This is a genomic window from Bifidobacterium sp. B4079, assembly GCF_026537385.1.
Classification (GTDB): domain Bacteria; phylum Actinomycetota; class Actinomycetes; order Actinomycetales; family Bifidobacteriaceae; genus Bombiscardovia; species Bombiscardovia asteroides_I.
The window spans coordinates 173,015-400,755 of the sequence record NZ_JAFNMH010000002.1 but is presented as its reverse complement, the minus strand read 5'-3'; the positions used below and the strand labels follow the sequence as shown (position 1 = coordinate 400,755).

Sequence of the window (227,741 nt, the reverse complement as noted above, 5' to 3'; positions counted from 1 at the left end):
TCCAGAACCAGGAGCAGAAGGTCCCGACCGCATAGAGGCAGCCCATCAGGATCAGGGTCCTCATCAGCGGTCCCCAGTCAGGGTCGGCGGCCCCGACCAGCGGCAGGATGTAGTGGTCGATCAGCGGCTGGAGGAAGAAGGCCGACGCCGCCTGGGCCCCGGCGCTGATGATGATGCAGACCACGATCACCGCCAGCTGCCAGCGGTAGGCCAACAAGTAGCTCAGGATGCGACGGGTTGTTCCCGGCGCGGCCTTGTCCAGGCGGGGCTTGCGGTCCTTGAATGATCCGTCACTCATGGTCCTCGTCCTCCTCGCTCCGATTCCTGGTCTGTGATTCGTAAATAGACCGATACTCCTGACATGTTCGCAGGAGCTCTTGGTGGGTGCCCTTGTCGAGAATCCTGCCCTCTTCCAAAACCATGATCATGTCGGCGTCCTCCACAGAGGCCAGGCGCTGGGAGATGATGATCTTGGTGGTATCGGGAATTTCTTGACTGAAGGCGCGGCGGATCAGCTGGTCGGTTTTGGTGTCCACAGCGCTGGTTGAGTCATCCAGAATCAGGATGTCAGGCTTCTTCAGAAGGGCCCGTGCTATGCACAGACGTTGTCGCTGGCCGCCGGAGAGGTTGGTGCCGCCCTCGTCCAGGTAGGTCTGATACCCATCGGGAAACTCCCGCACGAAACCGTCAGCCTGGGCCAGGGTGCAGGCGCGCACCAGCTCTTCGTCCGTGGCCTCAGGGTTGCCCCAGCGCAGGTTTTCGGCGATGGTCCCGGTGAAGAGGACGTTCTTCTGCAACACCATGGCCACATGGTCGCGCAGGACGGTCAGATCGTACTGACGCACATCCACTCCGCCCACCTGGAGGGACCCTTCGGTCACGTCGTAGAGACGGGGAATGAGCTGGACCAGGCTGGATTTGGAGGAGCCAGTCCCGCCCACGATGCCCAGGGTGGAACCCGAAGGAACGTCCAGGTTGATGTGGCTCAAAACGGGACGTTCGGACCGGCCCGAGTAGCGGAAGGTCACATCCTGGAAGCTGATGGACCCGTCGGCCACCCTCATGACCGGCTTGGCGGGATCGTGCACGGTGCTGACCTCCTTCAGTACCTGGCAGATGCGCTCGGCCGAGGCCTGGGAGATGACGACCATGACCACGATCATAGAGACCATGTTCATGGCCATCATGATCTGAATAGCATAGGTGACCAAGGCGGTCAGATCGCCCGTGGTCAGCCCCAGAGCGGCATTGTTCCCGGAGGCCACAATCTGGGAGGCGCCCATCCAGGATATAACCAGCATAGAAGCGTAGATACAGAAGTTCAACAACGCCGGATTCAAGCTCATAATCCGCTCGGCCTTGCAGAAGGCACGGTAGATAGCCAAAGAAATACGGTTGAATTTACGCTCCTCGTAGTCCTCCCGGTTGTAGGACTTGACAACCCTGATGCCCTGAAGATTCTCGTCCACGACGTTGTTGAGGTGGTCGTAGGTGTGGAAGACCCGCTCAAAAATGGGGTGAACCAGCAGGGACAGGCCTATCAGCCCGAAGCCCAGGATGGGAATGGCGATCAGGAAGACCAGCGATATGGGCCTGGAGATCTTATAAGAAAAGAGCCAGGCCACGATGACCATGATCGGCGCCCTGACCCCGACCCTGATGACCATCTGATAGGCGTTCTGCAGATTGGTCACATCGGTGGTAAGCCTGGTAATGATGGATCCGGTGGAGAAACGGTCGATGTTTGTGAAGCTGAAGGACTGCACTTTGGCGAACAGATCACTGCGGACATTCTTGGCCAGGCCGGAAGACGCGATGGCCGCATACCGTCCGGACATGAACCCGGAGAACAGGGAGACGGCCGAACAAGCCAGCAGGATCAGCCCGAATTTGAAGATGGCCGGCATGGACCTCCCCGAAACGCCTTGGTCGATCAGGGAGGCCATGATGGTCGGAATCACAATCTCTAGAAGGCTTTCAAGAAAGACGAAAGCCGGAGCCAGAAAGCTGGCCTTTCGGTATTCCCGCAGGGAGCGCAGGATGGTTCGGATGGTGTGCCGCGGACGCGCTGGTTCCTGTTTATCCGATCTGACCACGGATGCCCTAGACCCCTTCAAATGGACCTCTTCTGTTTCTGTACTGGTTTCTCTATCTTTTACGGCCAATCACCGACATGCAAGACCCTCGAAAGAGAGTCCGAATGCACCTAGGCTATCATCCTGTCCGCCAGGCTTGGGCGGACGCGCTCGGATTTCCGCCCTCTACAAAAAGAAGCTGTCACGCCCCTCGGGGTCATGCAGCTTCTAAGCTTCAGTGAGTCCTGTCAGCAAGTCTTACCTGTGTGTCCTGAACATGGCATTCATACAGCTGATTCAGCTGACGACAGGACTCTCGCTTGACAGGCTATGAATTAGCGCTTGTCCAGCTGGGCGATAATCTCCTTGGAGATCTGGTCGACCTCGCCCTGGCCATCCACCGCGACCAGAAGGCTGCGGGACTTATAGGTATTCAACAGGGGGGCTGTCTCCTTGGCATAGATATCCAGACGCTTGGCAATGGCCTCGGGAGTATCATCCGCTCGCCCTTCTTCCTTGGCCCGCTTGGCGATGCGCTGCATGAGCACATCATGGTCGGCATCCAGGGCCACCACAGCCGTCAGCGGAGTGCCCAGCTCGTTAAGCATCTTGTCCAGGGCCTCGACCTGGGAGGCCGAACGAGGGTAGCCGTCCAGAATCCAGCCATGGGCAGCATCGTCCATGCCCAGACGGTCCTTGACAATCTTGTTGGTCAGCTCGTCTGGAACCAGCTCACCCTTGTCAGTGTAGGCCTTGGCCTGCTTGCCCAGTTCGGTTCCGTTCTTGAGGTTGTAGCGGAAAATGTCGCCGGTGGAGATGGCCGGAATCCCGTAATGCTTGCTGAGCAAGGCCGCTTGCGTGCCCTTGCCAACACCTTGAGGTCCCATGATCAACAGTCGCTGTACCATTCCCTATCCTTTGCTCGATGTTCTATTGCTCTTAGCCTTACGGCCCCGGACGGTATTAACAGTCTAAGCCGCGCAGGACCCTCATTTACGTATGCTAGCGGCTGCCTGGCCCGACGCAGGTTCCACTCGCCAAACCCATGCAAACAGTCTTCCAAATATTACAGGGTCCGGCCCCAGGCCACCAAGGGCCAGGGCCGGACCTTCATCCGTTTTGGCTTGACACCGCTTGCAAGCGTCTGACCGGAAGGTCAGCCCTCCTTGTGTTCGCCCTCCAGCAGGAAGCCGGTGTACTGGAACTGCTCGGTCTGAGCCCTTGCTTGTCGCAGAGTGTCCAGGCCGACACCGGCGATGATCAGGATGGTGGTGCCGCCGAAGGGCAGCTTGGAGTTGATCTTCAGCAGCATGATCAGCACCGTGGGGATCAAAGCCACGAAGAGCAGATAGACGGCGCCCACCGTGTTCAGCCGATTCATCACGTATGAAAGGTACCGGCTGGTGGCCCGTCCGGCCCTGATGCCCGGAATGAAGCCGCCGTATTCTTTCATGTTGTCGGCTGTCTCGTCAGGATTGAAGGTGATGGAAGTGTAGAAGAAGCAGAAGAAGACAATCATGACCGAGTAGAGCACGATGTACCAGACCGAAGTCGTGTTGGCCATGTTGGCATCGATCCACTTGACCCAGCTCTGATCGGATTTGCCGAACTGGGCAACAAGGGTCGGAATGGCCAAAATGGAGGATGCAAAGATTGGGGGAATCACGCCTGACATATTGATCTTGAGCGGCAGATAGGTGGAAGATCCGCCGTACATCTTGCGGCCAATCATCCTGCGGGTGTACTGGACGGGAATACGGCGTTGGGCCAGCTCGACGTAGTCGACCAGAATCAGAATGACCAACAGAACGGTAACAACTATGCCGAACTTGACCCAGTCGCCGTTCTTGCCATTGGTCCCCCATCCGATGTTCCAGAGCTGGGGCAGGAAGCCAGAGCAGATGGAGATGAAGATCAGGACGGACATGCCGTTACCGATTCCCTTGTCGGTGATCAGTTCGGCCATCCACATAATCAGACCGGTGCCGCCGGTCATGATCAGAACCATGACCCCCATATTCCACCAAGAGCTGTCAGGGATGACTTGCTGTTGGCAGGCACCACCGAAGAGCGCACCCTTGTTGGCCGTAACCAGAATGGTCGTGGATTGCAGCACCGCCAGGCCGATGGTCAGATACCTGGTGTACTCAGTCAGCTTGGCCTCGCCTGACTGGCCCTCCTTGTGCAGCGCCTCGAAGCGGGGAATGACCACGCGCAGCAACTGCACCACAATGGATGCAGTGATGTAGGGCATGATGCCCAGTGCGAAGATGGACAACTGCAGCAGGGCTCCGCCCGAGAACAGGTTCACCAGGCCGATGAAGTCCTCATTGCCAGCCGTGGAGATGCACTTCTGCACGGCGGGATAATCCACGCCTGGAGTAGGTATAAACGACCCGATGCGATAGATGATGATGATGCCAAGAACGAAGAAGATTTTCTTCCTCAACTCCTTGGTCTTGAAGGCCTGGATTAACGTCCTCACCTAAGTTCCCTCCCTACGCGCCCGCGCGCTGGTCCCGGTGCATCGCACCCTCTTGCTCCGACCAGCTTAGCCGATGGCTCCGTCAAACCCGACGGCAACCAGGCCGGAACGAGTTCCGGCCCCCGCCCGCTTGGAGCGGGGAGGGCCGGAAACATCTGCCTTGCGGTCTGTCCCCTGTGAGTATCAGTCCTCGGAGACGGATCCGCCTGCGGCTTCTATCTTGCTTTTGGCCGAGGCCGAAGCCTTGACGCCTTTGAGGGTGAAAGCTGCCTTGACATCACCATCACCCAGGACCTTGACGGGGTGGCCCTTGCGGACCGCTCCCTTGTCGACCAGATCCTCGACGGTGACTTCGCCGCCCTTGGGGAAGAGCTCTTCCAGAGCACCCAGGTTGACCACCTGGTACTCCTTCTTGAAGGGGCTCCTGAACCCGCGCAGCTTTGGCAACCGCATGTACAGGGGCAGCTGGCCGCCTTCAAAGCCCGGGCGGACCTGGTAGCGGGCCTTGGTGCCCTTGGTGCCACGACCAGAGGTCTTGCCCTTTGATCCCTCACCACGACCCACACGAATGCGGTCGCGCTTGGCGCCCGGAGCCGGACGCAAGTCATGCATCTGCAGGATGGTGGGCTCTTGCTTGTCGCTGGCCATAATCAGTCTGCCTCCTCTACGCTCACCAGGTGGCGGACCTTGTCGGCCATCCCCCGGTAGACGGGGGTGTCCTCACGCAGGACTGACTGGCCGATCTTGTGAAGGCCCAGAGACCTGACGTTCTCCTTCTGGCGGTCAGTGGCATGAGCCACGCCCTTGACCAGGGTGATCTTGATCTGCTTGGTCATCACTCACCTGCCTTCGACTGCTCGTCAGCCTTGGCCTTAGCCTCTTCACGCTCTTTGCGCTCGTCGGCGATGCCGGCGGCACGTGCACGCAGGAGGGAGTCGGGGGCGACCTCCTCCAGGGGCAGACCGCGGCGTGCCGCGATCTCCTCGGGCTCCTCCAGCTGCTTCAAAGCGGCTACAGTGGCCCGCACCATGTTGACAGCAGTGGCCGATCCCATGGACTTGCTCAGGATGTCGGTGATGCCGGCGCACTCCAGGACGGCGCGGACCGGGCCGCCAGCGATAACGCCGGTTCCAGGGGCTGCTGGCCGCAGGAGAACCGTACCGGCCGCATCGTGGCCAATCACCGGGTGGGTGACAGTGCCACGGATGCGGGGGACGGTGAACATGTGCTTCTTGGCATCCAGCTGACCCTTGGAGATGGCTGCGGGGACCTCACGGGACTTGCCATAGCCAACGCCCACGGTGCCCTTGCCGTCGCCCACGACCACCAGAGCCGCGAAGCTGAAGGTACGGCCTCCCTTGTGGACCTTGGAGACGCGATTGATGGTCACGACTCTGTCGAGCATGTCGTCACGCTCGTCGCGATCGCGACGGCCACGACGGCCATCCCTGCGGCCATCACGGGAACCTCCCCGACGACCGCCGCGGCGATCATCGTTCCGATCCCTTCTGCCACCCTGGCTGGACTGAGCGTTTGTGGAATCTTCAGTCACCTGGGTTGTTTCCTTTGTCGTTTCGTTGTCGCTCACAGTGCCAATCCTCCCTCACGGGCGCCTTCCGCAACCGCTGCGACCCTTCCGTGGTACTTGTTGCCGCCGCGGTCGAAGACCACGGCAGTAATGCCAGCCTTCTTGGCCTTGGCTGCAATCTGCTCGCCCACCTTGCGGGCGGCCTCGGTCTTGGTGCCCTTGAAGGAGCCGTAGTCCGAAGCCATAGTCGACTCGCTGACCAGGGTGACGCCCTTGGTGTCGTCGACAATCTGGGCAATCATGTTGCGATTGGTCCGTGTGACCACCAGACGGGGGCGCTCTGCCGTGCCGGAGACGTGCTTGCGAAGACGGGCATGGCGGCGCAGACGGGCGATCTTCTTGCCTTTGCCTAGTATCGAGACCGTCATATCACTTACCAGCCTTTCCAGCTTTGCGCAGGATGTGCTCGTCGGCGTACTTGATGCCCTTGCCCTTGTAAGGCTCAGGCGCACGCAGGGCGCGGATGTTGGCCGCAGCCTGGCCGACGGCCTGCTTGTCGATGCCGGAGACGACCACTTCGTTGGCGTTCGGCGTCTCGAAGGTGATGCCCTCCGGGGGGTCGACAGTGATGGTGTGCGAATAGCCCAGCGAGAACTCCAGGGACTTGCCCTTTGCGACCACGCGGTAGCCGGTGCCGACGATCTGCAGGTGCTTGCTGTAGCCCTTGGAGACGCCTTCAACCATGGAAGCCACGATGGAGCGGCTCAGTCCGTGCTTGGCCTTGGTGGTGCGGTCCTCGTCGGCGGGGGTCATGATGATTTCATTGCCCTCGACCTTGCCGGTGATGCCCTCGGGCAGCGTGCATCCGTCCGAGCCCTTGGGACCCTTGGCGGTGAATTCCTGGCCCTTGAAGGCCACCTCCACACCTGCCGGAACGGCGATGGGGAGCTTACCAATATGCGATGCCATGTTCAGCTCTCCTTTCTCACCATACGTAGGCGACTATTTCGCCGCCGATGCCCCTGTCGAGGCATTCTTTCTGGGTCATCAGTCCCGAGCTGGTCGAGATGATGGCGATTCCCAGCCCGCCCAAGGGCATAGGCAGGGAATCCGACTTGGTGTACCGACGCAGACCGGGCTTGGAGACACGCTTGATTCCCTGAATGGACTGGCGCCCATCGGGACCGTACTTGAGCGTGATCTCCAGATCCTGCCCGACGCGCGCCTCCTTGGCACGGTAATCGGCGATGAAGCCTTCGCGCTTGAGGATCTGCGCGATGTTCGCCTTGAACTTGGAGTACGGCATATCGACTGTTTCATGCTTGGCCGCACTCGCATTACGCAGACGTGTCAGCATGTCTGCGATGGGATCTGTCATTGTCATGTGGGCTTATGCCCTTCCTCGCCGTGGTTTCCACCGCCGGGCAGCAATCTGCCGCGACCGCGGACCTTCAGCGTCGATCTTTACCAACTGGACTTCGTCACACCCGGCAGCTCGCCGCGATGAGCCTTCTCACGAAGGCAGATGCGGCACAGGCCGAACTTGCGATAGACGGAATGAGGACGACCGCAGACCTGGCAGCGCGTGTATCCACGCACCTTGAACTTCGGCTTGCGTGCCGCCTTGTTTCTCAGAGCGGTTTTTGCCATATCAGTTCTCCTTGAAGGGGAAGCCCAGCTGCTTGAGGAGCGCCCGGGCTTCCTGATCGTTCTTGGTGGAGGTCACCACGGTGATATCCATACCACGCTGGTGATCGATCTGATCAGGATCGATCTCGTGGAACATAGACTGCTCCGTGAGACCGAAGTTGTAGTTGCCCTGGCCGTCGAACTGACGGTCGCTGATGCCGCGGAAGTCACGGATGCGGGGCAGAGCCAGGGTCAGCAGACGATCCAGGAACTCCCACATGCGCACGCCGCGCAGGGTGGCGAAGGCACCGATGGCTTGTCCCTCACGCAGGTGGAACTGCGCCACGGACTTCTTAGCCTTGGTGATCTTGGGCTTCTGGCCGGTGATGGCCGTCAGATCCTTGATCGCGCCCTCGATCAGCTTGGAGTCGCGTGCCGCGGCACCCACACCCATAGAGACCACGACCTTCTCGATCCTGGGCACCTGCATGGGGTTGGAGAACTTGAATTCCTTCTCCAGCTCGGGCACAATGCTCTCGCGGTACTGCTGCAGCAAACGAGGGACTGCCGGTGCTTCAACGGTGGTATCGCTCATGACAGCTCCTTGCCTGACTTCTTGGCGAAGCGGGTGCGCACGACCTTGACCTTGCCGTCACGCGCCTCCTCCTTGATGTTCACGCCGATGCGAGTCGGCTTCTTGGTCTCCGGGTCAATGACCATCACGTTGGAGCGATGGATGGGCGCCTCGGTCGGGACGATGCCCGACTCCTGACCCTGCTGGGTGGCCCGCACATGCTTCTTGACGATCTGAATACCCTCGACGATCAGGCGGTCATTGGGCAGAATCCGCAGAACCTTGCCCTCCTTGCCGCGATCCTTGCCGCGGATGACCTTGACCTGGTCGCCTGTCTTGATCTTGGCTACCACTTCAGATCACCTCCGGTGCCAGGGACACGATCTTCATGAAGCGCTTGTCGCGCAGCTCACGACCGACCGGTCCGAAGATACGAGTGCCGCGGGGTTCACGGCCGGTGCCGAGGATGACTGCCGCGTTCTCGTCGAACTTGATGTAGGAGCCGTCGTGACGACGATGCTCCTTGACCGTACGGACGACGACCGCCTTCACGACCTCGCCCTTCTTGACCGACCCGCCGGGAATGGCATCCTTGACGGTGGCGACGATCACATCGCCAATGCCGGCATAGCGTCGCTTCGACCCGCCGAGCACGCGGATGGCCAGGATCTCCTTGGCACCCGTGTTGTCGGCGACCTGAAGCCGCGATTCCTGCTGAATCATTGATTCTCCTTAGCCGCGCTGGTTCTCCGCAGACACCCCGTACCAGGGCGGGATGAGATGCGGAGCCTGGCCGAACTTGTTACTTGGCGCGCTCGACGATGGAGTCGAGACGCCAGCGCTTGGTCTTGCTCAGAGGACGGGTCTCCATGATACTCACGAAGTCGCCCACATGGGCCTCATTCTTCTCATCATGGGCCTTGACCTTGCGGTTGCTGCGGACGACCTTGCCGTACAGGGGGTGGGTCGAACGCTGCTCCAGCTCAACGGTGATGGTCTTGTCCATCTTGTCGGACACGACGTAGCCGCTGCGAACCTTGCGGAAGTTGCGCTCCTGCTTGTCAGCCATGCTTACTTCTCCTCAGCTTTGCTCTCGGCCTTTGCTTCGGCGGGCTCCTGGCTGATGCCCAGCTCGCGCTCGCGCAGGACGGTGTACATCCTGGCGATGTCGTGCTTGACGGCCTTGAGGCGGGAGGTGTTCTCCAGCTGACCGGTGGCCGACTGGAAGCGCAGGTTGAACAGCTCTTCCTTGGACTTCTTCAGGAAATCCTCGATCTCCGCATTGGTCTTTTCATTCAGATTCTTGATGGAATACTCGGCTGTTCCGACTGACATCAGATGTCACCGCCTTCACGTGCAATAATCCGGCACTTCATGGGAAGCTTGTCAGTAGCGCGGCGAAGTGCCTCGCGGGCCACATCCTCGCTCACGCCGCCGATCTCGAAAAGCACCCGACCAGGACGGACGTTGGCCACCCAGAACTCAGGTGCCCCCTTGCCGGAACCCATTCGGGATCCCAGGGCATGCTTGGTCAGGGGACGATCCGGGAAGACCGTGATCCAGACGCGGCCACCACGCTTGATATACCGGGTCATGGCGATACGGGCCGCCTCGATCTGCCGGTTGGTCAGGTAGGCCGGAGCCAGGGCCTGAATGCCGTAATCGCCAAAAGCGATCTCGTTGCCGCCCTTGGACATGCCCGAACGACCCGGACGATGCTGCTTGCGGTATTTAGTCCTCTTTGGGATAAGCACGGCTCACTCCTTTGCTTCGGTTGCGACGGGGGCCGAAGCGGTATGCTCCTGAGCCGACGCCGGCGGCGCGGCCACACCGCTGTTCTGCTTGGCTGCATCCTGCTCGCGGCGGGTGCGCCCCTCGGAGGGACGGACGCCACGACGGGGACGACGATCCCCGCGCCGACCGGGGCGGTTGTTCTGCTGAGCCTGCTGCTCCTCGAACTGACGCTCGGTCATGTCGCCCTTGTAGATCCAAACCTTGACGCCAATGCGGCCGTAGGTCGTCCTGGCCTCGAAGAAGCCGTAGTCAATCAGGGCGCGCAGAGTCTGCAGGGGCACACGGCCCTCGCGGTAGAACTCCGAACGGCTCATCTCAGCTCCGCCCAGTCGGCCGGACAGCTTGATCCTGATGCCCTTGGCGCCGGCCCGCATGGCATCCTGCTGAGCCTTGCGCATGGCCCGGCGGAAGGTGACGCGGTTGGTCAGCTGCTCAGCGATTCCCTGAGCCACCAGCTGAGCATCGATGGAGGCGTTCTTGACCTCGAAGATGTTCAGCTGGACCTGCTTGCCGGTGATCTTCTCCAGCTTGGCGCGCACACGCTCAGCCTCGGCTCCGCGACGGCCGATGACGATGCCCGGCCGAGCGGTGTGAATGTCGACGCGCACACGGTCACGGGTCCGCTCGATAACGATCTTGGAAACGCCTGCGCGCTCCAGATCCTTGTTCATCTCCTTGCGGATCTTGTCGTCCTCAAGAACGAAGTCGCTGTAACGCTCCCCCGTCTTGTTGGAGTCGGAGTACCACTTGCTGCGGTGCTCCTCGGTGATGCCGAGTCGGTACCCAAACGGGTTGATCTTCTGCCCCATTATCGGGCTCCTTCCTTGTCGGCCACCACGACAGTGATGTGGCTGGTCCGCTTGTTGATGCGGGCCGCACGACCCTGAGCGCGGGCGCGGAACCGCTTCAGGGTGGTGCCCTCGTCCACGTAGGTCTCCCGAACCATCAGTTCGTTCTCGCGGAAGGGCTGGTTGGCCTTGTCCGCCTTGACACGCGCGTTGGCGATGGCGCTCTCCAGGCATTTGCGGACCGGAACGGCCGCGTCCTGGGGGGCAAACTTCAGTATGGTCACGGCCTCGGTCGCCTGCTTGCCTCGGATGAGGTCGACGACGCGGCGAGCCTTGCGAGGCGTCACGCGAACGTGACGTGCAATTGCCTTAGCTTCCATGTGTCTCTACTCTCCCTCGCCTCAGCGGCGTGCTTTCTTGTCGTCCTTCACATGACCCCTGAAGGTCCGGGTGGGGGCGAATTCGCCGAGCTTGTGGCCGACCATGGCCTCGGTGACGAAGACCGGGACATGCTTGCGGCCATCGTGCACAGCAAAAGTGTGCCCGATGAAGTCCGGGGTGATCATGGAACGACGGGACCAGGTCTTGATGACGTTCTTGGTGCCCTTTTCGTTCTGCTCGTCGACTTTCTTCTGCAAGTGGGCGTCGACGAATGGGCCCTTCTTGATGCTACGAGTCATCTTTCCGACACTCCCTTACTTGCGGTTCTTACCATTTGGACGACGACGCACAATCATCTTGTTGGAGGCCTTCTTGGGCCTGCGGGTGCGGACCTCGCCCTTGCCCCAGGGAGACACTGGCGGCTTGCCGCCACGAGTGCGTCCGCCATGCGGGTGGTCGACCGGGTTCATGGATTCACCGCGGGTGATGGGCCTGCGTCCCATCCAGCGTGCACGTCCCGCCTTGCCTAGCTGGACATTGGCGTGGTCGTTGTTGCCGACCTCGCCCACTGTTGCGCGGCAACGGGAATCGACATTGCGGATTTCGCCGGAGGGCATACGCAGCTGGGCGTAGGCACCGTCCTTGGCCACCAACTGGACGGCAGCACCGGCCGAGCGTGCGATCTTGGCGCCGCCCAGGGGCCGCAGCTCAATGGCGTGGACGATGGTGCCGGTGGGGATATTGCGCAGGGGCAGGTTGTTGCCGGGCTTGATGTCGGCCTGGGGACCGGTCTCGATGACGTCACCCTGCTTGATGCCCTGCGGGGCGATGATGTAGCGCTTCTCACCGTCTGCGAAGTGCAGAAGGGCGATGCGGGCCGAGCGGTTGGGATCGTATTCGATCTCAGCCACCTTGGCGGGCACACCGTCCTTGTCCCAGCGACGGAAGTCAATGAGGCGGTACTGGCGCTTGTGTCCGCCGCCCCGATGGCGACTGGTGACACGGCCGTAGGAGTTGCGCCCGCCGGTCTTGCTCAGCTTGCGAACCAGCGACTTCTCGGGCTTGGAGCGCGTGATTTCGGCGAAGTCCGAAACCGAGGCGTTGCGACGGCCCGCGGTCGTCGGCTTGTATGTACGGATAGCCATAATCTAGTTCTTCCTTAACTTTTCTCGGCTAGCCTTCAGTTTTTGGTACCGAAGACATCGATCGACTGGCCCTCGGCCACCTTGACGATGGCGCGTTTCTCGGCGGCACGACGACCCCAGCCCGTACGGGTCCGGGTCCTCTTACCCTGCCGGTTGAGGGTGTTGACCGATGTGACCTTCACGTTGAAGATCTGCTCGATGGCCTGCTTGATGGCGACCTTGTTGGCTTCAGGGTCCACCACGAATGTGTACTGGCCTCGGTCCGAGTTGGCGTAGCTCTTCTCGGAGACGACCGGGCGCAGAATGATGTCGTGTGCTGGCTTGTGAATAGCTGCCATGAAAATCAGGCCTCCTTGACGGTCTTGGACTTGGCGCCGCCCTTGACAGCCAGGAAGGCATCGAAGCCGTCCTTGCTGAAGACGACATCCTCGGCCGTGACCACATCGTAGGTGTTGAGCTGATCGGCGAAGAGGACATGGACGGTGGGCAGGTTCCTGACGGAGAGCCACTCGTTGATGTTCTCACGGGACAGCACGACGGTGGTGAATCTACTGTCGACCAGGGGCAACAGGGCTGCCTTGGCTGCCTTGGTGGACGGAGTCTCGCCAATGCCGAAGTCGACCACGTGCACGCGTCCGGCGTTGACCCGGTCGGACAGGACGTAGCGCAAAGCTGCGGCCTTCATCTTCTTGGGGGTGCGCTGGGAGTAGTCGCGCGGCTGCGGGCCGTGGACAATGGCGCCACCGGTCCACTGGGGAGCGCGAATGGAGCCCTGACGAGCACGTCCAGTGCCCTTCTGCTTCCAAGGCTTGCGGCCGCCACCTGAGACGGTGGACCGGGTCTTGACCGAGTGTGTCCCCTGACGGGCTGCAGCCAGCTGGGCGACAACCACCTGATGGATCAGCGGCACGTGTGAGCGAATATCCTCTTCTGCAATGCCGAAGATCTGCTCGGGTGCATCCACAGTTCCGGTGTTCTTGCCCTGGGCGTCGGTGATGTTCAGAGTCAACTTAGCCATGGTTTCAGGCTCCCTTCACTGCCGAACGAACCAGGACGATGGCGCCGCGGGGCCCGGGCAGGGCACCCTTGATGGCGATGACGCCCTTCTCGGCATCTGCGGAGACAATGGTCAGATTCTGGACGGTCGAGGTGTCGTGACCCATGCGGCCGGCCATCCGCTTGCCCTTGAGGATGCGGCTAGGCGTGGCGCAGGCGCCCACTGAACCAGGACGGCGCTCGTTCTTGTGCGAACCGTGGGTGCGGCGGTAGGACTTGAAGCCCCAGCGCTTGATGGTGCCGGCGAAGCCCTTGCCCTTGGTTGTTCCGGTCACGTCGACCTCGCTGCCCTCGGGCAGCAGGTCCAGGCCCAGCTCCTGGCCGGGCTGATAGCTGTCGGCATCAGCGGTGCGGACCTCGACCAAGTGGCGACGCGGGGTCACTCCAGCCTTGGCGAAGTGGCCAGCCAGCGGCTTGGTCACCTTGGTGGGATCGATCTGCCCGTAGCCGATCTGGATGGCCTGATAGCCGTCCTTCTCCTGGTTCTTGACCGCGGTCACCACGTTGGTGGACACGTCCACCAGGGTCACCGGGACGAAGAAGCCGTTCTCGTCCCAGACCTGGGACATGCCCAGCTTGCGGCCCAGGAGAGCCTTGCGGTTCCTCTGCTCTTCAGCCATGCGGTTTCCTCCTCCCCTACAGCTTGATCTCGATGTTGACGTCCGCCGGCAGATCGATGTGCATCAACGAATCCACCGCCTTGGGCGTGGGATCCACGATGTCGATCAGGCGCTTGTGGGTGCGCATCTCGAAGTGCTCGCGGGAGTCCTTGTACTTATGAGGAGAACGGATGACGACATACACGTTCTTCTCAGTCGGCAGCGGAACGGGGCCAACCACAGTTGCGCCCGCGTTCGTCACCGTCTCGACGATCTTCTTCGCCGATTGGTCGATGACCTCATGGTCATAGGACTTTAGCCTGATGCGGATTTTCTGTCCCGCCATTGCCGTCCGCCCTTTCTAGCGATCTATGAACTGATTACCCAGTCTGTTTCGAGGGCACGAAACGACGGCCGCAAGGAGACATTCCTCCCGACAGGCCTCAGCCGGATCCATGCGCAGCCGTGGAGAACCGTGGGGATGGGACTCCTCGCTGCACCCGCTATTGTGATTGACAAAATGCGAGCCCAAAACAGGCAACTTTCTTATTAAAGCACGAGGGTCCCCCTAGAAGAATCCGGGCGTGTCGCGCCGCTTCCAGGGGGATCCTCGACTGGATTCCGGCCTTGTCAGGCCCGCTGGGAGGCCTCTTGCACCTCATCCTCGCCCTGGCGGGCAACCCGCATCCGATGGCCCTCCCCCTGGCTGACCCCATAGTAGGCGGCCACAGCGATGTCTTTCATGTCCTCAATCATCGGAATGCGAGGATTGGCCGGCGTGCATTGGTCCTCGTAGGCGCGCATGCCGATCTGATCCAAGGACTGCCAGTAGAGGTCCTCGTCCACTCCGGCAGCCTGGAAGGAGGCATCCATGCCCAGACGCTCGTCCCTGTAGGATTCCACAGCACGGGCCAAGAGCTCCACGCCCTCCTCGGCAGTAGCGGATTCGATGCCCAGCACATGGGCCATCTGCCTGTAGCGCTCCGGGGCCACATACTCGCTGTATTTGGGCCAGCTGGTCGGCTCGTCCGGGATGCATCCGTTGTAGCGGATCACATAGGGCAAAAGGATGGAATTGGCACGCCCATGGGCCACATGGCAGAGGGCTCCGATGGTATGTGCCATGCCGTGGCACATGCCCAGGAAGGCCGAGCCGAAGGCCATGCCTGCCATGGTCGCCGCATTGTGCATCTTCTCCTGGGCGCGTACCTTGGCCTCACCGCCGGCAGTGCTCACAGCAGGCTCCAGGTTGTCCCAGATCAGTTTGGCCGCATGCAGGGCCATGGCGTCGGTGTAGTCATTGGCATAGACCGAGACAAAAGCCTCCATGCAGTGGGTCAGGGCATCGAAGCCCGAGTCGCAGGCCAGCCTCTTGGGCTGGGTACGGGCCAGGACCGGATCCACGATGGCCACGCTGGGGGTCAGGGCGTAATCGGTGATGGGGTACTTGTATCCGGTCTTATGGTCGGTGATGACCGCGAATGGGGTGACCTCCGAACCCGTGCCCGATGACGTGGGAATACAGACCAGCCTGGCCTTGGTGCCCAGGGGCGGAATCTTGAAGGCGCGCTTGCGGATATCGAAGAACTTCTCACGGACATCAGCGAAGGAGATCTCCGGGTGCTCATAGAGAAGCCACATGATCTTGGCAGCGTCCATGGGGCTGCCCCCGCCTACGGCGATGATGGTGTCGGGGCCGAACTCGTTGCGCATCATGGCCGCCCCCCGCTGCACCGTCTCCACGCTGGGTTCAGGCTCGACATAGTCGATGATGCGGAAGGTGACCGGCTCGGAACGGGCCCGCAGCTGATCGATGATCTTGTCGATGACCCCCAGCTGCTCCATGACCTTGTCACAGACGATCACGGCCCGGCGAATGCCGAACATGTCGCGCAGATAGCGCACGGAATTGGGCTCGAAGTAGGTCTTGGGCGGCACCTTGAACCACTGCATGTTGTTGTTCCTCCGGGCTATCCTCTTGACATTGATCAGATTGACCGCCTGAACGTTGCCCGAGACCGAATTGCCGCCGTAGGAGCCGCAACCCAGCGTCAGGGAGGGGGCTATGGCATTGTAGATGTCGCCGATGCCGCCCAGTGAGCTGGGCTGGTTCCAGACGATCCTGCAGGCGTGCATGCGCTGGCCATACTCCCGCACCAACTTCTCGTTGTCCGTGTGTATGGCCGCCGTATGTCCGGCCCCGTAGCGCAGCATCTGCTCGCAGAGGGCGAAGCCCTCCTCCTTGTTCCGGGCCTTGAGCACAGCTTGGACCGGAGCCAGCTTTTCCATGGTCAGTGGCTCCATGGGGCCGACTTGGTCGCATTCGGCAGCCAGGATGGTTGCATCCTCGGGAATCTCAAAACCAGCCTGACGGGCGATGAACTGCGGGGACTTGCCGGGAACCACCGAATTGAGCCTGGGCTGGGGGGCGTCTGCTCCGGCATGGGACCTCACCCCGAACATGTACTCCTCCAGCTTGGCCTTCTCCTCGGCATTGACGAAGTACGCCTTGCGCCGCTTCATCTCCTTGATCATTCGGTCGTACACATCCTGATGGGCGATGACGGCCTGCTCCGTGGCGCAGATCATGCCATAGTCGAAGTGCTTGGACAAGATCAGATCGTTGACGGCCCGAGCAACGTTGACCTTGCAGTCCACATAGGCCGGGGCATTGCCGGCGCCCACCCCCAGGGCCGGCTTACCCGAGGAGTATGCGGCCTTGACCATGCCCGGGCCGCCGGTGGCCAGGATGGTGGCTACGCCTGGGTGCCGCATCAGCGCGCCCGTGGCCTCAACAGAGGGGTGTTCGATCCACTGGATGCAATCCTGCGGAGCGCCTGCTTCAATAGCGGCGTCACGGACGATCCGGGCCGCCTCTACCGAGCAGCGCTGGGCATAGGGATGGAAGCCGAAGACGATGGGGCAACGGGTCTTCAAGGCCAGCAGGGACTTGAATATGGCGGTCGAAGTGGGGTTGGTCACTGGGGTCACGCCGGCCACGACCCCCACCGGCTCGGCAACCTCGATGATGCCGTCCACCTCGTTCTCGCTGATGATGCCCACGGTGCGCTGTTTAGCCAGGTAGTTGGTCACGTGCTCGCAGGCGAAGATGTTCTTGGTGGCCTTGTCCTCCACCAGTCCGCGTCCTGTCTCCTGAACGGCCATCTGGGCCAGGGCCAGATGCTTGTTCAGGGCCGCGATGGAGGCCTTGGCCACGATCCTGTCCACCTGCTCCTGGTTGAGCTCCTCGAAGGTCCTCAGAGCGGTCTGCGCTCTGGCGACCAGGGCATCCACCTCCTTGCGGGCCAGCTCGGTTCGATCCTGCTCCGCTCTTTTGCTTCCGGCGGCTGATCCTGTCGCCCGATTCCTGTGTCCTTGCGTACGCGTTTCAGCCAAGATCCCGGTCCTCCTTGTGTGCTTGCTCGGACTCCGCCGAGGACCGGGAGGCAGTACTGGACCGCGCCAGCCCTCGAAAGGCAAAGGCCATAAGGTGACGAATATCACAATATAACCGGTCACAATATAACCGAGGAGAAGAACCATTGAGCCCCAGGCGGAGCGAACGTTCACTTGCAGCGTGTCGTGTGGGAATCCGTAGGTTTCCTGGTCACTTGTCAAACAGAAAAGTGCTCTTTGCCGTTCGTTTTTCGGCAGAGGCGGTCCAAGCATGAAAAATCCCCGAGGTTCATGAACCTCGGGGATGGAAGGACTGCGAACGTCAACGCTTGGAGAACTGCGGCGCGCGACGGGCCTTGTGCAGACCCGCCTTCTTGCGCTCCACCACGCGGGCGTCGCGGGTCAGGAACCCGGCCTTCTTCAGGGCAGGACGGTTGGCGTCCCGATCGATGGCGTTCAGGGCGCGTGCGACGCCCAGACGGACTGCGCCGGCCTGGCCGGTCACGCCGCCGCCCTCGACGCGCACAACCACGTCGAACTTGTTCTCGAGCTTGAGCAACACGATGGGCGAGTTGACCTCCCGCTGGTGCAGCTTGCTCGGGAAGTACTCCTCCAAGGTGTGCCCATTGATGCTCCACTTGCCGGAGCCCGGGATCAGACGGACGCGGGCGACTGCCTCCTTACGGCGACCGGTGCCGTAGCCTGGCTCGATGGCGGAGGTGCCGGTGCCCGCACCGGCATTAGTCTCGGAAGTGTAGGAAGCGCTGGTCTCCTCGGCCTCAAGAACCGCGGAGCTGTTGTTGTTGTCAGCCATGGTGATTATCTCCTCTGGTCCTACTTGGCCTGCTGGGCGACCTGGTGGATCTTGTACTCAATGGGCTGCTGTGAGGTGTGAGGATGCTCCTCGCCTGCGAAGACCCGCAGCCTGGTCAGCTGGACCTTGGCCAGCTTGTTCTTGGGCAACATGCCCTTGACCGCCGTCATGATGATGCGCTCGGGATTGTGCTCCATCAACTGCCCGTAGGAGTCGCGACGCAGACCGCCGGGACGACCGGAGTGGGTGTAGAGCACCTTGTCGTTCTTGTTGCCCGTGAGCACCATCTTGGAGGCGTTGATGACGATGACGTTGTTGCCAGAGTCGGCGTAGGGCGCATAGGTGGGCTTGTTCTTGCCACGCAGCAGATCGGCCACCTGGGCTGCCAGACGCCCCAGCACCACACCGGAGGCGTCGACGATATACCAGTCATGTGTCAGATCGGCTGGTTTCGGGGTGAAAGTCTTCACGATTCAACCTTTTCCTTGCATTGTGTTTCGGGCTCCCCGCGCCACATGCTGCCATGCTGGCCGAAAGCCGTGTATTCCGTGGGCTCCCTGAAAGTCCTAGACGGCGAGTGGGAAAAGCGCTTTGAGGACCCCTTAGGGAAACACAACAATCCATTATTGTAACGCCTGAGCGCCGTTCGTCAAAATTCGCGTCGGCCCCAGTCTCATTGGGAGGCCGCCGCCCGTGCCACCTGCCCGTCCAGGTCCTTGCGCAGGGCATCAAGGGTGGCCTGCCCGGTGTTGGGATTCAGGGCCACGGCTCGGCGCACCATGGCGGCCAGCACATGTGGGGCATCCTGCTCATCGCGAGTGCCGAGAGCTCCTAGAAAGTCCAGGGTGTCAGCGTCGGTGCGCTCGTCCTGTGCACCTTCCAGTCGCATCTTCCAGGATGTCATGGGGTTGGTCAGCGCTGCAGCCCTGACTCCGGCGTCCTCGTCCTTGGTGAGCAGACCGGCCAGCCAGTTTTTGTCGTCCTTGTTGGCGGCCACCGCCCGACGGACCTCTGCGTTGGAATCCTGGGAGAGCTTAACCAAAATATTGGGGAAGGGCATGGTCTGCGCCAGGTAGACCCTGTCCTCCACCGGCGTGTGCTCGTTACCGGCCACAGCCTCCAGCAGTGCCGTAAAGCGGGAGAAGGCGGCCTGGTCGGACCTGTCGGGCAGGGGGCTGCGGGCGAATTCGTGCAGCTCAGCTGTATCCGTAGAGTGCCTGAGCCGTTCATAGAAAACGGTCAGAGCCTCGTAGGGCTTGCCGGCTGACGATGATTCGGTTTCCGGTTGGTCCTGGGGATTGGTCATGCGGCCAGCTTAGGCCGCCTCCCCGATTTCAGACTAGGCCCGGCATCCCCTCTAGCATGGAGATAGCGCGGAAATTGAGGAGACGATAGTCATAGGAGGCAAGCCGATTTGCTCACCATACTGGATACGCCGCAGAAACCAGCCACAGGCTCACTGACCGAGCGCAAGTCCGAGTTCATCGGTCAGGCCTGCCATGTGGAGGACCAGGAGGCGGCCATTGCCTTCGTCCAGGAGGTCCGCTCGCAACACCCCAAGGCCCGGCACATCTGTCACTGCGCCATCTGGGGACCCGAGGGCCGCACCAGCGAGCGTATGAGCGATGACGGGGAGCCCTCCGGAACAGCCGGCAAGCCCATACTTGAAGTCATGCGGCGGCAGGGGCTGACCGACTGCGTCCTGACGGTGACCCGATACTTCGGGGGGATCCTTCTCGGGTCAGGGGGGTTGATCCGGGCCTATTCCTCAGCAGCCTCCCTGGCGCTCAAGGCGGCGAGATCAGCACGCGTACTCCCGACGCAACGCTTCACGATCACTCTGGGCTATCCAGAGTACGACTCCCTCCGCCGTCTGATCCGCGCCTCTGGTGGGCACGTGGAGACCGAGGACTTCACTGATCGGGTCCGATTGACCTACGACTTGGAGCCCGCAGCCGTGCCGGCCTTTCACGGCCGACTGGACGACCTTCTGCAGGGCCGGGCCCAGCCCATTGCGCTTGGCGAAGGCCGAAGCCTGATACCCCTGTCCGGGAGCCAGGCTTCGCCTGCCTCATGACAGCCAAGGCAAGCCATACTGCCAGTGCCTGGCTGCGGTCTGCCTGCCAGACAGACAGGCTCATGCCAAGCACCACCGGTCCTCTGCCGCGCAAACTAGGACTCTGCCAGGCCGAGGCTTGAAAAAGAATATAGGCGAATAAAGCCCGTGGGAAATGGATAAGACCGGCAATCGTGCACAATCAGCGATCACCGGTCATCAGGCGGAGACGAGGAGATTCGAACTCCTGGACCGCTTGCGCAGTCAACACCTTAGCAGGGTGCCCCTTTCGGCCACTCAGGCACGTCTCCATGCAAGCTCCCGAGCCAGGACCTGAGCCCCAAAGTTTCGAGAACAAGACAATAGAATACCATGATTGACAGACCTGACTCGCCGGGGCGACAAGAAGCAATGCGGCAGAGAACAGATTCACTCGGTTTCATAGATAAAAACATGAAAGTGAATCTTTTCCAGGCATCTTGGTTTGAGAATAATTTATCGCACATTCCTCCGAGACCCCCTTCTATCATGGAGCCATGAGCACCGCACCAAGGCTTGCAGCCGCCAAGAAGGACTGGGGACATGACGAGACCGGCTGCACGGTGCTGCACATAGACATGGATGCCTTCTACGCCTCCTGCGAAGTCGCTCGACACCCGCAATTGCAAGGCCGACCGGTCATCATCGGCACCGGACGTCGTTCGGTGGTCTCCGCAGCCAGCTACGAGGCCAGGGCCTTCGGCATCAATTCGGCCATGCCCCTGGCGCGCGCCAGGCGACTGTGCCCGCAGGGGATCTTCCTCCCGGTTGACATGGCCTATTACCGGGGCATTTCACGACGGATATTTGATACGGTTTTCTCACGAATCACCGATCAGATCGAACAGGTCTCTGTGGACGAATGCTACTTGGACGCCTCCGGGGCGCTCATGCGCTGGGGCATGCCCACGGCCATCGCCCAATGGATCCGAGCCAGCGTGGCCCGCCAATTCCATGTGACCTGCTCGGTAGGCATCGCCACCAACAAGCTAGTGGCCAAGATGGCCTCCACCAACGCCAAACCTGACGGGATGCTGCTGATCCCCAAGGCCCGGCAGGCCGAATTCGTCCAGTTGATGCCCCTGCGTGGCATTCCCGGAATCGGACCGGCCTTGGAGAAGCGGCTCAACGCCTGGGCCATCAAGGATGTGGCCGACCTGGCCACCATGAGCGAGCAGGATCTGGCTCGGGCCACAGGCTCGAGCCTTACAGCCAGGAAGCTGGCACAGGCCTCCCACGGACTGGACGACGATCCAGTCCAGCCACGAGCGCCGGAGAAGTCCCTGGGCGCGGAACGCACCTTTCTGCACGACACCACCAGCATGAAGCAGGTCTGTGACCTCCTGCGCATCTGCAGCAACGAGGTCGCCACCGGACTGCGATCGCACGGCCTGATCGCCCGGACCATCACTGTCAAACTGCGCTTTGATGATCTGCGCTATATGACCAAGGCCCACACCCTGGAAACCCCGGTCAACTCAGCCAACCGCATCTATCCGCAAGCAGTCGGCCTGCTCAAGGCCATGCTGGGGCTGCCCGATGGCGCGCCCATGGACACACCCCTTCCCCGTCTGATCCGTCTGGCCGGTGTCAGCGCATCCGGCCTGAGCCGGGTGGAGGACACTCCCATCCAGCCTTCCTTGGACGACATTCTCCACGAGAGCCAACGCAGCGCCGGCAGCGAGGCCCAGCGCCTGGATCAGGCAGAGGCCACCATGGACTCCATCAGGAGCCGCTATGGCAAGGGTTCAGTCAGTATGGGCCTCTAAGCAGCACTCCGCAGACGCGCCGAGGCCAGCTCCAGCTGCCCGTCAGTTATGGTTGACGAGAACCGCAGATGATGGCCATCCCCGTAGAACTCCCCGGGACTGGCCAGAATGCCCAGACGGGACAGGTCTGCCATATCGGCCCAACAGTCTCCCGAGCGGGCTCGTGCCCAGATATAAAGACCTCCCTGAGGCATGAAGGCATCGTATCCGTAGGATCTAAGAGCTTCAGCCAGGGCTTGCAGGCGACGGGCGTACACCTCGCGCTGAGCCTTCACACCCTCGCTGTCCTCCAGAGCGGCCCGCATGGCCCGCTGCACCGGACCTGGCACAATCAGTCCCACCTGCTTGCGGTAGGCGGTCATGGCCTCCACCAGATGAGCATCTCCGGCCACCAGCGCCGCCCTGTACCCAGCCATATTGGACTGCTTGCTCATTGAGTACAGGCAGAGTATCCCTCTGGCATCGCCGTCACAAACTTGGGGCTCCAGGATACAGGGCGAGGCGGGGATCGGCGCATCCTGCCCGGCTTGGGCGGGCCCTGACCAATCCAGCAGGGCATAGCACTCGTCACTCAGGACCGTCACCCCTATCGAACGGGCCGCCCGCACGATCTTAGCCAGCCCGGCTTGGCCGATGACCCGCCCACTGGGGTTGCCTGGCGAATTGATCCATATTGCTCGCACATCGGGCAGATTCACCCATGAATCCGTATCAGTCGGATCGTCCACGGTCGTCACCTGGGCCCCGGCCAGCTGGGTTCCGATGGCGTAGGTGGGATAGGATATCGTCGGCTGCACCACCCGGTCCCCCGGTCCCAGATGCAGAAGGGAGGCCATGAGCGCCACCGCCTCCTTGGACCCAACCGTGGGCACCAGATCCGCGCCTAGGGCATTCAGGTCTACCCCGCGGCGACGACGGAACCAGTCGGCCGCGGCCTGCCTCAGGGAACCATCACCGGCAGTTTTGGGATAGCCTCGCGCTTGGCCATCATCCGCAGCCGCAGCCAAGGCGTCCCTGACCGATCTGGGTACAGGATCCACCGGCGAACCTACCGACAGGTCGACCAGACCGCCGGGACACTGCTCAGCACGCCGCCGGTAAGAGTCAATCCTTGACCAGTCGTAGGGAGATTCGAAAGGATGAAAACCCATGGCCCGCCTTTCTTTTATGAATAAGCCGCGGAGGGATGGCTCCCATCCGCGGCTTGTCAGCCTTAATCGACTACTTGTTGGGTGGCAAGGCTGCCACACCCTCCGGATCGTGATCGTAGGGGCCGACCGCAGCAGCACCGCCGGCATCCCCCACCTGGGCGAAGAAATCAGTCGCCGCGTCCTTGTACCAGGTCCACTCCTCGGGCAGGTCGTCCTCGTAGAAGATGGCCTCCACCGGGCAGACCGGTTCGCAAGCGCCGCAGTCCACGCACTCGTTGGGGTTGATATAGAGCGAACGGACGCCCTCGTAGATGCAGTCCACCGGGCATTCGTCCACACAGGCCTTGTCCTTGACGTCCACGCAGGGCTGAGCGATGACGTAGGTCATGGGTTACCTCCTGAGTATGCGAGCATTCACTCTACACTGCAGCGCCGACGCTCCAGGTCAGTCCAGACCGGCCTGGGTGGCCTGGGATATCTTCTCGCTGAGCTGATGACGACCGAGCAGGGAGTGCCGGTAGGAATAGCAGAAATAGATGGCCAGGCCTGCAGCCAGCCAGACCACGAATCGAATCCAGGTCAGCACGGTCAGGTTGAGCATGAGCCAGAGGCAGGCCAGGGCTATCAGAATGGGCACCCAGGGATTGCCTGGCATCTTGAAGGACCGGGGCAGATCCGGCCGGCGCTTGCGCATGATGGGCAGTGAAATGGCCACCAGCAGGAAGGCTGAAAGCGTGCCGATGTTGACCATGTCGGACAAGACGTCTATAGGGAAGCAAGAGGCGACCACGGCCACCACGATGCCGCCCAGAATCTGAATGCGGGCCGGCGTGCCATAACGGCCAGTGCGAGACAGGCCACGTGGAAGAAGCCCGTCGCGGCTCATGGCGAAGACGATGCGGGTCAGCCCCAGCAGGAGCACCATGACCACGGTGGTCAGCCCCACCACGATGCCGAAGGAGATGATCTTGGCGGCCCAAGGAGCCCCCACCATCTCGAAGCCGGTAGCCAGAGAGGGGTTCTTGGCCTTTGCCAGATCCTTGTAGGAGACCATGCCGGTGGTAACGATGGCGACCAGGATGTACAAAGTGATGACGATCAGCATGCCCAGGCCGATTCCACGGGGAATGGTCTTGTGGGGCTCCTTGGCCTCCTCGGAGGTGGTGGCGACGATGTCGAAGCCCACGAAAGCGAAGAAGACCAGGGCAGCGCCTGAGAGGATGCCGGGAATGCCGTAGATGGTGGGCTGCATGCCTGAGACCCACTGCCAGAGCGGCTGGCCCATGATTCCCTGCACACTGGCTCCCGGAACGGCCGAGGCAGGTTCGGAAGGCGGAATGAAGGGCCGGTAGTTGTCCAACTTGACGTAGAAGAAGCCCACCACGATGACGAAGACCACGATGCCGATCTTGAGGACGGTCAGGGCGCCGTCGAACCGGGCGGAAAGCTTGGTGCCCAGGACCAGAAGGACCGTGAAGAGGGCGACGACCGCCAGCGGGGCCAGGTCCACATCTAGGCCGCCCATATGGAAGCTGGAACTGAAGGAGGTGCCGCCCATCAGATGGATGAAGTCATTCAGGTAGACGCCCCAGTACTTGGAGATGACCGAAGCGGCCATGAGCATCTCCAGAATCAGGTCCCAGCCGATGATCCAAGCCACCAGTTCGCCCATGGTGTTGTAGGTGAAGGTGTAGGCCGAGCCTGAAACCGGGATCATGGAGGCGAACTCCGCGTAGCACATGACGGCCGCCGCACAGACGATGCCTGCTATGACGAAGGAGATGATGACGGCCGGGCCCGCATGGAAGGCCGCCGCCTGGGCACCCACCGAGAAGATGCCGGCGCCCACGGCCACTGCAACGGCCATGATGGCCAGGTCCCAGGTGGTCAGCGTCCGCTTGAGCGACCTGCCCTCCTCCCCGGTCTCTGCCAGGGTCTGTTCAACCGATTTCTTCCTGAATAATTCCATCCTGCTCCCAATCGAGACGCATTGTGTCACAAACCTATCCGGCCCACAACTATAGAGGATGGGGACACGCAACTCCGGACTGTGTTCATTTCGGAATATTACCTGTTGGGAGATCTTCCGGACACGGCAACTCGAACAGGGCGCACCAATCCGCCAATGCACAGCAAAGCGCCCCAGATGCTCCGACCAGGATGCCCATAGGGTGCAGCCCGCACTCTATTCAGTCGGGCCATCCTTGAATATGGCAATGTCCTGCATGCCGTTACGCTCATTGCAGGTCTGCTCACCGTTGACCACGGCAAGGACTTTCTTACGAAAATCGTTGAAAACCTGATCTCCGGGCTCATCCAGAAGACGTCCGGCGTCGAAGTCGATCCAACGGTGTTTCTTGGTGGCCAGGGGCGTGTTGGTAGCTACTTTCACCGTAGGCACGAAAGTTCCGAAAGGAGTACCCCGGCCAGTAGTGAAGAGGACCACTTGCGCTCCTGCTGCAGCCATTCCCGTACTGGAGACGAGGTCGTTGCCTGGCGTCTGCAGCAGAGAGAGCCCGGGTCTGGAGATATGGTCGCCATAGTTGAGCACATCCTCGACCTCGCAACGGCCGCCTTTGCGGATGCAGCCCAAGGATTTATCCTCCAGAGTCGTGATTCCGCCCTTCTTGTTGCCTGGAGAGGGATTGTCGGATATGACTTCGCCGTATTTACGGAAGAATCCCTTGAAATTATTGATAAGATTGACGACATCATGGAAGACCTGCTCGTCGCGTGCCTGGCTCATCAGGACCTGTTCTGCCCCGAACATTTCAGGGACCTCGGCCAGGACCACGGACCCGCCCTGGGCGACCACCCATTCAGCGAACCGGCCGACCAGCGGATTGGCCGTGATGCCTGACATTCCGTCGGACCCACCGCACTTGACGCTGACCTTGAGTTCGGACAGGGGCGTCTCTTCACGACGGTCATCGTTTGCAGCCTCGTTGATCTGATCCAGGAGGGCATCGGCCTCATCCAGCTCGTCCTCCACTTCCTGGCATATAATCCAACGAATTCGGTTCGTGTCATACTCGCCCAGGGTGCTCAGCATGTCCTCCATCTGATTGTTTTCACACCCCAGGCCAACGAGAAGAACACCCCCGGCGTTAGGATGGGTGGCGATGTCCTGAAGGCAACGCCTGGTGTAGACCAGATCGCCTCCGAGTTGGGAGCATCCATAAGGGTGGCGCGCCACAACCACCGAGTCAAAAGATCCGTTGCCAGGATGGCGGGCTGAGAAAGACCGCGCCATGGCGTCGCACAGACTGTTGATGCAACCTACGGTCGGGACGATGTAGAGATCGTTGCGGATGCCTACCTTGCCCGTCGAGCGCCTGTACCCTTGGAAAGTCCCGGTCGGGCTGCCCGGCTTGACCGTGTCGGCAACCGGCTGATAACGGTAGTTCAGGTCGGCGCCCAGGTTGGTGGCCAGATTGTGCGTGTGGACCCATTGCCCCCTACTGATAGCCTCCTTGGCGTGGCCGATGGCATAGCCATACTTGATGACGTCCTCGCCCTTGGAAATGTTCTGAAGCGCGAGTTTGTGCCCTCGGGGAACTCGTCCGAGCACCGTCACCTCGCCACGACCCTCGACCATGACTCTTTCGCCGGGCTCCAGATTCCTGGCAGCGACAGCCACCATATCCGCCGGATTGAGCAGAATCGTGTCCTGGCCGGTCCGAGCCGGTATGTCCTCAAGATAATCGTGATCCAAACCGACGGCTTGGCCCCCACCACAGGTGGGGACGAATCCTGTGGAACCGCCTTCTGGGATCATGCAATGCCTCTTCGCCTCACTCATGCTTCCAAGCTAACGGGCGCTCCAGGATCCATCTCACTTTGTTGCCAGTCTTTGCGCGGGAAAAGGCCCGGGCCCCAAATCTTCGAGGAGGGGCCCGCGGCCATAACGGACTAGCGGCCCGACCGGGGATGCCAAGCAATCCCGATGAGGGCGACAAGACCCATGAGGATTCCCGCAGCCGAAGCCAGAACCAGCTGGACCACACCAGAACCGGTATTGGCGAGGGAGGACCCGGCATCCCTCGACTCTGCGGGGAGCCTGCCCAACCTTCCGCCATCCGCCTTCCCGAGCGGCTGGCCGGGCACGGGCTCGCCCCCTGCAGCTGCGCCGGCACTGATTGCGCCCGGGTGAGCCGAGCCGGAATCGGCCGCCCCCGTCCCGTTGGCTCCGTTGGCGTCGTCCGTCCCGGCAGAACCGGAATCTGAACCAGGCCTGACCGTGATCGCATAGGTGGATACATTGGAAGCAACAGCCCCGTTGAAGGCCTGGAAGGTGAACCGATCGCTCCCGCTGAATCCTGGCTGAGGGGTATAGGAGAAGGCGCCGTCCTCACGCATGGTAAGCAGCCCGTGCTGAGGCTGATCCTTGACCTTGAAGGAGAGATTGGCCTCATCCTCGCTCTGGGCATAAGGCGCCAGAGTCGCGTTCAGCGTAACGCCTTGGTCAGTGGAACCCTGAGCAGCCACAGTGATCGGCGTGGCCGGCGATGGGGTGGGCGAGACCATCTTCGTGGGGTCCCAGTCATCGACTGCATTGATGCCTGCAGAGCGCGCGAGGACCCGTTGAATCGTATAGTCGGAGACCTCTTGCTCCGATAGGGTTTTCGCCCACGGGACGCGACTGGGTTTGACGTCGTTCTCATAGGTGGATCCATATTCGGAGAATCTCGCAGTTGACTGGTTGGATGTCTTCCCCCAATCATTCCATCCTTCAGACAGGATGTGCCGCGCCATACTGGTATCGATGAAAGCCACGCTTGCATACGGTCTCCAAGGACGGCCCAGGTAGGTTTTGAGGGAACCGCTGTAGGGGTTCTCGGCAGTCAGCTTGCTATGCAGGAAGACGAAGCCGTATTTCTGTTCCTTCGGCGTGCTGGCAGCAGTCACATAGCCATTCAGAACGGAATGCAAATCGCAATGATCGAAAACCGCGATGGCTGATCCGAAAACGAAGTCCACCGACCCCGCAATAGTCGAATTCCTGAAATACATTCTGTTGGTCTGCACAGTTGGCTGATCCGGAGGATTGCTGCTGGCGGTCTCATCCGTACGGTTCTGCAAGTACAGGGTGTCCTGGTAACCCAGGATCCGGCAATTGTCGAAGGAGGCATGATCCGCGTTCACATCCAGGGCAACTGCCTGGCCGACAGTAGAACCAGCCAGCGTCTGTATGGCAATGTCCCTGGCCACGAAATCCCCGCCGGTAATTTTGACGGCATAGTCGCCATAAGTACCCAGGGGATTGCCGTCAGGGCCCCGATCATTGGGCTTGTCATCGTAAGTCAGGACGGTACCATCTGGATCCTGACCCTGGATGGTCACATAGGGACGGTCGATAAGCAGCTTCTCCCGATAGATCCCATGCTTGATGAAAATCACCCTTCGCTGGGCGTTCCTCTCCGGAATCGAAGCTAGGGCCTCCCCAACGGATCGGAAGTCACCACGCCCATCAGCCGAAACCACGGTGGGGGTGACCCCCTCCTTGTTGGCCGGAAGGACCAGGACCCTGGCCACGGCTTTGACGCCAGTGCCGGAAACAGTCCCCCGCACATCGAAGCCATCAATATTCTGGCTGGCATAGCGAGAAGGCTCGACCGTATCCCAGTCAACCGGCAGTATCCTTCTGCTTCCGTCATTGAGGACGGCCTTGACCGCGATGGGCATGACCAGTCTGCCAGGGGTGGTTTTGACGATGCTGTCGTCGATCGAAGCTATCGCCACCTTGGAAACGCGAACAGAGGCCGTGACCCTGTCGCCCCCGGAACTTCCGGCAACCTGGAAGTCGCCCTCGCGGCTATAGGAGTCAGCGCTGATAGCCCCCCATGTAGCCTTGGCAGGTATGGCGCTTCCGTCGTCCAATGTGCGATAGATGGTCGTCGGCATGACCGGAGCCACGCCCACCGTAGTCATCACTTCAATCGGGACATATCCGGTTTGCACCTGCTGATTGGTGATCAGCACCGGCAGTATGCCTTGAATGCCCGAGCCATCCGTGGCTGTAGCCGTAACGAGCACAGTGCCGTTGGACTCGGCCTGGAGGAGACCGTTCTGATCAATCACAGCAGCACTGGTCTGTCCCAAATCAGGACGAAGGACCTGCCAGGTCACAGCATCCGAACGGTCGGGGCCGATCAGTCGTGCAGCGACCTGGAGGGATCCGCCTCTGCGATTGATAACGCCAGCCGGAGCTGTCAGCTCTATGCCTTGGAGACCGGCACCTGCGGCGGCATCGGACTCGACGACCAGATCATCCAAGGCCATGCAGGCCTCCTGGGTGTTGGAATTGGCCATGTGCACTTCGAGCGCAGCCACCCCGGCGGCCTTGGTGTCGCTCAACGGCGCCTGAGTGACCGAACCTTGTCCGGCGACAGAGGCATCGATCTTCTTGGCATCGGTGTCCATGTGAATGTCAAGGGTGTACCAGGTGCCAGCCTCCAACTCATTGACGAGGGTCCGATCGCCTGATTTTCCAGTCAGAACCAACTTGGACCGCCGGAGGACGAAAGAAGCCGCAGCCTTGCCATTGCTGTCCTTGTAGGCGAGAACGGCATTGGAAGCCTTGGCAGGATCATCGGGAAACATAAACGAGAGGGAGGATTTGACCCGCCCCTGCTGCTGGCTGAAGACACGCTCAATGGTCTCATAGCCAGGGCCCTTGTCGTCCAGGAGGAGGTATCCCCTCCCGTCCTCGTGGCGTACAACCGCACCGCCGCCGGTCTGGGAATCCTTGGTCTTCCAACCCTTGGGCAAGGATGCGCCCTCGGCCTCGAAATCGTCATGGATCGGGAACCCGTCATCCTTGTAGACCTTGCCGTCGCGGGTAACATTGACGGAGCGGGAAGCCGAGAGGCCATCGGTCAGGCTGGAATCGGCAAAGGACACATTCTGGGTTGTGTCCAGGAAGGCGCCATGGAATCGGCAATCGTCGAAACGGATGTCCTTGAGGTACTTGACCAGTCCGTGCCCGAAGTTGGAGCCGCTGATATCGATGACGTTGTCCTTGCCGGCAGGCTTGTCCCAGTTGGGCGCCGTGATATGGGAGAACTTGAAATTCTCGGTCTGCGGCAGGGGGGTCCGTGAATCCAGATCATCGACCGAAGTCCGGTCATAGTTGGTGATGACGCTGATCTTGTTGATCACACTGTCGCGCACCTGGATATTGCGCACGTATCCGCCTCGCTTGGGGCTGACCTTTACTCTGATACCGGGGTTGACCGCACCCGAAGTAAGGTCGACCGGGACGATGGTAGAATCCTCCACGAAGACGTTGCGGACTCCTCCTGACATCTCGCTGCCGATGGTCACACCGCCATGGCCGGAGTTGAAAACGTCACCGCGGAAATAGATGTTTTCAGATGGGCGAGCTATGGCAATGCCTTCGGCATCCTTCCCGGACTTGATGGCACTGCAATCATCGCCGGTAGAGAAGGATGCGCCAAGGATCCAGACGTTCGATGAGGAGTTGGGATCGAAACCGTCGCCATTATGGACCGAGGTGACCAATTGGAGGCCATACGCCGTAATGTCCTGGCTGTAGATGGGAACCACGGTCCACATCATCCCGTTGCGGATATGAATGCCATCCAGGTAGATGCCACCCACGTTCTTCATGCTGATCAGGCTGCCGCCGCCCACATGCTGGCCAGGCTGGTAGATATTTGAAGGTATATCCAGATTCCCGCCATTGCCGTTGTGGGTGAAGTCATCGTAGGCCTTGCGCAGGAGCATGCCATTGGCCTCATCGCCGATAGTCCCCGGACCCATGATTTTGATGTTCCTGGTGGTCACTCCCGCCTTGCTGTCCATCTCACCGGCGTTGAGAAGACTGGAATAGGCGGGGTTGCGACCCATCACGTCCTCGATGTCGTGCCGTGCGGAGGTAAACGGATAGTCAGCCAGTTCCGCACTGGGCTTGAGCTGGGCGCCAGCATCAACAAAGAAGCTCATGTCGCTGTGCAGGTTCAGCGCCCCGGAAAGGTAGGTGCCGGCAGGCAGATACACCTGGCAGTTCTTCTCTTTGCAGGCATCAATGGCCTTTTGGATGGCTGCCGTATCCTTCGTGCTGCCGTCGCCCAAGGCGCCGAAATCACGCACGTTATAGCGCTTTGGAGTAGCCATCGTGGTCAGGTGAAGCTTGGCTGACTGGTACGACAGCGTACCGTCAGCGCCAACCGCTCGAACCGTGAAGTCGTAGCCATGCTCTGGCTGCAAACCCAGGACCTTGAAATAAGTCATGGAGGTGATCCCCACCTCCTTGCCGTCACGGTAAATCCGGTACCCGGTGATCTTGTCGTACCCGGCAGGCTTGCTCCAGGTGAGCACCACCGACTGGTCGGTCAGCGATGCCGGCGCCTGAGCCAGGGCCGATGGCGTCTCAACTGCGATCGGATCGGTCTCACCCGCCCAGGCGTTCTGGGCTCCGGCAATCCCCGTGGATTCCACGCCCACCAACATAGCCACTGCGGCTATGCCGGCCCAAACGGCTGCAATTCGCTTTCGAATCATCAGTTTTCCTCCTTGAAAACCGTTGTTGGCCCCCGGGCAATGTTCAACGCATGGCGGGCACAGGGAACCGCAAGCCTTGCGAACCGTGCGCTTCCCGCCGATCCAGCGTGCCGCCTAAGCCGAATGGCCTTGCGGCACCTCTCCATCGCATGCCCGGTGGGCCTATTTATCGCTGGTGATCTTGTTGATCTTTTGCCACCTCCTGATAGTCGAAACCATTGAAGTCTGCATATGAACGGTGGGCATCCATATCCTGAGCACAGATGCCGACCATGGCTCCGGAGAAGACGGTCTTCCCCCGGAGCGCTCCTACGTGGTCATCGCTGAGATGATTGGCTGGCAGAGTGCCCCCCAAAGGCCGGAGATTGTCGCGTTCACCTCGGAGGCTGTCCTGGTCCTGGCTGAAATAGAAGCGGGCCCTCGATCCCCGAACCTTCACTGCAAGGCCCACGCCCATGCCAGCCTGAAGAGGCAGCAAGTCGCTCCCGAAACTGAAGCGATCCCCTTCGTTGATGAGGATGCGGGCCACCGGGCAGTCGCGCTCTTCCTCCTGTGCTGTGACGTAAGCGTACATCCAGTTGGCAGTATCGTAGAAGAGGACCAGGCCGGCGGTCTGCTGGAAGTTGGCGGGTTCGAACTCCATCCAGGTAAAGGCATCAAAGTTGAAGGCCTGCCAGCGACGGGCCAGCAGGGTTTGCCTGTGCAGGCTGGACAGGCTCTGGCCGCCATGGAGCCGCAGCCATCCCGGACGCTCCTTCAGGGAGTAATCAACCTCAGGACGCAAGGGACCACGAAGAGTCTTGAAGGAGGCAGGCAGGTCGCTGGTCGGCGTAAATCGGACGGATTCGGAACGATCCACAACCTGTTTGGCCGTACTTTCCCTGACCTCCACATGAAGAGACGGATTATGGCCGCCATTGGCCAGGAGCGGCCAGTCGTCCTGATCCCAGACGATGGGATCCAGGCTGGTCTCCCTGCCCAGAACGCAATCCCCCCTATGGCCCAGAGGACGTGAGCAGAGATAGGCTATGTACCATTGGCCTTTGTATTCCAAAAGGCTGCAGTGCCCTGCTTTCTGGATGGGCCCGTCCGGATCGTCCTTGGAAGTGATCAAAGGCGTATGGGGGGATTCCTCCCAAGGTCCTGTCAGCTTGCGTGAACGCACCACCGTGGCTGCATGATTCCACTCGGTCCCACCAGCTGCGCATACCAGATAGTAGTAGCCGTGACGGCGATAGATCTGCGGTCCCTCACAGACCCCCAGGCTCGTGCCTCGAAAGATGTGGCGGCGAGGTCCGACCAGACGCTTGGCGCCGGCATCAAACTCCTGGATGACCACGCCAGCGAAACGCTCATGGTCCATTCGCCAGTCATAGAGCATATTGACGAACCATGAACGCCCATCCTCATCATGGAAGAGGGAGGGGTCGAAGCCGGAAGCCGTTACAAAAACAGGATCGGACCAAGGTCCGGTAATGGAAGGGGCAGTGACGATGTAGTTCAGCGTGTCCTTGTATATGGTCGCGGTCTTCACATCGGTGAAGACGAGCCAGTACAACCCCTTGGCATAGGAGAGGTGAGGCGCCCAGATAGCTCCGGCATTCGGATCCCCCATCAGGTCGGCCTGGCTGGTCCGGGTCAGGGGCGAGCACACCCACTCCCAGTTCACCAGATCTGTCGAGTGATAGATGTCGACCCCTGGCCACCATTCGAAAGTGGAGTTGGCTATGTAATAGTCCTCCCCCACTTGAAGGGCGGACGGGTCGGGATGGAATCCCGGGATGATGGGATTGGTCAGACTGCTCATAACGTTCCTCACTGCTTGACCGCGCCGGCCGAAAGACCGGATTGCCAGTACCGCTGCAGGAAGAGGAAGGCGATAATCAACGGCACGATGGCTATCAGCGACCCGGTCAGAATCATATTGTTGGGCACCACATGGTAGGTAGCGTCGCCTCCCATCTTCATCCAGACGTTCAGGCCCACAGTAAGCGGGTAGTCTTTGACGTCGGAGAGCATGATCAAAGGCAGGAAGTAGTTGTTCCAGACACTGACCAAGGCGAAGAGGAGCGTGGTGACGAAACCTGGAGCAAGCAGAGGCATGGCGATCTTCCAGAATATGGTCCAGGTGTTGGCGCCATCGATCCTTGCAGCCTCCACCAGTGATATAGGGATGGAAGTCTGGGCATAGATGATCATCAAGTACAGACCAAAGGGGTTGGACAGCTGAGGAATGATGACGGCCCATGGTGTATTGGTCATGCCTATCTTCGAGTACAGGAGGAAGAGGGGAACCGTGATGACCGTGGAAGGTATCGACATGAAGATCAGCGTGACCCAAAGCAGCGCTTTACGTCCGTGGAACTTCATTGTGGCAATGGCATACCCGGCGAAAGTGGCGAAGAGCGTGGCTCCCAAGCCGGCTACGATTGCATAGACCAGGGTGTTGATCAGCCAACGGCCGTAAGTTCCATTCTGAAAAACGAACACGTCATGGATGTTCTGGAAGAAAGCGTTTTGGTCAGAGAACCAAAGCCCGGGGGAACTGTAGAGTCCCTCATTGGTCTTAGTCGAAGAGAAGACCAGCCAGATCAGGGGAATCAGACAGTAAATGACCATGATCAGCATGATCAGGTGCAGGAGGATATCCATGACCTTCTGCGCTGGGGTCAGACGGACCGGGACGCCACTGCCGCCAGAGGCCTTTCGCAGCCTTATGGCATGATCTTTCCGCGCTAATTGAGCATCGCGCCTGCTCAGTGATGCAGGACGCTTTGGGGCCTGTATGGGTTGGGATTCGGTTTGCGCACTGGACATGGTTTACCTCCCCTCCCAGCGGTTGCCCAGGGTCTTGACAACAGTGATGATGATCATGGTGAAGAGGCCGACAACCAGAGAGACGGCAGCCGCGTAATTCAGATCATTGCCACTGAAAGCCAAGGAATAGGTGTACAGGTTTGGCGTGTAGTAGCTGGTCACGACCTCAGGCGCAATGGTCTGCATCATGCTGGGGGTGTTGAACAGCTGCAGCGCATAGATGATGTTGAAGAGCAGGGTCATGACCACCGAGGAACGAATCTGCGGAATCTTGACTGACCAAGCGATTCTGAACTCGGATGCTCCATCCACCCTGGCCGATTCATAGAGCTCCTCGGGCAGGGCCTTTAAGGACGAATAGTAAATCAGGGTGTTGTACCCCATGGATACCCAGATGCTGATGTTGATCATGGCGAAGATCATCAGTTCCTTGGACATCATGTTGGGTGCATGCGCGTTGAAGAGTCTGAAGAACTGCCCAATCAGGCCATAGTCGGTGCCATAGATGTAGCTCCACATCAGAGCGGCGATGACATTGGGAACAGCATAGGGCAGGAAGAGCAGGATGCGCGGGATGGCCACATGCCGGATCCTCTGGGAATCCAGCATCAAGGCCGCCAGGAGGGCGAGGAAGGTCATGAGCGGCACTTCAATGATCGCAAATACGGCAACCCGCTTGAAACCGTCCCAAAGCAGGGGGTCCTTCAGGGCCCTGATGTAATTGGCGAAGCCTGTGAACTGCTCGCCGCCTATCATCTGCTGCTTGAACAGGCCCAGATAAAACGCATAGACCATCGGGATTATCGTCCCGCCGAGAAAGACGATCACGTAGGGCAGGCACCACAACATTCCAATGTGCTGGAGCCGCTCCTTGCGCGATTCCGCCCGGGATCCGGGCCCGGCGGATACACTCACTGCGCTCATGGCGCTTTCCTTTCTTGAAAATCTAAAGTGGAAGCCCCGAGGCCATGCCGGCCTGCGGGGCGATATCCGCTGCTACTTGACGGTGATCTTGAAGCCCTGCCCATCGGCATAGGTCTTCAAGGAAGACTGCCACTTGGAGAAGGAGCCAAACAGGTCTCCGCCTTTCTTCATTTGAGGCACGACGATATCCTTGAAGTCCGTGGCGTACTGTGAGTTGAAGGGAAGAACCGACCAGTTGGCATTGAGAGCATCAGCCGACTTGAAATAGACCGAATTGACCTTTTGACCGCCAAAGTAGTCGTTGGGCGCATTGGCAGCGTCCTTGTCCGTTTGGAAGGATTTGGCCGCGTTGAAGAAGCTTCCCGTCTTCTGGAAAAGGTCGATGGACTGCTTATCCGAACCCATCCAGTTGATGAAGGCGACGGCTGCGGCCTGTTTCTCCTTGGCGCACTTTGAAGTTACGGAGAGCAGCGATCCGCCTATCTCGCTGGTCTTGAGACCAGCGGATCCATCGCCCCAGGCCGGCGGGAGGGCCACTTCAAACTTCCCCTTGAGGGAGGGCTGCTGCTGGACGAAAGAGGTGCCCTTCCAGCAACCATCAAACTGGATGCCCCAACGGCCCTGGGCGAATCCGCGGTTGTACTGATCGCTCTTATTGGCTACCGGCTCAAGCACATCCTCATCAATCAGCTTTTGAATGAAATCGGCGGCCTCCTTGACCTTGGCATTGGTCATGTCAAGAGTCACATCCTGAACACCCTTGACGGTCCAGGGTTTGGCGCCGGACTGACGGACAATGGAAGCCATGTAGCGAACATCAGTGGTGTCGACGAAGCTCATGTACCTGTTGGGGTCAGCCTTGTGCAGGGCGATGCCCTCTTCCTCGAATTCCTTCCAGGTGGTGGGCACCTTCAGACCGAACTGATCCAAAACGTCGTGACGGACAAACATGACCTCGGGTCCCTGATCCAACGGGGTGCCATACAGTCCGTCAGCTACATGGACATTTTTCCAGGCTGCGTCATTATATAGTTTGCCCATGTCGGACTCAATGCTCTTGTCCGCGAAGTTCAGGAGCGAATTCGTCACTGCGAACTGGGGCAGGTAGTCGTACTCCAGCTGGACGATGTCAGGAACATCCTTGCCTGACTTCAATATGTTCTGAAACTTCGTGTAGTGATCGGATGAAGCACCCGTTTGAGTCACATTGACCTTGATGTTGGGGTACTTGGCCTGGAAGGCATCGATGTTGGCCTGCTCGATGTCATAACGCCAGGTCCAGAAGTTCAGCGTCACCTTCTTGTCGGACTTGAGCGCCTGGTTCACGTCGCTCATCGTCATGCCGTCGCTGTCCTTGCCGGCCTTCGGCGAGGATGAATCGCCGCTGCCTCCGCAGGCCGTCAACCCGATGATCATAGCCAGCCCGGCACATACGCTCAGGGCCTGTCTTCCCTTTGTTCTCCAGCTCATACCAGTTGCCTTTCGATAATCTTCATTGATTTTGCGATTATTATTATCGCTGTTTTCGATAGTAGTTGTGATGTCAATCACAGTCAAATCGTCTAACTATTACTATTTTATACGCGATTGCCGCGATACTTTCATGTCTTTTGCCTGTATATCCCAAAACCGATGTCACCGATTTTACGAATACGTCACATTTTCAGACCATAATTATCGAAACATTTCGGTATACTGATCCTATTCAAACATGAGATGCTAGGGGGAACCATGAGTTCAAGCTCGTCGTCCAGCAATGGCAAGAATCCAACCTTAGCCGACGTCGCATGCCGGGCCGGGGTCTCCATCGCCACCGTATCCAAGGTGATAAACGGAAAGAGCGATGTGGCCGAAAAGACTCGCGAACGGGTCGAACAGGCCATCGATCAGCTCGGATACTTCAGGTCAGGCAGGACCGGAGCCTCTTCCAACCTGATCGAATTGGCCCTGCAACATCTGGACAATCCATGGACCCTGAATCTTCTGGACGGGGCTGCCGAAGTAACTTCCAGCCGCGGAATCCGGCTGGTTCTGAGCGAAATCAACGATCCCCGTCTTCTGGCCACGAGGTGGCTGGACGAGGTTTTGGCCCGCCGGCCCCTGGGTGCCATCCTGATCTTCTCCAACCCATCGGCCGATCTGGCCAGACGGTTCGCGTCACGCCGCATACCAGCGGTCTTCGTTGACCCGTGGGGGAACCCGATTCTGGGAACCATGTCGGTTCAATCCGACAACTGGTCCGGCGGGCTCTTCGCCACCCGCCATTTAGTCGAACTGGGCCATCAGCGTATTGGCACCATCACAGGACCCGATGGGGTCATGTGCTCCATAGCCCGCCTAGACGGCTACCGAACCGCCTTGCACGAGGCTGGCCTGGGATTTGACCCGAGACTGATCCGCCAAGGGCGATTCAGCGTGGCGGACGGCGAACGATTCGCCATGGAGTTGCTGAACCTCGACGATCGCCCCACCGCCATCTTCGCCCAGAGCGACTTTCTGGCCATGGGAGTCTACAAAGCTGCCAAACGCCTAGGCATCCGCATTCCTGAGGAACTCTCGGTAGTCGGCTTTGACGACATACAGACAGCAGGATTCATGGGACCCGCGCTGACCACCATCCATCAGCCCCTGATGGAAATGGCAGCCAGGGCGGCGACGATGATCCTGGATGCCAGATCGGGCAAGACCGTCGACCCCAGAGCCATCCTGCCCAACACCCTTGTCGTCCGGGAATCGACCTGCCCGCCGCCGAAACACGCGGACCACAGGCAGGCAGGAGCCCTATAAGGCGCCACTCTTCGATTGACTGCGCATCAGCTGCTTGCAAAAAGAGACAGCGCGTTCTCATAGGAGACCGCACGCACCAGAGGAGCAAGATGCTCCTTGTCATCAGGGATGATGCCCTGAGCGGCCCAGTCGCCCAAGAGCCCGCAGAGCACCCTGCGGAAGAGCTCGTGTCTGGGGAAAGACAGGAAACTGCGGGAGTCCGTAGTCATTCCCACCGCATTGCCCAGGAGTGAGGTTTCAGCCAAAACTTCGAGCTGCCGACGCATCCCGGAGACGGTGTCGTTGAACCACCAGGCGTTGCCCAACTGAAGCTGGCCCTGATCATCGCCTCCGAAGCAGCCCAAATCAGTGGCTATGGCCATATAGTCGTTGGGGTTGAGGGAATAGACAATGGTTCTGGGCAAGATATTCGAGCTCTGCGCCTGGTCAAGGAGGGCGGCGAGAGGGGCAGCAACCGAATTGTCAGCCATGGAATCGTAACCCGTGTCGGCTCCAAGCTTCCCAAAAGCCGTCGAGTTGTTGTTGCGTCTGGCCTGGAGGTGAAGCTGCATGGTCCAGCCCCTATCCTTGTAGATTCGCATCAGCTCAAGAAGGAGGGCCGCACGATATTGGGCCTGTTCCTGCCTATCAAGACCTAGACCTGCCCTGGCCTTGCTGAAAATGGCATCCAGATTTTCGACAGTCGACGGAGCGAACTCGACCACATCGACAGCATGGTCGGAGAGTCTGGAGCCATGCTGGTGGAAGTAATCAACCCGATCGCGCAGAGCGTCAACCAGTTCGCTGAAGTCATTGATCGGCTTGCCGCAGACCGACTCCATTGTGCCGATCCAATCGCCATATCCATTAGCGGTCGGATTCAGGGCGACATCGGGGCGGAAGGCGGGAACCATCCTAAAGGGCTCCCCCTCCTTGGCGAATTGATCGTGATACTCCAGATTATCCTCAGGGGAATCCGTGGTGCAGACGATCTTGACGTTCATGCGACGCAGAAGCGCTCTTCGCGAGAAGTCCGGGGTGGCCAGCTGCTCATTCGTCTGATCAAAGATGGACTTGGCGGTCTTGGTGGTCAGGGGTTCGCAAATGCCGAAGTATCTCCGCAGCTCCATGTGCGTCCACAGATAGACCGGACTGCCTACAGCCTGTTCCATGGTCTGGGCGTAAGCCATAAATTTCTCCCAAGGGCCCCCGTCTCCGGTGATCAGCCGTTCCGGAATGCCATTGGCCCTCTCCAGCCGCCATTTATAGTGATCTCCATAATTGCGGCCATCTGTCAGCCAGGCATCGACAATATTATCGAAGTTGGGATCCTCGTAGATCTCCTTGGCGTGCAAATGGCAATGATAATCCACCAGAGGAAGATTCTCAGCTACGTCATGGAACAAGTCCCGAGACAACTGCGTCCCGAGGAGAAAATCGTCATCCAGGAAAGCCACTACAAACTCCTTAGTCGAAAACAGCAAGTCCAGCATTCGAATTTCCGCAATGCCCAAAATTCTTCTGTACAGACCAACGGACAGGCGAAACAGTCACGCGATCGGAACTCGCATATGCTATTGGTCAGCCTATGCGCGCCTGAAGAGGCAGAGCATGATGTTGCCATGATTTGTCGGAACCTCCCCTGATCAGGAACCCGACGCAGCCTTCCCCGTGCTCTCCCGGACGATCAGGCGGGAAGGGATCATGATGCTCTGAGGCAGATCAGTTCGGCCATTCAGCCGATCCAAAAGGATGCAGGCTGCTGTCTTGCCCAGTTTCGGCGGGGTGTTGCCCACGCTGGACAATGGCGGATCACTGACCTGCGCCATAGTGTCATTGTCGAATCCGATGATCACGTAGTCGTCCGGACAACGAATCCCCTGACGACGCACAGCCGCCATGAAGCCCAGGGCCATCAGGTCGTTGTGAGCAATGACGGCGCCTGTGGGATCATTCAGATACTGCTTCGCCAGGGCATACCCCCCGACGAAGGTGGGAAGACCCGGCCAAATTCGTCGAACAGTCACCCCACGCTTGCGGAACTCTTCGTAAGTGTGATTCCACCTGACTCCCACCGACCATGAGGAAGAAGGTCCATCGAGATAGGTCACTCGTGAGTAACCCATGGAAACCAGTAGTTCAGCGGCCTGACGGATACCAGTCCCAATATCGATGGCCACGCTGGGCACCCCACGCACGGTCCGGTTAACCACGACGATGGGCCTGGTCTGGGCGCACTTGCGGATCATGGCATCAGGCATTCTCGATGAGGTCAGAATTACCCCGTCCACATAGGCGGCGATCTTGTTGAAGGCCTCCCGCTCTCTGGTGGCGCTTTCCTCGGATTCAGCGACGATAAGGGCAAATCCAGCCAGGTTGAACTCGTGCTGTACGGAACGAATGATGTCAGAAAAGAACTGGTTGGCGATATCCGGAACGATGATGGCGATCATGCCCCGCAGCGTCCTGGACGGAACCGTATCGACCGGCTCCGTATAGTACCCCAGTGCGTCGGCTACAGCGAATATCCGCTTGGTTGTAGCCGCACTGACCCTGTCAGGCCGGGAGAATGCTCTTGATACCGTGGAGGGGGAGACGCCGGCCTTGTCAGCCACCTCTCTGATCGTCACGCGCCTGGAACGGTTATGACAGCTCATGACCGAAATTCCTTCTCTGCCCCGTTTCGATCCAAGGGCTTGCTCGGCCTGGCACCCGTGCTCTGCCTGATGATCAGACGGGCCGGAACCGTCGGGGCTACAGACAGGTTGGCTCCGGAAAGACGCTGCATAAGTAGATCGGCAGCCCCCTGCCCAAGGGCTGAAAGGGACATATGAATGGTGGTCAGAGGCGGACTGCTCACCATGGACATGGTGTCGTTGTCGAACCCGATGACGGAGATATCACGAGGGCACTCGCAGCCGAGCCGTCTGAGGGCCACGATCAGGCCGATCGCCATCAGATCGTTGTGGGCGATGACCGCTCCTGTGGGGTCGTCCATATACTTCTCTGCGAAGGAATAGCCCCCGTAAAAGGTAGGAGCGCAAGGCAGCGAGCGCTTGACGCTTATCCCCTTGGCGTCGCATTCATTGAAGATATGCCGCCACCGGATGCCTCCTGACCATGAGGCAGCCGGACCATCCAAATACGTCAGGCTCCGGCAGCCCAATGCGTACAGGTAATCGACGGCCTGGCACGCCCCCTTGGACACATCGATGCTGATGCTGGAGACGCCCCGGACATCACGGTTGACGCTGACCAGGGGGCGCAGCTGGGCGCACTTGCGGATCATGGCATCGGGCATCCTAGGGGAAACCAGGATGATTCCCGAGACCACAGGAGCGACAGTATCCACGATCCGGCGCTCCCTGGCGATGGACTCCCTAGTATCAAGAATCAGAGTCTCGAAGCGTGAGCGCTCGCACTCGTCCTGGACACTGCGAACGACACCAGTGAAAAACTGATTGCCCAGGTCGGGCACAATGACCGCAACCAGTCCCCTGCCCTGCGAACTTGACCGGCTATCGACAATATCGCTGTGGTATCCCAGTGCATCAGCGACCCGTTGAACCATTCGAGCCGTCGAAATACTGACCCGATCCGGACGCGAGAAGGTACGCGAGACCGTTGAAGGGGACACTCCGGCCTGGCGAGCCACATCATATATGGTGATACGGCGGTTGTCCGTAGAGGAATCGCCACCCGAACCTGCTCCGGTCTTCATCTATTCGTATCAGCCTTCCTCGTCTGCCCCATATCGCATGAAATACACGCCAACGGCGCCGAGCACTTCTAGCTTTTAGCTTCTAGCTTCCAAGTATATGCGGCTTCCCGGTCCCATAGCAGCCGACAGCAGCCTGATGAGAAACAAACGGCAACTCCGGAAGCACATGGGCACCGACTTGGTAGGTTCGGAGTCAGGATGGGCAAGCGGGTACGCCTGGTCTCCGCGATATGGTTCTCTTGGTAAAGGAAGACACTGATGCTTCACCTTAGCGGCGATATACATAATGAGGCTGCAGCCTGGCAGAAGGCCGGCGTGACTCTGCCAACCTACGACATCAAGGCCATGCGCCAGGCCACCAAGCGCTTGCCTGCCTGGGTCCACTTTGGGGCCGGCAATCTCTTCAGAGCAGTTCACGCCCCCATTGCCCAAAAACTTCTGGATTCAGGCGCCACCGACCAAGGCATATTGGTGACCGAATCCTACGATCCAGCCATCATCGACCAGGCCTACACTCCCTTTGACGACCGCTATCTTCAGGCCATCCTGAAAGCGGACGGATCTATGAAGACCTCGTTGGTCGCCTCAGTTGCAGGCACCTACCCTCTGGGTGAAGATCCGAAGCCCCTGCATGATCTGAAGCTGGTCTTCCGCAATCCCGGCCTGCAGATGGTCACCACGACCATCACCGAGAAAGGCTATGCCTTGGTCGACTCCCAAGGGCGGCCGCTGCCATGGATCGCTCCGGAATTCGGGGGCGGACCTGATAAAGCCAAGAGCGCCATCGCAGTCATCACGGCCCTCCTGCTGGAGCGCTTCCAGGCCGGTGCCCTCCCCCTGGCCCTGGTCAGCACCGACAACTTCTCACAAAACGGGAAGCGGTTCGGCCAAGCCGTCAGGCAGATGGCTGACGAGTGGATAGGGAGGGGCCTGGCAGAAAAAGGCTTCGGCGACTACCTCAGAGACAAGAGCAAGATCACCTTCCCGCTGACCATGATTGACAGAATCACTCCCAACCCTGACAAGGAGGTGGGTCGCCGCCTCAAGGCTCTGGGCATCGCTGACGCGGAACCCTTCCGGACCAGGGGCGGAACCACTATGGCCCCATACGCCAATACTGAGGAAACCTGGTATTGGGTGGTTGAGGACGACTTCCCTGCAGGCCGCCCGCCTCTGGAGAAAGCAGGGGTCTACATGGCCGACAAGGATACGGTCAACGCCGCCGACCAGATGAAGGTCACCACCTGCCTGAACCCCCTGCACACGGCTCTGGCTGTCTTCGGGATGCTCCTAGGGTATCCGACCATGTCAAGGACCATCGCTGACCCAGACCTCAAGGCCTTGGTCACCCGCCTGGGGTATGCGGAAGGACTGCCTGTGGTCGAGGACCCGGGCATCTTCTCCCCAAAGGAGTTCCTCCGCCAAGTCATCGAGATCAGGATTCCCAATCCTGGTCTGCCCGATACACCGGCGCGCATCTGCACCGACACCTCACAGAAAATCCCAGTCAGGTACGGAATCACCATCAGCAGGTACATCCGATCCCAGGATCTTGACACAGCCGATCTGGAAGCCATCCCGCTGATCATTGCCGCATGGCTGCGGCTGCTGATCGGTTCGGATGGCCATGGAACCGACGACGCCGGACGGCTGGTCAAGCTGAGCCCGGACCCGCGTCTGGAGGAGCTTCAAAGGATTCTGGCCGACATCCCACTCAATGGGTCAGCCAAGAAGGAGACTCTGGCGGCGACCATCAAATCCATCCTGGCCGATGCCTCCATCTTCGGAACCGATCTGAACGCCACACCACTGGCCGACAGAATCGAGACCTCACTGGCCGCCATGTGCCAGGGCAATGGCTCCGTCGCGAACACCCTTCACAAAGCTGCAAGCGCCTGGTGACGTCGGCCGTCTGCTGACTGGACAAGGCACGAAATAACCGGGCCCGCCCGATTCGAATGTAAGGAGAGAGCATCATGCACATGGGATTCCGCTGGTATGGAGAGGGCAACGACACCGTCAGCCTGGATGATATTCGTCAGATTCCGGGGGTGGAGACCATTGTCTGGTCCCTCCACCATAAACAGGCCGGCGAGGTTTGGCAGCCGGACGAAATCGAAGATGCCATGGCGGCAATCACCGAGTTGTCCGCCAGGGATCGGGCGGCAGGCATAACCAAAACCTTCAACGCCGACGTGGTTGAGTCGGTCAACGTTCACGAATCCATCAAGACCGGTTCGACAGTCCTCAGGATGAGCCGCGATCAGGCCATTGACGCCTATATCGAGACCGTAGCCAACCTGGGCAAGGCCGGTGTCAAAGTCGTCACCTACAACTTCATGCCGGTCTTCGACTGGCTGCGTACGGAGATGTTCCACCCCTGCCCAGATGGGTCCACCGCTCTCTACTACAACCAGCACCAAGTGGACCAGCTCAGCCCACAGGGCATCATCGACGAAACCTTGAAAGGGGCCGGATCCCTGACTGTGCCCGGCTGGGAACCCCAACGGCTTGCTCATCTGCCTGAACTGATGGATGCCTATCAGGGAATGGGCCACGAGCAGATGTACGCCAACTACAAGTACTTCCTGGATGCCGTGATCCCCACCTGCGAGCGCTACGGGGTCAAGTTGGCCGTCCACCCCGACGACCCTGCCTTCGACTTGTTCGGCTGGCCGCGCGTGGTCTCCAGCAAGGAGGGGATTCAACGGGTGCTGGATCTGAATCCCAGCCCCTGCAACGGACTGTGCCTGTGTCTGGGATCCTTCTCATCCAGAAGAGGCAACGACGCAGTGGATGCAGTCAAGACCTTCATGGGCAGGATCTACTTCAGCCACGTGCGCAACATCCGATTCACCGACGAGCAGGGCTCATTCTACGAGGTAGGTCACCGCGCCAACGAGGGGGACGTGGACACCGTCGGCATCATGAAGGCCTACGCCGAGGCCGATTACCAGGGCTACATCCGCCCCGACCACGGACGGCATTTATGGAGCGAAAACACGGAAGCCGGCAGACCGCGGCCAGGCTACGGCCTTTATGACCGCGCCATGGGCATCCAATATCTGCTTGGAGCCTGGGACGCTTACCGCTACAACCGTCGATACTGATTCCTCGTTCGCACTGTTGGCTCATGCCAATCGGTCTATCAGGGGCTGGACACCCTGGTCGGCCAAATCGTCCAAGTCCTTCTGGACAGCCTCCGCTAGCCCTGCGATCCTGGTCAGGTCATGGCCCCAAACGGAGGCATCAGAAAGAATCCGGTTGACGAAATCATCCTGACCAGCAGCCTTGTGGAAGGCATCGATAACCTTCTGATCATCCTGAATCTTCACAGCATCACCGGCCTTGCCGCCATAATTCCACAACAGGCAGGACAGCGTCAGGACGATGCGTTCCGGAAGCCCACACCCCTGCTCCGCGTTGGCCGTAACCAGCGGGAGAAGGCGTGAGACGAATTTGGAGACCGAGTTCAACCCTATGGAATCCAAAGAATGCTGGACAAAGGGGTTGCCGAACCGCTCGCGAACCGCAGCAGCGAAGCTCTCCAGCTCCTCCTTGGGCAGTGTCTGGACGGGGATGATCTCCTCTTCCATCTCACGGGTAATGAAAGAACGCATGGTCCTATCGCCCATGACCTGTCCTACAGTCTTGAATCCGGCCAACCGGGCCACTTGGGCCATAGTGGTATGAGGACCGTTGAGCAGATAAACCTTGCGCTCACGGTAGGGCTGTACAGCATCGCAGGTCACCAGGTCGATTCCGGCCTTCCGCGCGGGAAGCAGCTCATCGACCTTGCGCTGGGCGGTCTGGTCGCCAGCTACGACCCAGAGCAGGAAGGGCTCGGCCTTGACCATGTTCTGGTCCTCGTAACCCAGCTTCTCCCAAAGCTCCTGGGCATCTTCGCGCGGGTAGCCAGGAACTATGCGATCCACGAGAGTGGATACGAAGGTGTTCTCCCGATCAAGCCAGTCGATGAAATCCTTACCCCATCCAAACCGTTCAGCGACATTTATCAGAGCATGATGCAGGGCCGGACCGTTGTCGGCGATAAGCTCGCAAGGCATAATCAGGAAGCCTGGCATGGACCTGTCGAACCTACGCTTGAGCAGATGAGCCAACTTCGCCGGATATCCCGCTGGCGGACGGTCTGTGACCTTATCCCCATCATTGACGGCAATGCCCGCTTCGGTGGTATTGGAGATGATGATCTGCGTATCAGGATCATCAGCTAGAGCCAGAAACCCATCCCAGTCCTGGTAGGGGTCGACTGTCTTGCCGATAGAGTCAATCAGCTCATGGCTGCGGACGGGCTTTCCATCCTTGAGACCTTCCAGAATGACTGTATAAAGCCGCTCCTGGTCCTCCAAGACTTGGACTCTGCCCTTTTCAAGGGGCTGAACAACTGCTGCGTTCCCCCCGAACAAGCCCTTATTGTTGAGCTGCTGGACTATCCAATCAACGAATGCTCTGAGAAAATTTCCCTCACCGAACTGGATGATCCTGATGGGTCGTTGAGCTGCCTCTGTACTAGTCAGCCCCAGATGCACGGCCACTGCTTCCCGTAATCTTTCCACAATGCTTCCTTTCCGTCCGCTCGCATCCCGCCCATACGGGGGATCCGACCAGATCATCGGACCTGGCGACCGATGACCAGCCCGGGACTCTGGCGCTCAGCCTTGCACCACCTGCCTGGCCTTCGCGCAGGCATCAGCAACGGCTTTCCAATCGCCTCGGCGCTGGGCCTGGGACGGTACAGGGAAACTCCCGCCCACAGCAAAGACGTTGGGCAGGTCGATGTATTCGCGAGCGTTCCCGAACCCAACTCCTCCGGTGGGCAAGAAGCTCATCTCTGCAAAGGGGCCGGAGAGTGCCTTCAAGGTCTTGATGCCACCGTAAGCCTCGGCTGGGAAGAACTTAGTAAAACGCAGACCAAGATCATAGGCTTTCTCAATGTCGCTGGGAGTCGCCGTTCCAGGCAAGACCGGGATCCGGGAGCCCGTGCACCAGTCGACCACAGCATCGTTGAAGGCCGGGGAGACGATACCCTTGCAACCTGCCTGCACTGCCTGGCGTGCCTGGTCGACCGTGTGCACAGTTCCTGCCACCAGGGTCACCTCAGGCACCTGGTCATAAATAGCCCGCATCCCGTCCAGGGCGGCAGCCGATCGGAAGGTGACCTCCGCGATGGGCACTCCACCGGAAGCCAGGGCCCTAGCCAGAGGAACCGCTTCCTCGGGTGAATGCAGGGTCACCAGGGGGACCACTTTGATTGTTCTGATCAGATCAATCAATCCGATCCGCTCCTCCGGTACGTCCGTCTTGCCAAACTCGCTCATGCCTGCTTCCTTCTCTTGTGGAATTGAACTTGTTGAATCGAATCCATCGCCTGTCTATGGAGGGCTTCTGATCGTCGCCCGGATAAACCGGCTCAGCCAACCTGTCTGACCGCAGCCCGCTGGCGTCCGGCAATAAAGTCATTCAACCGGGCCTTTGTGGGCAAGCCTTCGTTGTCGGATACCACCTGGGTCTGCATGGCACCGACGGCACACCCACGCTCCAACGCTTCGGACATGGGCCGACCCTCAAGCAGAGCCGACAACACGCCGGCCGCGAAACCGTCGCCGGCGCCGACTGTGTCCACCACCGCATCAACCTTGAAACCCGGAACGTAGACACCATCATGACCGTCCGTCGCGTAGGCTCCATCGGGCCCGTCCTTGACCACCGCATAACGGGCGCCATTGTCAATGAAGGCCTGACCGATATCGTGGACGCTGTCCAGCCCGAACAGATGCCTGCCCTCGGAAATGCCTGGAAGGACCAGATCAGCCTCGGCGCTTAAGGACAGGAGCGTCTGCTTCATATGTCTGTCGCTCTTCCAGAGAGCGGGACGTTCGTTGGGATCAAAGGAAACGAAGACCTGATTGGCCCGTGACAGCTCAACCAGCGCTTTGCTGGCTTCCAGGGTGCTTGCCGAAAGCGCCGGGAGGATTCCGGTCATATGCATCAGCGAGATTCCGCTGCAGTCGATGGCCTTGACATCGGCCGGGCCCAGGGCCGAAGCCGCCGATCCTTTGCGAAAGTAGTAAGTCTTGGGGTCTCCCTGCTCTACCTTGGACTTCATCATAAAGCCAGTGGAACGAGTGGCATCCTCGACGACCAAGGAGGTGTCCAGGTTGTTCTGCCGCATGAAGCACAGGATTCGTTCGCCTATCGGATCCTGGCCTATGCGAGTCATATAGACCGGATGTTGGCCAAGCCGCTCCAGGCCGATGGCTACGTTGAGCTCCGCACCTGCCACCGAGGCACTGAAGGACCCGACCTCACTGCAGGGTCCCTCCTCGCCAGCCGCGAAGAGCCCCATACCCTCGCCAACCAGGAGAACGCTGCCAGGACGGATGCCGCTGACCGCTATGTCGTGGGAAACCGCCATACCTTTCCTTCCATAACCAGGACTGATGGATCCGACAGGTTTGTTTCAACCCGCGTCAACGCGGGTGACGGTCCGATTCGTCCTCTGATGTTTTCAAGCTATGTGATAGAGGGATGGCGGAGGAATATGTTGCCAGCTGTTGCTTGTACCAGCATTTTTGATATGCACTTTGTAAAAAACAGACCCTCAGACCTTTGAATCGATCTGAGGGTCAGAAGAAACGGATCCTTGAGCAGGGGCTACCAGGCCAAGTCGATGCCCGGGGTGACAGGTTCGGGAATCAGATGGATGCCAAAGGTGGAATCCACGCCTTTCTGTATGGCATGTGCCAGGGCCGCCATGTCGTCTGAGCCGGCGCCTCCCCGGTTGGTCAAGGCCAGTGTGTGCACATCGGACAGGGCGGCTGCCGACCCTTGCTTTAAAGCGAAGCCCTTGTGAAAGCCCGAATGATCGATCAGCCAAGCCGCTGAGGTCTTGACCAATGCCGAGCCCTCGACAGGATAACGTGGGGCATCCGATGGCAGGGCATCCGCGGCCTTACGACTGATGATCGGATTGGTGAAGAAACTCCCGCAGCTGTGGCGGTCAAGCAGCACTCGTTCGCCCCTGGGGCCGTGAAGATCATCCTGGACTGCCTCCAGAGCCTCTTCCAGGTCGGAGGTTCGACGGCATGATCCCATCCAATCGGTCAGGTACCGGTAGGGATCCTCCAGCATCCCCTTGCCCGCTCTGACGGTCAGAACCGCCTGTCGAATCCGATCCAGGGGAAGCGTTGCTCCCGGTTCCACGCCCAGGGCCTTGGCAAGCTGGGCCGAACCCACCTGAACTTCAGACCCATGTCGCAGAACCAGGGTGACCGAAAGCACCACGTAGCGGGGCGTAGGGAAGAACCGTGCTTCGGGCACAGCCGGCGCCTGGTACATGGTCTGCTTGAGCAGGGAGGTCCTGTATCCGAAATCGAGGTCAGAGGCCCGCAGATAGGCTGTGACCTTGTCCTGACGGTCCCATACCTCGACCGAATCGACAAGGTGCCCGACCTCCTGGCCGTAGGCGCCGATGTTCTGGACCACCGAGGCCCCGACAGTCCCGGGGATGCCGGATAGGCCCTCTATTCCGATCAGGTGCATGCGCACGCAGTAGGAGACCAGATCATCCCAGTTGGTCCCAGCCGTAGCGTTGATGTGAACGACGGGAAAGCCGCTCTCGGGCGGAGCCACCTCGTCAGGCACGCTGATGTCCTGACGGGTGTCGCGCACGACTACGCCAGGAAAGTCCTGGTCAGAGGCGAGCAGGTTGGATCCCCCGCCAATCAGGCAGAGGGGCAGCCCCTTGGAATCCGCCCCCTCCACAGCCTCGATCAGCCCGACCCTGTCATGTGGCTGGACAAAGGCCGCAATACGTCCTCCCACGCCCATGGTGGTGATATCAGCAAATGTCGGAGTTGAGATGTTGACCGTGGCTGCTTCTGACATGTCTTTCACTGTATCATCGCAGGTGACAGGGCTGATCTAGAGCCCTTCTAGCCTACCGGCCCTCTGATCTGCTGTCTTGATCCGCCTTCTCGACCCACTGGCTCGATTCGATGAATTACGGCAGGCAAACGCAAAATACAGAGCCACACATGGGCAGGTTCTCTTGATTTAGCCCCGGTCAGCCGTAGCACCGACAAGGACGGCAGGGGGGTGAATAACCCCTTATAAGGAACGCCTATAGAGGCACTGTTGTCTCAGCATCTGAAAAAGGGTTTGATGATCCGTGAAGCACGCGAGCATCTAGGCCACATTCAGAGGAGCGGGCCGTCATGAGCAAAGGATTCGCGACAAAAGCCGTCCATAACGGCTATGACTGTCAAGGACAGGGCGGAGGCGCGGCCAGCGTCCCCATCTACCAGTCGGCCGCCTTTGACATGGTCACCGCCGACCGGGGAGACGCCCTGGCCGCCGGCGAAATTCAAGGGTTCTCTTACTCACGCTTGGCCAACCCCACGGTCAAGGTCCTGGAGGACCGCCTTGCTGGCCTGGAGAGGGGCAAGGGGGCCGTGGCCATGGCCTCAGGGATGGCCGCTGTATCGTCAGCTCTCATGTGTGCCGCCGAGGGCGGTGGGAGACTAATTTCCCCGGTCGATCTTTATGGAACCACGGTGGACGCCATGAAGACTTTCTTCCCCAACTTTGGCATCGAAACGGATTTCGTGGACGACATCAACGACCTTGATGCAGTGGAACCCCTGATCCAGGACAACACCAGGGCCATCTTCGCCGAATCCGTGGCCAATCCGTCCACAGCCATCGCCGACATCCCCGGCCTGGCCGACTTGGCCCACCGGCATGGGCTGGCCCTGATCATCGACAATACGGTGCCCACGCCGTACCTGCTCAACCCGATCGACTTCGGTGCCGACATCGTCGTCCATTCGACCACCAAGGGGATCAGCGGCCATGGCAACGCCCTGGGCGGGGTCATCGTGGATGCAGGCCGATTCGACTGGGGCAACGGCCGCTTCCCGCAGATGAGCCAGCCCGAACTGATCATCAGCGACGAGCGGCACGGATCCATGGTCAGCTTTCTGGATGCCTTCGGCAAGATGGCCTTCCTCCACAGGGTCCACACCAAGTACCTGCACACCTTCGGGGCGGTCATGAGCCCCTTCGCAGCCTACCTGCAGCTGACAGGCCTTGAGACCCTGCCACAGCGGGTCGCCACCGAGGTGAAGACTGCAGCAATCCTGGCCCGCCACCTGCTGACCATTCCCCAGGTGGAGCAGGTCAACTACTCGGGAATTCGCGAGAGTCACCACCAGGGCTATGCGGACCAGCAGGACCGCCTGGCATCGACCCTGCTGCCCAAGGGCGTCGGCACGATCCTCTCCTTCAAGGTCCAAGGGGACTATGAGCAGGTCAAGCGCATCGTAGACTCGGTGCATCTCATGAGCTACATGCCCAACATCGGCGACTGCCGCACTCTGATTGTCGACCCGGCCAGGATCACCCACAGGGAGGTTCCAGGCCCCTACCGCCTCAGCGCCGGTGTAGGCGACGATCTGATTCGAATCTCCGTGGGCCTGGAGGACCCGGGGGACCTGATCGCCGATCTGGATCAGGCCTTTGAGGCCGCCTACCAGGTCAATCTCTGAAGGCTGAGCCCCCACTATCGCAAAACCCGTATGCACGGCAGGCATATAGGCAGATCTGCGTGAGGAAGCGCCTGCGTATAAAAAGAACCCGGCCGAATGGTCGGGTTCCGATGAAGCCAAAGGACGGGAAGAACTCAGCGGGTCTCCCGGTGCAGGGTATGCTTGCCGCAACGGGGGCAGAACTTCTTGAGCTCCAGACGGTCAGGAGTGTTACGACGGTTCTTGGTCGTAATGTAATTACGCTCCTTGCACACGGTGCACGCCAGCGTAATGCCAGGACGGATATCTGCGGCTTTTGCCATGGTTCACCTCTATAGTCGTTGCACGACCGACGTATGTCGGCCACAGTAGCGAGGAAGAGACTCGAACTCTTGACCTTACGATTATGAGTCGTACGCTCTAGCCAGCTGAGCTACCCCGCCAGAGAGCCTCGGGTGAGAATCGGACTCACGACCTCTTCCTTACCAAGGAAGTGCTCTGCCACTGAGCTACCGAGGCGTGGCGGATAGAGGATTCGAACCTCTGAAGCATTACGCGGCTGATTTACAGTCAGCTCCCTTTGACCGCTTGGGAAATCCGCCATGCCGCACTAGAACCGAAGCTCTGTACGGCAACTTGCCTATAATGACATGTTTTTCCATTTTCCGCAAGTCACGCTCCAACGTCGTGTCTTCCACGTCAGAGCGGGACGGACGGGTCAGAAATCCCAGTCGTCGTCGTCCGTCTCCACGGCCTTGCCCATGACGTAGGAGGAGCCCGAGCCGGAGAAGAAATCGTGGTTCTCGTCGGCGTTGGGGCTCAGCGATGCGATGATGGCCGGATTCACGTCGGTGGTGTCCGAGGGGAAGAGGGCCGGATAACCCAGGTTCATCAGCGCCTTGTTGCCGTTGTAACGCAGGAACTTGGTGACATCCTCCACCAGGCCCACCCCCGAGTACAGGCTCTCGGTGTATTCCACCTCGTTGTCGTACAGGTCGCCCAGGAGCTCGTAGGTGTAGTCGCTCATGGCCTGACGCTCGGAGTCGGAGACCCTGGCCAGCCCCTTCTGGTACTTGTAGCCGATGTAGTAGCCATGCACGGCCTCGTCACGGATGATCAGGCGGATCAGATCGGCTGTGTTGGTCAGCTTGGCATGGCTGGAGAAGTACATGGGCAGGTAGAAGCCCGAGTAGAAGAGGAAGGACTCCAGCAGGGTGGAGGCCACCTTGCGCTTCAGGGGGTTGTCGCCCTCGTAGTAGTCCAGGACGATCTGGGCCTTGCGCTGGAGGAACTCATTGTGTTCGCTCCACTCGAAGGCAGCGTCGATCTGAGGGGTGGAAGCCAGGGTGGAGAAGATGGAGGAGTAGGACTTGGCATGGACCGACTCCATGAAGGCGATATTGGTGTAAACAGCCTCCTCATGGGGGGTCAGCGCATCCGGAATCAGGCTGACGGCGCCCACGGTCCCCTGGATGGTGTCCAGAAGGGTCAGCCCGGTGAAGACCCGCATGGTCAGGGTGTGCTCCTCCTCGCTCATGGCCTGCCAGGAGGGCAGGTCATTGCTGACGGGAACTTTCTCGGGCAGCCAGAAGTTGCCAGTCAGACGGTCCCAGACCTCAAGGTCCTTCTCGTCCTCCAGACGGTTCCAGTTGATGGCGGAGACCCGGTCAATCAGCTTCAGCGGCTGCCGGGGAATGGAAATGGGTGGGACCATGGTTGATTGCTCCTTGTTGGATAAGTGTTCGACAGTGCGACGCGGATCACGACAGGACCGTCAGTCTACCGCATGGACGGACCTGACCCGTGGACGTGGCGACCGGTGACTGCATATGACTCTTAGGACAGGTGCCTTAAAGCATGCAGCTGACGCAGCCCTCGACCTCGGTGCCCTCCAGGGCCTGTTGGCGGATCCTGATGTAGTAGAGGGTCTTGATCCCCTTGCGCCAGGCGTAAATCTGAGCCTTGTTGAGGTCGCGGGTGGTGGCCGTGTCAGGGAAGAAGAGGGTCAGCGAGAGCCCCTGATCCACATGCTGAGTGGCCTCGGCGTAGGTGTCCACGATCTTCTTCCAGCCGATCTCGTAGGCGTCCTCAAAGTAATCCAGGTTCTCGTTGGTCATGTAGGGAGCCGGGTAGTAGACGCGCCCGATCTTGCCCTCCTTGCGGATCTCGATCTTGGAGGCAATCGGATGGATGGAGCTGGTGGAGTGGTTGATGTAGGAGATGGACCCGGTCGGTGGGACAGCCTGAAGGTTCTGGTTGTAGATGCCCTCCTTGAGGATGGCCGCCTGGAGTTCCTTCCAATCCTCCACAGTGGGGATATGGACCCGGTACTGGTCGAAGAGGTCCTTGATCCACTGGGTCCTAGGCTCCAAGGAACGGCTGCCCTCGGTGTACTTGTCGAAGTAGTTCCCCTGCCCTGCCGGCTTGGCATAATCGGACTTGGCGAAGGAGGCGAAGGCCTTCCCCCGCTCCACGGCCAGGGCATGAGAGGCCCTGTAGGCGTGGTAGGCCACGGTCATGAAGTACATGTCGGTGAAGTCCAGCCCCTCCTCGGATCCGTAGTGGATGCCCTCGCGGGCCAGGAAACCGTGGAGGTTCATCTGACCCAGGCCGATGGCATGGCCCTCGTCGTTGCCCCGCTTGATGGAGGGGACGGCCTCGATGTTGGTATGGTCAGAGACGGAGGTCAGGGCCCGCACCGAGGTTTCGACCGTGTCGGCCAGGCCGCCGTCCATGGCCTTGGCGATGTTGAGGGACCCCAGGTTGCATGAGATGTCACGGCCGATATGGTCGTAGTTCAGGTTCTCGGAGTAGGTGCTGGGCTCCTGGACCTGCAGGATCTCCGAGCAGAGGTTGGACATGGTGATCCGGCCGTCGATGGGGTTGGCCTTGTTGACCGTGTCCTCGAAGAGGATGTAGGGGTAGCCGGACTCGAACTGAATCTCGGCCAGGGTCATGAAGAAGTCACGGGCATCGATGTACTTCTTGTGAATCCGCTTGTCCTTGACCATCTCCTCGTAGTGCTCAGTGATGGGAATGTCAGCGAAGGGCTTGCCGTAGACCCGCTCCACATCATAAGGCGAGAAGAGGGCCATGGGCTCCTTGCGTTTGGCCAGCTCGAAGGTGATGTCAGGGATGACCACGCCCAGGGCCAGGGACTTGATGCGGATCTTCTCATCCGCGTTCTCCCGCTTGGTGTCCAGGAAGCGCATGATGTCAGGGTGGTGGGCCGACAGGTAGACGGCGCCGGCACCCTGGCGGGCGCCCAGCTGGTTGGCGTAGGAGAAGGAATCCTCCAGGAGCTTCATGACCGGGACCACGCCGCTGGACTGGTTCTCGATGTGCTTGATGGGTGCGCCCATTTCGCGCAGATTGCTGAGCAGCAGGGCCACGCCGCCGCCCCTCTTGGACAGCTGCAGGGCCGCGTTGACCCCTCGGGAGATGGACTCCATGTTGTCTTCTATGCGCACCAGGAAGCAGGAGACCGGCTCGCCGCGCTGGGCCTTGCCCAGGTTCAGGAAGGTGGGGGTGGCGGGTTGGAAGCGGCCGGAGATGATCTCATCCGCGTACTTCATGGCGGCCTGCTCGTCCCCGTCGGCCAGCTCCAAGGCCACGGCTACACAACGCTGGGGGAAGTCCTCCAGGTAGCGCTTGCCGTCGAAGGTTTTCAGCGCATAAGAGGTGTAGAACTTGAAGGCACCCAGGAAGGTCTCGAATTCGAAGCCGCTTTCGGCCGCATGCTTATAGATCTTGTCCAGAAACTCCGGGGCGTAGCGTTCAAAGACCTTCCGGTCGTAGTACTCCTGATCCAGGAGGTAGGCGATCCGCTCGGCCGTGGAGGGGAAGGTCATGGTGTTGGGCCCTACGTGCCGGTCCATGTACTGGCGCTCGGCCTCGTGGTCCTTGTCGAATTGAATCCTTCCGTCCTTGTCGTACAGGTTCAGCATGGCATTCAGGGCATGGTAGTCGTGAGCCGGATCGAAGGTCTCCTCATCCTCGGATGCGGTCCTGTCCAGGCCCAGGGATGTATCCTCGTTTGCTCCCATCGGGTGTCCTTTCATGAGTATGGCGGTGATGATATGCGTAATGAAATTGGCTCAGGGCTCGGGGTTGTTGCGGAAGAAATCCACGACCCCGCGGCGGACCTTGTTTTGGTCCTCTTTGGTGCCCATGAGCTCGAAATAGTAGAGGAATGGCACATTGCACTTGCGGGAGATGATGTCTCCCGCCATGCAGAAGGCCTCCCCGAAGTTGGTGTTGCCCGAGGCGATGACCCCGCGGATGCCGGCCCGGTTGGCTGGGTCGTTCAAGAAACGCTTGATCTGCGGCATGACCGCCTTCTTGGCTGATCCGCCCCCATAGGTGGGGACGATCAGGATGTAGGGCTGGCGAATGTTGAGCGGCGGGTCCTTGGGCCTCAAGGGGATGCGGAAGACGTCGATCCCCTCGTCATCCAAATGGCAGTTGGCGATGAACCGGGCGGTATTGCGCGAGGCCGACGAGAAGTAGACCACGGCCCCCAGACGCTGACCCTGGGCGGCGAACTCGGGAGCGCTGAGCTCCGAATCAATTCCGGCGGTCTGCTGTTGCTCCATGCTTCCTCCTGATCAGGCCACCAGAGCCTGTCTTGACGGTGATGCCCGCCCTGAGGACGGGCCGATCAGTACCCGCCCAGCGCGAGCCTGAATTACTATATGTGCTATCGATATCGAAAACGGTGAGCATATATAGGGTTTTCTGTGCCTAATATCACACCGGTTCCGACTGGCCTAGAAGTCCCAGTCGTCGTCGTCCGTGGACTCGGAGTGCCCCATGACGTAGGAGGAGCCCGAGCCCGAGAAGAAATCATGGTTCTCGTTGGCAGAGGGCGACAGGGCCGCCAGGATCTCCGAGCTGACATCGGTCTGGCCGGCCACGAACCGGGCCGGGTAGCCCAGGTTCATCAGCGCCTTGTTGGCATTGTAGCGAACGAAGGCGAAGACATCCTCGACAAAGGGGAATCCCTCATAGATCTGCCCTGAATAGACCATCTCCAGGTCGTAGAGCTTATCCAGCAAATCATTGGTGAACTTCTCCAGCATGGCCTGGTCAGCCTGGGTCCTCTCCTCCAGACCCCGCTGATACTTGTAGCCCGAGTAATAGCCGTGGATGGCCTTGTCGCGCAGGATCAGCCGAATCATGTCAGCCGTGTTCATCAGCCTGGCATGGCTGGAGAAGTAGAGGGGCAGGTAGAAGCCAGCATAGAGCATGAGAGAGGAGAGCATGGTGGAGGCCACCTTGCGCTTGAGGGGATCCTCGCTGACATACTCGTGCAGGACCGTGTGGACGCGCTCCTGGAGGATGTCGTTGGCCACAGCCCACCGGTAGGCCCTGTCGATCTCCTCGCTGGAGCAAAGGGTGGAGAAAACCGAAGAATAGGAGCGAGCGTGGACCGACTGCATGAAGGCGATGTTGGTATAGATGGCCTGCTCCTGCTCGGTACGGGCGTGATCGATCTGCACCAGCTCGCCGATGGTGGCCTGGGTGGTGTCCAGCATGGTCAGTCCGGTGAAGACGCGGACCGTGGTCTGGCGCTCATGATCGGTCAGCGTGTTCCAGGATGGGATGTCGTTGGACAGGGGCACCTTCTCAGGCAGCCAGAAGTTGGAGACCAGCCGGTTCCAGACCTCCAGATCCTTCTCGTCGGTGACGTTGTTCCAGTTGACCGGGCGAATCCTGGCCTCAGGGGTGACTCGGTACTGGGGCGGGGTGATGGATTGGCGCATCATCTCGTCGTCGGCGTAGACGCCGACCTCTGACTTAGCGCTTTCTTGCGTGCCTTCCTGCCGGCTCATGACAAAACCGACTTTCGTGAATCAGTCGACTGCTGTTGGAGCCGCACTCCCATTCCGGCCAGAATGGCCCTTACCGCCCGGACGTCCGCCGCAGTGCCCAGGAGCTCGAAGCGATAGAGCTCAGGGACGCCGCACCGAAGGGCAATCTGCGGTCCGGCTGCACAATAGGCGCTGCCGAAGTTCCTGTTGCCCGAGGTGACCACCCCGCGGATTAGTCCGCGGTTGACCGGATTGTTCAGGAAGTGGATGACCTGCTTGGGCACGGCTCCCCTGGCTGACCCGCCGCCATAGGTGGGCACCAGCAGAAGGTAGGGCGTATCCATGACGAGCATGGGCTGTCGCCGCTCGTACAGGGGGATACGGAGAGGCTCCTCCACGCCCAACCGCTGCACAAAGCGGTGGGTGTTGTTGGAGACACTGGAGAAATACACCAGCCTGGAGGCATCACCCAGAGGATCATGCCGATCTACATCTACTAAGGGCATAGGGACCGCTGCTCCTTGATAAACACTATATATTGGATTAACTTGGCTAGCTGACCACAATATATAGGTTCATCCAAGACGACACAAGTTCATAGGAGCAAAATTGGCCCCGCTGTGACATTCCATACAAGAACTGAGACGTCAAGCATTTACATTTACGCTCGCGTTACAGCGACCTTAGTCAGGAATCGGATCCTGCGGCAAACCCTGTCGACGCAGGTCGGCGCATACCTCCAGAACCCGGTCGTTGGCCTCCCGCTCCCCCACAGTGATGCGAATGCCCTCGCCAGGGAAGGTTCTGACCGACAGGCCTACGTCACGGAAACGCTGATCAGCCTGCGCGGCGGCCTGGCCCAGAGGCAGCCAGTAGTAGTTGGCGCGAGGTTCAGGGATCCTCCACCCTTGCTCTTGCAAACCAGCCAGGATTCTGGCCCGTTCCTGCTTGAGTGCCTGGACCCGTTCGGCCAGGCGATCCTGTGCGTCCAGGCTGGCCATTGCCGCCGTCTGGGCCACATCGGTGACGCCGAAGGGCAGGGCCACCTTGTTCATGCCGGCAATGATCGGCTCGGCAGCCACGGCGTATCCGATCCGCAGACCGGCCAGTCCATAGGCCTTGGAGAAAGTCCGGGCCGCTATCACATTGGGATGCTCACGCATGAGCGACAAACCGTCGGCTCTATCAGGGTCGTCATTGAACTGTACATACGCCTCGTCAAAGAGCACCGGCAGATCGGCGGGCAGGGCTTGTAAAAGCCGTTCGGCCTGGTCGCGATCGACGCTGGTCGCAGTCGGATTGTTGGGGTTGTTGACAATGACCAATCTGGTGTAGTCGTTGACCGCGGCGATCATGGCCTCGATGTCATGGCGTCCCTGCCTATCCAGAGGCACGGGCACCCCGGTGGCGCCGGCCATGGTGATGATGATGGGATAGGCCTCGAAACTGCGCCAGGGGTAGACCACCTGATCGCCATGACCAGCCACCAGATCAACCAGCTGGGTGATGACCTCCGTGGACCCGCATCCCAGCTGAATGCATGCTGGCTCCACCCCGTGCAGCTTAGCCAGCCGCTCCACCAGACGGGTGCCATGCATGTCCGGATAGCGGTTCAGGTGGCCCAGGGCCTGCTCGGAGATGGTCTGGAGCACGCCTGGCAGGGGCGGGTATGGGTTCTCATTGCTGGAGATCTTGTAGCTGGTCAACCCGGGAACGGCTGGTGCAGGGCTGCCCTGCCGGTATCCGGGCAGGGAATCAATGCTGACGCGATGACGATAGTACATGGGCACCATGCTAGTGGCCGCCATATGTCCCTGGGGCATCTGTTCCGCTGCACGGTCCCGACAAGACGCGAATGGCCCCTGGTCCTTGCGCAGGACCAGGGGCCACTATCACCGCCTCTTTACTTGAGGATGGCCAGAACGTCGCGCGCGGACACGATCAGGTAGTCCTCGCCGCCATAGTTGACCTCGGTGCCGCCGTACTTGGAGTACAGAACCTTGTCGCCAACCTTGACATCCATGGGGATGCGCTCGCCCTTGTCGTCGCGACGGCCGGGGCCTGCAGCCAGCACCTCGCCCTGCTGGGGCTTCTCCTTGGCGGTATCGGGGATGACCAACCCGGAAGCGGTCTTGGTCTCCGCCTCAGCCTGCTTGATGACGATCTTGTCTTCCAACGGTGTGAGTGAAATCGACACTGTGGACCTCCTACATCTTGTGAGAACAGCCAATGAACCCACGCCGGAACGTCGATGAGAGGCTGACGAACACTCACCACGCATTCCTTTGCGCTACAAGTCATAGTAGCGCGAAATTAGCACTCTGCCAACTTGAGTGCTAACGCTAGTGGTGAAAGAAGGTTCGCCGATTTGTCCTCAGGACTTGGCTGTCGGACGACGCCGGGCCAATATAGCCTCCACGCCGATGGACAGGGAGTCCTCGCTGCGATCGGGCGCCTCGACCTGGGCCTGCATCTCCCGCTTGTGGAAGTCGTCGGGTCGGCCATCGGCCTTCTTATGAGCCTTCTTCTGACCTGGCTGCTTCTTTTCGGGAGGACGGGCCACGGAGACCTGACGGGTGGACTTGATCTCCAGGCTGTGAGGAGCCTCGTCTTCGCTGTTCTTGCCGTCCTTGCCTGATCCCTCGTCACGGGCCGATCCCAAGGAGAAGGAGATCAGATCCTGTCCAGCCGCCGTGCCGAAGGCATCCAAGGCCGGAGAAGGGCTGATGCGCTCGAGCTCATTGGTGGCGTCGTCCTGGGCCTTAGCCAAAGACGACGAAGATGGACGCTTTTTGCCAGCAGACGCAGAGGCCGATCCGGACTTGTCTGTATGGGCAATGGCGGATTGAGCAGGCGTCGACTGCGGGGAAGCCGAGTGGATTGCAGGCTTGGAGGCAGTCTTTTGGGCCTTTGAAGACTTGGTGGTTGCCGGTTTGGAAGCCGTCGGCCCAGAAGCTGCTTGTTTGGCCGGGGTCCGTTCAGAGGCCTTCTCGGCGACGGATGGCCTGTTCGACGTATGCCCGGTCTTGGCAGCGGCCTTCTCGGTCGACGTGAGGGACCCGGCCGAACCCTTGGCCTTGCTGCTGTCGGCAGCCGGCTTGACAGGCTTGGCAGCATTGTGCCGTCTGGCCTTGAGGGCTGCCTGTTGATCAGCCTTAGCCTGGGTCAACGTCCGACGAATCTCATCCTGGTCAAGCACATCCGTAGCAGTTTCCGTGCGACCCTCATTCTTGGTCTGCACGGGCTTGCTGGCGGTCTTGCTCTTAGTCAGACTGGCCACCTGCTGACGACGCTGCCGGGCACGCCGCTGGGCTAAATTTCGCTCCCAGGCACGAGCCTGGGCTGAAGCATGCGCGCCGGCGGCCAACACCACTATCACCAACGCCAGAGGAATCAAAGTGAACCATGGGCTGTAGCCCAAGGAGAAAGAGAGCCCAGCCACCAGCAGGGTGACAGCCAAGAGGACAAGGACCAGGATGCGACGACGGCGTATGGCCGCGCGGCGCAACTGTCTGATCTGCTTGATGCGCTGGGCCTGACTGCGCCGGTTGCCATCCTGCTGCCCTTGCTGCATGACCAACCCTTTCACCGTCCTCGACTGCCTGTCGCAGAACCTCATGCCGTCTTCCCGCCCCACCATGTGCAGGGAGGTGGAAAGCCTGTCCTGGCGATGCTCCGAGGCCCGCTTCATACCCTTGACGGTGCGAAACGGCAGCCAACCCAGCACCAGAATCACCGCAATCACCAAAACCACGATGCTGCTGAGTGATTCATAAACCATAAGTACTACGTTAGTTGACGGTATGCCCCAAACAGCAAGTCAAACCCAGCGTGTCGACCATGTCCGCCCCAGAGTCTCATAGACGAGCCGGCAGATCGGGATCGAATTGGTCGCCAATCCAGGCAAAGGTCAGGTGGTCCCGCCACTGCCCGTTTACGTACATGTAGCTGCGGCGCAGCCCCTCCGGCTCCATGCCCAGCTTTTGGACTACACGCAGGGATCGCTGGTTCTCAGGCAGAATTGCCACCTCCAGACGGTGCAGATGGGGTCCCCTCCCGTCTCTGAAAGCCCAGTTCGCCAGCATGGCCAGGGCCAGGGGCGCGAATCCGTGACCGATCCAATCCTGGTCCACCCAGTAGCCCACTGTCGCTGTGCGCATGGACCCATAGCGGATGGCGCCTAGAGAAATCTGCCCAACGATGCTCTGATGAAACTCCATAAGAAAGACCGCTGAAGTGCCCTCCTGCCGGGAACGATCCAACTCCTGCATCCACTGGGCATAGGTCATGCCGGGTCCGTGGCTGGGATCCCCTGATTCCCACGGGGCTAGCCAATCGCGATTCCTCCATCGGACCGCGTTCCAGGCTGCCTGGTCACCCTCGCGGATGGGCCTCAGCAGGAAGTCCCCATGTCCTGGGGGCGAAGTCAGACGATCAGGCAGATCCAGGGCATGGTCCGAACGGGCTCGGGAACCCTGCCAGACTTGGCGGAAGGTGTGCAGAACCGACATGACTCCATGTTCTCACCAAACGGCCATGGAGGCAGGCATGCGTCCATTAGGGAGAGCCCATGCTGGTAGAACTGAGGGCATGAACGAGCAGGAACGCATCGATAAGGACAAGCAGGATTGGCGCGGCCGGCTGCTTGAAGCCCGACGGCGCATCGACCCAGCCCAATGCCGTGACGCAGGCCACAAGCTGGCTGGTCTGCTGACCGGCCGACTGCTTGCCAAGGTCGAGCGCTCCCGCAGCGACCAGAGCCTGACCGTGGCTGCTTTTTCCTCCATTCGGGGGGAGATAGCCATGGACCCAAGCCTGAACCTCCTGCTGGGCCGGGGCTACCAAGTGCTCGTCCCCATGCTTGGCACGGGCACCCAAATAGGTTGGGGACGCCTGCAATCAGAGCAGGATCTGAATGACATGAAGCGGATTCCCGGCTGGCGGCCGGACGAACCCGATATGCCAGCCCTGCCAGCGCAGGCCTTGAATCAGGCCGATCTGATCCTGGTGCCTGCACTGGCCATCGACCATGCCGGCATTCGTCTGGGTCGGGGCGGAGGCTGGTATGACAGGGCTTTGGAGCTGCGAGCAGAACAAACTCCAGTGGTGGGCATCTGCTGGCCCGGCGAATTCGTGGAAGTCCCTTTGCCCCATCTGAACCATGATCTTCCTGTGGATGCCGTCCTGACACCCGAAGGTTTCACGCCCACAGCCGCAGGTCTGTCACGAAGGCCCAGAGGGGACCATAATGGTGACGAACAAGATTGACGAGAGGCCCGGTGCCGATTCTTCTGGTCGAAGCCACCACTAGGATATTGGGTGTTGAACCAATCGTCGCGCGAACCGACCATCAGCGGAGGGAAAGAACGGTGCCCACCTATCATTATCGTTGCAAGAACTGCGGATACGACTTTACCAAGGAGCAGTCTTTCGACGACGAGTCAATCACCATCTGCCCCAAGTGCGGGCAGCAGCAGGTCCGCAAGGTCTTCTCCGCAGTGCCCATCGAGTTCAAGGGCCATGGTTTCTACCGGACCGACGGAGTCTCATCTTCCTCCTCTACAAGCTCCACAAGCGGCAAGTAAGTAGACCGAAAGGCACATTCGACCACATCGACCATGTGGACCCATGGGTCGGCCAAGATTCTGGCAGGCTGGGGGCATGGTCGATTTTTCTATCTTTACCAATAAGGACAAGCCCTCGGCTGCCGCTGGTCCCCTGACCCGCCGACGGCGGCTTTTTAAGCTGCGACGTGTGGGAGCTGCCCTGGCATTGGGGCTGGCAGTCTTCTGCGCCCTGCAGATCCTGGTCCAGGCCCAGGGCCGCCTGTCTATACTGGTCGCCTCGCGGCCTATTGCACGGGGATCAGCCATCGAGCCTGGCATGGTTGAAACGCGAATCCTGCATGGCAGGGAACGGCTGCCCGGCCTGATGTCCTCCTTTGGGCAAGTACGTGGGCGGCGGCTGATGATCAGCCTCCACACGGGGCAACCGCTGACCACGGCCATGATCAGCGTCAGACCGTCACAGCCACCCGGGACCACTCCGGTGACCATCCGCCTGGCCGACGATCCAGGGGACCTGCAGGCTGGCGACAAGGTGAATTTACTGGCCTCGGGAGACTGCCCAGCCGGTGCCGGCACGCATTCTGCGCAGCCGAGTTCTCTGCCGCCCTCCTCCGCGCGAGATCAGCCTGGCGCTGACAGGGAATCTGAGTTTCCCCATGTCCAGCAAGTCAACGGCCTGCAGACACCGACTCCCGGGCAGGCCCCAGGCGGCGGACGCTGCATGATAGCCGAGCACGCACTGGCTCTACAACCGGCACAGACCATCGCCAGGGATCGATCCGATCTTGAAGGACGGGAGGGCAGCCAGGTCCGGCAAGGGTCCCAGGCCGTCTTCGCCCTGGATGCCAGTCAGGCTCTGCTCTTGTTATCTCTGGATCCATCCACCCCGGTCATTGCCATCCGACCCGACAGAACTTCTGCATCGACACCCTCCAGCCATGTCGGAAAACCGAAACAATCCTGGGCCCGCGATAATGGAGGTGGAAGCAGCAGGCATGGGCGCTCTATGCCTCATATCAACCACGGAAGGATGCAGAATGGCCTCGATCAACCAGGTGGCGGCCAAGGATACCGCCGAAGCAGTCCACAAAATCTCGCAGATCAGCAACAAGGGCGTGCTGGGCGAATTCAAGCAGTTCATCTCGCGTGGATCCATGGTGGATATGGCCGTGGGCGTGGTTATGGGTTCAGCGGTGACCAGCGTGGTCAACGCCATCGTCAACAATCTGATCAGCCCCCTGATCGCCATGATCTTCGGCAAACCAGACCTGTCCGGACTCCTGACCATCACCTATCGGAACGCTACCATCTCCTTCGGCGCCATTCTGACGGCACTGCTCAACTTCCTCTTGATCGCCATCGCCGTCTACTTCTGCATCATCATGCCCATCAACAAGCTGCGGCAGCTGAGCCGGGCGGCCTCGGGCATCAAGGACCAGCCCAACGCTCCCAGCCCCCAGGACCAGAGCCTGCAGCTGCTACGCCAGATCGCCGATGACATCCACCAGTCAACGAGCGCAGACAACCAACAGGCTGGAACCGGACTGCCCAAGAGTCAGGACTAGGACCGACAGTCAGTCGCCGCGCTCATTAGGGAAGAGCCCCCAGTGAGGCGGCAGCTCGCCCAGAATCCTTCGATCTTCCTCGTCAAGGCGATCCTGTTTGCAGACCCGGTCCTGGGGATCCTCCTCTGTGCCATCAACATCGAACCGTTCCTTGCCCGGACGAACCACCCGCCGATGGCGACGCCGACGCGGAGCTGCAGGCCCACCGGACTGATTTCCGCAGTCCAGCTGATCGTCTTCCATCAACGCGCCTGCTGGTAGATATCGGCAAGACGGGCGACGATCCTGTCGGCTTCCTTGTCGGGGTTGACAAAGGCCGAAACGCTCCAGACGGTCATGACCGACCAGCCCAGATACTGCAAGTCCTCGGTGGTGAACCGGTGGCGCTCCCGGGTGGACTGGGTGTGCATGAACTCGGCATCGTCGGTCAGCACGGCCAGAGCATAGGGCTTGTTCTTGAGCCCCACCACCAGAGGAATTCTGGGCGCCTGGTCGTACCCATAATCCAAGGCCACATCCAGTCCCCGTGTCCGCAGCCGCTGGGCCAGATCCCTGAAGAGCACATTGGCGGACTGTTCGGCTTGCTCGGGCCGGGCAGATTCAGCGTCGGGATGCTCAACCCAGGTCAACAGATCCTTGAGCAGACGCGGCCCGGGCTGGTGAATGCGATCGTCCTCCAGGTCATCAGCCGAGAATGCCGCGACGATGTCCAGATTCCGATCCGGCAGGACCAGAGCATCCAACAGCATGCCCTTGCCCCCTTCGCCCTCCAGATCACCGAACTGCTGCAGAAGACGGCCGTGGGTGGTCTTGGCAAAGCCAAGAGTAAGGATCACGTCTGTAGCCCGGGCGCCGCAGACCTCATCAATGCCGACTATCCGTACATGCCGCAGGAATCTGGCGAAAACCCTGTCCTTGGCCGCTGCCGACTTGAGCTCGGCGCCCAGCCTGGAGCGGTGGGCTGCCGACAGGGTGACTACAGTCAGCAGATAACTGTTCGGCACCAGGGAGAAGGATCCGGCCTTGCGCTTGAGCATATCGACAACGGCAGCCACCTCCTGTTGACTGGACTCGACCAGCCCAGTGGCCATGACAGGGACGCCAGCGCCCTCTACCCTGGTCAGGGTTACCCTGCCAGGCTCCAGGCAATCGGGGACAGGCGCCGACAGATCCCCATAGCCATGATCCTTCAGGAAGGCATCCAACCGAATCGAACGTCGCGAGGGCCGGGCTTTGACGGTGACCGGGACCAGGTGGTCCACCAGCTGCAAGAGGCCATCCGAGGTGATGGTAGGCCGGTGGGCGATGACTGCCACCTGCCGGGCACGAGCCAGCACGGTCAGCACCTGGATGGAAGGCATGTGGGCTCCAGCATCAATGATGACCGTGTCGGCCAGCTGTGTCGGATTAGTCCTGGTCGCCAGCGTGGCCGGAGTCGCGATGATGATGGGCTTGGCCGCCGACAGGATGCCGGGGTGAGCCTGCTGGAAGACCGCAAGGGAGGCACCAGGGTTGCCGGCCAGCATGGTGTGCAGCTGATTGGCCTCCTGGGTGCGGGAGAAGAGCAGCTCAGACAGGCGCTTTTCGCTCTCCTGGGCAACCATGGGCCCAACGCTGGCCACGTGCTGGGCATCCACTTGACTGAAGCGGTCGGCCGCGTTGGACAGGGCGGAACCGTCCTGGTTGGAGATGATCTGCGAGGAGCGCATGATGTCGTCGAAGACCGTGGTCCACCAGGCCAGCTGCAGCTCGGCCCGCACCGCCTTGCCCTCGACCTGGCGGTTGCGCAGGTCCTGGACCAGGTCCTGCAGCCCTGCCTTGTTGAATTCGCCCTCCAGGGCGCAGCGCTCAGGCAAGGTATCCAGGGCTGTATGGTCGTCAAAGAGCGCCTTGAGCCGCTCCTCTACCTTGTTCAAGTCCATGGTCTCCAGATCGCCTCCAGCCGGAGTCGAAGCCAGGACGGTGTCCAGAGCCGTCATGTCGCGGATCAGGGATTCCTGAGTGTCGATGATGACGTCCAGCTTCGGTGGCAGGACCGGCCAGCCGCCGTGGGGGACGAAGGTCCGCCATTGCTCAGCCTGCTTGGAGACCACCACCAGCGACTCATGCAGATCCTCGACCTGGGCACCGGGCCTGAGCAGGCTCTTGGCCTCCTTGACCAGACGTCGGCGTTCCCAGAATCCCAGATTAGTGCCATTGGCCTTGCGATCAGCCTTGGACTTGGTGGCCTCGATCATGGCAGGAATGTCACGCTCGAAGATGGAAGGCTGGAAGACGTCCAGAACCCGGCGCAGGTTCTTGAGGACCACCACCTGCCGTCCCCAATCCTTGACGGTGGCCGGCACGGGGAATCCGCAGGTCTCCACAGTGGATTTGACTTGTTCGCGGGTGTCCGGCAGAAGCCGCTGCAGGAGGCGAACCACACGGGAGTATGCGTCCACGGCCTCGTTCTCGTTGACCAGGGTGGCCCCGAACCAAGGCGTGTCCTGGGGGCCAATGACGAATTCGCCCAGCTCGGCAGCCCTCTCCAGCTTGTCTGCCCAGGCATCCAGCTCGGGCTGCAGGTTGTGGGCCGTGGCCGCGCCCAGACGGACACGGGTGGCAGGGTGCGTAGGCATATTGGCGATGTTGGCCAGATTCTGAATGGTCTGGTAGGCCGAAACCCCCCAGCTGGAATCCACCCCATGCAGATCACCCAGGTAACGGGTCAGCCGGGAGCGGACGCCTACAAGCTCGTCAGCCACCTGATCGAAGTGTTCGCTGGCCTTGCCGGGTTTGAACCCCACTGCATCGATCAGCCGCTGGTCCAGGATCCGGCCAAGCTGATCGTCAGTCAGGTCAAGAGCCATGTCCGCCATCCCGGCGGCATCCAGACGATGCTGGAAGCGTCGCTTCTCCTCCACCACGCAGGGCACATAGAGCACGGTTCTTCCAGCAGTGACACAGCGCGAGGCAACGGCCAAGGCATCGTCGGCGCTGTGGCGGCCGGTCTGTTCATCCACAAGCACACTGTGCCCGGTCGCCACCAGCTGGGCGGCATAACGGACCCGGTTGTCCACATCCCCGGCCTCGAACTCGCTGTGAGGGTCTGCATCGAAGGGGCTGTAGTCGGGCACAGGTCCGCCCTTGAGCCGCTCGGAAGCTGCCTGGTCGCCAGCCAAGGCATCCAGCAGATCGTTGCCGGTGGACCCGGCGGCCATCCGGTCCAGAATCCGAAGGCTTTCGCCCAGCAACTGGGCCGATGGCTCGATGAAGCATCCCAGAACGATTTTCCGTTCAATAGCGAAGTCGCTGATATGCGGCGTGATCAGGGCCGTCATGTCCTTGAACAGGGACGAAGTTTCGGGGGTGCCGCCCTGATAGTGGGAGGCAGAAAACAGACGGTCCGGATCCAGGGTGATGCCCCGCTCACGCATGGCCGAGATCAAGGCAGGATTAAGGTCCACTTTGCCTGTGAATCTGATGGATGCCCTGGAAACCCCCTGCGTGCTCTCGTCGATACGCACGGGATAGAGCAGTACGGGCATGTCGCGCCCCTGCCAGGCAGCCACCCCCACCACCATGGAGAGCTGGGCGAAACCGCTGGCACGCTCCTTGGCAGCCTGATCGTCCAGAACCCGCTCCATTCGCCGGTGGGCCGCACGCAGCATGCCGCGGTCGCGGAAGAGCGCATCCAGATGGACCTGGCCGCTGGCGAAGAGCTGGGCGATGCCTGAAGGATGCGCATGCGTCAGATCCATCTGCGCCGCCAGTTGCGACACATTCTCCAAGGGGGTCAGACCCACCTGGTTCTGATAGTCCTGGCGCCATCCCCGGATTCGCTCCAGTGGAGTCAACGGGGCCTTGACCTCTTCTGCCGTGCGGTCGGAGGAAGAGCCAGCCGTTGACGCCTGTGCATCTTCAGCCCGTTTGTCCTCTTCCGATCCCCCGGTGCTCATTACCGTCTCGCTCATCCGTCCACTCACTTCCGCACGGCGTTCAGATATTCGTGATACCCGTCATTGTTGCGCAGGGCCGCATCGATGTCCTGGTCGCCCTGAGCCTCCAACCAGGCGTACAGATCATCATAGAGGGCCGGGTTCATCGCCAGAAAAGGCAGCAGCTGCCGATGCTTGGCCATGGCGAACTGCAGGGCGAAATCCTCGGTACGCTTGGCATCGTCGGAGCTCATCCCATCCACCACAATGGCCTCCTGACCACGGTCATAGTCACCCTTGGAGACCCGCTCAAAGACGGATCCGGGCTCGAAGGCCGGCTGATAACGCTGGCCATCACCCTGCTCATCTGCTGGCTGGGGACGCCGGGCTTGATCCGATTCCTTCTTAGACAGGCGGGCCAGCTCTACAGCTCCCAGCGGAGTGAACCCTTGGGCCGAGTCCGCTTCGCCCCTGCGGACGGAAGCTGGGCGATCGTCACGATGACCACGGGCGTCACGGGCATCGCCAGCATCCTGGTCGTAGCGATTCTGATCAGAAGCGGATTCAGCGAAACGGGAACGGCGAGCATCTGCGAAAAGGTCGCGGTCGACAGGCTGGCTGTCCTCCTCCTGGGTGCCGACCAGCGGCAGACCCTGCTCAGATTCGTGCTCCTGCCATGGCAGAGGCCGACGTGCTTCGCCACGAGCGCTCTGGGCCTGGAAGCCATCTGCGCGCCGGTCACCCTGGTCGGCATAAAACCTGCGACGGTCCGATTCCTGACCATCTGCTGAGCCTGCGTCGGCCGGCCCCCTGTTAGCCTGGCCACGCTCGGCTGAACCAGAATCGTCGGAGTACCGAGCTCGTGAGCCTCGCGAATCTGCGGACGCGGCTCCATCGGAGAAAGGCTGCGACGGATTGTCCTGCGAGTCACGAGCGACAGGGGCAGACCTGGGACGATCTTGTGAAACGCTGTCGGCCTCTTGGGAGGAATCGGCTGTTTTGGCGGCGCCCAGGGCCATATCGTGAAGGGCAGTGACTCGGTTGCGGACCCCGTCGGCCTTGAATATGCCAGTGGGCTCGCCGGCGCGCATGTCCAGAATGTCATCGACGGACATCTCAGCTGCATCAGGCTCCACCATGCCTCGGGGCTGTGTGGAGTATGAGAAGAGGTCGGGCACACGGGTCGAAGGTTCAGTCTTATCCTCTTCAGGATTGCTGATGCGCACAAAGTCGACGGGGACATCGCCGAATTGGAAACGAGCTGAGCTGCTGGACAGGGGGAAGGCGGCATCCACAGGCAGCCTGACCAGCGATCCGTCGGACTGGATCAGATAGGACCCGTTGGTGGAGCCCATGTCGCGCAGGGTTGCCAGACCGTCCTGGTCGACGGCGAAAATGGCATGTCGTTTGGACATGGATTTAGTTTGATCGGGCACCTCCAGACGACGCCGACCGTCATCGGCCAACGGACGCAGAGGCTTGCGGCCGATCTCGACGGTCTCGCCAGGCTTGAGCCGGGTCTCTTCCGCCCCATTGAACTTGATTATCCACACCTGCCCCGGTCGCCGATCGTCACTCACGTTTTCGACCTCCCAAATCTGCAGCCGCCTTCACTCGGTACTACCGCCTATTCTGTCATGAAACCCAGAGATAGGATTGATTGCGTGCCGAATTAACTGATAAAGGACACATGAAAGACTGACAGGCATGCCAGTGCAGCGAACCTCCCCTGCAGACAGGGCTTTGACAACGAAGCGATTGACCCGATCGACACGAAACGGCTGTCGCTCTTGCTCTGGATGCAACCGTCAGAGTCAATCAGCGGCCGCCGTCATCGGATCAGTCCTGGCCGTCCTCTCGCTCGTCGTGGTCGTCGGCGGGGTGTGGAGTCATATGGACGATGAATCGGTCATCCTCGGGCACCATGCTGCGGTTGAGGCGGTCGGAGTCTGACATGTGGCAGGAGACCGTCCCGAAAGCCGGTACGCTCACCGGTCGCCAGCAGGCGCCCCAACCGTTGACAGTCATGGCCGCCCGGATGGGCTCTCCTGTCGGATTATAGAGGATGGCGCTGAGCTCACCGTCGTCGCGAACGAAGGCGACCGAGCCCATACCGCCGGTCCGGCCGTCACATGTATGGCTAGTGGAGGCCACCCTGTGAGCGCCTACCGGCACGTCCTGCCCGAAATTGCGGAGCATGAAATATTCCAGATTGCGTTTGACCCCGCCAGTTCGGGAATCGACGGTGATGACCCCACGCCGGCCCATGGTTCGTGCCCAGCTGGGCAGACCCTGCTCATCCAGGGCCAGATTCCACAGATCGATCATGCCCACGCCCTGGCGGACCAGTCCGATGCCGATCTCTCCGAACATGACATGGCTGGCCTCGTCCACCCGCTCGTCCAGCATGCAGCGGCGCTCACTCATGACCGAACGCCATCCGGGGAACTGCCTGGTGGCGTTCACGACCCACTTGGGCAGGCCGGAATATGTGTGCATGGCCGTCCCGGCGAAGCTCAGGGCCTCGACAGGGGTCATGTAATCGCTGACTGGGCGGCTGAAGAACCTCAGGCCGTCATCGCCGAAGAAGATCTCCACCTCGGGAAAGCTGCGGTCCAGTGCCGGACGCAAATAGTCTACGCCCCAGCGCGCCAGCTCCTCGGGGGTCCAGGTCGTCATGGGCCAGGGCGGAGTGTTGGAGGGTTCGTTCTGCATGGTCACTGCTGCGATGGGAATCCCCAGCTTCTGGTAGGCCTCGATGAACCGCACGAAATAGCGGGCATAGGCCGCATCGACCGTGTCACGTGAACGGTAGCCGTTGCCGCAGTATTGCCCCAGCCGCAGACGCCCAGCCCCGTCCAGCCGACCGCTGTCCTTCATCCAGGCGGGCGCGCTCCAAGGCGAGGCCAGAATCCGCACGCCCGGGTTGACGGCCATGATCTCCTGAAGGACGGGGACCACGTACTTCATGTCCCTGGTGGCTTCGGGCGAGCCCGGCTTCCCCTGCCCAATGGAGAAGTAGGCCATATCCGGATCAGACAGCACCCCCTCGGGAAGATCATCATAAGAGTAGTAGCGCTGACTGGAGAAGTCGCAGGACCCCATGGAGATCCTCAAGGCGGAAAAGCCCGCCTGGGCCGGATCGAAGAGCTCGCTCAGAATCCGATGACGTTGGTCGGCATCCATGGCTGTCATGAACAGGTAGGCACTGGAGTCCGTCAGGGCAGCTCCGGCCCCCTCCCAGTACTGGTAGCGTCTGGTTGGATCAATGACAATGGGGACGGCTGCGCCGGGGCCATTCGTCGTCCCCGGAATTGTTATCGGCTCTCGCCGCTGGGACAGATCCCCTGCCGTCGCGGTCCAGATCTCCTTCATGTCCGTGCGTCTCCTTCCGCCGGCTTCCTTCCCGGCATCACCAATCCGGCCTTCAGTCCTGCCCGGGAGCCTTGTCATCCACAGTGTGCTCAGGCAGCTGCAGGGCGAAGTCCTCATCATCGGGCACGGCAGAATCGTTGATCCGCTCGCCCGTCGTCGCGTGCATGGTCACGGTCCCCCAGGCGGGCACGGTCACACACTGCCAGCGGTCCCCCCAGCCGTTGATGGTGACAGCCGCCTTGACTGGCTTGCCCGTGGGGTTGTAGATATGAGCAGCGATGGATCCGTCCGGCGCCAGGAAGGCCACGGATCCCAGAGAGCCGCTCCAGCCGTCCGGGGTGTAGTTGCTGGAGTCGATCACCACCGAACCGGGCTCCACGTCCTGGCCGAAGCTGCGGAGCATGAAATACTCCAGATTCCTACGGACCTTGCCGCTGCCATGATCGATGGTGACCACCCCGCGTCTGCCGTCGGCGCCGATCTGGTTGGGCAGTCCCCGCTCGTCCAGGGCCATGTTCCACAGGGCGATAAAGGAAGAGCCATGGCGGACCAGCCAGTTGCCGATGACACCGGACATGATGTGAGCAGCATCCTCAGGGGTCTGGTCCAGCATGCAGCGGCGCTCGGTCATGCCGTAGATCCACTGTGGATAGACCCGGTTGGCATAGTCCAGATTCGGATAGTCGTTGTCATAGGTATGCAGGGTCAGACCGTCGATGGAGCGGGCCTGCTCGGCGGTGACATCCTTGTCGACCGGTCCGGTCAGGCAGTGCCCCGAGTCATCGTTGATGAAAATGCGCACCTGGGAGTGCCGCCGATCAAGCGCAGGCCGCAGGAAGCGGTGCGCAAAGTCGGCCTGCTGGGCCAGAGTCCAGGTCATGGCTGGCCAGGGGGCGGCGTTTGAGGGTTCGTTCTGCACAGTTACCGCCCAGATAGGGATGCCTATGGCTTCCATCTCATCGATGTAGCGGGCGAAGTAACGGGCATAGACCCCCTCTATGGAGTCCTCGAGCGGATCATAGCCGTTGCCGGTCCAATCCCCGAAACGCAGGTGACCACCCATGCACAGGTGGCCGGTGTTCTTCATCCAGGCCGGGGCGCTCCAGGGCGAAGCGATGATCTTCAGCGCAGGATTGATGGACAGGATTTCCTGGACGACAGGGATGATGTACTTGTAGTCCTTGGTGGCGCCCGGAGCACCCGGCTCGCCCTCGCCCAGGGAGAACCTGACAAGGTCCCTGTCATGCTCGCCGCAGGGAATGTCGTCGTAGGTGTAGTAGGGCTGGGAAGACGGCTCGCAGGAGCCCAGCGGGATGCGGATGACCGAAAAACCGCCCCTGCCGGGGTTGAACATATCGTCCAGAAGGGCATGTCTTTGCTGCGCGGATTGGCTGCCCCAGATCAATGAGGCCGCGGCATCGGTGATGGCGGCTCCAGCCCCGATCCAGGGCTGATGGCGCTGGCAGGGATCAATGACGATGGGCTTGGCGTCCCTAGGCTTCTCCCCTATTGGAGGGGCTTGCAGAGGCCTGCGTCGATCGGTCAGATCTCCGGAGGTCACGGTCCAGAACTGGTTGGTGAAGGTGGTGGTCATGATTGCTCTCTCATTGTCATATCTGGGCATCGGCGTCACGGTCGATAGGACAGGGTCCAGTCTAGCAGCGAATCCAATCATGAACAAACCATTTCGATCAACTTCGATCATTGCGATTGCGAGTTCATACTAGGGCCACGACTGCAGAGCGCATGTGCCGACACATAGCGCAATCACCCCGCGCGCACGGTCGACAAGATGCATAAGGAAAAGCCCCGCACCGTAATTAACGGTTTGGGGCTTTTCAGCATACAAAGGCTCAGAAGAGCCGATGACTACTTGAGCTCGACGGTCGCGCCGGCCTCTTCCAGCTGGGCCTTGGCCTTGTCGGCATCCTCCTTCTTGGCACCTTCCAGAACGGTCTTGGGGGCGCCGTCGACCAGAGCCTTGGCGTCGGCCAGGCCCAGGTTGGTGATGGCCTTGACAGCCTTGATGACCTGGATCTTCTTGTCGCCGATGGCGGAGAGCACGACGTCGAACTCGGTCTTCTCCTCCTCGGCCGGAGCAGCAGCACCGGGGGCAGCAGCGGCCACAGCCACAGGGGCGGAGGCCTCGACGTCGAACTCGTCCTCGAACTTCTTGACGAAGTCGGACAGCTCGACCAGAGTCATTTCCTTGAACGCGTCGATGAGCTCGTCAGCGGAGAGCTTGGCCATAATGGCTTCCTTTCATTTGTGGCGACCGGCATTCTGGTAGACCGATCACCGAACATCTTTTTATGCTTACCGTATGAATCCGGGCCAATGGCCGTGGACTCAGGCGGCCTTTTCCTGCTTCTCGCGCAGGGCGTCGAACGTGCGCACGGCCTTGGTAGGCACAGCGACGAACAGGTTGGCGGCCTTGGACATGGTGCCCTTGAGCGCGCCGGCCATCCGGGAGAGCAGAACATCGCGGGATTCCAGATCCGCGATTTTCTCCATGGCATCCGCGTCAGCGACAGCTCCATCAATGAAGCCGCCCTTGACAATCAGTGCCGGGTTGTCCTTGGCGAAATCACGCAACGTCTTGGCGGCATCGACGTAATCACCTTTGACGAAGGTGATGGCGCAGGGGCCGGCAAGCATCTCATCGAGACCCTTGATTCCAGCCTCTTTGGCCGCAATCCGGGCTAGCGTGTTCTTCGCCACGTTGTAGGAAGTATCGCGGCCTAGCTTGTTTCGCAGATCGGCGACCTGCGGAACACTGAGCCCGCGGTACTCGGTGAGGATGATGGCATCGGCGTCACGGAACTTGTCCGTCAGCCTGGCGACAGCCTCTTCCTTTTCGGGCCTTTTCATGGCGTTCCTTCCTAGACAGACCTCTGGAGGGAGCCGGACGACTGAGCATGACAGGCAAATAGAAAGCCCTGCCGACAGGCAGAGCAGAAAACAAGTCATAAGGACCGATTTGAAACTCAACCTGTGCTGGCTCGATCAACCGAACTTAGGAGACCCAAGGGTCCCGACCAACGGTCTTTGGTATGCAACGGCTAACACTACACAGATCAGAAAAGACTGTCAAGCTTGCGCTCGCGGCAGCACCAGATGGTGATGGCCGCAGGGCAGCGCATCCGCAAGCAACGATCCCGCTCTGCAACGAATGCCGGCCACCCGACTGTCGGCATCCAGGGCCTTCAGCATGGTTGGCGACCCGTCCAGTAAGGCCTCGATCTGACCCCCTGGTCTGACACCACCCATAGGCGGAAGGACCAAATGACCCCGACAGCCCTGTGGCACCACCAAGTCCAGATCGATATCCGGCAGGAGGACAAACCCTGGCCTGCTATCCGCTTTTCCTGTGATCTTATAGGAGATATGGATGTCCCCAGTGGGCACGGGCACGGTCAGCTCAGCCCTGCCCATACCTCCAGGCTGAAGCGCGGCAACGAATTCTCGGTACCCGGGCTTCAAAGGCCGCAGCCCCATCAGCCCGCTGGAAATCAGCCAGACAGGCGAGGCCCCCCAAGGGTGCGAATAAGTGGTGTTGGATTTGATCGATGGGTCCCAAGCCTCCATGGTGCCTCCAGCGCCCTGGTCCAGCATGTGCTTCCAGGTGCGCATGCCCTCCCCTGCCGACAGAAGAGCCAGAGCATCAGCCCCTAGACCTGATCGATAAAGTCCATCCAGAAGCACGGCGGCCGAGTAGGCGCTGCAGGCCATCCCCTTACGACGCAGATAGGTACCAATTGCTTCCAGACGTGCAGGATCCGAAGGAGGCGCAAAAGCCAGCACGAAGGCCGAGGCATGTATGGCGCAGTGATTGATGGCCGGGCCGTCAGGACCGTCTAGCAGACCATCCCGGTAGGCGCCGACCTCTGGATTGTAGAGCCGCTCATCCAAGGCCTCTTGCATTTTTCGGGACACCCCTGCCAGACGGGCAGCTCTGCTACGACGGCCCAACGCCCGTGACAGACGAGCCATGGCTTTATAGGCGGCACTGGCCAGTGCGTTGATAACCGTGTTGACACGACCGAAGACATACCCATCGCGTTCAACAGGCGGCCAGTCGACCAGGTCGCCATCCATCTGGCTGGAAGTGCCGGGGTCCTTGACGATCAACCCGCTGTCCTGGTCCAGATATCTGTCCGGCAGCAGTCCCATCAGCCGGTCGTACTGGGCCGCCGCCTGAGTCAGATCTCCGGTGTGCATCCAGGCATCGTGCACAGCCAGAATGCTGTAGAGAGGCCACTCAGTGGGCCAGGTCCTGTTGGCGATCAGATAGTCCACACTATAACGGCCCAGGGCAGGCGCATCATCCAGCACCATATGAGCCCGCTGCTGGATCCAGGCATCAGCCTCATAGGGGGCTCGCTCCCTGGTCCAGGAATCGACGTAGATGTCAGCGTTGAGCCCTCTGATAGTGTTCCGCCCCAGCTGCCAGATCCGCTCCAGCAGAGGCTTGTCGCAATGAAACCTGGCGTGGTCGTCATATATGGGAGCCTCAAGGCACTCCGCCCACAGGCCCCCGCCAGACAGGCTCGCCAGCAGCTCTTCAGGGCCAGATTCCGCAGACCATGTCAGCTCCAGATATCGAAAGACCCGGATCCCCCAAGTCTGGGCCCGGTTGCTGCCAGCCTGCAGCTGCCAGCGATCCTGATAGACGTTGGAGGTGGCCAAACGGTAGCGAACGCATCCTTGGCCGTCCAGGACCTCCCCGTAGCGGACGGTCAAGTCCAAATGTTGCGACAGATTCACCCGCAGCCCGATGCCGCCCAACCGCACGGAGCCGAAGTCCAGCAGAAGATGGCCAGGAGCAGCCTCCAAAACCCGATGAATATCCACCCGGCTCAGTCTGGTGCCGTCTGCCGGAGCCGCCAGACACTTGGAGAATGAAGGCCGAATCCGAACCTTGGGCCAGGCAGAGTCGTCAAAGCCCAGGCTGGGAAACCCCCAAGGATATCGGGACAGGTCGATGTCCTCAGCTGGAGCCTGATAGTAGGTTGTACCGATGGATGCGCTGTCAGGAAAGATCTCAGCACCATTGATGGCTCTCCATTCGGCATCCGTGCCGTAGTGCTCCACACTGCCATCAGGCCGGCCAACATCCATCTGAGCCTGGAATCGTCGGCCTTCCATGGCATAGGCCACCACACCCAGAACATTATCCGCCCCTGGACGCAAGAGGCCGGTGACCTCGTAGCCCCTGTAACGATCCTCTCCGTCCAAGGGGAATACCGGTCCGCAGCCCAAAAAGCGCCCATTGAGCCATAGTCGGTAAACAAACTGCCGCGCAGGTACAGTGCTGTCAGCAGTTGCGTACAGACTAGCCCAGAGAATCGGACCCGGGGGCAACCGGACCACACCACGCATCAGCGCCCATCCCTGGGCATTGCCCTGGGATCCTGAGGAGTTTTTTCCCTCCTCTGCGGACCAAATGGCTTGAACGTGCCAGACCAGACCAGGCCCCGTACCAAAGGTGATGGGTTCAGACCCTATCAGCCGACGGCCCTGTGCATCCAGCAGAACAACGGTCAGCCAATACCGTTGTGAAGGATCCATGTCAGGTCCAGGCAGACGGCTGCCATTGAGTTCGTCCGCAGGTTGGATGCCGGTGTCTGCAAGTATCCGCCCCTTAGGCTGTTCCCAAACTCGCACCCTGGCCAAACGGACCCTACCCGCCCAAGATGGCAAAGGGTCCAGCCTCCACCTGACCGCGGGTCTGGTTCCTGGTTCGATATCCACAGGACGATCCCGGTCCTCGATCAACACCTGCAAAGGTCCACAGCCCATTCCAGCAAATCCTCCTTGAGTCTGCTCTTAAATACGGCTCCTCTTTATGAACCGCTACTGCCGGTAGTCCCGCAGGGCGGTGAAGGAGGAGCCTTTGGCTCCAGTATCAGGCAGTCCATACATGGCCTGGACACCTGGGTCCCTGCTTTCACGGGCCATCTGCCGGAAGAAGGGATCGGCCTGCCACCGCACAGCTGCCCAGACCAGATACCAAATCAGACCAGTGGCCAGAAGGGCCACCAGGATGGGCGAGCGCATCAGCCCCCAGGCATACCCAGCCAGGACCGCCAGTGACAGAACCAGCATGTACCAACGGCGCACCGACAGGAGGAGGCCATTGACCAGCACCTTGCGGATGCGCGCCCGAGGGTATTCCACCAGTAGCACCAGAGAAGCCAAGGCGGTCTGCGCCAGAAGCAGCAGACATACCAGGATGGGAAAGAACATGATCCAGCCCCATGAGAGCTGCGATGCAATCTGCAGGTCATAAATCAGCGCGAAGGCGACAATCCCCAGGGGCAGCCAAGTCGCCCATGACCTCAGGGCCAGAACCTTGTAGGCCCGCCAGTATGCGCAGAAGAATCCATAGACCGTCCCCGAATCCACATAGGATTTCGCTATCCAATCCGGCAGAGACTGCCCACGCTCTGTCATGGAATCCACAGCTTGCCGCCTGGCACGGGCAGAAGCCGAGGACAGGCCTGGATGATCCCGATAGATAGCGAAGAGGGCCGCCAGACCAGGTGCAGACAGCACAGCTGCCAGCAGATAGGTTGGGAAGTACTGCGGATCCCGCAGAAAGATAAGTACAGCAACCAAAGGCAGCATCCCTAACAGGGAGCAACATCCAGCCCCCAGCACCACAGCAATGGAGTTGGCAATCCCCAAGAGGGCCCGCATGGCGTAGCCCTTGGCGGGATGCCCCTGGTCGTCCTCGCTTCCAGCCACGATTCAGCCCTTCATGCCGGATGTCGCAATGCCAGCGATGAACTGCTTCTGACCGATGAGGAAGACAATCAGAATGGGCAGGACCGAAAGAACAGAGCCGGTCATGATCATGGCAAAATCAGCATTGTACTGGGAAATAAATAGCTTGAGGCCCAGCTGAATCGTGTAGAGCTTCTGGGAACGCAGATAGATCAGCGGACCCATGTAGTCGTTCCACGTATTAGTGAAGGTGATGATGGCCAAGGCCGCCAAAGATGGCCCAGACAGGGGTAGCATGATGCGCCAGTAGATGCCGAACTCGCTCAGGCCATCCAATCGGCCCGCCTCGGACAGATCCTCAGGTATGGTGTCGTAGAACTGTTTCATCATGAAAACACCGAAGGCCCCAAAAGCCTGCAGGAGGATGATGGACCACCTGGTATCGGAGAGGCCGACGGCGGAGACCAGCTTGAACTGCGGAATCATGTAGGCCTGCCAGGGAACGGCCATGGTGGCGATGTAGATCAGGAAGAGGGTGGTACGCCCCCTGAAGGGGATCTTCGAGAAGCCATAGGCGGCGAAGGACCCGGTGAAGACCTGCAGGAGGGTCACAATCACAGCGAAGAAAATGGTGTTGAGCAGCCATGTCGTCATATCCGACTTGGTCCAGATGGCAATGTAGTTCTCCCAATGCCAGACCGATGGGAGCCACTTGATAGGGATGGCGTAGACCTCGTTGTTGGGTTTCAGAGAAGAGAGAAACATCCAGAAGAAGGGCAGGAGCACGAACGCGGAGACGGCAATCATGGCCAGATACCCGATGACAGTACCGACGATCTTGGCCGGGGAGACCTGCTTCTTGTTCCAGGGGATGTCTGCAGAGACTGTATTGGTGGACATGATCTCAGTCCTCCTTCAGGTTGTTGTACCAGAACTGGAAGAGCGTGACTACCATGCATATGGCCAAAAGAACCAGGGAGACGGTCGAAGCATAGCCGAAGTCACCACGCTCGAAAGCCACACGGTAGATGTACTGCGCCAGAACCAAGGTGCTGGTGCCGGGTCCGCCATCGGTCATGACCAGTGTCAGATCAAGAACCTTGAAGGATCCGATGGTCAGGGTGACCATGACGAAGAAAAGCGTGGGGCGCATCATGGGAACGGTCACATGCCAGAAGCGCTGCCATCCGTTTGTGCCATCGAGCTCAGCGGCCTCATAGAGCTCGGAGGGGATGGTCTGCAGACCTGCCAGGAGCAGGATCATATAGTAGCCGACCTCACGCCAGGTACCCACGACGATGACCGCAGGCATGGCCCAGGCCGTCGAGCCCAGCCACCCGGGGGGATTACTGATAAAAAGCCGCAGGAAAGAGTTTATAGGGCCGGACTTGGGGTCGAAGAGCATGCCCCAAACCTGGGCTGCAGCCACTATGGATGTGATGTAAGGGAAGAAGGCCACCGTCCTGAAGAAAGCGCGTCCGCGCAGCTTGGAATTGAGCAGGACAGCCAGGGCGAAGGCCAGGACCAGGGTGAGGGGGATGTGGACTATCGAGTAGTATATGGTGTTCCACACCGAGGTCATGAAGATCCTGTCATGGGATAGCCTGACCCAGTTCTTCACGCCGTTCAAGACGGGGTTGCCAAAGGCCGACCACTTGGTAAAAGCTATATAAAAGAGCGTCAGCGTGGGCAGAAGAGTCAGGCAGATAAAACCTATGAAATTCGGCGATATGAATATCAAACCATTGCGCAGGTTCCTTCGCGAAATCGCCTTGGCATTGAACTTGCCCTGCTTAGTCCTCGGAGCTCGCCGCCCGCCGCCGGGCCCATGAGACCCCGTTTTGCGATCAGCGGCCGGCTGTAGGTCGTCGATCACGCCGATTTCTTCTGACATCTGTGCCTCTCCTTACTTCCATCGCGTGTCATGGGTTTGGGAAGTCCCCTGTCGCCCTTGTCCCGACTAGCTCAGCGGGAGGTTTCAGGACATATATGCGTCCTGAAACCTTCCGTCATAGCCGGGAACTGCTACTCGTCCAGCACACCCTGGTCTTTGACGTTCTGGGTCGCTTCCTTGAGCGCATCGGATGGAGACTTGGCGCCGGTCATGATCGAAGAGTGAGCGTCCTTAAGAATGGAATTAATGGTATCCGTAGCTTTGGCCACAGGAGCTTCCATCTTCATGTCGTGCTTGCTCCAGGCATCCTTGGAGGCCTGGTCGGAGGCCATGCCTTCCGGGGAGAAGAAAGTCTCGGTCACCTTGTCGTCGATGTAGGCGGGAGTGGTGGAGAGCTTGGCCAGCTCGATGGCGCCGCCTTGGCCGACGGCCCACTTGACGAACTCCTTGGCTGCGGCCAGCTTCTGGCCGGAGGACTTGGAGGAGATTGCCAGGCTGGTGGGGCTGCCGAAGGTGATCGGGGTCTTAGGCAGCTTCTTGTCGGGATTCTGTGGAGCCGGAGCCATGCCCCAGCTGAACTTCTGGGCCTCGCCTGTTTGCTGCTGGTTCAGAAGGGCCGCAGCAAACCAAGTGCCCATGGGCATCATTGCGGTCTTCTGGGTGCCGAACTGCGCCTGGTACTGAACCTTGTTGGTGAATGAGGTATTCCAGTCGATTGTATACTTGTCTTTCTGCCACTCCAAGGCCCTCTTATAGAAGGGCTCCATGTATGAGAAGTCGGCCTTGAGGAAGGTGCTGTCGGCCGGCTTGCCGGACTGCGCCAGCGCGAAGGACTGCACCACGGACTGCCAGTTGTGCATGTACATGGGGTAGACGCTGTTGGCATCGTAACCCGCTGCCGGCAGCTTCTCTTTGAGTTCCTTGGCGGCCTTGGTGTAGTCATCCCATGTCCACTTGGCGTTCGGCTCTTCAACACCGGCCTTCTTGAACATGTCCTTGTTGTAGAAAAGCACCCAGGTATCGCTGCGATAGGGCAAAGCGAAATACTTGCCGTCGTGTTCATAGCCGTTCAGATCAATGTGCTTGTTGCCCTGGAAACCCTTGGCGATGTCGGAGATATCCGCCAGCCCCTGCGAGTCCGCATAGGTGATGTACTTGATCATGTTCTTGACGGGAAAGACATCGGGCTGGGCGCCAGAGGAGATGTCCGCCGTCAGCTGCTTGTCATAGTCATCAGCGGAATACTGCTTGACGCTGACAGTCACATTGGGGTGGGTTTTATGGAAGCCGTCAGCCAGAGTCTTGAACTCGGGGGTCATGTCCAAAGACCACCCTGCCAAGGTGATGGTTGTTTTGGCTTTGCTGTCAAAGCCGTCACTGCCTGAGGAGGCCTGCTTGCTTGAGCCACCGCCGCAGCCAGCCAGCAGCAAGATGCCCGCAGTAGTCACCGCCAGAGCCTTGGTTACAGTTTTCACGTTCATGATCATCCCTTTCCTTCGGCGACAATGCCAGGGAAGAGGCCGGATATAGCCGACCCCTCTCTCGCTCCAGATTCATCACAGTCCCTAGGCGAACCCCTGTTGGCTTACCTGCCCATGATGATTCCGAACGAACAAATCCAGACTAATTGGTCGGAAAATGACCTGAAGAGTTTGTTGCAGTCTGTTTCCATCGCTTTTAAGCTGTAACTCTGGTATACACTTTGAAAGCTAGGGATGTTGGCCGTCGTTACTGCCCTCATCAGCATAGTTGTAATAAAGCATCGAGGCCGGAGCATGAGTCAAAGAGCATCAGGGACAAGAAGCAAAAGACAAGACCCCGCTGATGGGTCCTTCCCAAAGCCCCCAACGGCAGGATGGCTCCCGGCTCAGAGACGAGAGCTGATCCTCAACGCGCTTCTCAGAGAGAGCGTAGTCAGAGTGCCTTACCTGGCCCGGATGATGGGCACCACTGAAATAACAGTACGAAGAGATTTGAATAATTTGGCCAGAGCTGGTCTCGTCAGACGGGTGCGTGGGGGCGCCCTGGCAGTCAAATCCTTGGATTCCCAAGGCCAATCTGTTGAATCGTCCTCAGTCTCTTCCCCCAACAGCTCTGATCCAACCTTGGCTAAGATACCAAGGGCATCGGTGAGAACGAATGCTTCCTCGGAAAAGAAGGCCGGAAGAAAGGGCAACCTGGATCGAGCCAGCAGCGGCGGAGACACCCACTCCAGAACTAGTTCTGGAGTGTCAAGCCCCGCCATGGATAAAGCCTCCAGCCAGGATAGGGCAGCTGTCGTTCGTAGAAACCGAATCGGGGTAGCTCTGCCCGAGCCCAGCTTCATCTGGCCCTCAGTGACCGAAGCCATCAGACGCATGGCGGCCGAACAATTCGGCCTGGATATTGTGGCCGAGGAAACCTCCTATGAGACCTTTCCTGAGGTAGATATCCTTGAAGATCTGGCCACTGATCCACAGATGCTTGGACTGATCGTGGCCCCAAGCATTGAACCGGATGTCGCATCGGAAACCTGGCAATGGCTGACCGAGTGTCAACTGCCAGTAACCATTCTGGAACGTCATCCGCCACAGTGGCTGCCCGGATTCTTCGACTCGGTTCATACCGACCATCCAGCCGGAGTCCGCCGGGGACTGCAACACTTCCGTCAGCACGGCCACCATCGGGTGGGACTGGCTCTGGGAAGCACCCCCACCGCGGGCGATATCGAGCTGGGCTGGCAGCTGATGATGCGAGAAGGGGACGGGCTTGAACAGACCTTCCTGCTCAAGGACAAGCAGCCGTATGCGGCCGAGGATGTCGAGCAGGTCGTCCAGACGATTCTGGAGACGCACACCACTGCTGTCCTGGTCCATCCAGACTATCTGTCCATCGCTCTGGTCCAGGCCCTGGAAAGACGGGGGTGCCGCATTCCCAACGATCTATCCATGATCACCATCGACGGTTACACCAAGCGCCTGACCGTCATGCGATCCTCGGCCCAGGACCTGGCGTCCGCCGCCCTGCGCCTCCAGGTGCGGCGGATACAAGACCCGGACCAGCGCATCGAGCACGTCTGCATAGAGCCCGCACTCATTGACAGAGGTTCTGTTGCCGATATGGCTGAGAAGTAGACTGCCTCTATCTAGGGCCTGCATGGAGCAACTGACAACCAGCTGGTCCAGAAACCGGTCAAGGCCAGAGTGGCTGCAACAACCATTCAGTTGATGAATAATTAGCCAATGAATACGCAAGCGAAGGCTTCCAACCGGCAAAATGCACTCAAGCGGGAAATCCTTCCCGGTCAGCGGTCAGAGCTCGCGCACGATGCCCAGCACCAGCCTGGCGGCCGTGTCGGCATATTCGGAGATGTCGAACTCGCGGAAGACCTCATAGTCTGTATCGGCGTTGTCGCTCAGAGCACGGATGACCAGGGCCGGAACCTTGTTGCGGGCCGCCACGTGGCAGACGGCTGCCCCTTCCATCTCGACCGCATCGGCCCTGGTCTGCTCCTTGACCTGGGCGATCTTCTCCGGGCTGTCCACAAAGTAGTTGCCTGTGGCAATGGTGCCGACGATGTGCTTGATTCCCATGGAGTCCAAGGTCCGGCTTGCCAGATCCAGCAGGTGAGGGTCCGAATGGAACTCCTCGGTGCCGGGGGCCGACTGGGCCACCAATCGCATGTCGGTGTCCAAATAACGCAGGGTGCCTCCAAGGACCACGTCGTTGATATGCAGATCCTTGTTCAGGTTGCCGGCAATGCCGGAGAAGATGACGGCCTTGGGATGGAAGGCATCGATCAGATACTGTGTGGTGGCGGCGATGTTGACAGTGCCCATGCCGCCCACGGTGGCGGCCAGCCGAACCGGGCCCTGCGACCCATCAAGAGTGCCGCATATGACTTTCAGCCCGGCATCACTGGCGCGGGGATCCTGATCCGCCTGCTTCAGACCTTGGCCGATCAGGGCCACCTCCTCGTCCATGGCTCCTATGACGACAACCGGCTGTCGATCTTCGCCCTCCTGGGAACCGTCTGTTTCGCACATGCCTGACTCCTTATCTATGATTTCACCCGCGACTGCGGCCCGACCAGCCTACTGCAGGCCATATGTCAACGAGCCGTGCTGCGACGACGGTCCACTGCCTGTGCCAGCTCCTCCAGCAGATCCTGAGTATCGGGCCAGGAGATACAGCGGTCAGTAATCGAACATCCATAAACCAGTTGGTCCAGCGGGGCCGGCTTCTGATTGCCGCCACGTATGAAACTCTCCATCATCAGCCCGGTAAAGCCCTCCTCGCCCTCGCCTATCCGCTGGGCCAACTCATGGACGACCTGGATCTGACGCCGCTCGTCCTTGCCGGAATTCCCGTGGGAGGCATCGATGAGCAGCCCGTGGGCAGCCGCGCTGTCCTTGTGCATGCGCTGGCGAAGCACGGCAAGGGCCGCCCGCACCGAGTCCTGATCGTAGTTGGGGCCGGACTTGGAGCCACGAAGCACCAGATGGCAGTCGGGATTGCCCATGGTAGCGACAGCTGCGGCCTGGCCCTCGTGGTCTATGCCGAAGAAGGTGTGACGTTGAGAGGCCGCGTAGCAGGAGTCAATGGCCACATCCACGCTGCCGTCCGTGGCGTTCTTGAAGCCGATGGGCATGGACATGCCGCTGGCCAGCTGCCGATGGACCTGGCTCTCCGTGTTCCGAGCGCCAATGGCCCCCCAGCTGACCGCATCAGAAATGTACTGGGGCGATGTGGGCTCAAGGAATTCCGTGGCCGCTGGAAGCCCGGCCTCCAGCACACCCAGCAGAATGCGCCGTGCCAGAACCAGACCTTTCTGGATGTTGTGGCTGCCGTCCAGGTCGGGGTCGTTGATCAGGCCCTTCCAGCCGACCGTGGTCCTGGGCTTTTCGAAGTAGACCCGCATGACAATCAGCAGCCGATCCTTCAACCGCTCATTGACGGCCGACAGACGACGGGCATAGTCCAGAGCAGCCTCCGGGTCATGGATGGAACAGGGGCCCACAATGACCAGCAGCCTGTCGTCCCGCCCATGCAGGCAGTCCACGACTTCCTGCCGGGAGCGGATGACCAGATCCTTGGCCGGTCCATCCAAGGGGTATCGGGTCAGCATCTGCGCAGGGGAAGGCAGGCGGTCAAGCTCAAAGACCCGCCTGTTGACGATCCGTCCTACGCCTACCTCGTCCTCCCACCTGGGCAGGTTCCCCGACTGCAGGGGGTTGACACCGGCAGCCAGCGCCTTGTGCACCAGTTCAACCTCGTAGGCCTTGCTGGGTCGGGGCAGGCGCTCCTGTGGCTCATCCATCCCACTCATGCCTTCATCCTTTCCCGACGGGCTTGTACGGCTTCGGCCAGGATCTGCAGCAGCTCCTCGGTCCTGTCCCAGGCAATGCAGGCATCAGTGACGGACCGGCCGAAGACCAGCTGATCCAGTGGGGCCGGCTTCTGGTGACCGCCCTTAAGGAAACTCTCCATCATGATGCCCGACAGGCCCTGCTCGCCCTTGGCGAGACGGTCTGCCAACTCCTCGACCACCTGGGCCTCACGTACGGGGTCCTTGCCGCAGTTGCCATGGGCTGCGTCCACAATCAGACCTCGGCAGGCACCAGGACCCAGCGGCGCCTGATGCATGAACTTCAGGGCGGACCGGACGGATTCCGGATCGTAATTGGGACCATGACTGGAACCGCGCAGAATAATATGGCAATCAGGGTTGCCCTTGGTCTCGGCAGCGATGACATGGCCATCCAGGTTGATGGACAGGAAGTGATGCTCGGATGCCGCTGCCAAGCAGGAATCAACTGCAGCCTCTACGCTGCCCTCGGTCGAGTTCTTGAAGCCCATGGGCATGGACATGCCGCTGGCCAGCTCTCTATGGACCTGGCTCTCCGTGTTCCGAGCGCCTATGGCCCCCCAGCTGACTTCATCAGAAAGATACTGCGGGGTGATGGGATCCAGCCATTCTGTGGCAGCCGGAATCCCCTGACCCAAGACCTGCCAGAGGATCTGACGGGCCAGGCGAATCCCCTTGCGAATGTTGAATGTTCCATCCAGGTCAGGGTCGTTGATCAGGCCCTTCCAGCCGACCGTGGTCCTGGGCTTTTCGAAGTAGACCCGCATGACAATCAGCAGCCGATCCTTCAACCGCTCATTGACGGCCGACAGACGACGGGCGTACTCCAGAGCAGCCTCCGGATCATGGATGGAGCAGGGGCCGGCGATGACCAGCAGCCTGTCGTCCCGCCCATGCAATACATCGCGAATGGCCTGGCGGGAGTCCCGAACCAGCTCCATACGCTTCGAATCCAGCGGCCGCGAGCGCAGAAAGACCCTGGGTGCCGGGATGGGATCCAGCTGACGAATGTTGACGTCCACTGTTTCGGGAAAGACGGCCGTATCGGCAAAATACTGCCGCTCCTCTTCCGGGATGATATCCGGTTCCTTGACGAATGCCACGGTCGCTCTCCTCTCTGTCGCGCTACGACGATCATGCCCGAATTGCTTATGACCGCCCACACCCGGGCCAATGTGAACAGTCCGTCCCGAGACCCTCATAGACCACGGGAACGAACAGTTAGGTAAGCTCAGGCCAAGGCGCCCATGGGGTCCCAAGCGGGCAGCATGACGGCCTCCTGATCGAAGGCCTGGCGATACTCCTCGGACAGCATGGACTTAGGCACGGCCACCTCATAGACATACTGGCTGAACCAGTCGTCGCTCATGGTGAAGTAGCCCTTGTTGGCAATGTCCCCGCCCCAGGAGTTCTCCACCCGCCAGCGGTTGGTGGTCCGGCCGTCATCGGCCACATCCACACCCACGAATGCCATGGCATGGTTCTGGGCGGAATCGCCGAAGCGCACCCGCTGCTCCTTGTCCATGTCAAAGTCCACACCGTAAACCCGGCCATACTCGAACAGGTCGGTGGCCCACTGACCGGCCTTGCGGTCCATCATGGGGTGGCAGTCGGCGCCGAACCAGACCGGCAGACCCTGCTCGCTCATCAGACGACGAGCACAGTCCTTCATGACCTCCACCGGGACGTTCAGATACTCGGTGGGATCGCCGCCAGCCACGTTGCCCAGGTGCTCAATGCCGATCTTGCGGCCCTTGGGGTGCTCGGGGCGCGGATCGTCGACCAGGCAGACATAGTCCTCAAGCCCGGCATTCACGTAGCGCTTCCAGAACTCCTGCGGGGTGATCCGCCCATCCCGGTGGAAGACGCCGTCCTTGTCGGTCCACTCCCAGTCAAAGCTGGTGGGCGGAGTGCCCAGATGAATGGTCAGGATACGGTGACCGGCCTCCAGGGTCCGATCGATGATCTCGTCGATCCCCTCCGGGTTGGCCACCATGTGAGCCGTGGCCTGATGGAGCAGGCGACGCAGCTGATCGTTCATCTGGCTTGTGTTCTGGGAGGAGGCTGTCTCGGGATAGAACTGCTTGGGCACTGCGCCATACTTCTTATAGATGTTCATGGCCATGATCCACTGGCCGCCATCGCCCATGACATCGCCCATCAGGAAGCGCATGAGCTGGGAGTCGACAGGCTCGCCGGCACGCAACAGAGCCGCCACGTCGCGCAGGAAGTAGTTGACGCGCTCAAGCTTGTCATAGTACATGGCGTAGTTCTGGGACAGCTCGAAGTCGCCCATGGGGTTGGCGGTGCTTTCGCCATCAATGTTCAGAGCCTTGCGGGCCACGAACCGGGCTACATTCAGCGAGCTGAAAAGCCAGCAACGACCGGAGTGCGCCTGCGAGGTGACCGTGCCATTGTCGATGCTGACCGAAAATCGGTGCTGGAGCAGGCGGGAGCGATTATAGTTGTGGGCCACCTCGTCAATGCCTACCTGAGTGACGGCGTTCATGGCGACGTGGTTGGCCTCACGCTCATCGAAGGCGTTGCGCAGGCCCTCCAAGCGGGTCTGATCCAATGGTGTCAGTGCTGATGTCATACGGTCTGTCCTTGTTTCCTTTCATGCGGATGTATCTGCATCCCTGCATCCAGCATAGCGGGAATCGGTCATCGAGGGTTCGTCCGGGGGAGGATGTGGGCAACTGCACTGTCAAGCCAGGGAGAAGCGCTGGGCTGCATTGACCACTGCCAGGACTACCAGGACAGCCAGCCCCAGGGAGATCCAGCCCTTGTAGGTTCCGGGGCGTGAACGATAGGCGCGCAGACGGTCCGCCAGCTGTCCACGAATCAGCCAGAGGACGACCAGCCCCCCAACCAGGCCCAGAAGAACCATACCCTGGTTGATCATCATGCCGGTGCGGGCCGGCACCTTCTGGGTCAGCCACATCATGGCGTCAGCCAGGACCAAGTTGTTGAAAATATGCAGAGCCATGGACCAGATGATGGAGTATTTCATGGCGATGAAACCCAAGACCAGACCCAGCAGGAAGGTGAACAGGCTCTGGGTGATGTCTCCGTGCAGACAGGCGAAGATAAAGGAGGAGGTGACGATGGCGAAGGTCCGTCCATAGGGTCTGAGCCTGCCCATGACCACGCCGCGCAACAGGAACTCCTCGACGACGGGGACCAGGATAGCCGTGTCCAGGGGCGACAGGAACCCGTGCTGGCCCGCCGCAATCTGGGATGTGGTGGAACGGTAGACCAGTCCCAGGGCCTGGGATCCCTGATTGACCACCCAGGTGAAGCCCGTCTCGATGCTGCTGGCCAGCATGATCAGCAGGATGGCCCCAATCAGCACGGCCGGGCCGGGATTGGTCCGAGCCTTGTACTGTACAGGGTTGGATCCGCGGCCGAGAAGATCCTGGCCGCGGGTGCCGAAAAGGAAGACCAGCATGACCAGATCGCCCAGCAGATCGGCCAGCCCCGGCTGGCGTGCAATGCCCAGGGTTGTGGCCACCGAGGGCAGATTCAGAACTCCCGCAATCAGGTTGGCCACCACCAAATACACCAGGGCGTAGAGGGATTGCAGGTCCACTCCACGACGAACCTGGGCGCTCCATGAGCGTGCAGGTCCTGGAGATGCGCCCGGTTCTCCATGTCTGCCCGCATCCGCCTTGATCGAATCCGTCGCGGACGAATCTGATGATGAATGATTCGGTAGCTGCATGATGCTCTCCCAACCCTGTGACCCTCGGCATGCACCTCTTCACCATCGACTCTAGGCCAGAGCAAGGGTTGGAATCGAGATTGACGCCCACGCCGGTTTCGGCATGCGGCCAGGCAACCTCCAGGCAGAATAGAGGCCGGATTGCAGACCATGCCTGCAATCCAGCCCTGATGAATACTGACCTTCCCTGATCAGTCCCGATCAGTCGGGGTCATGTCATCGTTGATGGGTGGAATGACCGTAGTCTCCTGGTCAGCGACCACCTTCTCCGCCTGTCCATCCTCGGCCTGGGCTGGCGCATCATCGGACTGGACGGAAGCACCGGGCAGGACCTGAGTCGGCATATTGGCCGAGGACCGGACAGCCACGGCCGCGCTGGCATCGTCCCCTGAATCGTTGGCGGAATCAGCTGCCGCGTCATCAGCTACCAGATCATCGGCCGGCTGGCTCGCTGCGACCGGATCGATCGAAGTCTGAGCGGCTTCCTCCTGGGTATCGGTGACGGACTGGCCGGCACCTTCATCCTCGTCTTCGGCCTTCTGCGCTGGAGCCGGCAGCGGGTCTGCGGCAGGCACGGCGTTGACCACGGGCACGCTGGGAGCCTGCCCCTCGTCCTGGTCATTGACCACAGCCTCATCGTGGAAACCATCGAAGTTGCCGAAGGACTTGGAGAAGATGTTCCGCAACTCGTCGACCCGGGAGGTGATGGTGGCTTCCCGGTGCTGCAGCTTGGTGATGTGGTCCTTGAGCCCGTCAAGCTCAGCCTGGGCGGCCTTGCGATGGGCCTCGACTTCGTCCTTGGCGCGCTGCTTGGCCTCCTCCAGCAGCTGGCTGGCCTTGCGCTCGGACTCCTCACGCTTGAAGGAGGCGAACGAGTCAGCATCCTTGCGGGTGGCCTTGGCCTGATCAATCAGTTCCTGGGTCTCCTTTTCGGTCTTGACCCGCCGTTCCTCCAGGCTCTTGAGCAGCTCGCTCACCTTCTTGGTGGCATCCTCCTGCTGGGCTGCGATATCGGAGCGGACCTGTTCGGCCTCAGCATTGACCTTGGCCATGGTCTCGGCGCTGGTGACCTTGGACTCGTCCACAATCTGCTGGGCCTCGGACTTGGCCTTGTCGGTGATCTCCGAAGCCTGCCTGCGGGCGTCATTCAGGCTCTTGGAGACCTGCTCGCGCACGTCGGCCAGCTTCTTGTTGGCCTCAGCCAGGGCCTTCTGAATCTGATCGTTGGCATCCTTCTTGAGCTTGGCGATCTCCTCGTCGCTCTTGCGCCGCTTGTCGGCGATCTCCTTGGCGGCCTTGGCCTTCTGCTCGGACAGCTCCTTGTCCTGGGTGGCCTTGCTGGTGGCCAGCCGCTTCTCGTGCTCCTCGCGGGAGTTCTGAAGCTCCAGGTCCAGGGCCTGGCGACGTTCGGCCACAACCTTGTCAGCTGCGGACTTGCTCTGCTCGCTCTGCTGCTTGGCGGTGGTGGTGACGGTCCTGGCTTCGTCGTTGGCGGCCTCGACGATGGACTTGGCCTTGGCGTTGGCCTCGTCCACGATGTGCTTGGCTTCAAGCTGGGCCTCGTTGACCAGGGTCGTCGCCTTCTCCTGGGCGGAAGTCTTAGTGGATGCCGCATCCTGCTTGGCGCGGTTGAGCAGCTCGGTGCTGGTCTGCTCGGCCGAGGCCAGCAGCTGCTGGGCGTTGGCTCCCAGGGAGGCGAATGAGTTGCGCGGCTGTTCGACCTTGCGTGACTTGGCCTCCTGGAGTTCCGCCTCCAGCTTCAGAATGCGATCGTCATCGGCCTTGATCTGCTGACGCAACCGGGCCAGATTGCTCCGCGAGGCCGCCAGGGCCTGGTCGACCCGCTCCTTGTCATAGCCTCGAAGGACAACGGGAAACTGATCTTCGGCCATGGAAACACTCCTCTTCGCCACCAGGACATGCCGGCCCGTGACAAAGATGTCTTCGGTCCGGTGGATTTACCTCGACTCTACCCCATGACAGGCCGAAATTTGCCGTCTGACAAGCTGCCGACACATTGACCTTACATACGGGGGCTCAGGCAATGAGAATGGGGCTGGAGGAGGGCCTCCGATAGTAGCGAATGGTCTCATTGACCACCTCGCGTACAGCCTGTATCTGCTGATCCAGGGGCAGGCCGCACTCCTGTCCGCCGCTTTCGTTGACCAGGGGAAGGCTGACGAACCCGGCCAGGACATCCTTGTGTCCTGCAGCCCATGCCAACAGGTTGTAGAAAAGCGCGTTGCAGACATAGGTGCCCGCGTCCGAGCTGAGTGTGGCCGGAATGCCGCAGGTGCCAAAGTCGTGCAGGATGGCTCTCAGCGGCAGCCGGGTCCAGTAGGCAGCCGGACCTTGGGGATCTATGGGCTGGCTACTGGTCTTGCGGACGGGATTGCGAGGCTCCTGCTCCCCTGAGTTTTCATGGTCGTCAGCGTCGTCCTCCTTGAGGTTGACGGCGCAGCGCTCCATGGCGATGCCACGAGCCCGACGCTTAAGCCCCGTGGCGATGATGATATCGGGGTGCACCCGCTCTATGGCCTCATGCAGCATAGGCCAGGCCTTGGCGAAGCTGACAGGCATGGTGACGGATGAAATAGCCAGATCCACGCCCTCCAAAGGATCCTCCTCAGTGGGACCGGCAGGGCGCATGCCCTCCATGCCATGCTCGGCCAGGGCCCGGGAAACCTGGCTTGAGGGGTTGACGTCAACACCCTTGTAATGGTCGTATCCGGCGACGATGACCTTGATCTGCTCCATGTGCCCCATGGTACACAGGACTTCACCCGGCCAGGGAGCGCGCTATCCATTCAGCCATGGGCACGTCCGATGGCAGGGTGATCTTCATGTTGGTCACGCTGCCGGCCACAATGGCCACCGGCTCCTCAGGCAGACGGTCCACCACGACCCTGGTGTCATCAGTGGGATGGAAATCGGGGTCCGCAGCGGCCAGTTCGTAGGCCTTGCGGAGGGTGCCGAAGCGGAAGGCCTGCGGGGTCTGAGCCCGGAACATGTTGTCACGATTGGGCACCTGGCGCACCACCTTGCGCTCGCCCAGGTCGCCGGCCATCAGCATGGTGTCGGTCGAGGCCACGGCCACAGTTGCGGCGTTGAATGCATCCAAGGCATCGATGCAGCCATCGATCGATTCCTGGCTGACGAAAGGGCGTACCGCATCGTGGATGAGCAGCTTGGCATCCTGGGGGATCTCCGCATCAGCCAGGGTCTGCAGGGCAGCCTCGGTGCTGTCCATGCGCTCGATGCCGCCCTGGATGACCGTGCGGACCTTGTCATAGGTGTCATCGCCCACGATAGCCTCGACAGCCTCCCGCACGCGATCATTGACCACGACCAGGATGTCGGTGACGCGGGCATTGAGCTGGAAGGCGTCAATTGACCAAGTGATAATGGGTTTGCCGCCCACCTGCACCAGCTGCTTAGGGTTGTTCTCGTCGAATCGAACGCCCAGCCCAGCCGCCAGAATCACCGCCACAACTGGCTGAATCTGCTCCTCCGGCTCTGCGCTATCCTGACTGGCCTCGGACGGGGCTGCTGATGCTCTGCTCTCACTCATAGATTCAACGGTACTCATACGAAAACAGAGAAAGATACAGACCCGGCGCTATCTGCACCGAACATCTGCACCCGAGGCCTGCTCCAGCTGCTGGAGCAGGGTCAATCAACCTACAGCTTCAGTTATCAGCCAGAATAAGGGCCAGCATGCGCCCCTCCCCAACCTTGTTGGAGAGCGAAGCCCGGCGGTGGGAATACCAGAGCGGATTCTCCAGCGTGCACAGCGGTCGGCGCAGATCCTCAAGACGCTTCAATAGGGAAGGACCTTCACTGTCCTGACTGCACAGCTCTTCCAGGTCTGGGTCCTGACGCAGGTAGCTGGTGGCGGCACCGACCCGGGGAGCGGAGTCTGCGATATTGGTCACTCCTGCCGCCTTCAGTTCCATTCTGGCTGCAGCGGCGATATCGATGGCGGTTCCGCCGAATCGGCATGGTCCGGATGCGCCGGGGAAACGCTTCTCGAAGTCATCGGCCAGGTCCGAACCCACCTGATAGCAGTCTGCGCAGATACGAGGTCCCAGGGTTGCCACGATCCTGGACGGGTTGGCGCCCTTGTCGACCATGGCCTGAACTGTGGCCGAAATGACTCCGGCAACCAGACCACGGCGGCCGCAGTGGGCCGCCCCCATCACGCCGGCCTGAGGGTCGGCCAGAAGCACGGGAAGGCAATCCGCGGCGAAAATGCCTAGGGCCAAGTCACGACGGGTGGTCACCTGAGCATCAGCCTCGCAACGTCCCTGGGGCTGGCCCTGGTCGGCATCCCAGACCTGGGCTGAGTGAACCTGGTCGACTAGGATCACAGGACGGTTCAGCTGGCGACCCAGAGCCTGACGGTTGGCAGCAACTGCCTGCGGGTCATCGCCTCCCTTGCCGCCTAGATTCAGCTGGGCATAATCGCCTGAGGAGACCCCGCCCAGCCTGGTGGTGTAGGCCACCCTGACCCCTGGCACCAAGGCTATGGGAATAGTGACTGGTATCGGCCGACCTTGATTGTCCACTGACGACAGGGGGCTGCTGTCTAGCAGGGTCCGTTCCCGATCCCAAGCTTCTCTTTGAACGCTCTGGGCATCCTGCTCGTTTGGTTGAGGCTTGAGACTCATGCAGTCGCCGCCCGGTTCAGGCGGTCCATCTCCTCTTCGCTCAGCTCCATGTCGGCCGCCTGCAAGGAGTCCAGAATGGTGGCCGCCCTGTGAGCCCCGGGAACCACGAAGACATTGCGGTTCTGGGACAGCTCCCAGGCCAGGACCACGCGCTGGTGGGAAACACCGCGCTCCTGAGCCACCTGCCGGAAGGGGTCATAACGGGTTTCGTCCTTGGGCTGACGGAAACCTCCCAAGGGGCTCCAGCAGACGAAGGCCAGACCCAGTTCGGCCGCATGATCCAACTCCTGGCGGGAACTGGTGAAAGTGGGCGAGAACTGGTTCTGCACGGCCACGAGGTTATCACCCAGAATCTCACGAGCCAGGTCCATCCGCTCAATATCTACATTGGAGACGCCTAAGGTCCGGGCCACGCCCTGCTTGGCCAACTCGGCCATGGCCTCCAGGGACTCCTGGTAGGGCACCTGCGGATCAGGCCGGTGCATGTAGAGCAGATCGATGGTGTCCACGCCCAAGGCCTGAGCGGACTCCTTGGCATGCCGGATCAGGCTCTCCGGCCGACCGTCCACAGCCCAGGTGGGCCGCCCGTCGGTGAAGTTGCGATAGTGCCCAACCTTTGTGGCCACCAGCACATCCTGACGGGGTCCCTGCCAGGAGTCCAAAGCCTGGCGGACCAGTCGCTCGTTGGTCTGTTCGGGACCGCCCGATTCGTAGTAGGACCAGGCGGTATCCAGATGTCGACAACCGGCATCCAAGGCCTGGTGGATGACGTCGAGGGCCCTTGCCTGGTCCGGCTTGCCCTCAATGGACAATCCCATACAGCCCAGTCCGACCGCTGTCGTAGTAAAGGGCCCCAAGGCCCGCATCGACGATGTCATGCATGTACTCCCGTCTTGTAGATTCAGCCCGGCTTCTACCGGGCGGCTTCCCATCGAGCTTAGCTGGCGGCCCGGTCTCAGCGGCCGCCGAAGGAACCACCACCGGAACCACCACCGGAACCGCCAAAGGAACCGCCACCGCTGCCAAACCCACCAACGCTACTGCCAGGACCATTACCGCTGACCTGGCCGATCATGCTGCCGATCTGTTCGAGTCCCTGGGTCAACTGAGTACCCAGATCAATCACCCCGCCTTGGTCAAACATTGCATTGGCGGCGAACTGTCCCGTGCCGTCCGGGGAGGAAGCCGCCGGAACATTCTGGCTGTAAGGCAGGAAGGTCCAGTAGAGCAGGCTGCCGCGCGCATTGTCATTCAACCAGCCGGAGTCGGTCAGTTCAGGGCTGTCCTGTGCCAGCTGAGCGACGACCCGGTCACTTATGCCGAAGGCCGTGGCGTAAACCAGGTAGCGGTCCCAGAGCACCAGATCCTCCACGCCCCGGTGGCTAAAATCGCTGAAGTCCAGCAGATAGCGCCGAAGCCCTGACACCTGGCCGGCCATGATTTGTCCATTGCTGCTGAGCACTTGCGAACTACCATAGCGCATGGAGAATGCTGCCACAGCCACCAGAAGAACGGCCAAGGGCGCACGTACCAGCACGGTGCCCGGCAGGAATCCAGCCAGTAGGATGAAAGCGGCCAAGAGCAGGGCCAAGAAGGCCAATACCCCTAGACCATGGCGATAGGCGCGGAGGTCGGCATTGTTGGTCTCATACTTGACGGCCTTGTCGAAAGCCTCCAGATAGACCTTGCCATGATTGGCTTCGGTGCTGGAAAAGAGAGCAATCATCTCATTCAGGTCGAAACGTTTATCCTCAGAGCCCATCATAGCGGGGGCACCTTCCAGCATGGCCAGGCAGGCTTCCTCGCTGAAGGACAGGGCCAGGGAGGCTCGATCCTGACTGCAGACCGGATTGATGACCACCTCCATGGACTGCTGTCTGCCTCTATGGAGCAACGAGCGCATCACCTTGGTCGCTGATCCTCCGCCGGAATTCGCCCGTCCCTCATACTTGACCGGAATCAGAGCGATGGCCCGCTTGGAGGCCAAGGAGAGAATGGTGGCTGACAATTGTCTGCCAATGGAGGATTCCCGGGTCAGCATCAGATCGTTGATAACGGCGGCCACGGCAGGTGACAGATCAGGAGGCTCACGGTAGTAGATAATATCGCCCCGGTACTGGGAGTCCCCATAGGTGCGGAAGGCCTGCCAAAGCATCACTGCAATCAGCGCGATAGCAGCAAAGACGGCCAGTACGCCAGCTAAAAGTCCGATCCGCGCCCATCTGGTCTGCTCGGCGTGCCAGTGCTCATACTGCTGGCGTTCCTGCTCGACGATACGGACACGCGCCGGTCGGGAATCGGTCCTGACCACCGAGGAAACCCTCCCCGCATCGAAGAGAACCACCAAATCCAGATGCTGACCCGGCTCAATACGGTCAGCAGAGAATCGGATACGGCTGTCATCCCCCACCTGGTAGGAACCTCTGCCAGCGAAGTGCAGCCAGGCCTTGGCATCCTTGTCTTTCTCTGTCCCTACCCACTTGGGAAGCTTAACTTCAGCGCTCATATGCTCAACGGGAATCTGGTTGGTGTCGCCCACGGGCTCCCATTGGAATTCGGCCACATCGGGATGGGCAGTGGTCACCCCGTGGAAGGTCATGTCAATGCGGAAGCGCCGTCCTGAATCCTTGGCAGTCTGCGGAATGTTCCAGCCCAGTTCCACCTGGCACTGGTTCCCTTGATCGCCGCAGGCGAACCCCTGGTTCGAGCCGCCCGGCTTGTAGAATTGCAGTCCTGAGTCCGAGACCGTGCCCATATACCAGGTGCCAGCCATGGTCTTGTCCCAGTCGGGAATCTGATCGAGGTTATCAGGATCCTTCGGCGGGTCGGCTTGCCTATATCTGGAGCCATTAGTCAGGTCAGTCACGCTTATGTCGCTTATGCCGGTCAGCCGGTCAGGCTTGATCTGATAGCGCTGGTAGAGCTCCCGCCAAGGGCGTTTGTTGCCGTTGTCGTCCTCGCGGGAATTCATAGTGATGGTCAGGTTCTGACTGATATGCAAATCGCCATTATCCAGGACCTGGACATCGTAATCGACTGAATCGTATACCAGGTCAGGCCGATTCCTATTGAAGACAAGCAGTGCAGTGACTAAGCACGTCACCAAGGCTGCCACCAGGGCCAGCGCCAGTGCTCGGAAAAAGCGGGAGGTGCTCCAGGAGGAATGGCCTGAGACCGACTTTCCGGAGGATGCCGCTGGGGCGTTCACTGTCCGAAGTCCACTACGGGCGCCTGTCGGCTGCCCTCGTCAGCCTGGAAATACTGGGCCTGACGGAAGTGGAAGAGGGATGCGATGATGTTGGAGGGAACCGTCTCGATGCGGGTGTTGAACTTCTGGACCACGTCGTTGTAGAACTGCCTGGCATAGGCAATCTTGTCCTCCAGGTCCTTGAGCTGACGCTGCAAGTCCAAGAAGTTCTGGTTGGCCTTGAGCTCGGGGTAGGCCTCCGCCCGAGCCATCAGGGTGACCAGGGATTGGCCCAGCCGCTGCTCGGCATCGGCACGGGCCTGCATCTGATCCCCTCCAGCCGTCTGGACCTGGGCCACATCGGCGCGGGCTTTGGTGACCTCCTCCAGGACGGTGGACTCGTGTGAGGCGTAGCCCTTAACCGTCTGGACCAGGTTGGGCACCAGGTCGGCACGCTGCTTGAGCTGAACGTCGATCTGCGCCCAGCCATTGGCCACTCGGTTACGCAGACCGACCAGGCCGTTATAAGCCCTGATGCCCCAGATGACCAGCAACACGACCAGCAGGACAATGACGATAAGCACGATCAGTGATACGGACATGTTTCCCATTCTCTCACGGGAGGGTCTGCAGACAAAACAGGACCCCGTCCAACAGACGGGGTCCTGTCATCAGCGGGAATCAGTCCTCACTGTCGAAGGGATCGAAGTCCCTGCGCACCCGACGACGGGGACGCTCGGAACGCTCCTCCCGGTCAGCACGGTACTCGTCGTAGTGCTCGTCGGCCGCATAGCGCGGGTTCTCCCTGCGGCCACGATAGCCGCCACGTCCGGAGGAGCGACGCTCATGACGACCGCCACGATCACTGCGGCCATCACGCTCGGAACGGCTGCTGCGGCCGCGACGCTCGCCACGGCCCCGGCCGCCACGATCCTCGTCATCATCGCGGGAGACTCGACGGCGAGCACGACGGGAGCCACGGTCTTCATCCTCGAACCAGTCACCGTCATCCTCATAGTCGCGGTCGCGGCTCTGACGATGGTGCCGGGGACGGTCCTCCTGGTCCTCGTCATCGTAGTAGCGATCATCACGCTCGGAACGGGAGCGACGCGGGGCCTCATACCGATCCTCGCGCTCGGAGGAACGGCTGCGGCGATCACGACGATCGCGGTCACCACGGCCGCCGCGCTCGTGACGGTCTCCACGGCCGCCACGGTCACGGCCTCCTGCAGACTCCTGGTCCTCGAAGCCTGGGATTGCCAAGGAGATTTTGCCTCGGTCATCCACACCCTGGACGATGACCTCGACGGTGTCGCCCTCCTTGAGAACATCCTCCACGGAGTCAATGCGCTCGCCGTTGGCCAGGTTGCGAATCTGCGAGATGTGCAGAAGTCCGTCGGTGCCCGGTGTCAGGTTGACGAAGGCGCCAAAGCTGGTGATCTTGACCACCTTGCCGTTGAAGGTCTCCCCCGCCTCGGGCACGTGCGGGTTGGCGATCTGGTCGATGACCTCCTTGGCCTTGGCCGCTGCCTCGCCGCCCTCGGAGGCGATGTAGACCGTGCCGTCGTCCTCGATGGAGACGTCGGCGCCGGTGTCCTCCTGGATCTGGTTGATCATCTTGCCCTTGGGACCGATGACCTCGCCGATCTTGTCAACCGGGACCTGGGTGGTGATGATGCGCGGCGCATAGGGGCTCATCTCGGCAGGCCCGTCGATGCACTCGTTGATCACGTCGAGGATGGTGGCCCGGGCCTCCTTGGCCTGCTGCAGGGCGGCAGCCAGGATGTCGGCGGGGATGCCGTCCAGCTTGGTGTCCAGCTGCAGGGAAGTGATGAACTCGGAGGTGCCAGCCACTTTGAAGTCCATGTCGCCGAAGGCATCCTCGGCGCCCAGAATGTCGGTCAGGGTCTTGTAGGTGGGCCGACCGTCGACCTCGCCTGTGACCAGGCCCATGGCGATGCCCGCCACAGGAGCCCTCAGGGGCACGCCGGCAGCCAGCAGGGACAGGGTGGAGGCGCAGACGGAGCCCATGGAGGTGGACCCGTTGGAGCCGATGGCCTCAGAGACCTGACGGATGGCGTATGGGAACTCTTCGCGGCTGGGCAGAACCGGGATCAGGGCGCGCTCGGCCAGGTTGCCATGACCCACCTCGCGACGCTTGGGCGAACCCACACGGCCGGTCTCGCCGGTCGAATAGGGTGGCATCTCGTAGTTGTGCATGTAGCGCTTGGTGGTGGGGCCAGACAGGGCGTCGATGGTCTGCTCCATCTTCAGCATATTCAGGGTCGTGATGCCCAGCACCTGGGTCTCACCACGCTGGAAGAGGGCGGAACCGTGCACTCGGGGCACCACGTCCACCTCAGCGGACAGGGTGCGGATGTCGCGCAGGCCACGGCCATCGATGCGGTAGTCCTGGGTCAGGATGCGGCGGCGGACGATCTGGCGCTGGAGCTCCTTGAAGGCATTGCCCAGCTCCTTGTCCTTCTCGGCCTCGTCCATGTCGGTGAACTCGTCAGCCAGAGCCTCGCGGACCTTCTCCTTGATCTCGTGAATGCGATCCTGGCGGGGCAACTTCTCCGCGATGGACAGGGCCTGGTCCAGGTCGGCATGAGCCACCTGGTCGATGCGAGCATAAAGCTCGTCGGTGTACTCAGGGAAGAGCTGGAAGTCCTTGGTGGGCTTGGCGGCCTTGGCCTTGAGCTCGCTCTGGGCCTCGCACAGCACCTTGATGAAGGGCTTGGCAGCCTCAAGGCCCTGGGCGACCACCTCTTCGTCGGGCTTGATCTGGCCCTCGTCATAGATCAGGCTCCAGGCGTTCTTGCCGGCGCCTGCCTCGATCATGGCGATGGCGACATCCCCGCCATCGACCACACGACCGGCTACGACCAGCTCGAAGACGGCACGCTCGCGCTCGCTCCAGCGCGGGAAGGCCACCCACTGACCATCGATCAGGGCAAGGCGCAGACCCGAAACCGGACCCTCGAAGGGCAGACCTGAAATCAGGGTAGAGGCGGATGCCGCGTTCAGAGCTAGCACGTCGTAGGCATCCTCGGGGTTGACAGCCAGGATGGTCTCCACGACCTGAACCTCGTTGCGCAGAGTGTGCGGGAAGAGGGGGCGCAGGGGGCGGTCAATCAGCCGGCAGGCCAGAATGGCCTCGTTTGAGGGTCGGCCCTCGCGGCGGAAGAAGGACCCGGGGATCTTGCCCGCGGCGTACATCTTCTCTTCCACATCGACGGTCAGCGGGAAGAAGTCGTAGTTCTCCTTGGGGCTGGACCCGGCGGTGGTGGTGGACAGCACCATGGAATCGTCATCAAGATAGGCGGCTACTGCCCCATCCGCCTGCTGGGCGAGACGACCCGTCTCGAAGCGCACCGTGCGCTTGCCATATGATCCGTTATCGATCGTGGCTTCTACAGCCGTGATTTCGGGACCCTCCATAGGGTTCCTCCTTTTGTTTACTGCTTGTTTACTACCTGATGTCAGGATGCTCGGCATCACTTAACTGCCGGAGATCCGTGTACTTCGGCCTGGCCCTGCCGAACCCCGTGTCCGGCTATCTTCATGCCTTGCGAACCAGCCTTGCATTTCAATTCGGCACCATCTTCTGTAACCCCATCCCGGGGTCGACGGCGCCTGGTTCAGTCATGCAAAAGCGCCCGAGCGCTAGGCCCGGGCGAAAGCATGCATATTAGTGGCGCAGTCCAAGACGCTCCACCAAGGAACGGTAGCGGTTGATATCCACCTTCTTAAGGTAGTCCAGCAACCGGCGACGATGGCCGACCATGAGCAGGAGGCCGCGGCGCGAATGATGGTCGTGCTGGTGCTCCTTGAGGTGCTCAGTCAGGTCGGAGATGCGCTTGCTCAGCAAGGCCACCTGGACCTCGGGGGAACCCGTATCGCCCTCGTGCGTCGCATATTCCTTGACGATTGCCTGCTTCTGCTCAGTCGTAAGAGCCACGGCTCCTCCTCTGTTTCTTTCCGTTACGCGGTGCACCGGCCCAATGCCGAAGCGCTCTGGTTCCGCGGGCGAAACACGCCAAAGAACTATTATACACATTTTGCGGACCAAGCAAACAGTGACGGAATCAGCAAAATGGAGGAAGTCAGTACTACGTGAATACACATGTGCCACTCCGCCAATTTCCCTGCTCGACCATGACGAATCAACACAATCGATTCCTTTCCCCAACTATGGCACCGCTGCCTTGAACGTGGTTATTGCTTGCACCGTAGCGAAGATGTTGTATTGTGTTACATGAGTCGACCGTGATGTACTGCGTAGTACCGCCATAGGTTGTTAGAGAAGTTGAAGGAATGTACCTTCATCCATCCATCAAAATCCATCAAAGAAGAGCACCCAATGAAACAATCCGATCAGAACTCCATCAAATCAGAAGATACCATTCTTCCTTTGGGATCCGTGGTTAGGACCAAAAGAGACCCGGGTACCCTGCTGGTTATCATCGCCCGCGCTCCGTTAACAGTCATGAATGGAACAACGGGTTACTTTGATTATGGTGCCGTACAATTTCCGTATGGCATGACCGATCCGGCCAAGACGATTTTCTTCAACCGTCCAGACGTGACGGAAATAGTGTTCATGGGATACATCAACGCCGAGGAACAATCCTATGAACGAACATTTGATGAAGTCACCAAATCAACCGACTACCCCCACCTTCATCTCTGATTTAGTTACCGGCCGCATAGGACATACTTGATAAAAGGGAGAGACGGGAGAAGACCATGGCGGACTTTTCCGTGGATTACGGTCAGCTTGCCGACATGAGCAGAACCTTGAATCAAGCCGACAAAAATTGGGAGTACGAAGTAAACACCATTAACGTCGACAGCGTTCAGGGTGAAGACGGATTAGGGGACGACTCAGTAGCCGACAGCACGAATCGGGTCAATGACAACCTAAAACAGCGTATGTTGAACCTTCAGCAATCTGTTCACGTTCTTAATCAGTTCATTGAATCGGTAACCATGCAGACAAGCAATGTCGATGACAAGCTGAGCGTTGAAGTCAAAAAGCGCAAATAAAAAAATCACAACTTTTGATATTTGCATTGAACGGGATGACACTACTTAAGGATACGACATCATGGGCGCTTCAGATTTGGATTGGTCGGCTCTAGACGTATCAAAAAACCCTGTACCAGGAGGAAAGAGCACAATCGACGCACTGGCCTCGCAGTTTTCCGAGAACGGTAAACGTTGCCAGGAAGTGAGTAACTCCATAACCAGCGCTTGCGGAAAGGCACCTGATTTCAAAGGCGATTCAGCAAAACAGCTCCAACAGTCCCTTTCTCAAGTGGCACAGTTTGCCGGACGCCTTTCAGAGGTCTACGAGAACATCGACCAAGCATTAAGAAGCTGGGGGTCTGCAGTCGACACGAGCCAAGATACCGCATACAGAGATTGCCGAAAGGCAATGAACCTTCGCGACTCAACCGCGAAGAATCGGAAGAAAATCGACCAGGCGAAGCAGTCACTGAAAAGAACCAGCGATAATCTGGAGAGGGTCAGGCAAACCAACGGGGACAGCATGTCGCGGGATACCAATCGTCTGCTTGGTATCATTGATTCGACAAACGAGAACATAACTCGTCACCAAGGGCAAATTGCCGACGACAATGCCGAAATCAATCGGTTGAAGCTTGAAGTCAGCCAGGCCAGGGAACAATACAAGGACGCTGCCAGGAAAACCACAAACGACCTTGACAGATGCGTTGATGAAGTAACCGCTAAGGCCATGCAACTGAGCACATTGAACCGCTCTTTCACGGTCGGCAGTGTCCTCTCAGGCGGTTTTGAAGCACTGAGCGGAATAGCTGAACTTATGAAAGCTGATCCAGCCCTGATTGAGGGGCTAAAGACCGCAGGACTCATTGGAGAAGGATTATCAGGGAATTGGTATGCTCCTATCGTCGGTGGACTCGTTGAGGGCGGTGATCTTATTGCACCAGCATCTAAAACAACCGGAAATATATTTAAAGCTGCAGGCAAAGCTGCAAACAAAGCTGGAAAGATAAGCGGTTTTGGCAGCTTGGTCGGCGGAGTGGCTGACGCTTCCGGTACTTACTTTGAGCGGAAAGAAGTCTATGGAGAGCAGGCCGCAACTCAAGATGCTCTTGTTCATGGAGCTATCACCACAGCGGGAGGAATTAGCGGGGCCGCAACCGGCGCTTATATAGGCGCTCTTATCGGTTCCGCCGTCCCCGGAGCCGGCACAATAGCAGGTGCGATAGTTGGCTTAATACTTGGCGTTGCAATACCGGCATTTGGAAACGGCATTTACGACAATTCTGTCAAACGCGGCCAGGGAGATGGATTGGGGGACCATATTCGGGATAACGTTTGGTGAATGCCGGAGAAAGCAATTCTTGGAATTAAGGCTTACAAAAGGATTTTCATGTTGTATTTGATGGTCGGTTTACTGCTCTTCGGTGCGGTGCTGGTCTGGTTGTTTGCCGTGGTGTCGTTCAATGCGTGGAGGTCGAGGCGGCTGATGGACCGTGTTCTGGCGCCCTACCTCCTGGCGCGGGGCCTGTGCCTGCAGACCTACCAGGGGCACGTGTGGCGGCGGCGCGGCAGGATCGGCCGGCCCCGACCCGGGCAGGTCCTGCCCCTGGGATCGCTGGTCGTCCTGGCCGACGGGCCCGCAACTGTATCCGGGGCCTGCAGGGGCGCCGGATGGTTCGACGGGCTGGGAGAGGACGGGCTGGTGGTCCGCCTGGTCGGCCAATACGTGCAGCCACCCGAACAGGCCACCGGCCCATGGTACGCGGGCAGGATCTGCTCCGTGGGCGGCGCCGCCTGCGGCCCCGGCGTGGTCCCCGGCGGCGACGTCCCCCTGCCCGAGGTCGGCGTCGGCCACACTCCCGACCCTGACTTGGTCACCTTCACCCAGGACCAGGTCAGCCTCCTGGTCTGGAAGGGGCCCGGCAACCCCGTCACCAGGCTCCTGCGCGCCCGCCGGGTCCGCGCCCTCGCCCACGACCACCAGCGGGAGGACCCCGTCCGCCGCAAGACACGGCCGACACCGCACTGGCAGGCCCGCCGCCCCGCATGGTGGCGCTACGAAGCCATCGGCTACCTGCCCGACCGGTTCACCCGCGTCTACTGGGACCGCGTCCGCAACCAGCCCCTCAAAGCCCCCATGCGCTACCGGACCCCGGAAGCCAGGGAATACAACAGACAACACTACGCCGCCCCCATATGCACCACCGCGCTGATCGTCACCATCCTCCTGGTCGCCTTCAGAATAGCCCGCGCATGGCACCGCTCCAGACCGCACCGTCCCCTTAAGGGCGGTGAGGTCCTCCTGGGCATGCCCCCGCTGACCTCTGAGATCGTCTGCTGCGTCCTGGGCCTCGCCCTCGGCATCGGCACATGGGCCTGGGCCACCCACCGGCAATTCTCCCCACGCCTCATGACCCCGGCCAGCAGCCGCGAACTCCAAACCGCCCTCGACAACTTCAACATCGGCATGCGGTACATCACCGGGACCACCATTCCCTACACCATCCACGTCCTCGCCTACACCGCACTCGTCCTGACGATGGCCTACCCCTTCATGGACGACTTCTTCATCCACGGTTTCGACAACTTCCCCGACTGGTTTAAGGCCTATTTGTTCTGGCCCACCTTCATTCTCGCGGGGATCGGCTTGATCATATCCACCATAGACGTCTTCTACGCTGGTTGGATAGCCAACCGTCTGGATCGGGAATTAGCAGAATAGAATCACATACAATAGCCCATCCTCAACGGTCAAATGCTCTGCAGCAATCAATGGGACAAAGCATCTTGGTCTTACAACCACGTCTATTGCCGTGCGCAGACGAAAACCAACCCGAAAACTCCAACTCGTCTGTTACAGCATATCGGGCGACCTATTTCTTACGAATTAGCTACCCTACGAATCAAACCGCGGTGATGAGGCCACCGAAGAGGACAATGGCTATGGCAATCAGCTCAATGATGAAGAACATGGACAGGGCCGACCAGCTGTGGGTCAATGCGTTCCAGGGGGAATCCTTCTTGACACAGACCAGGATGGCCACAAAGAGGATGGCGAAGACCGCCACTCCCAGTCCGGCCGCGATGATGCCCAGGTTGGCCGCATTGGCCAGGATGGCCTGATGCTGGTAGACCACGAAGGTGCTGTACCAGAAATTCATCTTGAGCAGGCAGAGGCCGGCGATCAGCTGCTCTGCGGCTAGTCCCAGCACGAAGACCACCCGCCAGAACCAGGAGGACGACTCAATGATGGACATGGCGATACCCATAAAGGTCAGCACGGTCACCGTCCAGGCAATCAGAGCTATGCCTCGCGGATCCAGGACCGAGGCATAGTGGAGTACGCCCTGGGTATGGTTGATGGCCAGCGAGCGACCGTATCCGTAAGGAATGACAATGGCCACGAGGACTGCCAGCGCGAAGACGACCCAGCGGACCGGACGGGCACGGCGCTGCTCGATCTCAGCCAGTGAGTATTCCGAATCTGGAATAGTGGCCTCAGGATGGGCTGAAACCCTGTTCACAGCAGTCGCTTCATCCGTGTGCGTCGGCACGGCTACGGAACCAGCTGCATCGCCTCTGGCGGATTCCGTACCATTCGTATCGTCGAATTGTTCCATCGGCGACCACACCTCCAAGTCCGCCACTCATGAACACATCGCCTACAGCTTATACCGGGCAGCGCACTCGTGCCCAGAAACGCAAAAGTCATCGCATAGACCTGATGCAGCTGACCATCCACTTCAGTTGCCATATCCCCCTGCCGCTCGTTTTCATCACTAGACGACTAAGACACACATGCACATGCATCGAAAAGTCAAATCCTGTTCAGAAAGCCCCAAAACTAAGAACAGACAAACCATCGACCACTGAGGTTTGGGAACGGATCCACGAATTATCAATTTGCCATGGATGTCCGTTCTCATACCTTCTTTATTCTTGTTTACAATCGCATCATCCTGTTCTTGCTCCCTGCTGTTAATCTGCCTGCCTCCGCAAAATTTTGCCAGCAAACACAGCAGTCGCATCTTCCTTCAAGGCGAGTGCTCTGTCTATATCGCGCGCTTCACCTGGATCCCAGCTTGAATGATCTGTTAGCAGAACACATCGATATCCAAAGATCCTGCCTCCTCGATCAGGAGCATCAGTTTTTCTGTGGTCGGATCCCCGTCGATGGTATTCATATAATCATCAAAAAATATGAGCGCTCGGGAGGCTCTCCCCCTTTGCGCATTGTGCATACCTGCAGCACGTAAGGTTCTAGCCCAGCTAATCATTTATCCAGTGTTTTTAGCCCTATTATGATTACAAAGCATGAATCTCTTCGATTATTCGAATTTCTGATATTGACCTTTACAGGCGATACAACACAAACCGGAAAGGCTGGATATTAATTCCGGTCTACTGAATATGCCGTGCTGCTGCAAGGATGTCAACCTGTCGGAAGAAAGAGGTTGCAGTCAACTGTGTATTTCCGCCAGCAAGGAAAGCTCAATGGATACGAAGGCTCTCAAACATTTGAGGGCGCTACTCGATAGCCCGATGCCAAGAACGAGTCATCCGAGCTTACTACTCCCCACCTTAAAGAACCCAGCTAGAAGTTCACGCCTTCACAAATTTGAGCTATGGCCACGAACAGCATATAAAGGACAAGACCGAAGGATCTTGGTCTGCGTTCCGAACCACAGCGAAACGCAGACAACGAGTCACCACGTTCGGATGCGGGAAGCATGGCCTAGCAGGCAGGGACACTGAAAGGAGGACATGGATGACTGACATCAGCTTTGATGCCATGATGGCAGTTGCCCGACAAAGCCTGGACATACATCGAGGACGACGCGGAGGATGCTCTCACAGCAGGTGAGTCGCCGGCAGCCATCGAGAGCGTGCTCGACGCCGTATGCGGTCACCCCAAGCTGATGCGGCTTTCCCCAGCCCAAGTAAGGAAGATGGCCAACGACCACGAGTTTATTGATCTTGAACCCTTCAGGGAGTATCTGAACACATGAGCACCAACCAACCTACCTGTACCTAATAAACATCGGGAAGTTCCCATTGGTCTTTTCACATTCACAGCGCTGGCATAAAGAAACAACCACGGCAACCGCAAAGCCGATCGCACACAAGCAGCATCCAGCAGAACGCGTGCAGAATGCCAATAAGAAGGAACAATGGAAGCACGGTGAAAATCAAGAATTATTTATCATCACAAATGCGAGAAGCACTTATATCTCCCGTGAGTGCTGGGGCTTAGAATTATCTCTGCCAATGCATGGAGCATGGAAAGCTGGCGCGGTCCAGACCCTAGTACACTGGATCATCCCCGCGGATGCGAGGAGCACTGCAGTGCGGTGCACTGTCTGGTAGCAGCGCTGAGATCATCGCTGCGGATGTGAAAAGCACGATATGCAGTAGACACACGTAAGCCTGACTCTGGGATCATCCCCGCGTATGCGGAGAGCACTGTCCCCCGTTATAAGCTCCATAGGCACGAAACGGATCATCCCCGCGTATGCGGGGAGCACCCGATCCGGTTTCCGACCCGCTGGATGAGATGGGGATCATCCCCGCGTATGCGGGGAGCACCTCACGATCAATGAGAAACAGCTGGCATATGCAGGATCATCCCCGCGTATGCGGGGAGCACGATCTGGCTGACTGGTATTTGGGTCTCGTTCCAGGATCATCCCCGCGTATGCGGGGAGCACTACAAGGTGTGGAAGCTGGGCATCATCGACGACGGATCATCCCCGCGTATGCGGGGAGCACTGAAGCTGATCATGCCGGTGATTACTGAAGCTGATCATGCCGGTGATTGTTGTTGCCAGGATCATCCCCGCGTATGCGGGGAGCACGCCGGAAGAGCCGGAAACCGGGTTTTGAGGCAGGGATCATCCCCGCGTATGCGGGGAGCACGCCTCATCTTTTGCCCGTATGAACTCCCACTCCGGATCATCCCCGCGTATGCGGGGAGCACTAGCCGCGAGGCATGGCGTGCCCATGTCGTCCGGGATCATCCCCGCGTATGCGGGGAGCACCCTTCAGGAAGCTGAATGGTGAGGTTGTGACGGGGATCATCCCCGCGTATGCGGGGAGCACGCCGGGCCGATGCCGAATTCCTTTTCATACCAGGGATCATCCCCGCGTATGCGGGGAGCACAAGAGCAGGGGCGAGGCATGGCGGGTCGACCGGGGATCATCCCCGCGTATGCGGGGAGCACATAGCACCACCCGCCATAATAAGCCTGCCTAAGGGATCATCCCCGCGTATGCGGGGAGCACTACACACTCAGACCATATCCACAGGATACGAGAGGGTCATCCCCGCGTATGCGGGGAGCACTCGCCCGCCGTGGGGATGGTGACGCTGCCGATGGGATCATCCCCGTGTATGCGGGGAGCACCATACTTGTCGACTTTTATCCCTTGGGCAGGGCGGATCATCCCCGCGTATGCGGGGAGCACGCCTACAACGAGATCAGCGGCACAACGGCGAAGGGATCATCCCCGCGTATGCGGGGAGCACAGGCCTAGAACTGCGCCAGTGTCGTCCGAGCCAGGATCATCCCCGCGTATGCGGGGAGCACTCCTGCGATCCATGGGCAAGGAGCTTCTTCTGGGGATCATCCCCGCGTATGCGGGGAGCACCGGGGTGTCCATCAACGGCGTGAGTTTGAGCAAGGATCATCCCCGCGTATGCGGGGAGCACAAGCTGTCGGTGTATGTAGTGCTGGTCATGATCGGATCATCCCCGCGTATGCGGGGAGCACCTGCACATACGAATCGATCGAGCCTTTGTCGCCGGATCATCCCCGCGTATGCGGGGAGCACCCCGCACCAGTCACAGTAAGCTGAACAGACTGGGGATCATCCCCGCGTATGCGGGGAGCACACAGCCATGTTCAGATCCTCACCGCCAGCATAAGGATCATCCCCGCGTATGCGGGGAGCACAGGCGTTCATCGACGGCGTAGGCGGAAAAGGAAGGATCATCCCCGCGTATGCGGGGAGCACGCGCAGCTGCGACACGCCCGAAAATAGCATGAGGGATCATCCCCGCGTATGCGGGGAGCACAATCGACATGCAACCGTCGGATCTTGCGGATAGGGATCATCCCCGCGTATGCGGGGAGCACCACTTGGTGTGCCCAAGAGGAGACTGGGCGAACGGATCATCCCCGTGTATGCGGGGAGCACTAGTCGCCGCGGATGACCGCAGTGGCGATGCTGGGATCATCCCCGCGTATGCGGGGAGCACGGACTGACCGCCGTCAACTGCCTTTGCCGCCTAGGATCATCCCCGCGTATGCGGGGAGCACGGATGAAGGAATGGCAAGGAAGGGTGCGACCTAGGATCATCCCCGCGTATGCGGGGAGCACAATTACAGAGACGAAGCGACAGCCTGCGGAACAGGATCATCCCCGCGTATGCGGGGAGCACCATGTCGGCTCCGTTGGATGCGGCTGGGGGGCCGGATCATCCCCGCGTATGCGGGGAGCACACACTTAAAGATCCTTGCAATCCCAACAATATGATAGACAAGATCTCTGATTTTTAATCAGTTTACATTTCGACCCCCCTCTTTTTCCCGTCTCAGCCATTGCAATTTAGACCATCCGCACTCAGCTCCTTAGCCATGCACCTACACAGTAGCCAGTGCTTGGCCCTCATCGGCAAAGCTCATTTGAAAAGTACAGGCCCGGTTGCATTCAGCCAGAACGAGAACGTCTGAACTTTGCCGCACGTCTGTACTTGCTGGCATTGCTCCAACCAGTCCGACGGTATCGGTTTCCCCCACCTGCAAATCTGCCGTCGCCGCCATCAGCAGGCTTCTCCATAAGAGCCAATCCTTCACAGTCAACTGGGTCCCAATCCGAGCGATGCACCTTGAAGCCCAGATGCTGCTCATTACGGGCGGAATAGACCATAATTGCTTTGCCAGTTCGGATCTGCCCCGTGATGCGTTCCCAAAGTCGATCCCGAACTCTAGCGGTGACGTGGCCCACGAAAACCCCGGATGCTATTTCTAGGAGCCATCGAGTCAAATCCCCGCGCAGACCCACTGGGCATGCTGTCAAAACGACGACTACCATCAGCTCATCCCCTTCTCTTCATCTGCATAGGATCTCCCAGCTGGGACTCCGCCGACCCTCTCATCCCAGAGCTCCAAGGTCCCGTCATCTTCATCAGAAGACAAAGAGACAGGCGCTCCAAGCAGTCTTGGAATATCACAAGCCATCCGTCGCATGAGCGAAAGGTCATAGACAGCATCACGCATGGCATGCCGCGTCGCTGACCCGATGTCGTCGGGTTGCTTTGCAGCGGTTTTAAAGGCTACGGGAATCGATATCTCAGCCTTGTACAGATCAGCCACGTCATAGACAAAGGAGCGCTCATGGCCTACATGAACGAATCCCAGGCCTGGCGAACACCCAAGGGCCACAATCACTGAATGAGCGATTCCGTACAAGCAGGTATGAGCAGCCGACAAGGCCTTGTTGATCTCGTTGCCGGCATCGAAATCCTCATGATCATAGGTTCGCTTGTCCCACGGGACACCAGTCAGCTCCGACCAGTGACGGTAGACCTGTCGAACTCGGGCACCTTCACGTCCACGCAGCTGCTGCATGGTACAAGAACTGACATCTTCGTTGAGGAAGCGCATCTGGTACATAGCCCTCGCCACAGCCAAACGCTTGCGGGTGTTGGAGACCAGAGCCGCCTGCCTTTGCAGAAGAGCCGCCGAATGCGTCAGAGGACGGCCGAACGCGTACATCCTCACACCGCGCTCCCCCACCCATACCACACTGGCACCGTTGTCACCAATAACCACCATGGCCTGATGACTGACGGTGGTGCCGGGACCCAGCATGAGCACACCTAGATTGGCAGCAGGCAGCCGTATAGTCCCGGTATCTCTGGTGACCGCGATGGCATTGTCATCGCGGCTGATAACGCAGTGCTCGAAATAGGCAAAGGAGAGTCTATCCTCGGCCCGCACCAATTCACCCAATTCAGGAGGGGGACTGCCGGGAACCTCGGTTCTCACGGCAGACCCCATGGACTGATCCTTAGTCATCGGATCGGAGCCACCGTCAGCAATCCGCAGCCGAAGCTCTTAGCCCTGCCGATGCCCTGCCGTAGGCAACGTTGGAAAGCTTGCGCATCGGTTACCCGGAGCTGTCCATCGAACTGGGCTGTAATCAAGGTGATCTTGCTGCCTCCGTGGTCGAACTGCTTCTTGCGGCGCTCTGAAACAACACAGGCCGGCCCATGACTCTCATCCGAGCTGCCCAGAAGGACAAACCCGTTGCGTTCACTACGCTTCTCCAGCCAAGACAGCTGATAATCCGTAGTGACATGGCCCATCACCTTGCCGGCTACTGCATGATCGGACCGTCGCCCCTTGTCCATATAGACCTGTCTGGCAGGATTCGCCCGAAGCCTGAAGGCCCACTCCTGTCCCTTGGCTATATGAGTGATCAAGGGTTCGTAATCCTTCACCTCCCACTCGGCGCGGGTCGGCCAACCGGCCTGCTCGACGATATGTGTGAAGTCAGGGCGCTCGGGGCTAACCACATACAGCCAGGTCGAATCTCCATCACGAGAGAAATCCAATCGCCACAAGATACGTCCCCCATCGCCACTGCGTACAGCATCCGGCGGAAAGGACTTCTCGACGGCGGCATGAAGACGGTAAGGCGAGGCTATCAGTTGCTTAGCCGCATACCGCACAGCATTCAACGGCATTCTGGATATATACATGCCTGCCTCCTAGAAAAATGACATTGGATCATGATCCAGGACAACTTCAGCAGCTTTCTCGTCAGGATCCGGACCATCCGGGTTGGAAATCTTATAGCGATTGACTGTACGGACCGCGTACTTGCGAGCGGATCCGAAACTCACCGGAATGTCGGTCTGGGAAGAAATCAACCCGTTACCTACATCAGGGGCGCAGCCCTTATCGCAAACCACTTCCAGCTGACGGCCCTTATGGCGCTTTTTGTACCAATCCGCCGCTATCCATGGGTAAGTGCGCAATGCCTGATCTACATGCTCTTCCTGCACCAAACCAAGCGATACAGGGTAATCCGGAGGGCAAGCCCTGCGGCCCAAATACAAAGACCACCGAGGATGACGCAAGGCCTGGTCTAAACCTTCCAGAAGTGCAGAATCAGCACCTAGAGCCACTAGAAATTTGGCATCCGATAAGTAGTACCGATGAGTAACTAATCTGTCGCTCTTATGTCTCCTAGTTTTTTTCTTACACTTGAAGCTCCCTTCTTCCTCGCTCACTTCAATTTTGACAACATGATTATTGGTAATTTGATGTTTCTGCTCTGCCGTCTGCATATCATTAACCAACCTTCCCGGTTGATCGATACGCACTCCAAAATGCAAATGCAGCAAATCTTCGATTTCGTCGCCACGAAGTCGGCCTTGTGCTGAAGCCAGTAAACCGATTACTGCACTTTTTGTGGGCTCTGTACCGGTATGCCGAACCTCAAAACGCGATGAACTCCCCCACGATTGCAGTGGACCAGACAGGCGCAATAACAATACGCTCATAGCTATCCTAGCGATTCTGCTCGCATTGTTTCAGCTCATTCTTCGTTTCAGCACCGACTTGATTGATCAAAGTCGTCAAACTAACGAACTGCTCATTCGACTCCAAATCATCAGATGAAACAATGGTGCTGGTAACCCAAGCGTGTTCGGGCTTCTCATCATAAGTCTTTTCGATCCTATGCAACTCTCCAATCAGTCGGAGACTGGCTATCTGCGATATTGATTTGTCTTCGCTAGCCTTCACAGGCTTTTCAAAGGCCTCTACTGCATTGATGGGCTGATTGTCTCGGAAGACAACTATGCATGTCTCAGGCAGAGTCCTGTTGCCATACGAATTCTGCTTACCGGACGGCATCGATCGAATGAAGGCCTCCACAAAAACTGAGGCCGCTTTTGATGCAACTTCTATATCATCAAGCTGTTCTCGCAATGCGGTAAGATTCACATTCGCATAACGGTAAAGGGTAGATGAGTTGAATCCCACTGAATCCATCATGGCCGCTCCCGCGTTATCGTTTTTGGAGCAATCATCTCTGGCAGTAAAAAAGTCATACTCTGGCCTGATTGCATCTACAGAAATGGCATGGGCAACTTGAGCGCTGGCATCTGTATTCAAATCGGGAGCCTCTGCCAGCATGCGACCGAACAGGGCAATGTCTACTGCCTGCTCATTATGAAATATATCCTCCACTTTATTTTGCATATCGGAATCTGGTTTCTGTGCAGTTTTCTTGCCCTGATCCATCCATTCCAAAGCGAGTAAAGCTAATTGGTCTATTTCAGTATTAGCAAGGAAAATCAGATAATCGGTCACTGGTTTGCCGCTTGCTGTACCGGCCCTCTTAGAGGGTTTCGTTTTGACGCCTATAGCTTTGAATATCAGAGTCGCGTATTTGAAAGCCTTTTCTTCATCGCAATCAGGGCGTTGATTGAGCATTGCAGTCACAATTAACTGAACAGCATTTTTGGTGCGCTTCCCTACATGGTTCTTGCCCATACGTACACAAAATGTGCGTCGCATAGCCTGTTTCCAAGATTGACTGGAAACACGGGAACGCAGGAATCCCCCATACAAAGCGGTTTTAGGATTGCCTGTCTCATCTCGATTGATGTTGCTCGGAGGTACGTTCTGAATTACATAAATATCCATGTACATGGCATCTTCTCCTTATTCTTGTTCTATCTATCAGCTTTGTCTTCAGCCCTTTGAGCTCTAATATGAGAACATATAGTTGAACTGCATTTGTTATATGGCAGCGATTATTTTTCTAAGGCCTGATCCTTAGCATCCGTCTGATTTATCTGAGCAGTGAAGTACTCGCGAGCCCACCTGTCAAAGACCGAAGAACAGCTATTAGGAAATTGCAAATCGTACAGATCGCGAGCAAAGCTGCTGTAATCTAGAGAAACACTTTGGCCCCGCATCATTCGTATCAATGAATATAAATGATGCCTAATATTATCAAAATTGGGAAAATCCTCCATGGACTGCAATTGTTTGAGGATTGGTGTGACATTCGACCCTAAGTCGTCTTGTTTTCCATCTATTTCATAGCAGGCATGACCAAAACTATGTAAATATCGCTGGACAACATTGTTGGCCTGCTCAGACATGGCTCCGGTTGCATCTATACGGCCGGGCATCCATGCCATGGCTTCAGATTTTGATTGCTGATGCAGCGCATACATCTGCAGTGAAGTAGCGATGGCTCTGATTTCAGGTTGTATATAATAGTCGCTTTCATTGATAGGATCACCCAAAGTACCTCGCGGCCAATCGCTGTATAAATCAATCCCCACACTTAACCAGCGTATCGCTCCGGTATTCAGGCCTTTCCTTAATAAAGCCATGCGGCCCCTGGCATCAGAACTGGAACCCGAGATATATGCGGACTGCAGTCTTCCGATTTTCTGATTGACATATTTACCTAATGCCCTCCGTCGATCACTGCGAATCAAGACAGATGCAGCACTTCTACTAGTGTTCGATTGCGCCATAATCATCCCTCCGTTTTTTCTTAAGAGTGCTATGCCTATCACTTGGAAGAGATCCCAAATAATCATTCAGTATGTGTTTGAATCGCATGTAAAGAACAGCCGCTGACAAACTTTCAGACTTATTCTTGCGTTCGCCTTCGGTCGTCTTCGACGAATTCCGGATATATCTCGAAGCAAACGACGGAGCTGAAGCATTTTTGCGACATTCCCAGCCGATTTCAATCAAATTACGATGTATTGCGTCGTACCATTCTTGTCTGTAATCTTCAATATCCATCACCGGGGTGTAATCACTGATTCGCTCACGGAATAAAGAATCCAATGACTCATATGCTCTCTCTTTAACAGCTTCGGAAGCTATTTTGTATCTATTTTGCTGAGACTTAGTCACCGAATCCTCATTAGCCTGATTCCCGGACGATTCTTCCAAACAACCAGCCATTTCCGCCAATGCCTCGACTGACTTCTCAGTTTGCTCAACTACGTTCACGATTACATCTACTGCTGCGGAATCTAATCGGAACAACTGCACACTAGCATCAAGATAATCGTCGACTGAATCGACATAATTTGCGCGATGTTGTCCATAGATCATAGCTTGAGTGTGAATGCGGGCCAACTTAAGAACGCTCCCAGAAGCTTCATCGCCGAGACAGCCGTTCACCAGCAGATCTTCCAGCCATTTAATAACTCCGGGGCGAGTGTCCTCGCTTTCACCTGCACCGTTATTACCGACACTGATCAATGGTTGCAACTGTCTCCATATAGCTTTGTCGGCTGTAAACGTTACTGGAACACGCGGCAAAGCCGGCAACTGTAACTCTTTGCGTTTTTTCTCGGTTCCATATCCCCAAGCAGACATAGGTTCCAGCGAATCCAAGTTGTGCGCTTGTATGACATCACCGTAACAACTGATGACCCCGACTACATTCCGACCGGAGTGATCTGGTATCAAGCGAACTCGGCGAGATTGAAGCGTAAGTAAATCAACTATTCCAGTAAGACGATAATGGTCATTCAAGTCAGGACCGGCGGGTTCTCTCTCCCAAGCCGGACGATCTTGAGGATTACCAAACCAGATATCTCCACTTGTTCTTCTGTATGGATTGAACAGGCACCAATTCAACATAAGTGTACGAAACAAGGAATCTTGCTCAAGGTAAACACAGCCCAAAGCACCCAACCACCCTGTTTGAACCTTAGACTTAGGGGCGACTACTTTCCCACTCGTGACATGCGTCTCTCCAACTACCGGAGATTTGTTACCCGCTATGTCATATGCTTGGAAAAATAGCAGCCAGCGCGCTGCTTCTGCTGAAGACAGCTTATCCAAATCGTTTCGAGGACGCATAGAAAACACAAATTTAGCAGCCTTGGGTACGTCACCCTCAAGCTCACCCACACTATCATATTTCTTTTTCTCAGCCGGATATGATAATTCTGGTGTTTGATAAAAGGGATATTTTGCATCAAATAAATTGAAGTGATTGTAGAATTGATTAAAATAATCTAGAATGATTTGCGAATTAAAATGTCCTGTCTGCCACTCTTTTTTCCACAGTTTTCGAAGGGCCGGTATACTAACTTCTCCAGATTCAAGATCATAATTTCGACCATAAGCTCGATACAGTATTGCCACAAGAAGTCTCAGCAAAGGCAAATCCTGGTTAGGCATATCATTCGCAAACTTCCTGATCTTATGAGCATTGACCAGAACATCACGGAGAGAAACCGCACTAGCACAACCATCTGTATCAACGACGTTTATCCATGGTTCTTCCAAGAGATTGTACTGTGGCCTTCCTTCCTCTGCCACTTCACCAATATCATGCATTGTGATGCATACCTCCTTTGATAAATTTCATCCATATGTCAGCTAGCGCAACTGTGGACTTCGAAGGTTGACATAAGTTAGCTCCCTTCACCACTATCAACAGCCGCCGTGGTGAGCCCTTCTTCTCGTGAATATCCGATCTGAAAACCACCTATCGTCGCGGTGTACAACATATTATCTGAACCATTCACACTCACTTCTTTGAGAACCAATGGATGACACCCAAATAACCAAGTTGAACTACGCCAAGCTCCAGTTAGGTTTCCGGCACGTTTATCTAGTTCTATGACTAGATCACTTGCCTTTCCACAAACAAATGGCGGAAGTCTGACTGCAGATTGCAGTATCAGTTGCGCTAGGGAACTGCTCGGCTCGTTATTAGCAGGCACAGGAGCTCCACATCGTACTGCTTCATTCCCCACCCAAGGCAATAAAGCAATTCCATCGCCGCATTGACGCAAAAGAACCACCTCCACAGAATCCTTCGTATCCCTCACGGCTCGTTGAGCTTCCTCATCAATCTGAGAATCTACGGTTTTGTTAAATAAATCAACCAAACTTCTCGTCTCATCATTGACTGCAAAAGCCGAATCTGCGATTAGATAGACGTTAGCCTTATCAATCTCTTCTTTTTCATTCTCTGCACGTCGTTTTACATCAAGGTAATACTGCTGTCGCCATTGCTGAGGTATTTTCTGCGCAACTCTTTCCTGTTTATAGGCAGTCCGCACCAATAAGGCAACATCACCAGGAAGATGCAACTGACGATAGGCACCATTCGCATGCAAGCACAGCACAGCGAGGCTTTCGAGCAGAGAAGCCGGCTGATAGACGCGATCCACACCGTCAGAGAATATCGGTCCGCCAGTGGTCCAGGAACTAATGCCGCGCAGATAGCAGGAGGCCCTCTGTAGACCAGCTGGGCGGCCCCTCTCCCCTTTTCCGCGATGATGCCGATGCAGACGGCCCATACGTTGTAGAAGGGAATCAATTGGAGCCACATCTGTTACCATGAGGTCGAAGTCAATGTCCAAGGATTGCTCCAAGACCTGAGTGCCCACTACGACTAGCCTGCTTGGACGTCTGCCATTTGCCAGAGTCGCATACGGTCCCAAATCCTCCCGCAAACTCTGCTCATTATCCATACGATCCCGATCAATGAAGCGTGCGTGCGTCAATCTGACCTCAGTTGGATCGAATACCTTAGCCAAGGCAGCAGCAGTCCGCTGAGCACGCCTCACAGTGTCACAGATCACGGCCGCGCAGCCCCCACCGGTTAGCTTCTCCTGTAGCAAGTTCGCCAAATGTTCAATATTGTCATCAATAACCTTGCAGTCAATGTCAACCGAACGGCCCGAAGGTCGTGCCTTGCAAATTCGTCGATTTGTCCCAGATGTATACGTAATAAGCGGATAAGCATTCATATCGGCCGAGTCGACCGATTTGTTAACTGCTAACTTCTGCTCATGAGAAATACGCGAGTTAGCAGGATTGTCCTCAACAGTAATTGTCGATTGGTGAAGAGCGCATCCACTCTTGCTTTGGAAACAACAAGAAGCGCCCTTGATGGATCGGACAACCTTATTGCCTGAATCGTTGATTACAGACGCATAACCTTTCAGATAAACGTCGACCAGCTCTTTGCGCAGCGATGTGGGCAGTGTCGCCGATAGAAGAATAACCGGAGAATGGAATCCTCCCAGCCACTCCAGTGTTCGTTTAAGATATTCACGCATGTATGTGTCGTAGGCGTGGCATTCATCGATAATCACGACTTTGTTGGCTAGAGCCAGTTGACGTAGACTTATATGCTTCATCTCTAGTGCAGCCATAAGGACCTGGTCTACGGTGCAAATCAGGAAATTTGCTAGAACCCCTCTCTTCCTCCCATGGAACCAATCATTCACTACCGCCTCAGGATAAGGAGATCGACACGAAGGTCGCTGAACAGCGGAATTAGAAACCAGAGGGTTGTCATCGTCAAAAACTGACGAGGTGGCAGTGCTTGCAACTGAAGTCCCCATCGACACAAATTCCTTATTGAGAGCTGCCTTGCTATGCCTGAGCGAAGTGGATTTTTCAGAACGACCCACAGGCTGCGGTAAGAGGTCAATCCAGCTCTTACAGCGTGAGAACATGGCATCGGTGGTGGCCATAGTAGGCAGAGCCACACATACACCTCCTCTGCCTGTCCTTTCCGCCAAGATTTCTGCACAGGCCAATGCTGCCTCAGTTTTACCCTCGCCCATGGGAGCCTCAATAACCATGATTCCCGGTTGCGGAGTCGTTTCCGCCAGATGCACAGCCTGCTCCTGCACTGGCCGCGGATGAGCACCGGATGGCAGTTCGAATCTAGATGCGAACCGCTCTTTGGTGCCGATCTGATCGTGAACTGGCTCCCACTTCGGCGTCAGCTTGAGATTTCGCCAACCTCGCTCCTGTCGAGCCTGCAAACCAGCCTTGGTGCGCACTGAATTAGCCAACTCCTGAGCCTGCGCATCATAGTTCCAAGGATTAAGCGGAACCAAGGGGAATAGTTCTTCGTTGCAGTTGCTGGCAATCCAGTCGGACATGATGACCAACCCCTCAAGCACTGACTCAGCATAAATTTTTAATCTATGTCCGGCTAACCTGGCAAAGTCGTCGTCGGTTAACCTGCACTGGTTTGCGATGAACTCAATCAATTCGCGCTGAACTGCCACCCAGTCCTCGTAACCTTTGGCAACTCCTATTCGCACATCCTCATCAGACTTGCACAAAGCCCGCAACTTGGGAGGTTGACCATGGTGGCCCCCGACGACACAGGCGTAGGATCTGGCCACGGCCTGGTCCCAATGATGCACCTTGGCCAAATACGACTCCAAAATCCTTTGGCCTGCTATGGAGTGGGTTGGTCTATTCAATTCTGTCAGGGGACGATTCGGAAATTTCAGCCCTGCTTGTTGGGGTTCCTGCTGTAACGAGAGTCCTCGCATACCCGATGTGTGCGTCAAAGGCTTGCTCTGAAAAACTGGAGTCGCCTTGCCGATATCATGAACACCAGTGATAAACATACTGACTTTACGTGCCAGTTCAGGATCACCGACATCACGAATGATGATCTCCTTGGTGCCAGAAGGCACCCATTCAAGCCAGAGACGTTCAGCAACCGCAGCGGAGTCACTCAGATGCACGAAAAGCTGCAACCAGAAACTATTATCCTTCCGGTTCGTCTTACCCCAGAGTGACATGGCCTTGACGCTCAAGCCCAAATCCGAAGGTATCAATTCAATCAACGCCCCCGCCATTTATGTTTCAGTGACCTCATTCATCGAGATACATCATTGAAGTACCGATTCAAGTTTACAACCATAAACGAGCGGGGTTCATAGGGACATAATGTTTCGGAACTTCATCCTACCAGTTATATGCTGTCCTTCTATTTAGGAGATACTTGGAGCCATCGTGAGTGCATAGGGTTGTTTATGTTTGCGGACAGCAGCGAACTTAAAGGCTGGTTCTTTTTCATAGGCATCGTACATATTGAAAAGTCATTTTCATCGTTGGGAAGAAGATACATCCCTTGGGGGGAGGGGGGGGGGGTAGTTGCTCTAACTGCCACTGCGACAAAAACTGCGGTTACCATATCCGCAATAAAACTGGCATGGGAGTATATCTCTCAGCCACCATGCTGACTGACTTGATAATCACGATGGGACAAAGCAACTTCATAAAGATCATGGCCTATACACTGATGGCTTCCACTTAAACTGGTCACCGAATTCACCAATGCACAATTCAATACCGTCTCCGGCTGCTAGTCTCGGATTTAGACGCACCCGCACAAAAGCACGATCGCCGAAGCCACCGGCCCATCATGACTGAGAGCGATGTGCCAACACAACTGCACCCGGCCGAGCTGACCATCGGTTAGAGGCAAGGAATCGTAAAGCCTGACTTCCACGGAAGACTCTAAGTTGACGCTCGGCCGACCCCGACCGTCGTCCGGAATCTCCACCCCCCTCCACGAAAAATCATCCAAGACATAGGGCGACGTCTCAGGCCCCAGCGCCTGAGACCAAGCCTTGAGCACCGACTCCTTGCCGGCCCAGCGCACCGCCAAGTGCGCCACTGTGCCGTCATGCTTGAGCAGGGTCCGCTACTGGGCCTGCCGCCGCTCCCGCAGCGAAAAACAAGCTCGTGATGCGCGTGCCCGGCATGAACAGCTGCCGACCGAACTTCTTCAGGTCGACCATCATGCCCCAACCCCGGCTTCTTCCATATGCCTGAGTATGTCCCTCATTGGCCTCTACAGCAAATTATCCAGTCAGAAATTGAAGACTCCGCAACTCCTCCCCTCCCCCGACTGCGTCATTGGTAGCTATGTTCCGCAAAAGAGAAAAAATAAAGGAGATTCCGCCATATCAGCAGCAGGAGTAACAACACTAGCATGACGCCGTTGACCAGTCCTATGGCCACTACCGTCCAGCAGTCTCAGCCGTGTGCCCTAATTGACCTAAAGTGCCGAATACTGGGGAAAATCTCGCTCAGTCAGGCTCGATTCTGACCGCTCCAACTTGTTGGAAAACACGCAGGGAATGGCGGAATATCAAAGATTGCCATGGAGCGGGCGACGGGAATCGAACCCGCGTAATCAGTTTGGAAGACTGAGGCTCTACCATTGAGCTACGCCCGCAAAGCCGTTGGCTCGGTAAAGAGCTTACCACAGGGTGCGACATCTCGACTGCCAGTGCCTGTCATCCTGGATGCGATCGCATTGAGGCCACCAAATGGATCCGCGGGCTCCCCGACCCCGCATGGCAGAAAAGCCATTGAAGCCGGTACCGGGGGATTCGTTGTGAAGACGGACCCATCGAAAGAGATCATCCTTTCCAAGAAGTCGTAGTCTGGCATCTCTTCCTGCCTTGCTGGGAATCCACGCGTCGCGCAAGAGTCGCGACATACGGATCCCAGGTAGGCGGTGGACATAAAAACAGGTTGACATCCCGGATTCAGATCGCCGCCGTTTTCCGAAGTTCAGGGGGTGAACAGCAGAGGCGTTCAGCTCACGACAAGAGCCGTTCCAGTATGACAACCGCGGAAGCCAGTCCTGCGTCGTGGGTGAGGGAAATATGCCATGCCAGCCGATCGTTTCCATCAGCGCCCAGGGAATCAGACAGAGCCAGTTGCAGATCTTGCGCCAAATAGACACCAGGTCTGCCCCGGCTATCATCCAGGATCTCAATTGCACCCCAAGGGAAGTCATCCAGGCCATAGGGGGCACCCCTCTCTTCAAGCGCCTCAGACCAGGCCTTCAGAACAGCCTCCTTGCCGGCCCAACGGACTGCCAGGTGCGATTCGGAATCATCGCCCTTGACCCGGGCCCGCTCTTGGGACTGCCGTCGCTCACGGACTGAAAACAAACTGCTCATCCGAGTACCTGGCATGGCCAACCGCTCGGCGAAATCGGCTATGAAGACCAGATCATGCCCCAGTCCCAACACAGTTTTCTCACCCGAAAAACCCATGATATGAGTATGCCCTTGATGGAAGGCCATCGGCAAGTCCTGGGTCGCCAGTCAAAAGCAGGGATTGGAGGCCAGCTTAGACATACACCTGGTGGGACCAGCCCTTCCTACTGCCTTCGCGACCAGACCCGTACGGCCCATTCAAGCGCCATCCCCAGCTTCAGGCGGTCGCTCTACATATAGCAGGCATTCGGCTCCATGGCGCATAAGGCATCTGGCGGCAATACGGTCGGACATGGCATCTCAATCCGGATTCCAATCCTGTTTCATGGCTGCCGTGCCATATCTCCGGACACGTCGCAGCCATCAGGAAGCAGGTTCGAACAGGGCCAGCAACCTTGTCCCCTCGTTCTGGGTGCAGGCGAGCTGATGATTGCCGCCGACGATCGAGGACTCGGCAAAGGCAAAGAAATTCTTCCCCTGTCCTGCGGGGTAATTGAGGTTTGAAGAGGAGGACCGCATTGTTTTGCCGTCGACAGTGCACCGCCCGGCATCCACCTTGCGCAGGTCCGGCCTCATCGCGAGGAGGTAGACGGTACCCTGCTTCTTGGCGGAAATAGTCACTTTGCCGCCATCCCCGGTCAGGTCGTATGTCTTCATTGCGGCGAATCTGCCGCTGACATCTTCCAGGCTCGGCTCCGAGCGGGCGGAACCCCCGCACCCAGCAAGGGAAACAGCCCCGGACATAATCGTCAGAACCAATGCCAGCAGTCTTGTCTTCATGGCTTCCCCTATCAGGATTGAACCATGCAATGCCCGCCACACTACGGGTATTACCCAGTTGAGACAAACACTACCAGACATTCCATCTCAGCACCAGAGACCCTTGATGGCTCGTCCGGAGTCCGGAACCACTGGTCATCCCCATTGTCAAGGGCCGCCCAAGCCCCGGTTCAGAATTGACTTTGATCCCAGGCTGCCGACGGATCAGAACCGGAAGGTCGGCATGACGAAGGGCTGGCTGATCCCGCCATGCATGAAGAAGGCAATGACGATGGCCAGCAGGCTCATCACCAGGCCGAAGATGACCATGACCTTCCCCTTGTGCCGACCGCCGCTCCGAGCGAAGAAGAACCCCAGCAGGGAGCAGATGACCCCGAGGCCGCCCAGGCAGAGGGCCACCAGATCAATCTCTTTGAAGAAAGAGGCCAGCAGGGCGACGATTCCCAACACCAGGCTGACGATGGCCATGGAGCTGACCGGGCGGCTGTCCGGACCATCGGCCTTCATCTCGCCATGATTATCCAACTGACTACTGCCTTGGTCCCGGTTATCCTGATCAACCATTGTCCGACCTCTTCCCTTCTGGTTGCAAAGAAGGCCATCCGGTCCTCATATCCATCATGGTATGAGCCAGGCGGACTCCGTTGAGAACGCGAATCACCTACCCCGTTACCATCTACACAGAATCCACCATTATCAGCCTCTGCAACCACCTGCCTGACGCCCAGACGAACAAATCAACCACTGCCAGACAAGAAAACGGCCTGTTCCGGCCCGGCATAAACCGAGCAGGAGCAGGCCGTCGCAGGCCGTCAGGTTCAGGATCGGTCGTAGTATCCGTCAGCACCAAGGCGGGCATTCGGATCCAGGAGCATGGCCTTTTCGACCTCGTGGCCGACGTAGCCGTGGCCGTCCTCGTGGAAACGACGATTGTCAATAAACTCGTAGAGCGGGACCCGGCCCATGCGCCCCTCCTCCAGGCGGCGCTGTCCAGAGGCCAAGCGGTCGTTGGCCCGGTGACGCCAAGCATCAAGGGCCTGCCGACCGAAAGCCTTGAGCACTGCCGCCTCGAAGGCTCCAGGGCTGACGATGACCCCGATGCCGGAGACGTGGCCGAAGCCCAGGGAGGTGACCAGCCCGGCCTTGACCTTGCCCACCTTGAGGGGCTGCTCCAGCCAGACCAGATGGTCGTCACGCTTTAGGACCGGATCCACGCAGTCCAGGGAGGCGTTGGCCGGAATGACCCCAGACCGGAAGAGCTGGGTGAGTCCATTGATCTGGAAGATGCAGGCACCGCCCTTGGCGTGGCCGGTCAGGCTCTTCTGGGAGATGACGTAGAGCGGGTTCCCGTCCGTCCGTCCGATGGCGTGGGCCAGGGTGTTGTGCAGCTCGGACTCGTTGGGGTCGTTGGCGTTGGTGGAGGTGTCATGCTTGGAGACCACCGCAATGTCGTCAGGGGCCACGCCCAGCTTGGCCAGCGAGCGCACCAGATCCGAGTCCTTGCCGCCCATGCCGGCGGCCAGAGCCCCCAGCCCAGGTGCGGGGATGGAGGTGTGAGCGCCGTCCGCGAAGGAGTGGATGTATCCAACTACGCCAGCCACGGGCAAACCCATGCGCAGTGCGATGTCTCCCCTGGTCAGGAGGATCGTTCCGCCGCCCTGGGACTCCAGGAAGCCGCCGCGCCGACGGTCGTTGGCCCGGGAGAAGAACCGGGGCTGGATGCCCTTGGCGTACATCTCGGCGGAATTGGCGGTGGCGTTCATGTTGCCGAAGCCGATGACCGACTCCACGCCGATGTCGTCGATGGCACCCGTGACCACGAAATCCGCCTTGCCAAGGGCGATCTTGTCGGCGCCCTCCTCGAGGGAAACAGCAGCCGTGGCGCAGGCCGAAACCGGCTGGACCATGTTGCCATAGCCGCCGATGTAGGACTGCATGACGTGCGCGGCCACCACGTTGGGCAGCGCCTCCTGGAGGATGTCCGTGGGGATCTCCTTGCCCAGGAAGCGGTCCAGGTAAAGCTTGCGCATGGAGGCCATGCCGCCGAAGCCGGTCCCCTGAGTGGAGGCCACCTTGGAGGGGTGCACCGCCTGGAGGATCTCCACTGGGGTGAAGCCGGCCGACAGGTAGGCGTCCACGGTGGTCACAATGTTCCAGAGGGCGATCTCGTCCACATCCCCGACCATTGAGGCCGGAATGCCCCACTTGACCGGATCGAAGCCTTGGGGGAACTGACCGCCCACAGTCCTGGACATGGTGGCCCGACGTGGTACGCGGATGCGGGATCCAGGCAGACGGGTGACGGTCCACTCGCCGGACTGCTCGTCGCGGGCGACGCTGGTGTGGTCCGGATCCTGGGCCACATACTCCTCGGCCATGTCCTTGGTGGGCACCGAGAAGGCCACATCGTGATCCAGGAAGACGTCGACTTCCTCTTCGTCGGTGCCCTGGCGGTAGTCGGAACCCATCCCATCATCGAATGGACGGATGCCGGAGCGGGCCACCACCTGGTCGTGGTAACGCTCGGCGATGTCCTGCTCGGGCACCAGCTCGCCGTCAGTGTCGTACCAGCCCGGCTTGGGGCTGTCCTGCCACTCGACCAGACCCATGTTCCAGGCCAGTTCGAGGACGGCGGCGGCGCTCAGGTCGACTTGGCCGTCCGAATGGATACCCATCTCGGCCTCGAAGCGGGTGCGGCCGGAACCCCAGGGGCCCATCTCGCCGATGGATACGATAACGATCTGATCCTCGGGCCGAGCGGTCACGCCCTGCCAATCCTGCAGGTCTACCGGAGCCTGAGCAGGCACCCGGGGTGTGGGTAGGGCCTTGATGACCCGGTCCGGATCCCTTTCGGCATCTGCAAGCGCATCCCCGGGCTTTCCGGCTGGAGTCGGCGTCGACGAATCGTCGTCCTGGGCAGCCTCGGCCTTCAGGGCCTTAAGATCTAGCGGGCTGGAGCCCAGGCCGCCGGTAAGGTCGGCCTGAAGCGGGGTCTGAAGAGCCTGCTGGCGAGCCTGGACAGTGCACAGCTCCAACAGAGAATCAGCCATCTGCTCGGTGGAGTAGGTGCGGATGCCATGGCGCTCCACGACTTGGACCAGCGGATCATTGCCGCCCATGAGTCCGGTGCCACGGACCCAGCCGATCAGCGGGTGGGCGAAGGTGACCCGGCCGGACCAGTCCTGCTCGGAGCGGGACCGGTTGACGATGGCGTCCAGGGCGGCCTTGACCTCCCCGTAAGCTCCGTCGCCGCCGAACATGCCACGGTTGGGCGAGCCGGGCAGAACCACATGCAGACGGTGGTCGACATCGGTGTCCGCCCCGATGCTGGCGAACCCGGCGATCTGGCGTTCCAGGCTCCAGAGCATGAGCCGGGCCTGGGATTCGAAGAGCCGGCCCGAGTCGGCCATGGTCCCGTGCATGGCGGGGGCTGCGAAAGGCAGCAGCAGGGTGGGCTCGTAGGCAGGCTTGAGCACGGTGGTCGTAGCACCCGTGGTCTTGCGCTGCTCATTGCCGACCCAGTCGACCAGGGCATCCACATCCCGGTAGCTGGACAGGTTGGCGGGCACGATCCAGAGACGGGCACCGCCCACGGCATGGCGACGGTAGAGGTCGCGTGCCCAGATGACGGTCTGCGGCTTCAGGGAGTGGCAGACGGCGATGACCGTCGCACCGCCCTCCAGGAGGCCGGCAGTCAGAGATCCCGCGATGGATTTGGATGCCACGCCGGTGACCACGGCCACGTCCTTAGCGAATCGTGCGGCAGTCTGGTCCGAGTCGGCAGGGGTCATGGCCTGGTCGGCGATTCCGCTGAAGACCCGGGCCAGATCCTGCTCGCCGCGTTTGCCTGCCTGCTTGGCGTACCAGACGGCCTGATCATGCACCTCGCGCCCGGCTCCTACGAAGCTCAGGCGGCTGCGGTCATCATCATGCTCGTGGTAGATGTGAGCCAGATCCTCGCGAGCGCTGGCCCAGCGATCGTCGAAGAGGACGGCGCGTGAAGCCTCGAACCGTGGCGCCACCTGCTCGGGCCAGTCGCTGCCCAGCTCGGCATCAACGGCGGCCACGACGGCTGCATCCTCATTCTCGCCGGGCTGGACGGTCGGGGGCTTAAGCCCCAGCTTGTCTAGGAGGAAGCGGGCGGTGGAGGCCAGCACACCCTCAGAGCCAGTCACCTGGGCCGCGAAGGCATCCAAGGCGGCGGAGTCAACCACGGCACCGCCAGCGGCACCACCTGCAGAGGGCATGGAGACCGTGACGCCGTGACGCTGGGCCACCTGCTGAACGGCCTGGTCGATCAGAGCATTGGCCGCAGCCACAGTGGAGACGGCTTCAGTAGGCAGGAGGGCCAGGTCGCCGCCACGCGAAGAGGCACCCTCGCGGGTATCCAGGACCAGGCTGGCTACAGTGGCCGAGACCCAGCCAGCACCCAGCTGCCAGACATCGGTGACCCGCTGCTCAACCTGCTGCAGCTTGATGCCTGATGGGCCGAAGAGGTCACGGATGCGCTCACGCACGATGTCGGAGAGCACCGGGCCGAAGGGCCGATAGTTGGGGGCCACCTTGTTCACCAGGGCGCTCAGGTCAGTCATGCTGGCCTCGGCCGCACCGTCCACGCTGGCCACGCCCAGCTCGGAGCTGATGTCCATCAGCAGCTGGTTGCGTCTGGAGGAGACGCCGTTGGTCAGGGTGTCGGTGGTGTCGGTCTGCCCGATCTGCTCGGGGCGAATCTTGGTGGAGTAGGCCAGCAGTACAGCGATGGCATCCGAGGCCCTGAAGGGCAGGTCGGCTATATCGGCGCCCGATGGACCGCCGGTCGCCTGACCCGGAGCCGAGCCGTCTCCAGCAGGGGCCGGGGCTGGAGCCGACTCAGGGGCAGCCGTTGGTGCCGGAGCTGGATCAGGGATGGAGTCCTGGACCGGAGCAGCCGTGATCTCCTCCTCCACCGGTGCCATGGGATCGGTGTCGGTCAGATAGACCCGGCTCTCGTCCCTACCCAGGTTGTAGACGCTCACATGACGCTCGCGGAAGTCGGGCAGCTTCAGGGTCTTGGTAGCCAAGTTGGCCAGGGTGGGCGAATGGCCCAGCCCTACCTCGATCAGCTGCTCCACGCCCAGACCGCCCTGCTCGGGGGCGTCAAACATGATCGCCTGGGTCTCGATCCAGCGCACAGGGGAGGCGAACTGCCAGGAGAGCAGCTCGGTCAGCAGCAGGCGGCCAAGTTTCTGGTCGTCGGCAGCATACTGGTCCCAGACCTGGGGATCGTCCAGAGCCTGCTTGATGCGTTCGGAGGGAACCGCCTCCAGGATGGAGGCCGCAAACTCCTTGGTCATCTGGAAGGGCCGTGCAACCAGGTTGGGTATGTAGCGACCCTCCAGGCGTGAATAGTCGATGTGTTCGGGCAGCAGGGCATCCAGGGTGTCGCGGAACTCAGGCACCCCCTTGCGCAGCAGGGTGGAGTGGAAGGGCACGTCGATGCCGGGCACATACATGAAGGCCGGCTTGCCGCCCGCCTCCTTGGCCCGGCGGTTGGCATCTGCCCGCAGGTATTCCAGGCCGGCGATGGTCCCGGCCACGGCGTACTGCTGACCAGCCAGATTATAATTGACGATCTCAAGGAATTCACCGGACTCCTTGGACACGGACTCCACATACTGCTTGACACCGGAGTCGCCCACACCGAACTGGTTGGGACGCAGGGCGCCCATCCGGTAGTTGCTGCGCCCCTGCTCGTCGCGTTCGATCAGGGAGTGCATGGTGGACCCGCGGTGGAAGACCAGCTCCAGGACCGTCTCCAGGGACATGACCCCGGCGAAGGAGCTCAGAGCGTTGTACTCGCCCAGGGAGTGACCGGCGAAGTAGGCGGGCCAGATGTCCATGCCGGACTCGCGCAGGCGTGCGGTCTGTGCGAAGGCCACGGTTGCCAGGGCCACCTGGGTGAACTGGGTCAGGTTGAGCAGCCCCTCCGGATGGTGGTAGGTGACTCCCTTGGCCGTCAGGGTATGCGGGTTGTCACGCACCACAGCCAGGATGGAGAACCCCAGCTTGCTGCGGGTCAGGGCATCGGCCCGTTCCCAGGTCTCACGGGCGGCCGGAGACTTGGCCCGCTCGTCAAGAACCATGCCCTGCTGCTGGATTCCCTGGCCAGGATAGACGTAGGCGGTCCGTGGTGCTCGGGCGATTGCCGTGCCGCGGGAGACCAGCTGGCCGTCGATCCTGCAGGTGACCTCCAGGACCAGGCCGCCATGGCGGACCTTGCCCACACGCTCCAGGCTGATCTCCACCCTGTCGCCCAGCTGGACCATGCCGTACATGTTGTAGGTCCATCCGGCGATCTCGTAGTGGATGCCCTGCTCGTCGGTGGCTTGCGCCGCGTACTGGGCGGTGGCCGACAGCCACATGCCGTGCACCAGCGGCGCAGACAGGCCGGAGACAGCAGCGCCTCGTTTGGAGGTGTGGATGGGATTGAAGTCCCCGGAGGTGCGCGCGAAGGCGGTCATGTCCTTGGGGGCGGTGACGGTGACACGGCGCAGCAGCCTGCGGGGTGTATCCACGGTGTCGGCACGGATGCCGCCGTACTCGGGGGCCTCCTGAGGCAGCTGGTTGCTGTAGGCGCGGCCACGGATGGCGAAACGCTCGACCTCGCGGGCCAGCACGGTCCCGTCCTGGGCGGCGTGGACCACGTGGATGGTCACCACCCGGCCGGAGGCGGACTCCTGGTAGGGCTCGGCCCAGCTGGTCAGTTCGATCCGCTGGCCGGTGTACTGCAGCAGGCGCTCCTCGCTGACCTCCAGCTCGATCAGGTGATCCAAATGGACCGCGTTGAGCAGGCCCTCGATGATGGGGAAGCCATCCACATAGACGGATCCCAGGGCTGCGTAGATGGCCGGCCAGGCCGGACCTACCAGGGCGTCAGGGGCGAAGCCGGAGGGGATCAGCGCATCGGGCAGGGCGCCTCCGGTGGCCGCCTCATGGTCGAAGCCCAGGTTGGATGCCAGGGTGTAGCCGCTGTGGGCCAGACCGAAGGGGTGGTCAGGGTCGTCATCGTCCCTCTCGATGACAGGCATGGCCTCCAGCCTGTCGCCGGTGATGGTGGTGTTGCCGATGCCGGCTGTATCGGCCAGCATGGCGTAGACGTCCTTGGGCAGGCGGCTGCGGTCGACCACAGGGAAGAGTCCGACCTGGTCGCTCTTGAGGGTCAGCGGCACGACGATGTCGCGCACCGCATGCCGGTCCAGACCGCCGTCAGGGTCGTCATCCCAGTAGGTGTCCAGATGGATGTCCAGGTCGTAGTGCTCGCCCTGGTCGTCCTGGCCGGTGGCGGTGATTGTGTAGTTGGGGTCGTCCATGGCCGTCCCGTAAGCCGGATTGGCCATCAGGTGGCCCACCCAGGAGATATTGGGGCTGCGGCGGATGAACTCCTGCGCGTCAGCGGCGCCTGCCAGCTGGCTGTAAGCCTTGGCTGGGCCCTTGCCCAGATCGCGCACCCGGTCTATGGCCGCCTGCTCGAACCGTCCCAGAATGGAGGCCACCGGCTCGTCCACCGTGGTGATGCCCGCCACGGAGATGGGCCCGGGGATGGCCCTGACCGAGTCGGCGCCGTAGCGGGGGTCCTCTGACTGCCAGAGCTGATCCTGACCCCACCAGCGCAGCAGATCGTTGTCGATGACCGGCACGAAGGGCATGGGCTTGGGGTACTCGCGCACCAGGGCGGGGAACCAGGCCACGTCGGTGGGCACCACCTTGAGCTCTGCTGCCTGAGGGTAGGCCTCATGCAGCCGACGAAGCGCCTGCTCGGGCTCGGCCACATCCTGCCTGGAGACGAAGATGGAGTCGAACTCGCCGCTCTGGCGCTCGCAGACACGGGCCTCGATGCGCCGCAGCAGGTGCAGGAAGCGGTCGATGTAGGTGTCATCGGCCCAGGGGCAGGCCAGGTCGGCGAAGCGCTGGGCCCAGTCCTGGTAGGTCATGGTCTCCAGATCGCCAAAGTAGGGCTTGGCGGTCTTATTCAGAGCCTCGATGATCTCTCCACGGCGGGTCTCCAGCTCCTCGGGGTGCTTCATGACTCGGACCAGCAGGCGGCCGCATTCGGCGGAGGAGTTCTCCATCTCGTAGATGTCGGCGTGCAGATGGCTCAGGCCGGAGCCTACGCCTCCCACAGACTTGCCGCTGGGCACCCACTTCTCGCCCATGGGGGCGAAGGGGTCCGGATCCGGAGTCGAGCTGTCGATGCCGGGAGTGGCTACCAGAGCCCGCTTGATCTCGGGATTGGTATGGGCCTCCTTGGCGGTCATGGCCGCTGTGCCGATCATGACGCCGTCCACGGGCATGTCCGGCAGGTTGTAGGCGCGGGACCACTGGCCGCTGATGTAGTCGGCCGCCCGCTCAGGGGTGCCGATGCCGCCGCCGGCCACCAGGACAATGTTGGGGCAGGCGCGAACCTCGGCGTAGGTGGTCGAAAGCAGGTCGTCCAGGGACTCCCATGAATGGTGGCCGCCGGCGGCCCCTCCCTCGACCTCCATCAGAATGGGGGTGGGGGCGACCTTGCGGGCGATGGCCACAACCTGACGGATCTGGTCTACCGTGCCGGGCTTGAAGGCCACATAGGGGAAACCCTCCTCGTTGAGCTGACGGATCAGGGTCACGGCCTCGTCCAGCTCGGGGATGCCGGCAGAGATGACCACCCCGTCGATGGGGGTGCCGGAGGCACGTTTCTTGGGCACGATATGTTGGCTGCCGAACTGGAGGTTCCACAAATATCGGTCCATGAACATGGCGTTGAACTCGACCGTGCGGCCCTCCTGCAACTGGTCCTCCAACTGGGACACATGGCGGTCGAAGACCTCGGCGGTCACCTGGCCGCCACCGGCCAGCTCGGCCCAGTAGCCGGCGTTGGCGGCCGCAGCCACAATCTCGGGCTCCACGGTGGTCGGGGTCATGCCGGCCAGCATGACCGGGGGCTTGCCGGTCAACCGGCTGAAGGCGGTCTCCACTCGAGGGCCAGCCGGGGTCTCAAGCAGGCGTGGGGCCAGCTTGGACCAGTCCTGGGTTCTGGCCGGGTCCTCCTCCATGGTGGACAGCTGCGCGCGCCGGGCCTGGTTGGAGGCCTCGACCACGCCCACACCGGTGCCCTGGACCAGGTTGTCCACCAGCTTGCCCAGGGTCTCGCCCGGACCCAGATCCACCAGCCAGAGGGAGGCGGCATCCTGCTGGTCCATGACCTCGGCGATCCGGCCTGCCCAGTCGGCATGGTTGAGCAGGACTTCCTCGGCCAGGACCCGGGCGCGCTCGGTGTCCAGACCGCAGCGGGAGGCCCAGTCCACGCTCAGATCTACAGCCTCCTTCATGAGCGGCGAGTGGAAGGGCAGGGTCACATCCAGGTACTCCAGAACCGGAGAGAAGGCGGTTCCGCCACGGACCTTGTCTTCGCGCAGCTGGAGCTGGTGCTCGCTCTCCTTGCTCGCCTCGATGGCGAAGGCGGCCAGATCCTCCGGGTAGCCGGACAGGACCAGGTTGCGATCCGAGTTGGTCACGGCCACGCTGATGGGGCCGCGAGCGCCAGGCACCCGGTCGACCAGGACCTCCACCTGACGGCGGGTGGCGCCGCGCACCGAGAGCATAGGCGTGGCTTCACCCTGGCGATGGATGCCCAGACGACGGGCCTGGCGGGTTCCGGCCGCGCCGATCAGCATGGCGGTGGCCAGAATCTGGTCGATGGCGCCCTGGGCGGCCTTGAGGGACCCTGCAGCCTGGGTCTCCTGGACCATGTGGACGCCGATGATGCCCTGGGAGTGTCCCAGCAGGGCCACGGGACGGGCCTGGGCCGCGTCATAGCCCAGCTGATCCATATCCATGAGGGCGCCCAGCTGCACCAGGGCGATGCCGGGCACGCTGACGGCCGCGTCGGCGGCCGGCCCCAGCCTGACCGGGTCGGGCTTGTAGCCAAACAGGTCCAGCTGACGACCGTTGGTGGCCAGCAGGTCGGGCTTGACCGCCCTGAGCAGGCCGATGGCCGCCGCCATCCGCTCCCTCAGGGCCTTGTCGATGTCGGGATCGCCCTGCAGATCGGCCAGGGCCACGGTCCAAGGGTTGGACTGTCCGGCGAACATGAGCGCGTGCGGCTGCTCGGCGAGACGGTTGATGAAGAATGTACTGGTCATGATGTCCTATTCATAGAGAGTTGGGGATTGCTGATAATGACGAGGAAGATCACAGAGGCTGATTGCCGTGGTGCTTGTCGTTGACCCTGACGCGCTGCTTGTCTGCCAGGAGGTCCATGGCCTGGATCAGGACCGGTCTGGTCTGCTCCGGGTCGATCATGCCGTCCAGCTCGCCCATCTCCAGGGAGAGGTTGGCGTTGACGGTGCTGGTTTCGTACTCCTGGGCCAGCCGGCTGCGCAGCTCATCCACGTCCCGGCCGGCCTCCTTGGCCTCCTGCAGGTCGCGCCGGTGGATGATGTTGACCGCTCCCTGGGCTCCCAGCACGGCGATCTGCGAGGAGGGCCAGGCGTAGTTGAGGTCCGCGCCGATGGCCTTGGAGCCCATGACGATGTAGGAGCCGCCGAAGGCCTTGCGCAGCACAATGGTGACCATGGGCACCTGGGCGTTGGCGTAGGAGTAGATGACCTTGGCCCCACGACGGATGATGCCAGCGTGCTCCTGGTCCGAGCCCGGCTTGTAGCCAGGGGTGTCCACCAGGGTGATGACCGGCAGGTTGAAGGCGTCGCAGAGTCGGACGAAGCGGGCCAGCTTCTCAGAGGATTCCGCATCCAGGCTGCCCGCGTCCACCATGGGCTGGTTGGCCACGATCCCCACCGGCCGGCCCTCCAGGCAGGCGAAGCCCACCACGATGGACCGGGCATAGAGCTCCTGGACCTGGACCAGCTCGCCGTAGTCGACGATGGCGTGGATGACGTCCAGCACATCGTAGGGCTGCCGGTCGTTCTCAGGGATGACCGTGGCCAGGCGTTTGGCGGCCTGGCGCTCGGCATGGCCGGAGATGAAGGCGTAGCGGGGAGGCTCCTGTCCGCTGTTGGCAGGCAGGTAGGCCAGCACGGTCCGAGTATAGTCGATGGCGTCGGCCTCGTCCTCACCCAGATAGTGGGCCACGCCGGAACGGGTGTTGTGCACGTAGCCGCCGCCCAGCTGGTCCATGCTGATGGTCTCGCCGGTGGCCGCCTTGACCACGTCGGGACCGGTGACAAACATGTCCGAGTTCTCCTTGGTCATGATGATCAGGTCGGTCAGGGCCGGGCAGTAGACGGCACCGCCGGCGCAGGGCCCCAGGATCAGGGAGATCTGCGGGACGAATCCGCTGGCCTGGCAGGTCTTGCGGAAGATGTGGCCGTACTGGGTCAGGGCGGCCACACCCTCCTGGATGCGGGCGCCTCCCGAGTCGATCATGGCTACGATGGGGACCTTGATCCGCAGGGCCATATCCATGAGCCGGCGAATCTTCTCGCCCTCTGCCCGGCCCAAGGTGCCGCCTCGAACAGAGAAGTCCTGAGCGTAGACGCCGACCTTGCGCCCGTAGACCAGGCCGAAGCCGGTGATGACTGCGGAGCCCGCCCGATCCCCGGCGATGTCGCCGCCGGCGAAGCGGCCCACCTCCTCGAAGGTGTCCTTGTCGAAGAGCAGGTCCAAACGTTCCCGGGCGGTCTGCTTGCCCCTGGCATGCTGACGGTCGCGGGCATGTTCCTCGGCCTGTTTGGCCAGGGCTGCGGCCCGATGGATGCCCTGGCGCACCGGCTGGGAGCCCAAGGTGGATTCGGTGGCGCTCATGCCTGTTCCTCCCCTCCCAGATCCAGGGTGACCAGGGTCTGGCCCGGATCCACCCCCTGGGCCACGGACACATCGATGGTCTTCACGCGACCCTTGGCCGGGGCATAGACGTAGTTCTCCATCTTCATGGACTCCAGCACCACCAGCAGGTCGCCCTTGTCCACCTCCTGGTCGGGGGCCACGTTGATGCGGGTGACCACCGCCTGCATGGTGGCCACTATAACGCCGGACCGGGCCGCGTCCTGCCGGGGTGCGCCGGGCTCCTGATCTCGCAGCCCGCGCCCGCGCAGGGGCTGCCTGGGCCTGGAAATGCCGCCATAGCCCCCGACGCCGCCCATGCCTCCCAGCAGTGAATGGGGCAGGGACAGCTTGACCCGCTTGTCGTCAATCTCCACGTTGTAGGTCTCCATGGGATCGCTGTCCCGGTCCTGTTCCTGGACGGAGGCGCTGGAGACCGAGGCGGGCTGGCCGCTGCCGTTGGAGGCAGGCTCCACGTTCAGGTAGACCCGTTCCAGCCACTTGGTGGACACATCGAAGGAGTGCCCATCCTCGGCAGTGAACTCAGGATTGGTGAAGATCTTCTGGAAGAGGCCGGCCGGGGTGGGGACCCCGCTGATGCTCATCTCGCGCAGGGCCCGACGAACCCTGGCCACAGCCGCCGGACGGTCCTGGGCGGTCACGATCAGCTTGCCCATCATGGAGTCGTCCCTGGGTGAGACCGTGTCGCCCACCTCGACGCCCGAGTCCACGCGGATGCCGGGGCCGGAGGGCCACTGAATCGACTCGATGGTCCCTGAGCTGGGGGTCAGGTTGGTGGCCGGATCCTCGCTGGTGATGCGCAGCTCGAAGCTGTGGCCGCGGGGCGGAGGCGCCACGTTCAGGGAGCCGCCGTCAGCGATCCGCAGCTGCTCGCGGACCAGGTCCAGTCCGCAGACCTGCTCGCTGACCGTATGTTCCACCTGCAGCCGGGGGTTGACCTCCATGAAGTAAACGTCGTCCCTGGGTGTGACCAGAAACTCGCATGTGCCCAAGCCCACGTAGCCCACCGTGTCGAACAGGCGGCGGGAGAATCCCTCCAGCTGGGCGATCACGTCGTCGGACAGGAAGGGGGCCGGGGCCTCCTCCACCAGCTTCTGGTTGCGTCGCTGGACCGAGCAGTCCCTGGTGGAGTAGACGGTGAACTGGCCGTGGCTGTCCCTGCCGGATTGGGTCTCCACGTGCCGGGCCCGGTCCACGAACTTCTCGATGAAGTAGTCGCCCAGGTCGCCGCCCTGAAGGGCATCATGGTTCATGTAGAAGGTGCGCAGCTCATCGCTGTCGTTGATCAGGGTGATTCCTCGGCCGCCGCCGCCGTCAGCCTTCTTCATCATGACCGGATAGCCATGCTCGTCGGCGAAGTCCAGCAGGGGACGCATGTCGGTGACGGGCTCGCTCAGGCCCGGCACCACGGGCACCCGGGCCCGCTCGGCCACCTTGCAGGCGGTGATCTTGTCACCCAGCTCGTCCAGGACCTCCGGATCCGGCCCCACCCAGGTGATGCCTGCCTCAATCACCTTCCGCGCGAAGGAGGAGAACTCGGACAGGAAGCCGTAGCCCGAGTGGAGGGCATCAACGCCGGCCCGGCGGGCGATGGAGACGATCAGATCCTCGTTCAGATAGGTCTCCATGTTGGTGTCCCCAGGCAAGAGGTAGGCCTCGTCCGCCATCTGGGCATAGGGGGCATCACGATCCTGGTCGGCGTAGACGGCCACAGTGGCGATGCCCATCTCCTGGGCGGTGCGCACAACCCGCAGGGCTATCTCGCCGCGGTTGGCGATCAGCAGTTTTTTCATTCCCTTCTCCTCACTGGTTGCACAAGGGTGATTGGACTGGCGGAAAACATGAACAGGCTGGGGATTAGGAACCCACAGCGGCCACTTCAGGCAGGACGCCCACGTCGGCGGTGGACACGTCAACTCGGCTGCCGTCGGGCAACCGCACACGCAGGGAGGCGTCCGGATTGATCTCCAGGGCACGGCCTTCCACGGGCTCACCGGCCACGGGAACGACCCTGACCCACCTGCCCAATGTCCAGCTGAGCGTGGCAATCCGCGAGCGCAGCCCCTGGGGCCCGTTCAAGGACCTGTCCAGCGACCCGTCAACGCCGAGGGGGGCCATCTCCCCGCTCAGGCGCCAGCTGATGGCGTCGACCAGGTCGTCGCGCAGGGTCTGGTAGTCGGGCAAGTCCTGGTAGTGGAGCTGCAGGGAGGTGGACTCCACAATAGGCAGCGCCTGCCGAGGCAGGAACAGGTTGATGCCAACGCCGACAGCCAGGGCCGACCAGTCCTGATCCACCCGGACCAGCTCACAGAGGATGCCTCCCAGCTTGGCCCCGCGGCAGAACAGATCGTTGGGCCACTTGAGCATCAGGACCTCTTCAGGGTCGCCGCCGTCAGCCAGCAGGCAACGGTGGTACCCAAGCACGTCCTGCAGGCCTTCCAGAGCGGTTAACCCCGCCACCATGGGCATCCATCCGCCAAAGGGTCCAGCCAGCAGGCTGGTGGGCAGCGGCAAGGCCCAAGTGGCCAGCAAGGAACGTCGGGGCTGATTGACCCAGGTTCGGGCAAGACGACCGCGGCACCGGGACTGCGCATCGGCAACCGCTACGCTCAGCGGCATGGTGCTCCCCCCGGCGCCCGGCCATCGCCGAATACCTTTACTTGCGACTCTTCCCTCGTACCGTGTAGTCGTAGAAACACCCTGACAGGCATTTTTTCGAGGCGTATCTTCGGCTTTTCCCCTTGTGCCAGAGGCCAGTCCCTTCACGGTCTCCGTGCTCGTTGTCGATTCACTGCCCCCAAACAGCCGCTCGACCCGGTCGCGCGCATCCGAATACGTCGAGGCCTCCAGAGCATGAGCCACGAGCGTATTGGTCGAATCGACGGTGTCGAGCACCACGATCGAGGAGAGTACGCCACTGTCCAGCGATGCCGATGGCTGCCACTTGATATTCTGGTGAGGCACGCGTTCCACTATACGGCACAAGGGGTCAGCCCCGGTAGCGGACCACCCACAAAAGCGACGGCCGGTTTTTGTATCTTTTCACAGGAGATCCGTGGACATCTCTGAGCGCATCCTCGGGCAGGCACTGGATAAAATGGGGAAGCCGTCCACCAGGCATGACCCGCGAAAGGGGTTCTTTTGAACGCAGAAAGCGGAAGGGCGCAACCGAGAGAGACGGGCGAGCAACCTGTACAGACGTCGGCCTTGCAGACCGGAAGGCCTGGTTCCCGTGCATCCCGGACCGTCGGCCTGGTCCTGGCCCTGCTGGCCTGCCTCTGGATTGCCTGCTGCACCGGTCTGGGCCCCCTCTACCGTCAGCAGGGTTCGCTGACACAGGTGGGCCTGCCCCAGATGCTGATCATGCTGGGGACCCTGGCCGTCTGCCTGATCCTGGTCCTGGCCTGCCGCCGGATTTCACTGGGTTGCGAACCCCCCCGGATGCCACAGCGCTTGACCGCCCTGGCACAGCGCCCGCGGATGCGTGCCTACGCGGCCTTCATCACCAGACAAACCAGCGGCTGGCGACCCATCATGCGTCTGCTCCTGCTGGGCTGGGCCTGGGCCTTCCTTACCCTGCTGGCCGCCTACGGGGCCGACCTGTACGCGCAGGCCCAGGAATGCGCCAACTTCCTAGCCCAGCTGCAGGGCGATCAGCCCCCCTACGGCGGCAATGCCTTCACCCAGATGGACGTCTATCCCATCGGCCACTACCTGTGGCCAGGGCACCCCGCCTTCCTGACCGACCAGCACAACATGGTGCTGACCTTGTTCTACGGAATGACCATCATGGCCTCCAACCATCTGACCGGATCCTATGATGCGGGCATCGTGCTCCTGGCAGGGCTGCAGGTTGTCTTCGCGGCCTTCTGCTGCGCCGTCACAGCCGATCGCTTCCTGCGCGGCGACAAAACTGAACATGTCGGTGCCCTGGCCCGCACCCTGGTCATGCTCTTCTTCCTCTTCTCCCCCTTCGTGGTCTTCAGCACCTTCAGCCTGACCAAGTCCCCCCTCTTCGCCTTCGCCTTCATCTGGTGGTTCGGCATCTGGCACCAGCTGGAGTCAGGAGGCAAGAACTCGCCACTCCATACCAGCCAAGCGGCCCGGTTGCTGCCCGGCCTCGCCTTGAGCACCCTGATTATGCTGATCAGCGCCAAGTATGCCCTCTACATCATTCTGGCCCAGCTGGTCCTGGCCCTGATCATCCACCGCCGCCAGTGGGCCACCATCCTAATAGGACTCCTGCTGCCCCTGGTCCTGTTCACAGGGGTGACCGGGGCCCTGACGGCCACAGGGACAGTCATCCAGGGTGACCCTGTAGAGAGCCGCAGCATCCAGCTGCAGCAAATCGCCCGGGTTGCCAAGCTCAACCCCCGAGGGGTTCCGGCCCAGGCAAGGGCCGACCTTGAGCCCATCATGGACCTGGATAATGCCGCCATCCAATACACCCCCTGGGAGGCCGACCGGGTCAAGTCCTCGGGCAACCAACCCAAACTGATCGTCTATCGCTGGAGGACCGTCACGCCCGAGCAGTTGTCCCGGCTGAACCGAGCCTGGCTTCAGGTGGGACTGCGCAACCCGGTGATTTACCTGGATGCCTTCATGGCCGAGTCCTACGGCTACTTCGACCCCGGCGACCCTGCCTACGTGGCCATGTCCTACTATCTGAACAACGGCTACGTGCAGAATTCAGGCTCCTGGCTGGCGGCCTGGTGCCACAACTGGCGCAACGGGGTGACTGGATTCGTCAGAACCTGGGCCGACACCCCCCTGCTGGGCCTGGTGGCACGGGCCAACTTCTGGGTGGTGGCCGCCCTGCTGCTGATCATGGCCCGTCTGGCTGCCGGCCGCTGGCGCGGGGCCCTGTGCTGGTTCCCTCTCCTGTTGATCATGGGGGTCATGATCACCGCCCCCGCCAACAACTTCGAACGGCACATGCTGCCGGTGGACATGGTGGTGCCCTTCCTGATCCTGGACATGGTCCGGCAGAGCCGTCGTGCCCGCGTCGAAAACCCGACGGACCGGCCGACATGATCGGCCAGTCGAAGCGGTCCAGGCCGCAGGACGACGACCCTGCAGAAGCGCAGCAAGGTCACCAAGCACCTGACGCCTCCGATGCCGCCGTGGAGCAGATTCTGCGGAAGACACTGGACCATCTGGAGGAGGCGCTGCCCTGGGCCAGGTCCCTGCCCGCCGATGGCCGCAGAACCTTGGAGGGGGCCATACGAACAGCTCTGGACGACCTGCTCTCCCGACTTGACACCCCAGGCACAGAAGGCAGCGAAATCCCCTCCCCCGTACCAGCCGAGCTTTCCCGGAGCCTGGGCTCGCACCGGGCCATGGAGCTGACCCGACTCATTCTGGACACGCTTGAGGAGGCCGGCCGGACCATGGGTGCCGAGGGGGAGCGGTCCACGCTGATCTACACCCGTCGTGCCGCCACCTCAGCAGCCGCTCTCTACGCCGATCTGGCCGAGGCAAGGAACGGGCGCAATGCCGCAACGGAGTCCAGGATCATCCGGCATGTGACTGAGAAAGCGGCGGACACACGCACTGTTGACGATTTGGCCCGGCTGGGCTGGCCGACCGAATTCGACTGCTTCGCCGTCGCTGGCGAGGCCCGGTGCAACGATGAGGGACAGGGCATGGAGAACGCACGCCAGCCCATACACACCACGGTGGCCCGTCAAGGCGGCAGGGCTCTGGTGGGCGAGAGCGAGGGGCTCATGGTGGTCCTGATCGACCCCAACCGCTCGGGCACACCGACCGACTTCTGCGCGTCCATCCTGCGCTTCTTCGCCGACGAGTCAGCTGTCTGCATGGGGCCCCTGAACCATGGGATCTCCGGTGCGGGAGCCTCCATCCGAGCCGCCCTGAGCACGCACGCGGCGGCCCCGGCAGTGGCCGACCCCATCACCGCCGCCCTGCCTAGGCCACTGCACGCCGACGACCTGCTGCCCGAACGAGCCCTCAACGGGGACACAGACGCTGCCGACCAGCTTTACCAGGAAGTCTATCTGAGCCTGGCCGGACAGGATCCGGACGGGCCTCTGCCGATCACCCTGCTCACCTTCCTGCGCTCTGGCAACTCGCTGGAGCTCACCGCAAAGAAGCTGGGCATCCATCCCAACACCGTGCGCTACCGGCTCAGGCGCTGCGTGGAGGTGACCGGCTGGGACGCCATGGACCCACGGGAATCCTTCGTCCTCCAGGCGGCCCTGATCATCGGCAGAATCCGCAGATCGCATCCGCGCGCCGACTGACTGCTGCCGGACCGACTGTCGCCAGACCAAGATATAAAAAGGGCGGGGACCCGGAGGTCTCCCGCCCTGGAAGCTTACAGCAGAACCGGCTCAGAGCACCGCGATGTCCAGGGGAACGCCCGGACCCATGGTGGTGGTGACGGTGGCCTTGGTGATGTAGCGGCCCTTCACCGTGGCCGGCTTCAGGCGCTTGATCTCCTCATCGACCGCGTGGAAGTTCTCCTCCAGAGCTTGCTGCTCAAAGGAGACCTTGCCCACGGGGAAGCTCAGGTTGCCGTTCTTATCCACACGGAACTCGATACGTCCAGCCTTGATCTCGGTGACCGCCTTGGCCACATCCATGGTCACGGTGCCGGTCTTGGGGTTGGGCATGAGGCCACGGGGACCCAGCACGCGGCCCAGACGGCCGACCTTGCCCATCATGTCGGGGGTAGCCACCACGGCATCGAAGTCCAGGTAGCCGCCGGCGACCCTAGTCACCAGCTCGTCGTCGCCCACCTCGTCGGCTCCGGCCTCGGCGGCTGCAGTCGCCTGGGGACCACGAGCGAAGACCAGAACGCGCACGGTCTTGCCAGTGCCGTTGGGCAGGCTGACGGTGCCGCGGACCAGCTGGTCGGCCTTACGGGGATCCACGTTCAGACGGTAGACGGCCTCTACGGTCTCGTCAAACTCGCGCTTGGGCATGCTCTTGAGCAGGGCGATGCCCTCCTCAGGGGTGTACAGATTGGTGCGATCGACCTTCTCAGCCGCCTCGCGGTACTTCTTGGAACGCTTGGTCATCTGCTTCTCCTATCAGCAGTCGCGGTGCGGGCAAGCGTATGCCCTACCGCTCACAACAAAAATTTCAGTCGGTGACGGTGATGCCCATGGAACGGGCGGTGCCTTCGATGATCTTCATCCCGGCCTCGACGTCGCGAGCCGACAGATCCTCCATCTTGGTCTGGGCGATCTCGCGGATCTGAGCCTTGGTGACGGATCCCACCTTGGTGGTCAGCGGGTTGCCGGCACCCTTGGAGACACCGGCCGCCTTGCGCAACAGATCGGCTGCCGGCGGAGTCTTGGTGATGAAGGTGAAGGAACGATCCTCGTAGACGGTGATGATGCAGGGGATGACCTGGCCCATCTTGTCCTTGGTGGCATCGTTGTACTGCTTGCAGAAGTCCATGATGTTCACGCCGTGGGAACCCAGTGCCGGGCCCAGAGGGGGCGCGGGGTTGGCCTTGCCGGCCTCTATCTGCACCTTGATCAGCGCGGTGACTTTCTTCTTTGCAGCCATATGCTGGTTCTTCTTTCTACGAAGCGGTGATGTCGGAGACCATAGGTCCCCTCCCGCAACCTGTTCTTTCCAAATGCGCTCCACAGGGGGCACAAGCTTGACGATTATCGCATCGACCGGGGACCGGCCGACGGCGCTCAGACGATCTTCTCGACCTGGTCGAAGCCCAGCTCCACAGGAGTGTCCCTGCCGAAGATGGAGACCAGAACGGTCAACTTCTGCGTGGTGGGCTCCACATCGGAAACCACGGCGGCCATGGTGGCGAAGGGCCCTTCGGTGACAGTGACCTGATCGCCAACGGCATAGGAGACCTCCACCGTGCGCTTCTTGGCAGCTTCAGGCTTGTCCCCAGCGGCCTTCAGCGCTTCGGAGGCGATCATGGGAGCCATCATCTGGACGACCTCCTTGCGGGTCAGCGGAGCCGGCTCCTTGCTGGGGCCGACGAACCCGGTGACGCCCTCGGTGTCGCGAATGATGCGGCGGGCGTTCTCGTCGGGCCACATGCGAATCAGCACATAGCCAGGCACACGCACGCGGGTGACGACCTTCTTGCCCTTGTCGGTGTGCTTCTCGACCTCTTCCATGGGGATCTCCACCTGGAAGACCTTGTCCTCCAGACCGAAGGAGGCCACGCGGGACTCCACATTGGCCTTGACGCGCTTCTCGTAGCCTGAGTAGGTATGCAGAACGTACCACTTGCCCTCAAGAGTGCGCAGCTTCTTGGAGAACTCGTCCACGGCACGCTGACCGGGGTCCTCCTGGTCGATCTGGTCGTCGGAGTCGGAGGAATCGACCGGGGTGGCCTCGGCCTGGGCAGACTCAACTGGTGTGCTGTCCTGCTCAGCCTGTTCAGAAGAGGACCCGAGAGGCTGATCCTGGACCTGGGCATCCTCCTGCGTGGGGACATCGTCGGACGCCGACGGGACCGGCTCTGCGGCCTGATCGGGGTCCAATCCCTCTCTGGTCAGATCATCACTCATGGATCACTCCACCTTCTACCTTGTCACGGCTCAGCCAAATATCAGGAAGGCCAGTTTTCCCAGCCCGAAGTCCATCACGGTCACGAAGACCATCAGCAGCAACACAAAGATGAAGACGGCCACGGACCAGCCCACCAGTTCCTTGCCCGTAGGGGTCACGACCTTGCGGATCTCATCGATGACCTGCTTGATGAAGAGCCCGATACGCATGAAGAAGTTCGGCTTGGCTTCCTCAGCCCCATCCTTCTGTGCCATGGTCATCCGTCCTTCGTTTGTTCTGCATCATCTGCTGCAAGCCTTGGCAGGGAAGGCGGGACTCGAACCCACAACCTACGGTTTTGGAGACCGTTGCGCTACCAATTGCGCCACTTCCCTATCGGAACTTCCCACCAGCCTACTCGGCAGGGAGGAAAAACCGCCAAATCGCAAGTCTAGCCTAAAGGGTGGATTGCGTCCAACCGTGTTGTCCCGAGAGCATTTTGCCCAGAAGCCGGATCAGGCGCTGACCCAGTCCCCAAGGCGCCGCATGCCCTCGGCCAGATCATCGTCGGCCAAAGCATAGGAAAAGCGCAGGCAGCCGGGCGCGCCGAAGGCCTCACCAGGCACGGCCGCCACCTGAATCTGCTCCAGGATGGCCTCGGCCAGCTCACCCGAAGTAGAGCAGACCATGCCTTCCGGACCCACTGGCCTATTCAGCAGGGCGGTCACGTCGGCAAAGGCGTAGAAGGCGCCCAGGGGTTCTGGGCAGGTCACCCCTTCCATAGCGTTCAGGGCATCCACGATAGCCCGCCGACGCAGGGCGAAGGCCGACCGCATGGCCTCAACGTCTTTCAGGCCACCGGTTAGAGCTGCCAGGGCCGCCTGCTGGGATACGTTGGCCACGTTGGAGGTCATATGCCCCTGAAGCTTGGCAGCCGCCTGGGCCACTTGCAGGGGTGCAACCAGCCAGCCCACCCGCCAGCCGGTCATGGCATAGGTCTTGGCCACACCGTTGACCGCGATCAGCTGATCGCGCACCTGGGGCACCAGAGCGCCCGGATAGGGGGTGCTCGCCCCCTGGTAGGTCAGATGCTCATAGATTTCGTCACTGATCACCCAGATCTGGTTCTCCATGGCCCAGCGGTCCACGGCGGCCACCAGGTCGTCGTCCCAGACCGCTCCGGTAGGATTGGCAGGCAGGTTGAGAACGATGGCACGTGTACGCTCGGTTCGGGCCGCCTCCAGCTGCTCCAGGCTGGGGATATAGCCCTGGTCGACTCCACTGAGCACCGGAACCGGCCGACCGCCAGCGAGCAGAACCATCTGGGGATAGCTGGTCCAGTAGGGTGCGGGAATGATGACCTCATCGCCGGGGTTCAAGAGGATCTGGAAGGTCTCGTAGACGGCCTGCTTGCCGCCGTTGGTGACCACCACCTGATCCGGGTCGATTTGATAGCCCGAGTCGCGCATGGTCTTGTCGGCGATGGCCTGTCTGAGCTGGGGCAGGCCTGCTGTGGGCGTATAGCGGTGATTTCGCGGATCCAGACAGGCGCGGGCCGCCGCCTGCACGATATGGTCAGGCGTGGGAAAGTTGGGCTCGCCGGCGCCGAAGCTGATCACATTCATGCCTTGGGCCTTCATGGCCTTGGCTTTTGAATCCACGGCCAGAGTGGCACTGGGGGCCACTGCATCTATGCGTCTGCTCAGGGTCTGCCATTGCGCCATAGTCATGTTGCTATGGTACTGCCTGGCACCCCCAGGGCTGTGCTCAGACCAGGACCAGAGAGTCCCGATGCACCAGCGGATGGGCATAGTGGGCGCCCAGTCGGCGGCGGAGCTCCTTGGTGTTTAGGCCCAGCATGTCCTGGGCCTCCTCGGAATCGTAGCCGGACAGGCCCTTGGCCACCTGGCGGCCAGACGCATCGTGGATCCAGACAGGATCCCCGGCCGAAAACTCGCCCTGGACCGATCTGGCGCCAGCTGCCAGCAGGCTGGCCCGGCCGCCGCGCAGGGCTTTGACAGCCCCCTGATCCACCAAATAGCCGCCTCGGGGACGGGAGGCGAACTTGATCCAGAGCCGATGCAAAGAGCCCCGGGGATGAATGGGGGCGAAGAGGGTGCCCACCTGATCGCCGGCCAGGGCAGGGCCTGCGAGGTCGGCGCAGGTCAGGACCACGGGCATGCCGGAGGCCGCAGCAATGCGGGCCGCCTCCAGCTTGGTGGACATGCCCCCGGTCCCCAGCCCGGAGACGGACCCCTGAGCATCCACCTGGTCCTTGATCGCTGCCACATCGGGCACGAAACCGATCCTGCGCGCCCCTGTCCTGGATGGGGGTTCGGTGTAGAGGGCATCCACGTCAGTCAGCAGGACCAGGGCATCGGCACTGACGATGTTGGCGATCAAGGCCGAAAGGTGGTCGTTGTCGCCGAAGCGAATCTCGTTGCTGGCCAGGGCATCGTTCTCGTTGACGATGGGGATGGCCCCCAGATCCAGCAGACGGCAGAGGGTGCGTCGGGCGTTGCGGTACTGGACAGCATGAGTGGTGTCACGGGCGGTGATCAGAATCTGGCCAACACGCAGGCCATAGCGGGCGAAGGCTATCTCGTACTGGGCCATGAGCAGACCCTGGCCCACCGAGGCCGTAGCCTGCTGGGTGGCCACGTCACCAGGGCGTTCGTCGAATCCCAGGGCGCCGAAACCAGCTGCGATGGCCCCGGAGGTGACCAAGACCAGGCGAGCGCCGTTGACGGCCGCAGAGGCCAGGGCGCCCACCACCGAACGCAGGCGGCCAAGGTCCAGGTGCCCATGGGGATCGGTCAGGGAGCTGGATCCTACCTTGACCACCATGGTGCGGGCCTGGGCCACCCGGGAACGGACCGCGGCCTCGTCGGATCCCTCCCCTCCGGTCATTGCCCAGCCTCCTCCGAACCGGCGGCTTCCGCTTCTCCGCGCCCTAGCAGGCCCTGCCTGTCGTGGGGATCGTCGTCCACGGAGGGGTCGGCCCAGTGCCCCTGGCGCCGCTCTTGCTCCATGACCTGACGCACCGCCTGTCGGGCGTCCATCATCTGGTGGTACTGGCGACGGCGTTCGCTGTTGGTGCGGCGGCGGTTGAGCCCCTGGCTCTCCTCCAGACGCAGGTCACGGCCCCGGGCCACCTGGGGGGTGCCATCCAGCATTTCGGCGCCGGCCGCCACACTCGGATCCCAGTCGAAGGCCACCGCATCGTCGCCCGGACCGATGCGCACCTCGTCCCCAGGTCTGGCTCCGGCCTTGCGCAGGGCATCCTCCACGCCCATCCGAGCCAGGCAGTCAGCCAAATAGCCCACGGCCTCCTCGTTGTCAAAGTTGGTCTGGCGAACCCAGCGCTCGGGCTTGGCTCCGCAGACCCTGAACCAGGTCTGTCCGGACCGGGTCTGATGCCGCTCAAGAGTGAAGTCCCCGGACTGGTCGGCATTCCTGCGCCGACGCTCCAGGGGGCGGATGACCACGCGCTCCTCATGCCTGGCCTCCTCTTGCTCACGCAGCTGCCTGCGCAGGCGGTCCACCAGACCAGCCAAGTAGTACCCTAGTTCCTTGAGCCCCTGATGCGAGGCTGTGGAGACTATGAAGACCTTGAGACCCAGAGCCTCGAAGTCAGGACGCACGAATTCGGCCAATTCGCGAGCCTCCGGCAGGTCGGCCTTGTTGAGGATGATCACCCTGGGCCGTTCGGCCATGGGGATGACCCCCAGCGGAAGCTCCAGACGGTCGGCATAGCGGGAAAGCTCCTCCTCCAGGGCCCGATAGTCGCTCATGGGGTCCCGATCAGGCTCCAGGGTGGCGCAATCGATGACGTGGGCGATGATTTCGGTGCGCTCGATGTGCCTCAGGAACTCCAGCCCCAGGCCCTTGCCCTGGGAGGCCCCCGGAATCAGCCCTGGCACGTCGGCCATGGTAAAGCGGCCCTCCCCTGCCTGGACCACGCCCAGGTTGGGCACCAGAGTAGTAAACGGGTAGTCGGCGATCTTGGGCCTGGCCGCGCTTATGGCCGCCACCAGGCTGGACTTGCCTGCGCTGGGGAAACCCACCAGGGCCACGTCGGCGATGGATTTGAGTTCCAGCACCAGGTCGCGTTCCTGCCCGGGATCTCCCAGCAGCGCGAAGCCGGGAGCCCGCCTGGCCTTGGTGGCCAGGGAGCGGTTGCCCAATCCGCCCACGCCACCTTGGGCCGCCACGAACCGGTCCCCCACATGAGCCAGGTCAGCCAGGCGCTCGCCCGGCTGCTTGCGCTGACCTTGGCCTCCCTTGGCGGTGAAGACCACAGTGCCCACGGGCACTGGCAGAATCAGATCCTGGCCGCGGCTGCCGTCCTTGTCGCCGCCCAGACCCATGGTGCCCGATTCAGCCTGGCGGTGCGGCAGGAAGCGGTAGTCCAGCAGGCTGGTGGCGTTGGCGTCGGCCTGAAAAATGACCGAGCCGCCCTGACCGCCGTCGCCACCATCGGGCCCAGCCAGGGGCTTGTACTTCTCGCGGCGGATGGAGGACGCCCCATTGCCACCGTCGCCACCCTTGACATGGACGGTGACCTGATCCACAAATGCACTCATAGGGGCCCATGGTACTCAATCCTGTCTGACATGCGGCCCCTGAGAGCTGAATGCCCGGCATCCCCATACATTATGCAAAAGGCCACCCCTATGGCAGGGATGGCCCTTGGCCGATACCGATCAATCAGGCGGTAAGCACGTCAACAACCTTGCGGTCACGCCGGTTGGCGAACCGAACGGTTCCGTCCGCAAGGGCGAAAAGGGTGTGGTCCTTGCCCAGGCCGACGTTCTGGCCGGGATGGAACTTGGTGCCACGCTGGCGAACGATGATGTTGCCGGCCACTACGGCCTCGCCACCGAACTTCTTGACGCCCAGGTACTGTGCATTCGAATCGCGCCCGTTGCGTGAGCTGGACGCGCCCTTCTTATGTGCCATGTCTGGTTCCTTTCCTACCTCGAGCTAGGCCCTCAGGCGATGGCCGTGATCTTGACCACGGTCTGCTTCTGGCGGTGGCCCTTGCGGCGCGCCACACCGGTCTTGTTCTTGAACTTCTGGATGTTGATCTTGGGGCCCTTGGCCTCGTCATCCACGACCTCGCCCTTGACGGAGATCTTGGCCAGATCCTTGGCGGCCATGGTCACCTTGGATCCATCGACGACCAGCGCGACCGGAAACTCGACCGACTCGCCCTTCCTGGCAGCCAGACGGTTGACCGTGATCTGGTCACCGACCTCGACCTTCTCCTGATGGCCTCCGGCCTTCACAATCGCGTACATAGCCCTACCTTGCCTATTGTCCAAAGCTGTATGCGTCCGGCATCCGAGCCCTGCCATGAGATTGACGGACCCGTCCAAACACCAGCTAACCAGTATAGAAGCAAACACACCGCGTCGTCAAATGCGCCTGCCCCGCCGACAAAACGGAATTCAGTCTATGACTCCTTGGCGACATCCGCCGCCCCAGCCTGGGCATCGTCCTCGTCCGATGCCGCCTGGGCCGCCGCAGCGATCCTGGCCAGCTTGGCCTTGACTGCAGGTGTCGAGCCTGTGGACAAGGTCTCCTTGGAAGAGGAGCCATGCCCATGCTTGTTGGTCTTGACGAAGGGGTCGCCGCCCTTGACCGCGTATGGATCGGCATAGGAGGCGGAGATGGTCGGCTTGTCGTGGAGGATGAAGCCTCGGCCATGGCAGGTGGGGCACTCCTCGGAGAAGGCCTCGACCAGACCCTGGCCCACCCGCTTGCGCGTCATCTGGACCAGACCCAGGGAGGTGACCTCGGCCACCTGATGCTTGGTGCGGTCCCGGGCCAGGCACTCCACCAGGCGGCGCAGAACCAGGTCACGGTTGGCCGGCATGACCATATCCACATAGTCGATCATGATCATGCCGCCTATGTCGCGCAGACGCAGCTGCCTGGCGATCTCCTCGGAGGCTTCCAGGTTGCAGCGGGTCACCGTCTCCTCCAGGGATTTGCCCTTGCCGATGAAGCGACCCGTGTTCACATCGATGGTCGTCATGGCCTCGGTGCGGTCGATGACCAGGGATCCGCCGGAGGGCAGGTAGACCTGACGCTCCATGCCCTTGCGCAGCTGGCTGTCGATGCTCCAGCGGTCGAAGACGTCCTTGCCCTGATGCTCGGCAGGATCCCAGTGCTCGAGCTTCTCCTCCAGATCGGGGGCCATGGTCTCCAGGTAGTTGCGGACCCTCTCATAGACCCCCTGGCCCTGGACCACGAGCTTGGCGAAGTCGTCGTTGAAGATGTCACGAACCACGCGGATGGCCACGTCCGGCTCGCCCTGCAGGAGCTTGGGGCGCTTGCCGTGCAGGAACTCCTTGCGCTTGTCCTCGATCTTGCTCCACTGACGCTGCAGGTTCTCCAGATCCTTGGTCAGGGCCTCCTCACTGGCTCCCTCGGCCGCAGTTCGGATGATGACGCCCATATCCTTGGGAGCCACCCTGGAGACGATGCTTTTGAGGCGGGAACGCTCACGGTCGGGCAACTTGCGGCTGACGCCGGTCATACCGCCCGAGGGCACCAAGACCAGGAAACGGCCAGCCAGCGTGACCTGCGAGGTCAGGCGGGCACCCTTGTGGCCTATGGGATCCTTGGTGACCTGGACCAGCACGGGATCGCCGGACTTGAAGGCCAGCTCAATCCGGCGTGGCTGGCCCTCCAGACGGGTGGAGTCCCAGTTGACCTCGCCGGCGTAGAGCACGCCGTTGCGGGCCTGGCCAATGTCCACGAAGGCGGCCTCCATGCTGGGCAGGACATTCTGGACCCGGCCCAGGTAGATGTTGCCGACAGTGGAGACCTCCTGGATGTCGGAGACGTAATGCTCGACCAGGATGTCGTCCTCAATGACCGAGATCTGGGTATGGTGCTCCTTCTCGCGCACCACCATCAGACGGTTGACGTTTTCGCGGCGGGCCAGAAAGTCCTGCTCGACCAGCTGGGACTGACGTGAGCGCTCGCGGCGGTTGTCCCGCCGACGCTGTTTTTTGGCCTCCAGGCGGGTGGAGCCCTCCACGTCGGTGATTTCGTCGATATATTGCTGCTTGCGGGAACGGCGGGCGCTGGGCTCCTCTGACTCGCCCTCGGCAGACTTGGAACCCCTGCGCCGGCGACGACGACGGGTCAGCGGGGCCTCGTCCTCGTCATCCTTGTCCTTCTCCTGCTCGTGCCCGCGACGGCGGCGGCGAGTCAAAACGGACTTTTCAGAGTCCTCATCATCGCCCTTGGAACGGCGACGACGACGGGTGCGGGTGCCGGGCTCCTGCTGATCCTCGTCCTGCTCCTGATCCTCGTCGACCACGAAAGTGATGCCCTCGTGGCCCAGATCCTCCTCGATGCGCTCAACCTCGTCAGCGGCCCGGCGCTCCTCGGCGTTGAGCCTTCGGGAACGGCGTGAACCGCCCTCCGAAATGCTCCTGGACCTGCTGCGGCGGGAGGTCTTGGGCGATTGCTCGGCATCCTCGTCTTCGTCATCCCGTTCCTCACGTTCATCCTGCTCAGGCCGGGAGACGGGTATGACGGGCTCCTGGAAGAGCAGGGATGTCATAGGACGGGGGCGGGAGGCGCGCGGGCGCTCATCCTGCTCCTCGGCCTTCCGGCCTGCCCTCTGGCTGCGGCCCGAGGTCAGTGCCTCCACAGCCTCAAGGGCACGCTCCTGACGCTCCTGATCAGGTTCACCCTCCTGGGCATGCTCCTCGGTGCGTCGACGGGCAGCAGTTCGGGTACGACGACGAGTGGTCGTCCTAGTCGGCTTGGACTCGCTCTCATCCACCTGAGCGTCCTGACCGGAGTGATCCTGCACGCTCTGATCGGCCGCCTGATCCTCCTTGGGCTTTCGGGTGCGACGACGACGGACGGCGGAGGGCTTGCGCTTCTCGGCCTCGACTTTCACGGGCACGTCAGCACCGGCAGCGCCAGCCACCCTGACCACACGCCGTCCAGTGCGGCGACGGGTGCTGGAACTGGTGGTCTCCTCGACCGGCCGCTCCTGTCCATCGCTGATGGTGGATCTATTATCCTGGGTATCCTCGGTATTCGTTTTTTCGGGCACAATGCTCCTTGCGGCACGCCGCCTCGCGCCGCTCTCACGGTCTCGATCCGTCCTCACGCTGCACTCTCACTGCAACCGCGCACCTGCGTACGCCCGATCGAAACGCCTTGGCAAAAAGTCTTCCTGACGCAGGCGGACACCGACGCCCGTACGGATCACTGGGTCTCCATCCGGGGGGATCAACGCCTACGCTGCAAGTGGTCAGGCAGAACCACCGTTCTCTAGTATGGCACAGATCAGCGGCCTCCAGGTCCATTGAGCCACTCGACCAGTACCGACTCCAGCCGAACCAGGTCATCCAGGGGCACCTGTTCGTCGGCCTTGTGGGCCAGTAAGGGGTTTCCTGCACCCAGGTTGACGGCTGGTAGGCCAAGGGCTGAAAACCGCGCCACATCGGTCCACCCCAGCTTGGCGCGAGGCTGATGGCCCGTGGTCCGGGCGACCAGGTCCGCCAACGAACGTGCCCAAGGCGAATCAAGGCCTGGACGGGCGGCGGGCGATTCATCGCACATGCGCACCGAGAATCCCTGGAAGACCCCGCCCAGAGCCATATGCTCGCCATTGCCCAGCTCAGCGCCCGTCCCCTGACCCATCATCAGCTCCTTGGCCTGGGCCAGACTCTTGTCGGGTGCAAACCGGTAGTTGACGTGCACCCGGCAGCGGTCGGGAATGACGTTGGTGCCCAGGCCGCCCTCGATCATGGTGGCGTTGAGCCCCTCCCGATAGTCCAGGCCGTCCACTTGCACCGTGGCCGGACGGTACTGCTCCAGTCGGTCCAGAATGGGCGCGGCAGCGTGGATGGCATTGCTGCCCATCCAGGCCCGGGCGGAGTGGGCCGTCGTGCCGTGGGTGATCAGATCGAAACGCATGGTTCCGTTGCAGCCGGCCTCGATGGCGCAGTCGGTGGGCTCGCCGATGATGGCGAAATCCCCGCGTACCCAGTCAGGATGGGCAGCCACCACCCGGCCCAGCCCGTTCAGATCGGCCTGAACCTCCTCATGGTCGTAGAAGACGAAGGTCAGGTCATAGACCGGCTCCTGCAGAGTGAGCGCAAGGTGGAGGAAGACGGCATCCGAGGCCTTCATGTCGGCGGTGCCCCGGCCGTACAGCACCCGGGAACCGGGGTGGGCGGCGGCCAGGTCAGCGCGGATGTCCGGAGCGCCGGGCTCCAGCCAGCGCGGGGGCAGGTTCCCATCCACGGGCACGGTGTCCAGATGCCCGGCAAGGACGATCCGGTGGGGACGACCCAGCTGTGTGGAGGCCACCACCGTGTCGCCCAGCCGTCGGACCAAGAGATCAGCCCGTGAGGACAGGGCCCTTTGGACGGCATCGGCCAGGGGGCCCTCCTGACCGCTGACCGAGGGCAGGGCGGTCATGGACTCCAGTATTCTTGCCAGGGCCTGGGCAGGTTCGGCCCCTCGGACGCCGGAGAGAAGATCAATATCCGTCTGTACGTTCTTGGCCATAGTGCCATGCTAGCGGGCCGAAGGAGCGCGGATGGACCTACAGCCGCAAGCATGATGCCCGGGTGGCACAATGGGGACGACGGAAGCGGTGGCCCTCCGCCTGGGAGTCCGCCGTCCACCATGCGAGACGAGGAGGATGCCGGAGTGCCTGGACTGCTCAGTGCCATGGAGGGGTTCTTCATCATCGGTGTGGTCATAGCCGTGGGTTATGTGGCCGCCCGCTTCGGTGTTGGCGGTCCCACGGCCCAGTTGGTGCTCAACAAATACTCATTCTTTGTGTCAACGCCCTGCCTGATGTTCGCCATCCTCTCCAAGCAGAAGCTGTCGATAATCTTCCACCCCAGCATCATCGTGGCTTTCCTGTCGGCGGCGGCTGTGGGACTGCTCTTCGTGGCCCTGAACGCAGCCAGCTTCCACCTGCCGGCTGCAGAAGCCACCATCGGCGCCCTGGACTCCCTCTATTTGAACTCCAACAACATCGGGCTGCCTGTAGCCACCTATATTCTGGGCAATCCCTCACTGGTGGCACCCATCCTGGTCATGCAGCAAGCCCTGTTCACCCCAATCGGGCTGACCGTCCTGGACGCGACCACCTCTGGCAAGCTCTCGGTCAAAACCATACTCAAGCAGCCCCTGAAGCAGCCCATCCTCATCGGCTCCATAGGCGGCATAGTGGTCTCGGCCATCAGCGCCCAAGCCGGTCGTTTCATCATCCCCGACTTCGTCTACAAGCCCATCGACATGATCGGACAGTCGGCCGTGCCCATGATCCTCATGGCTTTTGGCATGTCACTGCGGGGTTCACGGCCCATGGGCCGGGGCGCCGACCGTCGTGCCACCCTCTGCGCGGTGATCCTGAAGAATCTGGTCATGCCCATAATCGCCTACCTGCTGGCCCGGTTCATGATGGGCTTCAGCGGAGCGGAACTGTACGGGTGTGTGGTTCTTGCGGCCCTGCCTACAGGCCAGAACGTCTACAACTACGCGGCCCGCTACGAGGTGGGAACCACCTTCGCCAGGGACGGCATCCTGCTGAGCACGATCAGCTCGCCCGTGGTCATCGCCTTGGTTGCCCTGCTTCTGAGCTGACACGCCGGACCAGGCCTTCTGCTCAGCCTTCGGCCGCCAGGGTCTCCAAGCGTTGCCGGAAGTGCGGCCAGTCCCGTCCGAAGGCCTTCAGAAGGGGCAGGCCGGTGACCTTGTCCAGATCCACCCATTCCAGGGCAATGCTCTCATCGTCATTCATGCGAGGCTCTACCTGGTGGCCGGGACGCTCGAAAGCCAGGATGGTCGTGTAGCCCCAGGGGCCGTGGTCCTCCAGGTAGGAGCCCACAACCTGAATGTCCTCCGGGCGGATGTTGGCCTCCTCATAGCTCTCGCGCAGGCCGCCCTCCAGGGGATTCTCCCCGTCGGAGATGGCACCGCCAGGCACACCCCAGGTGCCTCCCTCGGCGCTCCAGCGGGCCCGGTGCTGCAGAAGCACGCTGACCGGCGCACCCGTGCGGGCATCAAGCCGGGCCAGCAAGACTCCGGCAGCCCCGTTGAGCCCCCAGTGCCGCTTGCCGCAGGCGCAGTTCACCCATCCATCGCCAGGCTGATGGACGTTTTCCACGGGGGCGACCAGGCCTTCAGGACCACGCGTCGATCCGTCTGCCCCCTGCCGCTTGGGCAGGACCCATCGGGCCCACAGGTCAGGCCAGGAGACGCCCAGCTCTTGGGCCAGGGCGCGCAGAGTGGGCATGCTCAATCCCATCACCCCGCTGGGATCGCCCTGGATGCCTTGGATGAAGGCGCTGCCCAATCCTTCCAGGGTGAAGGATCCGGCCACCTCAAGGGGCTCGCCGGTGGCTGTATAGGCCTGCATGGATGCCCGGTCATAGTCTCCGAAGGTCACTTGAGCGCTGCTGACCGCTCGGGCCCGTCGGCCGGTGGCCAGATCAATCAGACAGTGGCCGGTGACCAGGGTGCCGGTTCGGCCACGCATGGCCATCAGCCGCTTTAGAGCACGCTCCGGCTGGTGAGGCTTGCCCATGACGGCGCCGTCCATGCTGAAAAGCGAGTCACAACCCAACAGGAGAGGTCCGCGTCCGGCGCCGAACATCCCGCCCCAGGACCCGATGACCTGGCCCATGGGATCCTTGGAGGATGCATCCGGATCATTCTGTCTCAGAGGCCTGAACGTGACCAGATCGCCCCGCGAGCGCCTCTCGGCATCCTTGACGGCATCCATGGTGCCTTGGACAGCCGAAGCCTTGGCCTCAGCCAAGACGCTGACCCGTTCGCGCACATCCAGGTCATCCGGGCGACAACCCAGTTTACGAGCCCGTTTCGCCAGCACAGCCGGCTCATCCACCTTTGAGGGTCGGATGATGGGGTCAATGCCCGCCTGGATCAGGAGCCGATGCCTGGAGGGAGAGGATGAGGCCAGGATGAGCGGGATATGCCTGTCTTCAACGTTCACGATTGCCTTCCTGATCCCGTTCCACCTGGACCCCCCTGCGATCAACGTCCAAGGATAGGATCCGCCAACGGCCGGAATCCAAATAGTCCTTGGCAAGGGTCCGCAGCTCATTGTCAGCATCCCCGTAATGCAGGACGATAATGCAGGGCCCGGCTCCAGAGACCGCCGCCGCATAACCCTGACGACGCAGGAGCTGCAGTAGCTTGGTTGAGGAGGGCATGAGCCCGGCCCGGTATGGCTGATGGAGCCGGTCCTGGGTGGCTACGAAGAGCAGCGCATTGGCCTTTGCGGCCTGTTGGGCTGCGTCAGTTCCCAAGTCATCCAGTGACCCAGGGTTCAGAGCGCCGGGAATCAGGGCAGCCCGTGACAGGTTGTGAACGGCATCCGCATAGGGCACCTGGTTGGGCAGGGCCTGTCGGGCCTTCTGTGTAGACAGATGGGCGCCGGGAACAAAAACCGTGGCTTTGACGGCTGGGGCCACCTTGTAGCGCAGGGTGTGGTAGCCGCCCTCCAAGGGCGCGCCCCCGGCGATGGGCAGGGAACCCACCCCCTCGCCCGTGGCCAGATCATAGGAGACGGTCAGCCCCCCGTAGACAGCTGGCGCCACGTTGTCGGGATGCCCCTCGATCTGGGCGGCCAGCGCAAAGACGGCATCACGGCGCAGGGGACCGGCATGGGCGAAGGCCGCAGCCGCAGCGATCCCGGCCACGATGGCCTCGGCGCTGGATCCCAAACCCCTGGCCTGGGGAATCCGGTTGACGGCGCGCATGATGAAGCCGAACCTTGGCAGCCCGAAGACCTGGCAGGCCCGCCTGAAAGCGGAGACGACCAAATGGGTCTCATCTCGGGGCAGGGTCCGCTCCCCCTCCCCCTTGATGACCACATAGGCGGTGGTGTCGCCCGTGTCCACGGAACGGGTGAAGACGATCTCGTCATGGTAGTCCAGCGCCAGGCCAACCGCATCGAAACCTGAGCCCAAGTTGGCGCTGGTGGCTGGCACACGCACCCGAACAGTAGACGGGCCCTCAACGGCTGCGGCCATCATTGGGCCTGCCGATCGAAGACGCGCAGGATGGACGCCTGCCCGGTGACCGAGCCGAAGGCGGAGATCCGTTCGACCACCCGCCGCAGAGTCACCTCGTCGCACAGGTGCGTGACCACGCGCAGTTGCTGAATTTCGCCGCTGTAGCCCGGGTCATGCAGGGTGGGCTTGATGTCCTGGTTGACTCCATTGATGGAGATGCCCGCCTCGGAAAAGACCTGGGCGATGGCCGCCAGCACGCCGGGCTTGTCGTGAATCAGAAAACGGACGGCGAAGGCGGCACGGGATGAATTCAACGGAGCCATGGGGATATTCGCGTACATGGGAACCCGCGGGCCCATGCCATGCTGGAATATGTGGCGAGCCTCGGTGACTACGTCCCCCACAACCGCTGATGCCGTGGGCGCCCCGCCGGCACCCCGACCATAGAACATGAGGTCGTCAGCGGCCTTGGCGGTGACGAAGACCGCGTTGAAACTACCATGGACCGAGGCCAGAGGGTGGCTGTCGGGGATCAACGCCGGGTAGACCCGGGCGGAGATGCCCTGTTTGCTGCGTTCGGCCACGGCCAGAAGCTTGATGACCCGGTGCTCGGTCCGTGCGGCCGCGATATCGTCAGCGGTGATGGCGCGGATACCCTCCACGGGAACATCATCCAGGCGCACATCGGTGTGGAAGGCCAGCGTGGCCATGATGGCAGCCTTGGCGGCTGCATCCAGCCCGTCCACATCGGCAGTGGGGTCCGCCTCAGCAAAGCCCTTGTCCTGGGCATCGCGCAAGGCCTGGTCGAATTGAAGACCCTTGGTGGTCATCTCATCCAGAATGTAGTTGGTGGTCCCGTTGACGATGCCCACCAGGCTGGTGATGACGTCGCCCACCAAGGACTCGCGCAAGGGCCGCACAATGGGGATGGCCCCGCCCACGGCCGCCTCGAAGTAGATGTCGACGCCCCGCTTCTCGGCAGCCTGGTAGAGCTCAGGGCCGTGCTGGGCAAGCAGGGCCTTGTTGGCGGTGACCACGCTGGCGCCAGACTCGATGGCCTTGAGCAGCAGGGTGCGGGCCGGCTCAATGCCGCCGATCAGCTCGATGACGATGTCCGCCCGGGTGACCAAGTCCGCTGAGTCTGTGGTCAGCAGGGACGGATCGATCCAATCAGCCTTGACCTTGTCAGGATTGAGGACAGCGATACCCACCAACTCCAGGGGACGACCCACTCGGCTGGCCAGGTCCTGGCTCTGCTCCACCAGGAGGCGAGCGGTCTGGGAACCCACGGTCCCTGCCCCTAGAAGTGCTATGCGGATAGGCCTGAGGGCCTCCTGCTGTTGCGCATTCTTGGGCATATGGATCCTCCATCCGCCCCAACGGGGCCGGTCACCGTGTGTTGCTCCATCTTAGAAAGCCAATCCGACACCCGTATCCACACCAACGGCCGCTTTCATCCGAAGCGGGATTCATCCTTGGTCCAAGGCCAGCAAGTCATCCATGGTTTGCCGCCGCAACATCAGATGGGCGCCGGACTGGTCCAGGCCCACCACAGGAGGGATCAGGGCCTGGTTGTAGTTGCTGGCCATGGTTCGCCCGTAGGCGCCGGTCACCGGCACCAGGAGCAGGTCACCCCGGCGGATGTCCGCCGGCAGAGGCACATCCTGCACCAGGATGTCCCCCGATTCACAGTGCTTGCCCACCACACGGACCTGGATCCGGTCCCCGCTGCCATGCCTGTTGGCCAGGACAGCGGTGTATTCGGCCCCGTAGAGGGCCGGACGAATGTTGTCGCTCATGCCTCCGTCAACTGAAACGTAGGTGCGCACGCTTCCGTCAGACAGGGGGACGGGCTTGACGGTGCCCACCCGGTACAGGCTCATGCCGCAGGGTGCCACAATCCAGCGGCCGGGCTCGAAGGCAATGACTGGCATGGGCATGCCCAGACGACGGTTGATGGCGACCATGTCGGCTCCCAGACTGGTCAGGGTCTGGTCCAGATCCATTCGATCCTCATCCGGAGTGTAGGGCACGAAGAAGCCTCCCCCCAGATCCACCTCGGGCATCAGGTATCCGTCGGTGGCCCAGAAGGTGTGCCGCAGCAGCATCATGCGCCGGGCGGCCTCGATGAAGGCCGAGGAATCATGGATCTGGGACCCGATATGAGTATGGATGCCCACCAGTTCCAGTTCCCGCTCGTGGGAGCGAATCTCCTTGAGCATCGCGATGGCCGGTCCGTCAGCCAGGACGGACATGGCCTTGATCCGGGCGGGATCAGCCGGTTCAGCGGTCCCGTCGGCAACCGAATACAGGGCTGAAGAGGAGGGCGAGAGCACGGAATCGCCAGGAGCCGAGGAGCCGTTCCCTTTCGTGGCCGCCGAAATCGCTGCCCCAGCCCGTTCGGAGGAACCAGGCTCAGGCCCAAGGTCCAGCAGGCCTACGTCGGTGCCCTGGGGCAACAGAGGGATGCCGAACTTCTGATCCTCGTGGGCAGTGGAAATATATTCGTGACCGCCGGCATGCACGCCCACAGTCACCCGGAGCATGACCTTGGCGCGACGCCCCTGGGCCCTTGCAGCAGCGGCAATCCGGGCAGGCTCGTCAGGCGCATCGATGACGATGGCCCTGTAGCCCTCCCTTACAGCCAGGTCGATCTCTTGATCGGACTTGTTGTTGCCGTGCAGGACCAGGCGGCGGCCAGGTGCGCCGGCAGCACGAGCGATCAGCATCTCGCCCAGGGAGCAGGTGTCGATATCCAGCCCCTGGCGCAGCATGATTCGCACGGTCTCCTTGCTGAGGAAGGCCTTGCCGGCGTAGCTGACCCTGGTGGTCGCACCACCCAGGTCGCGCAGAACCGCCTGGCGGAAGGCCGAGGCCCGTTCCGCCATCATCGCGGTGTCCATCAAATAGATGGGAGTGCCGTAGAGCTTGGCCAAATCACCCATGGAGCACCCGTGTATGGTCAGCATGCCCTGGCTGTCCCGCTTCAGAGCTCCGGGCCAGAACCCTTCGGGCCCCAGCCCGCACATCCCTGTTTCCATCGACGACCTTCCAGTGACCTTGAGGGTTTACATACGGTCCGGGGCCTGCACGCCCAGCAGACCCAGACCATTGGCGATGACCTGCTGCACGGCGTCATTGAGCCGCAGACGCGCCGCCGCACGAGCTGGCTGCGGGTTCCTGTCCTCATCCTTGTCCAAATCCGCGCGGCCATCAGGCTCCATGGGCACCACGCGCTCCAGGTTGTACCAACGGTGATAGACCCCAGCCAGCTGCTCCAGGTAGTGGGCCACCCGATGGGGCGCCTTCTGATCGCCGGCAGTCTGAACCACATTGGGATAAAGGGCCAGGACACCCAGGACATCATTGTCGGCGGCAGTGTCCAGCAGCGACAGATCGGCCCCGGATCGGTCGATGCCCGCCTGGGCTGCGTTCCGATCCACATTCCTGGAGCGGGCGTGCGCGTACTGCACGTAGTAGACGGGGTTGTCGTTGGTGTGTGAGGCCAGCAGGTCCAAGTCGATGTCCACGCTCTGGTTGTAGTCGGTGCGGGCCAGGGAATACCGGGCAGCATCCACGCCCACGGCATCCACCAGGTCGTCGATGGTGACCACGTTGCCTGCCCGCTTGCTCATGCGCACGGCCTGACCATCCTTGATGACGTTGACCATCTGGCCGATCAAGATCTGCATGTTCACGCCTGGAGTATCACCGAAGGCCGCGCAGATGGCCATCATCCTGCCGATGTAGCCGTGATGGTCGGCACCCAGCATGTAAATGGCTTCATCGCAGGGATCCTTGGCCCTGCGCCGCTTGTCCAGGTAGTATGCGATGTCGGCCGCCACATAGGCTGCGTGGCCGTCGGACTTGATGATCACCCGGTCCTTGTCGTCGCCGTAGGTAGTGGAGCGGAACCAGGTGGCCCCGTCCTTCTCGAAAATGTCGCCCTTGGCCCGCAGCTCGTCAATGGCCCGGTCCACCTGGCCGGACTCATACAGGCTGTTCTCATGAAACCAGACATCGAAATTGACCCGGAAGTCGCGCATGGACTGCTGGATTTCGGCGAACATCATGGGCACAGCCCGGGTGCGGAAGGCCTCGCGCTGGGGGCTGTCACCCTCGGCACCGTCCTCGTCGCGCACTCTGGGCATGGCCAGGATGTCCTGCCCTTCGTCGGCAGCCTCCTTGACCACTCGAGAGGCAATCTCCTCAATATACGAACCCTTGTAGCCGTCAGCAGGCACAGGTTCGCCGTGGGCCGCCGCCACCAGCGAGCGGGAGAAACGGTCGATCTGCGTGCCATGGTCGTTGAAGTAGTACTCCCTGACCACCTTGGCTCCATTGGCCTCCAGGACACGGGCCATGGAGTCGCCCACAGCCGCCCACCGTGTGCCGCCGATATGGATGGGACCCGTGGGGTTGGCCGAGACGAATTCCAGATTGAGCGTGCGCCCGTTCAGGTGATCGTTGCTCCCATAGGCTGGGCCCGCCTCCAGGACTGCATCGACCACAGCGGCCGCCGAAGCCGAATCCAGGGTTATGTTGATGAAGCCGGGGCTGGCCACATCCACCTGGGCGATCCCCTCGGCCTCTCGCAGTGCCTCAGCCAGAGCCTGACCCAGTTCGGCAGGCCTCATGCCAGCCTTCTTGGCCAGCTGCATGGCGATGTTGGTGGACCAGTCCCCGTGGGAACGGTCCTTGGGGCGCATGACCGCCAGATGGTCGGCGTCAGGAACCATGTCGGGCTCCAGGCTTCCCAGGCGGCCTGACTGGGCCATCTGGACGGCGGTCGAAGAGATGATACGGGCAAGTGCTTCAGGACTCATGACCCCAAGTCTAGCGACATCGGAGACCAGTAGCCGGCCTGTCTCAGGCCAGAGCCACGACCTCGATCTCGACCAGGGCCCCTTTAGGGATGTCCGCACCGCCAAAAGCCACGCGGGCCGGCCGCATCGAGCCGATGAAAACCTGGGAGTAGGCCTGGTCCACCTGGGTGAAATCCTCCACCCGCCGCATAAGAATGGTGGCCTTGACCACCTTCTCCATGCCGGTGCCGGCTGCATCCAGGATGTTCTTGACGTTCTTCAGGGCCTGGGTGGCTTGGTCAGCCGCAGTGCCCTCCACCAGCTCGCCGGTGTCCGGGTCGATGCCCAGCTGTCCGGAGACAAAGACAAAGCCCCCGGCCTTCACAGCCTGGCTGTAAGCCCCCAAGGCCCGGGGCGCATATGGCGTGCCTATCTCTTCCGGTCCGTCTTCCATGAGTCCGTCCTTTCTTCAGGTCCGCCGCACCCATGCCGGGCCGAAGCCCCGGGGGACACCGTCCACTATAGGAGTCCCCGCCCGGCAGAAGCGGCACCAGTCTCAGCCCTTGCGAGCCTCCTGACCCATCCAGTAGGCCAGGGAGCGCAGATCGCCGGCCTCGTAGGTCTTGACGAATTGCTCGACCTGGTCCGGATCCGAGCAGGTCTCCGGGAACCGCATGTAGCGGGTATCCAAAGGGCTGGCTCCTGTCAGCTTGACGTCAATGACCGAAGATCTGTCGGCCTTGCGAGCCTCGGAGAAGGCGTGGCGGGCATCGGCCACCGTGCGCACTGTAAAGCCCAAAGCGCCCATGCCCTCACCGACCTTGGCCCAGTCACTGTCGGGCAGATCCACTCCGCTCAGGGGCTGGTGGCTGTCGTCGCGCTGCTCGGCCTCGATGTAGCCCAGAGAACGGTTGGAGAAGACCACGTTGATGACCGGGGCATTGTATTTGAGCTGGGCCAACACCTCCTCGCCGAGCATGGCGAATCCGCCGTCGCCGCTCAGGGAGTAGACGGTCGATTCCGGATGCTCCAGCTTGGCAGCCAAGGCAGCCGGCACGGCGTAGCCCATGGTGGCATGCTTGCCGGAGACGGTCCAGCGGTTGGTCGGCTTCAGATGCAGTAGACGCAGGAAGTCAATGTCCACATTGCCCACGTCAGGGATGACAATGTCATTGTCCTCAAGCTGCTGATCGATGACGTGGTAGACAGGCTCGGGCCGCAGGGGTGTGCGGGTGTCTTCGTTAAAGGAGGCCAGCCACTGGTCCCAGTTCTCCTTGCTGCGCAGGCAGGCCCTGTAAAATACGGACTCCTCTTGGTCCTGGCCAGCGGCGGTTATTGCCTTGAGGGCCTCGCGGGCATCGGCTTGGATGGCCAAGACTACGTTGGCCTGGAAGCGCTTGCCCAGCTTGACCGGGTTCAGGTCGATCTGGATGACCTTGGTGCTGGGAGTGACGAACATGGACCCGAAGGGGTTGTCCGAACCCACCCAGACCGTCAGATCAGAAGTGTAGATGGCCTCCGTAGCGGTCTTGGTGGCCACACGGCCGGCCGACTGCAGATAGGCAGGATAGGTGTCCTCCACAATCCCCTTGCCCGGGAAGGTGGAGACCATGGGCATCTTGAAACGCTCGGACATGGCGACCAACTCATCGCGGGCCCCGGCAGCGCCTTGGCCAAAGTAGAGCAACGGAGCCTTGGCGGACTGAATGATCTCCACCGCCTTGCCGACCTGGTCGGCCGCGGGCTTCAGAGGCTCTGGCTTGCGGAAGTTAGGCGCAGATGCCACCGGTCGGTCGTCAATCTCGGCCCAAGCCAGGTCCTTGGGAATGATGACCACGGAGACCCCGTGGCTGGCGTAGGCGCGGCGGATGGCCTCGTCTACTAGGGCCGGCAGCCCCTGAGCGTTGGTGGCGGCCCGAGCGAATACGGCCACATCGGTAAAGATAGGCACCTCATCCATGGCTTGGAAGAAGTCCATGTTCATAAAGGCCTGGGGCACCTCGCCCACCAGGGCCAGCACCGGCACGCCGTCCTCACGAGCATCATAGAGGCCGTTGAGCAGGTGGACAGCCCCTGGGCCAGACGAGCCGAAGCAGACACCAATCCGGCCGGTCAGCTTGGCTTCGCCGGCAGCAGCCAAGGCTCCAGCCTCCTCATGACGGACCTGGATAAAGTCGATGCGCTCGCGCTCGTTGTGGATGGCATTCATCATGGAGTCGAAGGAACCGCCGGGCAGGCCATAGATGCGCGGCACCCCCCACTGCTCCAGGACGTGAAGGACAGCATCCCCTGCATTGATTCGATTGGCCATGTGAACTCCTTTGCTTCACTGCGGAAAGGAGGCTTCCGCCACAACGCGGAAGCGTCGGTCCTCCCCAGCGTTCGGTCTTACTCTTTCACTATGGCACCTGAGAACGAGGATACAAGCAGGCCAAGGGCCATGTTCCTCAAAAGCTTAGTGATTCACCACACATATCGTGGCGCATAGCGTACGCTTATTTCATCCAGCAAACGCCATGATCATGATCCCGGGCTCAAGGACAGCCGGGAACCGTATAAAGAAACCCCGGCGCTCTTCCTTGCCGCAGAGGTTTCGCCTTGGTGGGCTCGAAGGGATTCGAACCCTCGACCTTCTGTTCCGGAGTTAGATGGTAGACTGTTTTTCATGGGCGGAAGCAAGCCAATCTCAGGTTCAGAAACGTTGGAATAACGCCATTTTCAGAAGAATCAGTATCCAATCGGTACCCAGTCAGTGTACGATTGGATACCGTACACATACCGTACACAGGCAGGATACGAGGATGGGACGAAGCTCCACAGGCAGATACCGGGCACGCGCATACAAAGACAGACATGGACAGACAAGATACAGAGCAGTAGTCCCCATCGGCTACTACCCAAGCGGCAAGCCCAAAAGCAAGACCGTCACCGCCACCACATACAGGGCATGCCAGACCAAGCTCAATTCTCTCCTCAAGGAGATACAGCAGCACGGGGCACCGACCGATTCGCGTATCAGGCTTGGAGAGTATGCATCCAAGTGGCTTGACCAGCGCCACCATGAGGTGGACCCCAAGACCTACGCCGAGTATCAGACCGTAATCACCCGGCACCTCAAAGACTATGCCTACCTGCAGATGTCATCCATCGTGCCCAGCACCATCCACGACATCCTCAACAACGCCAATGCTTATACGCAGAAGGGCGAGATCAAAGGGCCTGCGGGGGTCAGTCTGAAGAAGCAGATACGCACCTGCCTGAACCAGATCATGCAGGGTGCGGTGGCCGACCGTCTTATCCCAAGCAACCCCGTCATCGCCGTCAAGCCGCCCACCAACAAGGACGCAGTAGATAAGCGCGGAGCCTTCAGCGTGCCCGAGATCAAAGCCATGCTGGACGCAGCGTCACATATGGGCGTCACCGAGGGGGCGATCTGGTGGTGGAGGCTCCTTACCGGCATGAGGCAAGGCGAGATACTCGGAGCCACCTGGGCAGACTATAATCGGCGTACCAATATATATACGGTGTCGTGGAAACTCCAGACCGTCCCTAGGGACCACGGTTGCGGAGACCCCATCGACGGTGAGTATCCCTGTGGGAAACACAAGGGAGGATTGTGCCCGCAGGCTCGATGGCGTATCCCGGACGGGTATGACATGCGTCACCTGTCAGGCTCCTACGCGCTCACCAGACCGAAGAGCCAGACCGGTAGGGGCGTGCCCATCGTGCCCCCGCTCCAAGAGGTCATGAGCCGATACCGTAAAGCCACAGCCACACGTCCAAACCCTTATGACCTCATCTTCTGCCACCCAGATGGGTCGCCTATCGGCTCCAAGGAGGACATGGCTGCATTCCGGGTCCTCATGCGTCTTGCCGGCATCAATCCCGCTGAGCATACTGGTCATGAGACCAGGCACAGCGTGGTCACGCTCCTGGCAAGCCAGGGCGTGGACTTCCAACTCATCAAGGAGATTGTCGGCCACTCCTCCGACGCGATGGTAGAGCACTACCGGCATGCGGATGATGCCGAGCGGCTAAAAGCCATGGAGACGCTGGACGAGAGCCTGGGACTGGAACAGATCGAGTTTAACTGACCCTAGTTCTGCAGCCGGTCGCGCACATCATCCAATCGAATGTTGAGATCCATGCAATCGGCAATGAACTTCTGCATTTCTTCGCGGGTGATGATGTGCTGCTTATCGCCGTTGGCAAGGTCATTTTTACGGTGCTTTGTTTTCGTGCCCAGGACCTGCTCGCCGCTATAAGTGGCCGCGAATCCGTGGACGATACGGTTTCTTTCGTCGATCAATCGGTCGAATCGGCCTGCTATGTCCGTGCCAAGTTTACAATCAATATGTTCTCCGATTAGGTTAACGTAGCTGCGCTGCCCGGCATCAATTAAGTGGTACCAGTCGTATTTCCCCGTCAGGCCCGCGTGGCCAAGATTCTCGACAACAAAAGTATTGACTCTTTCAAAAACAAACAGGCTCGCTCCCAGCAGATACGTATAGTCGTCTTTGGGGAGGATCCTTCTCGTCCTGTCCGCTATTTCTAAGTCAAAACTTACATGTCTGTCCATAAACAATAAGCATAGTCACCTGCGCCGGTGCCTGAGTTCGATTTCTCTGACGGTTTTCTCTGTGGCTCCGTACCTGATGGTGGCCATGTCGGTCCTGATCTGCTGGTGGAGTCCTGCGAGTCTCCGCCTCTCCTGTGGGCTGATGCCTGGCTGCTGCTCCTGGTCGATGACCTGGTCGAGCCGCTTGTGCAGGAGGATGGTGAGACGCTCACGCCGGTCCTCCGGTGCGGAGATGTAGCCGGGGTGGTTGTCGGGCATCTGGGAGACATCATCGGGGATATAGGGCATACCTGGATGATACGGCCGGATGGGTCAGGCCGTCTGCATCCTTATATGAGCAGGGCCGGGAGGTTGCCCCTCTCGGCCCTAAACTCAAAGGTTACTCTGAATAACCAGAAAACCATTTCAATCCCACTCCCCATGAGGGAGACATTGCCGACTATTGCGCCGACAGCTCCACCCTACCACGGCCGAAGACTGCGCGACACGCCCGGACTCTCCCATCTTGCATTACATCTCTAGAGATGTATTATAGGTATCAGCAAGGGATACACAAGGAGGACAAGATGGCACAGTACGGGATCACCTACAGGTGCGGACACACGGACACAGTGCAGATCTACGGCACCAACATCCACGGGGAGCGGGAGCGCACAGCCGCCGCATACGGCTACAGGGACTGCCCTGCATGCCAGGCCGCCAAGGCAGCGCAGGCCAACGAGGACGCCGGCCTTGCCGCGCTTGAGGGCAGCGGCAAGCAGGTCGCCTGGGCCGAGGAGATCCGCGGCAAGTACATGCCCAAGTACGCGCAGGAGCGGCAGGAGTGGGCCGACCACGGGGCCACCGACGAGCAGCTGGCCAAGGTCGACAAGGTCCTCGCCTGGCTCAAAAACCAGACCTCGGCAGCCTGGTGGATCGACAACCGCTTCTCCTCATCCGCGGCCCTGCGCACCGCCACCAAGGCGGTCGACAAGAAGGAGGCCTGACATGGCCATGATCCCCATCACGCAGTATGCTGCCATGCACGGCAAGGCCGAGGTGACCGCCCGGCAGATGGCCCGGAGGGGCGGCCTGCGCACCGCCCGCAAACAGGGACGCGACTGGATGGTCGACTCCGAGGAGCCCTACCCCGACCGCCGCCGGCGCATGGGCGAGGCCCTCACCAGGGAGGGCCGGGAAAGCCTGGACGCGGACCAGCGTCGGCACGAGCTCAGGATCGCCCAAGCCAAACAGTACAGCCGGATCGGCTGCTTCAGCGACACCTTCAACGCCAACCTGAAAAGGATCCCGGCCGGCCTGGCCGACCTGCTCACCCCCGAGCAGCTGGGCTGGATGGTGGACCTGCTGTACGACGCCTACACGGACGGGCAACGACACCCGGACTACGAGTGGCTCGCAACCGACGAGGAGTGACCCAACCAAGCTCCTACGACTGGTCAGCCCTGCCCGACCATGACTCCAGGGTCCAAGAGATTGGTCACCCGCCACACGGCACGATAAGACTAGTGTGCTTTGTATGCTGATTCCATGGCACAAGGGCACAGAAGAGTCACAGCAATTACATACTTCCGCTTTGACAGAGATTATCTGCATGACTATAAGCGCAACTTGCGCAGGCTATGCGATGATTTTCTCATCGTCGAGGATACTGAGGGCGGCTTGATGCACTCGGAAGGAGAGTACCGTCAGCGTTTATACAGGAAAGCCTTGGACCAAGGTTCGAAATGGGCAGTTGTCCTTGATCCAGATGAGCGTATTGAGCTAAGAGGAATACGGAAGCTGAGCCACCTCATGGCGAAGGCAGAGCAAGATGGCATCCCCACCGTTTTCCGCTTCGACTACCGTGAGCTCTATACCCCGACGCAGTATCGCAGTGATGGGATATGGGGGCATAAAGAGCGCATGGCGGTTTTCCCCCTCTTAGAGGGTAACGTGTATTCTGATGCTGATCTGCATATGCCTAAGCAGCCTCTTAACGCCGACTATCGGATCGTGGACACAGGCATTAACATTTACCATCTGAAGCACATTAATCCGGCGTTGCGCGCGCAACGCCGTGACCTGTACGAACACTTGGACCCTAATCACAAGTACCAGTCGATCGGTTATGACTATCTGACCGATGAGACTGGCCTTGCGCTGTCCAAGATACCTTTGAGCAGGATGTACTGGCCCCTGTACCACGAGTACCACATGGACGATGCAATCTTCGAAACAGAACAGATATAATCGTCACAACGCGAAAATCGCCCCTGCTCCGGTCTCCCGGAACAGGGGCGAAATGCTGATTGGTGTTATTTGCTTGTGGTTGTTTTTGCTTGGCTGACGCCGATGCAAGCTGCGATGAGCAAGCCCAAGGCGTTGAGCGTGGTTACGATCGCGTCCACATGGGGCAGGCCAAGGGTCGGGCCGACCGTGTTGACGAAGACTGCCAGTGCGGGCAGGAGCACCAGGGCGGCCCATTTGAGCGCATGGTACACCTTGTCGGGCAGCAGGTAGCCGTGATCCTGGTCCTCTTGTGTCGTATCGGGCATGATTTTCACCTCCTTAATATGAGAGGACCTCACCCGGATAGATGAGGCCCGGGTTGCCGGACCGGTAGCCTTGCAACCGGCTTTGGGGTATGCCGAGTCGGGCTGCAATGCCGGAGAGCGTGTCACCCCGGCGTACGGTCACGGACCTGCCGCCGCCATGGCCTCCCCCGGTGGAGAGGCGCTGGCCGGGTCGGATCACGTACGGTGCCCGGATGCCGTTGATCCGTGCCACGGTGGGCCAGGAGCCGCCGAAAACGGCGCTCAGACTGTCGCCGGGGCGCACCACGTACACTCCGGAACCCGTGCCGCCATGGCCTCGCAGCCGCTCGTTGACCACGGCCATGACCTCCGCGTATCGGTCGCCCAGGAGGGCATGCCGCTGCGGATTATTGCCGTAATCGCCGCGAATCACCGCAGTGGCGATGCTCGACGCATCGCCTACAGGAGCACCCTGAGCCGGCGTTGGAGCCGGAGAGACGGGGTTGGGCTGTGTGCCAATGGGTGCGTTCGCATACTTGGCCCAGGTGCCGGCATCCCCGTACCACCAGTTGACGTCCACGGCGGTGCCCACGCCAGGCACGTGCCCAGTGGAGGAGTACTGCCAGGCGGCGGCGAACGGCCAGGGTGCCACCGAGTAGGGCGGGACTCCCGGGTCGCGCAGCCGCTCCCCCTGGTAGCCTCGCGGATAGCCGGCCACCCACAGCCCGTAGTCGGCTCCCGCCACAGCCCTCCAGTCGCCTGCCGTGATGTTGGATGCCTGCATGTAGATGATCGGCTTGGTGCCCCAGTAGGCGGACACCCGGTCCAGCCACCGCTTCGCCCAGTTCGTGTCCCGGTTGTGAGGGGCTGGCGGCTCCCAGTCCAGGAAGGGGATCACCCCCGCGTGCACCAGGCCCCGAGCCTGGGCTTGAGCGTTGAAGAAGTCAGCCTCCGCCTCCGGGCTGTTGCCCTTCTCAGGCCGCGCGTACCCGTAGGCACCGATCCGCAGGCCCGCCGCGCGGTTAGCCTGAAGCTGGCAGTCGGCTGCCGGGTTGACGTAATGCGTGCCCTCAGTGATCTTGGTGATCGAGAACGAGGCTCCCGAGGCTTTGGCTGTCTGCGCGTTGTAGCAGCCCTGATAGCTTGCATTGTCGAATCCGGCGTCCGCCCAGGCGGCTCCAGGCGTGAGAATGGCCAGTGCGGCCACCACCCCGATGCCGATACGAGCGTACCGGGGCTTGGCCCGCGCATGGCGGGCATGAGATAAACGCATGCATATCCTCCTCTTGTTGTGTTTGGGCATGAAAAAAGCCACCCAGTATGGATGGCAGAACAAAAACAAAGCCGGGCTTGAGCGCGTCTACCGCATATCGTCATCACGGTCCGCGTACGCGTCCAGACGCATGATCTGCTCGTGCATCATGGTCCCGGTCCCGTTGCCTCCAAGCCCGTGATAGGCGCGGTAAACGCGGTCGGCCTCATCCTGGATGGACACGCTGATCGGCTCGTGATGCACCACATGCCTGGTATGGATCTCCAAAAGCTCGGCCCGCAGGAGCGTGCGCAAGCCCGTTTCCATGGCCTGGTCCTTGGCCTCCTCCTTGCGGTGGCTTTTCAACAGCCAGCCGCAGGCTCCGCCGATCCCGGTCAGCAGCATGGGGATCACGGCCTCCACCAGGGTCATCACTACGTCGGTCACTGCTCATGCCTTTCCCGGGTCGGGCCAGAACATCTGGCCCGAGAAGAAGTTGGCGGTCGTGTCCTTGGTGCCGATGCTGATCGTGCCCTGCGGCTGGCTCTCACCCGGCCCGAAGACGTGGAAGCGGCCCACCGCGTAGCTGGTGCCGTAGGCGAGCACGTCCAGACTGTGGTCAGGCATGATCGACTCGGCCAGCCGCACCACGGGGATCGTCTGCATCGATAGGATCATCCCTTGCTTGATCTGGACGTTCAGCTCCAGGAAGTACACGCCCGCCCGCTTGTACAGCCGGGTCGCGTGATTGTAGTCCTGGAAGCTGGCCGACCAGCCCATCCAGGCCGCAGGATCAAAATCGGCGAAGCCGGCGGCGATGCCCCGCACGAGCACAGTCTCGGCGTCCACGGACACGGCGCTCCCGCTGATGTCCACCCTGTTGGCCGTCAGGCCGACAGCGTTGCGCCCCTGCTGGTCCCTCCTGATGGCGATCTCCGGCTGCTGGGTGCTGGTGCCCATCATCAGCCGGCTGGCCGTCCCGCCCTCGTCATGGTCGCCCCAGATCAGCCAGTACGGGGTCTCCGGATCATCGCCGATGCCTTGCAGGCCGCCTGTCATGCTCCCCTGGATCAGGGTCTGGCTCAGCTGGATCCTGTCCCCGCTGGACGCGGTCTGAACCCCGCCCACCGCCTGCACGCCGTCCTGGGACGCGCGGAACAGAACCCTGCCCTGCTGATCCTTGGCCCAGAAGCCCGACGAGTCGAAGCCCACCAATCCGTCCGAGGTGGAGAAACTGCCCGACTTGACGATGGCGGCGGCCAGGAGCCCCACGTCGATCTCGTCCGCCTTGATCCTCCTGACCAGGAGCTTCTCCAACAAAGCCTCGCTGGCGGTGATCTTGCCGGCGGTGACCGCCCCGTCCGCCAGGCTGATGGTGCCCACGCTGCCCGCCACCAGCACCTGCTGGGCCAGAAGCACGTAATCAGTGAAGGCCTTGCCGTTCCACACTTGGATGCCCGACACGTGATCCGCCTGGTCCAGCTGCATCCACAGGTCCCCCAAAACCAGGTCACCGTGCGCCGGCTCGGCAGCAGACGCGATGATCCGGTTCTTCCCGTCCGCCGTGGCCTGCGCCTGCCTGGCCTGGTCCTTGGCTTCCTGGCTGTCGGTCACGTCCCTGACGGTCAGGCCGGTGATCCACCAGCCCGTCGCAGCATCCCCGTACCCGGCGATGTTCAGCCACACGCTCATGCTATGGTCAGTGTCGGTCCACTGGTCGGGCGTGCTGGCTACAGCCTCCCGCCACACCCAGGAGGATGCTTCCTCCTGCTTGACAGTGACCGCCTCATCCCAATGCGTTCCCGAGACGGTATATCTCCATCCGATCCGCAGATCCTCGCGGCCCTTGCCGTCGCAAATGCACCAAAACCCGAACCGGTACCTGCGATCACGGTCGAGGGGGAAGCGCCAGGAGCTGAAGTAATCACGCTGCGTGAGCGCGCCATAAGTCGTATACGGTGACGGGGGCGCGGACGGAGCGCCAGAAGAGCCCATGCCCAGTCCGAAGCCGTCCGAATCCCCTAAAGCTGGGTCGAAGGCCGGATTGCGGACCAGCTCCACGCCCCGCGACAAGGCCGTATCAGCCTTGTTTGAGGCCGCAGTGGCCGCAGCCGCAGCCGTGTCGGCCTTGCTGGAGGCCGCGCCGGCCAGCCCGGAGGCCGCGTCTGCGGCCTGCTTGGCTTGGGCCGAGGCGACTGAGGCGGCCTGCGCGTCCTTGGACGCCTGCTGCACATCCCTGCCTACACCCGCAGCCTTGTCCAAAGCCTCCTGAGCTTTGTCCTGAGCCGCCTGGACCTGGCTGGCGTCCACGACGCTCCTGACCGTCACCGAAACCGGGTTGGTCGGATCGGACCCGTTGGGGGCAGGACTGCCATCCTCCGCATGCGCATCATCCCAGGCCCGGGCGGTCACATTGTGGACGCTGTCCGCCTCATACGGGCCCAGGGCGGCCGTCCCCCTGACCCGCAGCTGGCCAGCGTCCACACCATCCACCAGGATCTGGACATGATCAAAATCCGCAGGCACACCCCCCTCCAGGCTCCCATCCCAGGAGACCAGGATCATGCCCGCAGACGAATCCACGCTGATGCCGGTCGGCATGCCAGGCGCAGTCGTATCCCCCACCCAAGGGGCGATGCCGGACGAGCCAGCATCGGGGCCGATCACTGTCCTGGTGTCGTTCGCGTTATGCCAGGTGGCGCTGCCGGATTTGCGGGTCTGCTGCTTTTTGGCCTTTGACAGGGCGAGTCGCGCGAGACTGGCGGCGGTATCCTCCCTGCTCCTCGGGGTGATGTCGGCATGAAAAACCATTGGAGCTCCTATTTATTACTGGAATGGCGCGTCGAGAACGTCAAATTTGCACATGGCTTTGCTGGTTTGGTCGCCGCTCATCTCCATGAGCCGCAGCTCGTAGCGGCCATCGGGGAGGGTCGGAAATCCGGCCACGTCAAGGTCGACTCTCTCGCCCGGCCAGAGTGATCCGCACGGGTGGATGGGCATGCCTCGGGCATCTGCGTCATTGAAGTCGATGCTGCCGGTCATTTGCATGAGCCTCCCGGCTGTGGCCACTCCTGACAAGTGCTCCTTGAGCAGGGCAAGGTTGTCGGCGTCGGTATCCCCGTAGACCGCTTCACGGAGTATGGGCGGGTCCTGCGTATGGGTGATCTCGTCCATCTGCTCCCAGTAGGCGGTGATGGTGCTCTCGTCCTGCCCGGCCCCGGTCCCGTACCACCGCTGGTAGCCGTCCTGGTAGTCGATGGTCAGTCCTTCCAGGCTTCCGGCCCCGGCGTAAGAGGACAGCGTGATCGGAAGGTGGTCCATGTCCAGGTACACGTCCGCGTCGCTGCCTGCCAGAAAACGCACCCGAGCATGGCTGGGGTCGGACCAGTAGGGTCTGAATGCCACGTCGGGGCCGCCTTTGGAATTGGCGATGTTCGTGATCAGCTGGGAGACTGCCAGGTTCTGCACGTTCCAGGCTTGATAACGGGTACGCTGGTGGGCTCCGGCCTCGCCCAGATAGGTCCAGTCGATGGGCAGTCCGCCGCCTTGCTTGGCGTCGGTGGCGATCCTGCCCAGTTCGCTGCAGATGCCCCTGAAGCTGAGACTGTCGAAGCTGATGGTGTCCGTGCTTGTCCCGTCCTTGAAGGCACCATCCCTGATTGCATAGCGTGACTGGAGGATGGCCATAGGACTCTCCAGGCTGAAGGTGGTGTCTAGGAGCGTGTCCTCCCTGCTGCCGATCTTGCCCCACATGATGGGCACGCCCATGTCCTCGGGGTCTTGCGGATCTCGCACCCAGCATGTGAGGATGCCGCGTCTGCGTGAGTCCAGGAGGCTGTCACGCCCGGATGGCGTGTGAGCGTCCAGAGCGGTCCAGGGGATGGTCAGGCTGCTCTCGTCGGCCTTTCCTGCTCCCTTGTCAGTGGTCTGAAATCCGAAATCCGAGATGCTCAGGTCCCAGGCAAATGAGGGGATATCGATGGGGGCGATGATCCGCCCGTCCCGGGCGTCCATGATCCATGTGCGCCACATCAGACGGTCACGCTCCCGTCAACGACCTCCAGGCTGCGGAAGCCTTGCCACTGCCACCGTGGGCGGACCGTAGCCGGCTTTATAGCCACGCTGACCGTGTGCACAGCCTGCCCCGACAGGGCCACCCCGCTCCACCGCAGCTGCTGGCGCGCCCACGGCTCGAACACGGGACATTCGTCCAAGCCGTCGCTCACCCGCTGCCCATCCACATACAAGAAAGCGATGAAGCTGCCCACCCCTGAGGATGTCGATGCCCGGTACGTCCACACCACGTCCACGCGACGGTCCGTGGGCACATACCTGGTCGTCAAGGACAACTGGGGCTGCTCCGCAGACTGCCAGGTCGGCCCGCCCGCAGTGCGGCTCTCCGCATAGCCCAGCGATCCCAGGCCCGCACCATAGGGCACCGCATAAGCCACTTCGCCCCACCGGGAGGCGGCCGCTGTGCTCGTCGCCCCCGCCGGCAGCATCATATACGCGAGCACCTGCCCGCCAGCCTCCACCCGGGGTTCTGCAGGGGATGCGGATGGTGTTCCCTGAGCGACTTTTACATGCACCAGATTATCCGGCGACCCGGTGTGGGAGATGATGTAGACCGCGTCTATCCTCGGGTACGCCGAGTCCCCAGCATCCACAGTGTTCTCCGTGCACGGGCTGCCAGCCCCATCCCACCAGGCGATGCTCATCCCGTCCGCATCCCCCATCGAACACACCGCTGCGCCCGGCCTCACCCCGTAGCGCAGATCCTGACGGCCCGACACCTCCAAGCCTGTGATGATCCCAGTGTTCTCCCACTGGCTGGCAATCACCCTCCGGTGGGTCATCGCGTCGCACCCTTGTCCCGACGAGTCGGGAGCCACACCAAAAGCCGTAGACATCACAATCCTCCTATAAATACGTATCCCTGACGCTGATGGTCACCCAGCCGGTCCCTGGGCTCATCAGCTGCTCCGACAAGGACCCGCCAGGCGGCACCGAAAGAAACCCCCTGCGGATCAGCGACCGGCTCACATCCACGCCCCCCATCGACGCGGTCTGCGTACGACAATCCAGGACCAGAGGAGTCAGCCCCACGCTCCCCGACCACTGCAAAGCCCTGCCATCAGAGCCCACCAAGAGCACACCCTCAGGCATCGGCCCCGTCACCGTGATCACCGGATAAGCTGTCGCGCTTCCCGCATTGCGCAGCAATGCCACGCTCTGCGGGGAGCCAGCATCAGCACCGTAGGAGAGCGGGTAGGCCAGCCCCAATACCTGGTCTCCGTAAAAAAGCCCTCCAGACATGGAGGACACTGGGTGCACCTGCACGTCCGTGGACCGCCAGGACAGGCGTTCGGGCCGAGGGCAGACGACGGTAAGCGTGCCGGACATGCGTCCCTCGTGCCATGCTGCATCGCCGGATACGGTCGCATACCCGGTCACGTAGGTGTCGTCCGGCCCGTCCACCAGGCGCAGGCGGATCATCTCCCCTGCGGTGGAGAGGAGCAGGTTGAGCGAGGCGATCACCGCATCGTGCTGCTCGGCCAGAGCCACCCAGTGGATGGTGATGGTCCTGGCTGAGTAGAGGATGTCAGACGTCGAGATGTCGTGCGCCCCGTTGCCTGATGCACGCTCGGTCAGCGTGACCTTGGCTTCCGGGGTGCTGCGCCAGCCTTCTACGCCCCCCGTGGTGATGCCGAGCCCGTCGGGCCGCTCCTGCCGTTTGCTGCCGGCCAGCTGGACTGTTTTGTCGCGGTAGTGGATCTCCGCGTAGGCAGGCATGCAGCTCATGATTCTCCCATCGCCGATTGCAGGAGCGCGTGGGCGGCTGTCCTGCCGTCGATGGTGCCCTGCACGTAGGGGTCCTTGACCCCGTAGTTGTTGATGATCACCTGCATGGGAGGCAGTTTCTCGGCCCGCGACTCCTGGCGGCTCTGGTCTTTTGCGAAGAGGGCTCGCTGCTGGTCGCCGGTGAGCACCAGCTCCGGGTCGCTGGTCTGGTTGCTGACGACGGTCACACCGGGAGACAAGTAGCCTCCTTTGTCGTACAGTCTTGGCACGATGCCGCCGTCGGCGTACCCGCCTGCCCGGTTCAGGGCCGAAAGGCTCCCGTACCGGTGCAGCGCGTAGTTGAGCCCAGCGTAGATGTTGGCTAGCGGGTCGGTGATCGGCCGACCTGCGAAAGGCCCTGAGTAGGCGGCGAATGTGGGTGGGATCACCTGCATGAGCCCTTGGGAGGGGATGCCGGCTTTCGCGTTGCTGTCCCAGTTGTTGATGGCGGCTGGGTTACCTCCGCTCTCCTGGTTCATGCGCTTGAGCACCGTGTCGGCCCAGCTGTCGGGCTGGCCGAGCATGTGCAGGGCCTGGACTACCAGTCCCCGCCAGCGTTGCACGCCCGATCCGCCGGATCCTGCGCTGGACATGCTGGCGACCAGGTTCTTGGCCTTGTCGACCAGCCCCTGCATGACCTTGACCGGCAACTGGGCGATCAGCCTCCCCCAGTCGCCTGCGCCGATGCCTCCCAGCAGCCTTTTGACCGGGTCCACGATCAGTCGGGAGATGGACCCGCCGGGATCGCTGATAAAATCTGCAACGCTTCTGGCTGCATTGGAAATCCATTTTTCAGCGTTCTGGGCGATGCCTCCCAGGTCAAAGCTCGGCACGATCCCGCCTGCGGCGAAGCCCATGTCGGCGCGTACGGCCGCTGGCCCGCCCTGGCGTGCCAGGCGGTTCCACCGGTAGATGTTGTCCGCGCCTACGGCGCGCACCCATTCGGGCACCATCCAGGCCTCGCCCGGGGAGGTCATCGCCAGGATCGTGTCCTGGCCCGGCGCATACCCGGGGTTGATGCCGCCCTCCGCGAAGTGCACGTCCGGCAGATTCAGGTGCAATCCGACCGCGCCGGCCACCTTGTTCCATACAGCCTGGATGCCGTTGGTGTACACGGTGTCGACCACCCAGCGGACCGGCTTGGCTGCCGCATCCCTGATCTGGTCCCAGGAGCGTCCGATCCAGTCCTTGGTCGTCTCGAAAGCCTGGCCGATGGCATGGATGCCGTTTTTGAAAGGCGCGAAAACATTGGCGCTGATCCAGTTCCACGCATCCCGGCATTTGGCCACAATCCAGTCCCAGACGGGGCGGATATGGCTGTCGTAAAAGGCGTTCCAGGTGTTTCCCAGATCCTGCATGCCCTTGTTCCATGCGTCGATCACATGGGCCTTGATCCAATTCCACGAGTCACGGAATTTCGCCGTGATCCAGTCCCAGACGGGGCGGATGACGTGCGTGCAGAAGTAATCCCACGCATCCCCCAAGGCCTTGACACCTCCCTTGAACGGGGTGAACACGTGCGTGTTGATCCAGTTCCACGCAATGCCCATGGTCTGTGCGATCCCGTTGAAGGCTGGCTGGATGACCTTGTGCCATAAGTCCTCCACCGGTTTCTTGAGCAGGTTGAAGGCAATCACCCAGGGTGTGAGGAACACCGTCAGGACGAAGGTGATGAGGAATTTGAACACCTGGCTTATCCCGTGCCCTACGGCTTTCAGCACGGTCCAGGCGGCCGCCGCCGCTGAGGTGACCTTGCCCCATGCGTTTTTGAAGAAGTCCACGAACGGCCCGGAGAACCACTTGCCGACAGCTTCAGCGGTATTCTTCAGGCCTTTCATCATCCCGTCAACGGCATCGTGGAAAGGCTTGCACTTGTTGTATGCCAGGACGAAGGCCCCTACGAGGAGACCGATCACCATGACGACCCTGCCGACGGGGCTTTGGACGAAGACGGTGTTCAGAAGCTTGAAGGCGGTCTTGAAGGCGGATACGGCTTTGCTGGCGGCAAGGGTAGCGACCACCACGCCGCCGACTCCGCCGACGACTCCCAGCAGGACCTTGATCAGGGTCTTGTGGCTGTCCGTGAACGCCTTGACCGACAGCGCACCGTCGGTCATGCCCCTCATGCTGCCGGTGATGGCGGGCAGGAACTTGGACGCAAGCGTGATGCGGGAGGTCTCCAGCACCTGGTTGAAGCGTTCGGTCTGCACGCGGGCGGTGTTCTGCGTCTCCTGCCACGTGGAGATGTCCTTGCCGTTCTCCTTGGCGGCGGCGCTGATGGACTTCACATTGTTGGCGAAGGCTCTCGTGCTGCCGCCGGAGAGCATCAGGGCGGTGTTCATTCCGGTGGCTCCGCCCATGATCTTCTTCAGGGCTTCCGTGTAGGTCTGTGCCTGCGGGGAGCCTTGCTTCAATTGGTCGTTGAAGCCCTTGCTCTTGGTGTACATCTGCTCCCACTGGCGTACCAGAGCAGCCTGCTGGTCAGGGAGCGCTTTAAGCCCCTGCCGGTAGTCGTTAAGGGTCACGGACCCGTCCATGACGCCCTTGGCGAGCTCTTTGGCCTTTCCGGTGAGCTTGCCGAACATGGTGGCCGCGTCTTCGGCGGCAAATTTGGATTGGTTGAAAGCGTCGAGCAGGATAGTGCCGGACGGGCCCATGTGTTTGAGGATGGTTTCTGACAGGTAGCTGATCGTGCCGGTCAGGCCGCGCTTGCCCAGGTTCTGGGCCACGTCCACGCTGCTGATGCCGAACTGTTGCATCTCCTTGACGGCCACCTGGTTCGGTGCCTGGAGGGCGCGGATCGTGTTGGCCAGCTCCTGGGTGGACTCCTGCGCGCTGGTGCCGTGCGAGGTCAGGGTAGCCTCAGCGCCGCCGACCTCGGCGAAGCTGATGCCGGCCGCCGAGGCGACCGGGAGGACCGTGGACAGGGAGCCGGCGAACTCCTGCATGCTGGTCTTCGCGGCACCGCTGGCGGCGACCAGCTGGTTGGTGACGCTGGAGGCCTTGCTGGCGGGGATGTTGTAGGAACGCATGATGGAGGTCAGAGCGTTGGTCATGACCCCCAGGTCGACCTGCTCGTCGGTGGCTCCCTGGGCTGCTGCTTTGAGGACCTTGAGCCCGTTGGCCCCGCGGATCTGGGCCTTCTCCATGGTGTACATGCCTTCGGCGAGCTGGCTGGTGCTGATGCCGGTCTGCACCGCTATGTCCTTGATGCCCTCCTCCACGCCATGCAGGTTTTTGGTGGACTCGCCTCCGGCGGTGACCAGGAGGTTCATCTGCTTCTGGAAGTTTTCGGCTGCGTCGGCGCTGGTTTTCATCCACTGCGCGATGCCGACAGCCCCCAGACCGACGCCCAGCAGGCTGAGGCTGGTCCTGGTCTTGTCCCAGATGCCTTTGAGCTTGCTGGACTTGCTGCCGACCCCTTCCAGGGACTGGCCGAAGTTGGCCCACTTGGAGGGTTGCTCGTCGGTTGTTTTGGCGAGTTCCTTGTTGGCCTTTGCCAGCTGTTCGGTGGTCGTCTTGCTCTGCTTGTGGGCGGCTGCGATGGCTTTTTCGGAGCGCTCCACCTGGTCGTCGGCCTGCCGGGTCCTGCTCCTGGCGGCCTCCAGTTGCGCTTCGGCCTTGATGGCCTGGGAGGAGCCTGCCCCATATTTGCTTATCTGCTCGGAGAGGCGCTTCTCCGCCGCCTCCTCGTTCTTGGCGGCGACGGAGGCCCGGTCGCGTGCCTTGGCGATATCCCTGGTCGCGTCATTCACTGCGCGCTTGGCCTTGGACTCGGCGTCCTGGAGGGCCGCCACCTGCTGCTTGAGCACATCCTGTTTGGAGGCCGCTGCCATGGACTGCGACCAGGCCCGTCCGGCGGCCTGCCCGGCCTGCCCGGCGGCTTCGGTGGTTCCGGTCGTCAGCAGGCTGGCGAAGCCAGCCAGGTTCGGCAGGACGTCGATAAAGACGGGCTTGGTCGCCATGTCAGCCTCCAGGGGTGATACGGGACGCGATGGCGTCCAGTTCGGTCCGTGCCTGCTCATCCAGGTCATCTTCGGGCCGGTGCTGTTTTTGCTTCTCCTGCCGCTCCTTGGCCAGCGCCAGTGAGAGCGGGTTGAAGGGTTTGAGCCCGCGCACGAGGACGGCGAGGGCTCTCAGGGTTATGTCTCCGCGCCAGTACTCCGCGATCGGGTCACGGGGGCTGTACTGCTCGCACAGGGCGGCTTCCAGCTCCTCCGGGTGACCGTCTGCGTCGAGGAGATCTAGCGCTGTGTAGGGACCCCTTCCGGGGTCGTTCCCTCCATCTGTTCGCCGATCTGGTTCATGAGCAGCATCACGTCGGACACCTGCCCGCCGTCGGCGATGAAGTCATCCCACTGGTCGCCGAGCACGGCCTTGACCATGTCGATGTCGGTGGTAGCGGCGGTGACCGCCTCCTTGGTCTTGTTGGACTGAAGCAGCGGGTGCTCGATGTGGTAGACGCGCGCATCCTTACCGTCCTTGACGGTGAAGTCGATCGTGTCGGTGACCCCCGGGTGGGTCTCCTTGTACTTCTGGCGGATGGCATGCAGGGAATAGTGTGTGGACATTGTTTTTCTCCTTTATGGTTTTTGGTGTCTGGCTGTCTGTAGGAGGGTCAGGCGGTCTTCCTGACGCTGGAGGCCTTGTCGTACTGCTTGCCGCTCTTCTCGTCGGTGAGCACGTCGAAGGTGAAGCCGATGTCCTCGGTGTCGGCACGGTCCAGGGTGCGGTCGCCGAATCCGCTGATGGTGACTTTGTAGGCGAATTCGACGCGGTAGACGGCATCTGCGCCGACGCCGTCCTGGGTGAGCAGGTAGATGCGGTACAGGGGCAGCTGGCTCATGCCCTTCTCCGTGTAAGACCAGGCCTTGGAGTCCTTGCTCTCCGGCCAGGCGGACACCGGCAGTCCGGCCCTCAGCGCCTGCGTGTAAGCGTTCGCCTCGCCGAAGGTGACGTCGATCTGGCGGGTGGAGGAGCTCAGGTCGGAGCGGACCGGCTCCAAGTCTTGCAGCATGGTGGTGTCGTCGGTCTTCACGCTGCGCTTCTCGACTACGCCCTTGGTGGTTACGTACCCCATCTGCTTGTAGCCTGCGGGTAGGCTGCAGGGCAGTCCGTCGTCGCCGAAGAACTTGTCTGGCGCTACGGTCGAGTAGTCGGCGATGGCGAAGATCATGGTGCCGTGCTTGCGGACGTTGCCCGGGTTGTTGTTCATGTAGTCCTGCAGGTCGCTGATGGTGGGGGCTGTGGTCCCGGACCCGTCCCTGGGTGTGATGCCGGTGGGGATGCTGGGGGTTGTGAGGTCGGTCATGTGTTCTCCTTGTGCATATGCAAAAGGCCACCCCGGTGTGGAGTGGCCCAAGATTGTTGGTTTGTACTGTGTCAGTGTGCGGCCGGCCGCATGACCAGCGTGAATGTGGCGGTGCAGCGCAGTATCGCGGGGTCGCCGAAGGGGACATCGCTGAAGGCCGTGCCGGATACGTCGTCCACATAGCCGTACTGGTTGCCGTTGCCGGCCAGAGAGGCCATGCATGAGTCCAAGGTCTGGATCAGCGGGGTCATGTCCTTCCACGACTTGGCCAGCAGGTCGATGTCCAGGGATGCCGTGCGTTCCACGGCTCCCAGCGAGCCGGAAGGGCTCGGGCTGGTCCGGACTGCCGGCAGGCGGGTGAGCAGGTCGTCGAGGGCTGGCAGGGTCATGTACGGCGTGTACCCGGTCCGGTCCTTGATCCACTGGTTGGCCAGGCGCAGGTACTGGGGCCATTTGACGGGGTCCATGTGGTCCTCCTACAGCTGTGCGGATGCGCGGTTCATGAAGTTGTGGCGCGGGTACCGCAGGGAGCCGTGTTCCTGCTCGCCCGCATCCTCGCTGCCTGCGATCACGCGCGCGTAGGGGCGTTTTATTCCCGTCGGGGACTTCGTCCCCGGTCTGGTTCCCGTTTCGACGCGCAGGGAGTCGGCGAATTCGGGGCAACCCTCCTGCAGGGCGAGACGCTGGCAGATGGGGAGCAGTCTTCGTGCGGTGTCGCTCAGTGCCTGTCTGACCTCCTGGTTCTGTAGGACGTTCTTGCCTATCCAGTCGTCGTCGACGATCGCCCCGCTGCTCATCTGTGGTCCTCCATCATGTACAGCTCGCTGTGGGATCCGAGCCCGTCCGCCGGCATGTACTCCTGCACCGCGCTTGATAGCCGGTATGCCTTGCCCCGCCAGCGGATCGTGTCATCGCCGTCTATCAGGTCGGAGAGGATTACCCCTTTCGGCCCGATGACCCGCCACCTGCCGAGGATGATGTCCTGCTCGAAGAGCACGTCCCCCGCATGGGTGACGGGCTGCACGCTGCAACCCTCCACCGTGTAGGTCGTGGTGCTTTCCTGCGGCTGGCCGTCCACGTCCGGCTCGCCCATGGTGCGGTGGATGATGCTGATCGCATCCCCGTGCAGGCCGGTCATAGGATGCCTCCGATCCGGTACTTGGCGACGGCTGCGCTCCATGCGGCGCTGGTGCCAACGGATTGGGCGACGCTGTACGTGCGCGACTCCTCGCCGGTGGTCCAGGATGCGAGTCCGGGCATGACCTGGTAGATGGCCGCGGCCTGTTCTAGGACCACGTCGGCCACGTCCCCGGGGATGGGGTCGTACCCGTGCGTGTAGGTGACCTGGATGCTCCTCCACCCCTCCACGGGGTCGGGGAAGCGGAGCAGCCCGTCCGCCGACCATTCTGGTGTGGCCGTCCGGCCGTGGCATTGGACGTCCTTCACGTCCTGGACGGGGTAGACGGGGAGACGTATTGTCCTCCCCCCGGTCCCGTCGAGGGTGATGGTGTCCGTGGCCTTGCGGATGGGGTTGCGGCACTGGCCGGTGAACCGGTCGGAGGCAAGCCGCAGGCACAGAGTCAGCTTTGGGTCGTCGGGCTTGCATCCGAGACGCTGCGCCAGATCGTCCGGCGAGGCCAAGGGAGCCTGCGGGTCCTGTCCCTCGCTCATGCCTGCCTCCTTCTGCCTGTTACTTGGATGCAGGGGTGGTGCCGGCGATGGTGGCCACGGCGATCCGCTTGGGTTCGCGGATCATGAGCATGTCCTCCTCCTCGGCGCGCACGTAGGTGAGGTTGTGCCGGGCGTCGTCCTCGTTCTGGTTGAAGGCGAGGATGGACAGCGGGGTCTTGCGCAGCAGCTGCACCGAGTGGAAGTCGCCGACCAGGGCCTTGCCCTGGGGGACGATGCTGGACGTGATCCGGGGCACGCCGAACAGGGTGAATGGCCCGGTGGCGAAGGGCGCGTTGGACAGGTACCGGTCGTTCTTGTCCTGCATGAGGTTGAGCGCCTCGTTGTCGGCGGGGTTCAGGACGATGGCCTGGATGCTGATGCCGGGCACCAGCTGCTGGAGCTTGGTGATGGCATGGGACACGGTGTGCACGATGTCCTTGTCGTAGGCGACGGACAGGGTGCCTGGCGTGTTCAGGATGCCGGTGGGCTGGTCGGACCCGCCGGCCCCGTTAAGGACCATGTTCTCCTTGTAGGAGTCCAGGTTGCGGGTGAGGACCGTGTCGATCAGGGAGCGGATGATCCCATCGTCGGCCAGCTCCTGGTTGGTGACCTTCACGCCGTCGGCGAGGGTGAAAGCGTGTGCCTCCGCCACATCCGTGGACAGTGTGCTCAGTGGTTTCAGGTCGCCTTCCTTGACCTTGGCGGCGTTGTTGGTGACGGCTACCAGCTGGCGGTACTGCACGTATGAGCTGGAGGTGGTGCCCATGCTGATCAGAGAGAGGAAGGTGTTGGGCTGCGGATAGGTCAGGTCCGTGTACCCGGGCAGCATCTGCGGGACGATGGCCCCGGGAAGCGCGGTGGACAGGGGTGCCGGGTCGGCCTTGACGTGCAGATGGCGGGCGGTGATGTTCACCGGCGTGCCATGCGGCTGGTCGGCTTTGAAGGCCTCGTAGGCCTTGGACTTGACGAATGCCTCGCCATAGGACTTGGCGGCGGTCACCGGCTTGGGTTCGACCGGCGAGGCGGCCTTCCCCTCCTCCTTGGGCCCGGCGAGCGCCTTGAAGGCGGCCTGGGCCTCGTCGGCCTTCCTGATCTGCTCGCGCAGGTCGTCGGCCTTCTTCTTCAAGTCGAGGATCGTGGTGTTCTCCTCGTCGGTGAAGTCGCGCTTCTCGTCCTGCGCCTTCGTCGCCAGCGTGTTGGCCTGGGCGAGGACGTCCTTGAGTTGGTCTTTGAGACTCATAGTGTTCCTTCCATGAGGTTGATCTCGTTTTCCGTTGCCCAGGCGGTCAGTTCGGGCACTGTGCAGGCTTTCGCGGTCTGGTCCGCGTCATCCTGCTGCTCCCCGCCCGCCTGAGCGGATCGGGAGGCAAGTTCTTCCTGTACGGTCCTGCGCACCAGCTCCTGCAGTCCCTCATTGGACTGTTCTTGCTCCGCGCTCTCGTCGGGGTCGTCGGTTCCTTCCGTGTCTGGTCCTTCCTCCGTACCGTCCATGTCGGTCGTAGCGGCCTTCGTGGATAGGAGCATGGTCGCGGGATTGGCCCCCTTCAGGCATGGGCCGAGCTCGATCAGGTCGACCTTGCCGACCTGGATGATGGTCCTGCCGTCCGGTCCGTCCACGACGTTGAAGTCGGACTCCTCGCCGGCGTAGGAGAATTCCTTGACCCTGCGGTCCTTGAGGAGTTTGAAGACCTGCACGGCGGTGGGGTTGCTCATGTCCAGCTGGGCGGTCACCTCGAGCCCCTGCGTGGTCTCCCTGGCTTCCAACACCTCGCCGATGTGGGCCATCGGGTCGCTCCACTGGTGGGACCAGACCACGGGGATGGGGTCCCCTTTGGCCTGCCATGAGGCCAGGGTCTCGCGGAAAGCGCCAGGCATGACCACCTCGTCGAGGCTGTCGACGTTTCCGAAGACGCTCACCAGGGCCGTGAACTGGCCCTTGCCGAGGCTGCCTTCGTCGCCCACGCTCTTTAATGTGGCGCTGGTGGCTCTTTTCATGGTGTGCGGTTTCATTCGCTGCCTCCGATGTTCTGCGACCCCGAATCGGTCGGGTCGGCCTGCGTCCCGCCGCCCCGCTTCGTGTTCAGCAGGTCGAGGACCTTGTCGTATTCAGGTCCGAGTGAGGGGTGTCCCAGCTCCTTGCGGCCTTCGTTGATGCTCATGTAGGGTCCGCCGACGGCCTTCTGCAGGATCTCGGCCTGCTCCTGGAAGCTGCCGCGCAGGGCCGCGTTGAGGTCGAACTCCACGTATTCGCGCGGGTCGTCGGCCACCAGGGGGACGATCTGCGCGTTGAAGGCCTGCTCCAGCTGGGTGAAGATGGGCCCGAGGGTCTCCTTGTACAGGGAGTCGCGAAACGCTTGGGTGGAGGAGTAGTTGGCCTCCCTGGCACCCACCATCTCGGGAGGCACATGGTAGGCGGACGCCACCTCGATGTCGGCGAGGGTGCGCCCCTCGACCTCCTGCGCGTCCTTGGGACTGAACGCTTCGACCTTCTCCCAGTGGATGCCCTGCAGGACCGGCGAGCGGCCCTCCTTGCCGCCATGCTCCAGATAGTCCGAAATGTCCTCTTCCAGGCGTTTCTGCGCTTCAGGCTTCAACGGCTCCATGTCGGCGTCCATGGCGAAGATGCCAGGAATGCGGGCCCCGTTCTTCCAGATGGCCTCACGCCATTTGACCGACTGTGCATACTCGCGCAGCGTCTGGCTGAGGGTCTGCATGGGGCTGACCCCGTTGGCGCTGCCGTACCCCTTGTCCCACAGGACGCCATCCAGGCCTATTGTGTTGCTTCCGGAGTCCGCCGTGGACAGCTGGATGCCGTGCACGTCCTCGTAGCCGGTCCAGGTGAACCGCCAGGTGTAGGCGGGCAGCCGGTACAGCTCCCATCCGCTTCTGGACGTGGTGGACGGCAGGAGCTTGACCGCGAACCGGTCGTAGACGAGCATGTCGCAAATCACGTCATACCAAAACCGGTAGGCTCCGTGATACACGGTGGGGTATTTGACCAGGTCGTAGAGCGGGCCTTGGCTGACCACGGGCCTGTCGTTGTCCCCGTCTCGCCGGTACACCTTCATCGGTATCCTGGCCGCGTTCCTTGCGATGAACTCGACGGTCTTGCGCACGGAAGGCTGGGTGGCGAACACGCTCATGGCCTCCGTGTTCGCCGACAGGGGCATGCCGGGGTCGACCACGTACCATCTGCCCCGTACGGTGCCGGACTGGAAGTCCTGGACGGACTTTTCGACGTGCTTATGCCGGTCAAATGGCCAGATCATGCCGTCCTCCTTCTACACGTACAGCCCGTGCGAGGCGTAGGGGTTGGGTTTCACGCTTTTCCTGCGGGTCATGGCCTCGGAGAGCGCGTCGCAGATGGCCGCCACCCCGTCGATCTTGTCCCTGCTGTCATGCTTGTTCGGCTGCACGTTGCCGTTCTCGTCGCTTTTCACGGCCAAATTGTCCACGTTCCATCTAAGGACCGGGTTGCCGCCGTGCTGGAAGAGCGGATGCTCCTCGGAGCCGGTCAGGAGGAGCCGTTGCAGCTCCTTGAGCACAGGGCTCAGGGTCTTGAACCCCTGCCTGACCGGCGTCAGACGGTCCACGGACAGGCCCTGCTCCTCCAGGTCGTTGACCACCTGGGTGGCGTTCCACGGGTCATAACCGATGGTCTGGATCTCATAAGCCTCCAAGTCGGCGCGGATCTGCTGCTCGATGTACGAGTAGTCGGTCACGTCTCCCGGTGTGGGCACCAGGTAGCCGTCACGCACCCACACGCTGGCATTGCCGGAGGTCCTGCGGTCCAAGTCGTCCACCACCGCCTCGGGGCACCAGAAACGCATCCGGCAGGTGTACCCCTCCCCCTCCGGGAAGAGCAGGCACCATGCCGTCAGGTCGGACACGGACCCCAGGTCCCACCCCCCGTAGCATTCCCGGCCCGACAGAGCCGACTCGTCGACCTTGCCCGCGTTGCGGTCCCAGGACTTCAGGGTGATGAAGCGGGTCTCCTGCTTCGTGCGGATGCCCAGATGCAGACGCATGTAGTTGGCCAGCTCCGCAGGAGAGTTGCGGGCATGGTTGGCTGCTTTCTCCAGGTAGTCGGCGGAGGGGCTGACCCCGTATCCCGGGTTGGCTTTCATGAGGGTCTCCACGGCGAAGGGGTCGTCGTCCTCGCTGGCACCCCACACGACCCCATACCAGGATCGGTCGGTGATCGTGCCGGCGGCCAGCTGTTCGACGTAATGGCGGGTCTCGTCGTATATGGTGCCCGACTTGCCGGCGTCCGGGGTGGTAATCCTGACACCCAAGGGCTGGGTCCTGGAACCACGGCCCGTCTCCAGGGTGCGGACCAGGTCCGGCGACTTGTACACGTGCAGCTCGTCACAGATGAAACAATGCAGGTTCATGCCGTGCGCCGCGTCGGCTGCCGAGCTGATGACCTCCATGTAGCTGCCGGACGCCTGATGGACGATGCGCTTCTGGTGAGCCTTCATGACGCCCTTCAGGGCTGGGGTCTTCTCGACCAGCTGCTTGACCGGCTGGAACACGAAGCCGGCCTGGTGTTCGGTCGAGGCGGCGCACACCACCTGCGCGCCCTCCTCACCGTCGGCCCCCAGCATGTACACGGCGATGCCGCCGGACAGGGTGGATTTGCCGTTCTTCCTGGGCACATCCACATACAGGTCGCTGATGACGCGGACGACCTGTCCGTCCTCGTTCTCATGCACCCAGCCGAAGACCGGGGCGAGAACCCACGCGATCTGCCAGGAGGCAGGGTCCAGATGGTGACCGGCCCACTTGCCCTGCGTGTGACGCAGCACGTGGAAGGACATCAGCACCCTGTCGACCCTGGCCGGATCGAAGTAGGCACCCTCCATGTCCCTGGGTTCGGCGGTCTTGATCTTCGGGGTCTGCCACTCCTTCGGCAGGGGGATGCCACGAGAGAGCATGTACCATGCGACCTCCGGCGACAGCTTCAGATGCCGGAGCCTGTCCTCCGACGGCATCTCGAAGTCATCGGTCATCCTGTACGGACTAGGCAGGCATGGCGAAGGGGTTCGCTTCCTGGTCGCCATCATCATCACCCAATCCCGCTATGTCACCTTCCGCCGCAGGGTTCAGCCCGAAGTCACGGGCGAACGTATGGATGTCGGAACGGGCCGCCTTCAACGCGCTCACCGCAGGATGGGGCTTGGGCACCCCGCTGTCGGTCACCACCGAAAGGCCACCGTTCGCCTGCAACTCCTTCACCGCCTCACGCATCTGCCATACGGCGGTGCAGTAAGCCTCAAGACTCGGCCCGTCGACCTTCTTCAGTATCCCCAGCCGGTCCAGCGCCTCGACCACCTGCTTCCAGGTGCTCTTCGCGGCGCTCGGCATGTAGGACGGCATCTTCGGACGCTCACGGGCGAACTCGGGACCTTTCCCGACCTTTCGCCCACCCGAATCACGACCCTCTCCCCTGCCATTGATCAATTTCAGCTTCACCGGAGTTGGTGATGGTCCTCGACGGCCCATAATCCCTCCAATCAAGCCAAAACAAGCCAAAAACGAAAACGAAAACTTGAGACGCGAAAATCCGAGTTTCGGCGGCGCTCAAGGTGATGGACTTTGTCCATGATTCAGACCCCCTACCCCTGTGGGTGATCACTGGTCGAGATGGTAGAAGATCCTTGCCGCTAATCCGGGACCATGGTCGGCACCGTGCCGTTTGCGCCGGCTGCTGATGGTCTTGGCGTGGTGGCAGTCGTGGCACAGGCTTTGCAGGTTGGCGAGGTCGTAGAGGCTGCCGCCGTCGGCTATCTCCCAGATGTGGTCGACTTCGGTGGCAGGCCTGCCGCATCTGACGCACCGGTGTCGGTCACGGTCGAGGGCGAGGGCCCTGGCCTGTCTCCATGCGGTGGGGTCGGTCCGTCTGGTGTGGGCTGATGGCGTGCTCCATGCTGGCCTTTGGTGGTCGGCGCATCTGCCGTCCTTGACGGCTTTGGCTGTGCAGCCCTGCCTGGTGCAGCGTCCCTGTGGTCTGGTGGGCATCAGAGCAGCTCGATGCCGAGGGTCTGCAATGCACTAAGGTATTCGTCCTCGTACATGCGTAGCGGCCATGCTTTGAGCGCATCCTCGCGTGTGACCTGCATGCCTTGGCCTTGCATGGTGTCGGCGATGCGGGTGAGCTGGTGTGCGATGGCGTGCAGGTCGCCCGCCTGCTCACGCTCTTGAGGTTGTTCGGTCATGTGATGGTGGACGTTATTTTCCCGCATGGTTCCGCCTTTCTTGGCGTGTCGCACTTCGGGCAGGCATGAGAAAGGGCCGGACATCTCTGCCCGGCCCTTACATTAAACTTCAGCTATAACATATAGTAGCGGCAAAGCCGGATATGTCAAGCCGCGCTCGCTGGTGTGTCTTTCTCGATCATGGCGATGATGTCCCCAACCCGGTACACGTCGAGCCCTTGGCTGCCTTCCTGCCGGCTGATGTAGCCGTTCTGCGCCCAGTAGCGGATGGTGCGTGCGCTGACTTTGTACCCGCATTGGGTGAGCAGTTGCGCTATCTCGCCTGACGTGCCTTCCTGGTAGGAGTCCATGAGCCAGTCCTTCTGGGCTTGCCGGGTTTCGGACAGGTCGTTCACTTGGCCGCATTGCGGGCAGATGGCGTATTGGGACTTGTCGAGCACCCAGAGGATGGCGCTGCATGCCTGGCACCAGCCTCCGCGCCGCTTCTCGGCCTCCCAGTCGAAGATGCGCTTTACCGAGTCAGCGGCCTGGCGTATCTGGCGTTGGATTGACGGGGCGGACCGGTTGCGAGCGAGTGAGGGCACGCCTTCCAGGAGCAGGGTCCTGCCAGTCTGCCTGGGTGTGCCTGCCGGCACAAGGGCCGTGTAGAACTGGCGGAAAAACTGGTAATACCCCCATGCGTCCTCCCTGAGCGGGTCGGGGTTGGTGGCTCGTGGACCGATGCTTCCTTTGGCGAGCTGTTTGGGTCCGGGCTTGGCCTGCCTGGTGGCGACCTGGTAGAGGTCGTCCATCCGGTCGCACAGGTAGCCGAGGTCGGCTGCGAGGACTCGCTGACAATCCTTGCAGATCCGCTCCCCGTCAGCCATTGCAGCCCCGTCGTTCGGGCATTCACTTACCACTGCCGCTCCTTTCGAGGATGATCTTGTCTGCCAGTATGGTGAGCCGGAGTCTTGGGGTGCCCATGCCTTCTCCCGGGTGGATTACTCTGACCGATCCCGCTTCCACGCAGTTGCTCAAGTCCACGCCGTTTATGGATACCCCCTTTTCGGTGATGTGTATGTCTGCTCCATGCCATTCGCTCATCGCGTGCCCTCCTTCCGGGTTGTCTCTGAGAACCCTTTGAAGAACTCGCCGACCCCGTTCGGACCGCCAGTGCTGGTAGTAGTCTTCCTCCCAGCCGAGCCATGTTCGGCTGATTGCGGCCCGGCTGTCCTCGCATGGGGCGACATGCTGGTATTCGGCTTTGATTCGCCTGTTCTCCGCTGGCCTGCTGATATTCATCGTTTTCCTTCCCTGATCACCCATTTGAGGATGGCTTTGGGGTTCTGCGTAATTGTCCTGATGACTGCCTGGACTGCGTACGCCAAGCGCCTTATAGCAAATTTGACGATCTCTTGTGAGTGGTCCTTCTCTTGATCCCAATCAATCAGAATGCCAGCGACGAGCATCATGAACGCCAAGACCACTAACGTGAGTATATTTTCCGCGAATTCACTCAAAATTCTGGTCCTCCTTGGCTTTCAACCATTCCTGGACTCCCTTTTCAGGGAAAACAAACTTGTTGTATCCGAGCTTGATGGCTTTTGGACCTTTGCCTCTGCGCCTCCACTCACCCAGCGTGCGGGGTGAGATGCGGAGCGTGGCAGCCACTTCCTTGACGGTCATCATGGCCGGTTCTTCGGGTTTCTTGTCGTTCAAAATTCTGGTCCTTCCTGGCGTGCTGCTTCATGGCTGATGGTGGTGCGCATGGCTTGGATGACCGCCTGCGGATAGCCGTATCGGCGGCGTATCTGCTCATCGTCGGCCCCCTCGCGGATCGCCTGCAGAGCCTTAGCCTGCCGTGTGGCGCGAGTCATGCTTCCTCCTCCGGCTCGGGCCCTGGGGCTCGTCCGTGCTCGTCGTCCCAGTGCCAGTGCTTCGGGCAGTAGTCCTTTCCGTCCGTGTGCAGCCATTCGCCGCCGTTGTCCGGGTCGGCGAACACGGTCACGGCGCTGTCGTAGCTTTCCCACGAGCTGTACCCGTCTTGATGGGCGGTCTCTTCGCATTCGGGCCAGTCGCAGGCCAGCGTGTGCGCGGGGAAAGCCATGTCGCTCATGGCTGCTCCTTCGGATCGGGGCCAGGCACGCGGTGCGGCCACTTTTTGCAGTGCCAGTCATAGTGCCAGTGGTAGGGGCAGTAGTCTTTGCCCGTGGCTGGATCATGCAGGAAATTTTTGTCGGAAAAATCATCGTACTGCTCATCGGGCAGGTAGGCCCACTCGCTGACGGCTTGCTCATAGGTGGCGCTGCCGTCGTACAGGTCGTCCTGGGCGGTCTCCTCGCAGTCCGGCCAGTCGCAGGCCAGCCGGTGGCAGGTAATCACTCTGTCGCTCATGCTTCCTCCTCCTCTCTGACCGCTTCAAGGAGGGTTTCCGCCACTGCGGCGGCCTCTGCTCTGGTCATGTCCATGGCCAGTCCCTCATCTTTGGGGTCTTCCTCGCGTTTTCCCGTCTCATCCTCACTCCAAGCTAGGGTCAGGGTCTTTAAGGCCGTCAGGAGGCTGTTTCTCTTCGTCGGCACAGTCAATCAGCCACCGGCCGATCCGCCTCGCCATGCCCGGGCTGAGGGTCTTGCCCACGAAGTCACGCCCCTCGCTGATGGTGAGGCGAATGCCGCCATCCACTGCGACCAGGGACATCTCACGTGTGCCGTACCCGTCGCGGATGCCGAGATCATACCTGCCCTCGGACGGCTGCTCTTCGGGCGGCCATTCGGCCCAGTCCTCCGGCCCTTCAAACCCGCTCATGCTGCCTCCTTGGTTTCTTTCGCCCACCGTGCGTACTCGTCACAGCAGGGCTTCTTCATCCGCTCGCACTTGTCGCACACCACCGCGTCGCATAGCGGGCATCTCGGGTGAGACTTGTCGGGCTCAAGCGACCCACGGCAGATAGAGCACCTACTGGGGTACACATCACCGGCATACTGTTGCTCCGTGCGGCCCTTGTACCGGTACGAAGTGATCGAAGGGTCCCAGTCGACCGTGTAGGTGAAATCGCGCCCGCAATGCGAACACTTCTGCGAGTAGGGACCATCACCATGCAGATCCGTCAACTCAAATGGGTCACATTCCCCGCAGTACGGGCAGACGATTTTGTCGCCCCCGTAAACCCACTTCTCGCCTTCGTAATTCATGCTGCTCCTCCGATCATGTCTTCCAATCGCATGGCTCCTGCTTTCGCCTGCCCGTGGCCGATGAAATGCCGGACGGACCTGCGCTTGGGCTTCGGCTTGGGTGCCTCGATGATCAGCCGCTGTGAGGCTTCCACCGCGATGGCGTGGGCCTGCTCCAATGGGATGCCTTGCCCTGTGTCGTGGACCAGCTTGCGCCGGTAGACGGTCGCATGGTCCGAGTCGATGCCCGCCTGGTCCATGAGCCGCTCGATCTCCGCGTTCTCAGGGACCCGCTTGGCGCGCATCCGCTTGGTGAGGATGTTCACGTCACCAGACCGCATCCAGTCTGTGCCAGGGTGCGAGCCGTAGAACTTTTCGACAGCCGCGTTCGCGTCCACCAGGTTCACAGCGTCGTCCAGCTCATGCCAGAACTGCTGGGCGTCGTTCTTCTCGAAAGGCATGTTCCCGTGGTGAGTCATGATCTTGGCGTAGACCAGGGCCGCTTCCGCCTGTGTGATCTGCTTGCTCATGCCGTCAGCTCCTTCCTGGCCTGTGGCTGTCTCGTTGCCGCCTGCTCCTGGGCGATCTCCTCCACCACCTGGCGGTTGTGGTCGAGGTTCTGCTGCGACTTGCTCATGCCCGATGACGCAGGTGCCCTCGGTTTGGGTTTGTTCTTCCAGCCGCCTTTCCGCAGCCAGTTGCCCAAGGTCGGCACGTAACGCGGATCCCTGTGCTCATTGGCCAGGATCTGGGCCCCGGCCAGGAGAGCAGCGAAGCTGGTGTGCGGGCTCTTACGGTGCAGAACCCGCTTGAGCTCGCGGAGGCCATCGTCGGGATTGTCATGGTTCGGGTAGATAGCCATCAGCTGCTCGAACTGGAGCGTGGATTCCGAGGAGGGCTGACGCGATTCGGATTCGAATTCTCTCTGCCCCCCTTGGGGGGCTATAGGGGGTATATATCCCCTGTTCCCCTGTTCCCCTGTTCCCCTGTTCCAGGCAAGAGACTCTCCAGAGGGTCTCTTGAGAGTCTCGGTAAACAGAGTGAGAGGAGGCTCGGAACCCTTGTCTGGCAACGGGTATCGTGCTTTCGCCGGATGATTGATCACCTGATGGTCGGACCAGTGCGTGACATGCAGATAATCCTTGTCATCGACCCGATACACCTCGATCAGACCATGCCGGGAAAGCGTTCTCAAACCTTCCGAGACTCTCTGGAGAGTCTCTTGAGAGTCTCTGGTCATATCCCCCGCGAACAGGTCGCCGACGATATCCTTGAGGCTGCAAAGCCCCACGCCGTTATCATCCACGTACGACCACAAACCAATGAACAGCAGCCGGTCAGGTATGGACAGGGCATCTATGTCATCGCTCCGCCAGAATTCAGGCTTGATGCTCCTGATCCGCATGGTCCCCACCTTTCTTCCTCTCGTTGATCTGCTGGGCGAGTCTGAGGCTGTGCTCTCTGGCCAGGCATCCGCATGAGCGCGTATGCCCCTTAACCAGGTTGGCTGCCCTGACGGTGACGCTCCTGCCGCAGTCGCACCGGCACACCCAGGTGAGCACCCTGCCCCGCCTGCCGCCGAACCCGGTCACGGTCAACCGCCCGTACCGGTTGCCCCTCAGGTCGGTGATGCGCCTCCGGCAGCCGGGGAAGAGCACCTGCTCGCGTGGCGTCTCATGCAGCAGGTACATGTCCTCCCTGGACCGGTGCCCGCCATGCACGGGATCAAGCTCGTGCAAACGGCGCGTGTACCGGCGTCTGCTGGCCGGCTCGCGCAGTTGCCGGGCGATCATGAGAGCCTTATGGTCAAGCCACGTCATGAGACCACCTCCAAAGCCCCCTGGGCGAGCCTGGTCTTAAGGCTCAGGTCCAGGTAGTCGCGGCTGATATCGATGCCCACGTACCTGCACCCCGCCTTGAGAGCCGCAAGGCCTGTCGTGCCCGACCCGCTGAACGGGTCAAGCACTGTTCCTCCAGGTCGGCAGCCGGCCTGAATGCAGGTGGCGGGCAGGGCTTCCGGGAAGGTGGCGAAATGAGCGCCCGTGAACGGGGTCGTGTTGATGTCCCACACGTCCCGCAGGTTCCTGCCCCGCATCGAGCCCACGGCCTTCATTGGGCCGTTGGTCTTGCCCGGGACCCTGCTACTGCCCGGCTGAGAGTCCACGTCCTGCCTGAGCCTGCGCACACTCGACTCGGCCAGAGGCTGACGGACCGCGTCCGCGTCATAGTAGTAGCGGCCATTGCGGGCGAGCAGGAACACACTCTCATGCGCCCTAGTGGGACGGTCGGTCACGCTCTCAGGCAGTTTGTTGCTGGCATGCCAGATGATCTCACTGCGCAGTATCCACCCGTCATCCTGAAGAGCGAAAGCCACCCGCCACGGGATGCCGAGCAGATTCTTCACCGGACGGTCGAACCTCCTGTGATAGGCCGCTGCGGTGATCTGCACCTGGTCGTGCTTACGCCCGCGAAGCTGGGAGTGACCGCCACGGCCCCACGAGGGATGGGAAGCATATGAGTCGGCCAAATTCAGCCACAAGGTCCCATCGGCTTTGAGCACTCGAACAGCCTCGTGAAAGACGCTGACGAGACGGTCCACATACTCCTGTGGGGTCTCCTCAAGGCCTATTTGCCCGACCACCCCGTAGTCGCGCAGGCCGTAGTAGGGCGGGGACGTCACGATGCAGTCCACACTGTCCTTGGGCATCTGTGCCAGCACCTGCTTGGCATCGCCCAGCCACAGGGTCACCGAAGAGTCACGATAGTACGGCTCACTCATGAGATGCCTCCTCCGCTTGCTGGATGCGCCGCCCGATCCAAGCCATGACCGGCTCGGCCATGGAATTGCCGAGGGTCTTGTATCTGGGACTGTCGGGAGCGTGATCCTTGCCCTTGTACCGCACGTCGGTCCACCCATCCGGGAAGCCTTGCAATCGCTCGCACTCCACGGGCATGAGCCGGCGCACCATGCCACCGCCTGACACGGCGGGCTGCTTGGTCACGGACAGAGTGGGACTCGTCTCCCGACTGATGCTCAGACCAGCCGTAGCCGCGTTTTTGGGGGAGAACACGTAGCCTGCGTTTATGGATGAGCGCAAGCCGCGGTTGCTGGCGCACAGCACCGCAGGATTGTGCTCGGTCTTGAGCGTGGGACTCAGCTCCCGTTCGTAGGAGATCGATCCGGCCTTGCCGCCAGCATTAGGCAGGAAGGCCGTTACCTCCTGTATGAGGGGCACCTGGTTGCCGCCCGTGCCCATGCGCGCGGTCAGGGTCTGGCTGACATCCTCATCCGCATACCGGAGCCGGGCGGCGGTCGGGTTGAAGTCCAAGACCACCGCCCTGCCATCCCCGCCGCTGCGCTCCCTCGTATCCAAGGTCGGCCAGCAGCCATCCTGGTCGTAAACGCGCCTGGACTGCGAGTCCCACGGGGTCAGGCAGCCCGTGTCTGCATCTGGGCCACGAGCGCTGTCTCCAGCGGCTTTGGCAAGGGTCTGCCTCTTTGCCCTGCCCGTCGGATGATCCCAGCGCAGGCTTTCGGGCTCAAAAAGTACTTCGCAGGCGCGTGTGCTTCCAAGACTGCCGACAAGGAACACACGTCTGCGGCGCTGGGCCACTCCGAAGTACTGCGCATCCAAAATTCGCCATGCCAGACCATACCCGAGCCCATCCAAGGCTCGCAGCAAGCATCGGAAATCCTCCCCTCCCGAGCTGCTGAGCGCTCCCGGCACGTTCTCCCAGACAAGCCACTGAGGACGGATAGCCTGTACTGCTCGTACATACTCCCACATGAGCCCGGAGGCTCCCTCAAGACCCTCCCGCCGTCCTGCGACGCTGAAACTCTGGCAGGGGCTTCCCCCGACCACAAGGTCGGCTGTAGTGCAGTCACTGTGTACTCTCCAATCAATCTTCGTGATGTCCCCGAGATTCGGCACCCGTGGATACCGTGCCGCGAGGACGGCGCTCGGGAATGGCTCAATCTCGCTGAAAGCCACCGGATCCCAGCCAAGAGGACGCCAAGCCACCGACGCCGCCTCAATGCCGCTGAAGATGCTCAGATACCTCATGACGTGGCCTCCGCATCGGGCCCCAATGGCTCCCCGTGGTTGAGGAGCAGCGCATACTGCTCCAAGGTCATGTAGACCAGCTGCTGGCCCACCGTCTCCCTTGAATCGATCCCGATTCCGGCACGCTTCTGCACGACGGCCCAGAATGTAGCGCCATCGTTCATGGCCTCCTTCTGCGCCTGGTCAAGATGCTTGGGGATGTCCATGCGGGCCGTGTTCTTGCATTCGATGACCACCCGATGCTGGTCATGCATGATGCCATTGATGTCTCCCCGGTCCTGGGACCCGGACAGGTGGCGTCTCTCCACCCTCGGATCATCAAGACCCCAGGCCAGATAAGATGCCGTAGCGGTCTCCATATCCGCACCAGCACGCTTGGCGCTCTTGCGGTTACGGCTCATGCGACCGCCTCCAATGAGGGCCACCCGCACCCCAGGCAGAAGCCTGCCGGGCTTACCCCTCCCCCGCAGATCGGGCACGTATGGTCAGGCTCAAGCGGAGCCTCCACACCCGCATAAGGGTCAAAAGACCGGATCATCATTGCCGGCACCTCCCCACGGGTCCTGCGGCCGGGCAGCGGGAGCCTGGGCCTGCTGGCCGCCCCACCGCTGGGGACCGCCCCCCCCACTGCTGTGACTGTTGCGGAGCCTGCTGCTGACCATTGCCGTTCCTGGCCACCTGGGCAGTGTTCCTTGTCAGCGCTGGCCCGATCTCGTCCAGGCGCATCTCCACGACCGTGCGCTTGTTGCCATCCCGGTCCTGATAGGAGCGCTGCTCCAAGCGTCCACGGGCGATGACCCGCATGCCCTTGGCCAGGCTGGCCTGGATGTTCGAGGCCATGGGACTGTAAGTGGAATCCCAGGCGGAGCAGCGCATGAACAGCGTCTCCCCGTCCTCCCACTGGCCCGAATCCCGGTCGAATAGCCTCGGCGTGGACGCGATCGTCAGGTTCGCCACCGTGCCACCGTTGGACGTGGTCCGCATCTCAGGATCGGCAGTCAAATTACCGATTATTGTTAGATAAGTCTCTCCGGCCATTTAGGCCCTCCTTAAAGCGTCTTGCAGATTCTTGGGGATGCGCATCTTAGGGCACGGGTACTTCGCGTCGATGGCGTGAGGGCACTTATCAAAGCCCACGTCAGGACGGTGGCAGTACTCGCACAGGCGTACAACGCCGTGCAGCAGCGGGATATCAGCGGTCACACCCGCTCACCCCGATCCAGGCACCAGCCGAAACCAGCCAAGGCAGCCAGATCGACTAGACCCAGCTGCGGGTGGACCAAGGTCCAGCAGGTTGAGAAGAAAGCCGCCGCGCCGCATACGGCTGCGGCACACAGCCACAGCAGGTCAATGGGAGGCATCAGGAGCCTCCTGGCTTGGGGGTTGCATGATCGCTCTGATCCGCTGGTCCAGCACGTCAGTGTTGGCAAGATAGTCCTCGGCCTCCAGCAGGGTCAGGTCATCCGTATGCTGCACCTCAGGCCTGCCGGTCAACCCTTGCAGGATCCTGGCCGCGTCAGCCTTGTCTGTCACCCCGCACCGGATCAGCGCCGCACTGATGGCCTTGCACTGCTCCTTGGACGGCGACGGGTCCACAGCCGGCTCCTCAGCAGGCTGCGCATCAGGCTCCTCGCGCTCGGAGACGACAGGCATGTCATCCAGCTCGTCAGGCGAGTACGCCACCCCAAACAGAGCCTCCGGGCACGCCTCCCGCGCCACAGCCGTGATGGCACGCCATTTCAGCATCGTCATCGGCTGCTTGCGGTAATTGTCCCTCGAAGCGAGCCCCATATTCTGCGCCCACTGCCTGTCCCGAACTTCTGAAAACTCAAAGTCCGGGTCGTCCTTGCGGATAATGACCGCCTTGACGCTCTCATGCTGCTCGTCCTTGTAGATGCGCAGCCTGTGGCCGGCCTTGCGCACCTGGCTGGCGATCAGCTCCGCGCTCATGGTCGGCTTGCCCTGGATCACGTTGATCCGGTACAGACTGTCCGCATAGGACAGGCCCATGGCCGCGCCGAAGCCAATGGCCACCAGGATGTTCGCCGGCTTGCCCTTGTACGCATCAGGGATGATGTCGCCCTGGGAGGCAAGCTTCGCCCACTGTATCTGTGTCCTGATCTCCGTTGACGCGCCCTGCGTCTGCTCTAGATCCTGTCCCATGGGTTCTCCTCCTCGTCCGCATCATCCTTGATCTCGCCCAAGCCGCTCGTAATGCCGAGCAGCTGCCGCGCCTGCGCCTGGGCCTTCTGATCGTCGAAGATCTGCGCCCAGTCCTTGACCCTGCTGACCGCCACCGTGTCACCCGAACCGCGCGAAAGCTCCACGCCCGCAGGCTGCTCGCCGCCGAACTGACCGACCAGATGCTCTATCGCGTCAGGCTTGGCCGCGAACTCCTTCGGATACGGCACCTGCTCGACGCTCTCCTCCTCGCCATGCTCCTTGAGCCACTGGGCGAACGCCACAGGATCCTTCACCCGCCAACGGGGCTCGCTGCCCCGCTTCGCGGTCACCGTCCCCAGGTCGGTCGTCAGATGCTCCCTGGAATCCATCCGGTCGGTCAGAAACTCCTTGAGCGCATCGATCTGCGTCTTCAAACGCTTCTGCATCGAATGCGCCAAAGCCAACTGGCCAGCCGCCTCGAACGTGGTCAGCTCACCATCAGCAAGCATGTCAGCAATATCCTTCGCCATCACTCGGCCCTCCCTGAAATGCACTTGAGCGGCATGCGTTCCGCCACCGAATCAGCCTCAATAAATTCGCAGCCCTTCACCGGGCCGAAGTCAGTCATGAAAAGGTCGCAGACATGCAACCACTCGCCTTCGCCGGTCTCAAAACGGATCAGCAGATCGCCGTCAGCAGCCTCATAGACTCCCACTTCGCTTGGAATCAACGCCATCACTCGGCCCTCCCGTCCAAGAAATGCACAGGAGTCAAAGGCAGATACTTTCTGGCCACCTCGTCACCGACGTAAGCGCCGTCCTCCAAAAAATCCTTTGACACGTACATCCATATGTCTGCTTCCAGCAGTGATTTAAGCCGGATCAGCAGCGTCCCATCAGCACCCCGATAAATGCCCGGCTCGGTCGGCAGCTTGGCCTTGTGCCGTAAAGCACACGAGACGAAAGGAACCGGGACGGGGTCACGATCCCCCACCAGGAACGCATTGCGCATGACACGGGTGACCTGCAAAAAACGGCCATTGACCACTATCGCGTCGGCCTTTCTGTACTCAGCGGGTCCGAGCTCCTGCCAGTCGCGCTCATCCCACACCATGGACACCGACTCCACACCGACAGCTCGCGTCCATGTGCTGTCTTTGTTCCAGTCAAGAATTTGAACATGTTTCAGGCCAACGTCCGTTTCCCAATACACAATTTGCCCAAGAAGGTTCAAACTGCCTTCCATCGTCCCGTTTGAAAACAAGACATGCACGTGCTTGCCCTCCAGCTCATAACGGGACAGATTTGTATACCATTCCTTGTCACTCATTTGTTTTCCCTTACTACGATTGGCTTTTCATTGATCCGTGCCGGCGACCAGGGCACCCGCGCCCGAAGCCGCTCACACTGCTGTTTCAGCGCTGATATCGTCAGCGCACACTCGTCCAGTAGGTCATCCACTTCATCCGTGTCATAGCCTTCACGCCAGCGGGTCACCGTCAACGGCTTGTGCCGGATATCATCAGGAGTCAACAGGGGCATCACACCCACTCCCAAGGCCCAGACGAGCACGAGTCCCAGGATCAAGACGCTCCAACTCAAGCGCAGCCAACTGTTCGGCCGTCATGATGCCTGCTCCGATTTCGACCGCATCTTCCAACGCTCGACCTCACCCTGCAGATCAGTGGCAAGATAACCGCCAGGATTGCCGTCAGGGTCATACCGGTACAAGCCCCCGAATACTTTCTTGAACTTTTCCTTGCCGAATGGCGTACGCGCACGAGCCTGCTCCTCATTCAGCAGCTCGAATATCACCGGAGCGCCAGCAGCCACACGCCCGCTCATGCCGCCACCCCCATGTCCTTGTCGTCAAGGAACTGGCTGATGAAGTACGCCTGCCCCTTCCCCGTCACCTTCGGTGTCTTGTTGATCGTCGTATGCCCATCAGCGTGAACGACCGTGGTCTCCTTCACATGGAAGAGCCCTAGTTCCATGGCACGCTGGGTCGGCATGTTCTTCGCACTGCCGGCCTTCATCAGATAGCCATGCTCACGCATCCACGCGAACAGCCTGGTGCCGCCGGTATCCACGCCATTGCCCTTGAGGATCTTCGCCAGATCACCGACCAGGATGTCCGTATGCGCCGCACTCACCGCGTCAGCAAACAGGACCTTCGGCTTCTGCACCTCCAGCCGCCGTTCAGCCTTAAACCGGGCGGCCCGATCCTCCTTGAGCTGTGTAGCCAGCCGGATCAGATAATCAGGATCAGCCAACGTGCGCTCAACCACAGCCTCGGACATGTACGCGCCATGTCGACGGATCGAAGGAAGAACATCATGAGTCACCCAACGCTGAAACTCACGAGCCTCCGGCTTATCAGACCTGAGCACAATCCGGTAAAGCCCGGTCTCGTTGACGATGTTGGCCTGACCGGACAAGCCCCCTAGATTGAATCTAGTCACCTCATCCCGGTCCAAACGCTTCGCAACATCCGTCGCATTCCGAATACCAAGGACCTCGCACACGTCCTTAAGCACCCACCAGGTCTGACCCGTCTCAAAAGTCAGAGTCCTCACCTTATAGTCCTTGAAAACAAAGGGCTGTACAATGTCAGTTGACATCAGATATCTACCTACTTTCTTTTGTCACTGCCGCAGCGGCCACTGCGGCATTCTTCTTATATGGGAGAAAGTTGATTATGTTCATTAGGGCAAGAGACAGATTCAAGAAATGGGAACTCGCTCTACTCAATAGGCGAATTTCAAAATTGAATAACAGAAACTGGATACTGCCATACAGAGATGTGTATGGGAGACCCACAAGCTGTGTTTCCAGAAAACCGCTCTTCTTCACCGATGCAACATCATTCAAATCGTTCATCGATTCGGTTGCGCATAGTGGAACCAGTGCAGAATGCTCGGTCTCGCTAAATCTCTCCTCAAACGAGAGAAGATCCTCTGATGCGCAAATTGATTGGTTTATCAACGCGGCACCCGGCGAAAGAACCACTCTCACGATTACATTTGAATCTGCTGATTCAAGTTCCACTATCGCATTTAATTCCAAGACCGGTTCGCAAAAAGCAAGAACTGAGATACTTGGCTCACATTCAAATAATGACCAGCTGTTATTAAACATCATGGCTGCTTGCGACCGATACGCTAAGCCAATGGGGCTGATCCAACGGCACCGCACAATGCCCCTGGTCGAACCGATAAGCTCGCAGGAAGAATCCGATAGAAGGAATCGCTGGGAAACCAACTGGAAGAACATCCTCGTGTCAGCCATCACAGGTCTCCTCGCAGGAATCGTTCCCCTGATTGTCAAAACCGCTCTGCATCTTTGACAATCTCCCCTGGAGGAAGCTCAGCAAACGCGGATGCTTTGGACCGAGCTGCTCTTCAACGACAGACTCGACGACATGACCCACAGTCACCTGCTCAAGGTAAGGACTCTCATCAGTCAGCCCCATCACCAGGCTCCGAGCCTTATCCGGCTTCACTCCGCCATAAACGGCAAAACCCTCCATCATGACCAGCATCTTCCACGACAAGGAATCACAGCAACGCGCGTGCCAGAGCAAGAACCACAACATACGAAACTTGCCCATCTCACGCCGCCAGCCGCTGATTCTCTGACTTATCGGTAAGGAGAAGAATCGGATCGCAACTTATGACTTCTGCGATGCGGAAAACCTCTTCCACTGTGAACGGCGTATAAGCCCGGAGTTTTGAATTGAGAGTGCTGCTTGGCATCCCGGTCTTTTCGGATAAGGCGACTTTCTTGATTCCTGACGCCTCGATTGCTGCATTGACCCTGCTCGCAATCCTTTGATTGATATCGCTATACCTCATATGACTAACGGTAATGGTTCATAATGAACATGTCAAACTCGATTGTGCTTGATTTGGCTAACGCTATTTCTCAAAACTGTTGTATAGTACTTCTATGACCAATATCATTCAGGACAGGGCGTTGCTCTTCAGCAAATACATCGGTGCCGAGTTAAAAGGTGCCATCGCCTCACACGGATATAGCCAAGGCAAGGTAGCCGACGCACTAGGCCACGCAAGATCGGCAATGTCGAACTGGCTGAACGCCAAACCCCCGATTGATGTCGCAGTCGCAAACAAAATCTGCGATTACATCGGGATGGACTTTACAGTGGTCGTCAAAAGAGCCGAGCAGCGCGTGACCGATGATCTTGGACCCTACCCGCCACTTGAGGTCGATCTGTCGCAGCTTCCCGAGGATGAGAAGATCCAGTACGTGCTGGACAAGATCAAGGCCGGCGACCAGACCCTGGTCGCATCCACCGACCCCTACAAGGAGCAGGAGAAAGAAGGTGGCGATGGACGCTGACCCGCACTATCTGAAGGGGATCAAGTCAAGGACGACATACGGGCAGATGCGCAGGCAGGCCGACAACCTCGACGTGACCATAGCCAGCGCGCACCTGCCGGGAGACATGGAAGGATGCTACGACCAGCATGCCAACATGATCCTCATCGACCGGAGCATGACCTACACGCAGAAACGGTGCACGCTTCTGCACGAGCTCATCCACTGGGCGCACAAGGACACATCAAAAAGAGGCGTCTACGGCACCCGCATCGAACACCGCACCAGGAGGGAGACCGCGCTGAAGCTGATCGACCCTCTCGAATACCAGACCGCAGAAGCCATGTACGAGGGAGACACGTACCAGATCGCCTGCGAACTCGACGTCACCCTCCAAGTGATACAGGACTATCAGCGACTGCTCGATTCAAGCCTGGCTGCTCCGATCAGATCCGCAGAGCCGTTAATCGCATGACAGGCAGGCAGGTCCTCCCGATAGGCTGACTCGAGTCACAGAAGACATGAAAAAGGGGCAAGACATGATGACCGGCAACAAGCCCTACGGGCACCAATGCTTCAACAACCATGATTATCGTATAGAAGGTCTAGTAGTCTGCTGATAGTCATAGAAGACCGGAGGAAGGACTGAAGATGAAGAGGAAAGGCGTGATGGCAGCCGCTATCGCAATACTACTCACACTCGCGGGGTGCGGAAGCCAGGGTTCGGACGCCTCGGGGCATAAGCCTGACCCAGGAGGAGCGAAGACTGCACAGACAACGCCGACGAAAAAGGGGCCCACAATCAACTCCAGAGGCGACATCGTCAAGCATGTCAACGAGAAGGCCGGGGCTTTCGCCGCTGATGGCAAGACCGAGGTGGCCAACTGGACTGTGACAGGCATCACCAAGGATTTCGCATGCACCAAGCCTAACCCGCAGGCATCAATGCAAGGGCATTTTGTGGCACTGGATGCCACGGTGAACACCACTCCAGCCCTCAAGGGCGACTTTGGATTCGGCAACGGGAGCACCTGGCAGTACGTAAAGAAGGACGGGAGCGTGTGGAATGAGGACCCTGAGTCGATTCCCAGCGCCAACTGCGTCCCCGACGCGGATCATCTGCCCGCCAACATGGGGCCAGGCCTTAAAGCCACAGGAAAGATCATCTTCGACCTGCCCGACACCGATGGCTATTTGGTGTTCCCCTATACGGGCGAAGACGGTCTGAGAACAACTTGGGAGTATCCTCTGTCTTGATGTCTTGAGTTCAACTAAGCACAGGCCCCGCTTCGGCGGGGCTATGTTTTAGCATGTTATCGGATAGTAAAAGTCGTGTTCAGCGGTGATTGCCTTTTGCTGCCGACAAGGTGAGGAGAAAGGACTCCATTCCCCATGGATGAGGAAACCCAGGTAATGCCAAGCATCCAGACCGACACCCCGGAGCAGGAGGAACCGCCGATGCCTCCTCCCACGGACAACGGCAACAAGCCCAGGCATTCGGGGCAGTCCGGGAGGAAATTCCTCTGGCTGGTCGCAATCATCGCGTTTCTTTTAGGCATCGGCATGGCTTCATGCGGTGATCATGGTCCGAAGGAATCACAGGAGTACAAGGATCTGGCCGCGAAATACTCCGAAACAGCAGACGACCTCAAGAGAACCCGCAAGGAGCTCGACCGGACTGAAAAGGACCTGAAAACAGCAACCAAGAAAGCCGATCAGTGGGATAAGGAGCAGGCAGATAAGAAAGCGGCTGAAGAGAAAGCCGCCAAGGACAGGGCAGACCAGGAACAAGCGCAACAACAAGCCCAACAACAAGCCGCCCAGCAGGCACAACAACGAGCCGCCCAACAGGCGCAACAGCAGGCAACCAAACAACAACCCGCCACGGCACCTGTCGCGCCTGAGCCGCGCTCCGGAGGCGGCCCTACGGTTCACAGGGGGGCTTTCTGCACCCCAGCCGGGGCCACAGGTCATTCAGATCGCGACAGCAACATCCTCACATGCAGAACCGCCCGTGATGGTCGGCTCCGCTGGATGAACTAGGAAAGAAAGAAAACACCATGAAATTCGGCATGCGCAAACCCAGCATAAAAAGGTCCATCAGCGCCAGGACCACAGGCAAGTGGAAAAGGCAGGCGAAGAAAGCCCTCATCCCCGGATACGGCAGAAAAGGCATGGGCTGGGTCAGGAACCCCAGAAAAGCCGCCTACAACAAAATCTACAGGAAAACGACATTCAGCCTGTGGGATCTCTTCAGATAGGAAGCCGTCAAGCCCCGCTTCGGCGGGGCTTTTCCATGAGTGCGCCGAAATGGGCGTTTTCGGGGGTCTAATCCTTGATTAGCGTTGGCATTGCAACGATTAGGCAATCGTGCCACTCCTGTCGGGCTTCGAACGCCTCCGGATTGCATTTTACCGTACACATACCGTACACAGGAGGGTTTTTGAGTGGTTTCAGGAGGTATGAGAAAACCCCCGCAACCGTTGCAGTTGCAGGGGTTTCGCCTTGGTGGGCTCGAAGGGATTCGAACCCTCGACCTTCTGTTCCGGAGACAGACGCTCTATCCGCTGAGCTACGAACCCGACAGCCACTTTCCAGTGGACAACAGAAACCATATTAGGACACTTTGCGCATTTTCGCACCCTTGCGCGTCCTGACGTGTCAGTCCAGTTCCAGCCACTCCCGGCGTGTTGCCGCACGATTCCGGGCAATTCATAGGTATCGTGATGGCATGGCTTCGTGTCACCGCCCCGGTTGCGCCATTGCATCCTCATGCGGTGGCGCGAAGCCGCCAACATTCCCGGATGATCTTCTCTCGGGATAAGCTCCACTGTAGTTCCTTCACTCGGCCATCACAAGCGGCCTTCACATACTTGTACAACTCGAATGGGTCGTGAACAGCAAACGGTGGCTGCAACCGGCCTACCGTACCATGGGAAGCATGGCCATGAATGAGGACGAGGACGATTTCGAGTTCGAGCGCAGATTCTTCTGCCAGGACCTCCCCCAGGAGCTGCTCGGGGAGAGTCGGCCGACCCTGATTGTGCAGAGCTACTACGTGCATGAAGACAACTTCGCCCTGCGGGTTCGCCTTCAGGGGCAGATGGACCCGGAGGTGCCCATGACGGCCCGAACCGATGCCCTTCACACCCTGCTTGAGAAAGGCGACCACTTCGAGGCTGCCTCAATGACGGCCAAGGGCCCCTCTGTCGGCGGCACCCGCTACGAGGCCGAACGGGCCATAGACCCGGGCATCGCCCTCGAGCTGGTTCTGCGCGGCGGCATCCCCATTGTGAAGAACCGATATGGAGTCTGGTTGGACGAGGACTGGTGGAACCTGGATGTCTTTGGGAACGGCAATGCCCCCCTGGTGGTGGCCGAAGTGGAGCGGACCGGGCCGGTGACCGACCTGACCATCCCCGACTTCTGCGCCACGGAGATCACCGACGATCCGCGGTTCTCCAACGATGGGCTGGCCAACCGCCCCTTTGGCGACTGGGCGACCGACTTCGACCGGGAACTGAAGACCAGCGGACCGCGCTTTCTGACCAACTTCGACGGGAATCGCGAGTCCTGACCCAGGACCGGTTCAGTACATCAACGTGGACAGACGGCGACGTGCCTTGGCCAACCGAGGATCAGTCGGTTCAGGAATAACGAAGTACTCCAGCAGACGACGGCGGACGGGATCGGTCTGATCCCGGTGCCCGGCCAAAAAGTCCAGTAGACGATCGAAAGCATCCTGAATGTGGCCACCGATCATATCCACATCGGCCACATCCAACTGGGCCTGCAAGTCATCAGGAGCATCGGCAGCCGCCTGACGGACCTTGCGGACATCGGCCTTGGCCGAACGGGTCATTAGCAAGCACTTGGCCTGTTCACGCTTGGCCAGATCGTCGGTCGAGTCGGCCTGAACCAGCTTGCCGTAGGCCTCGGCTGCAGCTGCATAGTCGCCCTCCTGGGCCAGCCGGTGGGCCTCTTGATGGGCAGGCGGGATGGCATCAGCCGCTGACTGGCTGCTCTGCTCGTCCTGTCCCTGGTCGTTGGTCTCCTGGTAGGGGGCGCTACCGGTGATGCCGGCCTTCTGCGCCATCTGAATCACCTGGGGAATGAGCTGATCGGTGATCTGGTTCATCTCCTCATCCGAGGGCAGTCCCTGCAGAATAGGCATGGGTCTGCCGGCCAGCAGGGCAAAGAGGGCCGGGGCGCCCTGCACCTGGAAGGTCTGGGCGATCTGCGGATTGGATGCAATGTCGATGCGGGAGAGCTGAATACGCCCCTCCTGGGCGTTGACGGCCTGGGCCAGACGGGTGGCCAGAGGGAAGAGGCGGTCGTCGGTGGGCACCCAGAGCAGGATCAGAATAGGGAAGGTAGAAGAGGTCTGGACCATGGCCTGGAAACTGGCCTCGGTGGTATCGATCACGTAGCCGCCTGCAGCGGGCGCGCCTCCCTGCTGGCCTGGCTCAGCATCAACCTGGTGCTTGAGCGCGCCCAGGTCAACCGCTCCCGCCAGCGAGACGCCCGGATGCCCCTGCACGTTCTTGTTAGCCATGTCAGTCCTCCTTAACCTTGCGGCCGCCGACTGCAGCTTCGGCCCGCCCTCGAATGCAAACTCCTGGAAGCCAATCTAGTCCAAGGCCCGGGCGTTCACCCAGCGCAATCCCGCCGTTCAGACAGCTTCCACCTTGACGGGCTCACGCTCGGCGCCCACGGCCCTGATGGGCTCATGCGAGTCCGCCGAAGGCACGTAGAGGGCAATCACGTTGACGTAGGTGACCTTCATGGTACTGGTGGGCTTGCCCTGCCCAAAGAGGGCCGTTTCGGCATCCGAGGCAGGCGAGGATTCACGGCCCTCACCTGCCTGCCTGGTCCAGACCGAATCGATTCGGGCCACAACCAAGTCGCCTCCATCAGAGGAGTGCATGACCCGCAGCTGCCCCTGTGCCGGGGTGAAGGTCTGCGATTGGCTGCCCTTGTTGGCTTCGATCCCCTGCTGAACCACCTGAGTCAACGTGCCCAGGGAGTTGCGGAAGTCATCCTGGGCGAACTCCTTGGCATACTTGCTGCCCTGGGAATTCTGCAGGAGATCGGCATATTGACGCACGGCCTCCACCGGCGTAGCCTTGAGCCCCTGATCGTCGCCCTGCCCCATCCTGGCGCCGATGGTGGCCACCGGGAACTTGGGCAACTGGGCTCCTTGGAAAAGCCTGGCCACGCCCCAAAGCTTGTAGTTCTCATGGGCGGACTCCTGATCCAGAACCAAGAGGCGTTTGGACTGCTGATCCTGCGTGGTAGTGGTAATGGAAAAGACCGAGCGTGGCCACCCCGGATCGCCAGGGATGACCGTCTGAGCGATGGTGGTAGGGATGGTCGTCTTGGGGTCCAGCTGCCCGGTAGCCCGGGCTATGGTCAGCTCGCTGGTGCGGATCTCCAGCTGGGGGCCGCTGACTCGCTGGTCCAGCCCGGCAGGATCCTTGGCCTCATTGGCCTGGTCCAAAACAGCCCCGATGCTCTTGCGGATACGGGCTTCCTGTGCCGGGGTCAGGTTGGGCGCAGGAGCAGTGGTTGCAGTGCTCTGTGGCTCTGTCCGGCGGGCCTGCGGAACCTGCCCTTCGCAGGCGGACAACCCAGGCAGAAGGGCCAGGGACAAGGTCAACGCCGCTGCAGCCGCCACCTTGTTCATCGGCTTGTTCGTACTCATCGGCGCTCTTCCTCCCCCTCGTGGGCAAGCCTGGCCAGGTAGGAGGCCATCTCCTGTCTGCTGATGACCCTGGTGGACGACACATCGTCGGCCTCCCGATCGCCGCTGACGGTGCGGCCGTCGCCATCCTCCTGTTGGTCAGCGACCAGGTTCCGATTGCGCGGATCAATCACCACAGGCGGCCTGGGTGGAGGTCCCGGGTCCCCCTGCCGCGCCTGGCCACGAGCGTGGCGCCGACGCCGGCCTGAAGCCGGGCTATGCCGGTTCCCCAAACCAGGCAGAATGGCGTTGCCCAGGGCCTGGGCCACGCTGACCTCGGGAGGCTCCTCAGTCTCCTGTTCAGGTTCGGCCTGCTTACGGCGCTTGGCCGGATCCATGGCGAAGACCGTAGCCGAAAGAACAGCCAGCAGGGCCAGAAGCCCGCCGGCAAAGTAGAAGGGCATGGCGAAGTCGGGCAACTTGTCACGTTGCCAGAGCATCTCCAACCCCAGGGAATGGGCGCCCTGGGGAACCGCCACCAGTAGGACGGCCTGCGGATCTTCGGTCTTCAGGGACATGGAGACGCTGCTGTCGGAGCAGGTGACCTGTTGCCACATATCCGAATCCTGAAAGGCCACGCCCTGATCACCTTTGACAGCCTTGCCTGGACTGGTGTCCCGGCCGACGGACAGGGTCTGCCAATCGTCCAGGCCGCGCACCCGGGCCACATCATGCCCGGCCGTCCAACCAGCTGCATCCTTGGCCGTGGTCAGGGCCATACAGACAGTAGGCTTCTGTGAATTCTGATCTGCTGACACGGAAGTCCCAGTCGATGCCGCATCCACTCGCATGGTCACTTTGCTGTCCACCAGGGGAAGCACACCTGGATCGGTCACCACATAAGCTGCCTTGGTGCGCGCATGCGCATCCACATGAGCCGAAGGCTTCCAGACCGTGGCGTTGAGAATACCCAGCACAATGGCCGTTACAGCCAGCAGTCCGAAGATGGGGGTGACGATGCCGCGCATGATCATGCTGTGACGCGAGGGCTTGCCAGGCCGCGTCATCTCATCTTTTTCCTCGGGTACTTGCTCCATATTATCGACATTCTACCGTCGGCCCCCTATGAGATGGTTTCCAGCACCGGGAAATCATCCATAAGCCCTAAACTGGTCTTCTATGACCATCATTGCAAGAAAATCAGGCAGCAAGCGTCTGCTGGGCGCCATGACCGCTCTTGTCCTATGTCTTGGGCTGTCAGCCTGCAGGGGGAAATCCGACGGGGGCGGGCACCCGGGCGACACCATGCAAGGCGTATCAGCCAGCGGCAAACTTGGCAGCAAGCCCGACATCAGCTTCAAGACCCCTTTCAAGGTCGAGAACCAGACCCATCAGGTCATCCAGGAGGGCAACGGCGAGGTCATCCGCGACGGGGACCGCGTATGCACAAGGAGCCTGGCCCTGGATGCCAAGACCGGCAAAGTGATCAACTCCACCTGGGACAAGAGCAGTCCGGAGTGCTCCATCGTCATCAGCAAGAAAACCATTCCAGCCTACTATGACACCTTTAAAGGCCTTAAGGTCAACTCCACCGTGGCCGTAGGCATCGATGAGTCGGGCTCTGGCAGCAGCAAGACGACTGAGTCCTATATCATGACCCTGACCTTCGTCTCCCGGTCCAAGAACCTGGCCCGCGCCCAGGGACAGAAGGTGACCAACCTGCCCAGCGACCTGCCCAAGATCAGTCTGGACGACAAGGGCAAGCCCTCCTTGGATCTCAACGGCTATAAGCCCAAGGGAGGACTGGTCATCCAGCCCCTGATCAAGGGCGAGGGGTCCAAGGTCGGCGAGCATCAGAGCGTCAGCGCCAACTACACCGGTTGGCTGGCCTCCGACGGCAAGCAGTTTGACTCCTCTTGGGACCGGGGTCAGGCCAGCGACTTCAGCCTGGACCAAGTGGTCAAGGGCTGGCAGCAGGGTCTGGCCGGCCAGACAGTGGGCTCTCAGGTTCTTCTGGTAGTTCCGCCTGACCTGGGCTATGGCAGCCAGAAACAGCAAAGCATCCCAGCCAATTCGACCCTGATTTTTGTGGTCGACATCCTGGCCGCCTACTGATCCGGCAATCCTCCAACAGACAGGGGACCGTACCCATCCAGTCGCATTCGGAAGGGTACGGTCCCCTGTCGCAAGTCACGCTGCCAGCTCAGGCCTTGCCGCCCTCGACCACGATCTCGTCGGGGTTGGCCGCACTGCCGTAGACTGGCTCCAGGGTCTTGCGGTAGTCCTCATGGAAGAACCGCTCCTGGCCCAGCTTGACCAGCTCCTTATTGATGTAGTCCAGCAGGGGCTTGTTCCCCTTGCGAACGGCCGGGGCGATGACTGCCTCGTCCCCGAGCTTGGTGATGCCCACCGAGAAGCCCTTATTGGCCTTGGCCCAGGCCAGCACCTCGGTGTTGTCGGTGCTCATGGCATCGCCGCGGTGGTCCAGCAGGGCGTTGTAGGCATCGGCGTACTGGTCGTACTTCTGCAGCTTGACCTCTGGGTGATGTTGCTCAAAGTATGGTTCAGCCGTGGTGCCTTTGGCTATGATCAGAGTCTTGCCATTCAGTTCCTTCACGTCTTTGATCGGTGCCGAATCCGGGGAGACCACACCCAGGAAAACCTTCATATAGGGCCTGGCGAAGTCCACCTTGCGAGCGCGCTCATCGGTGACAGTGAAGTTGGCCAAGGTCACGTCCACCTTGTTGCTGGACAGCACATCCACGCGGGCGGCCGGGTCCACCGAGGTGTATTCGGGCTTGACGCCCAAATCCTTGGCCAGGCGCTCGGCCAGGACCACGTCGTAGCCCCGGTTCTTGCCGTCCTTGTCCACGTAGCCGAAGGGGGCCTTGTCGGTGAAGACCGCCACCTTGAGCTTCCCGGACTTGGTGATCTGCTCCGGGGTGCGCGCAGACCCGGATGCCGCCGAGGAGCCGGAACTGCCCCCCGAGCCGCTTCCAGCATCACTGGGGGTGGCCGCAGAAGGACCGCAGGCCGCCATGGAAGCCATCATCGCGATCGTCGCCCCCGTGGCCAGCGTCGCCCGTATCAATCGGTTCATTACCCTTGCGGTCATGATCCCTCTTTTCCTGCTCTCTTTCCTATGGCCGCCCCTGGGGACGGTTCCGGCGAAGGCCGCCGGACGAATATGCGGAGCCCTCATTGGGACTCCTGATCCTGGTCCTGATCCCGCCTTCGCTCATAAGTGAAAGTGGACAGGAAGCGCTGTGCCCGGTCAGTGGCCGGGTGGGTGAAGAAGGCCTCCGGGTCGTCGGACTGCTCGACCAGGGTGCCTCCATCCAAAAGGACGATGTGGTCGGCAATGCCCCTGGCGAAGGCCATCTCGTGGGTGACAATCATCATGGTCATTCCCTGGTCGGCCAGCTCCAGAATGACCTGGAGGACCTCGCGGACCATCTCAGGATCCAGAGCTGCGGTCACCTCGTCGAAGAGCATGATCTCGGGGTGGAGGATGAGCGCCCGGCAGATGGCCACCCTTTGCCGCTGGCCGCCCGAGAGCTGGCTGGGCCAAGCATCCCGACGGTCGGCCAGACCCACCCGGTCCAGCAGTTCCAGAGCCTCCTGACGTGCCTGGTCCCGCTTGCGCTTCTGTACCAGGATGGGCGCCAGGGTCACGTTATCCAGAACGGTCCTGTTGGGGAAGAGGTCGTAGCTCTGGAAGACCATGCCGATCCTGGTCCGCAGGTCAGAGCTGCGGCTGCCCGACATAAGGCCGCCAGGACCTCCGCTGTGCTTGCCCAGGGGATGGCCGGTCTCCACCACCTGACCATCCAGAAGGATGCGGCCGCCCTGTATGGGCTCCAGTCCGGCTATGGTCCGCAACAGGGTGGACTTGCCCGAGCCAGAGGGGCCCAGGACCACAAAGACCTTGCCCTTGGGCACCTGGAAGGAGATGTCGTTGAGCACAGGGCTCTGCGCATGCGGATACTGCTTGACCAGATGCTCGACAGTCAGTACCGCCCGATCCTCTTGTTCGTCCCGCGGCTGGTTCGCCATCGTTTGCCCCTTAGTCATGGGCCCACCTCTTTTCCAGATGCCGTGCCACCAGGGACAGGGGCCAGCAGATGAAGAAATACATGAAGAAGATCACCCCGTAGATCCACAGGGTCGCCTGCGGATAAGCGAATCGGTTGGCATCAATGATCTGCTGGCCGACCTTGATGACCTCGATGACGCCCAACAGGGCTGCCAGAGAGGTGGTCTTGACGATCCTGGTGGCCAAGTTGACGCCCGCCGGCAGCAGTCGGCGCAGGGCCTGGGGAAGGATGATCCTGGAGAAGGTCTGCCAGGACCCCAGTCCCAGCACGTAGGCCGACTCCACCTGGGTGTGGGGTATGGATTCCAAGGCCCCGCGGACCAGATCGCCCAGCTCGGCCCCGCCCCAGAGCACGAAGACCAGCAGGCAGGCGCCGGTGGCGTCAAGATTCAGATTCCATGCCTTGGACAACCCATAGAAGGCGATAAAAAGCAGAGCCAGTTGGGGCATGATGCGGATGAAATCCAGGTAGACCCTCATCAGGAAGCGAATCGGACGGTTGCGCAGGGCCATCAGCCATCCGACCACCAACCCCAAGGGCAGGGAGAGCAGGACCGAGACGCCGGCTATCCAGACGGTCACCCAGAGCCCCTGGAAAAGCCTGGGCATGACCCCTGGTTGGAAAAGCACCTCAACGCCGTGCATAGTCGAACCTCCGCTCAAGAATGGTTCCGATGACGGAGATGGGCAGCAGAATGACCAGATAGGTAACGATAAGCAGGGTCAGGGACTCGTAGGTGTCGTAGGAGGTGCCCATCAGGTCCTTGGTGACATACATGACGTCCGCCAGAGCGATGGCCGAGACCACCGAGGACTCCTTGATCAGGAAGATGATGTTGGCCACCACGCCCGGTATGGCGCTGCTCAGAGCCTGGGGCAGCACGATTCTGGACAGGGTCTGGGCTCCTGTGAATCCCAGAACGCGGGCTGACTCGATCTGCACCCGAGGCACTGCTTCCAGTCCCCCACGCATGGCCTCGGCCATATAGGAGCCGCCCAGGAAGGCCAACCCAACGATGGCGCAGGTCTGGGCGCTCCAGTTGATCCCAAGCTTGGGCAACCCGAAATAAAGGAAATAGAGCTGAACCAGGAGCGGGGTGTTTCTTGACAGCTCGATGTACACTCTGGCCACCTGCGAGAACAGGGGAATTCTGAAGGCCTCCAGCCCGGCGCAGACCAGCCCGATCAGCATGGAAAACACCACGCCAAAGAAGGAGATGAAGACCGTCACATAGGCCGCATTGACGAAGAAATGCAGGTTCTGCGCCATGAAGGTCCAATTCACGCCCCCACCTCCTTACTTGCTCGCATCTTGTTCATCGTCTCCTCTTCACCGCTTCCCGTCGACTGCGGCATATAGTCGACAATCCTAGAGAAGACGAACCGCTTCCTTTTGCTTTTCGATATACGAATACCGGATACCGCGTTATCATCCACGCTCACAGCAACCTGAACGGCGATTCGTATTCGCGCCGAGGCCATCCTGGCTGCCAGACAATCCATACAGCCATTGGACAGTACGAATAAAATGACCCTAGCCAGCAAAAACTGACCGACATCTGCTGATCGTGCCTGCCGAAAACTGGCATGCAGACTCCACGTTTTTGATTAACCCTACTGCTCGCCAAGCTATGAAAAACCCGGTCCACATATTCGTGAACCGGGCTCCGAGTGCTTTGATCAGGCGAAGACTTTGGCGCTCTGTGCTATCTTCCTGATCAGATCGGGGCGATACCCGCTCCACGTCTCCTGGTCAGTGACTACAATGGGGGTCTGCTTGAATCCCCGGGCGATGAACTGGTCGATCAAGGTCTGGTCCTCGGTCAAATCCACCTGCTCGAACCCAAGCCCCTGCTTGGTCAACTGACGCTTGGTGGCATCACACTGGGGACAGTGCGCCTTGGTGTAGACCATGATGGACATAATCGCCTCTCCCTTAAATGTAGCCGTGACGTTCCAAGCTTTATAGCTCTGCTTGAAACCTGTTGATTGCACTCTACACACTCCCAGGCACAAGCACAATACCACCTGTAGTGGCGTGTCAAACCGTAAACCCCAATATCTAGTAGCTTTTCGAGTCTTATAGAACCAACTGAGAATCTATGTGAACTGCCTGACATATTGACCATGCAAGACCATACAGGACTGAAAACCGCCTCAGAAGAGGGTCAGTTCGTCGCTGTCAGCGCCCTTCATGGCCTCATAGTCCAGGATCAAGCATTCGAATCCCCTGTCCTCGGCAAGGACCCTGGCCTGAGGTGTGATGGTCTGGGCCGCAAAGATCCCGCGGACAGGTGCCAGCAAAGGGTCCCGGTTGAGCAGACTGCAGTAGCGTGTCAGCTGTTCAACCCCGTCAATGCCGCCATGCCGCTTGATCTCGATGGCCACATGCCGGCCCTGGCCGTCTACCGCCATGATATCCACAGGGCCGATGGGCGTGGGATACTCCCGGCGCACCAGGGTGGCCCCCGGGCCGATGCGGTCGATCTGTTCGGCCAGATAACGCTGCAGGTGCGCTTCCACGCCGTCCTTGACCAATCCCGGATCCGTCCCCAGGTCGTAGCTGTCGTCGGCATAGACCTGGTAGAGCCTGATGGTGAGCACATCACTGGATTTCACGGCCGAAACACGCAGAACCCTACGGACAGGCCGAGTCTGGTCCTGATCCTGCTCCTGGACGATCAGCGCATCGGGCGCGGCAGCTTCGACTACCTCGTCCGGCCCGGTTCCAGCCACGGAATCAGCCTTGAAGCCCGCGCCGTCTTTGCTCGTCTCCTCGGGTTCGATCTCCCTGATGGTGCAGGGGGCGCACATCCAGTTCAGGGGCTTGTAGGAACCCAGCTCCGAAAAAATCAGACAGCTCATGTCGGCCTTGATCAGCAGAACGCGCCTGGCCGGCGGCAGGCTGGCATTGAGACGCCCGGAGTATTCGGCGGAGCAGTCGGCAACAATGATTCGCACAGGTGCCAATATATCAGTCGCTGTTCCGTGGCGGGAAAGAAAAACCCGGCCGGGGCAAGTGCACCGGCCGGGTGGAAAAGGAGAGGAAGTCAGGACTGCTGTCCCTGATCGGCATCCTCCAGGTAGTGATCCACGGCCACAGTCAGCTTGTTGCTGTCGAAGGAGACGAATCCGCTGTCCACATGGAAGGACTGACGACCGCCGTCGGTGGCCTGAACCCGGATGTTGCCCTCCTGTAGCAGGGCCAGCACCGGCTCGTGGTCGGGCATGATGCCCATGGAACCCTTGGTGCCGGGCACAGTGACCGACCGCGCCTGACCCGACCAGATGGGCCTGTCCGCCGAGACGATGTTGACCTGCATGGAGGCCTTGCCTGTGTCCGCCATGACTACCGGTATTCCTTCTGCATATCGTGCCACTTGTGCTCCAGGTCGTCGATGCCGCCGATGCCGGAGAATGCCTGCTCAGGCACGTCGTCGTAGGCGCCGTCGCAGATGCGGGTGAAGGCCTCAATGGTCTCGTCCGCAGGCACGTAGGAACCCTTGCGGCCGGTGAACTTCTCGGCCACATAGAAGTTCTGGCCCAGGAACTGCTCAATCTTGCGCGCGCGGTTGACGGTGGTCTTGTCTTCCTCGCCCAGCTCGTCGATGCCGATCAGAGCGATGATGTCCTGGAGCTCCTTGTTCCTCTGCAGGATTGCCTTGACCCGGTTGGCGCAGTCGTAGTGGGCCTGCCCCACATAGCGCGGGTCCAGAATCCTGGAGGTGGATGCCAGCGGATCCACAGCCGGATAGATGCCCTGGGAGGCGATGTCACGGCTGAGCTCGGTGGTGGCGTCCAGGTGGGCGAAGGTGGTGGCCGGGGCCGGGTCGGTGTAATCATCGGCCGGCACATAGATGGCCTGCAAGGAGGTGATCGAATGGCCACGAGTTGAGGTGATTCTCTCCTGCAAAGCACCCATCTCGTCGGCTAGGTTGGGCTGGTAGCCCACGGCCGAGGGCATGCGGCCCAGCAGGGTGGAGACCTCGGAGCCGGCCTGAGTGAATCGGAAGATGTTGTCGATGAAGAGCAACACATCCTGGTTCTCCACGTCGCGGAAGTACTCCGACATGGTCAGGGCGGTCAGTGGCACACGCAGACGGGTCCCCGGGGGCTCGTCCATCTGGCCGAAGACCAGCGCGGTCTTCTCCAGCACGCCGGCCTCTTCCATCTCGCCGATCAGGTCGTTGCCCTCACGGGTGCGTTCACCCACGCCCGCAAAGACGGAGACGCCGCCGTGGTTCTGCGCCACGCGCTGGATCATCTCCTGGATGAGCACGGTCTTGCCCACACCTGCGCCGCCGAACAGGCCGATCTTGCCGCCCTCAACGTAGGGAGTCAGCAGATCGATGACCTTGATGCCGGTTTCGAACATCTGAGTCTTGGACTCCAGCTGATCGAAAGCAGGAGGGTTGCGATGGATGGGCCACCGTTCGGTGACCTTGATCTGCTCACCCTGCTTCTTGTTGAGGATGTTGCCGGCCACGTCGAAGACGTGCCCCTTGGTCACATCCCCTACGGGCACCTCGATGGGGCCTCCCGTATCGGTGACCGTGGCACCACGGACCAGACCATCCGTGGGCTTCAGGGCCACCGTACGCACGGTGGAATCACCCAGGTGCTGCTCCACCTCCAGCATGATGGTGGTCAGCGACTCGCCCTCGGTGTCCGAGGACTTGTTCAGATTCACAGTCAGGGCATTGTAGATGTCCGGCAGGTGACCTGCCGGGAACTCCACATCTATGACCGAACCCTGGACTCGGGTGACGCGCCCCTTGGAGGCCGAATCCGGCTTGTGGCTCGCTGTGGTCGGCTGTTCTTGCTGTGCAACCATTGGCGTTCCTACTCTTCCTCTTTGTTGAGCGCATCGGCGCTGCCGACGATCTCGGTAAGTTCCTGCGTGATGGCCGCCTGGCGGCTGGCATTGAGCCTGCGGGTCAGGTCGTCGATCAGCCCCTTGGCGTTATCAGTGGCGGTGTGCATGGCGTTCTGCCTGCTGGCGGTCTCCGAGGCGGCCGAGGTGAGCAGGCATTCATGGATACGCGACTGAATGTACTTGGGCAGAACGGCATCCAGCACCTCCTGCGGGCTTGGCTCAAAGTCGTAGAGGCCCGCATAGCGGTCACCCTGGCTTCCATGCTCGTCGTTCGGCACGGGGGCATCAATAGCCTCCTCAGGCTGCTCCTGGTCCGGCCTGATCAGCTCCAGAGGCAGCATGCGCAGCACCCGAACCTTCTGCACCACCATGTTGATGAATTCAGTGAAGACGATGTAGAGCTCGGAGACGCCCCCCTTGGCCGCTGGAGTCATGTAGGTTTCCAGCAGTGCCTGGGAGATCTCCCTGGCCACATCCACGCCGGGCCGATCGCTGTTGCCTTCCCAGGTTTTGACGATGCTGCGGTTACGGTAGCGGTAGTAAGAGACGCCACGACGACCATAGACGAAGAGCTGGGGCTGTCGGCCTTGCTGGTCCAGTCGGGTCAGCAGAGACTCCGTCTCGCGGATGACCGAGGAGGTATAGGCCCCGGCCATGCCACGGTCGGCCGTCAGAGCCAGCACAGCCACGCGTGGGTTCTTCTCGTCCTTCCTGACAATGGGATGGCGGATGTCGTCCGTGTGGGCCACCAGGGCCTGGACTGCATCGAAGATCGCATCGGAGTAAGGCTTCGCTTCCAGGGCCACAGTTCTGGCCTTGGCGATATGCGAGGAGGCTATCATCTCCTGGGCATTGAAGATCTTCTCCAATGCCGAAGTGGAGGCGATCCTTGACTTGAATGCGAGTTGTGAGGCCATGGTCTACCGCTTCCTGGCCTTGCTGCCGCTCTTGCCATCGGCTACCAGCTTCTCCTGCTGGACGGCCACCGGCTGCTCCTGATCCTGATCGGCCTCGTGACCGTCCAGAGTCTGGCCTTTGTGAGTCACGAAGGTCTTGGCGAACTCATCCACGGCCTTGTCCAGGGCCTTCTCGGTATCGTCTGTGAAGTCCTCCGTGTCGCGGATGGTCTTGAGGATGTCGGTGTTGTGGTCCAGGTAGTCCAGGAGCCCGGATTCGAAGGGCAGCACGTCCTCCAGGTCCAAATCATCCAGCTTGCCGTGGGTGCCTACCCAGACGGAGACGACCTGCTTCTCCATGGAATAAGGCGTGAACTGAGGCTGCTTGAGCAGCTCGGTCAGCCTGGCACCACGGGTCAGCTGGGCCTTGGAGGCCGCATCCAGATCAGAGGCGAACATGGCGAAGGACTGCAGAGAGCGGTACTGGGCCAGCGAAATCTTCAGGGTCGAGGAGACCTTCTTGAGAGCCTTGGTCTGTGCGGCGCCACCCACGCGGGAGACGGAGATGCCCACGTCCACAGCGGGACGCTGGTTGGCATTGAACAGATCGGACTGCAGGAAGATCTGGCCGTCGGTGATGGAGATCACATTGGTCGGAATGTAGGCCGAAACGTCGTTGGCCTTGGTCTCGATGATGGGCAGACCGGTCATGGATCCGCCTCCCAGGTCATCGGAGAGCTTCGCGCAGCGCTCCAGCAGACGCGAATGCAGGTAGAAGACATCGCCAGGATAAGCCTCGCGCCCCGGCGGACGACGCAGCAGCAGGGAGATGGACCGGTAGGCCTCAGCCTGCTTGCTCAGGTCGTCGAAGACAATCAGGACGTGCTTGCCGCCGTACATCCAGTGCTGTCCAATGGCCGAACCGGTGTAGGGGGCTATGTACTTGAAGCCTGCGGAGTCGGAAGCCGGGGAGGCCACGATGGTGGTGTACTCCATGGCGCCGGCCTCTTCCAGAGAGGAACGGACCGAGGCGATGGTGGTGCCCTTCTGACCGATGGCCACGTAAATGCACCGGACCTGCTTCTTGGGGTCTCCTGACTCCCAGTTGCGCTTCTGGTTGATGATGGTGTCGATGGCGATGGCCGTCTTGCCGGTCTGCCGGTCGCCGATGATCAGCTGGCGCTGACCGCGGCCGATAGGTGTCATGGCGTCAATGGCCTTGATGCCGGTAGCCAGGGGCTCGTCAACGGGATGCCGATGCATGACATCAGGAGCCTGAGCCTCCAGGATTCTGCGGCCCTCGCTCTTGATTTCGCCCAGGCCGTCGATGGGCTCGCCCAGGGGGTTGACCGTACGCCCCAGATAGCCGTCGCCGACGGGCACCGAAAGCACCTCGCCGGTCCTGTGGACTTCCTGGCCCTCTTCGACACCTGCGAAGTCGCCCAGGATGACCACGCCGATCTCTCGGGCGTCCAGGTTGAAAGCCAGACCAAGCGTGCCGTCCTCGAAGGTCAGCAGCTCGTTGGCCATGCAACCAGGCAGTCCCACCACATGCGCAATGCCGTCACCGGCCGTACGAACGTAACCCACCTCCTGGGTGGGGGTGTCCGTCGGCTTGTAGGACTCGACAAATTGGTCGAGTGCCTTGCGCACCACGGCGGGATCAATGGTCATTTCTGCCATGATCACTCCTTATTTCTGTTCTTGTTCAAGTCTGTTGATCCCCTGCTCATCCTGCCACGGCCATCCGCCGCTTCAGGTGCTTCAGCTGGGTGGCCACCGTTCCGTCGGTGGAGACCGAGCCGTACTGAACCTTCATGCCGCCTAGGACCGAGGGGTCGACCACCGAGTTGATGTGGACTGGCTTGCCCAGCTTGCGCCCGTAGACCTCCTGCAGGCGGCTGACCTGCTCGTCCTTCATGGAGACCGCCGTGGTGACGGTGACCATGGCCTGGTCCATGTGCTCAGAGAAGCGGTCCACCAACCAAACGATGGTGTCAGGGAAGCGTCGTCCGCGCAAATCAATGGTGGCGTTCAGGGCCATCTGCTCTGTGACCGGATGCATATGCTGCCCGTCAAGGAGCGTCCTGAGTAGGTCGGCCCGGGCTTTGGAATCACTGTACTCGTCCGATAGCCGGAAGAGCACCAGAGGCATCCCGAGCAGGGCCGAATGGATCTCAGCCAGCTCGCCGGCCACCTGGTTGGTGATGCCCAGAGCATCGGTGTAATAAGCGGCGGCATCCACTGAAATGTCCTCGGCCGCGTTGGCAATGTGCCCCACACGGCTCCACTGATGATCAGTCAAGTCATGGAGGATATCCACGGTCAGCGGATCGGCCTTGCCAGCCAGGATGGTGTCGATCACCTGCCACTTGTCCTCAGCCGGACGTGAGGGGTCAGTCAGCGCACGCTCCAGGGGCCTGTTGGCATCGAGCAGGGTCACGAAGGTATAGAGCTCCATGGCCACGCGGAGGGCGTCCTTTCCCTTGCTCTTCAGCAAAGGGGCATACTTGGCCCTGGTCTCCTTGTCGGAGCTCAGCGAAGTCTCTCCTCGCATGTCACCTCCCCTTTCGCGGAATCAACGTTCCCATCGTCCGCCAATCCGTCATCACGCCTGTCGCTTGTCTGAGGACTGTCCGCTTTGGTCCGCAATGATCGAGTCGATCATGGAAGACTGCACGGCATCATCCTGAAGCTGCGAGCCCAGGATCTTGCCGGCAAGAGCCGTAGCCAGCGTGCCCACCTCGCCCTTGAGCGAGACCAGCGCCTGCTGCTGCTGGGACTTGAGGGATCGCTGGGCGTTCTCAGTGATCTGGTTGGCCTCGGTCTCGGCCCGGGACCTGGCATCGGCCACGATCCTAGAGGCCTCGGCACGGGCGTCATCGCGGATCTGGGAAGCCTCAACACGGGCTTTGCCCAGCTGATCCTGATACTGCTTGCGAGCCTGATCCGCCTCTTCACGAGCCTTGGCGGCCTTCTGGATGTTGCCCTCGATCTTGGACGAGCGCTCATCAAAGATGGCCTGGAACTTGGGCATGAAGAACTTGTAGAAGAAGACGGCCAGGATGACCAGGATGACCAGCGACCACACAATGTCATAAAGCTGGGGAATGAACAGCTGAATCCCCTTGTCTGCCGCTAGAGCGTACATTGGCTCCTCCTTTCCCTTATCGAAGCCGGATCATGCAAGAGTCGCACGGCTCAGGCAATGAAGAGCGCCACGAAGCCCAGCAGGGCCAGCACCTCGATCAAAGCCAAGCCGATGAACATGGTGGTGCGCAGCTGCCCGCTGATCTCAGGCTGGCGAGCCATGCTCTCGACGGTCTTGCCGACGGCAATGCCCAAACCCAGCGCAGGGCCGAGAGCTGCAATGCCGTATCCCAGGATGCTCAGATTGCCGGAGACCTCAGCAAGTGTGATGATGTCCATTTATTTTCCTTTCCTCCACCGTTGCCGGTTCTTGGATTGTGGTTCAGCCCCGACTCCCGTCTACTGGTCGGAACCGACGAATATGTGGGCTGCGACGGCCTGTAACGCCAACCGCGGCTTGTCCTTTCCCCTCAACCTTCTTCAGGGTAACTCATGGAGATGTAGACCGTGGTCAGGATAGCGAAGATGTAGGCCTGGAGGGCCGCCACGAAGATTTCAAAGGCCGTCAAGGCGAAGCCCAGAACGAACCAGCCTACGCCAGCCAGGGCCAAGGACTTGTTGCCGGCCTCAATGATGTAGAACTGGGTGAAGGCCAGACTGACCGCCACCAGCAGATGGCCGGCGATCATGTTGGCAAAGAGTCGAATGGTCAGGGAGGCCGGCTTGACGATGACCATCTCCAGAAGCTGGATGGGCGTCAGAATGATATAGAGAGGCCAAGGCACTCCAGCCGGAAAGAGCTCCGATTTGAAATAGCCCCAGACACCCTGCTCCCGGAATCCCGTCACCATGTACTGGCAGAAAGTCCAGATGGCGAAGACCAATGGCATAGTGATGGTCGCAGTGGCCGCGATGTTCATGCCCGGCACAATGCCGCAGAGGTTGAAGACCAGGATGGTCAGGAAGATGGTCGTAATCATGGGCACGTAGCGCTTGCCGCGAATCTCGCCCAAGGTGTCGTAGACGACCGAGTCACGGATGAACTCGATGACCCACTCGATGGCCCCCTGCCAGCGGGAGGGGATCAGCTTGGCCCTTGCGGCGGTGATTCCCAGCACCAGAAGGATGATGACCATGGCCACGAATCTGACCAGGATGATCCGGTTCATGGCGAAGGGCGTTCCCTGGAAAAGAATCTCAGGAGGCAGGAAATCCTCGATGGAAGGCAGCTCGCTCGGCTTGGCCATGGCCAGACTGAAAGCTCCACTTCCCATTGCCTCTAGCATCTATCGCCTCCTGAACGACACAGTGAACACTATAGCGCGTGTGCGACTCATGGCTGCACCGTGTCGATAGTGTACCCACACCACGGCGACCATGGATTCAACCAGTGTGTCACAGATAGCGTTTGCGGGCAGGATTTGCTCCGCGGTGTGGACAGGCTGGTGACGAAATTCGTCCAATCTTTATCGACAGTCAACAGCGCCGGGAACAAGCCCGTACCCATCACCCGCCATGGGCCGGTATCCGTCAGCCCGCGGGCATTCAGGCGCGTGTCTGACGGACCGGTCTGTGCCTAGACGGCCCGCCGCCCGCAACGTCGGCACCTGGTCCAAGTCGTAGGGGGTGGTCTCGTAGACCCAGTTCAGCCAGTTGCGCCAGAGCAGATTGGCATGGGCCCGCCAGGAGAAGACCGGCTCCAGCGTGGGATCGTCGTGAGGATAGTAGTTGACCGGGAAAGGCACCTGGTCCAGGCCCTTGGCCATGTCGCGCTGGTACTCGCGGGCCAGGGTGTCGCGGTCGTACTCCCAGTGACCCAGCACGAAAATCTCTGAGAAATCCCGGGTGCTGATAAGCCCCGGGCCAGACCGGGGACCCCAGGTCAGCACCTGCAGATCCGGACAGGCCTGCACCTGGTCCTCGTCCACCCCGGCCCAGCGGGAGTGGGGCTGCAGGGCTATCTCGTCGAAGCCATTGGTGATGAAGCAGTACTCGTCCTGCAGATACTGAGGAAAGACCCCGAAGACCTTGCGATCCAGGTCGCGCTTGGCGATGCCGTGGCGGTGGTAGAGCCCGGCCATGGCTCCCCAGCACAGATACATAGTAGAGAAGACGTGGGTAGACGCCCAGTCCAGAATGTGGGTAAGTTCCTCCCAGTAGTCGACCTGCTCGAAGTCCATCTGCTCCACCGGGGCACCCGTCACGACAAGACCGTCATAACAATTGCCCTGGAAGGAATCCAGATTTTCGTAGAACTTGACCAAGTGATCCATGCTTGTGTGCACGGCCTGATGGGTTGAAGTCTTCATGAAGTCGATCTCCACCTGAAGTGGCGACTTGGAGATCAGCCGCAGCAGCTGGGTCTCGGTCTCCACCTTGGTGGGCATCAGGTTGAGGATGACCAGCCTGAGCGGACGCATCTCCTGGCGCTCCGCCTCGTGGCTTTCCAGGGCGAAGATACGCTCCGAATCCAGGATGGATCTGGCCGGCAATCCGGTGGGGATGGTGATAGGCATGGCTCCCATTATCCCCCTGGATACGAATGCCCACGCACGGACTTGACAAGGGCGATGGAAGCCGTAATATAGATAACTGCTGTGTTGAACAGCCGACGCGGGGTGGAGCAGTTCGGTAGCTCGCTGGGCTCATAACCCAGAGGTCTCAGGTTCAAATCCTGACCCCGCTACTAATAGGCTCGGAATTGTTTGGATTCCGAGCCTTTGTTTTTCTGTCTCAGCGTATATGCAGCAGTTCAGCACGCTGGCCCATGGTGCAGCCAGGCATAGATGGACCGCCCGACTACGAAATCAGAGAAATCCGTCTACATCCATCCCTTCACATGACTGCACGGTTCACGGTCTCAGGATTCTATCGCCTTCGACTTCTTTACTTCGTCGAACTTGGCCTTCATGGTCTCATTGTTTCTAGTCAGCCTTCGTATGGTCACGTCCTGTGCCTTGTTGTTGGCCAGACGAAGCTGGTTCTCGGAGCCCAGCAAGGCGTCCTTGATCTTGTTCAGATGATTGATGGATTTGTCGATCTCCTCCACTGCATTCTTGTATTGCAGGGAGTTCTTGGCAGCGTCCCGGAGCAGGGTGATTATCGGAATGAAAAACTGCGGGCGGACGACATACATTTTCTCATAGCGGTAGGAAACGTCCACGATGCCCGTGTTGTATAGGTCGCTGTCAGGCTCCAGCAGGGAGACCATGATGGCATACTCACAGTGCTTCTCACGCCTGTCCTTGTCGAGCTCCTTGAAAAAGTCCTCGTTCTTGTGCTTGGTGGAGGTGGTGTCCATCTCGTTCGTCATCTCGAACATGATGGACACGATCTCCATGCCCGAATCGTCCTTGCTGCCCGTCCTCGCATCGTTGCCCTTCTCAAAGTAGACATTGGGGAAAGCCGTGGACCGTAGCTTGTTGAACTCGATCTGGCAATGCTGCTCAAGCCTTCATGAGGATATCAGCATACCCGGCCTCGTCAAAGGTGAATGCAGATGCCCATTGGAATTAAATGATGTTGATCATGGGCAACCTTTTCTTCTTGATCCTGCATTAGACAAAACCACTCCTGCTCTGAGCAGTCCGTACTGGAAACCCAGTGACCGCGACTCCTGATGAAGAACCATTCATGATCTATGTCGATCCCTTACAAGGATTCAACAATCATGGACCAGGTAATGATCTTCCGGATCGCTCCACAAGCCTGACGATAGTCCCCCGCCTGCCTTGCAGTCTCAAAAGCTGCTGCTACGATCGGCTCTTCAACGCCAGCCGCCTCTGCAATCCAGAGTAAAGACGCAGCGTTCTCCAATTTGTCGAAGCAATCCTTTGCGCTATTATTCGGCTTCTGCCGGGAATAGGCACCCGATCCATAGGTGGCATTATCTGCAAACCACTGCACCATATGCTGTTTTTCCGTTCTTGCATGTGTATCCGGCGAATTCCTCACCTCACGAAGGTACCTATCGGAATACGGATAATGTGAGTGCTTGAAACGCAACAAGTGCGAAAACGCAACGCAACTCATGTCATTTCCATTTGCCACGCGAGCCTGCTTCATTAAAGGTTAACTTCAGCTTTTATAATAATCATATCAACGGAGAATAACGGGAACGTTCAGTCGACAATTAGCCTTGCCACATTGCTCAGATTGCGTCCGTGTCCTAGAGAACAAAATATGCAAGGGACGACGCACGTGTACATCATCAACCATCAATCGTAACCTGTCGGAGCGGTTATGCCCGAAATTCGTTTTCATGCTTGATAAGACCTGGGGCCTTAGAATTCCGAACTTGCTGAGCTCGAAAAACCCTCAAAGAACGAAGCCAGCAGTATGGACGCATTCTGAGGCACCAAGCAAAACAACCGGGCACCCGATAAAAACCTCATGCCTACAGATTTGCCTCGATACATTTCGCGGTCTCCTGAGGTTAAAAGAATCCTAGGTTCGCCCTGTTGCCGTGTCAGGACCTTACATTGTGAGAAAGATTTTGTAGAAATGCAGGCCAAGATCCGTGGGACTGGCAGATGGGTTCTACATGCTACCCGGTTTCAGGCTGAGTGCACTGGAATCGTCAGCATTTGCGAAATCTTCGGCATTCACCCCCTAAGCATCAGTCAAAGAAGCAAACACCCTGAGTCATCTTGCCTTAGCTCTGCTAGCTGTTTGACCAATATGGGACGCACTCAATCCAGCTCACACACTGCATAGCACCTGCAAACTCACCCTGGAGACAGTGGTGTACGCGGTCGCTGGCCTGTCGGAGGGAGAGTTGTCGTAGCTTCCTCCACTGTAAACCTTTTTGATTTAGTTTTTTGTTATATGCTCCAACCGCAAGGCAGATGAATTCCTATAAAGGGACGCATTTAATTGTTTTCGATTCCCTGGCCGTCGATCAGTAATATTGCTTGTCCCGACTGAAGGGCGGGAGAGCTGTGTAATCCAAGACAGTATCCACTCGATTTCGCTCGCCCAAAAGTCATTGCAGAAATTCAACAGGGTAAGTCTCTAAACCGAATACCGCCCTTGCTGCCGATGAAGACTGAATCCACTCATACTCAGCTCCTTGCTTCCATGTTGCTAGTCAAAATTCGTGACAGAGAAGCGATAGACAAGGCTTGCTGCCGGTTTGCTGGGTGTCTTGTTCGCTACGAAAACCAAAGAAGTAGACTTCCACCGACTTGAACTTGCTAGCATGATTGCATCTCCAGCAGGGAAGGCCAGGAGGCTCATCATGCTATACACACAACTGGGCAAAACGGACATCAACATATCGAAGTTCTGCGTGGGGTGCATGAGCTTCGGCAAGCCAGGCACCATGCACGACTGGACGCTGGATGAGGAAGGGACTGACGCCGTCGTTGCGCATGCACTCGATCTGGGCATCACGTTCTTCGATACAGCCAACGGCTACTCCGCCGGGACCAGTGAGGAATATCTGGGGAAGGCGCTTAGGAGGCATACAAGCCGCGATCGGGTGGTCATTGCATCCAAGGTCTATTTCAATGAGGGGCGACTTTCATCCAAGGCCATCCATCGGGAGATCGATGGAACACTCAAGCGGCTGGGCACCGACTACCTGGATCTCTACATCATTCACAGGTTCGACTATGAAACGCCCATCGAGGAGACTATGGAAGCACTGAACGATCTGGTCAGAGCTGGCAAGGTGCGAGCGCTGGGGGCTTCCGCCATGTACGCCAGCCAGTTTCAGGATATGCAGAAAGTCGCCCAAGACAACGGCTGGACCCCCTTCAGCGCCATGGAGAACCATTACAACCTGCTCTATCGGGAGGACGAGAAGGATCTAATACCCTTCTGCAGAAAGACGGATGTCTCCCTGATGCCCTACAGCCCTCTGGCCGCTGGCCATCTGACACGGCCCACATGGACCGCCGACACCCTGCGCAGCGCGACTGATAAGGTCTCGCGCGGCAAGTATGACCGGGCCGAGGACAACGACCTGACCATCATCGATCGTGTACAAGAAGTGGCAGAGCAACACAAGGTTCCTATGGCCCGGGTAGCCATCGCCTGGCAGTGGGCCAAAGGCGTCGCTTCACCAATCATCGGCGCCACCAAGGCCCGTCATCTTGACGATGCCGTGGCTGCGCTGGATTTGGAGCTCACGCCCGAGGAGATCGCCTCCATGGAGGAGCCCTACCTTCCGCATGAGACAGTGGGAGCCATCGGCAGCAATCCTCCTGAAGGCGTGGTATTGCTGGACGCGGAGGAGAAGTAGCGCCGCAGATATTTCCCTAATTTGGTGTCCGTATTTGAGCACGCAGGCAACAATGATCCGATTAACTCACTGCTAATTCATGAATTTATGCCTGTGTCAGATTACGGATCAATGCTGTCTCTGACCTTGCTAGCCTTCCCCTGTGATCATTTTTCGACCAATGTTTAACGAACTCACGATGTCGAAGGAATCTGGCCGCCTTACTTGCTAGGCCTCGACTGCCACATCCTCGTCGCCACCATATCCAAGCTGCACTGAGATGCATGCAGCACTGCGTCTTACAAGCAGACCGAGCTCCTTCATACGCTTGCCAGGCATAAATGTGGCTGCTGCGGATATTGAAATCGCAGCCGTCACTGCGCCAGCACCGTCACGAACAGGGGCGGCCACGCATCTAATGCCAGGCTCATTCTCCTCAAGATCGTAGGCAAACCCCTGCTTGGCGAATTGCTTCATTGCAGCTGCGAAGGCTTTCTCGTTGGCATAGTCGTGTTCTGGTTTGCGATCTTGAAGATTCCTGTCCTGTATGTATTGGGATTGCCAACGGTCAGGA

General features: G+C 60.6%; 216 protein-coding genes, 8 tRNA genes, 5 pseudogenes and 1 CRISPR repeat array (2 of these 230 running past the window's edge). Of the genes and pseudogenes, 33 read left to right on the top strand and 196 right to left on the bottom strand.

Going from position 1 to position 227,741, the window contains the following annotated elements; all coding sequences use genetic code 11:
* From J3T95_RS06430 to J3T95_RS06290, 29 genes are all read right to left on the bottom strand, one after another.
* Positions 1-298, bottom strand: the start of a protein-coding gene (locus tag J3T95_RS06430; RefSeq protein WP_220236253.1) for an ABC transporter ATP-binding protein. Its footprint begins 1,715 nt before the window's first position; only the first 298 of its 2,013 coding nucleotides appear in the window; its start codon is at positions 296-298; the stop codon falls past the left edge of the window.
* Positions 291-2,117, bottom strand: a complete 1,827-nt coding sequence (locus tag J3T95_RS06425) for an ABC transporter ATP-binding protein (protein WP_267450834.1) — start codon at positions 2,115-2,117, stop codon at positions 291-293. The genes J3T95_RS06430 and J3T95_RS06425 overlap by 8 nt, the downstream gene beginning before the upstream one ends.
* Before the next feature lie 293 nt (positions 2,118-2,410).
* On the bottom strand, positions 2,411-2,983 hold the full coding sequence (locus J3T95_RS06420) for an adenylate kinase (protein ID WP_267450833.1): 573 nt from the start codon (positions 2,981-2,983) through the stop codon (positions 2,411-2,413).
* Between the two features lie 248 nt (positions 2,984-3,231).
* Entirely contained in the window at positions 3,232-4,560 is a 1,329-nt protein-coding gene (gene secY / locus J3T95_RS06415) for a preprotein translocase subunit SecY (protein WP_220236256.1), read from the bottom strand.
* A gap of 183 nt (positions 4,561-4,743) precedes the next feature.
* Complete coding sequence (gene rplO / locus J3T95_RS06410) at positions 4,744-5,208, bottom strand: 50S ribosomal protein L15 (protein ID WP_220236257.1); 465 nt, start codon at positions 5,206-5,208, stop codon at positions 4,744-4,746.
* A 2-nt stretch (positions 5,209-5,210) separates the two neighbouring features.
* Positions 5,211-5,396, bottom strand: a complete 186-nt coding sequence (gene rpmD / locus J3T95_RS06405) for a 50S ribosomal protein L30 (protein WP_220236258.1) — start codon at positions 5,394-5,396, stop codon at positions 5,211-5,213.
* Positions 5,396-6,148 (bottom strand): 30S ribosomal protein S5, encoded by a 753-nt coding sequence (rpsE, locus tag J3T95_RS06400; RefSeq protein WP_220236259.1) that lies wholly within the window; start codon positions 6,146-6,148, stop codon positions 5,396-5,398. The genes rpmD and rpsE overlap by 1 nt, the downstream gene beginning before the upstream one ends.
* Positions 6,145-6,516, bottom strand: coding sequence for a 50S ribosomal protein L18 (gene rplR / locus J3T95_RS06395; protein ID WP_220236260.1), 372 nt, complete (start codon positions 6,514-6,516; stop codon positions 6,145-6,147). Before rplR ends, rpsE begins: the two co-directional genes overlap by 4 nt.
* A 1-nt stretch (position 6,517) precedes the next feature.
* Entirely contained in the window at positions 6,518-7,057 is a 540-nt protein-coding gene (rplF, locus tag J3T95_RS06390; protein ID WP_046323303.1) for a 50S ribosomal protein L6, read from the bottom strand.
* 16 nt (positions 7,058-7,073) lie between these two features.
* The gene (rpsH, locus tag J3T95_RS06385) at positions 7,074-7,472 is read right to left on the bottom strand and encodes a 30S ribosomal protein S8 (protein ID WP_220236261.1); all 399 of its coding nucleotides are present in this window, start codon (positions 7,470-7,472) and stop codon (positions 7,074-7,076) included.
* Positions 7,473-7,552: 80 nt separating this feature from the next.
* On the bottom strand, positions 7,553-7,738 hold the full coding sequence (locus J3T95_RS06380; RefSeq protein WP_015022346.1) for a type Z 30S ribosomal protein S14: 186 nt from the start codon (positions 7,736-7,738) through the stop codon (positions 7,553-7,555).
* A gap of 1 nt (position 7,739) precedes the next feature.
* Entirely contained in the window at positions 7,740-8,312 is a 573-nt protein-coding gene (gene rplE / locus J3T95_RS06375; protein WP_220236262.1) for a 50S ribosomal protein L5, read from the bottom strand.
* A complete protein-coding gene (rplX, locus tag J3T95_RS06370) occupies positions 8,309-8,644 on the bottom strand; it encodes a 50S ribosomal protein L24 (protein ID WP_015022348.1) in 336 nt (111 codons plus the stop codon). The genes rplE and rplX overlap by 4 nt, the downstream gene beginning before the upstream one ends.
* 1 nt (position 8,645) lies before the next feature.
* Positions 8,646-9,014 (bottom strand): 50S ribosomal protein L14, encoded by a 369-nt coding sequence (gene rplN, locus J3T95_RS06365; RefSeq protein WP_015022349.1) that lies wholly within the window; start codon positions 9,012-9,014, stop codon positions 8,646-8,648.
* Positions 9,015-9,093: 79 nt separating this feature from the next.
* Positions 9,094-9,360 (bottom strand): 30S ribosomal protein S17, encoded by a 267-nt coding sequence (gene rpsQ / locus J3T95_RS06360; RefSeq protein ID WP_015022350.1) that lies wholly within the window; start codon positions 9,358-9,360, stop codon positions 9,094-9,096.
* 2 nt (positions 9,361-9,362) lie between these two features.
* Positions 9,363-9,626 (bottom strand): 50S ribosomal protein L29, encoded by a 264-nt coding sequence (gene rpmC / locus J3T95_RS06355; RefSeq protein WP_015022351.1) that lies wholly within the window; start codon positions 9,624-9,626, stop codon positions 9,363-9,365.
* Positions 9,626-10,045: a 50S ribosomal protein L16 gene (gene rplP / locus J3T95_RS06350; protein ID WP_015022352.1), complete on the bottom strand. Its 420-nt coding sequence runs from the start codon at positions 10,043-10,045 to the stop codon at positions 9,626-9,628. The genes rpmC and rplP overlap by 1 nt, the downstream gene beginning before the upstream one ends.
* A 3-nt stretch (positions 10,046-10,048) precedes the next feature.
* Positions 10,049-10,894 (bottom strand): 30S ribosomal protein S3, encoded by an 846-nt coding sequence (gene rpsC, locus J3T95_RS06345; RefSeq protein WP_220236263.1) that lies wholly within the window; start codon positions 10,892-10,894, stop codon positions 10,049-10,051.
* Positions 10,894-11,253, bottom strand: a complete 360-nt coding sequence (rplV, locus tag J3T95_RS06340) for a 50S ribosomal protein L22 (RefSeq protein WP_024626790.1) — start codon at positions 11,251-11,253, stop codon at positions 10,894-10,896. The genes rpsC and rplV overlap by 1 nt, the downstream gene beginning before the upstream one ends.
* A gap of 21 nt (positions 11,254-11,274) precedes the next feature.
* Positions 11,275-11,553 carry a 30S ribosomal protein S19 gene (gene rpsS / locus J3T95_RS06335; RefSeq protein ID WP_015022355.1) on the bottom strand — a complete coding sequence of 93 codons (279 nt, stop codon included), beginning with the start codon at positions 11,551-11,553 and terminating at the stop codon, positions 11,275-11,277.
* A gap of 15 nt (positions 11,554-11,568) precedes the next feature.
* Positions 11,569-12,399 (bottom strand): 50S ribosomal protein L2, encoded by an 831-nt coding sequence (rplB, locus tag J3T95_RS06330; RefSeq protein ID WP_015022356.1) that lies wholly within the window; start codon positions 12,397-12,399, stop codon positions 11,569-11,571.
* A 35-nt stretch (positions 12,400-12,434) separates the two neighbouring features.
* Positions 12,435-12,737, bottom strand: a complete 303-nt coding sequence (gene rplW / locus J3T95_RS06325; protein WP_220236265.1) for a 50S ribosomal protein L23 — start codon at positions 12,735-12,737, stop codon at positions 12,435-12,437.
* A gap of 5 nt (positions 12,738-12,742) precedes the next feature.
* On the bottom strand, positions 12,743-13,417 hold the full coding sequence (gene rplD, locus J3T95_RS06320; RefSeq protein ID WP_220236266.1) for a 50S ribosomal protein L4: 675 nt from the start codon (positions 13,415-13,417) through the stop codon (positions 12,743-12,745).
* Between the two features lie 4 nt (positions 13,418-13,421).
* On the bottom strand, positions 13,422-14,075 hold the full coding sequence (gene rplC / locus J3T95_RS06315; RefSeq protein ID WP_015022359.1) for a 50S ribosomal protein L3: 654 nt from the start codon (positions 14,073-14,075) through the stop codon (positions 13,422-13,424).
* A 16-nt stretch (positions 14,076-14,091) separates the two neighbouring features.
* Positions 14,092-14,400 (bottom strand): 30S ribosomal protein S10, encoded by a 309-nt coding sequence (gene rpsJ, locus J3T95_RS06310; protein WP_006295278.1) that lies wholly within the window; start codon positions 14,398-14,400, stop codon positions 14,092-14,094.
* A 284-nt stretch (positions 14,401-14,684) separates the two neighbouring features.
* Entirely contained in the window at positions 14,685-17,450 is a 2,766-nt protein-coding gene (adhE, locus tag J3T95_RS06305) for a bifunctional acetaldehyde-CoA/alcohol dehydrogenase (protein WP_267450832.1), read from the bottom strand.
* 322 nt (positions 17,451-17,772) lie between these two features.
* Positions 17,773-18,264 (bottom strand): 30S ribosomal protein S9, encoded by a 492-nt coding sequence (rpsI, locus tag J3T95_RS06300; RefSeq protein WP_015022361.1) that lies wholly within the window; start codon positions 18,262-18,264, stop codon positions 17,773-17,775.
* A 20-nt stretch (positions 18,265-18,284) separates the two neighbouring features.
* The gene (gene rplM / locus J3T95_RS06295) at positions 18,285-18,734 is read right to left on the bottom strand and encodes a 50S ribosomal protein L13 (protein WP_046323307.1); all 450 of its coding nucleotides are present in this window, start codon (positions 18,732-18,734) and stop codon (positions 18,285-18,287) included.
* A gap of 203 nt (positions 18,735-18,937) precedes the next feature.
* Positions 18,938-19,570, bottom strand: coding sequence for an AbrB family transcriptional regulator (locus tag J3T95_RS06290; RefSeq protein ID WP_267450831.1), 633 nt, complete (start codon positions 19,568-19,570; stop codon positions 18,938-18,940).
* A 108-nt stretch (positions 19,571-19,678) separates the two neighbouring features.
* Here J3T95_RS06290 and J3T95_RS06285 point away from each other — a divergent pair, with 108 nt between their 5' ends.
* The gene (locus tag J3T95_RS06285; protein ID WP_220236269.1) at positions 19,679-20,341 is read left to right on the top strand and encodes an IMPACT family protein; all 663 of its coding nucleotides are present in this window, start codon (positions 19,679-19,681) and stop codon (positions 20,339-20,341) included.
* Positions 20,342-20,544: 203 nt separating this feature from the next.
* On the opposite strand, the gene J3T95_RS06280 is transcribed toward J3T95_RS06285, so the two are convergent.
* A tRNA-Ser gene (locus J3T95_RS06280) sits at positions 20,545-20,631 on the bottom strand.
* 225 nt (positions 20,632-20,856) lie between these two features.
* Here J3T95_RS06280 and dinB point away from each other — a divergent pair.
* Entirely contained in the window at positions 20,857-22,128 is a 1,272-nt protein-coding gene (gene dinB / locus J3T95_RS06275) for a DNA polymerase IV (RefSeq protein WP_267450830.1), read from the top strand.
* Here dinB and dapC read toward each other — a convergent pair.
* The 9 genes from dapC to J3T95_RS06230 form a co-directional block, all read right to left on the bottom strand.
* Complete coding sequence (gene dapC / locus J3T95_RS06270) at positions 22,125-23,279, bottom strand: succinyldiaminopimelate transaminase (RefSeq protein WP_267450829.1); 1,155 nt, start codon at positions 23,277-23,279, stop codon at positions 22,125-22,127. The two genes, dinB and dapC, sit on opposite strands and share 4 nt — an antisense overlap.
* Positions 23,280-23,349: 70 nt before the next feature.
* Positions 23,350-23,667, bottom strand: coding sequence for a ferredoxin (gene fdxA / locus J3T95_RS06265; RefSeq protein WP_015022367.1), 318 nt, complete (start codon positions 23,665-23,667; stop codon positions 23,350-23,352).
* Positions 23,668-23,724: 57 nt separating this feature from the next.
* Entirely contained in the window at positions 23,725-25,248 is a 1,524-nt protein-coding gene (locus J3T95_RS06260) for an amino acid permease (protein ID WP_267450828.1), read from the bottom strand.
* A gap of 216 nt (positions 25,249-25,464) precedes the next feature.
* Positions 25,465-27,081 (bottom strand): UxaA family hydrolase, encoded by a 1,617-nt coding sequence (locus J3T95_RS06255; RefSeq protein ID WP_267450827.1) that lies wholly within the window; start codon positions 27,079-27,081, stop codon positions 25,465-25,467.
* 110 nt (positions 27,082-27,191) lie between these two features.
* Positions 27,192-31,805, bottom strand: coding sequence for a pectinesterase family protein (locus J3T95_RS06250; RefSeq protein WP_267450826.1), 4,614 nt, complete (start codon positions 31,803-31,805; stop codon positions 27,192-27,194).
* Between the two features lie 166 nt (positions 31,806-31,971).
* Positions 31,972-33,612, bottom strand: a complete 1,641-nt coding sequence (locus J3T95_RS06245; RefSeq protein ID WP_267450825.1) for a glycoside hydrolase family 43 protein — start codon at positions 33,610-33,612, stop codon at positions 31,972-31,974.
* 8 nt (positions 33,613-33,620) lie between these two features.
* Complete coding sequence (locus J3T95_RS06240; RefSeq protein ID WP_220236275.1) at positions 33,621-34,622, bottom strand: carbohydrate ABC transporter permease; 1,002 nt, start codon at positions 34,620-34,622, stop codon at positions 33,621-33,623.
* 3 nt (positions 34,623-34,625) lie between these two features.
* Entirely contained in the window at positions 34,626-35,546 is a 921-nt protein-coding gene (locus J3T95_RS06235) for a carbohydrate ABC transporter permease (RefSeq protein WP_267450824.1), read from the bottom strand.
* Between the two features lie 72 nt (positions 35,547-35,618).
* Positions 35,619-37,016 carry an ABC transporter substrate-binding protein gene (locus tag J3T95_RS06230; protein ID WP_267450823.1) on the bottom strand — a complete coding sequence of 466 codons (1,398 nt, stop codon included), beginning with the start codon at positions 37,014-37,016 and terminating at the stop codon, positions 35,619-35,621.
* A 261-nt stretch (positions 37,017-37,277) separates the two neighbouring features.
* Between J3T95_RS06230 and J3T95_RS06225 the strand changes: the two genes are divergently transcribed.
* On the top strand, positions 37,278-38,333 hold the full coding sequence (locus J3T95_RS06225) for a LacI family DNA-binding transcriptional regulator (protein ID WP_220236277.1): 1,056 nt from the start codon (positions 37,278-37,280) through the stop codon (positions 38,331-38,333).
* A 26-nt stretch (positions 38,334-38,359) separates the two neighbouring features.
* Here J3T95_RS06225 and uxaC read toward each other — a convergent pair whose 3' ends face one another.
* The 3 genes from uxaC to J3T95_RS06210 all read right to left on the bottom strand — a co-directional run bounded on the left by uxaC (position 38,360) and on the right by J3T95_RS06210 (position 42,033).
* Positions 38,360-39,769 (bottom strand): glucuronate isomerase, encoded by a 1,410-nt coding sequence (uxaC, locus tag J3T95_RS06220; protein ID WP_267450822.1) that lies wholly within the window; start codon positions 39,767-39,769, stop codon positions 38,360-38,362.
* Between the two features lie 189 nt (positions 39,770-39,958).
* Positions 39,959-40,969, bottom strand: a complete 1,011-nt coding sequence (locus tag J3T95_RS06215; protein WP_220236279.1) for a LacI family DNA-binding transcriptional regulator — start codon at positions 40,967-40,969, stop codon at positions 39,959-39,961.
* Positions 40,966-42,033: a LacI family DNA-binding transcriptional regulator gene (locus J3T95_RS06210; protein WP_267450821.1), complete on the bottom strand. Its 1,068-nt coding sequence runs from the start codon at positions 42,031-42,033 to the stop codon at positions 40,966-40,968. The genes J3T95_RS06215 and J3T95_RS06210 overlap by 4 nt, the downstream gene beginning before the upstream one ends.
* Before the next feature lie 258 nt (positions 42,034-42,291).
* Here J3T95_RS06210 and J3T95_RS06205 point away from each other — a divergent pair, with 258 nt between their 5' ends.
* Complete coding sequence (locus J3T95_RS06205; protein ID WP_267450820.1) at positions 42,292-43,935, top strand: mannitol dehydrogenase family protein; 1,644 nt, start codon at positions 42,292-42,294, stop codon at positions 43,933-43,935.
* A gap of 74 nt (positions 43,936-44,009) precedes the next feature.
* A complete protein-coding gene (locus tag J3T95_RS06200) occupies positions 44,010-45,143 on the top strand; it encodes a mannonate dehydratase (protein WP_267450819.1) in 1,134 nt (377 codons plus the stop codon).
* A 21-nt stretch (positions 45,144-45,164) separates the two neighbouring features.
* Here the strand turns inward: J3T95_RS06200 and J3T95_RS06195 are convergent, their stop codons facing one another.
* From J3T95_RS06195 to J3T95_RS06180, 4 genes are all read right to left on the bottom strand, one after another.
* Complete coding sequence (locus tag J3T95_RS06195; RefSeq protein WP_267450818.1) at positions 45,165-46,610, bottom strand: tagaturonate reductase; 1,446 nt, start codon at positions 46,608-46,610, stop codon at positions 45,165-45,167.
* Between the two features lie 96 nt (positions 46,611-46,706).
* Positions 46,707-47,372 carry a bifunctional 4-hydroxy-2-oxoglutarate aldolase/2-dehydro-3-deoxy-phosphogluconate aldolase gene (eda, locus tag J3T95_RS06190; RefSeq protein ID WP_220236284.1) on the bottom strand — a complete coding sequence of 222 codons (666 nt, stop codon included), beginning with the start codon at positions 47,370-47,372 and terminating at the stop codon, positions 46,707-46,709.
* 92 nt (positions 47,373-47,464) lie between these two features.
* On the bottom strand, positions 47,465-48,469 hold the full coding sequence (locus tag J3T95_RS06185) for a sugar kinase (protein WP_267450817.1): 1,005 nt from the start codon (positions 48,467-48,469) through the stop codon (positions 47,465-47,467).
* A 239-nt stretch (positions 48,470-48,708) separates the two neighbouring features.
* The gene (locus J3T95_RS06180) at positions 48,709-49,941 is read right to left on the bottom strand and encodes an FAD-binding protein (protein WP_267450816.1); all 1,233 of its coding nucleotides are present in this window, start codon (positions 49,939-49,941) and stop codon (positions 48,709-48,711) included.
* A gap of 329 nt (positions 49,942-50,270) precedes the next feature.
* On the opposite strand from J3T95_RS06180, the gene J3T95_RS06175 reads away from it, so the two are divergent.
* Positions 50,271-51,602, top strand: a complete 1,332-nt coding sequence (locus J3T95_RS06175) for an O-acetylhomoserine aminocarboxypropyltransferase/cysteine synthase family protein (protein WP_267450815.1) — start codon at positions 50,271-50,273, stop codon at positions 51,600-51,602.
* Between the two features lie 134 nt (positions 51,603-51,736).
* Here the strand turns inward: J3T95_RS06175 and rpmG are convergent, their stop codons facing one another.
* From rpmG to J3T95_RS06110, 13 genes are all read right to left on the bottom strand, one after another.
* Entirely contained in the window at positions 51,737-51,904 is a 168-nt protein-coding gene (gene rpmG / locus J3T95_RS06170; RefSeq protein WP_015022386.1) for a 50S ribosomal protein L33, read from the bottom strand.
* Positions 51,905-51,950: 46 nt separating this feature from the next.
* Positions 51,951-52,024, bottom strand: a tRNA-Met gene (locus tag J3T95_RS06165).
* A gap of 4 nt (positions 52,025-52,028) precedes the next feature.
* A tRNA-Thr gene (locus tag J3T95_RS06160) sits at positions 52,029-52,100 on the bottom strand.
* A 1-nt stretch (position 52,101) separates the two neighbouring features.
* Positions 52,102-52,183 (bottom strand) — tRNA-Tyr (locus tag J3T95_RS06155).
* A gap of 116 nt (positions 52,184-52,299) precedes the next feature.
* A complete protein-coding gene (gene nrdF, locus J3T95_RS06150; protein WP_220236288.1) occupies positions 52,300-53,295 on the bottom strand; it encodes a class 1b ribonucleoside-diphosphate reductase subunit beta in 996 nt (331 codons plus the stop codon).
* A 136-nt stretch (positions 53,296-53,431) separates the two neighbouring features.
* Positions 53,432-55,627: a class 1b ribonucleoside-diphosphate reductase subunit alpha gene (gene nrdE / locus J3T95_RS06145; RefSeq protein WP_267450814.1), complete on the bottom strand. Its 2,196-nt coding sequence runs from the start codon at positions 55,625-55,627 to the stop codon at positions 53,432-53,434.
* A 51-nt stretch (positions 55,628-55,678) separates the two neighbouring features.
* The gene (nrdI, locus tag J3T95_RS06140) at positions 55,679-56,176 is read right to left on the bottom strand and encodes a class Ib ribonucleoside-diphosphate reductase assembly flavoprotein NrdI (RefSeq protein WP_220236290.1); all 498 of its coding nucleotides are present in this window, start codon (positions 56,174-56,176) and stop codon (positions 55,679-55,681) included.
* A 174-nt stretch (positions 56,177-56,350) separates the two neighbouring features.
* The gene (gene nrdF, locus J3T95_RS06135; protein ID WP_267450885.1) at positions 56,351-57,346 is read right to left on the bottom strand and encodes a class 1b ribonucleoside-diphosphate reductase subunit beta; all 996 of its coding nucleotides are present in this window, start codon (positions 57,344-57,346) and stop codon (positions 56,351-56,353) included.
* Between the two features lie 65 nt (positions 57,347-57,411).
* Positions 57,412-57,900, bottom strand: a complete 489-nt coding sequence (gene nrdI / locus J3T95_RS06130) for a class Ib ribonucleoside-diphosphate reductase assembly flavoprotein NrdI (protein ID WP_220236291.1) — start codon at positions 57,898-57,900, stop codon at positions 57,412-57,414.
* A gap of 177 nt (positions 57,901-58,077) precedes the next feature.
* On the bottom strand, positions 58,078-59,178 hold the full coding sequence (locus tag J3T95_RS06125; protein WP_267450884.1) for a histidinol-phosphate transaminase: 1,101 nt from the start codon (positions 59,176-59,178) through the stop codon (positions 58,078-58,080).
* Positions 59,179-59,297: 119 nt separating this feature from the next.
* Entirely contained in the window at positions 59,298-59,591 is a 294-nt protein-coding gene (gene groES, locus J3T95_RS06120; protein WP_015022393.1) for a co-chaperone GroES, read from the bottom strand.
* A 177-nt stretch (positions 59,592-59,768) separates the two neighbouring features.
* Entirely contained in the window at positions 59,769-61,175 is a 1,407-nt protein-coding gene (locus J3T95_RS06115) for a hypothetical protein (protein ID WP_267450813.1), read from the bottom strand.
* A gap of 76 nt (positions 61,176-61,251) precedes the next feature.
* Positions 61,252-61,905, bottom strand: a complete 654-nt coding sequence (locus J3T95_RS06110; protein WP_220236293.1) for a GNAT family N-acetyltransferase — start codon at positions 61,903-61,905, stop codon at positions 61,252-61,254.
* 37 nt (positions 61,906-61,942) lie between these two features.
* Between J3T95_RS06110 and J3T95_RS06105 the strand changes: the two genes are divergently transcribed.
* From J3T95_RS06105 to J3T95_RS06095, 4 genes and pseudogenes are all read left to right on the top strand, one after another.
* Positions 61,943-62,662, top strand: a complete 720-nt coding sequence (locus tag J3T95_RS06105; protein WP_267450812.1) for a 5-formyltetrahydrofolate cyclo-ligase — start codon at positions 61,943-61,945, stop codon at positions 62,660-62,662.
* Between the two features lie 101 nt (positions 62,663-62,763).
* Positions 62,764-62,979 (top strand): FmdB family zinc ribbon protein, encoded by a 216-nt coding sequence (locus J3T95_RS06100; protein ID WP_267450811.1) that lies wholly within the window; start codon positions 62,764-62,766, stop codon positions 62,977-62,979.
* Positions 62,980-63,022: 43 nt separating this feature from the next.
* Positions 63,023-63,394: pseudogene (locus tag J3T95_RS09265) on the top strand (SAF domain-containing protein); the annotation flags it as partial.
* 721 nt (positions 63,395-64,115) lie between these two features.
* Complete coding sequence (locus J3T95_RS06095) at positions 64,116-64,526, top strand: MscL family protein (RefSeq protein WP_416378751.1); 411 nt, start codon at positions 64,116-64,118, stop codon at positions 64,524-64,526.
* A gap of 9 nt (positions 64,527-64,535) precedes the next feature.
* Here J3T95_RS06095 and J3T95_RS06090 read toward each other — a convergent pair whose 3' ends face one another.
* The 12 genes from J3T95_RS06090 to J3T95_RS06035 all read right to left on the bottom strand — a co-directional run bounded on the left by J3T95_RS06090 (position 64,536) and on the right by J3T95_RS06035 (position 81,922).
* Positions 64,536-64,769, bottom strand: a complete 234-nt coding sequence (locus J3T95_RS06090) for a hypothetical protein (protein WP_220236297.1) — start codon at positions 64,767-64,769, stop codon at positions 64,536-64,538.
* Positions 64,769-68,479 carry a helicase gene (locus tag J3T95_RS06085; RefSeq protein WP_267450809.1) on the bottom strand — a complete coding sequence of 1,237 codons (3,711 nt, stop codon included), beginning with the start codon at positions 68,477-68,479 and terminating at the stop codon, positions 64,769-64,771. Before J3T95_RS06085 ends, J3T95_RS06090 begins: the two co-directional genes overlap by 1 nt.
* 8 nt (positions 68,480-68,487) lie before the next feature.
* The gene (locus J3T95_RS06080) at positions 68,488-70,023 is read right to left on the bottom strand and encodes a variant leucine-rich repeat-containing protein (RefSeq protein ID WP_267450808.1); all 1,536 of its coding nucleotides are present in this window, start codon (positions 70,021-70,023) and stop codon (positions 68,488-68,490) included.
* Positions 70,024-70,282: 259 nt separating this feature from the next.
* The gene (locus J3T95_RS06075) at positions 70,283-71,818 is read right to left on the bottom strand and encodes a glycoside hydrolase family 30 protein (RefSeq protein WP_267450807.1); all 1,536 of its coding nucleotides are present in this window, start codon (positions 71,816-71,818) and stop codon (positions 70,283-70,285) included.
* Between the two features lie 52 nt (positions 71,819-71,870).
* On the bottom strand, positions 71,871-73,412 hold the full coding sequence (locus J3T95_RS06070; protein WP_267450806.1) for a glycoside hydrolase family 30 protein: 1,542 nt from the start codon (positions 73,410-73,412) through the stop codon (positions 71,871-71,873).
* A gap of 275 nt (positions 73,413-73,687) precedes the next feature.
* Positions 73,688-74,068, bottom strand: a complete 381-nt coding sequence (gene rplL, locus J3T95_RS06065; RefSeq protein WP_015022403.1) for a 50S ribosomal protein L7/L12 — start codon at positions 74,066-74,068, stop codon at positions 73,688-73,690.
* Positions 74,069-74,167: 99 nt separating this feature from the next.
* Entirely contained in the window at positions 74,168-74,689 is a 522-nt protein-coding gene (rplJ, locus tag J3T95_RS06060) for a 50S ribosomal protein L10 (RefSeq protein ID WP_220236301.1), read from the bottom strand.
* A gap of 219 nt (positions 74,690-74,908) precedes the next feature.
* Positions 74,909-77,620: an alpha-L-rhamnosidase-related protein gene (locus tag J3T95_RS06055; protein WP_267450805.1), complete on the bottom strand. Its 2,712-nt coding sequence runs from the start codon at positions 77,618-77,620 to the stop codon at positions 74,909-74,911.
* A gap of 54 nt (positions 77,621-77,674) precedes the next feature.
* On the bottom strand, positions 77,675-78,568 hold the full coding sequence (locus J3T95_RS06050) for a hypothetical protein (RefSeq protein WP_267450804.1): 894 nt from the start codon (positions 78,566-78,568) through the stop codon (positions 77,675-77,677).
* Between the two features lie 3 nt (positions 78,569-78,571).
* Positions 78,572-79,447 (bottom strand): carbohydrate ABC transporter permease, encoded by an 876-nt coding sequence (locus J3T95_RS06045; protein ID WP_267450803.1) that lies wholly within the window; start codon positions 79,445-79,447, stop codon positions 78,572-78,574.
* A 4-nt stretch (positions 79,448-79,451) separates the two neighbouring features.
* The gene (locus J3T95_RS06040; RefSeq protein ID WP_220236305.1) at positions 79,452-80,441 is read right to left on the bottom strand and encodes a carbohydrate ABC transporter permease; all 990 of its coding nucleotides are present in this window, start codon (positions 80,439-80,441) and stop codon (positions 79,452-79,454) included.
* A gap of 131 nt (positions 80,442-80,572) precedes the next feature.
* On the bottom strand, positions 80,573-81,922 hold the full coding sequence (locus tag J3T95_RS06035) for an ABC transporter substrate-binding protein (RefSeq protein ID WP_220236306.1): 1,350 nt from the start codon (positions 81,920-81,922) through the stop codon (positions 80,573-80,575).
* A 234-nt stretch (positions 81,923-82,156) separates the two neighbouring features.
* On the opposite strand from J3T95_RS06035, the pseudogene J3T95_RS09260 reads away from it, so the two are divergent.
* Together J3T95_RS09260 and J3T95_RS06030 are read left to right on the top strand one after the other, a co-directional pair.
* Positions 82,157-82,468, top strand: a pseudogene (locus J3T95_RS09260) (DeoR family transcriptional regulator); the annotation flags it as partial.
* 102 nt (positions 82,469-82,570) lie between these two features.
* Positions 82,571-83,554, top strand: coding sequence for a substrate-binding domain-containing protein (locus J3T95_RS06030; RefSeq protein WP_267450802.1), 984 nt, complete (start codon positions 82,571-82,573; stop codon positions 83,552-83,554).
* A gap of 177 nt (positions 83,555-83,731) precedes the next feature.
* On the opposite strand, the gene mtnN is transcribed toward J3T95_RS06030, so the two are convergent.
* The 14 genes from mtnN to rpsO all read right to left on the bottom strand — a co-directional run bounded on the left by mtnN (position 83,732) and on the right by rpsO (position 101,330).
* Positions 83,732-84,466 (bottom strand): 5'-methylthioadenosine/S-adenosylhomocysteine nucleosidase, encoded by a 735-nt coding sequence (gene mtnN, locus J3T95_RS06025; RefSeq protein WP_220236308.1) that lies wholly within the window; start codon positions 84,464-84,466, stop codon positions 83,732-83,734.
* A gap of 65 nt (positions 84,467-84,531) precedes the next feature.
* Positions 84,532-85,671: a 3-deoxy-7-phosphoheptulonate synthase gene (locus tag J3T95_RS06020; RefSeq protein ID WP_416378750.1), complete on the bottom strand. Its 1,140-nt coding sequence runs from the start codon at positions 85,669-85,671 to the stop codon at positions 84,532-84,534.
* Between the two features lie 74 nt (positions 85,672-85,745).
* The gene (locus J3T95_RS06015) at positions 85,746-86,891 is read right to left on the bottom strand and encodes a 3-deoxy-7-phosphoheptulonate synthase (RefSeq protein WP_267450800.1); all 1,146 of its coding nucleotides are present in this window, start codon (positions 86,889-86,891) and stop codon (positions 85,746-85,748) included.
* 128 nt (positions 86,892-87,019) lie between these two features.
* Positions 87,020-88,384 carry a C1 family peptidase gene (locus J3T95_RS06010; RefSeq protein ID WP_267450799.1) on the bottom strand — a complete coding sequence of 455 codons (1,365 nt, stop codon included), beginning with the start codon at positions 88,382-88,384 and terminating at the stop codon, positions 87,020-87,022.
* 111 nt (positions 88,385-88,495) lie between these two features.
* Entirely contained in the window at positions 88,496-89,512 is a 1,017-nt protein-coding gene (locus J3T95_RS06005) for a CPBP family intramembrane glutamic endopeptidase (protein WP_267450798.1), read from the bottom strand.
* A gap of 191 nt (positions 89,513-89,703) precedes the next feature.
* Positions 89,704-91,404, bottom strand: coding sequence for a cell division protein (locus J3T95_RS06000; protein WP_267450797.1), 1,701 nt, complete (start codon positions 91,402-91,404; stop codon positions 89,704-89,706).
* A 145-nt stretch (positions 91,405-91,549) separates the two neighbouring features.
* Complete coding sequence (locus J3T95_RS05995; RefSeq protein ID WP_267450796.1) at positions 91,550-92,269, bottom strand: pyroglutamyl-peptidase I; 720 nt, start codon at positions 92,267-92,269, stop codon at positions 91,550-91,552.
* A gap of 22 nt (positions 92,270-92,291) precedes the next feature.
* Positions 92,292-93,083 (bottom strand): IspD/TarI family cytidylyltransferase, encoded by a 792-nt coding sequence (locus J3T95_RS05990; RefSeq protein ID WP_267450795.1) that lies wholly within the window; start codon positions 93,081-93,083, stop codon positions 92,292-92,294.
* A gap of 118 nt (positions 93,084-93,201) precedes the next feature.
* Positions 93,202-94,182, bottom strand: coding sequence for a polyphenol oxidase family protein (locus J3T95_RS05985; RefSeq protein WP_267450794.1), 981 nt, complete (start codon positions 94,180-94,182; stop codon positions 93,202-93,204).
* The gene (locus tag J3T95_RS05980; protein WP_267450793.1) at positions 94,179-95,060 is read right to left on the bottom strand and encodes an aldo/keto reductase; all 882 of its coding nucleotides are present in this window, start codon (positions 95,058-95,060) and stop codon (positions 94,179-94,181) included. The genes J3T95_RS05985 and J3T95_RS05980 overlap by 4 nt, the downstream gene beginning before the upstream one ends.
* A 77-nt stretch (positions 95,061-95,137) precedes the next feature.
* A complete protein-coding gene (locus tag J3T95_RS05975; protein WP_267450792.1) occupies positions 95,138-97,390 on the bottom strand; it encodes a DUF2207 domain-containing protein in 2,253 nt (750 codons plus the stop codon).
* The gene (locus J3T95_RS05970; protein ID WP_267450791.1) at positions 97,387-97,971 is read right to left on the bottom strand and encodes a LemA family protein; all 585 of its coding nucleotides are present in this window, start codon (positions 97,969-97,971) and stop codon (positions 97,387-97,389) included. The genes J3T95_RS05975 and J3T95_RS05970 overlap by 4 nt, the downstream gene beginning before the upstream one ends.
* A 79-nt stretch (positions 97,972-98,050) precedes the next feature.
* Positions 98,051-100,810 (bottom strand): polyribonucleotide nucleotidyltransferase, encoded by a 2,760-nt coding sequence (locus tag J3T95_RS05965; RefSeq protein ID WP_267450790.1) that lies wholly within the window; start codon positions 100,808-100,810, stop codon positions 98,051-98,053.
* 250 nt (positions 100,811-101,060) lie between these two features.
* On the bottom strand, positions 101,061-101,330 hold the full coding sequence (rpsO, locus tag J3T95_RS05960; RefSeq protein WP_220236320.1) for a 30S ribosomal protein S15: 270 nt from the start codon (positions 101,328-101,330) through the stop codon (positions 101,061-101,063).
* A 402-nt stretch (positions 101,331-101,732) separates the two neighbouring features.
* Here rpsO and J3T95_RS05955 point away from each other — a divergent pair, with 402 nt between their 5' ends.
* The 4 genes from J3T95_RS05955 to J3T95_RS05940 all read left to right on the top strand — a co-directional run bounded on the left by J3T95_RS05955 (position 101,733) and on the right by J3T95_RS05940 (position 105,122).
* Entirely contained in the window at positions 101,733-102,062 is a 330-nt protein-coding gene (locus tag J3T95_RS05955) for a DUF4176 domain-containing protein (RefSeq protein ID WP_220236321.1), read from the top strand.
* Between the two features lie 56 nt (positions 102,063-102,118).
* Positions 102,119-102,418: a hypothetical protein gene (locus J3T95_RS05950; RefSeq protein WP_267450789.1), complete on the top strand. Its 300-nt coding sequence runs from the start codon at positions 102,119-102,121 to the stop codon at positions 102,416-102,418.
* A gap of 61 nt (positions 102,419-102,479) precedes the next feature.
* Positions 102,480-103,742 (top strand): hypothetical protein, encoded by a 1,263-nt coding sequence (locus tag J3T95_RS05945; RefSeq protein ID WP_267450788.1) that lies wholly within the window; start codon positions 102,480-102,482, stop codon positions 103,740-103,742.
* Positions 103,743-103,790: 48 nt separating this feature from the next.
* A complete protein-coding gene (locus tag J3T95_RS05940) occupies positions 103,791-105,122 on the top strand; it encodes a hypothetical protein (protein ID WP_267450787.1) in 1,332 nt (443 codons plus the stop codon).
* 181 nt (positions 105,123-105,303) lie between these two features.
* On the opposite strand, the gene J3T95_RS05935 is transcribed toward J3T95_RS05940, so the two are convergent.
* Positions 105,304-106,020, bottom strand: a complete 717-nt coding sequence (locus J3T95_RS05935; RefSeq protein ID WP_220236325.1) for a hypothetical protein — start codon at positions 106,018-106,020, stop codon at positions 105,304-105,306.
* A gap of 1,182 nt (positions 106,021-107,202) precedes the next feature.
* Here J3T95_RS05935 and J3T95_RS05930 point away from each other — a divergent pair.
* Positions 107,203-107,409 (top strand): hypothetical protein, encoded by a 207-nt coding sequence (locus J3T95_RS05930; protein ID WP_267450786.1) that lies wholly within the window; start codon positions 107,203-107,205, stop codon positions 107,407-107,409.
* A 427-nt stretch (positions 107,410-107,836) separates the two neighbouring features.
* A CRISPR array of direct repeats spans positions 107,837-109,902; the repeat unit is 28 nt; unit sequence GGATCATCCCCGCGTATGCGGGGAGCAC.
* Between the two features lie 208 nt (positions 109,903-110,110).
* Here J3T95_RS05930 and cas2e read toward each other — a convergent pair.
* From cas2e to J3T95_RS05845, 19 genes and pseudogenes are all read right to left on the bottom strand, one after another.
* On the bottom strand, positions 110,111-110,494 hold the full coding sequence (gene cas2e, locus J3T95_RS05925) for a type I-E CRISPR-associated endoribonuclease Cas2e (protein WP_267399345.1): 384 nt from the start codon (positions 110,492-110,494) through the stop codon (positions 110,111-110,113).
* Positions 110,494-111,462: a type I-E CRISPR-associated endonuclease Cas1e gene (gene cas1e, locus J3T95_RS05920; RefSeq protein WP_267450785.1), complete on the bottom strand. Its 969-nt coding sequence runs from the start codon at positions 111,460-111,462 to the stop codon at positions 110,494-110,496. Before cas1e ends, cas2e begins: the two co-directional genes overlap by 1 nt.
* A 14-nt stretch (positions 111,463-111,476) precedes the next feature.
* Positions 111,477-112,166 carry a type I-E CRISPR-associated protein Cas6/Cse3/CasE gene (cas6e, locus tag J3T95_RS05915; protein WP_267450784.1) on the bottom strand — a complete coding sequence of 230 codons (690 nt, stop codon included), beginning with the start codon at positions 112,164-112,166 and terminating at the stop codon, positions 111,477-111,479.
* 9 nt (positions 112,167-112,175) lie between these two features.
* The gene (cas5e, locus tag J3T95_RS05910) at positions 112,176-112,973 is read right to left on the bottom strand and encodes a type I-E CRISPR-associated protein Cas5/CasD (RefSeq protein WP_267450783.1); all 798 of its coding nucleotides are present in this window, start codon (positions 112,971-112,973) and stop codon (positions 112,176-112,178) included.
* Positions 112,974-112,980: 7 nt separating this feature from the next.
* Entirely contained in the window at positions 112,981-114,129 is a 1,149-nt protein-coding gene (gene cas7e / locus J3T95_RS05905) for a type I-E CRISPR-associated protein Cas7/Cse4/CasC (RefSeq protein WP_267450782.1), read from the bottom strand.
* Between the two features lie 104 nt (positions 114,130-114,233).
* Positions 114,234-114,971: a type I-E CRISPR-associated protein Cse2/CasB gene (gene casB, locus J3T95_RS05900; protein WP_267450781.1), complete on the bottom strand. Its 738-nt coding sequence runs from the start codon at positions 114,969-114,971 to the stop codon at positions 114,234-114,236.
* Positions 114,952-116,805 (bottom strand): type I-E CRISPR-associated protein Cse1/CasA, encoded by a 1,854-nt coding sequence (gene casA / locus J3T95_RS05895; protein ID WP_267450780.1) that lies wholly within the window; start codon positions 116,803-116,805, stop codon positions 114,952-114,954. Before casA ends, casB begins: the two co-directional genes overlap by 20 nt.
* Before the next feature lie 77 nt (positions 116,806-116,882).
* Positions 116,883-120,092: a CRISPR-associated helicase Cas3' gene (cas3, locus tag J3T95_RS05890; RefSeq protein WP_267450779.1), complete on the bottom strand. Its 3,210-nt coding sequence runs from the start codon at positions 120,090-120,092 to the stop codon at positions 116,883-116,885.
* 521 nt (positions 120,093-120,613) lie between these two features.
* Complete coding sequence (locus J3T95_RS05885; RefSeq protein WP_267450778.1) at positions 120,614-120,877, bottom strand: hypothetical protein; 264 nt, start codon at positions 120,875-120,877, stop codon at positions 120,614-120,616.
* 529 nt (positions 120,878-121,406) lie between these two features.
* Positions 121,407-121,480: transfer RNA gene (locus J3T95_RS05880), tRNA-Gly, on the bottom strand.
* A 370-nt stretch (positions 121,481-121,850) separates the two neighbouring features.
* On the bottom strand, positions 121,851-122,312 hold the full coding sequence (locus tag J3T95_RS05875; protein WP_267444065.1) for a holo-ACP synthase: 462 nt from the start codon (positions 122,310-122,312) through the stop codon (positions 121,851-121,853).
* A 306-nt stretch (positions 122,313-122,618) separates the two neighbouring features.
* On the bottom strand, positions 122,619-123,035 hold the full coding sequence (locus J3T95_RS05870) for a hypothetical protein (protein ID WP_267450777.1): 417 nt from the start codon (positions 123,033-123,035) through the stop codon (positions 122,619-122,621).
* Positions 123,036-123,239: 204 nt separating this feature from the next.
* Positions 123,240-123,599: a hypothetical protein gene (locus J3T95_RS05865; protein WP_220236335.1), complete on the bottom strand. Its 360-nt coding sequence runs from the start codon at positions 123,597-123,599 to the stop codon at positions 123,240-123,242.
* Positions 123,600-123,853: 254 nt separating this feature from the next.
* A pseudogene (locus J3T95_RS09255) lies at positions 123,854-125,869 on the bottom strand (beta-ketoacyl synthase N-terminal-like domain-containing protein); the annotation flags it as partial.
* A gap of 74 nt (positions 125,870-125,943) precedes the next feature.
* Positions 125,944-126,799, bottom strand: a pseudogene (locus J3T95_RS09250) (hypothetical protein); the annotation flags it as partial.
* 173 nt (positions 126,800-126,972) lie between these two features.
* Positions 126,973-133,195, bottom strand: a pseudogene (locus J3T95_RS05860) (fatty acid synthase subunit beta domain-containing protein); the annotation flags it as partial.
* Positions 133,196-133,244: 49 nt separating this feature from the next.
* Complete coding sequence (locus tag J3T95_RS05855; RefSeq protein WP_267450775.1) at positions 133,245-134,816, bottom strand: acyl-CoA carboxylase subunit beta; 1,572 nt, start codon at positions 134,814-134,816, stop codon at positions 133,245-133,247.
* Positions 134,813-136,648, bottom strand: a complete 1,836-nt coding sequence (locus J3T95_RS05850) for an acetyl/propionyl/methylcrotonyl-CoA carboxylase subunit alpha (protein WP_267450774.1) — start codon at positions 136,646-136,648, stop codon at positions 134,813-134,815. The genes J3T95_RS05855 and J3T95_RS05850 overlap by 4 nt, the downstream gene beginning before the upstream one ends.
* 64 nt (positions 136,649-136,712) lie before the next feature.
* Entirely contained in the window at positions 136,713-137,474 is a 762-nt protein-coding gene (locus tag J3T95_RS05845) for a biotin--[acetyl-CoA-carboxylase] ligase (protein WP_267450773.1), read from the bottom strand.
* A gap of 522 nt (positions 137,475-137,996) precedes the next feature.
* On the opposite strand from J3T95_RS05845, the gene J3T95_RS05840 reads away from it, so the two are divergent.
* Both J3T95_RS05840 and J3T95_RS05835 read left to right on the top strand, forming a co-directional pair.
* Complete coding sequence (locus J3T95_RS05840; RefSeq protein ID WP_267450772.1) at positions 137,997-139,889, top strand: DUF6020 family protein; 1,893 nt, start codon at positions 137,997-137,999, stop codon at positions 139,887-139,889.
* Positions 139,886-141,118 (top strand): PucR family transcriptional regulator, encoded by a 1,233-nt coding sequence (locus J3T95_RS05835; RefSeq protein WP_267450771.1) that lies wholly within the window; start codon positions 139,886-139,888, stop codon positions 141,116-141,118. The genes J3T95_RS05840 and J3T95_RS05835 overlap by 4 nt, the downstream gene beginning before the upstream one ends.
* Positions 141,119-141,208: 90 nt before the next feature.
* Here the strand turns inward: J3T95_RS05835 and rplA are convergent, their stop codons facing one another.
* From rplA to dapE, 12 genes are all read right to left on the bottom strand, one after another.
* Positions 141,209-141,898: a 50S ribosomal protein L1 gene (gene rplA, locus J3T95_RS05830; RefSeq protein WP_267450770.1), complete on the bottom strand. Its 690-nt coding sequence runs from the start codon at positions 141,896-141,898 to the stop codon at positions 141,209-141,211.
* 64 nt (positions 141,899-141,962) lie between these two features.
* Entirely contained in the window at positions 141,963-142,394 is a 432-nt protein-coding gene (rplK, locus tag J3T95_RS05825; RefSeq protein ID WP_198178301.1) for a 50S ribosomal protein L11, read from the bottom strand.
* Positions 142,395-142,531: 137 nt separating this feature from the next.
* Positions 142,532-143,374 carry a transcription termination/antitermination protein NusG gene (gene nusG / locus J3T95_RS05820; RefSeq protein WP_267450769.1) on the bottom strand — a complete coding sequence of 281 codons (843 nt, stop codon included), beginning with the start codon at positions 143,372-143,374 and terminating at the stop codon, positions 142,532-142,534.
* 30 nt (positions 143,375-143,404) lie between these two features.
* Positions 143,405-143,629: a preprotein translocase subunit SecE gene (gene secE / locus J3T95_RS05815; protein ID WP_029678149.1), complete on the bottom strand. Its 225-nt coding sequence runs from the start codon at positions 143,627-143,629 to the stop codon at positions 143,405-143,407.
* 44 nt (positions 143,630-143,673) lie between these two features.
* Positions 143,674-143,749: transfer RNA gene (locus J3T95_RS05810), tRNA-Trp, on the bottom strand.
* Positions 143,750-143,869: 120 nt separating this feature from the next.
* Positions 143,870-145,078: a pyridoxal phosphate-dependent aminotransferase gene (locus J3T95_RS05805; RefSeq protein ID WP_267450883.1), complete on the bottom strand. Its 1,209-nt coding sequence runs from the start codon at positions 145,076-145,078 to the stop codon at positions 143,870-143,872.
* A gap of 43 nt (positions 145,079-145,121) precedes the next feature.
* The gene (gene proB, locus J3T95_RS05800; RefSeq protein WP_267399328.1) at positions 145,122-146,264 is read right to left on the bottom strand and encodes a glutamate 5-kinase; all 1,143 of its coding nucleotides are present in this window, start codon (positions 146,262-146,264) and stop codon (positions 145,122-145,124) included.
* Complete coding sequence (obgE, locus tag J3T95_RS05795; protein WP_267450768.1) at positions 146,261-147,940, bottom strand: GTPase ObgE; 1,680 nt, start codon at positions 147,938-147,940, stop codon at positions 146,261-146,263. Before obgE ends, proB begins: the two co-directional genes overlap by 4 nt.
* Positions 147,941-148,064: 124 nt before the next feature.
* On the bottom strand, positions 148,065-148,316 hold the full coding sequence (rpmA, locus tag J3T95_RS05790) for a 50S ribosomal protein L27 (RefSeq protein WP_220236345.1): 252 nt from the start codon (positions 148,314-148,316) through the stop codon (positions 148,065-148,067).
* 32 nt (positions 148,317-148,348) lie between these two features.
* The gene (gene rplU, locus J3T95_RS05785; RefSeq protein ID WP_024626855.1) at positions 148,349-148,657 is read right to left on the bottom strand and encodes a 50S ribosomal protein L21; all 309 of its coding nucleotides are present in this window, start codon (positions 148,655-148,657) and stop codon (positions 148,349-148,351) included.
* 155 nt (positions 148,658-148,812) lie between these two features.
* Positions 148,813-151,443, bottom strand: a complete 2,631-nt coding sequence (locus tag J3T95_RS05780) for an Rne/Rng family ribonuclease (protein WP_267450767.1) — start codon at positions 151,441-151,443, stop codon at positions 148,813-148,815.
* Between the two features lie 236 nt (positions 151,444-151,679).
* Positions 151,680-152,909, bottom strand: coding sequence for a succinyl-diaminopimelate desuccinylase (dapE, locus tag J3T95_RS05775; protein WP_267450766.1), 1,230 nt, complete (start codon positions 152,907-152,909; stop codon positions 151,680-151,682).
* Positions 152,910-153,053: 144 nt separating this feature from the next.
* Here dapE and J3T95_RS05770 point away from each other — a divergent pair, with 144 nt between their 5' ends.
* On the top strand, positions 153,054-153,998 hold the full coding sequence (locus J3T95_RS05770) for an AEC family transporter (protein WP_267450882.1): 945 nt from the start codon (positions 153,054-153,056) through the stop codon (positions 153,996-153,998).
* A gap of 22 nt (positions 153,999-154,020) precedes the next feature.
* Here J3T95_RS05770 and J3T95_RS05765 read toward each other — a convergent pair whose 3' ends face one another.
* The 7 genes from J3T95_RS05765 to spxB form a co-directional block, all read right to left on the bottom strand.
* Complete coding sequence (locus J3T95_RS05765; protein WP_267450765.1) at positions 154,021-155,370, bottom strand: Maf family nucleotide pyrophosphatase; 1,350 nt, start codon at positions 155,368-155,370, stop codon at positions 154,021-154,023.
* Entirely contained in the window at positions 155,360-156,412 is a 1,053-nt protein-coding gene (thrB, locus tag J3T95_RS05760; RefSeq protein ID WP_267450764.1) for a homoserine kinase, read from the bottom strand. The genes J3T95_RS05765 and thrB overlap by 11 nt, the downstream gene beginning before the upstream one ends.
* Positions 156,412-157,752 carry a homoserine dehydrogenase gene (locus J3T95_RS05755; RefSeq protein WP_267450763.1) on the bottom strand — a complete coding sequence of 447 codons (1,341 nt, stop codon included), beginning with the start codon at positions 157,750-157,752 and terminating at the stop codon, positions 156,412-156,414. The genes thrB and J3T95_RS05755 overlap by 1 nt, the downstream gene beginning before the upstream one ends.
* Positions 157,753-157,863: 111 nt before the next feature.
* Positions 157,864-159,435 carry a diaminopimelate decarboxylase family protein gene (locus J3T95_RS05750; RefSeq protein ID WP_267450762.1) on the bottom strand — a complete coding sequence of 524 codons (1,572 nt, stop codon included), beginning with the start codon at positions 159,433-159,435 and terminating at the stop codon, positions 157,864-157,866.
* Between the two features lie 27 nt (positions 159,436-159,462).
* Positions 159,463-161,220, bottom strand: coding sequence for an arginine--tRNA ligase (gene argS / locus J3T95_RS05745; RefSeq protein WP_267450761.1), 1,758 nt, complete (start codon positions 161,218-161,220; stop codon positions 159,463-159,465).
* Positions 161,221-161,263: 43 nt separating this feature from the next.
* On the bottom strand, positions 161,264-161,653 hold the full coding sequence (locus J3T95_RS05740) for a Rid family detoxifying hydrolase (protein WP_267450760.1): 390 nt from the start codon (positions 161,651-161,653) through the stop codon (positions 161,264-161,266).
* A 102-nt stretch (positions 161,654-161,755) separates the two neighbouring features.
* Positions 161,756-163,510 (bottom strand): pyruvate oxidase, encoded by a 1,755-nt coding sequence (spxB, locus tag J3T95_RS05735; RefSeq protein WP_267450759.1) that lies wholly within the window; start codon positions 163,508-163,510, stop codon positions 161,756-161,758.
* Between the two features lie 490 nt (positions 163,511-164,000).
* Here spxB and J3T95_RS05730 point away from each other — a divergent pair, with 490 nt between their 5' ends.
* Positions 164,001-165,293 carry a tyrosine-type recombinase/integrase gene (locus J3T95_RS05730; protein WP_267450758.1) on the top strand — a complete coding sequence of 431 codons (1,293 nt, stop codon included), beginning with the start codon at positions 164,001-164,003 and terminating at the stop codon, positions 165,291-165,293.
* Between the two features lie 2 nt (positions 165,294-165,295).
* On the opposite strand, the gene J3T95_RS05725 is transcribed toward J3T95_RS05730, so the two are convergent.
* A complete protein-coding gene (locus J3T95_RS05725; RefSeq protein ID WP_267450757.1) occupies positions 165,296-165,778 on the bottom strand; it encodes a hypothetical protein in 483 nt (160 codons plus the stop codon).
* Positions 165,779-165,793: 15 nt separating this feature from the next.
* Positions 165,794-166,036 (bottom strand): hypothetical protein, encoded by a 243-nt coding sequence (locus tag J3T95_RS05720; RefSeq protein WP_267450756.1) that lies wholly within the window; start codon positions 166,034-166,036, stop codon positions 165,794-165,796.
* 308 nt (positions 166,037-166,344) lie between these two features.
* Between J3T95_RS05720 and J3T95_RS05715 the strand changes: the two genes are divergently transcribed.
* The 3 genes from J3T95_RS05715 to J3T95_RS05705 all read left to right on the top strand — a co-directional run bounded on the left by J3T95_RS05715 (position 166,345) and on the right by J3T95_RS05705 (position 168,007).
* Complete coding sequence (locus J3T95_RS05715) at positions 166,345-166,764, top strand: hypothetical protein (RefSeq protein ID WP_267450755.1); 420 nt, start codon at positions 166,345-166,347, stop codon at positions 166,762-166,764.
* Between the two features lies 1 nt (position 166,765).
* Complete coding sequence (locus J3T95_RS05710; RefSeq protein WP_267450754.1) at positions 166,766-167,191, top strand: hypothetical protein; 426 nt, start codon at positions 166,766-166,768, stop codon at positions 167,189-167,191.
* A 114-nt stretch (positions 167,192-167,305) separates the two neighbouring features.
* A complete protein-coding gene (locus tag J3T95_RS05705) occupies positions 167,306-168,007 on the top strand; it encodes a hypothetical protein (RefSeq protein WP_267450753.1) in 702 nt (233 codons plus the stop codon).
* A gap of 65 nt (positions 168,008-168,072) precedes the next feature.
* Here J3T95_RS05705 and J3T95_RS05700 read toward each other — a convergent pair whose 3' ends face one another.
* The 48 genes from J3T95_RS05700 to J3T95_RS09245 all read right to left on the bottom strand — a co-directional run bounded on the left by J3T95_RS05700 (position 168,073) and on the right by J3T95_RS09245 (position 201,813).
* Positions 168,073-168,312 (bottom strand): phage holin, encoded by a 240-nt coding sequence (locus tag J3T95_RS05700; RefSeq protein ID WP_267450752.1) that lies wholly within the window; start codon positions 168,310-168,312, stop codon positions 168,073-168,075.
* Positions 168,313-168,325: 13 nt separating this feature from the next.
* Positions 168,326-169,564 (bottom strand): GH25 family lysozyme, encoded by a 1,239-nt coding sequence (locus J3T95_RS05695; RefSeq protein ID WP_267450751.1) that lies wholly within the window; start codon positions 169,562-169,564, stop codon positions 168,326-168,328.
* Between the two features lie 87 nt (positions 169,565-169,651).
* Complete coding sequence (locus J3T95_RS05690; RefSeq protein WP_267450750.1) at positions 169,652-169,990, bottom strand: hypothetical protein; 339 nt, start codon at positions 169,988-169,990, stop codon at positions 169,652-169,654.
* Positions 169,991-169,993: 3 nt separating this feature from the next.
* Positions 169,994-172,354 (bottom strand): hypothetical protein, encoded by a 2,361-nt coding sequence (locus J3T95_RS05685; RefSeq protein ID WP_267450749.1) that lies wholly within the window; start codon positions 172,352-172,354, stop codon positions 169,994-169,996.
* 15 nt (positions 172,355-172,369) lie between these two features.
* Entirely contained in the window at positions 172,370-173,575 is a 1,206-nt protein-coding gene (locus tag J3T95_RS05680; RefSeq protein ID WP_267450748.1) for a hypothetical protein, read from the bottom strand.
* A complete protein-coding gene (locus tag J3T95_RS05675) occupies positions 173,575-174,453 on the bottom strand; it encodes a hypothetical protein (protein ID WP_267450747.1) in 879 nt (292 codons plus the stop codon). The genes J3T95_RS05680 and J3T95_RS05675 overlap by 1 nt, the downstream gene beginning before the upstream one ends.
* Before the next feature lie 10 nt (positions 174,454-174,463).
* On the bottom strand, positions 174,464-175,345 hold the full coding sequence (locus tag J3T95_RS05670; RefSeq protein ID WP_267450746.1) for a hypothetical protein: 882 nt from the start codon (positions 175,343-175,345) through the stop codon (positions 174,464-174,466).
* On the bottom strand, positions 175,342-179,349 hold the full coding sequence (locus J3T95_RS05665) for a phage tail tape measure protein (RefSeq protein WP_267450745.1): 4,008 nt from the start codon (positions 179,347-179,349) through the stop codon (positions 175,342-175,344). The genes J3T95_RS05670 and J3T95_RS05665 overlap by 4 nt, the downstream gene beginning before the upstream one ends.
* A gap of 1 nt (position 179,350) precedes the next feature.
* Entirely contained in the window at positions 179,351-179,503 is a 153-nt protein-coding gene (locus tag J3T95_RS05660; protein ID WP_267450744.1) for a hypothetical protein, read from the bottom strand.
* A gap of 125 nt (positions 179,504-179,628) precedes the next feature.
* Positions 179,629-179,955 (bottom strand): hypothetical protein, encoded by a 327-nt coding sequence (locus J3T95_RS05655; protein WP_267450743.1) that lies wholly within the window; start codon positions 179,953-179,955, stop codon positions 179,629-179,631.
* Positions 179,956-180,002: 47 nt separating this feature from the next.
* A complete protein-coding gene (locus J3T95_RS05650) occupies positions 180,003-180,695 on the bottom strand; it encodes a hypothetical protein (protein ID WP_267450742.1) in 693 nt (230 codons plus the stop codon).
* Positions 180,696-180,766: 71 nt separating this feature from the next.
* Complete coding sequence (locus tag J3T95_RS05645; RefSeq protein WP_267450741.1) at positions 180,767-181,162, bottom strand: hypothetical protein; 396 nt, start codon at positions 181,160-181,162, stop codon at positions 180,767-180,769.
* Positions 181,163-181,171: 9 nt separating this feature from the next.
* The gene (locus J3T95_RS05640) at positions 181,172-181,492 is read right to left on the bottom strand and encodes a hypothetical protein (RefSeq protein WP_267450740.1); all 321 of its coding nucleotides are present in this window, start codon (positions 181,490-181,492) and stop codon (positions 181,172-181,174) included.
* Positions 181,489-181,833, bottom strand: a complete 345-nt coding sequence (locus J3T95_RS05635) for a hypothetical protein (RefSeq protein WP_267450739.1) — start codon at positions 181,831-181,833, stop codon at positions 181,489-181,491. Before J3T95_RS05635 ends, J3T95_RS05640 begins: the two co-directional genes overlap by 4 nt.
* Positions 181,830-182,366, bottom strand: a complete 537-nt coding sequence (locus J3T95_RS05630; RefSeq protein ID WP_267450738.1) for a hypothetical protein — start codon at positions 182,364-182,366, stop codon at positions 181,830-181,832. The genes J3T95_RS05635 and J3T95_RS05630 overlap by 4 nt, the downstream gene beginning before the upstream one ends.
* A 19-nt stretch (positions 182,367-182,385) precedes the next feature.
* Complete coding sequence (locus J3T95_RS05625) at positions 182,386-183,606, bottom strand: phage major capsid protein (RefSeq protein WP_267450737.1); 1,221 nt, start codon at positions 183,604-183,606, stop codon at positions 182,386-182,388.
* Positions 183,603-184,361, bottom strand: a complete 759-nt coding sequence (locus J3T95_RS05620) for an HK97 family phage prohead protease (protein WP_267450736.1) — start codon at positions 184,359-184,361, stop codon at positions 183,603-183,605. Before J3T95_RS05620 ends, J3T95_RS05625 begins: the two co-directional genes overlap by 4 nt.
* A gap of 11 nt (positions 184,362-184,372) precedes the next feature.
* Positions 184,373-185,635, bottom strand: a complete 1,263-nt coding sequence (locus J3T95_RS05615; RefSeq protein ID WP_267450735.1) for a phage portal protein — start codon at positions 185,633-185,635, stop codon at positions 184,373-184,375.
* Between the two features lie 12 nt (positions 185,636-185,647).
* Complete coding sequence (locus J3T95_RS05610; RefSeq protein ID WP_267450734.1) at positions 185,648-187,378, bottom strand: terminase large subunit; 1,731 nt, start codon at positions 187,376-187,378, stop codon at positions 185,648-185,650.
* A gap of 10 nt (positions 187,379-187,388) precedes the next feature.
* Positions 187,389-187,841, bottom strand: a complete 453-nt coding sequence (locus J3T95_RS05605) for a phage terminase small subunit P27 family (protein ID WP_267450733.1) — start codon at positions 187,839-187,841, stop codon at positions 187,389-187,391.
* Between the two features lie 159 nt (positions 187,842-188,000).
* Positions 188,001-188,387 carry an HNH endonuclease gene (locus J3T95_RS05600; protein WP_267450732.1) on the bottom strand — a complete coding sequence of 129 codons (387 nt, stop codon included), beginning with the start codon at positions 188,385-188,387 and terminating at the stop codon, positions 188,001-188,003.
* Positions 188,387-188,611, bottom strand: a complete 225-nt coding sequence (locus J3T95_RS05595; protein WP_267450731.1) for a hypothetical protein — start codon at positions 188,609-188,611, stop codon at positions 188,387-188,389. Before J3T95_RS05595 ends, J3T95_RS05600 begins: the two co-directional genes overlap by 1 nt.
* Positions 188,612-188,730: 119 nt before the next feature.
* Positions 188,731-189,483 carry a hypothetical protein gene (locus J3T95_RS05590; RefSeq protein ID WP_267450730.1) on the bottom strand — a complete coding sequence of 251 codons (753 nt, stop codon included), beginning with the start codon at positions 189,481-189,483 and terminating at the stop codon, positions 188,731-188,733.
* Positions 189,473-189,865: a hypothetical protein gene (locus tag J3T95_RS05585; RefSeq protein ID WP_267450729.1), complete on the bottom strand. Its 393-nt coding sequence runs from the start codon at positions 189,863-189,865 to the stop codon at positions 189,473-189,475. Before J3T95_RS05585 ends, J3T95_RS05590 begins: the two co-directional genes overlap by 11 nt.
* Positions 189,862-190,083, bottom strand: coding sequence for a hypothetical protein (locus J3T95_RS05580; protein WP_267450728.1), 222 nt, complete (start codon positions 190,081-190,083; stop codon positions 189,862-189,864). The genes J3T95_RS05585 and J3T95_RS05580 overlap by 4 nt, the downstream gene beginning before the upstream one ends.
* A complete protein-coding gene (locus J3T95_RS05575) occupies positions 190,076-190,282 on the bottom strand; it encodes a helix-turn-helix transcriptional regulator (protein ID WP_267450727.1) in 207 nt (68 codons plus the stop codon). Before J3T95_RS05575 ends, J3T95_RS05580 begins: the two co-directional genes overlap by 8 nt.
* Positions 190,279-190,440 carry a hypothetical protein gene (locus tag J3T95_RS05570; RefSeq protein WP_267450726.1) on the bottom strand — a complete coding sequence of 54 codons (162 nt, stop codon included), beginning with the start codon at positions 190,438-190,440 and terminating at the stop codon, positions 190,279-190,281. The genes J3T95_RS05575 and J3T95_RS05570 overlap by 4 nt, the downstream gene beginning before the upstream one ends.
* Complete coding sequence (locus tag J3T95_RS05565; RefSeq protein ID WP_267450725.1) at positions 190,437-190,679, bottom strand: hypothetical protein; 243 nt, start codon at positions 190,677-190,679, stop codon at positions 190,437-190,439. Before J3T95_RS05565 ends, J3T95_RS05570 begins: the two co-directional genes overlap by 4 nt.
* Positions 190,676-190,957, bottom strand: a complete 282-nt coding sequence (locus tag J3T95_RS05560) for a hypothetical protein (protein ID WP_267450724.1) — start codon at positions 190,955-190,957, stop codon at positions 190,676-190,678. The genes J3T95_RS05565 and J3T95_RS05560 overlap by 4 nt, the downstream gene beginning before the upstream one ends.
* A gap of 123 nt (positions 190,958-191,080) precedes the next feature.
* Positions 191,081-191,368, bottom strand: a complete 288-nt coding sequence (locus J3T95_RS05555) for a hypothetical protein (RefSeq protein ID WP_267450723.1) — start codon at positions 191,366-191,368, stop codon at positions 191,081-191,083.
* A 382-nt stretch (positions 191,369-191,750) separates the two neighbouring features.
* Positions 191,751-192,263, bottom strand: a complete 513-nt coding sequence (locus tag J3T95_RS05550) for a hypothetical protein (protein ID WP_267450722.1) — start codon at positions 192,261-192,263, stop codon at positions 191,751-191,753.
* The gene (locus tag J3T95_RS05545) at positions 192,260-193,138 is read right to left on the bottom strand and encodes a hypothetical protein (RefSeq protein ID WP_267450721.1); all 879 of its coding nucleotides are present in this window, start codon (positions 193,136-193,138) and stop codon (positions 192,260-192,262) included. Before J3T95_RS05545 ends, J3T95_RS05550 begins: the two co-directional genes overlap by 4 nt.
* Entirely contained in the window at positions 193,113-193,553 is a 441-nt protein-coding gene (locus tag J3T95_RS05540; protein ID WP_267450720.1) for a hypothetical protein, read from the bottom strand. The genes J3T95_RS05545 and J3T95_RS05540 overlap by 26 nt, the downstream gene beginning before the upstream one ends.
* Positions 193,550-194,512, bottom strand: coding sequence for a DNA-methyltransferase (locus J3T95_RS05535; protein WP_324123852.1), 963 nt, complete (start codon positions 194,510-194,512; stop codon positions 193,550-193,552). Before J3T95_RS05535 ends, J3T95_RS05540 begins: the two co-directional genes overlap by 4 nt.
* Positions 194,505-195,797 (bottom strand): DNA cytosine methyltransferase, encoded by a 1,293-nt coding sequence (locus J3T95_RS05530; protein WP_267450719.1) that lies wholly within the window; start codon positions 195,795-195,797, stop codon positions 194,505-194,507. The genes J3T95_RS05535 and J3T95_RS05530 overlap by 8 nt, the downstream gene beginning before the upstream one ends.
* The gene (locus J3T95_RS05525) at positions 195,794-196,198 is read right to left on the bottom strand and encodes a hypothetical protein (protein WP_267450718.1); all 405 of its coding nucleotides are present in this window, start codon (positions 196,196-196,198) and stop codon (positions 195,794-195,796) included. The genes J3T95_RS05530 and J3T95_RS05525 overlap by 4 nt, the downstream gene beginning before the upstream one ends.
* A gap of 136 nt (positions 196,199-196,334) precedes the next feature.
* Positions 196,335-196,835, bottom strand: coding sequence for a single-stranded DNA-binding protein (ssb, locus tag J3T95_RS05520; RefSeq protein WP_416378744.1), 501 nt, complete (start codon positions 196,833-196,835; stop codon positions 196,335-196,337).
* Positions 196,836-196,996: 161 nt separating this feature from the next.
* On the bottom strand, positions 196,997-197,158 hold the full coding sequence (locus tag J3T95_RS05515; protein WP_267450717.1) for a hypothetical protein: 162 nt from the start codon (positions 197,156-197,158) through the stop codon (positions 196,997-196,999).
* Positions 197,145-197,960 carry a hypothetical protein gene (locus tag J3T95_RS05510; RefSeq protein ID WP_267450716.1) on the bottom strand — a complete coding sequence of 272 codons (816 nt, stop codon included), beginning with the start codon at positions 197,958-197,960 and terminating at the stop codon, positions 197,145-197,147. The genes J3T95_RS05515 and J3T95_RS05510 overlap by 14 nt, the downstream gene beginning before the upstream one ends.
* Entirely contained in the window at positions 197,945-198,490 is a 546-nt protein-coding gene (locus J3T95_RS05505; protein ID WP_267450715.1) for a hypothetical protein, read from the bottom strand. The genes J3T95_RS05510 and J3T95_RS05505 overlap by 16 nt, the downstream gene beginning before the upstream one ends.
* On the bottom strand, positions 198,490-198,696 hold the full coding sequence (locus tag J3T95_RS05500) for a hypothetical protein (protein ID WP_267450714.1): 207 nt from the start codon (positions 198,694-198,696) through the stop codon (positions 198,490-198,492). Before J3T95_RS05500 ends, J3T95_RS05505 begins: the two co-directional genes overlap by 1 nt.
* Positions 198,696-199,289 carry a hypothetical protein gene (locus J3T95_RS05495; protein WP_267450713.1) on the bottom strand — a complete coding sequence of 198 codons (594 nt, stop codon included), beginning with the start codon at positions 199,287-199,289 and terminating at the stop codon, positions 198,696-198,698. The genes J3T95_RS05500 and J3T95_RS05495 overlap by 1 nt, the downstream gene beginning before the upstream one ends.
* Entirely contained in the window at positions 199,286-199,546 is a 261-nt protein-coding gene (locus J3T95_RS05490) for a DivIVA domain-containing protein (RefSeq protein WP_267450712.1), read from the bottom strand. Before J3T95_RS05490 ends, J3T95_RS05495 begins: the two co-directional genes overlap by 4 nt.
* Before the next feature lie 36 nt (positions 199,547-199,582).
* Positions 199,583-199,804, bottom strand: coding sequence for a hypothetical protein (locus J3T95_RS05485; RefSeq protein ID WP_267450711.1), 222 nt, complete (start codon positions 199,802-199,804; stop codon positions 199,583-199,585).
* Positions 199,801-200,580: a phage antirepressor KilAC domain-containing protein gene (locus tag J3T95_RS05480; RefSeq protein WP_267450710.1), complete on the bottom strand. Its 780-nt coding sequence runs from the start codon at positions 200,578-200,580 to the stop codon at positions 199,801-199,803. The genes J3T95_RS05485 and J3T95_RS05480 overlap by 4 nt, the downstream gene beginning before the upstream one ends.
* Positions 200,581-200,587: 7 nt before the next feature.
* Positions 200,588-201,100 (bottom strand): hypothetical protein, encoded by a 513-nt coding sequence (locus J3T95_RS05475; RefSeq protein ID WP_267450709.1) that lies wholly within the window; start codon positions 201,098-201,100, stop codon positions 200,588-200,590.
* 139 nt (positions 201,101-201,239) lie between these two features.
* On the bottom strand, positions 201,240-201,569 hold the full coding sequence (locus J3T95_RS05470; protein WP_267450708.1) for a hypothetical protein: 330 nt from the start codon (positions 201,567-201,569) through the stop codon (positions 201,240-201,242).
* Position 201,570: 1 nt separating this feature from the next.
* Positions 201,571-201,813, bottom strand: coding sequence for a helix-turn-helix domain-containing protein (locus J3T95_RS09245; RefSeq protein ID WP_267457972.1), 243 nt, complete (start codon positions 201,811-201,813; stop codon positions 201,571-201,573).
* Between the two features lie 94 nt (positions 201,814-201,907).
* Between J3T95_RS09245 and J3T95_RS05465 the strand changes: the two genes are divergently transcribed.
* The 5 genes from J3T95_RS05465 to J3T95_RS05445 all read left to right on the top strand — a co-directional run bounded on the left by J3T95_RS05465 (position 201,908) and on the right by J3T95_RS05445 (position 204,561).
* A complete protein-coding gene (locus tag J3T95_RS05465; RefSeq protein ID WP_267450707.1) occupies positions 201,908-202,321 on the top strand; it encodes a helix-turn-helix domain-containing protein in 414 nt (137 codons plus the stop codon).
* Positions 202,311-202,775 carry an ImmA/IrrE family metallo-endopeptidase gene (locus tag J3T95_RS05460; protein ID WP_267450706.1) on the top strand — a complete coding sequence of 155 codons (465 nt, stop codon included), beginning with the start codon at positions 202,311-202,313 and terminating at the stop codon, positions 202,773-202,775. Before J3T95_RS05465 ends, J3T95_RS05460 begins: the two co-directional genes overlap by 11 nt.
* A gap of 194 nt (positions 202,776-202,969) precedes the next feature.
* Positions 202,970-203,557: a hypothetical protein gene (locus J3T95_RS05455; protein ID WP_267450705.1), complete on the top strand. Its 588-nt coding sequence runs from the start codon at positions 202,970-202,972 to the stop codon at positions 203,555-203,557.
* 135 nt (positions 203,558-203,692) lie between these two features.
* Entirely contained in the window at positions 203,693-204,343 is a 651-nt protein-coding gene (locus J3T95_RS05450; protein WP_267450704.1) for a hypothetical protein, read from the top strand.
* Positions 204,344-204,360: 17 nt separating this feature from the next.
* On the top strand, positions 204,361-204,561 hold the full coding sequence (locus J3T95_RS05445) for a hypothetical protein (protein ID WP_267450703.1): 201 nt from the start codon (positions 204,361-204,363) through the stop codon (positions 204,559-204,561).
* 245 nt (positions 204,562-204,806) lie between these two features.
* On the opposite strand, the gene J3T95_RS05440 is transcribed toward J3T95_RS05445, so the two are convergent.
* A tRNA-Arg gene (locus J3T95_RS05440) sits at positions 204,807-204,882 on the bottom strand.
* Between the two features lie 365 nt (positions 204,883-205,247).
* On the opposite strand from J3T95_RS05440, the gene J3T95_RS05435 reads away from it, so the two are divergent.
* Entirely contained in the window at positions 205,248-205,877 is a 630-nt protein-coding gene (locus J3T95_RS05435; RefSeq protein WP_220237467.1) for a hypothetical protein, read from the top strand.
* 12 nt (positions 205,878-205,889) lie between these two features.
* Here J3T95_RS05435 and J3T95_RS05430 read toward each other — a convergent pair whose 3' ends face one another.
* The 3 genes from J3T95_RS05430 to J3T95_RS05420 form a co-directional block, all read right to left on the bottom strand.
* A complete protein-coding gene (locus J3T95_RS05430; protein WP_267450702.1) occupies positions 205,890-206,855 on the bottom strand; it encodes a tetratricopeptide repeat protein in 966 nt (321 codons plus the stop codon).
* A 117-nt stretch (positions 206,856-206,972) separates the two neighbouring features.
* On the bottom strand, positions 206,973-208,004 hold the full coding sequence (locus J3T95_RS05425) for a hypothetical protein (protein WP_220236356.1): 1,032 nt from the start codon (positions 208,002-208,004) through the stop codon (positions 206,973-206,975).
* Positions 208,001-209,050, bottom strand: a complete 1,050-nt coding sequence (locus J3T95_RS05420; protein WP_267450701.1) for a hypothetical protein — start codon at positions 209,048-209,050, stop codon at positions 208,001-208,003. Before J3T95_RS05420 ends, J3T95_RS05425 begins: the two co-directional genes overlap by 4 nt.
* A gap of 112 nt (positions 209,051-209,162) precedes the next feature.
* Here J3T95_RS05420 and J3T95_RS05415 point away from each other — a divergent pair, with 112 nt between their 5' ends.
* On the top strand, positions 209,163-210,098 hold the full coding sequence (locus J3T95_RS05415) for an FKBP-type peptidyl-prolyl cis-trans isomerase (RefSeq protein ID WP_267450700.1): 936 nt from the start codon (positions 209,163-209,165) through the stop codon (positions 210,096-210,098).
* An 88-nt stretch (positions 210,099-210,186) separates the two neighbouring features.
* Here J3T95_RS05415 and J3T95_RS05410 read toward each other — a convergent pair whose 3' ends face one another.
* The 15 genes from J3T95_RS05410 to J3T95_RS05340 form a co-directional block, all read right to left on the bottom strand.
* The gene (locus J3T95_RS05410; protein ID WP_267450699.1) at positions 210,187-211,098 is read right to left on the bottom strand and encodes a cysteine ABC transporter substrate-binding protein; all 912 of its coding nucleotides are present in this window, start codon (positions 211,096-211,098) and stop codon (positions 210,187-210,189) included.
* Between the two features lie 83 nt (positions 211,099-211,181).
* Positions 211,182-212,039: an amino acid ABC transporter ATP-binding protein gene (locus J3T95_RS05405; protein WP_267450698.1), complete on the bottom strand. Its 858-nt coding sequence runs from the start codon at positions 212,037-212,039 to the stop codon at positions 211,182-211,184.
* A 10-nt stretch (positions 212,040-212,049) separates the two neighbouring features.
* Positions 212,050-212,724 carry an amino acid ABC transporter permease gene (locus tag J3T95_RS05400; RefSeq protein WP_220236360.1) on the bottom strand — a complete coding sequence of 225 codons (675 nt, stop codon included), beginning with the start codon at positions 212,722-212,724 and terminating at the stop codon, positions 212,050-212,052.
* A complete protein-coding gene (locus J3T95_RS05395) occupies positions 212,711-213,349 on the bottom strand; it encodes an amino acid ABC transporter permease (protein ID WP_220237469.1) in 639 nt (212 codons plus the stop codon). Before J3T95_RS05395 ends, J3T95_RS05400 begins: the two co-directional genes overlap by 14 nt.
* Positions 213,350-213,759: 410 nt before the next feature.
* Positions 213,760-214,002 carry a glutaredoxin domain-containing protein gene (locus J3T95_RS05390; protein WP_267450697.1) on the bottom strand — a complete coding sequence of 81 codons (243 nt, stop codon included), beginning with the start codon at positions 214,000-214,002 and terminating at the stop codon, positions 213,760-213,762.
* Between the two features lie 234 nt (positions 214,003-214,236).
* A complete protein-coding gene (nucS, locus tag J3T95_RS05385) occupies positions 214,237-215,040 on the bottom strand; it encodes an endonuclease NucS (RefSeq protein ID WP_267450696.1) in 804 nt (267 codons plus the stop codon).
* An 89-nt stretch (positions 215,041-215,129) separates the two neighbouring features.
* Positions 215,130-215,426, bottom strand: a complete 297-nt coding sequence (locus J3T95_RS05380) for a F0F1 ATP synthase subunit epsilon (RefSeq protein ID WP_267450695.1) — start codon at positions 215,424-215,426, stop codon at positions 215,130-215,132.
* A gap of 2 nt (positions 215,427-215,428) precedes the next feature.
* Positions 215,429-216,913 carry a F0F1 ATP synthase subunit beta gene (atpD, locus tag J3T95_RS05375; protein ID WP_220236364.1) on the bottom strand — a complete coding sequence of 495 codons (1,485 nt, stop codon included), beginning with the start codon at positions 216,911-216,913 and terminating at the stop codon, positions 215,429-215,431.
* A gap of 8 nt (positions 216,914-216,921) precedes the next feature.
* Positions 216,922-217,872 (bottom strand): F0F1 ATP synthase subunit gamma, encoded by a 951-nt coding sequence (locus J3T95_RS05370; protein ID WP_220236365.1) that lies wholly within the window; start codon positions 217,870-217,872, stop codon positions 216,922-216,924.
* A gap of 3 nt (positions 217,873-217,875) precedes the next feature.
* Positions 217,876-219,534 (bottom strand): F0F1 ATP synthase subunit alpha, encoded by a 1,659-nt coding sequence (atpA, locus tag J3T95_RS05365; RefSeq protein WP_220236366.1) that lies wholly within the window; start codon positions 219,532-219,534, stop codon positions 217,876-217,878.
* A gap of 46 nt (positions 219,535-219,580) precedes the next feature.
* On the bottom strand, positions 219,581-220,408 hold the full coding sequence (locus tag J3T95_RS05360; RefSeq protein ID WP_267450694.1) for a F0F1 ATP synthase subunit delta: 828 nt from the start codon (positions 220,406-220,408) through the stop codon (positions 219,581-219,583).
* A 51-nt stretch (positions 220,409-220,459) separates the two neighbouring features.
* Complete coding sequence (locus tag J3T95_RS05355; protein ID WP_220236368.1) at positions 220,460-221,002, bottom strand: F0F1 ATP synthase subunit B; 543 nt, start codon at positions 221,000-221,002, stop codon at positions 220,460-220,462.
* A gap of 50 nt (positions 221,003-221,052) precedes the next feature.
* Positions 221,053-221,280, bottom strand: coding sequence for an ATP synthase F0 subunit C (atpE, locus tag J3T95_RS05350; RefSeq protein ID WP_015022486.1), 228 nt, complete (start codon positions 221,278-221,280; stop codon positions 221,053-221,055).
* Positions 221,281-221,411: 131 nt separating this feature from the next.
* A complete protein-coding gene (gene atpB / locus J3T95_RS05345) occupies positions 221,412-222,227 on the bottom strand; it encodes a F0F1 ATP synthase subunit A (RefSeq protein WP_220236369.1) in 816 nt (271 codons plus the stop codon).
* 180 nt (positions 222,228-222,407) lie between these two features.
* On the bottom strand, positions 222,408-223,457 hold the full coding sequence (locus J3T95_RS05340) for a homoserine O-succinyltransferase (RefSeq protein WP_267450693.1): 1,050 nt from the start codon (positions 223,455-223,457) through the stop codon (positions 222,408-222,410).
* 96 nt (positions 223,458-223,553) lie between these two features.
* Here J3T95_RS05340 and J3T95_RS05335 point away from each other — a divergent pair.
* Positions 223,554-223,627, top strand: a tRNA-Met gene (locus J3T95_RS05335).
* Positions 223,628-223,801: 174 nt separating this feature from the next.
* On the opposite strand, the gene J3T95_RS05330 is transcribed toward J3T95_RS05335, so the two are convergent.
* Both J3T95_RS05330 and J3T95_RS05325 read right to left on the bottom strand, forming a co-directional pair.
* Complete coding sequence (locus J3T95_RS05330; RefSeq protein ID WP_416378749.1) at positions 223,802-224,374, bottom strand: DUF2130 domain-containing protein; 573 nt, start codon at positions 224,372-224,374, stop codon at positions 223,802-223,804.
* Positions 224,375-224,592: 218 nt separating this feature from the next.
* Positions 224,593-224,991: a hypothetical protein gene (locus J3T95_RS05325; RefSeq protein WP_267450692.1), complete on the bottom strand. Its 399-nt coding sequence runs from the start codon at positions 224,989-224,991 to the stop codon at positions 224,593-224,595.
* 1,189 nt (positions 224,992-226,180) lie between these two features.
* Between J3T95_RS05325 and J3T95_RS05320 the strand changes: the two genes are divergently transcribed.
* The gene (locus tag J3T95_RS05320; protein ID WP_267450691.1) at positions 226,181-227,188 is read left to right on the top strand and encodes an aldo/keto reductase; all 1,008 of its coding nucleotides are present in this window, start codon (positions 226,181-226,183) and stop codon (positions 227,186-227,188) included.
* Between the two features lie 207 nt (positions 227,189-227,395).
* On the opposite strand, the gene J3T95_RS05315 is transcribed toward J3T95_RS05320, so the two are convergent.
* A protein-coding gene (locus tag J3T95_RS05315) for an IclR family transcriptional regulator (RefSeq protein ID WP_267450690.1) crosses the window boundary here: on the bottom strand, positions 227,396-227,741 show its final stretch. Its footprint extends 449 nt past the window's final position; the window shows 346 of its 795 coding nt (coding positions 450-795); the start codon falls outside the window, past its right edge; its stop codon occupies positions 227,396-227,398.

What these genes read in the sequence shown, in the direction of transcription:
- J3T95_RS06420 (WP_267450833.1), bottom strand. Translation starts at nt 2,983, where the DNA reads ATGGTACAGCGACTGTTGATCATGGGACCTCAAGGTGTTGGCAAGGGC.
- rplO (WP_220236257.1), bottom strand. Translation starts at nt 5,208, where the DNA reads ATGGCCAGCGACAAGCAAGAGCCCACCATCCTGCAGATGCATGACTTG.
- rpmD (WP_220236258.1), bottom strand. Translation starts at nt 5,396, where the DNA reads ATGACCAAGCAGATCAAGATCACCCTGGTCAAGGGCGTGGCTCATGCC.
- rplR (WP_220236260.1), bottom strand. Translation starts at nt 6,516, where the DNA reads ATGACGGTCTCGATACTAGGCAAAGGCAAGAAGATCGCCCGTCTGCGC.
- rplF (WP_046323303.1), bottom strand. Translation starts at nt 7,057, where the DNA reads ATGGCATCGCATATTGGTAAGCTCCCCATCGCCGTTCCGGCAGGTGTG.
- rpsH (WP_220236261.1), bottom strand. Translation starts at nt 7,472, where the DNA reads ATGACAATGACAGATCCCATCGCAGACATGCTGACACGTCTGCGTAAT.
- J3T95_RS06380 (WP_015022346.1), bottom strand. Translation starts at nt 7,738, where the DNA reads ATGGCAAAAACCGCTCTGAGAAACAAGGCGGCACGCAAGCCGAAGTTC.
- rplE (WP_220236262.1), bottom strand. Translation starts at nt 8,312, where the DNA reads ATGAGCGATACCACCGTTGAAGCACCGGCAGTCCCTCGTTTGCTGCAG.
- rplN (WP_015022349.1), bottom strand. Translation starts at nt 9,014, where the DNA reads ATGATTCAGCAGGAATCGCGGCTTCAGGTCGCCGACAACACGGGTGCC.
- rpsQ (WP_015022350.1), bottom strand. Translation starts at nt 9,360, where the DNA reads ATGGCTGACAAGCAGGAGCGCAACTTCCGCAAGGTTCGCAGCGGCTAC.
- rpmC (WP_015022351.1), bottom strand. Translation starts at nt 9,626, where the DNA reads ATGTCAGTCGGAACAGCCGAGTATTCCATCAAGAATCTGAATGAAAAG.
- rpsC (WP_220236263.1), bottom strand. Translation starts at nt 10,894, where the DNA reads ATGGGGCAGAAGATCAACCCGTTTGGGTACCGACTCGGCATCACCGAG.
- rplV (WP_024626790.1), bottom strand. Translation starts at nt 11,253, where the DNA reads ATGGAAGCTAAGGCAATTGCACGTCACGTTCGCGTGACGCCTCGCAAG.
- rpsS (WP_015022355.1), bottom strand. Translation starts at nt 11,553, where the DNA reads ATGACTCGTAGCATCAAGAAGGGCCCATTCGTCGACGCCCACTTGCAG.
- rplB (WP_015022356.1), bottom strand. Translation starts at nt 12,399, where the DNA reads ATGGCTATCCGTACATACAAGCCGACGACCGCGGGCCGTCGCAACGCC.
- rplW (WP_220236265.1), bottom strand. Translation starts at nt 12,737, where the DNA reads ATGGCAGCTATTCACAAGCCAGCACACGACATCATTCTGCGCCCGGTC.
- rplD (WP_220236266.1), bottom strand. Translation starts at nt 13,417, where the DNA reads ATGGCTAAGTTGACTCTGAACATCACCGACGCCCAGGGCAAGAACACC.
- rplC (WP_015022359.1), bottom strand. Translation starts at nt 14,075, where the DNA reads ATGGCTGAAGAGCAGAGGAACCGCAAGGCTCTCCTGGGCCGCAAGCTG.
- rpsJ (WP_006295278.1), bottom strand. Translation starts at nt 14,400, where the DNA reads ATGGCGGGACAGAAAATCCGCATCAGGCTAAAGTCCTATGACCATGAG.
- rpsI (WP_015022361.1), bottom strand. Translation starts at nt 18,264, where the DNA reads ATGGCTGACAACAACAACAGCTCCGCGGTTCTTGAGGCCGAGGAGACC.
- J3T95_RS06290 (WP_267450831.1), bottom strand. Translation starts at nt 19,570, where the DNA reads ATGACCAATCCCCAGGACCAACCGGAAACCGAATCATCGTCAGCCGGC.
- dinB (WP_267450830.1), top strand. Translation starts at nt 20,857, where the DNA reads ATGAGCACCGCACCAAGGCTTGCAGCCGCCAAGAAGGACTGGGGACAT.
- dapC (WP_267450829.1), bottom strand. Translation starts at nt 23,279, where the DNA reads ATGGGTTTTCATCCTTTCGAATCTCCCTACGACTGGTCAAGGATTGAC.
- fdxA (WP_015022367.1), bottom strand. Translation starts at nt 23,667, where the DNA reads ATGACCTACGTCATCGCTCAGCCCTGCGTGGACGTCAAGGACAAGGCC.
- J3T95_RS06260 (WP_267450828.1), bottom strand. Translation starts at nt 25,248, where the DNA reads ATGGAATTATTCAGGAAGAAATCGGTTGAACAGACCCTGGCAGAGACC.
- J3T95_RS06255 (WP_267450827.1), bottom strand. Translation starts at nt 27,081, where the DNA reads ATGAGTGAGGCGAAGAGGCATTGCATGATCCCAGAAGGCGGTTCCACA.
- J3T95_RS06250 (WP_267450826.1), bottom strand. Translation starts at nt 31,805, where the DNA reads ATGATTCGAAAGCGAATTGCAGCCGTTTGGGCCGGCATAGCCGCAGTG.
- J3T95_RS06245 (WP_267450825.1), bottom strand. Translation starts at nt 33,612, where the DNA reads ATGAGCAGTCTGACCAATCCCATCATCCCGGGATTCCATCCCGACCCG.
- J3T95_RS06240 (WP_220236275.1), bottom strand. Translation starts at nt 34,622, where the DNA reads ATGTCCAGTGCGCAAACCGAATCCCAACCCATACAGGCCCCAAAGCGT.
- J3T95_RS06235 (WP_267450824.1), bottom strand. Translation starts at nt 35,546, where the DNA reads ATGAGCGCAGTGAGTGTATCCGCCGGGCCCGGATCCCGGGCGGAATCG.
- J3T95_RS06230 (WP_267450823.1), bottom strand. Translation starts at nt 37,016, where the DNA reads ATGAGCTGGAGAACAAAGGGAAGACAGGCCCTGAGCGTATGTGCCGGG.
- J3T95_RS06225 (WP_220236277.1), top strand. Translation starts at nt 37,278, where the DNA reads ATGAGTTCAAGCTCGTCGTCCAGCAATGGCAAGAATCCAACCTTAGCC.
- J3T95_RS06215 (WP_220236279.1), bottom strand. Translation starts at nt 40,969, where the DNA reads ATGAGCTGTCATAACCGTTCCAGGCGCGTGACGATCAGAGAGGTGGCT.
- J3T95_RS06210 (WP_267450821.1), bottom strand. Translation starts at nt 42,033, where the DNA reads ATGAAGACCGGAGCAGGTTCGGGTGGCGATTCCTCTACGGACAACCGC.
- J3T95_RS06205 (WP_267450820.1), top strand. Translation starts at nt 42,292, where the DNA reads ATGCTTCACCTTAGCGGCGATATACATAATGAGGCTGCAGCCTGGCAG.
- J3T95_RS06200 (WP_267450819.1), top strand. Translation starts at nt 44,010, where the DNA reads ATGCACATGGGATTCCGCTGGTATGGAGAGGGCAACGACACCGTCAGC.
- eda (WP_220236284.1), bottom strand. Translation starts at nt 47,372, where the DNA reads ATGAGCGAGTTTGGCAAGACGGACGTACCGGAGGAGCGGATCGGATTG.
- J3T95_RS06185 (WP_267450817.1), bottom strand. Translation starts at nt 48,469, where the DNA reads ATGGCGGTTTCCCACGACATAGCGGTCAGCGGCATCCGTCCTGGCAGC.
- J3T95_RS06180 (WP_267450816.1), bottom strand. Translation starts at nt 49,941, where the DNA reads ATGTCAGAAGCAGCCACGGTCAACATCTCAACTCCGACATTTGCTGAT.
- J3T95_RS06175 (WP_267450815.1), top strand. Translation starts at nt 50,271, where the DNA reads ATGAGCAAAGGATTCGCGACAAAAGCCGTCCATAACGGCTATGACTGT.
- rpmG (WP_015022386.1), bottom strand. Translation starts at nt 51,904, where the DNA reads ATGGCAAAAGCCGCAGATATCCGTCCTGGCATTACGCTGGCGTGCACC.
- nrdF (WP_220236288.1), bottom strand. Translation starts at nt 53,295, where the DNA reads ATGGTCCCACCCATTTCCATTCCCCGGCAGCCGCTGAAGCTGATTGAC.
- nrdE (WP_267450814.1), bottom strand. Translation starts at nt 55,627, where the DNA reads ATGGGAGCAAACGAGGATACATCCCTGGGCCTGGACAGGACCGCATCC.
- nrdI (WP_220236290.1), bottom strand. Translation starts at nt 56,176, where the DNA reads ATGGAGCAACAGCAGACCGCCGGAATTGATTCGGAGCTCAGCGCTCCC.
- nrdF (WP_267450885.1), bottom strand. Translation starts at nt 57,346, where the DNA reads ATGCGCCAATCCATCACCCCGCCCCAGTACCGAGTCACCCCTGAGGCC.
- nrdI (WP_220236291.1), bottom strand. Translation starts at nt 57,900, where the DNA reads ATGCCCTTAGTAGATGTAGATCGGCATGATCCTCTGGGTGATGCCTCC.
- J3T95_RS06125 (WP_267450884.1), bottom strand. Translation starts at nt 59,178, where the DNA reads ATGTACTATCGTCATCGCGTCAGCATTGATTCCCTGCCCGGATACCGG.
- J3T95_RS06115 (WP_267450813.1), bottom strand. Translation starts at nt 61,175, where the DNA reads ATGGTTTATGAATCACTCAGCAGCATCGTGGTTTTGGTGATTGCGGTG.
- J3T95_RS06110 (WP_220236293.1), bottom strand. Translation starts at nt 61,905, where the DNA reads ATGTCGGTTCTGCACACCTTCCGCCAAGTCTGGCAGGGTTCCCGAGCC.
- J3T95_RS06105 (WP_267450812.1), top strand. Translation starts at nt 61,943, where the DNA reads ATGCGTCCATTAGGGAGAGCCCATGCTGGTAGAACTGAGGGCATGAAC.
- J3T95_RS06095 (WP_416378751.1), top strand. Translation starts at nt 64,116, where the DNA reads ATGGTGGATATGGCCGTGGGCGTGGTTATGGGTTCAGCGGTGACCAGC.
- J3T95_RS06090 (WP_220236297.1), bottom strand. Translation starts at nt 64,769, where the DNA reads ATGGAAGACGATCAGCTGGACTGCGGAAATCAGTCCGGTGGGCCTGCA.
- J3T95_RS06085 (WP_267450809.1), bottom strand. Translation starts at nt 68,479, where the DNA reads ATGAGCGAGACGGTAATGAGCACCGGGGGATCGGAAGAGGACAAACGG.
- J3T95_RS06075 (WP_267450807.1), bottom strand. Translation starts at nt 71,818, where the DNA reads ATGAAGGAGATCTGGACCGCGACGGCAGGGGATCTGTCCCAGCGGCGA.
- J3T95_RS06070 (WP_267450806.1), bottom strand. Translation starts at nt 73,412, where the DNA reads ATGACCACCACCTTCACCAACCAGTTCTGGACCGTGACCTCCGGAGAT.
- rplL (WP_015022403.1), bottom strand. Translation starts at nt 74,068, where the DNA reads ATGGCCAAGCTCTCCGCTGACGAGCTCATCGACGCGTTCAAGGAAATG.
- rplJ (WP_220236301.1), bottom strand. Translation starts at nt 74,689, where the DNA reads ATGAAAAGGCCCGAAAAGGAAGAGGCTGTCGCCAGGCTGACGGACAAG.
- J3T95_RS06055 (WP_267450805.1), bottom strand. Translation starts at nt 77,620, where the DNA reads ATGGGCTGTGGACCTTTGCAGGTGTTGATCGAGGACCGGGATCGTCCT.
- J3T95_RS06045 (WP_267450803.1), bottom strand. Translation starts at nt 79,447, where the DNA reads ATGTCCACCAATACAGTCTCTGCAGACATCCCCTGGAACAAGAAGCAG.
- J3T95_RS06040 (WP_220236305.1), bottom strand. Translation starts at nt 80,441, where the DNA reads ATGTCAGAAGAAATCGGCGTGATCGACGACCTACAGCCGGCCGCTGAT.
- J3T95_RS06035 (WP_220236306.1), bottom strand. Translation starts at nt 81,922, where the DNA reads ATGAACGTGAAAACTGTAACCAAGGCTCTGGCGGTGACTACTGCGGGC.
- mtnN (WP_220236308.1), bottom strand. Translation starts at nt 84,466, where the DNA reads ATGTGCGAAACAGACGGTTCCCAGGAGGGCGAAGATCGACAGCCGGTT.
- J3T95_RS06010 (WP_267450799.1), bottom strand. Translation starts at nt 88,384, where the DNA reads ATGACATCAGCACTGACACCATTGGATCAGACCCGCTTGGAGGGCCTG.
- J3T95_RS06005 (WP_267450798.1), bottom strand. Translation starts at nt 89,512, where the DNA reads ATGCAGCTACCGAATCATTCATCATCAGATTCGTCCGCGACGGATTCG.
- J3T95_RS06000 (WP_267450797.1), bottom strand. Translation starts at nt 91,404, where the DNA reads ATGGCCGAAGATCAGTTTCCCGTTGTCCTTCGAGGCTATGACAAGGAG.
- J3T95_RS05995 (WP_267450796.1), bottom strand. Translation starts at nt 92,269, where the DNA reads ATGGAGCAGATCAAGGTCATCGTCGCCGGATACGACCATTACAAGGGT.
- J3T95_RS05990 (WP_267450795.1), bottom strand. Translation starts at nt 93,083, where the DNA reads ATGAGTGAGAGCAGAGCATCAGCAGCCCCGTCCGAGGCCAGTCAGGAT.
- J3T95_RS05985 (WP_267450794.1), bottom strand. Translation starts at nt 94,182, where the DNA reads ATGAGTCTCAAGCCTCAACCAAACGAGCAGGATGCCCAGAGCGTTCAA.
- J3T95_RS05980 (WP_267450793.1), bottom strand. Translation starts at nt 95,060, where the DNA reads ATGACATCGTCGATGCGGGCCTTGGGGCCCTTTACTACGACAGCGGTC.
- J3T95_RS05970 (WP_267450791.1), bottom strand. Translation starts at nt 97,971, where the DNA reads ATGTCCGTATCACTGATCGTGCTTATCGTCATTGTCCTGCTGGTCGTG.
- J3T95_RS05965 (WP_267450790.1), bottom strand. Translation starts at nt 100,810, where the DNA reads ATGGAGGGTCCCGAAATCACGGCTGTAGAAGCCACGATCGATAACGGA.
- J3T95_RS05955 (WP_220236321.1), top strand. Translation starts at nt 101,733, where the DNA reads ATGAAACAATCCGATCAGAACTCCATCAAATCAGAAGATACCATTCTT.
- J3T95_RS05950 (WP_267450789.1), top strand. Translation starts at nt 102,119, where the DNA reads ATGGCGGACTTTTCCGTGGATTACGGTCAGCTTGCCGACATGAGCAGA.
- J3T95_RS05945 (WP_267450788.1), top strand. Translation starts at nt 102,480, where the DNA reads ATGGGCGCTTCAGATTTGGATTGGTCGGCTCTAGACGTATCAAAAAAC.
- J3T95_RS05940 (WP_267450787.1), top strand. Translation starts at nt 103,791, where the DNA reads ATGTTGTATTTGATGGTCGGTTTACTGCTCTTCGGTGCGGTGCTGGTC.
- J3T95_RS05935 (WP_220236325.1), bottom strand. Translation starts at nt 106,020, where the DNA reads ATGGAACAATTCGACGATACGAATGGTACGGAATCCGCCAGAGGCGAT.
- cas2e (WP_267399345.1), bottom strand. Translation starts at nt 110,494, where the DNA reads ATGGTAGTCGTCGTTTTGACAGCATGCCCAGTGGGTCTGCGCGGGGAT.
- cas1e (WP_267450785.1), bottom strand. Translation starts at nt 111,462, where the DNA reads ATGGGGTCTGCCGTGAGAACCGAGGTTCCCGGCAGTCCCCCTCCTGAA.
- cas6e (WP_267450784.1), bottom strand. Translation starts at nt 112,166, where the DNA reads ATGTATATATCCAGAATGCCGTTGAATGCTGTGCGGTATGCGGCTAAG.
- cas5e (WP_267450783.1), bottom strand. Translation starts at nt 112,973, where the DNA reads ATGAGCGTATTGTTATTGCGCCTGTCTGGTCCACTGCAATCGTGGGGG.
- cas7e (WP_267450782.1), bottom strand. Translation starts at nt 114,129, where the DNA reads ATGTACATGGATATTTATGTAATTCAGAACGTACCTCCGAGCAACATC.
- casB (WP_267450781.1), bottom strand. Translation starts at nt 114,971, where the DNA reads ATGGCGCAATCGAACACTAGTAGAAGTGCTGCATCTGTCTTGATTCGC.
- casA (WP_267450780.1), bottom strand. Translation starts at nt 116,805, where the DNA reads ATGCATGATATTGGTGAAGTGGCAGAGGAAGGAAGGCCACAGTACAAT.
- cas3 (WP_267450779.1), bottom strand. Translation starts at nt 120,092, where the DNA reads ATGGCGGGGGCGTTGATTGAATTGATACCTTCGGATTTGGGCTTGAGC.
- J3T95_RS05875 (WP_267444065.1), bottom strand. Translation starts at nt 122,312, where the DNA reads ATGGGTTTTTCGGGTGAGAAAACTGTGTTGGGACTGGGGCATGATCTG.
- J3T95_RS05870 (WP_267450777.1), bottom strand. Translation starts at nt 123,035, where the DNA reads ATGAAGACAAGACTGCTGGCATTGGTTCTGACGATTATGTCCGGGGCT.
- J3T95_RS05865 (WP_220236335.1), bottom strand. Translation starts at nt 123,599, where the DNA reads ATGGTTGATCAGGATAACCGGGACCAAGGCAGTAGTCAGTTGGATAAT.
- J3T95_RS05855 (WP_267450775.1), bottom strand. Translation starts at nt 134,816, where the DNA reads ATGAGCGCCACCGAATCCACCTTGGGCTCCCAGCCGGTGCGCCAGGGC.
- J3T95_RS05850 (WP_267450774.1), bottom strand. Translation starts at nt 136,648, where the DNA reads ATGAAAAAACTGCTGATCGCCAACCGCGGCGAGATAGCCCTGCGGGTT.
- J3T95_RS05845 (WP_267450773.1), bottom strand. Translation starts at nt 137,474, where the DNA reads ATGCCGCTGAGCGTAGCGGTTGCCGATGCGCAGTCCCGGTGCCGCGGT.
- J3T95_RS05835 (WP_267450771.1), top strand. Translation starts at nt 139,886, where the DNA reads ATGATCGGCCAGTCGAAGCGGTCCAGGCCGCAGGACGACGACCCTGCA.
- rplA (WP_267450770.1), bottom strand. Translation starts at nt 141,898, where the DNA reads ATGACCAAGCGTTCCAAGAAGTACCGCGAGGCGGCTGAGAAGGTCGAT.
- rplK (WP_198178301.1), bottom strand. Translation starts at nt 142,394, where the DNA reads ATGGCTGCAAAGAAGAAAGTCACCGCGCTGATCAAGGTGCAGATAGAG.
- nusG (WP_267450769.1), bottom strand. Translation starts at nt 143,374, where the DNA reads ATGAGTGATGATCTGACCAGAGAGGGATTGGACCCCGATCAGGCCGCA.
- secE (WP_029678149.1), bottom strand. Translation starts at nt 143,629, where the DNA reads ATGGCACAGAAGGATGGGGCTGAGGAAGCCAAGCCGAACTTCTTCATG.
- J3T95_RS05805 (WP_267450883.1), bottom strand. Translation starts at nt 145,078, where the DNA reads ATGGCGCAATGGCAGACCCTGAGCAGACGCATAGATGCAGTGGCCCCC.
- proB (WP_267399328.1), bottom strand. Translation starts at nt 146,264, where the DNA reads ATGACCGGAGGGGAGGGATCCGACGAGGCCGCGGTCCGTTCCCGGGTG.
- obgE (WP_267450768.1), bottom strand. Translation starts at nt 147,940, where the DNA reads ATGAGTGCATTTGTGGATCAGGTCACCGTCCATGTCAAGGGTGGCGAC.
- rpmA (WP_220236345.1), bottom strand. Translation starts at nt 148,316, where the DNA reads ATGGCACATAAGAAGGGCGCGTCCAGCTCACGCAACGGGCGCGATTCG.
- rplU (WP_024626855.1), bottom strand. Translation starts at nt 148,657, where the DNA reads ATGTACGCGATTGTGAAGGCCGGAGGCCATCAGGAGAAGGTCGAGGTC.
- dapE (WP_267450766.1), bottom strand. Translation starts at nt 152,909, where the DNA reads ATGGCCAAGAACGTACAGACGGATATTGATCTTCTCTCCGGCGTCCGA.
- thrB (WP_267450764.1), bottom strand. Translation starts at nt 156,412, where the DNA reads ATGGCCGCAGCCGTTGAGGGCCCGTCTACTGTTCGGGTGCGTGTGCCA.
- J3T95_RS05755 (WP_267450763.1), bottom strand. Translation starts at nt 157,752, where the DNA reads ATGCCCAAGAATGCGCAACAGCAGGAGGCCCTCAGGCCTATCCGCATA.
- J3T95_RS05750 (WP_267450762.1), bottom strand. Translation starts at nt 159,435, where the DNA reads ATGGAAACAGGGATGTGCGGGCTGGGGCCCGAAGGGTTCTGGCCCGGA.
- argS (WP_267450761.1), bottom strand. Translation starts at nt 161,220, where the DNA reads ATGAGTCCTGAAGCACTTGCCCGTATCATCTCTTCGACCGCCGTCCAG.
- J3T95_RS05740 (WP_267450760.1), bottom strand. Translation starts at nt 161,653, where the DNA reads ATGGAAGACGGACCGGAAGAGATAGGCACGCCATATGCGCCCCGGGCC.
- spxB (WP_267450759.1), bottom strand. Translation starts at nt 163,510, where the DNA reads ATGGCCAATCGAATCAATGCAGGGGATGCTGTCCTTCACGTCCTGGAG.
- J3T95_RS05730 (WP_267450758.1), top strand. Translation starts at nt 164,001, where the DNA reads ATGGGACGAAGCTCCACAGGCAGATACCGGGCACGCGCATACAAAGAC.
- J3T95_RS05725 (WP_267450757.1), bottom strand. Translation starts at nt 165,778, where the DNA reads ATGGACAGACATGTAAGTTTTGACTTAGAAATAGCGGACAGGACGAGA.
- J3T95_RS05720 (WP_267450756.1), bottom strand. Translation starts at nt 166,036, where the DNA reads ATGCCCGACAACCACCCCGGCTACATCTCCGCACCGGAGGACCGGCGT.
- J3T95_RS05715 (WP_267450755.1), top strand. Translation starts at nt 166,345, where the DNA reads ATGGCACAGTACGGGATCACCTACAGGTGCGGACACACGGACACAGTG.
- J3T95_RS05710 (WP_267450754.1), top strand. Translation starts at nt 166,766, where the DNA reads ATGGCCATGATCCCCATCACGCAGTATGCTGCCATGCACGGCAAGGCC.
- J3T95_RS05705 (WP_267450753.1), top strand. Translation starts at nt 167,306, where the DNA reads ATGGCACAAGGGCACAGAAGAGTCACAGCAATTACATACTTCCGCTTT.
- J3T95_RS05700 (WP_267450752.1), bottom strand. Translation starts at nt 168,312, where the DNA reads ATGCCCGATACGACACAAGAGGACCAGGATCACGGCTACCTGCTGCCC.
- J3T95_RS05695 (WP_267450751.1), bottom strand. Translation starts at nt 169,564, where the DNA reads ATGCGTTTATCTCATGCCCGCCATGCGCGGGCCAAGCCCCGGTACGCT.
- J3T95_RS05685 (WP_267450749.1), bottom strand. Translation starts at nt 172,354, where the DNA reads ATGGTTTTTCATGCCGACATCACCCCGAGGAGCAGGGAGGATACCGCC.
- J3T95_RS05680 (WP_267450748.1), bottom strand. Translation starts at nt 173,575, where the DNA reads ATGTGGCGCACATGGATCATGGACGCCCGGGACGGGCGGATCATCGCC.
- J3T95_RS05675 (WP_267450747.1), bottom strand. Translation starts at nt 174,453, where the DNA reads ATGTCTACGGCTTTTGGTGTGGCTCCCGACTCGTCGGGACAAGGGTGC.
- J3T95_RS05670 (WP_267450746.1), bottom strand. Translation starts at nt 175,345, where the DNA reads ATGAGCTGCATGCCTGCCTACGCGGAGATCCACTACCGCGACAAAACA.
- J3T95_RS05665 (WP_267450745.1), bottom strand. Translation starts at nt 179,349, where the DNA reads ATGGCGACCAAGCCCGTCTTTATCGACGTCCTGCCGAACCTGGCTGGC.
- J3T95_RS05655 (WP_267450743.1), bottom strand. Translation starts at nt 179,955, where the DNA reads ATGTCCACACACTATTCCCTGCATGCCATCCGCCAGAAGTACAAGGAG.
- J3T95_RS05650 (WP_267450742.1), bottom strand. Translation starts at nt 180,695, where the DNA reads ATGACCGACCTCACAACCCCCAGCATCCCCACCGGCATCACACCCAGG.
- J3T95_RS05645 (WP_267450741.1), bottom strand. Translation starts at nt 181,162, where the DNA reads ATGGACCCCGTCAAATGGCCCCAGTACCTGCGCCTGGCCAACCAGTGG.
- J3T95_RS05640 (WP_267450740.1), bottom strand. Translation starts at nt 181,492, where the DNA reads ATGAGCAGCGGGGCGATCGTCGACGACGACTGGATAGGCAAGAACGTC.
- J3T95_RS05635 (WP_267450739.1), bottom strand. Translation starts at nt 181,833, where the DNA reads ATGACCGGCCTGCACGGGGATGCGATCAGCATCATCCACCGCACCATG.
- J3T95_RS05630 (WP_267450738.1), bottom strand. Translation starts at nt 182,366, where the DNA reads ATGAGCGAGGGACAGGACCCGCAGGCTCCCTTGGCCTCGCCGGACGAT.
- J3T95_RS05625 (WP_267450737.1), bottom strand. Translation starts at nt 183,606, where the DNA reads ATGAGTCTCAAAGACCAACTCAAGGACGTCCTCGCCCAGGCCAACACG.
- J3T95_RS05620 (WP_267450736.1), bottom strand. Translation starts at nt 184,361, where the DNA reads ATGAAAAGAGCCACCAGCGCCACATTAAAGAGCGTGGGCGACGAAGGC.
- J3T95_RS05615 (WP_267450735.1), bottom strand. Translation starts at nt 185,635, where the DNA reads ATGATCTGGCCATTTGACCGGCATAAGCACGTCGAAAAGTCCGTCCAG.
- J3T95_RS05610 (WP_267450734.1), bottom strand. Translation starts at nt 187,378, where the DNA reads ATGACCGATGACTTCGAGATGCCGTCGGAGGACAGGCTCCGGCATCTG.
- J3T95_RS05600 (WP_267450732.1), bottom strand. Translation starts at nt 188,387, where the DNA reads ATGCCCACCAGACCACAGGGACGCTGCACCAGGCAGGGCTGCACAGCC.
- J3T95_RS05595 (WP_267450731.1), bottom strand. Translation starts at nt 188,611, where the DNA reads ATGCGGGAAAATAACGTCCACCATCACATGACCGAACAACCTCAAGAG.
- J3T95_RS05585 (WP_267450729.1), bottom strand. Translation starts at nt 189,865, where the DNA reads ATGAATATCAGCAGGCCAGCGGAGAACAGGCGAATCAAAGCCGAATAC.
- J3T95_RS05570 (WP_267450726.1), bottom strand. Translation starts at nt 190,440, where the DNA reads ATGACTCGCGCCACACGGCAGGCTAAGGCTCTGCAGGCGATCCGCGAG.
- J3T95_RS05565 (WP_267450725.1), bottom strand. Translation starts at nt 190,679, where the DNA reads ATGAGCGACATGGCTTTCCCCGCGCACACGCTGGCCTGCGACTGGCCC.
- J3T95_RS05560 (WP_267450724.1), bottom strand. Translation starts at nt 190,957, where the DNA reads ATGAGCGACAGAGTGATTACCTGCCACCGGCTGGCCTGCGACTGGCCG.
- J3T95_RS05555 (WP_267450723.1), bottom strand. Translation starts at nt 191,368, where the DNA reads ATGAGCGGGTTTGAAGGGCCGGAGGACTGGGCCGAATGGCCGCCCGAA.
- J3T95_RS05550 (WP_267450722.1), bottom strand. Translation starts at nt 192,263, where the DNA reads ATGAGCAAGCAGATCACACAGGCGGAAGCGGCCCTGGTCTACGCCAAG.
- J3T95_RS05545 (WP_267450721.1), bottom strand. Translation starts at nt 193,138, where the DNA reads ATGCGGATCAGGAGCATCAAGCCTGAATTCTGGCGGAGCGATGACATA.
- J3T95_RS05540 (WP_267450720.1), bottom strand. Translation starts at nt 193,553, where the DNA reads ATGACGTGGCTTGACCATAAGGCTCTCATGATCGCCCGGCAACTGCGC.
- J3T95_RS05535 (WP_324123852.1), bottom strand. Translation starts at nt 194,512, where the DNA reads ATGAGTGAGCCGTACTATCGTGACTCTTCGGTGACCCTGTGGCTGGGC.
- J3T95_RS05530 (WP_267450719.1), bottom strand. Translation starts at nt 195,797, where the DNA reads ATGAGGTATCTGAGCATCTTCAGCGGCATTGAGGCGGCGTCGGTGGCT.
- J3T95_RS05525 (WP_267450718.1), bottom strand. Translation starts at nt 196,198, where the DNA reads ATGAGCCGTAACCGCAAGAGCGCCAAGCGTGCTGGTGCGGATATGGAG.
- ssb (WP_416378744.1), bottom strand. Translation starts at nt 196,835, where the DNA reads ATGGCCGGAGAGACTTATCTAACAATAATCGGTAATTTGACTGCCGAT.
- J3T95_RS05515 (WP_267450717.1), bottom strand. Translation starts at nt 197,158, where the DNA reads ATGCCTCCCATTGACCTGCTGTGGCTGTGTGCCGCAGCCGTATGCGGC.
- J3T95_RS05510 (WP_267450716.1), bottom strand. Translation starts at nt 197,960, where the DNA reads ATGGGACAGGATCTAGAGCAGACGCAGGGCGCGTCAACGGAGATCAGG.
- J3T95_RS05505 (WP_267450715.1), bottom strand. Translation starts at nt 198,490, where the DNA reads ATGGCGAAGGATATTGCTGACATGCTTGCTGATGGTGAGCTGACCACG.
- J3T95_RS05500 (WP_267450714.1), bottom strand. Translation starts at nt 198,696, where the DNA reads ATGGCGTTGATTCCAAGCGAAGTGGGAGTCTATGAGGCTGCTGACGGC.
- J3T95_RS05495 (WP_267450713.1), bottom strand. Translation starts at nt 199,289, where the DNA reads ATGAGTGACAAGGAATGGTATACAAATCTGTCCCGTTATGAGCTGGAG.
- J3T95_RS05485 (WP_267450711.1), bottom strand. Translation starts at nt 199,804, where the DNA reads ATGAGCGGGCGTGTGGCTGCTGGCGCTCCGGTGATATTCGAGCTGCTG.
- J3T95_RS05480 (WP_267450710.1), bottom strand. Translation starts at nt 200,580, where the DNA reads ATGTCAACTGACATTGTACAGCCCTTTGTTTTCAAGGACTATAAGGTG.
- J3T95_RS05475 (WP_267450709.1), bottom strand. Translation starts at nt 201,100, where the DNA reads ATGATGTTTAATAACAGCTGGTCATTATTTGAATGTGAGCCAAGTATC.
- J3T95_RS05470 (WP_267450708.1), bottom strand. Translation starts at nt 201,569, where the DNA reads ATGGGCAAGTTTCGTATGTTGTGGTTCTTGCTCTGGCACGCGCGTTGC.
- J3T95_RS09245 (WP_267457972.1), bottom strand. Translation starts at nt 201,813, where the DNA reads ATGAGGTATAGCGATATCAATCAAAGGATTGCGAGCAGGGTCAATGCA.
- J3T95_RS05465 (WP_267450707.1), top strand. Translation starts at nt 201,908, where the DNA reads ATGACCAATATCATTCAGGACAGGGCGTTGCTCTTCAGCAAATACATC.
- J3T95_RS05460 (WP_267450706.1), top strand. Translation starts at nt 202,311, where the DNA reads ATGGACGCTGACCCGCACTATCTGAAGGGGATCAAGTCAAGGACGACA.
- J3T95_RS05455 (WP_267450705.1), top strand. Translation starts at nt 202,970, where the DNA reads ATGGCAGCCGCTATCGCAATACTACTCACACTCGCGGGGTGCGGAAGC.
- J3T95_RS05450 (WP_267450704.1), top strand. Translation starts at nt 203,693, where the DNA reads ATGGATGAGGAAACCCAGGTAATGCCAAGCATCCAGACCGACACCCCG.
- J3T95_RS05445 (WP_267450703.1), top strand. Translation starts at nt 204,361, where the DNA reads ATGAAATTCGGCATGCGCAAACCCAGCATAAAAAGGTCCATCAGCGCC.
- J3T95_RS05435 (WP_220237467.1), top strand. Translation starts at nt 205,248, where the DNA reads ATGAATGAGGACGAGGACGATTTCGAGTTCGAGCGCAGATTCTTCTGC.
- J3T95_RS05430 (WP_267450702.1), bottom strand. Translation starts at nt 206,855, where the DNA reads ATGGCTAACAAGAACGTGCAGGGGCATCCGGGCGTCTCGCTGGCGGGA.
- J3T95_RS05425 (WP_220236356.1), bottom strand. Translation starts at nt 208,004, where the DNA reads ATGAGTACGAACAAGCCGATGAACAAGGTGGCGGCTGCAGCGGCGTTG.
- J3T95_RS05420 (WP_267450701.1), bottom strand. Translation starts at nt 209,050, where the DNA reads ATGACGCGGCCTGGCAAGCCCTCGCGTCACAGCATGATCATGCGCGGC.
- J3T95_RS05415 (WP_267450700.1), top strand. Translation starts at nt 209,163, where the DNA reads ATGACCATCATTGCAAGAAAATCAGGCAGCAAGCGTCTGCTGGGCGCC.
- J3T95_RS05410 (WP_267450699.1), bottom strand. Translation starts at nt 211,098, where the DNA reads ATGACCGCAAGGGTAATGAACCGATTGATACGGGCGACGCTGGCCACG.
- J3T95_RS05405 (WP_267450698.1), bottom strand. Translation starts at nt 212,039, where the DNA reads ATGGCGAACCAGCCGCGGGACGAACAAGAGGATCGGGCGGTACTGACT.
- J3T95_RS05400 (WP_220236360.1), bottom strand. Translation starts at nt 212,724, where the DNA reads ATGCACGGCGTTGAGGTGCTTTTCCAACCAGGGGTCATGCCCAGGCTT.
- J3T95_RS05395 (WP_220237469.1), bottom strand. Translation starts at nt 213,349, where the DNA reads ATGGCGCAGAACCTGCATTTCTTCGTCAATGCGGCCTATGTGACGGTC.
- J3T95_RS05390 (WP_267450697.1), bottom strand. Translation starts at nt 214,002, where the DNA reads ATGTCCATCATGGTCTACACCAAGGCGCACTGTCCCCAGTGTGATGCC.
- J3T95_RS05380 (WP_267450695.1), bottom strand. Translation starts at nt 215,426, where the DNA reads ATGGCGGACACAGGCAAGGCCTCCATGCAGGTCAACATCGTCTCGGCG.
- atpD (WP_220236364.1), bottom strand. Translation starts at nt 216,913, where the DNA reads ATGGTTGCACAGCAAGAACAGCCGACCACAGCGAGCCACAAGCCGGAT.
- J3T95_RS05370 (WP_220236365.1), bottom strand. Translation starts at nt 217,872, where the DNA reads ATGGCCTCACAACTCGCATTCAAGTCAAGGATCGCCTCCACTTCGGCA.
- atpA (WP_220236366.1), bottom strand. Translation starts at nt 219,534, where the DNA reads ATGGCAGAAATGACCATTGATCCCGCCGTGGTGCGCAAGGCACTCGAC.
- J3T95_RS05360 (WP_267450694.1), bottom strand. Translation starts at nt 220,408, where the DNA reads ATGCGAGGAGAGACTTCGCTGAGCTCCGACAAGGAGACCAGGGCCAAG.
- J3T95_RS05355 (WP_220236368.1), bottom strand. Translation starts at nt 221,002, where the DNA reads ATGTACGCTCTAGCGGCAGACAAGGGGATTCAGCTGTTCATTCCCCAG.
- atpE (WP_015022486.1), bottom strand. Translation starts at nt 221,280, where the DNA reads ATGGACATCATCACACTTGCTGAGGTCTCCGGCAATCTGAGCATCCTG.
- atpB (WP_220236369.1), bottom strand. Translation starts at nt 222,227, where the DNA reads ATGCTAGAGGCAATGGGAAGTGGAGCTTTCAGTCTGGCCATGGCCAAG.
- J3T95_RS05340 (WP_267450693.1), bottom strand. Translation starts at nt 223,457, where the DNA reads ATGCCTATCACCATCCCCACCGGATTGCCGGCCAGATCCATCCTGGAT.
- J3T95_RS05320 (WP_267450691.1), top strand. Translation starts at nt 226,181, where the DNA reads ATGCTATACACACAACTGGGCAAAACGGACATCAACATATCGAAGTTC.